Origin of the sequence: Pseudomonas fluorescens NCIMB 11764, assembly GCF_000293885.2 — a bacterium.
GTDB classification, from domain to species: domain Bacteria; phylum Pseudomonadota; class Gammaproteobacteria; order Pseudomonadales; family Pseudomonadaceae; genus Aquipseudomonas; species Aquipseudomonas fluorescens_B.
Genome location: NZ_CP010945.1, coordinates 2,120,498 through 2,351,183 on the forward strand (window position 1 = coordinate 2,120,498; position 230,686 = coordinate 2,351,183).

Here is a 230,686-nt window from a genome sequence, read left to right on the forward strand (position 1 = left end):
CTCACCGAGCTGCGCCTGCCCCGTGTCGCCCGAGGAGACGAACATGAGTGACGAGATCCAAGTCGAAGGCGAAGAGCTGCCGCATTTGCTGCTGGTAGATGACGACGCCACGTTCACCCGCGTGATGGCGCGAGCCATGGCCCGCCGCGGTTTTCGCGTCAGCACTGCCGGTTCCGCCGAAGAAGGCCTGACCATCGCCCAGGCCGACATCCCGGACTACGCCGCGCTGGACCTGAAAATGGACGGCGATTCGGGCCTGGTGTTGTTGCCCAAACTGCTCGAACTCGACCCGGACATGCGCGTGGTGATCCTCACCGGTTACTCGAGCATTGCCACCGCCGTCGAGGCGATCAAGCGCGGTGCATGCAACTACCTGTGCAAACCGGCAGATGCCGATGACGTCCTCGCCGCGTTGCTCTCCGAGCACGCCGACCTCGACACCCTGGTGCCGGAAAACCCGATGTCGGTGGATCGCCTGCAGTGGGAACACATCCAGCGCGTGTTGACCGAACACGAAGGCAATATCTCCGCCACTGCCCGCGCCCTGGGCATGCACCGCCGCACGCTGCAGCGCAAACTGCAGAAACGTCCCGTTCGTCGCTGAACCTGCGCTGAACGAATGCCGGCCACGCCTCGCGACAGACCGAACCGATCCTCTATGATCGGTTCGTGCGTGTTCTTTTCTTTATCGAGCCTTTTCCATGAATCAGAACGCTGAATATTCCGCGGTCAACGATGCTGTGCGCGGGCAGTTTTTTCGCAAAGTCTGGGCGATGATCACGCCTTACTGGCGCAGTGAAGAGAAGGGCAAGGCCTGGACGCTGCTGATCGCGGTGATTGCGTTATCTCTGGTCAGCGTGGGCATCTCGGTGTGGTTCAACACCTGGTACAAGGATTTTTACAACGCGCTGCAGCAAAAGGACGAGGCCGCGTTCTGGCGGCTGATTCTATATTTCTGCGGGATTGCCGCGGTGGCGATTATCGGCGCTGTGTACCGGCTCTACCTGACCCAGATGCTGACCATTCGCTGGCGTGCCTGGCTCACTGAAAAGCATTTTGCCCGCTGGCTCGGCAACAAGAACTACTACCAGCTGGAGCAGGGCGGTTACACCGATAACCCGGACCAGCGGATTTCCGAAGACCTCAACAACTTCACCTCGAACACCCTGGAACTGGGCATCGGTTTGCTGCGCAACATTGTGAGCCTGGTGTCGTTCTCGATCATCCTTTGGGGCGTTTCGGGCAGCATTGAGGTGTTCGGTTTCACCATTCCCGGCTATATGTTCTGGTGCGTGCTGGTGTATGCCGTGATCGGCAGCTGGCTGACCCATTTGATCGGCCGTCGCTTGATCGGCCTCAACAACCGACAACAACGCTTCGAAGCCGACCTGCGTTTCTCCATGGTCCGCGTCCGTGAAAATGCCGAAAGCATCGCCTTGTACAACGGCGAGCCCAATGAAAACCGTCGCCTGAGCAACCGGTTCGGGCTGGTCTGGCACAACTTCTGGGACATCATGAAGGTGTCCAAGCGTCTGACGTTCTTCACCGCAGGTTACCAACAGGCCGCCATCATCTTTCCGTTCATGGTCGCCGCGCCACGTTACTTCGCCGGCAAGATCGAGCTCGGAGAGCTGATGCAGATCAGTTCGGCGTTCGGCAATGTGCAGGAGAGTTTCAGCTGGTTTATCAGTGCGTATCAGAACCTCGCGTCGTGGCGCGCCACCTGCGATCGTTTGCTGAGTTTCCGCCAGGCCATGACCGACAATGAAGAGCGTGCGCCAGCCATCGACGTGCAGAATCAGGGTGATGCGTTGAAGGTGCATGACCTGGGCCTCGACCTTGCTGATGGTCGTCATCTGCTGACCAACGCCGACATGACCGTGGAGGAGGGCGAGCGCGTGATGCTCAGCGGCCGCTCTGGCAGTGGCAAGTCCACACTGTTGCGGGCGATGGGTCATCTGTGGCCTGCGGGCCATGGCAGCATTCGTCTGCCGGCGGCGCGCTATCTGTTCCTGCCGCAAAAGCCTTACCTGCCGATTGGCACGCTGCGCGAGGCGTTGAGTTATCCACAGCCTGGCGAGACCTATCCGCACGAGCGTTACGTTCATGTGTTGGAAACCTGCCGTTTGCCGCACCTGGTTTCGCGCCTGGATGAAGCGAATCACTGGCAACGCATGCTTTCCCCGGGTGAACAGCAACGCCTGGCCTTTGCCCGCGCGCTGCTTTATGCACCGCAATGGCTGTACATGGACGAAGCGACCTCGGCGATGGACGAAGAGGATGAGGCGTCGCTGTATCAGGCACTGATCGATGAGATTCCGGGGCTGAGCATTGTCAGCGTCGGGCATCGCAGTAGCTTGAAGCGCTTCCATCCGCGGCATGTGCGCATTGAAAATGGCCATCTGGTGGACCAGACCGTGACCGCATGAACACCACAAGACTCTGTGTGGGCTTTTGTGGTGAGGGGATGAATCCCCTCGCCACAATTCGCGCCCACAGGGAGTGGTGGTGATCGTACAACCGCCTTGAGCTATGATGCGGTTTCAGCCGAATTTTTCGAGACAGACGTTCACCATGGAAAACCCGATCGATGCACCACGCCTTCCACGCAAGCGCCGCAGCCTCGCACAGGAACTGGTGACGGTGCTGTCCGAGCAGATTCGAGACGGTCACCTCAAGCGCGGCGACAAGTTGCCCACCGAGTCGGCGATCATGGATGCCCATGGCGTCAGCCGCACGGTGGTGCGCGAGGCGATTTCCCGTCTGCAGGCGGCCGGGCAAGTGGAAACCCGCCATGGCATCGGCACCTTTGTACTCGACACGCCGAGCCCGAGCGGTTTCCGTATCGATCCGGCGACCGTGGTGACGCTGCGTGATGTGCTGGCGATTCTGGAACTGCGCATCAGCCTCGAGGTGGAGTCCGCCGGTCTCGCCGCACAACGCCGCAGCCCTGAACAGTTGGCGTTGATGCGCGCCGCGCTGGACGCCTTGAACGAAAGCGCGGCACACGCCAGCGATGCCGTGGCCTCGGACTTTCAGTTCCACCTGCAAATCGCGCTGTCGACCGGCAACCGCTATTTCACCGACATCATGACCCACCTGGGCACCAGCATCATTCCGCGCACTCGACTCAACTCGGCACGCCTGGCCCATGATGACCAGCAACACTACATGAGCCGTCTGAGCCGTGAGCACGAAGAGATTTACGATGCGATTGCGCGCCAGGATTCCGATGCGGCGCGGGCAGCGATGCGCTTGCATTTGACCAACAGCCGCGAGCGGTTGCGTCATGCGCATGAAGAGGCTGAGGCGCAGCGGGGGTAGTTTCCAGGCTGGGCAGTTCTATTGTTCTCTGGATTGCCATCGCCGGCTTGCCGGCGATGGGGCCATTGGCCTCAGACGGTTTTCAGAATCGAGCGATCCACTCTCACGGTCAACCTGGCAGCCGCAGACTTAACATCGAACGTCACACTTTCGTTTTTATCCACGACTCCTTTCGCAATCGGCTTGCCATCAGCCAACAACTCCAGCGGCGCACCCTTGAGCGATTGGCCCGAGACCAGCTCCAGTTTCAATTTGATCGTCATGATTGATCTCCTTATCAGGCCACGTTGCCAGTCGGCTTGTAGTCCTTGAGCAGCAGGTAAGTGCTCCAGCCCCACCAGTCATCCACCGTGGCGGTATCGTTCAGGTTGTTGACGTCCTTGCGTCGCAGCACCTTGTTACCCTCGACCTTGAATAACGGCGAGAAATTACCCACAGGGTTCAGTACCGCTTGCAGGTCAGGCAGTTTTTTCAATGCCGCGAAACTGCTGGGTGACGGTGCGATACCGCTGAGGTACGCCGCGAATATCTCATCCGCAGACACTTGAACCGCTTGATTGACCTGGAGGCGGTTGGCGCTGTCGATGGCATCGAAGTAGCGTTTGTCGCCATACGCATGCCATTGAGCGCCATCGCCATTACGCACGTTGAGGCCGAACTTGCTGTCTTCGTCGTGCATGAAGCGGGTGATCAACGAGCCCAGATCACTCGGCGTGACCACTGCCGCCAACTGTTTGCGTGGCACGCGCAGATGGCCGGCGGAAAACAGGTCGGTCAGGTAGTGATCGGCGAAAGCGTTCAGCGCATAGGCCAGTTCCAGGGACTGGTCGTCAGCTGTGTTGTGGGCGATCACCGCTTGTTGCAACGCGGCCGTGTGCCCGGCGATGTAGGCCAGCAGTGCCCATTCGGCGAAGTGATCGGCATTGTTGGCGGCCAGTTTCAGGTAGCGCCCCAGTGGGTACAGGGCGGAAACGAAGCTGCCGCCGCCGGTGATTTTGTTCCACTCTTCCGACAACGTATCACCCAAGGCGTCATACGCCTCGTGGGGCTGCTTGCCATCCTTGATCGCCTGTTTGACTGCGGCGATTTCCTTCTGCATGACGCCGAGAATCAGCTTCGCCTCGGCATTGGACGCGGGCAGGACCGCCAGGGAATTGAAAGCCTCGGTAAAACGCTGGACCCGGTCGGCAGCGGTTGCGCCTTCGCTGACCGGTTTATCCGCAATTCCATAGAAATCACCCCCCAGGGCAACGATCTGCCCATAGGTCAGTGCCAAGCCGTTCGGCAAGTGCAACTCGACCTGCGACGCCACTACAGCAGGGGCATCCTTGACGAAACGCAGCAGCGTGTTATCACCGATGGCCGTGTGTTCACCCCCCTCGAACCTCAGCTGTGGCTTGCCTTTCAAGGCGTTGACGGATGCAGAGGTGGACGGTTGATGGGTGTCGGAGCCAGGGGCGTCGAGGTGCAGGAGCAGGTGGTCATTACCCGTAATGGCGATGCCGTTCTCGTTGAACAGATCATCCAGACTTGCGATGACCGGCTTCGGTTGTTCCTGGGTTTGTGTGTGTAGACCTGACATTTCTATCTCCTTGATATGTCGTCGGTATGCTTCCAGTTAACTGTATGTATATACAGTTATTCAGAGCATAGAGGAGAACTTTCCTACGTCAAGAAAATACTTTTCCGACGCATAAATTTTGGATGCGGCGATGAAATGCAGTTGACGGTTGTTTTTTAAGTTGTACGATGACCTACAACTTCGGCGCAGGCTGAACGATTTCCTCACACACAAACGTGCTACCCAGGGTGTTCGAATAATGAATCCACAAGAACTGAAGTCCATCCTCTCTTCCGGTCTGCTGTCTTTCCCGGTTACCGATTTCAATGCTCAGGGCGATTTCCATCGCGCTGGCTACATCAAGCGTCTCGAATGGCTGGCCCCATACGGCGCCTCGGCTCTGTTCGCCGCAGGCGGCACCGGTGAGTTCTTCTCTCTGGCGGCCAGCGAATATTCGGAAATCATCAAGACCGCCGTCGACACCTGCGAAACCAGCGTTCCGATTCTGGCCGGTGTGGGTGGTTCGACCCGCCAGGCGATCGAGTACGCACAGGAAGCCGAGCGTCTGGGCGCCAAAGGCCTGTTGCTGCTGCCGCACTACCTGACCGAAGCCAGCCAGGACGGTGTTGCCGCTCACGTTGAAGCCGTGTGCAAATCGGTGAAGATCGGCGTAGTGGTTTACAACCGCAACGTCTGCCGCCTGACCGCGCCGTTGCTGGAACGTCTGGCCGAGCGTTGCCCGAACCTGATCGGCTACAAAGATGGCCTGGGCGATATCGAGTTGATGGTGTCGATCCGTCGTCGCCTCGGCGATCGCTTCAGCTACCTGGGTGGTTTGCCGACCGCCGAAGTCTACGCAGCGGCCTATAAGGCACTGGGCGTGCCGGTTTACTCCTCGGCGGTGTTCAACTTCATCCCGAAAACCGCGATGGATTTCTACCACGCTATCGCTCGCGAAGATCACGCCACCGTCGGCAAGATCATCGACGACTTCTTCCTGCCGTACCTGGACATCCGTAACCGCAAAGCCGGTTACGCGGTGAGTATCGTCAAGGCCGGGGCAAAAATTGCCGGCTATGACGCAGGTCCTGTGCGTGCGCCGCTGACCGACCTGACCGGCGAAGAGTACGAAATGCTCGCCGCGTTGATCGACAAGCAAGGTGCGCAGTAACACACCCGATTAAACAAGGCCGCTGAGTGATCAGCGGCCTTTTGCGTGAGGAGATTCCCCAGTGGCAGATGCAAAGCGTTTCGATAACTACATCAACGGTGAATGGGTTGCCGGCAGTGATTACTGCGCCAACATCAACCCGTCCGAACTGACCGATACCATCGGCAACTACGCCAAGGCCGATCTGGCCCAGGTCCACGCCGCCATCGACGCCGCCCGCGCTGCGTTTCCGGCCTGGTCGACGTCGGGCATTCAGGCTCGCCACGACTCACTGGACAAGATCGGTACTGAAATCCTCGCTCGCCGCGAAGAGCTCGGCACTTTGCTCGCCCGTGAAGAAGGTAAAACCCTGCCTGAAGCCATCGGCGAAGTGACCCGCGCCGGTAACATCTTCAAGTTTTTCGCCGGGGAAACCCTCCGACTGTCCGGCGACTACTTGCCGTCGGTACGTCCGGGCGTCAACGTCGAAGTCACTCGTGAAGCATTGGGCGTAGTTGGCCTGATTACCCCGTGGAACTTCCCGATCGCGATCCCTGCATGGAAAATCGCCCCGGCCCTGGCCTACGGCAACTGCGTCGTGCTGAAACCGGCTGATCTGGTTCCGGGTTGCGCCTGGGCGCTGGCTGAAATCATCTCTCGCGCAGGCTTCCCGGCCGGCGTGTTCAACCTGGTGATGGGCAGCGGTCGTGTGGTGGGCGATGCGTTGGTGCAGAGCCCGAAAGTCGACGGCATCAGTTTCACCGGTTCCGTCGGTGTCGGTCGTCAGATCGCGGTCAGCTGCGTGTCGCGCCAGGCCAAGGTTCAGTTGGAAATGGGCGGCAAGAACCCGCAGATCATTCTCGATGACGCCGACCTCAAGCAAGCGGTCGAGCTGTCGGTTCAGAGCGCGTTCTACTCCACCGGCCAGCGGTGCACCGCGTCGAGCCGTTTCATCGTTACCGCCGGGATTCACGACAAATTCGTCGAAGCCATGGCCGAGCGCATGAAGTCGATCAAGGTCGGTCACGCGCTGAAAACCGGCACCGACATCGGTCCGGTGGTTTCCCAGGCTCAGCTTGAACAGGACATGAAGTACATCGACATCGGCCAGTCCGAAGGTGCGCGTCTGGTCAGTGGCGGTGGTCTGGTGACTTGCGATACAGAAGGCTACTACCTCGCGCCAACCCTGTTTGCCGACAGTGAAGCCGCGATGCGCATTAGCCGTGAAGAGATCTTTGGCCCGGTGGCCAACGTGGTTCGCGTTGCGGATTACGAAGCGGCACTGGCCATGGCCAACGACACCGAATTCGGTCTGTCGGCGGGCATCGCCACCACGTCGCTGAAGTACGCCAACCACTTCAAGCGCCACTCCCAGGCCGGGATGGTGATGGTCAACCTGCCGACCGCCGGTGTGGATTACCACGTTCCGTTCGGTGGGCGTAAAGGTTCATCCTATGGCTCCCGCGAGCAGGGTCGCTATGCGCAAGAGTTCTACACCGTCGTGAAAACCTCCTACATCGGTTCCTGATTCACGCAATACCTGTGGGAGCTGGCAGGCCAGCTCCCACAAAAAACAATCGTTATGACCCGCATAAAAATAATCAGTGGGAGTACATCTACATGCAATCGACTCAGAAGCCGACTCACGTCCGCTATTTGATCCTGCTCATGCTGTTTCTGGTGACCACGATCAACTACGCCGACCGGGCGACCATCGCTATCGCCGGCTCCAGCCTGCAAAAAGACCTCGGCATCGACGCGGTCACTCTCGGTTATATCTTCTCTGCATTCGGTTGGGCCTACGTGGCCGGGCAAATTCCCGGTGGCTGGCTGCTGGACCGTTTTGGTTCGAAAAAAATCTATGCGCTGAGCATCTTCACCTGGTCGCTGTTCACCGTGCTGCAGGGCTATGTCGGCGAGTTCGGCATGTCCACGGCGGTGGTTGCGCTGTTCATGCTGCGCTTCCTGGTGGGCCTGGCCGAAGCGCCATCCTTCCCCGGCAACGCCCGCATCGTCGCGGCCTGGTTTCCGACGGCTGAACGCGGCACCGCTTCGGCGATCTTCAACTCGGCGCAATACTTCGCCACCGTGTTGTTCGCGCCGCTGATGGGCTGGATCGTCTACAGCTTCGGCTGGCAGCACGTGTTCATCGTGATGGGCGTGATTGGCATCATCTTCTCGGGCATCTGGCTCAAGGTTATCCACAGCCCACGCCAGCACCCGATGATCAACGACGCGGAGTTCCAGCACATCGCCGATAACGGCGGCATGGTCGATATGGACCAGGACAAAGGCAAAGGCAAAAAAGGCGACGGTCCGAAGTGGGACTACATCCGCCAGTTGCTGACCAACCGCATGATGCTTGGCGTGTACCTCGGCCAATACTGCATCAACGGCATCACCTACTTCTTCCTGACCTGGTTCCCGGTATACCTGGTGCAAGAACGCGGCATGACCATCCTCAAGGCCGGTTTCATTGCCTCGTTGCCGGCGATCTGTGGCTTCATCGGTGGTGTGCTCGGCGGGGTGATTTCCGATTACCTGCTGCGCAAGGGCCATTCCCTGACCTTCGCCCGCAAGGCGCCGATCATTGCCGGTTTGCTGGTTTCCAGCAGCATCGTGGCCTGCAACTATGTCGATGTTGAATGGATGGTCGTCGGCTTCATGGCCCTGGCATTCTTCGGCAAAGGCGTGGGTGCGCTGGGCTGGGCGGTGGTGTCCGATACTTCGCCGAAACAAATCGCCGGTCTCAGCGGTGGTTTGTTCAACACCTTCGGTAACATCGCTTCGATCACCACTCCCATCGTGATTGGCTACATCATCAGCTCCACCGGTTCGTTCAAATGGGCGCTGGTGTTTGTCGGTTGCAACGCACTGGTTGCAGTGTTCAGCTACCTGGTGATCGTTGGTCCGATCAAGCGTGTGGTGCTCAAAGAGCCACCGGTCAGCGGTCCTGAAACCAACAACAAATTGTCTCAAGCGCATTCCTGAGGAGCGGCGTCATGCAGTTGATTGAACACTCCGACTCGCCGCGCTACATCCGCCTGCACGAGCGGGACAACGTAGTGATTGTGGTCAATGACCAGGGCGTGCCCGCCGGCACCGAATTTCCCGATGGCCTGGTGACGGTGGACTTCGTGCCGCAGAGTCATAAAGTCACCCTCGAGGATATTCCCGAGGGCGGTCAGGTGATTCGCTACGGCCAGACCATTGGCTACGCGTTGCAGCCGATTCCTCGTGGCAGTTGGGTCAAGGAAGATCAACTGCGCATGCCCACCGCGCCGCCGCTGGACAGTTTGCCGCTGTCCACCGAAGTGCCGGCCGCGCAGGCACCGCTGGAAGGTTTTACGTTCGAGGGTTATCGCAATGCCGACGGCACCGTCGGCACGCGCAACATTCTGGGGATTACCACCACGGTTCAGTGCGTCACCGGCGTGCTCGATCACGCGGTCAAGCGCATCAAGGATGAATTGCTGCCCAAGTACCCGAACGTCGATGACGTGGTGGCGCTGACCCACAGCTACGGCTGTGGCGTGGCGATCACCGCCACCGACGCGTACATCCCGATTCGCACCGTGCGCAATCTGGCGCGCAACCCGAACCTGGGCGGCGAAGCCTTGGTCATCAGCCTGGGCTGCGAGAAATTGCAGGCCGGGCAGGTGATGCACGAGAACGACAGTTCGGTCGATCTCAGCGAGCCGTGGTTGTACCGCTTGCAGGATTCGAGTCACGGTTTCACCGAGATGATCGAGCAGATCATGGCGCTGGCCGAGACCCGTCTGAAGAAGCTCGATCAGCGTCGCCGGGAAACCGTGCCGGCGTCCGAGCTGATCCTTGGCATGCAGTGCGGCGGCAGCGATGCGTTCTCCGGCATCACCGCCAACCCGGCGCTGGGGTTTGCCTCGGACCTGTTGCTGCGTGCGGGCGCGACGGTGATGTTTTCCGAAGTCACCGAAGTGCGCGATGCGATTTACCTGCTGACTTCCCGCGCCGAAACCGAGGAAGTGGCTCAGGAGCTGGTGCGGGAAATGGACTGGTACGACCGTTACCTGGCCAAGGGTGAAGCCGATCGCAGCGCGAACACTACGCCGGGGAACAAGAAGGGTGGGTTGTCGAACATTGTCGAGAAGTCGTTGGGCTCGATCGTCAAATCCGGCAGCAGCGCGATCAACGGCGTGTTGGGCCCTGGAGAACGTTTCAAGCGCAAAGGGCTGATTTTCTGCGCGACCCCGGCCAGTGATTTTGTCTGCGGGACGCTGCAGTTGGCGGCAGGAATGAACCTGCACGTGTTCACCACCGGGCGCGGTACGCCGTATGGTCTGGCGATGGCGCCGGTGGTGAAGGTGTCGACCCGGACTGAACTGGCGCAGCGCTGGCCGGACCTGATCGACATCGATGCCGGGCGGATTGCGACCGGGCGGGCATCGATCGAGGACCTCGGGTGGGAGTTGTTTCACTACTACCTGGACGTGGCCAGCGGGAAGAAGCAGACGTGGGCGGAGCAGCATAAGCTGCATAACGACATCACGTTGTTCAACCCGGCGCCGATCACCTGATACCGCGTTATCGTTCATCGCCAGCAGGCTGGCTCCCACAGTGATCTTCGGTGTTCACACAGTTTGTGCAACAAAGAAGATCTCCTGTGGGAGCGAGACCGGCTTGCCGGCGATGGCGATCTACCAGACGCCAACGTCCTCGGTGGCTTATCATTAGCCAACTAACGACACCCTCAAGGTTCTCCCCGGCATGCTGGCAATTTTCCTCGAAACCCTGAACATCACCGCGCCGGTGTTTGCCATGCTGTTTCTGGGGGTGCTGCTCAAGCGCATCGACTGGATCAACGACAATTTCATCCACACCGCGTCGGCCCTGGTGTTCAACGTCACCATGCCGGCGTTGCTGTTCCTGGGCATCCTGCATGCCGACCTGCACGCCGCCCTGCAACCGGCGCTGCTGATCTATTTCTCGATTGCGACGCTGGTGTGTTTCGCCATCGCCTGGGGCTGGGCGATCTGGAAGTGTCCGCGTGAGGACCGGGGGATTTACACCCAGGGTGCGTTTCGCGGCAACAACGGCGTCATTGGCCTCGCGCTGGCGGCGAGCATGTACGGCGATTACGGGATTTCCCTCGGGGCGATTCTCGCGGCGTTGGTGATCCTGTTTTACAACACGCTCTCGACCATTGTGCTGGCGGTCTACAGCCCGGTGATCAAGTCCGATCCGTGGAGCATCTGCAAAAGCGTGATGATCAACCCGTTGATCATCAGCGTGTTTGCGGCAGCGCCGTTTGCGTATTTCAAGATCGGTTTGCCGGGTTGGCTGGAGACGTCCGGTCAGTACCTGGCGCAAACCACGTTGCCGTTGGCCTTGATCTGCATCGGCGGCACGCTGTCGCTGGCGGCCATGCGCAAGAGCGGCAGCTTGGCGCTGAGTTCAAGCCTGGTGAAGATGATCGGCCTGCCGGTGCTGGCGACGCTGGGGGCGTGGTTGTGGGGCTTTCGCGGGGCGGAGTTGGGGATTCTGTTCCTGTACTTCGGCAGCCCGACCGCTGCGGCCAGTTTTGTCATGGCGCGTCAGGCCAACGGTAATCATGAACTCGCGGCAGCGATCATTGTGATCACCACGCTGATGGCGGCGGTGACCACCAACGTCGGGATCTTCCTGCTGCAGTGGGGCGGGTGGATTTAGTCCTGAGATTTTGGGTTGTTCTTTCGGGCCTCATCGCCGGCAAGCCGGTCTCGCTCCCACAGTGATCTTGGGTGTTCACACAATTTGTGCAACAAAGGAGATCCCCTGTGGGAGCGAGCCTGCTCGCGATGACGGTAGATCTTTCACCGCAACCTTCGAATATTCATTCCGGCTTCTGGTAGCTATCAATCACTTCCTGCGCCGCCCGAAACGCATCGATCGCCGCCGGCACGCCCGCATACACCGCGCAGTGCAGCAACGCCTCACGGATCTCTTCCACGGTGCAGCCGTTGTTCAGCGCGCCACGCACGTGACCTTTCAGCTCTTGCGGGCATTTCAGCGCGGTCAACGCGGCAAGGGTGATCAGGCTGCGGGTTTTCAACGGCAAGCCTTCGCGATTCCACACACTGCCCCAGGCGTGTTCATTGACGAAATCCTGCAACGGCTGGGTGAACTCGGTGGCATTGCCCAGCGCGCGGTCGACGAAAGCGTCGCCCATCACTTGGCGGCGGACTTCAACGCCGGGCTTTTTATGGTCGGTCATGGCAATTCCTTCTTGTGGTGTTGGCGACGCCAGGCGCGCAGCGACGTGAACAGCAAGAACGCCACCAGCGCCGGCAGGACGAAAAACAGCATCAGGTGTTCAAGCCTGCCGGCCAGCGGCATGCCGGTGGTGAACGACACCACGTGCAGACCGTAGGCCAGGTACAAGCCCAGAAACAGCAGACCTTCGGCGCGGGTTACCCGGTAGCCGGAATAGAACACCGGCAAGCACAGCACCGCGACGCCGAGCATCACCGGCAAGTCGAAATCCAGCGCGTTGGGCGAGACCGACAGCGGCGACGGCGCAATCAGTGCGGTAACGCCGAGTACGCCCAACAGGTTGAACAGGTTGCTGCCGACCACGTTGCCGACGGCGATGTCGCGCTGACCACGCAACGCCGCGATCAATGAGGTCGCCAGTTCCGGCAACGAAGTGCTGACGGCGACGATGGTCAGGCCGATGATCCTTTCCGACAGCCCCAGATCCGTAGCGACCGACACCGCGGCGCCTAACAGCAAGTGCCCGGCGTACACCAGCATCGCAAGACCGGCGATGATCATCAGCAGGCTGCTCAACCAAGGCACCTGCGGGGCGTCATGCGTTGTCGATTGCGGACGGACCGAGTGCCGCGACTGTCGCAGCAGCAAGCCCAGATACAGTGCCAGCGCCGTCAGCAGCAGCACGCCATCGACGCGGGTCAGTTCTTCATTCCACGCCAGAACGAACACCAGCAGGCTGGCCCCGATCATCAACGGAATATCCAGGCGCACCAGTTGCCGCGAGACCCGCAGCGGGATGATCAGCGCCGAGAGCCCGAGGGTGACGAGTATGTTGAAGATACCGCTGCCGATAACACTGCCGACGGCAATGTCGGCGTTCTGCGCGAGGGTGGCTTGCAGGCTGACCGCCATCTGCGGCGCGCTGCTGCCCAGGGCGACGATGGTCAGGCCAATGATCAGCGGTCGCACATGCAGTCGCGCGGCCAGGCGCACCGCGGCGCGCACCATCAGCTCGGCGCCGGCGATCAGCAGTACCAGTCCGCTGAGCAGTTCAATCATGCTGAGCAGGGGGATGTCGGCAAGTCCGAAAATGGTCGGGGCTCCGTCAGTCAGTCGAGGGCTTGCACGCGAACCCGCGCGGTGCCGCTTTTGAGCATGCCCAGTTGCTCGGCGGCTTCATGAGACAAGTCGATCAGGCGCCCGCGAGTGTGTGGCCCGCGGTCATTGATACGCACCACGCAGGACTTGTCGTTTTTCAGATTGGTGACCTTCACCCGTGTACCAAAGGGTAGTTGGCGATGGGCAGCGGTCAGGGAATTCTTGTCGAAACGTTCACCACTGGCGGTGCGTTTGCCCTGGTGTCTGGCGCCGTAGTAGGACGCCACGCCTGTCTGGTCGTAACCGTGTGGGTCGACGACGTCGGTGCTGGCGCAACCGGCGAGCAGAGAGAGCAGGGCGCAAAGGCTGAACAGACGCTTCATTCAAGGTTTCCCGAAAACAAATGTGGGAGCCAGCCTGCTGGCGATCGCGGAGTATCAGACACGGGTATGTTCAATGTCAGACCGCTATCGCCAGCAGGCTGGCTCCCACAAGGTGGGGAGCCAGATTTGACGGCTGGCTCCATTCTCATCAGCCTTCGAGCTTGCTTTTCAGCAGTTCGTTGACCTGTTGCGGGTTGGCCTTGCCTTTGGAGGCTTTCATGGCCTGGCCGACGAAGAAGCCGAACATCTTGCCGCGTTTGGCTTCGTCTGCCGCGCGGTATTGCTCGACCTGCTCGGCGTTGGCCGCGAGCATTTCGTCCAGCACCGCCGAGATCGCGCCAGTGTCGGTCACCTGCTTGAGGCCGCGCTTGTCGATGATCTCGTCGGCGCTGCCTTCGCCGTTGGCCATCGCTTCAAACACCACTTTGGCGATCTTGCCGGAGATGGTGTTGTCCTTGATGCGCAGCAGCATGCCGCCCAGTTGCTCGGCCGAAACCGGCGACTGATCGATGTCCAGGCCCTGTTTGTTCAACAGGCTGCCCAGTTCAACCATGACCCAGTTGGCCGCCAGTTTGGCGTCGCCGCCGATGCTCGCGACTTTCTCGAAGTAGTCGGCTTGCTCGCGGCTGGTGGCCAGGACGCTGGCGTCGTAGACCGACAGACCGAACTGCTCCTGGAAGCGCTCGCGTTTCTGCGGTGGCAGTTCCGGCAATGTCGCACGCACTTCATTGAGGAACGAGTCCTCGATGACCACCGGCAACAGGTCCGGATCGGGGAAGTAACGGTAGTCGTTGGCTTCCTCTTTGCTGCGCATCGGACGGGTTTCGTCCTTGTTCGGATCGTACAGGCGAGTCTGCTGGATCACCTTGCCGCCGTCTTCGATCAGTTCGATCTGACGCTGTACTTCGGTGTTGATCGCCTTCTCGATGAAGCGGAACGAGTTGACGTTCTTGATCTCGCAGCGGGTGCCGAACTCAACCTGGCCTTTCGGACGGATCGACACGTTGCAGTCGCAACGCAGCGAGCCTTCGGCCATGTTGCCGTCGCAGATGCCCAGGTAACGCACCAGCGCGTGGATTGCCTTGACGTAGGCCACGGCTTCCTTGGCGCTGCGCATGTCCGGTTCGGAGACGATCTCCAGCAGCGGCGTGCCGGCGCGGTTCAGGTCGATGCCGGTGGCGCCGCTGAATTCTTCGTGCAGGCTTTTACCGGCGTCTTCTTCCAGGTGCGCGCGGGTGATGCCGACGCGTTTGACGGTGCCGTCTTCCAGGGCGATGTCCAGGTGGCCCTTGCCGACAATCGGCAACTCCATCTGGCTGATCTGGTAGCCCTTCGGCAGGTCCGGGTAGAAATAGTTTTTACGGGCGAACACGTTGTGCTGGCCGATCTCGGCATCAATCGCCAAACCGAACATCACCGCCATGCGCACCGCTTCCTGGTTCAGCACCGGCAGTACGCCGGGCATGCCGAGGTCAACCAGGCTGGCCTGGGTGTTTGGCTCGGAACCGAAGGTGGTGGAACTACCGGAAAAGATTTTCGACCGGGTGGTGAGCTGGGTATGAATCTCCAGCCCGATCACGACTTCCCATTGCATGTGTTTCTCCTCAGAAGCCGGTTGGGGTGCGGGTGTGCCAGTCAGTGTTCAACTGATACTGGTGGGCAACGTTCAACAGACGGCCTTCCTGGAAATACGGGGCGAGCAGTTGCACGCCGACCGGCAGACCGTCGACAAAACCTGCAGGCATGGACAGGCCCGGCAGACCGGCGAGGTTGGCGGTGATGGTGTAGACGTCTTCCAGGTACGCAGCGACCGGGTCGCTGTTCTTGGCGCCGAGCTTCCAGGCCGGGTTCGGCGTGGTCGGGCCGAGGATGATGTCGACCTCATTGAAGGCGGCCATGAAGTCGTTCTTGATCAAGCGACGAATCTTCTGTGCCTTCAGGTAGTAGGCGTCGTAGTAACCGGCGGACAGCGCGTAGGCACCGACCATGATCCGGCGCTGTACTTCAGCGCCGAAGCCTTCGCCACGGGAACGCTTGTACAGGTCTTCCAGGTTTTTCGGGTCTTCGCAGCGATGGCCGAAACGCACGCCGTCGAAACGCGACAGGTTGGAAGACGCTTCAGCCGGGGCGATCACGTAGTACGCAGGAATCGCGTGCTGCATGTTCGGCAGGCTGATTTCCTTGATCACGGCGCCGAGCTTCTTCAGCTCTTCGACACTGGCCATGACCAGGTCGGCAATACGCGGGTCCAGGCCGGCGCTGAAGTATTCCTTCGGCACGCCGATGCGCAGGCCTTGCAGCGAACCGTTGAGGCTGGCGCTGTAGTCAGGCACGGGTTCGTCGATGCTGGTGGAATCCTGCGGATCGAAACCGGCCATGCCTTGCAGCAGGATTGCGCAGTCTTCGGCCGTGCGGGCCAGCGGGCCGCCCTGATCGAGGCTGGAGGCGTAGGCGATCATGCCCCAGCGCGAAACGCGACCGTACGTCGGTTTCAGGCCGGTGAGGTTGGTCAGGGCAGCAGGCTGACGGATCGAGCCGCCGGTATCGGTGCCGGTAGCCGCCGGCAACAGGCGCGCCGCGACCGCCGCAGCGGAACCGCCGGACGAACCGCCCGGAACGTATTCCAGGTTCCACGGGTTTTTCACCGGGCCGTAATAGCTCGACTCGTTGGCCGACCCCATGGCGAATTCGTCCATGTTGGTCTTGCCCAGGGTCACTGCGCCGGCAGCGGCCAGCTTGGCAACGACCGTGGCGTCGTACGGGGCCTTGAAATTGTCGAGCATCTTCGAACCGCAGCTGGTGCGGATGCCCTGGGTGCAGAACAGGTCTTTATGGGCAATCGGCGCGCCGAGCAGGGCGCCGCTCTCACCATTGGCCCGGCGTGCGTCAGCGGCTTTCGCCTGCTGGAGCGCCAGGTCTTCGGTGAGGCTGATGAAACTGTTGAGCTGAGGGTCGAGCTGGGCGATACGCGCCAGCAGGGTTTTGGTCAGCTCTTCGGAAGAAAACTTTTTATCGGCGAGTCCGCGGGCGATCTCGGCCAGAGTCAATTGATGCATTGCAGGCTCTTTCCCTTTAGTCGATGACTTTCGGAACCAGGTACAGGCCGTTTTCGACCGCTGGTGCGATGGACTGATAGGCCTCGCGATGATTGGTCTCGGTCACGACGTCTGCACGCAGGCGCTGGCTGGCTTCCAGTGGGTGGGCCAGTGGCTCGATACCGTCGGTATTGACCGCCTGCATTTCGTCGACCAGCCCCAGAATGCTGTTCAGGGCCGAAGTAATATGTGGAAGATCGGCATCATCGAGGCCAAGGCAGGCCAGATGAGCGATTTTTTCCACGTCGGAGCGTTCAAGCGCCATTGCGATTCTCCAGTGGAAAACAGAACGGACGGCGTCCGTGTGTTAGATTGTCGGAACACTACCGCATTTCTACGGTCATAAGGCCGCGATTGTGGGGGTTGGTGCACAGAAAAGCGGCCAATTTAACATATTGGCGCCTTGCCCAAAATCCCTGTCGTTGTTAGAGTTTGCCGCACTTTTTTACCCACGCGTTGCCTAGGGTCCCTTTCCCATGTTCAAGAAACTGCGTGGCATGTTTTCCAGCGATCTTTCCATTGACCTGGGCACTGCCAACACCCTTATTTACGTGCGCGAGCGCGGCATCGTCCTGAATGAGCCATCGGTTGTGGCTATTCGGACACACGGTAACCAGAAAAGTGTCGTTGCTGTCGGCACCGAGGCCAAGCGCATGCTCGGCCGTACGCCGGGCAACATCGCGGCCATTCGTCCGATGAAGGACGGCGTCATTGCCGATTTCAGCGTCTGCGAAAAGATGCTGCAGTACTTTATCAACAAGGTTCACGAAAACAGCTTCCTGCAGCCTAGCCCTCGTGTGCTGATCTGCGTTCCATGCAAATCCACTCAGGTTGAGCGTCGAGCCATCCGTGAATCGGCCCTTGGTGCCGGCGCGCGTGAAGTGTTCCTGATCGAAGAGCCGATGGCGGCTGCGATCGGTGCCGGCCTGCCGGTTGAAGAAGCCCGCGGCTCGATGGTCGTCGATATCGGTGGGGGTACCACCGAAATCGCACTGATCTCCCTGAACGGTGTGGTTTATGCCGAATCCGTACGGGTTGGCGGCGACCGCTTCGACGAAGCGATCATCACCTACGTGCGTCGCAACTACGGCAGCCTGATCGGCGAATCCACCGCCGAGCGCATCAAACAGGAAATCGGTACGGCCTACCCGGGCGGCGAAGTTCGTGAAGTCGACGTTCGTGGCCGTAACCTGGCCGAAGGCGTTCCACGTGCATTCACCCTGAACTCCAATGAAGTGCTGGAAGCTCTGCAAGAGTCGCTGGCCACCATCGTTCAGGCCGTGAAAAGTGCGCTGGAGCAATCGCCTCCGGAGCTGGCTTCCGACATCGCCGAGCGTGGCCTGGTACTGACCGGTGGTGGCGCCTTGCTGCGCGACCTCGACAAGTTGCTGGCCCAGGAAACCGGTCTGCCGGTGATCGTTGCCGAAGACCCGCTGACCTGCGTTGCTCGCGGCGGTGGCCGTGCATTGGAAATGATGGATAAACACACCATGGACCTGCTGTCGAGCGAGTGATCTCGCCCGATGCATCTATGCTGTTGAGCGCGCAGGCGGCACTTTGCAGTGCTGCCTGTTTGCGTTTACCTTCTGTCAGTCTGTATCCAGGCCGGTCTGCCGTATGAATAAACAAAACATTTGCCTGGGAGGAGCGGCTTATTAAACCGCTTTTCACCAAAGGGCCTTCACTGGGCGTGCGCTTGTTGGTGCTGGTCGTGCTATCGGTCGCGCTGATGGTGGTCGATGCCCGCTTCACACTGCTCAAGCCAGTGCGTAGCCAGATGTCGCTGGTGCTGATGCAGTCTTACTGGATCACCGACCTGCCGCAGCGGCTATGGCAAGGTGTGGCCAGCCAGTTTGGCAGCCGTACCGAACTGGTCGCCGAAAACGAAAAACTCAAAACCGAAAACCTGCTGCTGCAGGGTCGCATGCAAAAGCTTGCCGCCCTCACCGAGCAGAACGTTCGGCTGCGCGAGCTGCTCAATTCCTCCGCGCTGGTCAACGAGAAGGTCGAAGTTGCCGAGTTGATCGGCATGGACCCCAATCCGTTCACCCATCGCATCATCATCAATAAAGGTGAGCGCGACGGTGTGGTCCTCGGTCAGCCGGTGCTCGATGCCCGCGGCCTGATGGGCCAGGTGGTCGAGTTGATGCCATACACCTCCCGTGTGCTGCTGCTGACCGACACCACCCACAGCATTCCGGTGCAGGTGAACCGGAACGGTCTACGGGCGATTGCCAGCGGCACCGGCAACCCTGAGCGCCTGGAGTTGCGTCACGTTGCCGACACGGCGGATATCAAGGAAGGCGATCTGCTGGTCAGCTCCGGCCTTGGCCAGCGGTTCCCGGCGGGTTACCCGGTGGCGACGGTCAGGGAAGTGATTCACGATTCCGGCCAGCCGTTCGCCATTGTCCGCGCCGTGCCGACGGCTGCGCTGAACCGCAGCCGTTACTTGCTGCTGGTGTTCAGCGACACCCGGACGCCGGAAGAGCGCGCAAACGATGCTGCTCAGGCCCAGGAAAGCCTGGATGCGCAGGGCGGCGGGCCAATCATTCCCGCGACCGTGCCCAAGCCTGTCGGCGTGATTGCCCCGGCTGCCACTGCAGTCCCGGCCGTTCCCGCCGCTGCACCTGCGACGGCTACCCCGGCCAAACCTGCTGCCGCTACCCCGGCCAAACCCGCTGCCGCACATCCCGCCGCCGCCAAGCCGCCCGTGACGACGCCGGCTGCCAAGCCACCGGCGACGCAACCCGCTGTCGTGAAGCCTGCTGCCAAACCGCCTGTCTCCGCGCCGGCCACCCCTGGGGGAAGAGAATAATGGTCGGTGCTACCGCCTCCCGAAACGGCTGGATGGTCTGGCTGACATTCGCCATTGGCATGCTGCTCAGCGTTTCGCCGCTGCCGCAATTCATGGAAATCCTCCGTCCGCTCTGGCTCGCCTTGCTGCTGGCGTTCTGGGCGTTGGCCCTGCCGCAGAAAGTCGGCATGGTCACCGCATGGTGCCTGGGCCTGGCCGAAGATGTGCTCTACGGCACGTTGCTGGGCCAGAACGCGTTGATCCTGACCCTTATCACTTTCCTGGTGCTGTCGCTGCAACAGCGGCTGCGGATGTTTCCGATGTGGCAACAGAGCCTGGTGATCCTGGTGATCTTCGGGCTCGCGCAGCTCGTTCAGCTATGGCTCAGCGCCCTGACCGGCAACCGTCAGCCAACGCTGGCACTGGTCTTGCCGGCATTGGTCAGCGCATTGCTCTGGCCGTGGATCAGCTTCGGTTTGCGCGGTCTGCGTCGACGTTACAAAATCAACTAATTCGGTTCAGGCATTTGCCCACACCTCGACAAGGGAGATGTCTTGATGAAACGGTTGTACCTCGCCTCAGGCTCGCCGCGTCGGCGTGAACTGCTCACGCAGATCGGCGTGCCGTTCTCCGCCATCAGCGCGGACATCGACGAAACCCCTTTGAATCATGAATCGCCGTCGGCCTATGTCGAGCGCCTCGCGCGCGGCAAGGCTGAAGCCGGGCGCGGCGCAATCGTGTCCGACGCCGCATTCTGCGTACTGGGCGCCGACACCGCCGTGGTGCTGAACGGGAAAATTCTCGGCAAACCGGTGGACGAAGCCGATGCGTGCGCCATGCTTATGATGTTGGCAGGGCAAGAGCACGAAGTGCTGACCGCCATTGCCGTGCTTGACGGTGAGCGTTGCGAGTCGCGGGTTGTGCGCAGCCTGGTACGTTTTCGCCCCATCGGCCGCGATGAAGCGGCGGCCTACTGGGCCAGCGGCGAACCTCGGGACAAGGCCGGTGGCTATGGCATTCAAGGACTGGGCGCGGTGTTTGTCGCCGGGCTCAATGGCAGCTACTCGGCGGTGGTCGGACTGCCGCTGTGCGAAACCGCTGAGCTGCTCGGCCATTTCGGCATACCCTGTTGGCAAACCCTTAACGCGCGCTGAGCGTCGTACTGACAAGATGCGGCCATTATCGTGAACATGCCTGAACGAGACCCTGCCATGAGTGAAGAGATCCTGATCAACATCACGCCGATGGAATCGCGCGTGGCGGTGGTTGAAAACGGTGTCCTGCAAGAGGTCCACGTCGAGCGCACGCAAAAACGCGGGATCGTCGGCAACATTTATAAAGGCAAAGTCGTGCGGGTATTGCCGGGGATGCAGGCGGCTTTCGTCGACATCGGCCTGGATCGCGCCGCGTTCATTCATGCTTCGGAAATTTCCCTGCGTGAAGGCCCTGCGGTCGAGAGCATCAGCGCGCTGGTTCACGAAGGCCAGAGCCTGGTGGTGCAAGTCACCAAGGACCCGATCGGTTCCAAAGGCGCACGCCTGACCACGCAACTGTCGATTCCTTCGCGTTATCTGGTGTACATGCCGCGCACCGCGCATGTCGGTATTTCCCTGAAGATCGAAGACGAGGCCGAGCGCGAACGCCTCAAGCAAGTGGTCACCGATTGCGTGGCCAAAGAAGGCATCAAGGAGGCCGGCGGCTTCATCCTGCGGACTGCCGCCGAAGGCGCGGGCGCCGATGAAATTCTCATGGACATCCGCTACCTGCGCAGGCTCTGGGATCAGATCAACGAGCAGATCAAAACCATCAGCGCGCCGAGTGTGATCTACGAAGACCTCGGCCTGGCGCTGCGGACCTTGCGCGATCTGGTGAGCCCGAAGATCGAGAAGATCCGCATCGACTCCCGGGAAACGTTCCAGAAAACCACGCAGTTCGTCGCCGAACTGATGCCGGAAATTGCCGATCGTCTGGAGCATTACCCGGGCGAGCGGCCGATTTTCGACCTGTACGGCGTCGAAGACGAAATCCAGAAAGCCCTCGAACGCAAAGTCCCGCTGAAGTCTGGCGGTTACCTGGTGGTGGACCCGGCGGAAGCCATGAGCACCATCGACGTCAATACCGGGGCGTTCGTCGGTCATCGCAATCTCGAAGAAACCATCTTCAAGACCAACCTCGAAGCCGCGACCGCCATCGCTCGCCAGCTGCGCCTGCGCAACCTGGGCGGGATCATCATCATCGACTTCATCGACATGGAAGACGAAGAGCACCAGCGTCAGGTGCTGCGCACGCTTGAGAAACAACTGGAACGCGATCACGCCAAGACCAACATCATCGGCATCACCGAGTTGGGCCTGGTGCAGATGACCCGCAAGCGCACCCGCGAAAGTCTCGAGCAGGTGTTGTGCGAACCCTGCAGCAGCTGCCAGGGGCGCGGCAAGCTCAAGACGCCGGAAACCGTTTGCTACGAAATCTTCCGCGAAATTCTCCGCGAGGCGCGCGCCTATCAGGCGGAGGGCTATCGTGTATTGGCGAACCAGAAAGTCGTCGATCGCCTGCTGGATGAAGAGTCGGGCAACGTCGCCGAGCTCGAAGGTTTTATCGGGCGCACCATTCGGTTCCAGGTGGAAACCATGTATTCCCAGGAACAATACGACGTGGTGCTGCTCTGAATCGCTGTGTTTCATCCCCACTAGAACGGCTGGCCTCAGCTTTTTGCACTGTTTTTGCCATGGGAGCCAACTGACATGGAGCGTCTGACACGCATTTTGGCCGCACTGACCCGCTGGGGTCTGGGCCTGTGCGCGTTGGCTTTGGTGCTGATGGCGCTTTACGTCAGTCTCGGCCGCGAACTGACGCCGCTGGTGGCCGAGTATCGGGCCGAAGTCGAAGCCAAAGCCGGCGCTGCCCTGGGCATGCCGCTGCACATCGGTGAACTGGAAGGCAACTGGCACGGCTTCGCGCCGATTCTGCTGGCCCACGATGTGATGGTCGGCGAGGGCGCCAACACCCTGCGCCTGGATCAGGTACGTGCGGTGCCGGATCTTTGGGCCAGCCTGCTGGCTCGTGAAGTGCGCATCGCCCACCTTGAACTCAACGGTTTGAAGATCAGCCTCAAGGAAGGCGAGGACGGTCATTGGGCGCTGGAAGGCCTGCCGGTGCAACAGGATCAGCCGCTGGACCCGGAACAGTTGCTCAATCGCATGCAGATGGTCCAGCAGTTGTCGGTGCTCGACAGTCAGGTCACCTTGCAGCCGCTGGATCACCCGCCACTGACCTTGACCTACGTTGGCCTGAACCTGAAAACCGGCGTCTACCGTCAGCGACTCGACGCGCGGCTGACCCTGCCCGACGGTCAGCCAGTGGCCATGAGCCTGCGTACTCGCATTCGCGCCAGCCAGTGGCAGGACGGCGAAGCGGATGCTTACGTTAGCCTGCCGCAAAGTGACTGGTCGAAATGGCTACCCGAGCGCCTGACCCGACAATGGAATTTTTCCGAGATCAAGGCCGGTGGCGAGCTTTGGGTCAACTGGAGCAAAGGCGCGCTGCAAAGCGCTGCGATCCGCTTGAACGCGCCGCAGATCAAGGGTGCCTACGCCGAGCGCAAGCCGGTCCAGATCAACAACCTGGCGCTCAACAGCTATTTCCAGCGCAGTGCCGAAGGCATTCTGGTGACGGTGGACTCGCTGTCCATGAACATCGGCGAGACCCGCTGGGAATCGCGCCTGCAACTCAAACAAAGCCAAGCCACCGACAAGACCGAAGAACTCTGGCATCTGCAAGCCGACCGCCTCGACCTCACGCCACTCACACCGCTGCTGAATGCCTTGGGGCCATTGCCTGAAGGCGTCGCCACCGCCGTGGAGCGGCTCAAGGTGACCGGTGGTTTGCGCAACGTGTTGGTCGACTTCCGGCCCAACGCCACCGACGACAGCAAGGTCAGTTTCGCCGCCAACCTCGATCGGGTGGGGTTTGACGCCTATCACGGCGCGCCAGCGGCGCGAAATGTCAGCGGCAGCATCAGTGGTGACCTCGGTCACGGCGAACTGCGCATGGACAGCAAGGATTTTGTCCTGCACCTGGACCCGATTTTCGCCAAGCCATGGCAATACATTCAGGCCAACGCCCGGCTGACCTGGAAGCTCGACAAAGAAGGCTTCACCCTCATCGCGCCGTACCTGAAAGTGCTGGGCGAGGAGGGCAAGATTGCCGGCGACTTCCTGATCCGCCTGCATTTCGACCATACCCAGGAAGACTACATGGACCTCCGGGTCGGCCTGGTGGACGGCGACGGCAAGTACACCGCCAAGTACCTGCCGGAAGTGCTCAGCCCGGCGCTGGACGAATGGCTGCGCACGGCGATTCTCAAGGGTGCGGTCGACCAGGGCTTCTTCCAGTATCAGGGCTCGCTGAATCATGGCGCCGCCGACACGGCTCGCAGCATCAGCCTGTTCTTCAAGGTTCACGATGCCGAGCTGGCGTTCCAGCCGGGTTGGCCGCATGTCAGCAAGGTCAGTGGCGATGTGTTCATCGAAGACAGCGGCGTACGCATTCTGGCCAGCCAGGGCCAGTTGCTGGACACACAAGTCAGTGACATCTACGTCAATATTCCCCACGCATCCGCCGGGCAAAACCCACACCTGCTGCTTGATGGCGCTTTCGCCGGCGGGTTGGGCGATGGCCTGAAAATTCTCCAGGAAGCGCCGATCGGCACCGCTGCCACCTTCGCCGGATGGGAAGGCGAGGGCGATCTGAAGGGCAAGGTGAAGCTGGATATTCCGCTGGCCAAAGGCGAGCAGCCCACTATCCTCGTCGACTTCAAGACCGCCAAGGCGCGCTTGAAACTCGCCGAACCGGCCCTTGAGCTGACTCAATTGAAGGGCGATTTCCGCTTCGACAGCACCAAGGGGTTGAGCGGGCAGAACATCACCGCTCGCGCCTTTGACAAACCGGTCACTGCGCAGATTTTCGCCGACGGCAGCCCGGGCAACATCAAGACCCGTGTCAACGCCTCGGGCCAGGTCGAGGTGAAGAAGCTCACCGATTGGTTGAGCGTTACCCAGCCGTTGCCGGTGTCCGGCCTGATCCCTTATCAGTTGCAACTGAACCTGGATGGCCCCGACAGCCAGTTGCTGGTCAATTCGAACCTCAAAGGCGTGGCGGTGGATTTGCCGGCGCCGTTCGGCATGGCGGCCGACGTCGGACGCGACACGATGTTCCGCATGACCCTGCAAGGCCAGGAGCGACGTTACTGGGTCAAGTACGGCGAGCTGGCGAGTTTCACGTTCGCGGCCCCCCCCGGCAACTTTGCCGACGGTCGCGGCGAATTGTTCCTCGGTGGCGGCGAAGCCGTGTTGCCCGGAGCCAAAGGCCTGCGGGTGCGCGGCGTGTTGTCGGAACTGGATGTCGGCCCTTGGAAAGACCTGGTGGACAAGTATGCCGGTCAGGACCCGGGCGGCAGCGCCAAGCAACTGCTCAGCAGCGCGGACTTCAAGGTCGGCAAACTCAGCGGTATCGGTACCACCCTCGACCAGGCTTCGGTGCAGTTGAACCGTAAACCGGCGGCGTGGGCCTTGCAGCTCGACAGTAAACAGGTCAAGGGCACCGCTGCTATCCCTGACGCGAAAGGCGCGCCGATTGCAATCAATCTGCAATACGTGCGTTTGCCGGCACCGGACCCGACGGTCCTGGCCGATGAAAACTCGCCGGATCCACTGGCCAGCGTTGATCCGACAAAAATCCCGGCGCTGGATATCACCATCAATCAGCTGTTCCAGGGGCAGGATCTGGTGGGGGGCTGGTCGCTGAAAGTGCGTCCGACCGCCAAGGGCATCGCACTTAATGCGCTGGACCTGGGCCTCAAGGGCATTCTGTTGCAGGGCAGCGGTGGCTGGGAAGGTGCGCCCGGTGCATCCAGCAGCTGGTACAAGGGCCGGGTCAGTGGCAAGAACCTTGCGGATGTGCTGAAAGGCTGGGGCTTTGCGCCCAGTGTCACAAGTGAAGAATTTCATATGGATGTCGACGGTCGCTGGCCCGGTTCGCCGGCCTGGCTGGCTACCAAGCGTTTTTCCGGGACGCTTGATGCGTCGCTGAACAAAGGCCAGTTCGTTGAAGTCGAGGGCGGCGCTCAGGCGTTGCGGGTGTTTGGCCTGCTCAACTTCAACTCCATCGGCCGGCGCTTGCGGCTGGACTTCTCCGATCTGTTTGGCAAAGGCTTGAGTTACGACCGGGTCAAAGGCCTGCTGGTCGGGACCAACGGCGTTTACGTGACGCGTGAGCCGATTCTGTTGACCGGCCCGTCGAGCAATATCGAGCTCAATGGCACGCTGGATCTGGTGGGTGATCAGGTCGATGCGAAACTGCTGGTGACCTTGCCGGTGACCAACAACCTGCCGATTGCCGCGCTGATCGTCGGCGCACCGGCCATCGGCGGCGCGTTGTTCCTGATCGACAAGCTGATCGGTGACCGCGTGGCGCGCTTCGCCAGTGTGAAATACACCGTCAAAGGCCCGTGGAAAGAGCCGAAAATCACCTTCGACAAACCTTTTTGAAAAGCCATCCTTCGGACCGATGGAGTAGCATGGCCGTTAGCCCCCTGTAGGCGCAGCCTTCGGCAGCGCCTGCGGGTATGTGTTGATTCCGGATAAGGGTAAGGCCATGTCGTTAGCGGTGATTCAAATGGTCAGCCAGAGCGATGTGCTGACCAATCTGGCCCAGGCTCGTCGGCTGCTCGAACAAGCGGCAGCCGGTGGCGCGAAGCTGGCTGTGCTGCCGGAAAATTTCGCCGCCATGGGCCGCCGTGACATCGCTGACATCGGTCGCGCCGAGGCGTCGGGCGAAGGTCCGATCCTGCCCTGGTTGAAACAGACCGCTCGCGACCTCAAGTTATGGATAGTGGCCGGCACCTTGCCGTTGCCGCCGGTGGATCAACCGACGGCGAAAGTGCATGCCTGCTCGCTACTGGTCAATGATCAGGGCGAGACGGTGGCGCGCTACGACAAATTGCACCTGTTTGACGTGGACGTGGCGGACAACCGCGGGCGTTATCGGGAATCCGATGACTATGCTTATGGCAGTGGCGTGGTGGTCGCCGACACGCCCGTCGGTCGGGTCGGCCTGACGGTGTGTTACGACCTGCGCTTCCCGGAGCTGTACAGCGAATTGCGCGCTGCCGGGGCGGAATTGATTACCGCGCCGTCAGCCTTTACCGCCGTGACCGGCGCGGCGCATTGGGATGTGCTGATTCGAGCGCGGGCCATCGAGACCCAGTGTTATGTGCTCGCGGCGGCCCAGGGTGGAACGCATCCGGGACCGCGAGAGACCTTCGGGCATGCTGCGATCATCGACCCGTGGGGGCGAGTGCTCGCGCAACAGGACCAAGGCGAGGCCGTGCTGCTGGCCGAACGCGATAGCAGCGAACAGGCGTCCATCCGGGCGCGGATGCCGGTGTCCAGTCACCGGCGCTTTTTCTCGCAGGGCGCGCAGCGACCTGCCTCAGAACGATGAATTTAAGGCGTAAAGCATATGAGCGAGTTGTTGTCCTCAGTCAGTGAACACCTCCTGGCGCCCGGCGGCGTAACGATCGAGAGCCTGCAAGGTGTGCTCGGCGATCTGGCCGGCCCGGGTATCGATGCCGCCGACCTGTATTTCCAGGGGCAGATTTCCGAGTCGTGGGCGCTGGAAGACGGGATCGTCAAGGAAGGCAGCTTCAACCTTGATCAAGGTGTCGGCGTGCGCGCGCAATCGGGTGAGAAAACCGGTTTTGCCTACAGCAATGCAATCACCCTCGAAGCCCTGGGCGCGGCGGCGCGTGCCGCTCGTTCGATCTCCCGCGCCGGGCAGAATGGCACGGTGCAGGCGTTCACCACTCAGGATGTCGCCCAGCTGTACGGACCGGATAACCCGTTGGAAGTACTGACCCGCGCCGAGAAAGTCGAGCTGCTCAAGCGTATCGACGTCGCCACGCGCGCCCTCGATCCGCGTATCCAGCAAGTGACCGTGAGCATGGCCGGTGTCTGGGAGCGCATTCTTGTCGCTTCGACCGACGGTAGCCTGGCGGCGGATGTGCGGCCGTTGGTGCGTTTCAACGTCAGCGTGATCGTTGAGCAGAACGGTCGCCGCGAGCGTGGCGGTCATGGTGGCGGCGGTCGTACCGATTACCGGTACTTCCTCGCCGAAGACCGTGCCATGAGCTACGCCCGTGAGGCGCTGCGTCAGGCGCTGGTCAACCTTGAAGCCATTCCGGCGCCGGCCGGTACGTTGCCGGTGGTGTTGGGGTCGGGCTGGTCCGGGGTGCTGCTGCACGAAGCGGTCGGCCACGGTCTGGAAGGTGATTTCAACCGCAAGGGCAGTTCCGCCTACAGCGGGCGTATGGGTGAGATGGTTGCGTCAAAACTCTGCACCATCGTCGATGACGGCACGCTGGCCGGTCGCCGTGGCTCGCTGAGTGTCGACGACGAAGGCACGCCGACCGAGTGCACCACGCTGATCGAAAACGGCGTGCTCAAAGGCTACATGCAGGACAAGCTCAATGCGCGCCTGATGGGCGTGGCCCGCACAGGCAACGGCCGTCGCGAATCCTACGCGCACCTGCCGATGCCGCGCATGACCAACACTTACATGCTGGCGGGCGAAAGCGATCCGGCGGAAATCATTGCCTCGGTGAAACGCGGCATCTACTGCGCCAACCTCGGCGGCGGTCAGGTGGACATCACCAGCGGCAAATTCGTGTTCTCCACCAGCGAGGCGTACCTGATCGAAGACGGCAAGATTACCGCCCCGGTCAAAGGCGCGACGTTGATCGGCAACGGCCCGGAGGCGATGAGCAAGGTGTCGATGGTCGGTAATGATCTGTCGCTGGACAGCGGTGTGGGCACGTGCGGCAAGGACGGGCAGTCGGTGCCGGTGGGTGTCGGCCAGCCAACGCTGAAAATCGATGCGATCACTGTGGGTGGCACAGGATCGTAAGGGATGGAGCGTCGGGTGAGTCGCGTAACGACTCACCCGAGACGGGACTTAACGCAGGCCGCGTTGAGTCTCGTCGAGCTCACGGATGTACTTGAAGATTTTACGGCTCGACGCTGGTGGCTTGTTGGTCGCCAGTTCGTGCTGGGCCTGACGGATCAGGGAGCGCAACTGCTGACGATCAGCCTCAGGGTAGTCGAGCACGAACTTCTCCAGGACTGCATCGTCGCCCGCGATCAAGCGATCGCGCCAGCGTTCCAGCCCGTGGAAACGTTCGTTGTACTGCCGGGTGGAGGCATCGAGTTGATCGAGCAAAGTCAGAATGGCGTCAGTGTCCTGATCGCGCATCAGTTTGCCGATGAACATAAGGTGCCGTTTACGCGCGATATTCGCGGTGTGCTTGGGCGCATCGGCCAGGGCCCGGCGCATAGCGTCGGTCAAGGGCAGTTTTGCCAGCAAGTCAGGCTTGAGCGTTGTAAGGCGCTCGCCGAGGTCAACCAGAGCATGCAGCTCGCGTTTAACCTGGGATTTGCTTTTTTCTCCCGTATCGAGGGAGTCGTCGTAAGAATCAACCATGGTGGCCGTCCGCAAAGAAACGCCGCCATGATAACCAGTCGGGGGCCGCTTGTCCGGCCCGGTCGCTCGAAGGCCTTTACCGAAAGCAGAATTTGAGTGGAGAACAGCATGAGTGCAGTTGAAAGCGTCGGCCCACAAGCGTTGCCGGCACTGCAGGAACAAGTCGAGCAGATCATTGCTGAAGCCAAGCGCCAGGGCGCCAGTGCCTGTGAAGTGGCGGTGTCCCTGGAGCAGGGCCTGTCGACCTCTGTACGCCAGCGCGAAGTCGAAACCGTCGAATTCAACCGGGATCAGGGCTTTGGCATCACCTTGTATGTTGGCCAGCGCAAGGGCTCGGCCAGCACCTCGGCCAGTGGCCCTGACGCGATTCGCGAAACCGTCGCTGCGGCGCTGGCCATCGCCAAACACACCTCCGAAGACGAAGCCGCCGGCCTGGCGGACGCTGCACTGATGGCCAAGGATCTGCAGGATTTCGATCTGTTCCACCAATGGGACATCACACCGGAGCAAGCCATCGAGATGGCCTTGAGCTGTGAGGCGGCAGCATTCGCCACCGACAGCCGGATCAAGAACGCCGACGGCACCACCCTCAGCACTCACCAGGGCTGCCGTGTTTACGGCAATAGCCACGGTTTTATTGGCGGTTACGCCTCGACTCGCCATAGCTTGAGCTGCGTGATGATCGCCGAGGCCGATGGCCAGATGCAGCGCGATTACTGGTATGACGTGAACCGCCAGGGCAACTTGCTGATGGATCCTGCGAGCATCGGCCAGCGTGCCGCGCAACGTGCAGCGAGCCGTCTGGGCGCGCGTCCGGTGCCTACCTGTGAAGTGCCGGTGCTGTTCTCCGCTGAGCTGGCGGGTGGTTTGTTCGGCAGTTTCCTCTCGGCGATTTCCGGCGGCAGCCTGTATCGTAAATCGTCGTTCCTTGAAGGGACGCTGGGTCAGAAGCTGTTCCCGGAATGGCTGACCATCGATGAACGTCCACATTTGATGCGCGCCATGGGCAGTTCGGCGTTTGACGGCGATGGCTTGGCAACCTACGCCAAACCGTTCGTCGAAAAAGGCGAGTTGGTGTCCTACATTCTCGGCACCTATTCCGGTCGCAAACTCGGCATGCCGAGCACCGCCAACGCCGGCGGCGTGCACAACCTGTTCGTCACTCACGGCGATGAAGATCAAGCGGCCTTGCTGCGCCGGATGGGCCGTGGCTTGCTGGTCACCGAGCTCATGGGCCAGGGCCTGAACATGGTCACGGGCGATTATTCCCGTGGCGCGGCGGGTTACTGGGTCGAAAACGGCGAAATCCAGTTTGCGGTCCAGGAAGTCACCATCGCCGGCAACATGCGCGAAATGTTCAAGCAAATAGTCGCCGTCGGTAATGACCTGGAATTGCGCAGCAACATTCGCACGGGGTCGGTATTGATCGAGCGGATGACCGTCGCCGGTAGCTAACGCTTACCGCCAGGCAAAAAGGCGCGCCACCCATTGGGTGGCGCGCCTTTTTTTATTGGGTTCACGCAGACGGTCTCATCGCGGGCAAGCCCACCATGAACTCGGTGTGCGGCCGGCCTTGTTTTGGTTCTCATTATCATATAATAATAAATCTCATTACCGAATGAGCCCGGATCATGAGTGCTGCCTTGCACGAACAGCCCTACCTCGAAAACTGGCGCTGGATGAGTCGCCAGATCCGTTGCGCGATGGATCCCGACGAGCCTCGCCTGATCGAACATTACCTGGCCGAAGGCCGGTATCTGGCGTGCTGCACGGCGACCTCTCCCTGGACCATCGCCGAAACGTCTTTCCGTGTGCTGCTCGATACCGCCGCCGATGTTGCGCTGCCCTGGCACTGGCGGACCTATTGCCTGGATCAGGCATGGCGCCCGCTGCGCGAACTCGAACGCCTCTCCCTCTGCAAGTGCCGCCTCAAGCGCTGGCAAAGCTACACCTGGCAACTGGCGACCTGCCAGTTGCAGCCCTCGATTCCTCTCATAGAACTGGTACAAGGATTTTCTGATGAACAAGACTCGTATTGAGCGCGACAGCATGGGCGAGCTTCAGGTCCCGGTGGATGCGCTTTACGGCGCACAGACCCAGCGTGCGGTGGAGAACTTCCCGATCAGCGGTAAACCGATGCCGGTGCAGTTCATCCGCGCACTGATCCTGGCCAAGGCCGCCGCTGCCCAAGCCAACGTCGAACTCAAGCAGATCAGCGAATCCCAGGGCAAAGCCATCGTCGACGCGGCACTGGGTTTGTTGCAGGGCGACTTCATGCAGCACTTCCCGGTGGATATTTTCCAGACCGGTTCCGGCACCAGTTCCAACATGAACGCCAACGAAGTGATCGCGACCTTGGCCAGCCGTCTGCTCGGCGAGCCGGTGAACCCCAACGATCACGTCAATTGCGGCCAGAGCAGCAACGACATCATCCCGACCACCATCCACGTCAGCGCTACGCTGGCGTTGCATGAACAACTGCTGCCAGCGCTGGTGCGCCTGGTGCAGGTCATCGAGCACAAGGCTGAAGAGGTTCACCACCACGTCAAAACCGGTCGCACTCACTTGATGGATGCAATGCCGGTGCGCATGAGCCAGGTGCTCAACGGTTGGGCGCAACAGCTGAAGGCCAACATCGGTCATCTGCAGGATCTGCTGCCGAGTCTGCAATCCCTGGCTCAGGGCGGCACGGCGGTGGGCACCGGCATTAATGCGCATCCCGAGTTCGCCGGTCTTTTCAGCCAGCAGTTGACCCAACTGACTCAGGTGCGATTCACGCCGGGCCCCGATTTGTTCGCACTGATCGGCTCCCAGGACACTGCCGTTGCGCTCTCCGGGCAACTGAAAACCACCGCTGTTTCGCTGATGAAAATCGCCAACGACCTGCGCTGGATGAACTCCGGCCCGCTGGCCGGTCTTGGTGAAATCGAGCTCGAAGCCTTGCAGCCGGGCTCGTCGATCATGCCCGGAAAGGTCAATCCGGTGATCCCGGAAGCCACCGCCATGGTCGCTGCCCAAGTGATCGGCAATGACACGGTCATCACCATCGCTGGCCAGTCGGGCAACTTCGAGCTGAACGTGATGCTGCCGATCATTGCCCAGAACCTGCTGAGCAGCATCGAGTTGCTGGCCAACGCCAGCCACCTGCTGGGTGAGAAGGCTATCGCCAGCTTCAAGGTCAACGAAGCCCGGCTCAAGGAAGCGCTGTCGCGCAACCCCATTCTGGTCACTGCACTGAACCCGATCATTGGTTACCAGAACGCCGCTGAAATTGCCAAGAAGGCTTATCAGCAAGGCCGGCCGGTGATCGATGTCGCCCTGGAACACACCGACCTGACACGTAGCCAACTGGAAGAGTTGCTCAATCCGGAAAAGCTCACCGCAGGCGGCGTGTAATCACCGCAACCGCTTTGGAGGCTCACCATGGAGCACTGGAAACGCACGATCGAAAGGGCAAACCGCTGTTTCATGCTGGGCGAACTGGTGGATGCCCGCGAAGCTTACCTGCAGGCATTGGCCCTGGCTCAGGTGTTGTTCGAGCGCTGGGCGGACGCCGACGAAGCGGTGGCGGCCTGCGTGATTTCCCACCACAACCTGGCGGACCTGCATTTGCGTCTGAACCAGCCGGAGGAGAGCGCCGAATACCTGTGCGCCATCCACCAGCGGCTATTGAAGACCATGCAGGACCCGCGGCTGGCGCCCGCATTGCGCGAAGCAGCGCTGCGTCAGAGCAGTAAAACCTACGTCGAACTGCTGAATTTCATCAGCGAGCACGGCGAATACCCGCGTACTCATCGTTTGCTGCACACCGATGCTGCGTCGCCCGCTGCGCCTCTACCTCATGGAGTCCATTGAAATGGCTTTTAGCTTGCCTGCCTTGCCGTACGCCTACGATGCCCTGGAACCGCACATCGATGCGCAAACCATGGAAATCCACTACACCAAGCATCACCAGACCTACATCAAGAACCTGAACGCCGCCGTAGAAGGCACCGAGTTTGCCGAGTGGCCGGTGGAAAAACTGGTGGCTGCCGTTCAACAGCTGCCGGAAAAACTCCGCGCAGCGGTGATCAATCAGGGTGGTGGTCACGCCAACCATTCGCTGTTCTGGGAAGTCATGGTGCCCAACGGCGGCGGTCAGCCGGACGGTGAACTGGCCAAGGCGATCGACGACCAACTGGGCGGCCTCGACCGTTTCAAGGAAGCGTTCACCAAAGCCGCGCTGACCCGTTTCGGCAGCGGCTGGGCCTGGCTGAGTGTGACCCCGCAAAAGACCCTGGTCGTGGAAAGCAGCGGTAACCAGGACAGTCCGTTGATGAACGGCAATACACCCATCCTCGGCCTGGATGTCTGGGAGCACGCCTATTACCTGCAATATCAAAACCGTCGCCCGGAATACATCAACGCGTTTTATAACGTGATCAATTGGCCTGAAGTCGCTGCGCGCTATCAGGCTGCACTGGTTTAAGTCTTCTATAAAAACAATCCTGGGCTGACTATGGGCACTGAAACACTGGCGATCGGAAGTGGGCGGATGTTTCGTTACGCATTGGGGTCGCTGTTACTGCTGGCGGGTATGAGCTTGTTGGTCGCCCAGGGCCTGGCGTGGCTGAATCTTGAACCGAAACTGCTACGGGCCTTACAGGGCGGTGCGATCTGCGCATTGGGTACGGCCCTGGGCGCGGTACCGGTGCTGGTGATTCGGCGCATGCCCCAGGCGGTCAGCGATACACTGCTCGGCTTCGGTGCCGGGGTGATGCTCGCGGCGACAGCTTTTTCGCTGATCGTTCCGGGCATTGCTGCGGCTGAAAGCCTGGGGCTGACGCCTTGGGCGGCGAGCGGCCTGATCAGCTTCGGCATCATGCTGGGTGCGTTCGGGTTGTTTCTGGTGGATCGAAAGGTGTCTGGCGCATCGCCGGAAATACTCGTTGGCACGCTGGAACGGCCGGTCATTCCGCCACGGATCTGGTTGTTCGTGTTTGCCATCATTGCCCACAACATTCCTGAAGGCATGGCGGTCGGTGTCTCGGCGGGTGGCGGCATGCCCGACGCCGACAGCCTGGCCATGGGCATCGCGTTGCAGGATGTACCGGAAGGGTTGGTGATTGCGTTGGTGTTGGCCGGGGCAGGGATGTCGCGGGTCAAAGCGTTCCTGATCGGTGCGGCGTCAGGATTGGTCGAACCGGTCTTTGCGCTGTTGTGCGCCTGGCTGGTGACCCTGGCCGAGTTGCTCTTGCCGTTGGGCCTGGCACTGGCGGCCGGGGCGATGTTGTTGGTGGTGACGCATGAAGTCATTCCCGAGTCGCGCCGCCATGGTCATGACAAGCTGGCCAGCCTTGGGTTGCTGATCGGGTTTTGTTTGATGATGGTGATGGATACCGCGCTCGCCTGAAAAAAGATCGCAGCCTTCGGCAGCTCCTGCATGAGATTGCATTCACATGTAGGAGCTGCCGAAGGCTGCGATCTTTTTATTCGCCTTCGTCGAAGAAGTTGTTGATCAACGCGACCAGTGCATCCAGTGCTTCCTGTTCTTGCTCGCCTTCCGTGCTCAGATGGATCTTGGTGCCCTTGCCAGCGGCGAGCATCATCATGGCCATGATGCTTTTGCCATCGACCGTGGATTCCGGCGTGCGTCCGACCCGGATCGTGCAATCCTTGAACTGACCGGCCACGCCGACGAATTTGGCAGAAGCACGGGCATGCAGGCCCAGCTTGTTGATGATTTCGATTTCCAGAGCAGGCATCGCGATGTGAATCCTTTAGCTGAGGTCGCGGTGGCGGACCTGGACATTCTTCAGGGATTTTTGCAGGACCTGGCCCAGACGTTCGGTCAGGTACACGGAGCGGTGATGCCCGCCGGTACAGCCAATGGCAATGGTGACATAAGCACGGTTGCTGGCGGCAAAGCGGGGCAGCCATTTGAGCAGGTAAGTGGAAATGTCCTGGAACATCTCCTCGACGTCCGGCTGGGCCGCCAGGTACTCGGCAACCGGCTGGTCAAGCCCGGACTGATCGCGTAGCTCCGGCTTCCAATAAGGGTTCGGCAGGCAGCGCACGTCGAACACCAGATCAGCGTCCACCGGCATGCCGCGCTTGAATCCGAACGATTCCACCAGGAACGCAGTGCCGGGTTCCGGTTGGTTCAGCAGGCGCAATTTGATGGTATCGCGCAGCTGATAAAGGTTCAGGTTGGTGGTATTGACCTTGAGATCGGCGAGGTCGGCAATCGGCCCGAGCAGGTTGGTTTCATCGTTGATCGCCTCGGCCAGCGAGCGATTGGCGCTGCTCAGCGGGTGACGGCGGCGGGTTTCCGAAAAACGCTTGAGCAAGGTTTCTTCGTCGGCATCCAGGTACAGGACGTCGCATTGGATATGCCGGCTGCGGACTTCTGCGAGCAATTCCGGAAAACGGGTCAGGTGGCTCGGCAAGTTGCGCGCATCGATGGAGACGGCTACCAGCGGCTGCGCCAGCTCTGTGTGAATCAACGCACGCTCGGCCAGTTCCGGCAGCAACCCGGCGGGCAGGTTGTCGATGCAGTAATAGCCGTTGTCCTCGAGAACATCGAGCGCGGTGCTTTTACCTGAGCCGGAACGGCCACTGACGATGATCAAGCGCATGATTAGTGCCTGTTTTGCTCGTCCAGGACAACCTGATACAAGGCTTCATTGCTCGGTGCGCTGCGCAGGCGATCACGGACTTCCTTGCGATCAAGCATGCTGGCGATCTGCCGGAGCAATTCAAGGTGCGCATCGGTAGCCGCTTCCGGGACCAGCAGAACGAACAGCAGGTCAACCGGGGCGCCGTCGATGGCGTCGAAATCGATGGGGGCATCCAGGTGCATCAAGGCACTGATGGGCGAGGTGCAGCCTTTCAGGCGGCAGTGGGGGATAGCGATGCCGTTACCAAAACCGGTCGAGCCAAGTTTTTCACGGGCAATCAAAGCCTCGAAGACATCTTGCATCTCCAGATCCAGCACTTCTTTATGGATAAGGTTGGCAATTTGCTCGAGGGCTTTCTTTTTGCTGCCGCCCGGCACGTTCACGAGGGAACGGCCGGGGGTCAGGATGCTTTCAAGTAGGATCATGGGTTGGGAGTGTTAACGACCGGTCGCGCCCTGGAGGAGGCTTTGGGTCTTTTCCTTATGCTTTTTGAGTTGTTTATCCAGCTTGTCGGTCAGCGCGTCGATCGCCGCGTACATGTCGGTATGTTCCGCGTTTGCGACCACTTCATTGCCGGGAATATGCAGCGTGGCTTCGATTTTCTGCTTCAGCTTCTCGACCGTCATCGTGACTTGCACGTTGGTGATCTTGTCGAAATGCCGCTCTAATCGTTCGAGTTTTTCGCCGATGTAGGTGCGAAGAGGTTCGGTCACTTCCAGTTGGTGTCCACTGATGTTGACTTGCATACAGCTTCTCCTTCGTTGCCAGTGCATAAAGCGGTAGATCAGATGATCTACCACTGGAACGCTGTGGCGTGGCTCTACATCAACCGCTTGCGTTCGCTCGAAGGCGCGATCCCGAGGGATTCGCGGTACTTGGCGACGGTGCGGCGAGCCACCTGAATGCCTTGTGCCTCCAGTAAACCAGCGATCTTGCTGTCACTCAACGGCTTTTTCTGATTTTCCGCAGCAACCAGTTTTTTGATGATCGCGCGGATCGCCGTGGACGAGCATTCGCCGCCTTCGGAGGTGCTGACGTGGCTGGAGAAAAAGTATTTCAGCTCATATATGCCCCGAGGGGTATGCATGAATTTTTGCGTGGTCACCCGGGAAATCGTCGATTCGTGCATGCCCACCGCTTCGGCGATGTCATGCAGGACCAGCGGTTTCATCGCTTCGTCGCCGTATTCCAGAAAGCCGCGTTGATGCTCGACGATCTGGGTGGCAACTTTCATCAGGGTTTCGTTACGGCTTTGCAGGCTCTTGATGAACCAGCGGGCCTCTTGCAACTGATTGCGCATGAAGGTGTTGTCGGCGCTGGTGTCGGCGCGACGCACGAAACCGGCGTATTGAGCGTTGACCCGCAGTCGCGGTACCGATTCCTGATTCAGTTCTACCAGCCAGCGCTCGTTGTCCTTGCGCACGATCACGTCGGGGACCACGTATTCGGCTTCACTGGACTCGATCTGCGAGCCAGGGCGTGGGTTGAGGCTCTGTACCAGTTCGATGACCTGGCGCAGTTCGTCTTCCTTCAGCTTCATGCGGCGCATCAGCTGGCTGTAGTCGCGGCTGCCGAGCAAGTCGATATAGTCGGTGACCAGGCGCTTGGCCTCGGCCAGCCAAGGCGTCTTGGCGGGCAGCTGGCGCAATTGCAGCAGCAGGCATTCACCAAGGTTGCGGGCGCCGATGCCGGCCGGCTCGAATTGCTGGATGCGATGCAGGACGGCTTCGATTTCGTCCAGTTCGATGTCGAGTTCCGGATCGAAAGCTTCGAGGATTTCCTCGAGGGTTTCGTCCAGGTAGCCCTGGTTGTTGATGCAATCGATCAGGGTCACGGCGATCAGACGATCGGTGTCGGACATCGGCGCCAGGTTCAATTGCCACAAGAGATGGCTTTGCAGGCTTTCACCGGCCGATGTGCGGGTGGTGAAATCCCACTCGTCGTCATCGTTGCTCGGCAGGCTGCTGGCGCTGGTCTGGTAGACATCTTCCCATGCGGTGTCGACGGGCAGTTCGTTGGGAATGCGCTCGTTCCAGTCGCCCTCATCGAGGTTGTCCACCGTCGGGGCGGTTTCCTGGTAGGAGGGCTCTGAAACATCGGCGTTGGGTTGCTGTTCGGCTTTGTCGGCCAAGGGGTCGGCGTTATCGAAGTCGTCGCCTTCTTCCTGGCGTTCGAGCATCGGATTGGACTCCAGGGCTTCCTGGATTTCCTGTTGCAGGTCCAGGGTCGACAATTGGAGCAGGCGGATGGCCTGTTGCAGCTGCGGTGTCATCGTCAGCTGCTGGCCCATTCTCAAGACTAGCGATGGTTTCATGGCAGGGGCTTAACACCTTATTCGCCGGCGCACATGCGCCATCCACTACAGGGCGCCGGAGCGCCAAACATAAGCAAATTATATGCCTGAAACTGCAACGTTTGCCTAGAGCGCTGTAACAATAAAAAATTGTTGATTTTTTATCGAGACAAGCGCTCGGCGACTAGCCAGAGACGCCCTGATGCTTACAGGCGGAACTCATGGCCCAGATAGACTTCTTTCACGAGGTCGTTGGCCAGGATGGTGGCAGAATCACCTTCGGCGATCAGCTGGCCATCGTTGACGATGTAGGCGGTTTCGCAGATATCCAGGGTCTCACGGACGTTGTGGTCGGTGATCAGCACGCCAATGCCCTTGGCCTTGAGGTGGTAGATGATCTGCTTGATGTCGCCCACCGAAATCGGGTCCACACCGGCGAAGGGTTCGTCGAGGAGGATGAATTTCGGGTTGGTTGCCAGTGCACGGGCGATTTCCACGCGGCGGCGTTCACCACCGGACAGGCTCATGCCGAGGTTGTCCCGGATGTGGCTGATGTGGAATTCCTGCAGCAGGCTTTCCAGCTCTTTGCGGCGATCGGCCTTGTCGAGTTCCTTGCGGGTCTCGAGGATTGCCATGATGTTGTCGGCAACCGAGAGTTTGCGGAAGATCGACGCTTCTTGTGGAAGATAGCCGATACCGGCCTTCGCACGACCGTGCATCGGCTGGTGGCTGACGTCCAGATCGTCGATCAGGACGCGGCCCTGATCGGCCTGGACCAGGCCGACGATCATGTAGAAGCAGGTGGTCTTGCCGGCGCCGTTAGGACCAAGCAGGCCGACGATCTGACCGCTGTCGATGGACAGGCTGACGTCGCGCACGACCTGGCGGCTCTTGTAGCTCTTGGCCAGATGCTGAGCTTTCAGAGTTGCCATTACGGGGCCTTTTGCTCTTCGGTTTTCTTTTTCGGCTGGATCACCATGTCGATCCGCGGGCGCGACTCGGTCACGTTGGTGCCTGTGGCACGGCCGGCGCTGGCGAGCTTTTTATTGGTGTCGTAGACGATTTTCTCGCCTTGGGTAACGTTGCCGTCCTTGTCGATGACTTTCGCCTTATCGATCAGCACGACGCGGTCTTGGGAGGCGTGGTACTGGATAGTCACGCCGTAACCCTGAACTGGTTTGGTGTCGCCAGCGGTCTGCAACTGCTCGAAGTAGGCCAGGTTGCCCACCGAAGTCACGACGTCAATGTCGCCGGCTGCGGTGCGGGTGATGGTGACCTTGTTGCCGGTAACCTTCATCGAGCCCTGGGTAATGATCACATCGCCGGTGTAGGTGGCAACGCCATTCTTGTCGTCCAGTTGGGCGTCGTCGGCCTGAATGCGGATAGGCTGCTGTTGATCGTTCGGCAGAGCCCAGGCGCTCACGCTTCCCAGTGCTGCGCCCAGACCGAGCAAAATAGGGAGAGTTTTAACGAGCCTCATACTGTCCTCTTACGTTCGATAGCAGGTGTATCCTGCTTTCTTTCAAATACGCTTTCATTCCCTTGCCAGTCGAGACACCACCAGCGCCGTCGATTCTAACGGGTTGATCGGTCTGCGCATATTGCTGCTGCGGGAACACTGTCATGCGGGTGGTGGTAATCAGGGTCTTGCGGTTTTTCTCGTCGAAACGGGTGATGCGCACCGAGTCGATCAGCTCGACCTGGGTGCCATCCGGATTGACTTCACCGTGTTCGCTCTGGACGTGCCAGGGGAATTGGGTGCCGCGGAACAGGTTCAGGTCCGGATTGGTCAACAGCGTCACTTCGGTCGCCTTCAGGTGTTCAACCTTGTCCGACGTCATTTCGTACTGCAGTTTGCCGTCCGGCAGGTACTGCACGCTGTGGGCGTTGAGTGCGTAATAGTCGATCGCGCTTTCATCGACCTTTGCCACCGGCTGGTCGAGGAAGCGTTCCGGGCTGATGTTCCAGTAGCCGACCGCCGCAAAAATTGCTGCGATGCAACCGAACACCAGGATGTTGCGAAATTTCTTGCTCAGCATAGTTGGCTCACAGGTACGCGGCGTTGGCCGCATCGAGGCGGCCCTGGGCGCGCAGGATCAATTCGCAGAATTCGCGGGCGGCACCCTCGCCACCACGGGCCTGGGTGATGCCATGGGCGTGTTCACGCACGAAGCCGGCGGCATTGGCCACCGCCATGCCCAGGCCTACGCGGCGAATCACCGGCAGGTCTGGCAGGTCGTCACCGAGGTAGGCGACTTGCTCATAGCTTAGGTTGAGTTGGGCGAGAAGTTCGTCCAGCACCACCAGTTTATCTTCGCGCCCCTGATACAGGTGGGGAATGCCGAGGTTCTTTGCCCGTCGCTCGACCACCGGTGTCTTGCGGCCGCTGATGATAGCGGTCTGTACGCCGGCTGCCATCAACATCTTGATACCCTGGCCGTCGAGCGTGTTGAAGGTCTTGAATTCGCTGCCGTCTTCAAGGAAGTACAAACGCCCGTCGGTCAGGACGCCATCGACGTCGAAGACGGCCAGTTTGATCTGTTTGCCGCGTTGCAGCAGGTCCGTGCTCATTACATTACTCCCGCACGCAGCAAGTCGTGCATGTTCAAGGCGCCGACCGGACGGTCTTCGCTGTCGACCACGACCAGTGCGTTGATTTTATGGTCTTCCATGATTTTCAGGGCCTCGGCGGCGAGCATCTCGGCGCGGGCAGTCTTGCCGTGGGCGGTCATGACCTGGTCGATCGTCGCGCTGTGAATATCGATGCTGCGATCCAGGGTGCGACGCAAATCGCCGTCGGTGAAGATCCCGGCGAGTGTGCCGTCGGCTTCCAGGATGACGGTCATGCCCAGGCCCTTGCGGGTCATTTCCATCAGCGCGTCCTTGAGCAGTGTGCCGCGCTGGACTTGCGGCAGTTCCTGCCCGGCATGCATGACGTTTTCCACTTTCAACAGCAGGCGTCGGCCCAGGGCGCCACCAGGGTGGGAAAAGGCAAAGTCTTCAGCGGTAAAGCCGCGGGCTTCGAGCAGCGCAACGGCCAGGGCGTCGCCCATGACCAGGGCGGCAGTGGTCGACGATGTCGGCGCCAGGTTCAGCGGACAGGCTTCGTGTTCGACATGCACGTTGAGATTGACTTCGGCGGCCTTGGCCAGCGGAGAGTCGGGGTTGCCGGTCACGCTGATCAACTTGATGCCCAGGCGTTTGATCAACGGCAGCAGGGTGACGATTTCATTGGTGGAACCGGAGTTCGACAGGGCCAGGATGATGTCGTCACGGGTGATCATGCCCATGTCGCCGTGGCTGGCTTCGGCCGGGTGCACGAAGAAAGCCGTGGTGCCGGTGCTGGCCAGGGTAGCGGCAATCTTGTTGCCGATATGTCCGGATTTGCCCATGCCGACCACGACTACGCGGCCTTTGCTGGCCAGAATCATCTCGCAAGCGCGTACGAAATCTGCGTCGATATGGGGCAGCAAGCCTTGTACGGCTTCCAGTTCGAGGCGGATGGTGCGTTGTGCTGATTGAATCAGGTCGCTGGATTGGCTCATGTCAGAAATCGTATAGCCTGATGAAAAGGCGGCGATTATAGCGGTAATGATCGAAACCCTCACGCAAGTTCGTCGCGCTTTGACATTCCCTGTTACCGAATCCCTCTAAATAAAGCTTTTTACCGCTCAGGTTGCTGAACAAGGCCAGGCTTGGCCCTTGGGCGCTTGGCCTTTGCAGTGATATAGTTCGCCGCCAGTTCGGCCTGCCCGGGAGGTATGTGCTTTCGCAAGGAAGTCAGGCGTCCGAGTGAGAGGCTGCATCGCAAGGAGTTTAGATGAGTGCCGATAACGCCTACGCGGTCGAGCTGAAGGGACTGACCTTCAAGCGCGGTGCGCGCAGCATTTTCAATAACGTCGATATCCGTATTCCGCGCGGCAAGGTCACCGGCATCATGGGGCCTTCCGGGTGTGGCAAGACCACACTGTTGCGTTTGATGGGCGCCCAATTGCGTCCGACCAAGGGCGAAGTCTGGGTCAACGGTCAGAACCTGCCGAAACTGTCGCGCAGTGATTTGTTCGATGCGCGTAAACACATGGGCGTGCTGTTTCAGAGTGGCGCACTGTTTACCGATCTCGACGTGTTCGAGAACGTTGCCTTTCCCCTGCGCGTTCATACCGAGCTTCCGGAAGAAATGATCCGGGACATCGTCCTGCTCAAATTACAGGCCGTGGGCCTGCGTGGCGCCATCGACCTGATGCCTGACGAGCTGTCCGGCGGCATGAAGCGCCGTGTCGCGCTGGCGCGGGCGATTGCCCTTGATCCGCAGATTCTCATGTATGACGAACCCTTCGTCGGCCAGGACCCTATCGCGATGGGCGTGTTGGTGCGCCTGATCCGTTTGCTCAACGATGCGCTGGGTATCACCAGTATCGTGGTTTCCCACGATCTGGCCGAGACGGCCAGCATTGCCGATTACATTTATGTGGTGGGCGATGGGCAAGTGTTGGGGCAGGGCACTCCCGAGGAGCTGATGAATTCGCAGGAGCCGCGTATTCGTCAATTCATGACCGGCGATCCCGACGGTCCGGTCGCATACCACTTTCCAGCGACGGATTACCGCGCAGATCTTCTGGGGAAGCGTTGATGCGCAAGATTTCACTATTAGAACGCGTACGTCGTTTCGGTCACGGCGGCATCGATGTGATGGCGGTGTTCGGCCGTTCGGCGATCTTTCTGTTCCATGCCTTGCTCGGCCGTGGCGGCATCGGCGGCGGTTTCGGCCTGCTGATCAAGCAGCTGCATTCGGTGGGCGTGATGTCCCTGGTGATCATTGTGGTCTCCGGGGTGTTCATCGGCATGGTGCTGGCGCTGCAAGGGTTCAATATTCTGTCCAGCTACGGTTCGGAGCAGGCGGTCGGGCAGATGGTTGCCCTGACCTTGCTGCGCGAACTGGGCCCTGTGGTCACTGCATTGCTGTTCGCCGGACGCGCCGGTTCGGCCCTGACGGCTGAAATCGGCAACATGAAATCCACCGAGCAGCTCTCCAGTCTGGAAATGATTGGTGTCGACCCGCTCAAGTACATCATTGCCCCGCGCCTGTGGGCCGGCTTCATTTCCCTGCCGGTGCTGGCGATGATTTTCAGCGTGGTGGGTATCTGGGGCGGTTCTTGGGTGGCCGTCGACTGGCTGGGTGTCTATGAAGGTTCCTACTGGTCCAACATGCAGAACAGCGTGACGTTCACTGACGATGTGCTCAACGGCATCATCAAAAGTATCGTCTTCGCCTTTGTCGTGACCTGGATCGCCGTATTCCAAGGCTATGACTGCGAGCCCACCTCCGAGGGGATCAGTCGTGCCACTACCAAGACCGTTGTGTATGCCTCGTTGGCTGTACTCGGCCTGGACTTTATTCTGACCGCCTTGATGTTTGGAGATTTCTGATGCAAAACCGCACCCTGGAAATCGGTGTCGGCCTTTTCTTGCTGGCTGGCATCCTGGCTTTGCTGTTGCTGGCGTTGCGGGTGAGTGGCCTGTCCCCGAGCTCAACCACCGATACGTATAAACTTTATGCCTATTTCGACAATATCGCCGGTTTGACGGTCAGAGCTAAAGTGACCATGGCCGGTGTGACCATCGGCAAGGTCACGGCGATCGATCTGGACCGCGACAGTTTCACCGGTCGGGTGACGATGCAATTGGAAAAGCGCGTGGATAACCTGCCGACTGACTCCACTGCATCTATTCTGACTGCTGGCCTGTTGGGCGAGAAATACATCGGTATCAGCGTGGGCGGCGAAGAAGGCCTGCTCAAGGATGGTGGAACCATCCATGACACCCAGTCGTCGCTGGTGCTCGAGGACCTGATCGGTAAATTCCTGCTCAATACCGTTAGCAAAGACGCCAAATGAGGAGCTTTTGAATGATCTCTACCTTGCGACGTGGCCTGTTGGTATTACTCGCGGCCCTGCCGTTGATGGCTAACGCCGTGGCGGCGCCTTCCGCGCACGATCTGGTACAGGACACCACGACCCGGTTGTTGGCGGATCTTTCAGCCAACAAAGAGAAGTACAAGCAGGATCCGCAGGACTTTTACACGGCGCTGAATACCATCGTCGGCCCTGTGGTAGATGCCGAGGGCATTTCCAAGAGCATCATGACGGTCAAGTATTCGCGCAAGGCCACGCCTGCGCAGATGAAGGCCTTTGAAGAAAACTTCAAGAAGGGCCTGTTCCAGTTCTATGGCAACGCCTTGCTCGAGTACAACAATCAGGGCATCGTCGTCGACCCTGCCAAGGATGAGTCGGGAGACCGCACCAGCGTTGGCATGACGGTCAAGGGCAGCAACGGCGCGATCTATCCTGTGTCCTACACGCTCGAAAAGATCAGTGGCGAGTGGAAGTTGCGCAACGTGATCATCAATGGCATCAACATCGGCAAGCTGTTCCGCGATCAGTTCGCCGATGCGATGCAGCGCAATGGCAACGACCTGGACAAGACCATCAATGGTTGGGCCGGTGAAGTCGCCAAAGCCAAGGAAGCCAGCGAGAAGCAAACGCCTGAGAAGCAAGCCCAATGAGTGTATCGGCCATTCGCATGAGCGAATCCGGCGAGCTGATGCTCAGCGGCATGCTCGACTACCGCACCGGCCCGGGCCTGCGCAAGCAGGGCCAGGCGCTGATCAAGGCCAGCAAGGCCGCCGCCTTGGTGGTGGATTGTTCGGCGGTGTTGAAGTCCAGCAGTGTCGGCTTGTCGCTGCTGCTGTGTTTCATGCGTGATGCGCAGGAGGCCGGCAAGCCGCTGAGCATCCGTGCAATGCCCGAAGACATGCGCGAAATTGCTCAGGTCAGTGAATTGACCGAGCTGTTGGCGCATCCCTAACCGCATCGATAGGAAAGCCCCCCGTCAGAGTCCTGCTTCGCGGGGTTCGCAGGCGCGGGGCTTTTTTGTATGATGTCCGACCCGCGCGCACAGGGCGCCGATTGAGGTTGAGCATGCAGGCCGTAGAAGTGAAGAGCTTCCTTGAAGGAAAGCTGCCAAACACCAAGGTGGAAGTTGAAGGCGAAGGCTGCAATTTCCAGCTGAACGTGATTAGCGATGAACTGGCGGCGTTGAGCCCGGTGAAGCGTCAGCAGCAGGTCTATGCCCATTTGAACCCATGGATCACCGATGGCAGCATCCATGCGGTCACTATGAAATTTTTCAGCAGCGCGGCCTGGGCCGAGCGCACCTGAGCCCAAGGGCGTCGAGATTCTTATGGATAAATTGATTATTACCGGTGGCGCTCGTCTTGATGGCGAGATCCGCATTTCCGGGGCGAAGAACTCTGCCCTGCCGATCCTGGCTGCCACCTTGCTGTGCGATGGCCCGGTTACCGTTGCCAACCTGCCGCACCTGCATGACATCACCACCATGATCGAGCTGTTCGGTCGCATGGGCATCGAGCCGGTGATCGACGAGAAACTGAGCGTCGAAATCGACCCGCGCACCATCAAGACCCTGATCGCCCCGTACGAACTGGTGAAAACCATGCGTGCGTCGATCCTGGTACTGGGCCCGATGGTTGCCCGTTTCGGTGAAGCCGAAGTCGCGCTGCCTGGCGGTTGCGCCATCGGTTCGCGTCCGGTGGACCTGCACATCCGGGGTCTTGAAGCCATGGGCGCGGTCATCGACGTCGAAGGCGGCTACATCAAGGCCAAGGCCCCTGAAGGCGGCCTGCGCGGTGCGCACTTCTTCTTCGACACCGTCAGCGTGACCGGTACCGAAAACATCATGATGGCCGCCGCTCTGGCCAAGGGCCGCAGCGTTCTGGCCAACGCCGCACGCGAGCCTGAAGTCGTCGACCTGGCGAACTTCCTGATCGCCATGGGTGCCAAGATCACTGGCGCCGGCACCGACACCATCACCATCGATGGCGTCGAGCGTCTGCACACCACCACTTACAAAGTGATGCCCGACCGTATCGAAACCGGCACCTACCTGGTGGCTGCCGCCGTGACCGGCGGTCGCGTGAAGGTCAAGGACACGGATCCGACCATCCTCGAAGCCGTCCTGGAAAAACTCCGCGAGTCGGGTGCCGAAATCACCTGCGGCGAAGACTGGATCGAGCTGAACATGCACGGCAAGCGGCCAAAAGCCGTCAACGTGCGTACCGCTCCGTACCCGGCGTTCCCGACTGACATGCAAGCGCAGTTCATCTCGCTCAACGCCATTGCCGAAGGCACTGGTGCCGTGATCGAGACGATCTTCGAAAACCGTTTCATGCACGTGTACGAACTGCACCGCATGGGCGCCAAGATCCAGGTCGAAGGCAACACCGCCATCGTCACCGGCACCGAGAAGCTGAAAGGCGCGCCAGTCATGGCCACCGACCTGCGTGCATCGGCCAGCCTGGTGATCTCGGCGCTGATCGCTGAAGGCGACACCCTGATCGACCGCATCTACCACATCGACCGTGGTTATGAGTGCATCGAAGAGAAACTGCAGATGCTCGGCGCCAAGATCCGTCGCGTACCGGGCTAGTTTTTTGCTGCATGGGCATAAGGATGTGCCCACATGTGGTGTAACAGCAGAGCGCAGTAGCTGTTGCGCCACATGGATGAATTCGTTTCAAGTCGGGGGTCTCCGCCCTCGATGTGTGTCCGGCGCCATTTGTGACCGGGCACGTACCTTGATAAGGACTGACGTTTCCCATGTTGACCATCGCACTGTCCAAGGGCCGCATCCTTGACGACACCCTGCCGCTTCTGGCTGAAGCGGGCATCGTGCCGACCGAGAATCCGGACAAGAGCCGCAAGCTGATCATCCCCACGACCCAGGCTGATGTGCGCCTGCTGATCGTGCGTGCCACCGACGTGCCGACTTACGTCGAGCATGGTGCCGCCGACCTGGGCGTCGCCGGTAAAGATGTGCTGATGGAATACGGTGGCCAGGGCCTGTACGAGCCTTTGGACCTGCGCATTGCTCTTTGCAAGCTGATGACCGCTGGCCGTGTCGGCGATGTCGAGCCCAAGGGCCGTCTGCGCGTGGCAACCAAATTCGTCAACGTTGCCAAGCGCTATTACGCCGAACAGGGTCGTCAGGTCGACATCATCAAGCTTTACGGCTCGATGGAACTGGCGCCGCTGATCGGTCTGGCGGACAAGATCATCGACGTGGTCGACACTGGCAATACGCTGCGCGCCAATGGTCTGGAACCCCAGGACTTCATTGCCGACATCAGCTCCCGGCTGATCGTCAACAAAGCTTCGATGAAAATGCAGCACGCCCGTATCCAGGCGTTGATCGACACCCTGCGCAAGGCAGTGGAGTCTCGACACCGCGGCTGATTCACCTGCGCGACTTTGAGTCGCGCCCGTCTATCCGCCTCATAGCCAGAATCTCAGGTGCCCAAGCGGAAACGACTGCTAAGTTAGGGCGCCTGAGTTTTTGCCATTCCTATGAGGCTCTCGCTATGACCGCACTGACTGCAATTCGCCGACTCAACGCTGCTGATCCGGATTTCGCGCATCATCTGGATCATCTGCTGAGCTGGGAAAGTGTGTCTGACGACTCGGTCAATCAGCGGGTGCTGGACATCATCAAAGCCGTGCGTGAGCGTGGCGATGCGGCGCTGGTGGAGTTCACCCGGCAGTTCGACGGTCTGGACGTCGCCTCGATGGCCGACCTGATCCTGCCGCGCGAACGCCTGGAACTGGCCCTGACCCGAATCACCGTACCTCAGCGCGAAGCCCTGGAAAAAGCCGCGACCCGCGTGCGCAGCTACCACGAGAAGCAAAAACAGGACTCCTGGAGCTACACCGAAGCCGACGGTACCGTGCTGGGCCAAAAGGTCACGCCGCTGGATCGCGCCGGTCTGTACGTGCCTGGCGGCAAGGCGTCTTACCCGTCGTCCGTGCTGATGAACGCGATTCCGGCCAAGGTTGCCGGTGTGACCGAAGTGGTCATGGTCGTACCGACCCCGCGCGGTGAAATCAATGAGCTGGTGCTGGCCGCCGCCTGCATCGCCGGCGTTGACCGCGTCTTCACTATCGGTGGCGCACAAGCCGTCGCCGCTCTGGCTTACGGCACTGAAAGCGTGCCGAAGGTCGACAAGGTGGTCGGCCCGGGCAACATCTATGTCGCCACCGCCAAGCGCCATGTATTTGGCCAGGTCGGCATCGACATGATCGCCGGGCCATCGGAAATCCTTGTGGTGTGTGACGGCAAGACGGATCCGGACTGGATCGCCATGGACCTGTTTTCCCAGGCCGAACACGACGAAGACGCCCAGGCGATTCTGGTCAGCCCGGACGCCGAGTTCCTCGACCAGGTCGCTGCCAGCATCGCCAAACTGCTGCCGACCATGGAGCGTGCCGAGATCATCGAAACTTCGATCAATGGCCGTGGTGCACTGATCAAGGTGCGCGACATGGAACAGGCGATCGAAGTGGCCAACCGCATTGCACCGGAGCACCTGGAGTTGTCGGTGGCAGACCCGCAAGCCTGGTTGCCGCAGATCCGTCACGCGGGCGCGATCTTCATGGGGCGCCACACCTCCGAGGCCCTGGGCGACTACTGCGCCGGCCCGAACCACGTGCTGCCGACCTCTGGCACCGCACGCTTCTCGTCGCCGCTGGGCGTGTACGACTTCCAGAAGCGCTCGTCGATCATCTTCTGCTCCGAGCAGGGTGCGTCCGAACTGGGCAAGACTGCTTCCGTGCTGGCCCGTGGCGAGTCGCTGACCGCCCACGCCCGCAGCGCCGAATACCGCATCGTTGACGAAGACTTTCCACAAGGGCAGGGGAACTGAGCATGAGTAAATTCTGGAGCCCGTTCGTCAAGAATCTGGTGCCTTACGTGCCGGGCGAGCAGCCGAAGCTGACGAAACTGGTGAAGCTCAACACCAACGAAAACCCGTACGGCCCGTCGCCCAAAGCCTTGGCGGCGATGCAGGCCGAACTGAATGACAACCTGCGTCTGTACCCGGACCCGAATAGTGATGTGCTCAAGCAAGCAGTCGCCCGGTATTACGGCGTGCAGGGCAATCAGGTGTTCCTCGGCAACGGTTCCGATGAAGTCCTGGCGCACATCTTTCACGGTTTGCTGCAACACGATAAACCGTTGCTGTTCCCGGACATCAGCTACAGCTTCTACCCGGTTTACTGCGGCTTGTATGGCATCACGTTCGACGCGGTGCCGCTGGACGCGCAGTTCCGGATCAACCCGGCGGACTATGCCAAGCCAAACGGCGGGATCATTTTCCCCAACCCGAACGCCCCGACCGGTTGCCTGCTGGCGCTGGACGCGGTTGAGCAGATCCTCAAGGCGAGCCCGGATTCGGTGGTCGTGGTGGACGAGGCTTACATCGACTTCGGTGGCGAAACGGCGATCAGTCTGGTCGACCGCTATCCGAATCTGCTGGTGACTCAGACCTTGTCCAAGTCCCGTTCACTGGCCGGTCTTCGGGTAGGTCTGGCGGTCGGACATCCGGATTTGATCGAGGCGCTGGAGCGAATCAAGAACAGCTTCAACTCATACCCGCTGGATCGCATGGCGAATGTCGGTGCTGCGGCAGCGTTCGATGATCGAGAGTACTTCGACAAGACGTGTCGCCTGGTGATCGAACACCGTGAATGGGTGATCTCGCAGTTGCAGGGGAAAGGCTTTGAGGTGCTGCCGTCGGCGGCGAACTTCATTTTCGCCCGTCATCCGCAGCACGATGCGGCGGGGCTGGCGGCGAAGCTGCGCGAGCAGGGCGTTATCGTTCGGCACTTCAAGCAGGAGCGGATTGCCCAGTTCCTGCGGATTTCCATCGGCACGCCGGAACAGAATCAGGCACTGATCGACGGGCTCGGCGACCTGTAAACCAGCTTTCGCTGGCAAGCCGGCTCCTACAGAGAATCGTATCGACTACAACGCCCGTGATCGATACAAATCCTGCTGGAGCTGGCTTGTCGGCGAAAGATTCACCGCAGAGTCGGCGCCTTACTCGTGATGTGGCTCGCCCAGGAACGTCAGCGAACTGAACAATCCCCGACTATTCACGTCAGGGCTGTCCTTCACCGGGACTTCCACCTGCGCGGCAATCACATTCAACCCTTCATTACGCACCAACACTTGCGCCCGCCCCTGGGCGTCGGTTTCCGTGCTCAACGTATTCGGCGCGCTGCGGTAATCGCCCGTCAACTTCACCCCCGCCACAGGTTTGCCATCCAGTAGCACGCGGACCGGCAACGATTTGCCCGGGCCGACCGTCAGCGGATCAACCTCCGGCAAAATCAGCAGCTTCATCTGATCAAGTGACGGCAATTTCGCCCCCGGTTGGTAGATAGCCAGACTGTATTTGAACGTCTGGGTCGACTCGATTGCGCCCGGTACTTTGCTGCGTCCTTCGTTGATCCATTTTTTATCCGCCGTTTGCGACCACATGCCGTTGTCCAGCGCCACCGCCATCACGGCAGGCGGCTTCAGCGGTTGCAGGCGTGCGTGGTCAGCGAGTCGTTGCACGGTCACCGGGATCATTTTGCCGCTGGCGTCATACGCCCAGGCGCCGCTGATTTTTTGCGGTTTGAAGGCGTTGTCCTCGGCGCCGTGGCCGTAAACCACTTCGATGTTGCCGCGGCGTTCTTCGGTCCACAGGCCATGGGCCGAGACCTCGGTGGCGAAGAGCAAGCCGAGCAGTGCCATGGGTTTGATAGGGTGCATGGTGACGTCCTTTTAAAGTTCGAGTGTCAGGCTGACGGTGAAGTTGCGGGGTTCGCCGGGATTGACCCAGTAGTTGCTGTAAGAGCGCTCGAAGTATTTCTCGTCGAAAAGGTTGTTCAGGTTCAGGCCCACGGTGACGGTTTCGGTGGCCTTGTAATGGGCCAGCAGGTCAACGGTGTGGTAAGCCGGCAGTTCAAAATCAGTGCCGGCTTCACCCGAGCGATCGCCGACATAAGTGAATGCCGCGCCGAGGTCTGAACCGCGCAAACGGCCATCCTGAAATTCATAAACGCCCAGCAGGCTGCCGCTGCGCTTGGCGACGCCAAGGATTCGGCTGCCGGTGGGAATTACCTTGTCGCCCTCGGTGACCTCGGCGTCGATGTAGGCGAAGGCACCGATCACCCGCACGGCGTCGGTCACTTGCCCGGTGACTTGCAGGTCGAATCCCTGGCTACGGGCCTTGCCCATGGCGCGGCTGGTGTCCGTGCCCGGGTCAAGTGCAAGGACGTTTTCCTTTTCAATATGGAAGGCGGCGAGGGTGGTGCTCAAGCGGTCGTCGAACAGCTCGCTCTTGATCCCGACTTCGTAACCGACGCCTTCTTCCGGGTCGAAGGATTGGCCGCCAGCGTCCAGGCCGTTGTTCGGCTTGAACGAGGTGGAGGCGTTGGCGAACAGCCCGACTTCGGGTGTCAGCTGATAAAGCAGGCCGGCCCGTTGGGTCAGTGCGTCGTGGCTCTGGCGGCTGGTGGCTCCGCGGCTGTGATCGTCGATGCTTTGCTCGAAATGTTCGAAGCGTGCACCGAGCATGCCGCGCAGTTTGTCGGTAAAGACAATCTGGTCCTGCAGGTTCAGCGCCCGGCTTTCGACGTGTTCAAAGAGGTCGGTGCCGGAGCGCTTGCCGTTAGGTTTCGGCTGACCGTAGACGGGCTGATAAATGTCGATAGCGTAGGGGCCGCCGGCAATGGTCGTGACCCGTTCGTCCTTGCGGAAGTTTTCATACTCGCTGCCAATCAGCAGTTCGTGCTGCCAACTGCCCAGGTCGAACAGACCGCGCAATTCGAGTTGGGTGATGCTGTCGTGCCAGTTTGTGTCGCGCTCGCGATAACGCCGATTCACAGTGTGGCCGTCGGCATTCAGCGGGCGACTTTCGGAAGCGTAGCCCCAGAGTTTGCCTTCCTTGTAATGGCTGGCCAGACGCAGCTTCCAGTTGTCATTGAGGTGGTGTTCGAGGGCTGCTTGCAGCAGATTGTTGTGGTTGTCGATGTTGCCGTCATTGGGTTCGCCAAGGAACGTCGAACGGGACACGCCACTCCATTTGTTATTCGGCGCGACGATGCCGCGATCGAACGTGGAGCTGTGACGGACGAATTCGCTTTCCACCAAGAGGCTGGTGTCCGGGTTCAGTTGCCAACTGAAGGAGGGCGCGACAAACACTCGCTGGCTGTCGACGTGATCGCGGAAGCTGTGGTTGTCCTCAACGGCCAGGTTGATTCGCGACAGCACGTTGGCGTCGTCATCCAGCGGCGTGTTGACGTCGAGGGCGGTGCGATAGCGATCCCAACTGCCAGCGCTGGTTTGCAGGGTGGTGAATGCTTCGGGTTGGGGTTTCTTGGTGACGATGTTGACCGTACCACCCGGATCACCACGGCCATAAAGGCTGGCGGCCGGACCTTTGAGCACTTCGATGCGCTCGATGTTGGCCACGTCCGGTGTGCTCGGGTAACCACGGTTGGCACTGAAGCCGTCCTTGTAGAACTCGGAGGTGGTGAAGCCTCGCACGCTGTATTCGTAAAGCGTCAGGCCGCCGAAATTGTTCTGCTTCGACACGCCGCCGGCAAAGTCCAATGCGCGCTCGACGCTGCTGCTGCCGAGGTCCTTGAGCACGCTGGCGGGTATCACGCTGATGGATTGCGGGATGTCGCGAAGGGCCGTGTCGGTTTTAGTCGCGCTGGATGAACGGGTGGCGCGGTAGCCTTTGACCGGGCCTGTGGGGGATTCATAGTCGGAGGTGACGCTGATGGCGTCCAGTTCGAGCGGGCTGGAGTCTTCGGCGAAGACCGGATCTGCGAGCAGGCCAAAGGCAAGACCTGCCACAGAAACCATTGTTCGAGACGACATGTTATGTTGTTCCAATAGTGATATTGAAACAATATAACATGTCTAATGAGAATGTATGCTGTTAGCCCGAATCACTCGGGCTAGCGCTTATTCCTCTTCTTTTTCCTTCGCGGGTGCGGGTGGCGGACGCAGGCCGATTTCCGCCGTCAGCTTCAGCTCTTTGCCGTTGCGCATCACCTGAATCGTGACTTTGTCGGTCGGCTTGATGCGTGCGACCTGATTCATCGAGCGACGACCATCGCCCGCCGGTTCGCCATCGATGGCCAGAATCACGTCACCCAATTGCAAACCGGCCTTCTGCGCCGGACCGTCACGGAAAATACCCGCGACCACAATGCCCGGACGCCCCGACAGACCAAACGACTCCGCCAGTTCCTGCGACAACGGCTGCACTTCAATACCCAGCCAGCCGCGAATCACCTGGCCGTGTTCGATGATCGACTTCATCACTTCCATCGCCAGCTTCACCGGGATCGCGAAACCGATGCCTTGGGAGCCGCCGGACTTGGAGAAGATCGCGGTATTGATGCCGGTCAGGTTGCCGTTGGCGTCCACCAGTGCGCCGCCGGAGTTGCCGGGGTTGATCGCGGCGTCGGTCTGGATGAAGTCTTCGTAGTTGTTCAGGCCCAGCTGGTTACGGCCGGTGGCGCTGATGATGCCCATGGTTACGGTCTGGCCGACGCCGAACGGGTTGCCGATGGCCAGGGCCACGTCGCCGATGCGGATGTTGTCGGAGCGACCGACGGTGATCGACGGCAGGTTTTTCAGATCGATCTTCAGGACCGCGAGGTCGGTTTCCGGGTCGCTGCCGATGACGCGGGCCAGGGTTTCACGGCCGTCCTTCAATGCGACCACGATCTGGTCAGCACCGCTGGTCACATGGTTGTTGGTCAGCAGATAACCTTCCGGGCTCATGATCACGCCGGAGCCGAGGCTCGATTCCATGCGCTTCTGCTTGGGCGCATTGTCGCCGAAGAAGCGGCGGAACTGCGGGTCTTCGAACAGCGGATGGTTCGGCTTGTTGATGACCTTGGTGGTGTACAGGTTCACCACCGACGGCGCGGCGATGGTGACCGCATCGGCATACGACACCGGACCTTGCTGCATCGTGGTGGTTTGCGGGGCTTGCTGCAGGTTGACGTCGAGGCTCGGAAGCCCGACCCACTGCGGGTAACGCTGGATGATCAACAGAGCGATAAGCACGCCGGCCAACAGCGGCCAGCCGGAAAAACGCAGCGCTTTGAGCATTAAGCACGTCCTGGAAGGTTGCAGGTGGTATGAGACCGCCCATAATGTCGCGCATTATACGAGGCCGCGCGCGCCTCTGAACGGGATATTTAGGAGTCTTTTATGGCCGTCGCCCTGAGCACCCTGGTCGAAGAAGCCGACCGTTATCTGAACAGTGCAAGGATTGCCGATTATTGCCCCAATGGGTTACAGGTTGAGGGGCGGCCGCAGGTGATGCGCATCGTCAGTGGCGTCACCGCCAGTCAGGCGTTGCTGGACGCGGCGGTCGAAGCCCAGGCCGATCTGGTGCTGGTGCACCACGGTTATTTCTGGAAGGGCGAGAATCCGTGCATCACCGGCATGAAGCAGCGTAGGTTGAAAACCCTGCTCAAGCACGATATCAGCCTGTTGTCCTACCATCTGCCACTGGACCTGCATCCGGACGTCGGCAACAACGTGCAGCTCGCGCGTCAGCTGGACATCACCGTCGAAGGTCCGCTCGATCCGGACAACCTTAAAATTGTCGGGCTGGTGGGCTCTCTGAACGAGCCGGTGACACCGCGTGATTTTGCCCGCCGCGTGCAGGAAGTCATGGGCCGCGAGCCGCTGCTGATCGAAGGCAGCGAGATGATTCGCCGGGTTGGCTGGTGCACCGGTGGTGGTCAGGGTTACATCGATCAGGCCGTTTTGGCCGGGGTCGATCTGTACCTCAGCGGTGAAGCGTCCGAACAGACTTTCCACAGCGCCCGGGAAAACGACATCAGCTTCATCGCCGCCGGGCACCATGCCACTGAGCGCTATGGTGTGCAGGCGCTGGGCGATTACCTGGCGCGACGTTTTGCGCTGGAGCACATTTTCATCGATTGCCCCAACCCGATTTGATTAACACCACAAATCAAATGTGGGAGCGAGCCTGTTCGCGATGACTGCATGACAAGCGACATTGATGTGACAGATACAACACCGCAATCGCGAGCAGGCTCGCTCCCACAGGGGCCTGACCGCCCAAACGAGGGGGTATATTCATATACCCTTTCGATCTAGTTCGCGTCCTGATTAGAAGAGGACGCTGTGCTAGGATTCCTCGCTCGAACACGGCCCGCTGGCCGTCCATAAGATCGTTTTCGTGAGTAGCCATGGTCGACAAACTGACGCATCTGAAACAGCTGGAGGCCGAAAGCATCCACATCATCCGCGAGGTCGCCGCCGAGTTCGATAACCCGGTGATGCTGTACTCCGTCGGTAAAGACTCCGCCGTGATGCTGCACCTTGCGCGCAAGGCATTCTTCCCGGGCAAGCTGCCGTTCCCGGTGATGCATGTCGACACCCGGTGGAAGTTCAAGGAAATGTACGCGTTCCGCGACCGCATGGTCGAAGAGCTTGGCCTTGACCTGCTGGTGCACGTGAACCCCGATGGCGTCGCGCAGGGCATCAACCCGCTGACCCACGGCAGTGCCAAGCACACCGACATCATGAAAACCGAAGGCCTGAAACAGGCTCTCGACAAGTACGGCTTCGACGCCGCGTTCGGTGGCGCTCGCCGCGACGAAGAGAAATCCCGTGCCAAAGAGCGCGTGTATTCCTTCCGCGACACCAAGCATCGCTGGGACCCGAAAAACCAGCGTCCAGAGCTGTGGAACGTCTACAACGGCAACGTCAACAAGGGTGAATCGATCCGCGTTTTCCCATTGTCGAACTGGACCGAACTGGACATCTGGCAGTACATCTACCTCGAAGGCATCCCGATCGTGCCGCTGTATTTCGCCGCCGAGCGCGACGTCATCGAGATGAATGGCACCTGGATCATGATCGACGACGAACGCCTGCTCAATCACCTGAGCGACGAAGACAAGGCGCGCATCGTCAAGAAGAAAGTCCGTTTCCGCACACTGGGTGACTACCCGTTGACCGGTGCGGTCGAGTCCGAGGCCACCAGCCTGACCGACATCATTCAGGAAATGCTCCTGACGCGAACTTCCGAACGCCAGGGCCGGGTCATCGACCACGATGGCGCAGGCTCGATGGAAGAAAAGAAACGTCAGGGTTATTTCTAAGGGGTTGTCATGTCGCACGTATCTGATTTGATCAGCGAGGACATCCTCGCCTACCTGGGCCAGCACGAACGCAAGGAAATGCTGCGCTTTCTGACTTGTGGCAACGTCGACGACGGCAAGAGCACCCTGATCGGGCGCCTGCTGCACGACTCCAAGATGATCTACGAAGATCACCTGGAAGCCATTACCCGCGACTCGAAAAAAGTCGGCACCACCGGCGAAGACATCGATCTGGCGTTGCTGGTCGACGGCCTGCAGGCTGAGCGTGAACAGGGCATCACCATCGATGTCGCCTACCGCTACTTCTCCACCGCCAAGCGCAAATTCATCATCGCCGATACCCCTGGCCATGAGCAGTACACCCGCAACATGGCCACCGGTGCGTCCACCTGTGACCTGGCGATCATCCTGGTCGACGCCCGCTACGGCGTGCAGACTCAGACCCGTCGCCACAGCTTCATAGCCTCGTTGCTCGGCATCAAACACATCGTGGTCGCCATCAACAAGATGGACCTCAACGGCTTCGACGAAACCGTGTTCGAGTCGATCAAGGCCGATTACCTGAAGTTCGCCGAAGGCATCGCGTTCAAGCCGACCACCATGGCCTTCGTGCCGATGTCGGCGCTGAAGGGCGACAACGTGGTGAACAAGTCCGAGCGCTCGCCGTGGTACACCGGCCAGTCGCTGATGGAAATTCTGGAAACCGTCGAGATCGCCAGCGACCGCAACTACACCGACCTGCGTTTCCCGGTGCAGTACGTCAACCGTCCGAACCTGAACTTCCGTGGGTTCGCCGGCACCCTGGCCAGCGGCATCGTGCACAAGGGCGACGAAGTCGTTGTGCTGCCGTCGGGCAAGAGCAGCCGCGTGAAATCCATCGTCACCTTCGAAGGTGAGCTGGAACACGCCGGTCCAGGCCAGGCTGTCACGCTGACCATGGAAGACGAGATCGACATCTCCCGCGGCGACTTGCTGGTGCACGCCGACAACCTGCCGCAAGTGACCGACGCCTTCGACGCCATGCTGGTGTGGATGGCCGAAGAGCCGATGCTGCCGGGCAAGAAATACGACATCAAGCGCGCCACGAGTTACGTGCCGGGTTCGATCACCAGCATCGTCAACCGTGTGGACGTGAACACCCTGGAAGAAGGTCCGGCCAGTGCGCTGCAACTGAACGAGATCGGTCGGGTCAAGATCAGCCTCGACGCAGCCATCGCGCTGGACGGTTACGCCAGCAATCGCACCACCGGTTCATTCATCGTCATCGATCGTCTGACCAACGGCACCGTCGCGGCCGGCATGATCATCGCTCAGCCGTTGGCGCATGGCAGCAGCACGCACCACGGCAAACTGGCACACGTCGCCACCGAAGAGCGCGCTCAGCGTTTCGGGCAGCAGCCGGCTACCGTGTTGTTCAGCGGTTTGTCGGGCGCAGGCAAAAGCACCTTGGCCTACGCGGTTGAACGCAAGCTGTTCGACATGGGCCGTGCGGTATTCGTGCTCGATGGCCAGAACCTGCGTCATGACCTGAACAAAGGTCTGCCACAGGATCGCGCCGGGCGTACCGAGAACTGGCGCCGTGCCGCGCACGTTGCGCGTCAGTTCAACGAAGCCGGTTTGCTGACGCTGGCCGCTTTCGTTGCACCGAGCGCCGAAGGTCGCGAGCAGGCCAAGGACCTGATCGGCAAGGAGCGTCTGCTGACGGTCTACGTCCAGGCCTCGCCGACAGTCTGTGCCGAGCGTGATCCACAGGGCCTGTACGCGGCGGCCGGGGATAACATCCCGGGCGATTCCTTCCCGTACGACGTGCCGCTGGACGCCGACCTCGTGGTCGACACCCAGTCGTTGTCGCTGGAAGAAAGCGTCAAGCAAGTGCTGGATCTGCTGCGTCAGCGTGGCGCGATCTAAGCGTCAGCCGCGCAATAAAAAACCCGCCGATGAGTGATCATCGGCGGTTTTTTTTATTCGGGCCAACTCGGTCAACTGTGGGCGCTAGCTGTGATCTCTCTGTAGGTTGTTCACTCGGGGCTTTTCCGGGAAATTGGAGGTGCGAACCAAACCAAGCACCCGGAGGCCCCGAGTGAACGTTCATAAAAATGCCCGATTAACCGTTTCCGGTCGAGCCCTTCTTGTTCAACGAATCCTTAAGGAAGGCCTGAGACCTGTTGAGGTAGCTCAGTCTCAAGGAGTCAGTGTTCGCACTGCCTACAAGTGGCTTAATCGCTATCGAGCTGAAGGCGAGGAAGGACTGCAGGATCGTTCGTCCCGCCCCAAGTTCTGTCCGCACGCGCTTCCTGAGATGCGCCAGGAACAAGTGCTTGAGCTACGTCGCCAGCGAAAAACCTATCGCCAAATCAGCCAGGACTTGAAGGTGGGACACAGCACTGTGGGCAGGTTATTGAGCCGTAACGGCCTCAACCGTTTGGCATACCTGGAACCGCCACCGCCAGTGATTCGCTACGAATATTCTAAGCCCGGAGGTCTGCTTCACCTGGACATCAAGAAGCTGGGGCGTTTTAACAAACCAGGTCATCGAGTGACACGAGACCGCCTAAAAGGCCGCTCTTACCATGTCGGTTGGGAATACGCCCATGTTGCCATCGACGATAACAGTCGAGTGGCACACAGCGGTTTGTACGCAGACCAAAGTGGGCGTAGCGCCTGCCTCGCGCCGATCCGGGCCCTGCGCTACTACGCAAGCCTTGGCGTTTGCTTCGAGCGGGTAATGACCGATAACGGCCCTTGCTACAAGTCCGGACGTTTCAAGCGTCTATGTCGACGGCTGGGGCTTAAACACATCTATACCAAACCTTACACACCACGAACGAATGGCAAGGCAGAGCGATTTATCCAAACCGCTCTGCGCGAATGGGCCTACGCCAGAAGTTACGAAAGCTCAGACCAACGTGCGACCTACCTGACGTCGTGGTTGCACGAGTACAACTGGCATCGCCCGCATGCCAGCCTGAGTTATTTGCCACCAATTAGCCGAATAGCATCCGTGAACAACGTGGTGGGTTTACACAGCTAGCCTGCTAGCGATTGCGGTGATTCAGGCAATAAATCTGCTGAATGTGAACCCGCTATCGCCAGCAGGCTGGCTCCCACAGTAGGTCAGTGTTTATCGGGGTATTTGCGATGCATCTGCTCCAGCAACGCATCCTTGTCTAACCAAAGCTGATTGATCCACCCCTGAAACTGCAAGCGATACTCCCCATCCTGGTCATAGTTCTTGCCGATAAACTGCGGCGGAATCTTCAGCTCCTGAAAATGCACCACTACATCTTTCACGTTGCCACAGAGCAAATCCCAATACCCAGGCCGCCCGCCCGGATAGTGAATGGTCACGTTGACGATCGACTCCAGCTGCTCACCCATCGCATCCAGCACAAACGCAATGCCACCGGCCTTGGGCTTGAGCAGATACTTGAACGGTGATTTCTGCTGGGCATGCTTGCCTTCGGTGAAGCGCGTGCCTTCAACGAAATTGAAAATCCCCACCGGGTTGTTGCGAAACTTCGCGCAGGTCTTGCGGGTGGTTTCCAGGTCTTTGCCTTTCTTTTCAGGGTGCTTTTCCAGGTAAGCCTTGGAGTAGCGTTTCATGAACGGAAAGCCCAGCGTCCACCACGCCAGACCAATCACCGGCACCCAGATCAGCTCTTGCTTGAGAAAAAACTTCAGCGGCTGGATGCGACGGTTGAGCACGTACTGCAGCACCATGATGTCGACCCAGCTCTGATGGTTGCTGGTGATCAGGTATGAGTGCTGATAGTCCAGACCTTCGAGGCCACTAAGGTGCCAGCGCGTACGGCAGACCAGGTTCATCCAGGCTTTGTTGTTACTGATCCAGGCTTCATGGGTATGGCTCATCAACCAGAGCGTGAAACGCTGGGTGAGGGCAAAGGGCAAGATTTTGAAGATCGCCACGCAGAACAGAAACGAGCAGAGCAAAATCGTATTCAACGCCAGCAACAACGATGCAATCACGCCGCGCACGGCGGCAGGCAGGAAATCCAGCATTTAAAGATCCAGAGGTCGGTTGGCAGCTTGAATCGCGGTCAACGCGATGGTGTACACGATGTCATCGACTTGCGCGCCGCGCGGCAGGTCGTTCACCGGTTTGCGCAGGCCTTGCAGCATCGGTCCGAGGCTGACGCAATCGGCGCTGCGCTGCACGGCTTTGTGCGTTGTGTTGCCGGTGTTCAGATCGGGGAACACGAACACCGTGGCACGCCCGGCCACCTGACTGTTCGGCGCCAGTTGCCGGGCGACGGTTTCGTTGGCCGCGGCGTCGTATTGCAACGGGCCGTCGATCAGCAGCGAGTGCTGTTGTTCATGGGCGAGCAATGTCGCTTCACGCACTTTCTCGACTTCCTCACCGCTGGCGGATTCACCGCTGGAGTAACTGATCATTGCCACGCGCGGGGTGATGCCAAACGCGGCAGCCGAGTCGGCGCTTTGCAGGGCAATCTCGGCCAGCTCGCTGGCGCTCGGATGCGGGTTCATCACGCAGTCGCCATAGACCAGCACCTCTTCGGGAAACAGCATGAAGAACACCGACGACACCAGGGTGCAGCCCGGCGCGGTCTTGATCAGCTGCAGGGCAGGGCGAATGGTGTTGGCGGTGGAGTGGATGACGCCGGACACGAGGCCGTCGACTTCATCCAGCGCCAGCATCATCGTGCCGATCACCACGGTGTCTTCCAGTTGTTGCTCGGCCATCGGCGCATTGAGGCTTTTGCTTTTGCGCAGGGCAACCATTGGTTCGACGTAGCGTTCGCGAATCAGGTCCGGGTCGAGAATTTCCAGCCCTGGCGGCAGCTCGATATCGTGCGCTCGAGCGACGGCTTCGACATCTTCCGGTTTCGCCAGCAGCACGCAACGGGCAATGCCGCGCGCCTGACAGATCGCGGCCGCTTGCACGGTCAGCGGTTCGCTGCCTTCGGGCAACACGATGCGTTTGTTGGCGGCCTGGGCGCGCTGGATCAACTGGTAGCGGAACACTGCAGGCGACAGGCGCATCTCCCTTGGCGTGCCGCAACGCTGGTGCAGCCAGTTGGCATCCAGGTGGCTGGCGACGAAGTCGGTGATGATCTCCGCACGCTCGCGGTCGTCGATCGGGATCTCCTTGTTCAGACCGTTCAACAGGTTGGCGGTCTCGTAGGAACCGGTGCTCACCGACAACACCGGCAAACCGGCCTGCAACGCGCCACGGCACAGGTCCATGATGCGCGGGTCGGGCAGGGTGTCGCTGGTCAGCAGCAGGCCGGCCAGCGGCACGCCGTTCATGGCCGCGAGGCTGACGGCGAGGATGATGTCGTCGCGATCGCCTGGCGTTACCACGAGTACGCCGGGCTTGAGCAGCTCCACGGTGTTGCGCATGGTGCGGGCGCAGATGATGATCTTGGTCATGCGCCGGGTTTCATAATCGCCGGCATTGAGAATTTGCGCGCCCATCAGGTCGGCGACGTCGCGGGTACGCGGGGCGTTCAGTTCCGGCTGGAACGGGATGCAGCCAAGCAGACGGAAATCACCGCTGCGCAGCAAGGGCGAATGCTCCTTCAGGCGCGAGGCGAAGGCGTCCATGCTTTCGTCGGTCTTGACCTTGTTGAGGATCACACCGAGGACTTTCGGGTCTTTCGGACCGCCGAACAATTGCGCCTGCAATTCCACGCGGCCGGAGAGTTCGGTCAGCACTTCGTTTTCCGGCGCCGAGACCAGGATCACGTCGGCATCCAGGCTCTTGGCCAAATGCAGATTGACCCGCGCGGCGTAACTGGCGCTGCGGGTCGGGACCATGCCTTCGACGATCAACACGTCTTTGCCGATGGCGGCTTGCTGATAGAGCGTGATGATTTCTTCGAGCAGTTCATCGAGCTGACCGTCGCCGAGCATGCGCTCGACGTGGGCCAGGCCCAATGGCTGAGGCGGTTTCAAACCGTGGGTACGCGCCACCAGTTCGGTGGAGCGTTCAGGCCCGGTGTCACCCGGATGGGGCTGGGCGATCGGTTTGAAAAAGCCGACTTTGAGGCCGGCGCGCTCAAGCGTACGTACCAGCCCGAGGCTGATGGAGGTCAGACCCACACCAAAATCGGTGGGCGCGATAAAAAAAGTTTGCATGCGGATTCTCTGGAGGAGCATGACAAAGGTGATCATCTATAGCTGACGATCTACCGAATTTCAGTCGCCAAGGTTATCGCTAACCGAGCCCTGTGCGCACCAACCACATTCAAAGGGCTGGCCTATTTTTTCAATACGTTGCGCAGGGTCCAGGACCCATGCGCGCGATTGCCAGGGTGGCTGGTGGCGCAGGTGCTGGGTATGGCCACAAGACAGTTCGACCACCCAATGCCCGTCCTCGTCCTGATGAAAACCGGTGACCGTCGAGCTTTTCGCTACGATCCGTCTGTCCGGGTTGTGTTCGCTTTCGGACGATTGCTTCGCTAAACTTGGCCTTTCTAAATTCTTATGCAAAAGGTCTCGCCCCATGCTGATCGCCGCCAATAAGGCTGTCTCCATCGACTATACCCTGACCAACGACGCTGGTGAGGTCATCGACAGCTCCGCCGGCGGCGCGCCGCTGGTCTACCTGCAAGGTGCAGGCAACATCATCCCGGGCCTGGAAAAGGCTCTGGAAGGCAAAGCAGTCGGCGACGAGCTGACCGTAGCAGTTGAACCTGAAGATGCTTACGGCGAATACGCTGCCGAACTGGTCAGCACCCTGAGCCGCAGCATGTTCGAAGGCGTCGACGAACTGGAAGTGGGCATGCAGTTCCATGCTTCCGCTCCGGACGGCCAGATGCAGATCGTCACCATTCGTGATCTGGACGGCGACGATGTCACCGTCGACGGCAACCACCCGTTGGCCGGTCAGCGCCTGAATTTCCAGGTCAAGATCATCGACATCCGTGACGCCAGCCAGGAAGAAATCGCTCATGGTCACGTCCATGGCGAAGGTGGCCATCACCACTGATTTTCTGCGCTAAGCTCAGAGAACTGGAGAGGCGCCCGAGGGCGCCTTTTTAGTCCGCGGCTGTCCCTGGTGATATCGCCAAGTGGCTGTTTCGAGTAGAACACGGGAATCTGGAGTTCGTCATGAGTGCTTTTCACGACCTTAAATTGACAGCCCTGGATGGACAGGAGCTACCGCTGGCGCCCTTCAAGGGGAACGTCGTGCTGGTAGTCAACGTCGCCTCCAAATGTGGCTTGACACCACAGTACGCGGCACTGGAAAACCTTTACCAGCAATACAAAGGTAAAGGCTTCAGCGTGCTGGGCCTGCCGTGCAACCAGTTTGCCGGGCAGGAACCGGGCACTGAGCAAGAAATCCAGGAATTCTGCAGCCTCAACTATGGCGTGACCTTTCCGTTGTCCAGCAAGCTGGAAGTCAACGGCCATGATCGTCATCAGCTGTACCGCCTGCTGGCGGGTGAAGGCGCCGAGTTTCCAGGCGACATTACCTGGAACTTCGAAAAATTCCTGCTGGGCAAGGATGGTCGTGTCCTGGCGCGGTTCTCGCCACGTACGGCGCCGGATGATCCTTCTGTCATCCAGGCCATCGAAAAAGCCCTGAGCTGATTTTCGCGAATCAAGATCAAAAGATCGCAACCTTTGGCAGCTCCTACAGGTGTTCGCATTCCTCTGTAGGAACTGCCGTAGGCTGCGATCTTTTTGCTTCTGCCTTTTGACCCTTAATCACCCAGATCAATAGTGCTGTGCATCGCTCGCCACTGCACATATTATCGCCGTCATAAAATTCCATCCCGTCGATATCGTTTTTGTGGAGCGCCCCATGCCCGTCAAAGCCCTGTTCAAACCGTTCCACCTCGGCACCCTTGAACTGCCGACCCGCGTTGTCATGGCCCCGATGACCCGCTCGTTCTCGCCGGGCGGCGTGCCCAATTCCAAAGTGATCGAGTACTACCGTCGCCGCGCCGCTGCCGGCGTTGGCTTGATCATCACCGAAGGCACCACGGTTGGCCACAAGGCCTCCAATGGCTACCCGAACGTGCCGCACTTCTACGGTGAGGCCGCGCTGGCCGGCTGGAAGAAAGTCGTCGACGCGGTGCACGCCGAAGGCGGCAAGATCGTTCCGCAGCTGTGGCATGTCGGTAGCGTGCGTCGCATCGGCACCGAGCCGGACGCGAGTGTGCCGGGTTACGGTCCGTCGGAAAAACTGAAGGACGGCCAGGTTGTGGTTCACGGCATGACCAGACAGGACATCCAGGACGTGATCGCCGCGTTCGCCCAAGCCGCCAAAGACGCGCAAAGCATCGGCATGGACGGTGTGGAAATCCACGGTGCACACGGCTACCTGGTGGACCAGTTCTTCTGGGAAGGCAGCAACCAGCGTACTGACGAATACGGCGGCAGCCTGGCCAACCGTTCGCGCTTCGCCATCGAGCTGATTCAGGCCGTGCGTGCTGCGGTCGGCGAAGGTTTCCCGATCATTTTCCGTTTCTCCCAGTGGAAGCAGCAGGATTACACCGCGCGTCTGGTGCAAACCCCGGAAGCGTTGGGTGAGTTTCTCAAGCCGTTGTCCGACGCGGGTGTGGACATTTTCCACTGCTCGACGCGCCGTTTCTGGGAGCCGGAGTTCGACGGTTCTGAACTGAACCTGGCGGGCTGGACGCGCAAACTGACCGGCAAGCCGACCATCACCGTGGGCAGCGTCGGCCTGGATGGCGAGTTCCTGCAGTTCATGGTCAACACCGACAAGATCGCGCAGCCGGCCAGCCTGGAGAAGCTGCTGGAGCGTTTGAACAACGATGAGTTTGATCTGGTGGCGGTAGGGCGTGCGCTGCTGGTGGACCCGGACTGGGCGCAGAAAGTGCGTGACGGGCGTGAGGAAGACATTCTGCCGTTCAGCCGTGAGGCGTTGATGACCTTGGTTTAAGCGGCGACTGGCAAGGCCCCATCGCCAGCAGGCTGGCTCCCACATGTTCTGTGTACACCGCAGACCCCCTGTGGGAGCCAGCCTGCTGGCGATGACTCCCTAGGCTCAGGGCAAGGTCGGTGCATTCGGCACCACGTGCTCCCCCACACAAGCCCCCCGCAACTGCCCTTCAAACTGCTCGATAATCGCCGCCCAACCCTGGCGACTCGCATGCTGGCGCGCATTGAGCCTTATGCAACGCAAGGTTTCGCGCTCCTCCAGCAACCACGCCGCCGCATCGCTGAACGCCTCTTCATCCCCCGGCATCGCCAGCACGCCGTTGTAGCCGTGGCGGATATGCTGCGCCGCCGCCGCTTGATCGTAAGCCACCACGCCCAGCCCCGAGGCCAACGCCTCAAGCACCACATTGCCGAAGGTTTCGGTCATGCTCGGAAACAGAAAAACATCCCCGGACGCATAGTGGCTGGCCAGGGCTTCGCCGCGTTGTGAGCCGCAGAAAATCGCTTCGGGCAGTTCCTGCTCCAGCGACGCTCGTTGCGGGCCGTCGCCGACGATGATCAGTTTCATGTTTCGCTGTGGATAAGTCGCTGCCAGCGTGTCGAAGCAGCGTTTAAGCAAGCCAAGGTTTTTTTCCGGCGCCAGACGCCCTACGTGAATCAGCGCAATATCCTTCTCGCCCAGACCCCACTGTTCGCGCAGCGATGGCAGGCGTTTGGTCGGGTGAAACAACTGGCTGTCGACTCCGCGAGACAGCAACGCCAGGCGCTCGAAATGCCGGCGCTCCAGTTCCATCCGCTGGCTGATACTTGGCACCAGGGTCAGGGTCGAACGATTGTGAAACCAGCGCAGGTAGTGGGTCAGCAGGCGGGTGAGCAAGCCGAGCCCGTACTGGTTGGAGTATTGCTGGAAATTAGTGTGGAAGCCGCTGACTACCGAAATCCCCAGGCGCCGTGCCGCGCGCAGCGCCGACAGGCCCAGCGGTCCTTCCGTGGCGATGTACAGCACGTCCGGGCGCTGGCGCTTCCAGCGTCGCAGCAGTTTGTGCATCGATGACTGACCCCATTGCAAACCCGGATACCCCGGCAGCGGCCAGCCCCGGCACAGCAGCAACTCATCGTCGCTGCCCAACTGCTGATCGCAACCCTGCCGTGGTCGCACCAGTTCAACCTGATGCCCCCGCGCGCGCAAACCGTCGCACAAGCGGCCAAGGGTATTGGCCACGCCGTTGATTTCGGGAGGGAAGGTTTCGGTGATCAGAGTGATATGCAGAGCTGTCGTCATGACCTCAGTGTCGGCTGAGGCCATGTCGTCGTTGTGGCGTTTTGATGATGGATTTGTGACAGGCTCAGCGTTGCGTCACCAGATTCTCCGCGCCGCGTTCACGCACCCAGAACAACGTCGCCCCCGCCACCGCCGCCGGCATCATCAGAATGTTGACCACCGGAATCAGCAGCACCAGGTAAACACTGCCGCCAAAACTCATGCTCTGCCAGCGCTTCTCGCGCAGCCAGGCGAGCATTTCGTTCCAGCCCAGCTTGTGGTTGTCCGCCGGGTAGTCGATGTACTGGATCGCCATCATCCACACCCCGAACAGCAGCCACAACGGCGCGGCGATGATGTTCACCACGGGGATGAACGAGAGGATGAACAGCCCGAGCGCCCGCGGCAGGAAGTAGCCGAGTTTGCGCATTTCCCGAGCCAGGGTGCGTGGGATCATGGCGATCAGTTCGCCCCAGCTGAAAGAGGGGAAGTCGTCGGTGCCGCGTACCACCACTTCGACTTTTTCCGCCAGGAAGCCATTGAACGGCGCGGCGATAACGTTGGCCAGCATGGTGAAGGTGAAGAACACCATCAACACCACCAGCACGACAAAGATCGGCCAGAGCACGTAACTGAGAAAACTCAGCCAGTCGGGCAGGGACGGCATCAGCGTATCGACCCACAGGCTGAATTGATGGCCGGCCAGATAGATCAATCCGACGAACAGCACCAGATTGATTGCCAGCGGCAACAACACGAATAAACGCAGGCTGGGACTCAGGACCAGCTTGAGGCCTTCGCGCAGGTATTGCGGGCCGGACAGAACAGGGGCGGGCATATCGTGCTCCGAGCAGAGGGGAAACGCGCCGACCTTACCGGCTTTGCCTGACGGGCGAAAGCGCGGTCGCAGCATCGACATCAACTGTAACAAAGGCGCCTATATATAGACGGCAACCGGATAGAGACCGCCTATGAGCTGGATTGTTAAACCGTATTTCCTTAATCTTCGCCCCCTCGATACGCTGCACCCAATCTTTTTACAGGACTGTCGAGTTCAAGCCTTCCCCAAGTGCTTTCAACAGTCCTTTTTTATTCCCGCCGGCAACCCGGCGTTCCGCGCCAGGTGTTCCGGGCCGGTCAACAGGAGCAGGTCATGTCTGAAGTCCGTCATTCGCGAGTGATTATTCTCGGTTCCGGCCCTGCCGGTTACAGCGCCGCGGTCTATGCCGCCCGTGCCAACCTCAAGCCTCTGCTGATTACCGGCATGCAAGCCGGCGGTCAACTGACCACCACCACCGAAGTCGACAACTGGCCGGGCGACGTCCACGGCCTGACCGGCCCGGCGCTGATGGAACGCATGAAAGAGCACGCCGAGCGCTTTGAAACCGAGATCGTTTTCGATCACATCAATGCCGTGGACTTCGCTGCCAAGCCTTACACCCTGACCGGCGACAGCGCGACGTACACCTGCGATGCCCTGATCATCGCCACCGGCGCCAGCGCTCGCTACCTGGGCCTGCCATCGGAAGAAGCGTTCATGGGCAAAGGCGTTTCGGCCTGCGCGACCTGCGACGGTTTCTTCTATCGCAACAAGCCAGTGGCTGTGGTCGGTGGCGGTAACACCGCTGTCGAAGAAGCGCTGTACCTGGCCAACATCGCCAGCACCGTGACCCTGATCCACCGTCGCGAAACCTTCCGCGCCGAGAAGATCCTGATCGACAAGCTCAATGCCCGCGTTGCCGAAGGCAAGATCATCCTGAAGCTGAACTCGAACCTGGACGAAGTCCTGGGCGACAACATGGGCGTGACCGGTGCTCGCCTGAAAAACAACGACGGCAGCTTCGACGAGCTGAAAGTCGACGGCGTGTTCATCGCCATCGGCCACACCCCGAACACCTCGCTGTTCGAAGGTCAGCTGACGTTGAAAGATGGCTACCTGGTGGTGCACGGCGGTCGTGAAGGCAATGCGACGGCGACCAACGTCGAAGGGATCTTCGCGGCCGGTGACGTGGCTGACCACGTTTACCGTCAGGCGATCACCTCGGCGGGTGCTGGCTGCATGGCGGCACTGGATGCCGAGCGTTATCTGGATGACCTGCAGAACGCCAAGTTCTGAGAGCGTTGAAATGAAAAAAAACCGGCTTTGGCCGGTTTTTTTTGCTCACGAAAAATGCGGTCAACACAAACCCTTGTGGGAGCTAGCAGGCTAGCTCCCACAAGGGTTAACAGGGTTTGCGGAAATGGCGATCAACCGCGAAAGCGCTCCTGAACATAATCCATGACCTTCAGCGATTGATAGATCGCATTGGCAGCCACCCGTCCGAACGGCCCACCGTTCCAGTCCAGCAGATACGGTTTGAACGACTGATACCGCACACTTTCCCCGCACACCGCTTCGGCGATCACCCGGCCTCCAATTGACCCGGTGTTCAGCCCGTGACCGCCAAACGATGTGCAAGCCCAGACGCCCGGTTCCAGTAGCCCGAGGTCGGGCATTTTGTTGGTCGAGTAACCCATCAGGCCAGACCAGGCCAATTCGATGTTCACTGGCGCCAGCTGCGGATAGACCGACACCATGTCGGCCTTGAGCATGGCCGCCAGGGCCTTTTCATTCTGTTCGTTGCGGGTGGTGATGCGTCCGCCCCAGAGCAGGCGGTCGCCTTCGACGACGCGGTAGTAATCCGAAGCGCGGCGGTCGTCCGAGAATGCGGCGCCTGAATCGAGGACGTTTTTGATCGAGTCGCCCAGGTGTTCGGTCAGCACCACATAGGTGGCGATCGGCAGGTAGGCGCGACTGAGTTTTTGCAGTTCCGGGCCGCCGTAGCCGCCGGCGCAAAATATCAGGTCCTGACAGCGGACACTGCCATGAGCGGTCCTGACGATTTTGTCGGCGCCTTCGCGCTGCCAGGCGAGCATTTTTGACTGCTCGAAAATCCTGCCTCCCGCAGTTTCAATGGCCAGGGCCAGGCCCAGGCAATAGTTAAGCGGGTGGAAGTGCATGGCGTTGGGATCTTCGACACCCTGAAAATAGCGAAGGGTGTGCGCCTGCGCGCGGACCTTGGCGGTGTCGAGGAAGTTGAGTTCATAACCGAAGTCGCGTCGCATGGTTTCGATGTGGTTTTTCACACCGGCGCCATCGTCGTAACGCTTGACCCGAATCGTACCGGCGGACGGCGCACAACCTGCCAGCGCCAGTTCGGCGATGTTGCGGCGGACAATCTCCACACCTTCGACCGACATCTGAAACAGCGTCCGAGCCTGTTCCAGTCCCACTTTTTTGCGGATCGCGCCAGACCCTTCGGCCCAGCCCGGCGACACCACGCCGCCATTGCGGCCCGACGCGCCCCACGCCACCTGATGGGCTTCGAGAAGGATCACGCGTTTGCCGCGTCGGGTCAGTTCCAGAGCGGCGGTGAGCCCGGCGATGCCGGCACCGATGATGCAGACGTCGCAGCTTTCGTCGCTGTTCAATTCGGACCTGGCCGCGCGGGGCAGCGAGGTTTGGGAATACCAGGTGTTGGGAAAGGACATGGTCAATCCTTGGGTAATTGCCTTACCTATGTGGGAGCGAGCCTGTGTGGCGAGGGGATTTATCCCCGTTCGGCTGCGCAGCAGTCGTAGATGCGCTTTAACGTTGAAATGCCGGGGCCGCTCCGCAGCCCAACGGGGATAAATCCCCTCGCCACATGGCTCGCTCCTACAGGGGAGGGGCGGGTGATTACTTGATGGTCGAGTAATCGACGCCGTACCACTTGTCCGACAGCTTGGTCAGCGTGCCGTCCTTGTGCATCGCGGCGATGATTTCACCGAGCCTGGCCTTGAGTTCCGGGTCACCCTTGTCGGTGGCGACGGCCAGCGGTTCATAGAACGCGATGTTGTCGTCGACGGCCCGCAACGGATAGCCCTTCTTGACGGCGGCATCCAGTGTGCTGCGTTGCGTGAGGATGGCGTCCAGACGGGCACCGTCGCCCAGGCGCAGGTCGTCCAGCGGCCCGACGGAACCGGCGTAGGTCTTCATTTTTTCGGTTTTTACGTCATAGACGACGGGCGGCACGTCCGTGGTTTCAATGGCCAGCGCCTGGCTGAAATAGTCCTCGGACGTAGTGCCCCCTTCAACGCCGATGGTTTTGCCATTCAGCGCCTTGTGGTCGGTGACTTTGGATTTGTCATGCACCGCGAACACGTAGGGAACGTAGTAATAGGTCCCGGGGAAATCGAGAATCCGCGCGCGGCTCTTGGTCGCGGTCATCGAACCCACGGACACGTCCCAGCGGCCGTTCCACTTGCCTGCGGTGATCACATCCCAGTCGGGCGTGATGAACTTGGCCTCGACGCCGAGTCGCTTGGCGATCTCTTTGGATACGTCGATATCGAAGCCGTCGATTTCATTCTTGTCGTTGATGAACCCCTGGGGTGGCCAGGTCGCCGAGGTGGCGACGGTCAACGTCTTGCTGCTCTGGATCTTGTCCAGCACGGCACCGGCATTGGCGGCACCGACGAACAACAGCGACAGTGCGGCGGCGAGGGTGGTTACGCTTTTACTTCTGACCATGTCCATCTCCATGTTTCGTTATTGTTTTATGGGGGCAAAGCGGTCTTCAGTGACCGATGATCTGCGACAGGAATTTCTGCGCGCGCTCGGTCTGTGGGTTATTGAAAAATTCGGCGGGGGTGGCTTGTTCGATAACCTGGCCCTGGTCCATGAACAGCACGCGGTCAGCCACCTTGCTGGCAAACCCCATCTCATGGGTCACGCAGATCATGGTCATGCCGTCGGTGGCCAGTTCGCCCATGACATCCAGCACTTCGTGGACCATTTCCGGGTCCAGCGCCGAGGTCGGTTCGTCGAACAGCATCACTTTGGGATTCATGCACAGCGCCCGGGCGATCGCCACGCGCTGCTGTTGTCCGCCGGACAATTGCGACGGATATTTGTGCGCGTGTTCGGCAATGCGCACCCGCTCCAGGTAAACCTGTGCACGTTTTTTCGCCTCGGTGGCCGACACGCCTTGCACCAGTTGCGGGGCCAGGGTCAGGTTGTCCATGACGCTCAAGTGCGGGAACAGGTTGAAGCTCTGGAACACCATGCCGATTTCACTGCGCACGGCGCTGACGCTTTCCGCTTCGCTGGTGAGGGTGATGCCGTTGACCTGAATTTGGCCTTTCTGAAAATTTTCCAGGTGGTTGATGCAACGAATCATCGTCGATTTGCCCGAGCCCGACGGCCCGCACACCACCAGGATTTCGCCGGTGGCGACGTTCAGGTCGACATCGCGCAAGGCGTGAAAGTTGCCGTACCACTTGTTCAGGCCGGTGATCGAAATCATCGAAGGGCTGGCCGGCGCAGCAGAGCCCAGGTCCAGTCGCTCAGCAGTATTGGTTTGAGTCATCACGCATCAACCCCTTGCCACGGATCGGTTGACCCGTTTTTCGATTCGCGCCTGTACCCGTTCCAGAATGAACGACAGGGCCCAGTAAATCATCGCGGCGGTGATCAGCATTTCCAGGTGGCGGAAGTCCGCGCGACCCTGGGTCTTGGCCAGGTACATCAGTTCCCAGACGCCGATCACCGACACCAGCGAACTGTCTTTGAGCATGGCAATGAACTGGTTGCCGGTGGGCGGAATGATCACCCGCAAGGCCTGGGGCATGATCACCCGGCTCAGGGTCTTGAACGGGCTGATGTTCAGCGCGCGTGACGCTTCCCACTGGCCGACCGGAATGCTCTGGATACCCGCCCGGAAGATCTCGGTCATGTAGGCGCCGTAGCACAGCGACAGCGCGAGGATGCCGGCGGGCACCGCATCGACCACATAGCCCAGTTGCGGCAGACCCAGGTAAATCAGGTAGATCTGGATCAGCAGCGGCACGCCGCGAAAGAACGAGGTGTAGAACGAGGCCAGGGCATTGGCCAGCCCGTTGTTCGACAGCTTGGCCACCGCACCGATCAGCGCCAGCACGAAGGCAATCACGATGGCCACGGCGGAGATGTACAAGGTGGTTGCAGCGCCCTGGATGATCAGGAAGCCGACCTTGTCGAGGATGAAACTGTAGGAGAGGTCGAAGGTGTCAAAGAACGCGAGGAACAGAATCAGCAGCTCGATCCATACCACCGTGGTTTGCACCTTGAACTTCAAGCGCCCGAGGACGTGGAAATTCAGCGTGCCCAGTACCGCAATTCCCAGGCCGATGGCGATGTTGCGCGCGGTCAGGCTGTCCGGGGCGTCGCCCAGCAAGGGTTGCAGGAAATGGCTGAGGGCGCTGTTGCCCAGGTTCATGAGGTAGGCGCCGAGGAACAGCACCACGGCTACGCCGAGCAGGAATTGAGGATCGTTGGACTTTTTCTTATAAATTATATTGTCGTGATACATGCATGCCTCGGCTTGTAGGTGGTGATGATCTCGCTAGATGAAAGGGGTCTTTGGCCAGTATTGCGACGCAAAATCGGGGACGACAAGCGAACATAATTCGCTATGTCAGTCCCGGATCGCAGTTTGCTGTCAGGTCAGTTTCGCCAGGCTCGCTTCGAGGATGTCCAGACCTTCCTCCAGCACGGCAGCCTCGGTGGTCAGTGGCGCCAGCAACCGGATGATGTGGCGCGACTTGCCGCTGGGCATCAGCAGCAACCCGGCCTCTCGCGCCAGGGCCAGCAGTTGCGTCAGCTGCGCCGGGGCCGGTGTGCCGTCGGCATGGGCCAATTCGATGCCACGCATGGCGCCGACGCCGGTCAGTCGCCCGAGAAAGGGCGAAGTCTTGTTGGCGCGCCAGGAGTGGTAACGGCTGACGATCGCTTCTTCCTGCTGCGAGCCCCAGGCATGCAGGTTGGCATCGGTCATTTCGTCGAGTGTCGCCAATGCGGCAGCGCAGGCAATCGGATTGCCTGAGTAAGTGCCGCCCAGTCCGCCCTTGGGCAAGGTGTCGAGCAACGACTTGCGCCCGACCACCGCACCGAGCGGCACACCGCCAGCAATGCTTTTGCCGAGCAGGATCAGGTCCGGCTCGATTCCCAAACGCGAAAACGCAAAACGCTGACCGGTGCGGCCGAACCCGGACTGGATTTCATCGGCGATCAACAGGATGTTTTTTTCATCGCACAAGCGTCGCAGCGCCTGAGCGAACTCGACGTCCATGGCCAGGAAGCCCGCTTCGCCCTGCACCGGTTCAACGATAAAGCACGCCACGTCGTCGACATCGATTTCGACACTGAACAGTCGATCCATCGCCTTCAGCGCTTCGGCGCAGGTCACGCCGTTGTCTTCGCTGGGGAAGGGCAGGTGGTACACCGGACCGGGCAGCACGCCGACTTTCTGTTTGTAGGGCGCGACTTTGCCATTCAGGTTGAGCGTGGCGAGCGTGCGTCCGTGAAAGGCGCCGTCGAAGGCAATGATCGCCGTGCGACCGGTCGCGCCACGGACGATCTTCAACGCGTTTTCCGCCGCTTCCGCGCCGCTGTTGGTGAGCATGCCACTGACCGGGTAATCCACCGGAATAAACGCGGCCAGGCGATCCATGAAGTCGAGATAGGGTACGTGCGGCGCCGCGTTGAACGCGTAGTGGGTCAGCCGGGTGGCTTGTTCGCGAATGGCCTCGACGATGCGCGGGTGGCAATGGCCGAGGTTCAACACGCCGATGCCGCCGACAAAATCGATATAGCGTTTGCCATCGGTGTCCCAGACCTCGGCGTTTTTGCCGTGGCTGAGCGTGACAGGGTGAACGATGTTGATCGACCGGCTGATGGATTCGCTGCTCATGGATGACCGACTCTGAAGAAGGGAGGCTTCTTTTTATCTAAGCCGCGAGCAGCGGTGCCCGGCAAACGAAATAAAGTGGGCGGGTCAATCTTAAAAGTCGGGATGTGTGCTGGGCAGGTAAAACGCAACCTGTGGCGAGGGAGCTTGCTCCCGCTGGGTCGCGCAGCGGCCCCAAAAAATAGGGACAGCTACGCAGTCCAGCGGGAGCAAGCTCCCTCGCCACAGGTTTTTTGCGGGATTTGATCAGCGGCGTGTCAGGGGGGGCTGGGTGAACTTCACACCGGCCAGACCGTGGGCAATCAACGCACGAATATTTCCGTGATCGCTGCCTTCAGGCGTCGCCACGACAGAACGGTAATGCTCGCCAAACGCCAACAGCGCTTCTTCATCGCTCAGGCCTTCCAGCAACGCCAGACCCAGAGTCTTGCACGAACCTTCGTTCTGCCCGGCCGCATTGTCCACACCGCCGTTGTTGAAGGCCTGAGGCTGGTAATCGTAGCCCGCGGCGATGAACGCGAGGGTGTCGGCAAAAACGTGTTCGCCGCTCTTGAGGCTGGCGCGCAGGGTGTTCAAATCACTCATTGGGTTTTCCTTTGGCGAACGCCGCTTGTTGTTCGGCGCTGGCTTCTTGCTGGTACTGGGCTTTCCACTCGGCGTACGGCATGCCGTAGACCACTTCGCGGGCATCATCGAGGCTGACCTCGATCTGGCGCTCATCTGCCGCGGCCTTGTACCACTTGGACAGGCAGTTGCGGCAGAAACCCGAGAGGTTCATCAGGTCGATGTTCTGCACATCCTTGCGGCTGTCCAGGTGCGCGACCAGCCGGCGGAAAGCGGCGGCTTCAAGTTCGAGGCGTTGTTGATCGTTCATGGCGGGCTCTGTGCAATCGAATCGTGGCGCGGATGATAAAAGCCTGGCGCACGATGCGCCAGACGCGGTCAGCGGCTTGCGGCGAGGGTGATCGACACCGACTCGGCGAAACGCAGGGCGTGGGGCTTGTCGACTTCGACTTCGGCGTACAGCACCGATTCATTCGCCATGACCAGGTCGAGAATTTCCTGGGTCAGTCGCTCAAGCAGGGCGAAGCGATTGCCTTCGACGTGGGCGATGATCGCTTTGGTGATGGTCCGGTAATTGAGCGCGTGATCGATGTCGTTGTCACGCACGGCTTCCTGAGCGGCATACAGGATGGTCAGGTTGATCAGCACATCCTGCTTGTTGAGGATTTCATCCTCGTTGATCCCGATGAATGTCCGCAGGCACAGGTCCTTGACCCGGATGCGTGCCATTCCTGGTTGAAGTTGTGGCATTGCTACTTGCTCCGTCCAATCAATTGCAGGAACTCCTGACGGGTGTTGCTCGACTCGCGGAAGGCGCCGAGCATCACCGAGGTGTTCATGGTCGAATTCTGTTTCTCGACGCCGCGCATCATCATGCACATGTGCTGTGCTTCGATGACCACCGCGACACCCGCGGCACCGGTCACCTGTTGCACCGCGTCGGCGATTTGCCGGGTGAGGTTTTCCTGGATTTGCAGACGACGGGCGAACATGTCCACCAACCGTGCAATCTTCGACAGACCCAGCACTTTACCCGTTGGAATATAAGCCACATGCGCCTTGCCGATGAAGGGCAACAGGTGATGTTCACACAGCGAATACAGCTCGATGTTGTCGACAATGATCATTTCATCGTTGTCGGAGGCGAACAACGCGCCGTTGACGATTTCTTCGACACACTGTTCATAACCGTGACACAGGTACTGCATGGCTTTGGCCGCGCGCAGCGGTGTATCGAGCAAGCCTTCGCGGTCGGGATTTTCGCCGAGGCCGATGAGGATCTCGCGATAGTTCTGGGACAGGGATAACGTCATGGAACATCCTCGCGGGGCGATCTATTTGAGGTGCCGTCCGCCGTTGACGGTCAGGGTCGTGCCGGTGACATAAGGGTTGTCGAGCAAATAACGCAGGCTCTGGTAGATCACTTCGCTGCCGGGTTCGATGCCCAGCGCGGACTTGGCCAGGACCTTGGTGCGATAGGCTTCATCGTCGTCGGGGTTAAACAGTAGCAGGGCTGGGGCGATGCCGTTGACCTTGATGTCCGGTGCGTACTTCGCGGCGAAGGACAACGTGAGACTGTCGAGCCCGGCTTTACTCGCGCAGTAGCCGATGTGTTTACTGCTGCCCTTGCGGGTGACGTCATCGCTGATGTGCACGATGTCGGCGGGGCTCGAGCGTAGCAGCAAGTCGGCGCAGTGCAGGTTGATCAGGTAGGGCGCCAGCATGTGCACGCTGAACAGGCGGGTGAAGGCAGCGGCGTCGGTTTCCGGCGTTTCGGCCAACCATTCGGAGGCGTTATGGATGATCGCGCGCAGGTGGTCAGTGTGGTTTTTCAGTTCGCTGATGAACGCGAAGATCCCGGCTTCGGTGGAAAAGTCCCCGAATACCGCCGTCGCCCCCAAGTCGCGCAACGCCTGTACGCCGGGGCGTTCAGTGCGATAGCTGAAGATCACGGCATGGCCGTCTTCGAGCAAACGCTGCGCACAGTGCAGGCCGACACGCTGGCCGGCACCGGTAATGAGGATCGGGGCGGATGAAGAAGTCATGAACGGCTCGCGTCGCGGTAAGAGCAAAACTATACCAGCGACGGGAGCGGTGTACCTATCGTGGAGCCTGCTTTGTGCGAGCGAGCTTTTGTGGCGAGGGAGCTTGCTCGCGCTGGGCTGCGTAGCGGCCCCCTGTCGTGAGCGCTGCGCACTCAAGCGGGAGCAAGCTCCCTCGCCACAAAAAGCTCGCGCCCACAGGAGGATTGTTAGTGGTTTAGAGTCGAGGCATCGGCGGGCATCGGACGCGCGGGAGTGCTGTTCAGCCAGCCTGCAAGGATCCGGGTCGACAGCGGAATGAAGAAGTAGACCATCAACGGCGTCAGGCACAGCGTGCTGATCAACACCCGAGGCAGCAGGCTCATTTCGCCGAGCAGCGGCCCCAGTACAACGTTGAACATCAGCGACACCGGGAAGAACGCCAGCCAGATCGCCACGGCCTGTTTCCAGCGAGGGGGACGTTGGCCGGCAGCGCCGAACCAGCCTTCGATGCCGCTCACCCGGTGTTCTGTCTTGAGCGCAAACAGGTCGCTGCCGCGTGCAAGCCAAGCGGTACGCGAGGCGGAATGCTCCCAGGCGTGCATCGTCTGCTCGTTGGCGAAGCGGAAAATAATCTGGAATTCATCATCCTCGGGCGGCGGGGCGAGCACGCCTGAGCCGAGATAACCCTGGAAGTCGGTGGCCAGTTGTTCGCCTTCGCGCAACCAGGCCATCAGGTCCTGATAACGCCCATCGGCGACGCGGCGCGCAACCATCAGCGTGACGGGTGGGGTAGACATTGTGTATCTCCGTATGGACTAACGCGTCACTCCGGGTAGGAGTTTCGCCAGGCGCAGCGCCGGGGTGGTGGGCTGCGTCTCGGAACAAGCAAGGATTATTCCGATTCTACAGGTTGTGCCCCTGATAATCGTTGTTCATCTATGTGTTGAATGATCATGGGGCAACCGAGTTAGAATGGGATCCAATCCTTGCAAGGACGTTGACCTGCCTTATGCCTGTTCTGACTGACGATGTCGCTGGTACTCAGACCTCTGTTCCGCTTGAGCAGGAAGAGCTGTTTCCGATTCGCGAGGTGTCTCGGCTGACAGGCGTCAACCCGGTCACGTTGCGGGCATGGGAGCGCCGTTATGGTCTGATCCAGCCCAAGCGCACCGAAAGTGGGCATCGCTTGTACGCGGTGGCCGATATCGAGCGGGTCCACAGTATCCTTGGCTGGATCGACCGCGGCGTTGCCGTCAGCAAGGTCGCCAAGATCCTGGCCAGGACCGCGCCGCTTCAGGCGCTGGCGCACCTCATCCCCAATGAACTGGTGCAAGCGGATTACGCGCAGTGGCAGGAACAGGTCAAAGTCGCCGTCAGTGCGTTTGATGAGGTGCAACTGGAGCAGGTTTATGGGCAGATTTTTTCCAGTTATCCCCTGACGGTGGCGTTCCAGGACATTCTGATTCCGCTCTGGCAGCAATTGCTGCAACGCCATGAAGGGTTCGGTCAGACAAGCGAGTGGCTATTCCTGGATGGCTTTCTGCGTTCTCGCGTGTTGCAGCGTCTGCTGTTGGTACGTGTCATGCAGCCGCGCCGCGTGATTGTCGCTGCCCTTAACGATCAATGTCGCGAGCTGGAAGTGCTGCTCACGGCGCTGTTTCTGAGCAGTGTCGATTCGGCGATTCAAGTGCTGGCGCTCGGACAGCCCTTCGACGAATTGACCCTGATCTGCGAAAGAGTCAAGCCACAGGCGTTGGTGCTGGTGTCCAGTCATGCTCCTGCCCCTGAGCTGCCGCGGCGTTTGAACCGGCTGGCCATGAGCCTGGATTGCCAGTTGATGCTCGCCGGCGATGCGTCGGATCTGGCGCAAGAGAGCCTGAACGGCTCGTCCATTGGTTGTCTGGGGAGCGAGGGAATGGTGATGCGCCAGCGTCTGAAACAGTTCCTGGCAGGCAACCTGGATACCTGAATCAGAGGTGCAGGGCGGGATGCGTCAGCCGATGCTGCTGAAGGATGTACTGGCGCAGGCGCTCGGTTTCGTCGGTGTCGCTCTGGCTCAACTGATACGCGTAGAAACCGTTATCGGTTTCCTTCTCGAAGGTGCCGCGCATCGCGATCCGCTCATAGCCTGAAGGGCTGAACCACAACGCGAAATGTTTGGGTGGTTTGGTCTTGTTGCGGACTTCCAGAAGGACGCCCTTGAACGACACCTCGTGCACCCACATCGTACCCGGCTGGCCACTGGCATTTTCCAGCGCGACCGGCTCGTCGAGTACCAGGCGCCATGGCCGGACCATCGGCCCGTCTTCATAGATGCTGGGGACGCCGAGGCGCAAATGCAGCGCATGAAACTCGTCTTCCACCAGATGCAGCGGGAAGGTCATTTGCTGATTTTCGAAATTGGCCTGGATGGTGACTTGCTCATGTGCGGCAAGGCGCGTGAGCAAGTCACGGATTTGCGAACCACCGTTGACGAGCAGGCTCGACGTCGCATCCCGCACATTGAGTTGCGGGTTGTGTTGCATGGTCTGGATGAAATCCAGCTCATCCTGGGTCAGGAGTGCGTCGCGTTGCATGATCTGCTCGAATGAAATAGTTACAAAGTCACCGGTGATTGTAGTTAATGACAATCAATTCTTGGATTTGTTTTCGCCGTTCGTCGCTTTTAGCGCGGCTAGCTCTTTTTCAAGCTCGGCGACTTGCGCCTCCAACTGTGTAACCCGCTGCTGCGCCTTGACCTGAACAGTCACGTCTTTTTGCACGCCGACAAAATAAGTCTGGCCGTCGCTCGGGTTTTTCACCGTCGAAAGCGACAGCTCATTCCAGAAGGGGGTGCCGTCCTTGCGGTAATTTCGCAGGATTTCCCGGCAGGAGCCGCCCCTGTCCAGCGCCTCGCGAATCAACTGCAGTGCGTCCTGATCGCGGTCGCCTGACTGCAGGAAGCGGCAATCCTGGTAGAGGATTTCTTCGCTGGTGTAACCGGTCAGGCGTTCGAATGCCGGGTTGACGTAAATCAGAATGTTGTCTTGCTCGCCTTCTTTTTCGGCGATCACGATGCCGTCATTGGAGGCGTTGATGACCATTTGAAGCAATTGCGCGTTGATCATTGAAGAATCCCTTCCTGATTGATTGACGTTCTGCATTCTAAAAGAACAATGAGGTCTGTGCTGTTAATATCCCGGTCTTTTAAGCTTCAGGATCAGATTGATGAAAGTCGCCATCCTTTCCGGCTCGGTGTACGGCACGGCTGAAGAAGTCGCCCGCCACGCCGCGAACATTTTGAAAACTGCGGGATTCGAAACCTTTCACAACCCGCGTGCGAGCCTCGCCGATGTTCAGGCATTCGGCCCCGATGTCTTTCTGGCGGTGACGTCGACCACCGGCATGGGTGAACTGCCGGACAACCTGCAACCCCTGTATTTCGCCATTCGCGATCAGTTGCCAGCGGCCTGGCGTGGTTTGCCCGGTGCTGTCATCGGTCTGGGTGATGCGAGCTATGGCGACACGTTCTGCGGCGGCGGCGAACTGATGCGTGAACTGTTCGGCGAACTGGGCATCCGCGAAGTGCTGCCGATGCTGCGCCTGGATGCCAGCGAAAGCGTTACACCGGAAACCGATGCCGAGCCTTGGCTGGCGGAACTGGCCACGGCCCTGCGCGGCTGACTGGCCGTTCGCCCAGACCCACAAGGCACGGATTTTTGACAGTGAGGAGGGGGCTGTTGAAGAGGCTCGCTGCGCCTTTGCTGGCGTCGGTACCTTGACATGGATCCATGCTTGTTCGCGCACTGACTCGTTAGGCCATCAAGCTGGCTGCCAATGCAACTACGCGAACCTCGAGGGCTGACTAGACTCGGTAGTCATTGGAAACACTCCATAATAAAAAAACGAGGTTCCCTGCCGTGAGCGTAGCCCCCCTCCAATCGTCCCCCAGCGTCAAAGACCAGGTCAGCGCCGCCGAGTGGCAGACCCGCGTCGATCTGGCGGCCTGTTATCGCCTGGTCGCCCTGCACGGTTGGGATGATCTGATTTTCACCCACATTTCCGCGAAGGTGCCCGGCACCGAAGACTTCCTGATCAACCCGTTCGGGCTGATGTTTCACGAGATCACGGCGTCGAGCCTGGTGAAGGTCGATCAGGCCGGCAACAAGCTGATGGACAGCCCTTACGAGATCAACCCGGCGGGGTACACCATCCACAGCGCCGTGCATGAAGTACGTCACGACGTGGTGTGCGTGCTGCATACCCATACAGCCTCAGGCGTTGCGGTTTCGGCGCAGAAGCAAGGCGTTCTGCCAATCAGTCAGCAGTCGTTGTTTGTCCTGTCCAGCCTGGCCTACCACGCTTACGAAGGCGTAGCGCTGAACCATGAAGAGAAGGCGCGGTTGCAAGCCGACCTCGGTGAAAACAATTTCCTGATGCTGCACAACCACGGCCTGCTGACCTGTGGCGGCACCATTGCCGATACGTTCCTGATGATGTTCACCTTTCAGCGCGCCTGCGATATCCAGGTGATGGCGCAGAACGGTGGCGCGGAACTGATCGCCATCGAACCGCAGATTCTGGCGGGCGCCAAGGCGATGATCGCGGGTGTCACCAAAAGTGCACAAGGCATGGGCGGCGCACTGGCCTGGCCAGCGTTGCTGCGCAAACTCGATCAACAAGACCCGGGTTATAAACTCTGATGCCACTTGCCGAGATCCCTCTGTGTGTCTGGCGCAAACGCGGCCAGACGTTCGTGTTCCGTGGCCAGAACCTCCGTTACTGGACGGCGGGGCAAGGTGAGCCGCTGTTGCTCATCCATGGCTTTCCGACTGCCAGTTGGGACTGGCATTACCTGTGGCAGCCGCTGGCCCAGCGCTATCGGCTGATCGCCTGCGACATGCTTGGCTTCGGCGATTCCGCCAAACCGGTGAACCACGAATACAGCCTGCTGGATCAAGCCGATCTGCAACAGGCATTGCTGGCGCATTTGAATGTCGAACAGCCGGTGCACGTGCTGGCCCACGATTATGGCGACAGCGTGGCTCAGGAACTGCTGGCCCGGCATTATGAATCGCGCATTCATCTTGCCAGCTGCGTGTTCCTCAATGGCGGTCTGTTTCCGGAAGCCCACCGCCCGGTACTCATGCAAAAACTGTTGCTCAGCCCGCTGGGCTGGATGATCGGCCGAGCCTTTTCCCGGGATGCGCTGGTGAAGAGTTTCCGGCAGATCTTCGGGCCGCAGAGCCGTCCTAGCGAGAGTGAGATGGATGACTTCTGGAGCCTGGTGGACAGCAATCACGGGCCCCGGATCATGCACAAGCTGATTGCCTACATTCCCGAACGTCGGGTCCAGCGCGAGCGTTGGGTCAGCGCGATGCAGCGCGGTGAGGTGCCGTTGCGGGTGATCGATGGCGAGGCCGATCCGATTTCGGGCCGGCACATGGTCGAGCGCTATCGGGAGTTGATCCCTGAGCCGGATACCGTGCTGTTGCCCGGCATCGGCCACTATCCGCAGACGGAAGCGCCCGCGCAGGTGCTGAAACACTATCTGGCGTTTCGCGACCGGTTGATTTCGCTGCCGTTGAAGGCGGCCTGCTCGTGAGTCAGGTCTGAAAAGATCGCAGCCTCGTTTCACTCGACAGCTCCTACACAGCGATCCAAATGTGGGAGCTGTCGAGTGAAACGAGGCTGCGATCTTTCCCCTATCACCCCAATCCCCAGCGTCATCATCCCCCAGCCTTATCGCGCACCATTCAGCCTCCCCCGTGTTTATTGTGACCCGCGGCGCCTTGCCTGACACTCGGACTCATTGTCCCTTGGCCTGCTGGAGTTCCCCCAATGAATGAGCCTGTGCGCTTCGAAGATAAAGTCGTGATCATCACGGGAGCCGGTGGCGGCCTCGGGCGTGCCCATGCGCTGCTGTTCGCGAAACAGGGCGCGAAGGTGCTGGTCAACGACCTTGGCGGCTCGGCTCAAGGCGAAGGCGCCAACACATCTGCGGCAGACCGTGTCGTGGCTGAGATCCGCGAGGCCGGTGGCACCGCCGAGGCCAACCATGACTCCGTCACCGAGGGTGACAAACTGGTGCAACACGCCCTCGACGCCTTTGGCCGTGTCGACGTAGTGGTCAACAACGCCGGAATCCTGCGGGACAAGACCTTCCACAAAATGGACGACGCCGATTGGGACGTGGTTTACCGCGTCCACGTCGAAGGCGCCTACAAAGTGACCCGCGCCGCGTGGCCGCACCTGCGCGAGCAAAACTATGGCCGTGTGATCTTCACGGCGTCGACCTCGGGCATCTACGGCAACTTCGGCCAGTCCAACTACGGCATGGCCAAGCTCGGCCTCTACGGCCTGACCCGCACGCTGGCTATCGAAGGCCGCAAAAACAACATCCTGGTCAACGCCATCGCCCCCACCGGCGGCACCCGCATGACCGAAGGCCTGATTCCGCCGCAAGTGTTCGAGCAACTCAAGCCGGAGCTGGTCAGCCCGCTGGTGGTGTACCTCGCAAGCGAAAACTGCCAGGAAACGTCCGGGTTGTTTGAGGTCGGCGGCGGCTGGATGGGCAAGGTGCGCTGGGAGCGTAGCCTGGGTGCAGGGTTCGATCCACGGGTCGGTTTTTCTCCGGAAGACGTCGCGGCGCACTGGCAGCAGATCTGTGATTTCGAAGGCGCGGCGCATCCGAAGGACAACATTGAAGCGCTGAAGGAAATGATGGGGAATTTGCAGAAGTACGCGCTCTGATTCCTTCGCTTTCGCCAGGGCTCGCCTGAGACCTGCCATCCCTCAAAAAACCATCGCCCATAAAAAAGGCCGCTGCAAACGCAGCGGCCAAGGTAAGACGTTGGATCAAGGAGCTACAAATCAACGTCAGTGAACACGGGGCGATGAGTCGAAACCTTCGATTCATCTGAAATCTGTCGCCAATGGGCGCGAGCTGATCACACGCTATCGCTGTGTGTCGTCAGGCCGTTTGCTGTGAAAGCCCGCGAAGAATAAGCGCTTGAACCGAAAGGAAAAATAGCGATTCCGAACATGCAGTGTTGCAGTCCGGGTAACAGTCTGGCGTTCATGCATCCGGCTGATGAGCCTCCATCCACTTTATCCATACCTCGCGCATCACTCCACGCGGCAAGGCCATTCATCCTTTAGAGGTACACAACGAATACCTCCTTCGTGCGCTTATCGCTCCCGAGCTGCGGCAGTAGGGTGGGGCCTTCTGTCACTCACCGGGGAAGACGCATGACAAAAACAACAATGCGCGCCATCTTCACACCGCAGGCGCTGGCCGCTGCGGTTGCCTTGGGTTGCTGTGCCCAGGCGCAGGCGGTTTCATTCAACATTGGCGAAATCGAGGGGACATTCGACTCCTCGCTGTCCGTCGGCGCGAGTTGGGGCATGCGTGATGCCGACAGGTCGCTGGTGGGCACCGTCAACGGCGGTACCGGCCAGGCGTCCACCGGTGACGACGGGCGGCTGAACTTCAAGAAGGGCGAAACCTTCTCGAAGATCTTCAAGGGTATTCACGACCTGGAGCTGAAGTACGGTGACACCGGGGTGTTCGTCCGTGGCAAGTATTGGTACGACTTCGAATTGAAGGACGAAGACCGCGAGTTCAAACCGATCAGCGACCACAATCGCAAGGAGGGCTCCAAGTCTTCCGGTGCGCAGATCCTCGATGCGTTCGTCTATCACAACTACTCCATCGCCGATTTGCCGGGCACTGTGCGCGCCGGCAAACAGGTGGTCAGTTGGGGCGAAAGTACCTTCATCGGCAACTCGATCAACAGCATCAACCCGGTCGACGTTTCAGCGTTCCGCCGTCCTGGTGCGGAGATCAAGGAAGGCCTGATTCCGGTGAACATGCTGTTCGCTTCTCAGGGGCTGACCGACAAAATGACGGTGGAAGGTTTCTATCAACTGGAGTGGGACCAGACCGTTCTCGACAACTGCGGCACCTTCTTCGGCGGGGACGTGGCGGCAGACGGCTGCACCACAGGCTATACAGTCGCCAGCCCGGCGATTGCGCCGTTGCAACCGATCGCTGCCGCTTTTGGCCAAGGGTTCCAGGTCGGCAGGGAAGGCGTGATCGTACCTCGTGGCGGCGACCGCGATGCCCGCGACTCCGGGCAATGGGGCACCGCGTTGCGCTGGCTGGGCGACGACACCGAGTACGGCCTGTACTTCATGAACTACCACAGCCGCACGCCGAACGTCGGCACCACCACCGCCGGGCTGGGAACGCTTGCACGGATTCCGGCCATCGTCGGTACCGCCAACGCCATTGCCCCCGGCACCGGTTCGGCGCTGGCCCAGAGTGTGATGCTCGGTCGTGGCCAGTATTACCTCGAATATCCGGAAGACATCCGTCTCTACGGCGCGAGCTTCTCTACCACCTTGCCCACCGGCACCGCATGGACCGGCGAGATCAGCTATCGCCCCAACTTGCCGGTGCAGGTCAACAGCACCGATCTGACACTGGCCATGCTCAACCCGATTGCCGGCGGCGCGGCCTCGCCGATCGCCACGACGCCCGGCGCGGACAACAAAGGCTATCGCCGCAAGGAAGTGACGCAGATCCAGAGCACCCTGACGCACTTCATCGATCAGGTCGCGGGGGCGGACCGTCTGACGTTGGTGGGTGAAGCGGCCGTTGTTCACGTCGGCGGGCTGGAGGACAAAAGCAAGCTGCGTTATGGCCGCGATTCGGTCTACGGACAGTACGGTTTCCGTGGCGATACCGACGGTTTCGTCACCTCGACGTCCTGGGGCTACCGCGCCCGCGCAATCCTTGATTACAACAACGTCATCGCCGGGATCAATTTCAAACCCAACCTGTCGTGGTCCCACGATGTCGCCGGTTACGGCCCCAACGGTCTATTCAATGAAGGCGCCAAGGCGATCAGCGTCGGCGTCGATGCGGACTATCGCAACACCTATACCGCGAGCTTGAGTTACACCGACTTCTTCGGCGGTGACTACAACACTCTGGAAGATCGCGACTTCCTGGCGCTGAGCTTTGGCGTGAACTTCTGATCTGGCTGAGAAGGATGATTTCAATGCGCAAAATGATTCTGCAATGCAGCGTTCTGGCTCTGAGCCTGTTGGCCGTCGATGTAATGGCCGCAGTGTCGCCGGAAGAAGCCAACAAACTCGGCACCAGCCTGACGCCACTGGGCGGTGAAAAGGCTGGCAATGCCGACGGTTCGATTCCGGCCTGGACCGGCGGCCTGCCGAAAAACGCCGGTGCGGTGGACAGCAAAGGTTTCCTCGCCGACCCGTTCGCCAATGAAAAGCCGCTGTTCACCATCACCGCAGCAACCGTCGACAAGTACAAAGACAAACTCTCCGACGGTCAGATTGCGATGTTCAAGCGCTACCCGGAGACCTACAAGATCCCGGTCTACCCGACCCATCGTACGGTGGCCTTGCCAGCGGACATCTACGAGTCGGCCAAGCGCAGCGCGCTGAACGTGACGCCGATCAACGACGGCAATGGCCTGGCCAATTTCACCGGCAATCGCTACTACGCGTTTCCGATTCCGAAGAACGGCGTCGAGGTCATCTGGAACCATGTCACCCGTTATCACGGTGGCAATTTGCGTCGCACCATCACCCAGGCCACGCCGCAATCCAATGGCGACTTCACGGTGATCCGTTTCAAGGATGAGGTCGCGGTGCCTTCGCTGCTGGGGGATTTGAAACCGGGCAGCGACGAGAACGTCCTCAGCTATTTCAAACAGGAAGTGACCGCACCGGCGCGGCTGGCGGGGAACGTGCTGCTGGTTCACGAGACGCTCGATCAGGTCAAGGAACCGCGCAAGGCCTGGATCTACAACGCCGGCCAGCGTCGCGTGCGGCGTGCACCGCAAGTAGCCTATGACGGCGTCGGTACATCGTCCGACGGGTTGCGCACCACTGACAACTTCGACATGTTTTCCGGCGCACCGGATCGCTACGATTGGAAGCTGATCGGCAAGAAGGAAATGTACATCCCTTACAACAGCTACAAGCTCGACTCGCCCAACCTCAAGTACACCGATGTGATCAAGGCCGGGCACATCAATCAGGACCTGACACGTTACGAGTTGCACCGGGTCTGGGAGGTCGTCGCCACGGTCAAGCCCAACGAACGGCACGTGTATGCCAAGCGGCACATGTACATCGACGAAGACAGTTGGCAGGTGGCGCTGGCGGATCACTACGACGGTCGTGGCCAGCTCTGGCGTGTCGCCGAAGGGCATGCCCAGTTCTACTACGATCACCAGGTGCCGGCCTATACCGTTGAAGCGCTGTATGACCTGATTGCCGGTCGCTACATCGCACTGGGGATGAAGAACGAAGAGAAGCGCAGCTTCGAATTCGGTATTGATGCCAAGGCAGGTGACTACACGCCGGCAGCGCTGCGGAGTACAGGGGTAAGGTAATCATTCCTACAGCCCCTACGGAAAAAGGTGACTTTGCGGTCACCTTTTTTATAGGTGTCGATCAGCGTGTTGAATACTTCTTCAACAAGTCGTGTGGGGAGGACTAGGGTGGCGCCACAATTATAAAAAGGCGCACCACTATGACTGCCATGGCCCCGTGTCTGGACCGTACTGGACTCTTGCCCCGCTTGTCTTCCCATCACCTGACTCGCGAGCGGTTGATCGAGCCGTTACTGGCCTCGACAGCGCGGGTGAAACTGCTCTGTGCGCCGGCCGGCAGTGGCAAGAGTGCGCTACTCATCGAATGCCTGCTGCGGGCGCCCGAACCGTGTCACGTCTGTTGGCTGCCATTGGCGGGTGCGTCATTGAGTGTCGGCGAGTTTCTTCAGCGGTTGGCTCGGGCGTTGGGATCGAGCTCCGCGGACGAACAAGGATTGCTGGCGTATCTGGCGCAATTGCAAACGCCGACCTGGGTCTGCCTGGATGACTATTGCCGCACGCCCGACCCGGAGCTGGATCTTTTGCTCGACCGGCTATTGGCGATCAGTAACCCGGTGATTACCTGGTGGCTGAGTGGTCGCCGCCGCCCTCCCTGCAATTGGCCACGCCTGTTGCTCGCCGACGAACTGTACGACTGCGAGCGCGCCACGCTGGCTTTCACTCAAACTGAAATCGCCCGACTGTTGCATCACCTGGAGCCAGAGCAGGCCGCCAAGCGTGCCAGCAGGATCGTCGAACTGAGCGGCGGCTGGTGCGCGGGTGTGCGGATTGCGTTGCTGCAAAAATGCGACGGGTCGCGCAACGAGCCGCCGCATGCTCGGCCGGACACGCTGCACGATTACCTTGAGCACGAACTGTTCAGCATTCTGACCCCGGAGCTCACGGAAGCCTGGCGGGTGCTCGCCCATCTGCCGCGTTTCAATGCCCGGCTGTGCGACCACCTGTTCGGTGCGGGGGAGGGCGCGCAGTACCTGAATACGTTGCAGGCGTTGGGTTGCTTTATCGAGCCCTGGCAGGACTCGACAGACTGGCTGCAGATTTTCGCGCCACTCACGCATTTGATGCGCGAAGAACAATGGCCGGAGGGACGCTCCTGGCATCGCCGCGCCTGTCAGTGGTTCGCCGCTGAACTGGACTGGAAAGCGGCATTTGAACAGGCCTTGCTGGCGCAAGAGTTCGAAGTTGCGGTCAGCCTGTTGCAGCATTTCAGTTTCGAGCACCTGTTCGAGGAGCAGACAGTGGTGCTGTTGTTGCGTCTGCATGAACGGCAAGGCGAGGAGCTTACGCTGAGCTCGCCGCAACTGGTGGGGCTGATCACCGCAGCGTTGCTGTTCGCCGGGCGGTTCGAGCAGGCGGGCGAATGCATCGAGCACTTGTCGCGCTTCATGCCTCAGCCGTCGGCGCTCCAGCAACAGCAGCTGATCGCGCGCTGGCAAGCCTTGCAGGGTTGGCTCTTGCATTTGCAGGGGCGCATGGAGCCATCGCGGACGCATTTGCTGGAGGCGCTCAGCGAGCTCGGCCCCCCGCTGTGGGGCGCCCGGCTGATGTGCCTGTCCGGCCTGACCCAGCAAGCGTTGCTGCGGGGCGAGCTTGAGGTGGCGCAGGCCCTCAACCGTGAGGCGTTGTGCCTGGCGCGCGCGCACGATTCGCTGGTGTTCGAAGGGTTGCTGGAGCTCGATCACGCGCAAGTGCTCGAACAAAGGGGAGCGCCCGGCAGGGCCGAGCACTTGCTGGCGAACATGAACGATTTGCTTGCCAAGCGGCAACCGCTGGCCGAACCGTTGCTCGGGCGGATTGCCTTGCGTCGCGGGCGTTTGAGCTTGTCTCAGGGACAGGATGCACAAGCGGCCGAGTACTTCGAAAGCGGGCTACAGATGTGCCTGCGCAGTCAGGACAAGCGCGTGCTTTATGGCTTTCTCGGCCTCGCGCAATTGGCCGCCAATCGCCAGGACTACGCCCAGGCCTTTGTCCTGCTGCGTGACGCCGAGCGGTTGATGCAACAGCGGCGGATTCCAGACTCGGTCTACCGCAGTGTCCTGCTGCAAATCAGCTGCCATTTCTGGCTACAGCAGGGCCGCCCGGAATTGGCCCATGAAGCCCTGCCCCGGGTGCTGCGCCACTATCATGGTGCCCATGCACGACAGGCTCCGCCGGCGACGCTGGAGCTGATTCCCGGCCTTGAATACCTGCTGGTGCTGACCGAAGTGTATCGCGGGCAGGCGCAAGCCCCTCTGGTGCAGCTCGAGGCCCAGTTGAACTGGGCGCGACAACGGGGAATGTCGGGGCTGCAAGCGCAATTGCACCTGGCACTGGCAGAAGTGGCCTGGCTGACGGGCGATACGCCTGCTGCCCGCCAGTCGTTGCAGGAAGGCCTGGCAATGGTCGAGCGTTGTAACCTTCAACAGGCTCTTCGCGACTTTCGATTACGCCAGCCACGCTTGCCGGAGGCGATTGGTCGTACTGATTCAGCGCTTACCCCTGAATCGGCGGCTTTGGGCCAGAACCGGTTAAGTCAGCGTGAAATAGAAGTCCTTGAGTTGGTTGCCCTGGGGAACTCCAATCAACAAATAGCCGATCTATTGTTCATATCGTTACATACAGTTAAAACCCATGCGCGCCGGATTAACGGGAAGTTGGGGGTTGCGCGTAGGACTCAAGCAGTGGCCAAGGCAAAAACGTTGGGTATCGTTGTTTGATGGGGGGTTATATGTTTACGAATGCATACAAGTTTTAGAGTTACTTGTGTTGTTGGAGTGTTTTATAAAGTGGGCGTCGGCCCGTCAATTTGTATTTGTCTTTTTGAATGTATCTTGGCCGATCCCTTATTTATGGAAAGGATGCTGTTTGTGAAAAATTATTTGTTGGAAGAAGTCAGTAAAAAGTTGGCTGAGGTTTTCGGTGATATGAGTATTGCGATCAATGCCGATGAAACCTACCTGAATTCGGTAGTGGTCAACGACGAAGGAAAGCAGGTGGTTGATTATTCTGAGAGCTTGAGCTGGGCGATCATGGAGAAAGTGCAAGAGAATGAACTGCCGGCGTTCAATGATGAGTACGCAGGTATTTTCTTCAAGCGATGGACATTTGATAAAAATGATCGAGTGACCGAGTTGGATATCGCCGACCTTAATAAAGCAGGTCGGGTTGTAGTCGAATCCTACCGAAACAAGTAATCGCTCCAGTAGGCGATCAACTTGATTAACCTGTGACGGCGGATGGCTCATATCCCATTCGCCAACTTACGGCCCGCGTCGTCGTCAGCAATCGCTGCGCCGCCGGGCCGTTTTCGTCGGCGTGAAACAATGATGCCGGACCAACGATGGTCATGACCGCCGCCATGTTGCCGACGGCGTTGAAAACAGGTGCCGACAAGGCATCGACGCCCGGCATCAACAAACCATGGACATGATGCAAACCGCGCTCACGGATCTGTTCGCACAGCGCGGCATACGCCTGATCGTCCGCCAGCGCATGGGGAGTAGCGTTGCGCAGTTCCTGCTCGCGCAGGTCCACGGTTTCTCGTTTCGGCAAATAGGCGCCGAACACCAATCCGGTCGACGAGCTGAGCAACGGCAACACCGAGCCCAATTGCGTCACCACCGTCACCGCGCGCACCGCCGGTTCGATATGCACCACGGTCGCGCCTTGATTGCCCCACACCGCCAAAAAACACGTCTCGTTCAATTCATCGCGCAACTCGGCCAGGGGCAGGGCGGCAACTTTGAGCACGTCCATACTGTTGAGTGCGGCCAACCCCACACGCAAGGCCTCGCGACCCAGGCCGTAATGATTGGTGGCGGTGTTCTGCTCGGCAAAACCGCTGGCGATCAAGGCCTGCAAATAGCGGTGGACCTTGCTCGCCGGCATCTGCACGTGCTCGGCCAGGCGCGACAGGGACGTCGACGGTGACAGCTCGGCCAGTGCCTTGAGAATGTCGGTGCCGACCTCGGCCGAGCGGACTTTCTGTTTGTCGTTGTTGCGCGGCGTTTCCATGGAGGCGGTCTGATTCCGGGACGAATGGGCGTCTTTATAGCTTGACGGTCAATACCAATCAAATTACGTTGTGCGTAATCGAATTACGACAAAAATAACCCAGGCGTGCCGGAACCTCTGAAACAGAGTGACAGGCCATTGCCTACTCCCTGTTCAGGAGGCTCCATGAACCTCGATTCAACGGCGCCAGCGCTGGCCTACCAGTCCGGCTTCGGCAACGAATTCAGCAGCGAGGCGTTGCCTGGCGCATTGCCCGTCGGCCAGAATTCCCCGCAAAAGGCGCCATACGGTCTCTACACCGAACTGTTCTCCGGCACTGCATTCACCATGGCCCGCAGCGAAGCGCGGCGCACCTGGATGTACCGCATTCAGCCATCGGCCAATCACCCGGCGTTCGTCAAACTGGATCGGCAACTGGCCGGTGGCCCGTTGGGTGACGTGACGCCCAATCGCCTGCGCTGGAACCCGTTGGATATTCCGACCGAGCCCACCGACTTCATCGACGGGCTGGTGAGCATGGCGGCCAATTCGGCGGCGGAAAAACCGGCCGGAATCAGCATCTACAGCTACCGCGCCAACCGCTCCATGGAGCGTGTGTTCTTCAACGCCGATGGCGAACTGTTGCTGGTGCCAGAACAGGGACGGCTGCGCATCGCCACCGAACTGGGCGTGCTGGAACTTGAACCGCTGGAAATCGCCGTGTTGCCGCGCGGTCTGAAATTCCGCGTCGAGCTGCTCGACCCGCAGGCGCGCGGCTACATTGCGGAGAACCACGGCGCGCCATTGCGCCTGCCGGACCTCGGACCCATCGGCAGCAACGGCCTGGCCAATCCGCGGGACTTCCTGACCCCGGTCGCCCATTACGAAAACCTCCAACAGCCGACCACCCTGGTGCAAAAATTCCTCGGCCAGTTGTGGGGCTGCGAACTCAATCATTCGCCGCTCAACGTGGTCGCCTGGCACGGCAACAATGTGCCGTACAAGTATGACCTGCGCCGTTTCAACACCATCGGCACGGTCAGCTTCGACCATCCGGACCCGTCGATTTTCACCGTCCTGACCTCGCCGACCAGTGTCCACGGTCTGGCCAATCTGGACTTCGTGATCTTCCCGCCACGCTGGATGGTGGCCGAGAAAACGTTCCGGCCACCGTGGTTCCACCGCAATCTGATGAACGAGTTCATGGGCCTGATCAAGGGCGAGTACGACGCCAAGGCCGAAGGCTTCGTACCCGGTGGCGCGTCGCTGCACAGCTGCATGAGCGCCCACGGCCCGGACGGCGAAACCTGCACCAAAGCGGTCAACACCGAGCTCGCACCCGCGAAAATCGACAACACCATGGCCTTCATGTTCGAGACCAGCCAGGTGCTGCGCCCAAGCCGATTCGCTCTCGATTGCCCGCAACTGCAAACCAACTACGACGCCTGCTGGGCCACGCTGCCCGCCACTTTCGACCCGACCCGGAGATAACCCATGACTCAGACTTCCATCACTCGTAGCTGGGTTGCCTCTGCCAACGGTCATGCGGATTTCCCGCTGCAAAACCTGCCGCTGGGCGTGTTCAGCGTGAAGGGCTCTGCTCCGCGCAGCGGTGTGGCGATCGGTGACCACATCTTTGATCTGGAGGCGGCACTCGATGCCGGGCTGTTCGACGGCGCGGCAAAAACGGCTGTCGAAGCCACCCGTGGCGGTCAGCTCAATGGGTTTTTCGAGCTGGGCCGTGAGGCTCGCGTCGCCCTGCGTGAACGCTTGATCGAACTGTTCAAGGAAGGCAGCACCCTGCACGGCAAGATCGAAGCCCAAGGCGCGAAACTGCTGCCGCTGGCGGCAAACTGCGAAATGCACCTGCCAGCGAAGATCAACGATTACACCGACTTCTACGTCGGCATCGAGCACGCGCAAAACGTTGGCAAACTGTTCCGTCCCGATAACCCGTTGCTGCCGAACTACAAGTATGTGCCGATTGGTTATCACGGCCGTGCATCGACCATTCGCCCGTCCGGCACCGATGTTCGCCGGCCGAAAGGCCAGACCTTGCCGGCCGGTCAGTCCGAGCCGACCTTTGGCCCGTGCGCACGCCTGGATTACGAACTGGAACTGGGTATCTGGATCGGCCAGGGCAACGAGATGGGTGACGCGATCGCCATCGGCGATGCCGCCGATCACATCGCCGGTTTCTGCTTGCTCAACGACTGGTCGGCCCGGGATATCCAGGCGTGGGAATACCAGCCACTGGGGCCGTTCCTGTCGAAGAGTTTCATCACCAGCATCTCGCCGTGGGTGGTGACGGCCGAAGCGCTTGAGCCGTTCCGTCGTGCGCAACCGGCGCGTCCTGAAGGCGATCCGCAGCCGCTGCCGTACCTGTTCGACAAACGCGATCAAGCCGCTGGCGCCTTCGACATCGAACTGGAAGTGCTGCTGCTCACCGAAGCCATGCGCGAGCAGAACCTACCGGCCCATCGCCTGACCCTGAGCAACACCCGACACATGTACTGGACCGTGGCGCAACTGGTGGCGCATCACAGCGTCAACGGCTGCCAGTTGCAGGCCGGCGACCTGTTCGGTTCGGGCACATTGTCGGGGCCGGAGAACGGTCAGTTCGGCAGTCTGCTGGAAATCACCGAAGGCGGTAAAAAACCGATCGAACTGGCCTCTGGCGAAGTGCGTAAATTCCTCGAGGACGGCGACGAAATCATTCTGCGTGCCCGTTGCAGCCGCGACGGTTTTGCCTCCATCGGTTTCGGCGAGTGCCGCGGCAAAGTGCTGCCGGCGCGTTAAGAGGATCGGGTCATGGAGCTCTATACCTACTACCGCTCGACCTCGTCTTACCGGGTGCGCATCGCGTTGGCGTTGAAGGGGCTGGATTACCAGGCACTGCCGGTCAACCTGATCGCACCGCCGGGTGGCGAACATCGCCAGCCAGCGTATCTGGGCATCAACCCGCAAGGCCGGGTGCCGGCCTTGCGTACCGATGAAGGCGAGTTGCTTATTCAGTCTCCGGCGATCATCGAGTACCTGGAGGAACGTTATCCACAGGTGCCGCTGCTGTCCAAGGACCTCGCCGCCCGCGCGCATGAACGGGGTGTGGCAGCGGTGATTGGTTGCGATGTGCATCCGCTGCACAACGTCAGCGTGCTCAACCGGCTGCGGCAGTCGGGGCACGATGAAACGCAGGTGGTCGAGTGGATTGGACACTGGATCGGCCAAGGCCTGGCGACGGTCGAGCAGTTGATTGGCGATGAGGGTTATTGCTTTGGTCCGACACCTGGCCTGGCGGATGTTTACCTGATCCCGCAGTTGTACGCGGCTGAGCGCTTTAGCATTTCCCTTGAGGCGTATCCGCGGATTCGTCGGGTGGCGGCACTTGCAGCGTCTCACCCGGCCTTCATCAAGGCTCACCCGGCGAACCAGCCAGACACCCCTTGAGTCATAAACAAGCGCAAAAGATCGCAGCCTTCGGCAGCTCCTGCCGGGTGTACACCCTCTCAATGTAGGCGCTGCCGAAGTCTGCGATCTTTTGCATTTAATGGACGACCGAGTTGGGCGGCAGGTGGCCTAATCGCTCGGTCAGGCGAATCCGCTGAATCGGGTCGTCGCTGAGCAGCAGCGCATGCTCCAGATCGAAACGCTCGGCGTTCGGGCAGTCCAGCCGTTGATACAGGCTGGCCCGGGCCAGGTAATCGGAGGCGCTCGCGTTACCCAGCTCCAGCACACGCTCGGCGTCGATCAACGCACCAATGTAATCATCGTGAGAAAGGTGCAACTGACGCAGGTTGCGCGACAGTCGCTGCAGCATCTGCACGGGCTCGGCGGTGAGTAAATGCTCGGCGTTGAGTTTCATGTTCGGGCCGTACTGGCGTTGCAACAGTTCACGGCAATCGTTGGGGTACAACCGGCGTCCACCGCAAGGGTCGAGCAAATGATCGGCTCCCGGAACCCGCAGCAGAAAATGCCCGGGAAAGTTGACCCCGACCATGGGGATTTCCAGGCCTCTGGCCAGTTCCAGCGCAATCAGCCCTAGTGCCAGCGGTTGCCCCCGCCGGCGTTCCAGCACTTTGTCGAGTAAGGCTGCTTGTGGGCGCAAGGGGGTAAAGTCGTCCTGGGCGAAGCCCAGGTCATTGAGGCGTCGCAGCAGCGGTTGGGCCAGTTCGCTCACGGGCAGCATCGGCAGACCGTAACTGACGCGTTGTTGCAGGTCCTTGAAATGGGCCAGGACCGCCGCTGGATTCACTTCCTTGTCATGCTCGACAGACATCCACAGCGCTGCCTCGAACAGCGCGGGCGGTGATCGTTGCAGACAATCGAAGAAGTGTTGGCGAGGCGTCATCAAAATCTCCGGGGAATGCCTCGTTTTAGCCTCGTCTGCGGCGTTCGTCCAGTGGCACGCCGGGTTATGTCCGAAAGCGCTGAATCGCGGCAATCCTTATTCCGGTGCGCTTCTGCAATTTTTGGGCGCGAGCCTATACTGGCGACTACAAGAAGTGATTCGGGAGCCCCTACGATGTTCGCTCTCATGCAAAGCACTCGCCTTGAATCGCTGCATCTGAGCGTCGACCCGGTCACCGGGTTGAAGGCGGTCATTGCCATTCATAACAGCCGTCTGGGGCCTGCCCTGGGAGGCTGTCGTTACCTTGCCTATCCCGATGACGAGTCCGCGGTCGAGGATGCCATTCGCCTCGCCCAAGGCATGAGTTACAAAGCGGCGCTCGCCGGTCTGGCGCAGGGCGGTGGCGTGGCGGTGATTGTGCGACCGGTCCATGTGGAAAACCGCGCGGCCCTGTTCGAAGCGTTCGGCCGCTGCATCAATCAACTCGACGGCCGCTACATCACGGCCATCGACAGCGGCACTTCGGTGGCGGACATGGATTGCATCGCCCAACAGACCCAACATGTCACCAGCACCACCTCGGCGGGCGACCCGGCGCCTCACGCGGCGATGGGCGTGTTCACCGGCATTCGTGCCACCGCCATGGCTCGCCTGGGCAGCGATAACCTAGAAGGCCTGCGCGTGGCCATTCAAGGCCTGGGCAATGTCGGTTTCGCCCTGGCCGAACAACTGCATGCCGCCGGAGCCGAACTGCTGGTCAGCGACATCGATCACGGCAAGGTGCAACTGGCCATGGAGCAACTTGGCGCTCATCCGATCGCCAACGACGCGCTGCTCAGCACGCCTTGCGATATTCTCGCGCCGTGCGGCCTCGGCGGCGTACTCAACAGCAATACCGTCACGCAATTGCGATGCTCGGCCGTGGCCGGTTCGGCGAATAACCAGCTGACTCATCTGGACGTTGCGGATCAACTGGAACGGCGGGGCATTCTTTACGCGCCGGATTATGTGATCAATGCCGGCGGGCTGATCTACGTCTCGCTCAAACACCGCGGCGAAGAGCTGACGACCATTACCGCCCACTTGTCGAAAATCAGCTCGAGGCTGACCGAAGTCTTTGCCCATGCCCAGGCGGAGAAACGTTCCCCGGCGCGGGTGGCGGACGAGTTGGCGGAGAAAGTGTTGTACCAATGAAGGCTCACAGCGTCCTTCATGCCGCTGGCAAATTCTAGAGTCCTGACTACGCTGCAAGCGGGATGGCGCAACGCCACCCGCCCGGTTGATGAAGGCCTGCCTGCGTCTGGGGCAATCATGACTGGCGCAATGCTTTTTCGTGATTTCAAGGAGCGAATCATGTCTTCCAGTTCATCTCTCACCTGCAATTTCACGATCAACTCCAGTCTCGATATTGGCGTGTCGTTTGTCAGTGACGATAACGGCGCCAATTACGGCGGGCAGATCACTATTTTCACCCCTGGCACCGCAGGTCCGGTGAGCACCGGTTTATGGGACAGCGACGGCAACGTCTTCTTCACCCTCTACCAGTCTGAAAACCCGGCCATCAACTGCGTGATCAACTCGGGTTCGACGCCCGGTTCCTGGGACCCCTATATCGAGGTTGCCCAGCAAAACGGCCTGACCTGCACCATCACCGGCCCAGTGCCACAACCCGGTGAAAACACATTTGGCTATACCCTCGACGTAGTGCCGAGCGCCGGCGTTGGTCAGGGCCCCGTGACGGCTCAGACAGCCGGATCGCCGACGCCTCAACACGTAACGCGAATGTTGCTTCCTGCGGGCGGCAAAGAGGCATGGACGCTGATCATGCAGGGCAATGCTGCGGTGCCCGATGAAATCAGCGTTGGCTCACCGGTGGTCATGGCGTGGGCGCGGTTTGACGACGGGACACAGGTGGCCGGCGGGGTCTACAAGTCCGACACCCCGACGGATTACAACGTCAAGTTCATGTGGGTGCTGGACGCCAACGGTAATCAGTATCCCGGTTGGCCCATCGATGTCAGCGATCACGAGGACTTCCTCAACAATGGCTATCTGTTTTCACTGACGCCCGACAGTGATGAGGTCTACCTGCTGAACGTCGTTGAACGGCCTTGGGTGAAATCATGACGACTACTTACACGTTCTCCGTCAGTCTGTTCGACGCGAGCGCCAACCCGAACGGGTTGCAGGTTTGGCAGAGCGGCACGTTGACGTTCGACACCGATTCGATGACGGGCGCATTGGCGCTACCGGGTTTTTACAAAGATCCGATCCCATACGAGGGAAGCGCCGTATCACCGTCAACGTCGGCAGGCACGACCATCAAGGCCTCGGGTAAAAGTACCGAGGCACAGATCACCTTCACCGTGACCTATAACTTTGATGGTTTTCTTTTCAACGGCAGCTATGTCGGCGGTTTGATCAGCATGCTCGACTACGGCGCACAAGAGACCTACCTCTACGTCATCCAGGGGCTTTCTTCGCAGGGGCCATCGGGGGCTTCATTCCGCGGAGGTTCGACAGCGGTGGACAAGAGAACCCCGCGAACGGCCTGATCCCCGGTTTTTCGCAGGCATGAAAAAGGCCCTGAGTCATTCGACTCAGGGCCTATTCAATTCGGGTGTCGCTTACTTGGGTGTCTTGGCTGCTTTAGCTGGCTTGGCAGGCTCAGCGGCTTCGACTGCTTCAACAACGGGTTCCGCTATTTCAGCCGGCGCACTCAGCAGTTCGGACAACGCATCCGGCTGGCTCTTGAATGCCTTGGCGAACACATCGCGGTTCTTCGCCATGTAGATCCCGGCTTCTTCCACTTGCTGCTCGGTCAGGGACGGAACGGCTTTTTGCAACACTTCAGCCAGCAATTCGGCCAGTTCGAGCATTTTGTCATGACGGTCAGCTTCGGCTTTATCCATGAACAAGCGCTCCAGATCTCGGCTGCTGCGGTATACCACTTCGACGGCCATTCACCACCTCACATGCCTTCACGATAGTTGTCTGTTTCGACCACTGTATTTATATACAGCGAAAAGGATAAGCGAATCCCTGCGCTTTGGGTAGTGGCTTTTTAATGTAGACCGAATTCAGGGTTTGTCAGGTGGGCCGTGGCGCTCCAATGGCGAGGGCTAGCCCCCACAGGGTGCGACCAAACGCCACGGAGCGCGTTTTAGAGCACCTCGCCATCATGTCGCAGGCGCCTCTGGCCTTTTTTCTGCATGCAGAACAACCGTCACGTCCAACCCGCATCATCCGCTCGAACCGAGCTAAGGAAGAATCATCGTGAAAATCAACTGGGCCGAGAACCTGCGGCAAAACGTGCACCAACTGGCCGAGTCCCTGGGCAATCTGTTCGTCGAGACTTTCCACTACCTGGCGCTGTTCGCCATAGGTGCAGTGACCGCGTGGGCAGCGGTGATGGAATTTCTGGGGATGATCGAAGAGGGGCACATCAAGATCGACGATATCTTGCTGCTGTTCATCTACCTCGAACTGGGCGCGATGGTCGGGATTTACTTCAAGACCAACCACATGCCGGTGCGCTTCCTGATTTACGTGGCGATCACTGCGCTGACGCGGCTGCTGATCTCCAACGTCTCGCACCACAACCCGCCTGACCTGGGCATCATTTACCTGTGCGGCGGGATTCTGCTACTGGCGTTTGCGATTCTGGTGGTGCGTTACGCCTCGTCGCAATTCCCTTCGGTGAAGATCGAACACCCGCAACGCAAGATCGGTGCGGGTTCCGGTGAGCATCCCGAAGTGGAAAAGGGCGAGATTTAAAGGCGCATGGCGGGCCGCGGCTGGCCTTTGGCTGGCGGCGGCAGCTTGTGGTTGTCGCCGTCGGTCATGGCTTCGAGGATGGTCATGGCGCACTGGCCCTGTTCGATGGCAATGCCGAACTGGATGCTTTGCACCAAACGTTTGAGGCGCTTGGGGTCATTGCGTTGTTCGGCGCTGATCATCCGTTTGGCCACGATACGGCCACTGTTGGAGAGGGTCAGCATGATGCTGCCGTCCAGACCCTGAATGCTCAGGTTGATCTGGTAATCCGGTGCAAAGGCATCGGTAATGAGCTGAAAGGGGTTGTCCATGATGCGTCACCGCCTGATTGAACGTGCAGTTGTTGACCGGCCATGGTCGGGTTGGTTCGCAATACCGGACCATCGGCAGGCGCTCGCTGAGGTTCTCAAAAAATCCTTTTTGCCTCGTCAGGGGTGTAGCAAGGGGCATGCCGGAAAGGTTGTCGGACAATGATCGCGGGATAAAAGAGGCGGGCTCTATGGCCCGCCTTCTTTTTGCCTGCCCGTTTCAGGGCATGAATGAGTCGATGATCGCTGACAGTGCAATCAGACCGATCAGCACTCCACCCAGCTGACAGCCAGGCCGCCTCGTGAGGTCTCTTTGTATTTGTCGTGCATGTCGGCGCCGGTGTCGCGCATGGTGCGGATCACCCGGTCCAGGGAAATGAAGTGTTTGCCGTCGCCGCGCAGGGCCATTTGCGTGGCGTTGATCGCCTTCACGGCAGCGATGGCATTGCGCTCGATGCACGGCACCTGCACCAGGCCGCCGACCGGATCGCACGTCAGGCCGAGGTTATGTTCCAGGCCGATTTCGGCGGCGTTTTCCAGTTGCTCCGGGGTAGCACCGAGTACGTCCGCCAAACCGGCGGCGGCCATGGCGCAGGCCGAGCCGACTTCGCCTTGGCAGCCAACTTCGGCACCGGAGATGGAAGCGTTTTTCTTGCAGAGAATTCCTACGGCTGCAGCGCCCAAAAAGAACGCCACGACATCATCGTCCGACGCGTCCGGGTTGAACTTCATGTAGTAGTGCAGGACGGCGGGAATGATCCCGGCCGCGCCATTGGTTGGCGCGGTGACCATCCGTCCGCCGGCGGCGTTTTCTTCGTTCACGGCAAGGGCGAACAGGTTCACCCATTCCATCGCCGACAGCGTCGAAGTGATGACATTCGGCTTTCCGATTTCCAACAGGCTGCGGTGCAATTTCGCCGCCCGACGCGGAACATTCAGACCGCCGGGCAGGATCCCTTCGTGGCGCAAGCCCTGCTCGACGCACTCGCGCATCACCGACCAGATATGCAGCAAGCCCTGACGGATGTCGGCTTCGCTGCGCCAGGCCAGTTCATTGGCCATCATCAACTCGGAAACCCTGAGTCCATGCTGATTGCACAGCTTGAGCAATTCGGCAGCGCTGGAGAAATCGTACGGCAGCACTACGTCGCTGGTCGGAGCGATGCCGGATTCGGCTTCGGCCGCTTCGATGATGAAACCACCGCCGATCGAGTAGTACGTTTGCTCCGACAGCTCACCGGTTTCGCCGAAGGCTGTCAGAGACATGGCGTTGGGGTGGTAGGGCAGGCTCTCATCAAGCAGCAGCAAATCGCGGTGCCAGTCGAAGGCAATGGTGGTTTGGCCGGCCAGATTCAGTTCGCCGGTCTCCAGCAATGTGTTGATGCGGCTGTCGATGCAGGTCGGATCGATGCTGTCCGGCCATTCGCCCATCAGGCCCATGACGCAGGCCCGGTCGGTAGCGTGACCGACTCCGGTTGCGGACAGGGAGCCGTACAGGCGGATTTCCACCCGACGGACGGCATTGAGCAGATTCTGCTCGATCAGTGCCTGGGCGAAGGTCGCGGCGGCGCGCATCGGGCCGACGGTGTGGGAACTGGACGGACCGATGCCGACTTTGAAAAGATCAAAAACACTGATAGCCATGCTAAAGCCTATACAAGCAATGGAAGAGAAATCGCCGCCATTTTTGTAGGACAAGCGCAATGTCAGCGATACTGCGCGTCTCGGTCCTACGTGACTAACGAAACTTCCTAAGACAGCCTTTAGCAGGACTAAACAATGAGTCGCCAATTGCACGCCCAGACTTACGTCTGGCTGCACGTGTTTTCCTGTGCCGCGCGGCACTTGTCGTTCACCCGTTGTGCCGAAGAACTGCACATCACACCGGGTGCGGTCAGTCAGCAAATCCGCCAACTGGAAGAACGGCTAGGGTTCCGACTGTTTCACCGGCGTGCGCGGGGGGTGGAGTTGAGCGCGCATGGCCAGCGACTGGCCATTACGGTCAACGAGGCTTACGGCAGCATTGACGCCGAATTGCGACGACTGGACGCCGGAATGATCAGCGGGATTTTGCGGGTGCGCTCGATTCCCTCGTTCCTGAGCAAATGGCTGACCCCGCGTCTACCGCGCTTGCAGCAGCGGTTTCCAGACATTCAATTGCGCCTGGTGGCGGAGGACAGCAGCGTGCCGTTGCACGAGGGCGACTTTGACCTGGCGATCGATCTGAACGACGGCAGCTACCCCGGCCTGTTATCCACAACCTTGCTCGATGAGCAGATCTTCCCGGTCTGCGCGCCGAGTCTGTTGCGCGGGCGGCCGCCGTTGCATGGCCCGGCAGACCTGTCGCACTTTCCGCTGTTGCACGACATCACGGCCTGGCGCGGCAGTTATGAGTACGCGGAATGGGAGTTCTATCTCAACGCCATCGGTTACGAAGGCGCGGATGTGCGGCGCGGGCACACCTTCAATCGCAACCACCTGACCATCGAGGCGGCGATTGCCGGTATGGGCGTGGCGATTGCGCGGCGCACCTTGCTGAATGATGAGCTGGAACGCGGAGCGTTGATTGTACCGTTTGGTCTGGCGGTGCCGAATCACAAGCGTTACATGCTGCTGTATGCGCCGGGGGCGCTGAGCCATCCGGGCGTGCGTGCAGTGCATGACTGGCTGGTGGAGGAGGCGGGCGTTTTTCGAAGCCTGCACCCGCTGGCAGAGCGGCAGATGTGAGTATTTGTGACAAAGAAGTGAAGCGACCCAACTCCCGACCTTAACAGCGCTTTTGCTCCTTGTCCGGCTTTTTTTGCGAATGAAAATTTATCTTTTTTCAGGGGTTGAAATGTTCGGCGCACAGACCGATTGTGTAGGTAAGAGGTCACGGTGATGACGCCCAAGGGCCAGCCGAAGGGCCTCTCGCGAGCTAGCTGAAATAAGGGATGAACTATGCAAATCCAAGTCAACAGCGATAACCATATTCAAAGCAGCATCCGACTGGAGGAGTGGGTACGTACTACCATTGAGAGCACGCTCGAACGTTATGAAGAGGACCTGACACGCGTCGAGGTCCACCTGCGGGACGAGAACGGCGACAAGCCCGGTCCCCACGACATGCGCTGCCAGCTGGAAGCGCGGCCAAAAGGCCACCAACCGATTTCTGTTACCCACAAAGCCGCAAACCTGGAACTGGCGATCGACGGTGCGGCTGAAAAACTCGAACACGCGCTGGAACACCTGTTCGGCAAACTGCGGGGCAAACCACGTGCCGCTATAGTGCCGTTCGAAAGGCCCACTGCCGATGCGCTGCTGGAAGACGAGTTTCTCGAGAACGAACAGGCTGCACAAAACGGCTGACGCCTGAATCACTATTTGTCTTTCCACCTCTGAAAACGGGCCTGCTGATGCAGGCCCGTTCTTGTTTCAGGGGTTGGCTAATTCTCAGGTTGATCAATACCTGTGGCGAGGGGATTTATCCCCGTTCGGCTGCGAAGCAGTCGTAAATGGATATCAGGCACCCCGTGATTGCAGATTTTGGAGCCGCTTCGCAGCCCAACGGGGATAAATCCCCTCGCCACAGTGATGTTTGCCTCCAGGCATCGTTGGATCAAACGCAGGAAAAACCGGATCTTTTTTGCGTATGAGAATATTTATCATTAATATTGCGACCTTGTTGGCCCCCTGACTTTCTCGCGGCCTCACCCGTTTCAAGGTCGAAACATGAAAGCACTCCCCGTTTCCTATCGATTGGCCGTCACGTCGCGACTGCTCGCTGCCGTGGTGGGCGGCTATATCGTTGCGGCGCTCGCCAGTGTCAGCCTGAGTCTGTGGGTGCCCATGGCCCGCGCCGACGCCGTGGTGACCGGGATGATGACCTCGTTTCTGGCCTACCTGTGCGCGGTGATCTGGTGCTTTGCCTGTCAGAGCGCGTGGCGAGCCTGGTTCGGGGTGATCGTGGCGAGCCTGATGCTGGCCGCGGTGTCAGGGCTGGCTTACTGGGTGGGCCATTCATGAAAGAGGGCTTTCGTCAGGCGATGGCCTGGCTGCATACCTGGGCCGGGTTGATCTTCGGCTGGTTGCTGTTCGCGATTTTCCTGACCGGCACACTGGCCTACTTCAAGGACGAGATCAGCCACTGGATGCAACCGGAAATTCCTGCCCGTTCGGTGACCTCCGAAGCCAGTCTGACCCTGGCGCAGAACTACCTTCAGCAACACGCCGCCGGTGCCTCGCGCTGGCTCATCGACCTGCCCGATGCCCGCGAGCCCGGCCTGTCAGTACGCTGGCAGCAGACCCCGGCCAAGCGTGGCGAACGTGGTCAGTTCACGGAAAAACTCCTCGATCCACAAACCGGCGCCGAAGTGCAGGGTCGCGCAACCATGGGCGGCGAGTTCTTCTACCGTTTCCACTTTCAACTGCAAATGCCCTATCCGTGGGGCCGCTGGTTGTCGACCATCGCGGCCATGGCGATGTTCGTCGCGCTGATCAGCGGGATCATCACCCACAAGAAAATCTTCAAGGACTTCTTCACCTTCCGTCCGCGCAAGGGCCAGCGCTCCTGGCTCGACGGGCACAACGCGTTGGGTGTGCTGGTGCTGCCGTTTCACCTGATGATCACCTACAGCAGCCTGGTGATTTTTATGTCGATGGTGATGCCGGCCAGCATTCTGGCTTCGTACAACGGTGATGTGCGGGCGTTTTTCGATGAGGTGTTCCCGGCATCTGCTACCCCGGAGCTGGCGGGCAAACCGGCTGAACTGGCGCCGCTGGCACCGCTGCTGGAAAAGGCTCGGGAGCAGTGGTCGGTCGGGCGGGTCGGGCGGCTCACCGTGAACAATCCAGGCGATACGAACGCTTCGGTGGTGCTCGTGCGTGACGGTGCCGATCGCGTGGTCCATGACTTTGGCCGCGCGGCGACCTTCAACGGCGTGACCGGACAATTGCTCGGCACCACGCCGGAGCAATCGCTGCCGAGGGCGATTGCCGGCAGTTTCTACGGTTTGCACATGGGCCGTTTTGCCGACCCGGTGCTGCGCTGGCTGTACTTTGTCTGCGGGTTGGCCGGCACGGCGATGATCGGCACCGGGCTGGTGGTCTGGCTCGGCAAGCGTCAGCTCAAACATGCGAAAAGCGGCGTGATGCCCTTCGAGTTGCGGCTGGTGGAGGTGCTGAACATCGCCAGCATGTCCGGGCTGATGGTCGCCGTGGCCGCGTTCTTCTGGGCCAATCGCGGATTGCCGGTGGACATGGCTGGGCGCGCGGATTGGGAAGTGAACAGCTTCTTTACCGTCTGGGGCCTGAGCGTGTTGCATGCCATGGTCCGTCGTGGCCGTGCGGCGTGGGTCGAGCAGTTGGCGCTGGCGGCGCTGCTGTTTGGCGCGGTGCCGCTGCTGAACGCCCTGACCACGCCCTATCACTTGGGCGTCACGCTGGTGCAGGGCGATTGGGCGATGGCCGGTTTCGACCTGACGTGCCTGGGCAGCGGTGTGTTTTTCGCCTGGGCTGCGTGGAAAATGCAGCGCTCGGCACAGGCTGCAGTCGTCACCCGACAGCGTGCGCAACCGATCACCCTTGAGCGTGAGGCGAACTGAATGTTGCTGGCCCTGTTGCTCTGTTACGGTGGTATCACCGCGCTGTGTTTATCGATGGACCGGCATCATGCCGAGCTGTTGGGCCGCAAGCCGTCGGCCCGTCGCCGCCAACTGATGAAGTTCGGTGGCTGGCTGTTACTGGCCTTGTCGCTGTGGGCGGCGGTGGCTTCGACCGGTTGGGGGCTTGGGTTGGTGGAGTGGTTTGCGGTGCTGATGCTCAGTGCATTGCTGCTGGTGCTGTTGATGCCCTATCGACCGCGTCTGGTGTTGTCACTGGCCGGTCTGAGTCTGCTCGTCAGCCCTGTTGCCGCGTTTGCGCAGTATTGACCTGATGATCACCCGTCCTCCTGATTCCCACGACGAAGAGCCTCGCGGCGCGCGTGCGCATTTCCTGCAGGTGTTCTTGTCCCAGCGTTCGCAAATGGAAGCGCTGGTGAACCGTCGTGTCGGGTGCCGGGCAACGGCAGCGGACCTGGTGCAGGACTTGTTTTTGCGCTTCTGGCGCCGGCCGCTGGTGCAGGTCGAAGAGCTCAGCACGTACCTGTTGCGCTGCGCCGGCAACATCGCCATCGACCACTTGCGCAGCGAAGGCGCGCGGGTTCGGGTCAATGAAGGCTGGCAACCGGATCAACCCGACAGCCATGGCAGTGAACCCCAGGCCGCACTGGAGGCCGGCAATGATTTGCGCCACGTCGAAGCCGCGTTGCGGGCGTTGCCCGAGCGCACGCGGCAGATTTTTCTGCTCAATCGCATCCACGGCCGTAAATACGCGGAGATCGCCAAGGCCATGGGGTTGTCCCAAAGTGCCGTGGAAAAACATATGATGCGCGCCCTCGAAGCCTGCAAGGCCAGCCTGCGGGATCCCGAACCGCGCACGCCAGGGAAAGCACCGTGAACCAGCTTGACCGCGTCACCCCGACGCTCGCTCAGGAGCAGGCCGCTTTCGCCTGGCTGAGTCTGTTACATGACCAGCCGAGCAGTGGCGACCAGGCCACGTTCAGCCATTGGTTGCAGGCCGATCCCGCGCATGCCGAGGCCTACGCCCGGGCGCAAGTGGTGTGGGAGTTGAGCGAAGGCCCGGCGCGCACGCTGGCCAACGAAGACGCATTCGCCTTGCAGCGCTACCTCAACAGCATGAGTCAATCGCGTCGCAGCGGTGTTCGGCGTTGGTCCGGTGCGCTGGCGATGGCGGCGTGCCTGTTGTTGATGCTCAGCCTCGGTTCAGGCTGGCAGCCGCTGCGCTGGGTCGATGATCTTGGCGCTGATTATGTGTCGGCACCGGGGGAAATTCGCACCGTCACGTTGGCGGATCAATCGCAAGTCACCCTGGATGCCGACAGTGCCATCGCCGTGGATTTCACTCGGGGCGAGCGCCGCGTCCAGTTGCGGCGCGGCGCTGGTTTCTTCAGCGTCACGCATACGGGCGAACCGTTTGTGGTTGCTGCGGAAAAGGGGCAGGCGCGGGTGCTGGGGACGCAGTTTGAAGTGCGTTTGCAACCTCACGGTGCACAAGTGACGGTGTTGTCCGGCCGGGTCGGTGTGACAGCGGACAATCACACCGAACAGCAGATTCTGACCGCCGGCCAGCAAGTGGCGTATGGCGAAGGCTCGGCGGACAAACTGCGAGCCGTGGACAGCGAAGCGCAGTTGGCGTGGCGCCAGGGCTGGCTCAATTACTACAAGGTGCCACTGGCTGATGTGGTGGAGGATCTGCGACGTTACTACCCGGGGCGGATTGTGCTGCTCAATGATGAACTGGCGGCGCGGCGCATCAGTGGCAGTTTTCCGGGCAAGGACCCGCAGGCGGTGTTGAGTTCGTTGCAGGGGGTGATGGGATTTGAGCAGCACTCTGTGGGGCCGTTGATTATTTTGCGGTGAAGCAAAGTCAAAAGATCTTTTCAAATATTTTCAAAATCAGGGTGAGGTAAACCCGGGCGCCATCCGTGTAGTGACTGAAACTGCGAGTCATTCGCATCCGTACGGTTCTACACAGGTCATGAGCAATGAAGTCCAGGGCAAAATCGGGTTCGGTCAAACAGTGGTTGGGTGCCTCAGCACTGAGCATTTCGGCATTGGCGTTGTTGCCATTGAGCGTGGCATTGGCCGCTGAGGCCGGCACGGCGCAGCAGCGTTCGCAGTTCAATTTTGCGATGGATGCCAAACCGCTACCCCAGGCCTTGAGCGACTTCAGCCGGATTACCGGCATCAGCGTGGTCTACACCGACGAAGCACCGTACGGCATTACCGCGCCAGCGGTCAGCGGGCAGATGAGCGCCGAACAAGCGATCCAGCGTTTGCTCAGCGGTTCGGGATTGACCTTCCGTCGCACCGATGCTCACACCCTGGCGCTGGAACCGCAGCCCACCGAAGGCGCGTTGACCCTGGGCGCGACCACCATCACCTCGGTGATGGATCAAACCATGAGTTACCAGCCGCCGCCCACCAGTTCGGTGATGCGCTCGTCGGCCTTGCTCCAGGAAATCCCCCAGACCGTCAACGTGATCCCGGCACAGGTCATTCGTGATCAGGCGCCACGCAACCTCGACGACGCGCTGGCCAACGTCAGCGGCATCACCCAGGGCAACACGCTGGGCAGCACCCAGGATTCGGTGATGACCCGTGGCTTCGGCGATAACCGCAACGGCTCGATCATGCGCGACGGCATGCCGGTGGTGCAGGGCCGTGGCCTCAACGCCACAGTCGATCGGGTCGAAGTGCTGAAGGGCCCGGCCTCGTTGCTCTACGGCATTCAGGACCCGGGCGGTGTGGTCAACATGGTCAGCAAGAAACCTGAACTCGAGCAGTACAACGCGTTGACCCTGCGCGGCTCGACTTACGGCGACGGCAAAAACGGCAGCGGTGGTGGCCTCGACAGCACCGGCGCACTCGGTGAGTCCGGGCTGGCGTACCGCATGGTGCTGGACCACGAAGACGAAGATTACTGGCGCAACTTCGGCACCCACCGCGAAACCCTGGTGGCGCCATCGCTGGCCTGGTTCGGCGAAAGCACCAAGCTGTTGTTCGCCTACGAACACCGTGAATTCCTGACCCCGTTCGACCGCGGAACGCTGATCGACCCGCGCGACAATCATCCGCTGGACATCTCCCGCAATCGACGCCTCGACGAGCCGTTCAACAATATGGAAGGGCGCTCGGACCTGTATCACTTCGAGGCTGACCACGAGCTCAACGACAACTGGAAAGCGCACTTCGGCTACAGCTGGAACCGTGAAACCTACGACGCCAGCCAGGTGCGCGTCACGGCCATCAACACCGCCAAAGGCACGCTGACCCGCAGCATGGACGGCACGCAAAACGCGATCAGCACCGACCGCTTCACCACCGCCAGCCTCGAAGGCAAGGTCAATGTGCTGGGCATGCAGCACGACCTGGTGTTCGGCGTCGATGACGAGTACCGCAAGATCTACCGCGAAGACCTGATCCGCCAGAAAAGCCTGACCACCTTCAGCTACCTCAACCCGGTCTATGGCCGTGAAGTCGCCGGCACCACCGTCAGCCCGGCCGACAGCGCGCAGACCGATAGACTGCGCAGCGATTCGCTGTTCCTGCAGGACTCGATCCACCTCAACGACCAGTGGATTCTGGTGGCTGGCGGCCGTTTCCAGGAGTACGACCAGTACGCCGGCAAAGGCGTGCCGTTCAAGGCCAACACCGACAGCAATGGTCAGAAATGGGTGCCACGTGCGGGACTGGTGTATCGCTACACCGACGCGTTGTCGTTCTACGGCAGCTACACCGAATCGTTCAAACCCAACTCGACCATCGCCCCGTTGAGCGGCAGCGGCACCGTACTCGACGGCAGCGTTGCGCCGGAAGAAGCCAAGTCCTGGGAAGTGGGGGCGAAGCTGGACATTCCGGGGCGTGTGACGGGTAACGTCGCGTTGTTCGACATCAAGAAGCGCAACGTGCTGGTGGCCAATTCCGAAGGACCGGTGACGATCTACAGCGCCGCCGGCGAAGTGCGTTCCCGTGGGCTGGAAGTGGATTTGACCGGCCAGCTCAGTGACCGCTGGAGCATGATCGGCAGCTATGCCTACACCGATGCCGAAGTCACTGAAGACCCGGATTACAAAGGTAAGAAACTGCAAAACGTCGCCAGGAACACCGGCTCGCTGTCGGCGGTTTACGACTTCGGCACCATTGTCGGTGGCGATCAGTTGCGGGTCGGCGCGGGCGCGCGGTATGTCGGTGAGCGGGCGGGCAACGCAGTGAATGATTTCGACCTGCCGAGCTATACCGTGGCCGATGCATTCGCCACCTACGACACCAAGGTCGAGGGGCAGAAGGTGAAGTTTCAGCTCAACGTGAAAAACCTGTTTGATCGCACTTACTACACGTCGGCGGCGAGCCGGTTCTTTGTGTCGATGGGGGATGCGCGGCAGATTTCGCTATCCAGCACTTTGGAATTCTGACCGTATACCGCGTCATCGTTGTTCGCGGGCCTGCCCGCGATGGCGGACTCTCAATCAGCGCAAAAACGCCTGCCGATACTCGCCAGGCGTCCCGCCGAGAACCTGCCGAAACCGGTTGGTAAAGTGACTCGCACTGGCAAACCCGCAGGCCAGCGCAATCTCCCCCAACGGCTGCGATGTCGCGCGCAGTAAATCCTGCGCCCGGCTCAAGCGCCGCGCCAACACATACTGATGCGGCGGCAATCCAAAGCTCTCCCGAAACATCCGCGCAAAGTGATATTCCGACAGCGCACACAAGCCCGCCAACTGCCCCAGGCTGATGGCTTCGGCCAACTGATGGTCGATGAACTCGACCAACTGCCGTCGCTGATGTGCAGCCAAACCACCCTTGAGCCGCAAACCCTCGCGCATCCCGACCTGGCAGAGCAACACGTGGCTGAGCATCTCATGGGCCAGGCTGCTGGTGAGCAGGCGTTCGCCGGGTTCATCCCAGTTGAGCGTGAGCATCTGGTGAAAGCGTCGGGCTTGTTTCGGGTCGTCGAGAAACGTCCCTTCGCGCAATTGCAGCTCGCGAGGCTCGCGGTCCAGCAGGGTGACGCAGCCGAGGGCGAACTGTTCGGGGCTGAAATACAGGTGCGCCAGGCGAATGTCGCCGTTGATCACCCAGCCTGACTGATGGTCGGCGGGCAGGATACACAGTTTGTCCGGGCCGCCCTTGGTGCCGGGCTGGTCACGGCGAAAGGTACCGGTGCCGCCCGCGATGTAACAGGACAAGGTGTGATGGCTCGGCGCCTCGTAATCCTGGGCATCGTGATGGTTGCTCCACAAGGCTGCAGCCATGCCGTCACCGAGCTCGGCGCTGTGCTCGAGGCGAGCATTGGGCGAGCGGTTGAGGGCTTGAAAGACTTGCAGGGTTTCCAGTGCGGGCATGATCGTTTCTCCAACGCTTCGCATCCTACTCCGTAGACATTGTCCTGCCAGCCTCCGGGCCGACAAAAGCGCAAGTTTATGCAAGTGCGTGCGCGTTCGGCGCAGCACACTGGATCCTTAATCAGACAATGCCCTGTGGCGAGGGAGCTTGCTCCCGCTTGAGTGCGCAGCACTCACAAAAAAGGGTCGCTTTGCAGCCCCGCGTCGGATCGCCGCCCGGAGCCAAGCTCGCTCGCCACAAAAGCAGACCGCATTGCACCATCCGGAGCCTTCGCCATGAACCTTTCGCTGTACCTGCTGACCGTACTGATCTGGGGCACCACCTGGATTGCCCTGAAATGGCAATTGGGGGTGGTGGCGATTCCGGTGTCGATCGTCTATCGCTTCGGCCTCGCCGCACTGGTGCTGTTCGTGTTGCTGTTGCTCAGCCGCAAGCTGCAAGTGATGAACCGTCGCGGGCACTTGATCTGCCTGGCGCAAGGGCTGTGCCTGTTTTGCATCAATTTCATGTGCTTCCTGACCGCCAGCCAGTGGATACCCAGCGGCCTGGTGGCCGTGGTGTTTTCCACTGCCACGCTGTGGAATGCCCTGAATGCGCGGGTGTTCTTCGGCCAGAAGATCGCCCGCAACGTTCTGTTGGGTGGTGCACTCGGTTTGCTGGGGCTGGGTTTGCTGTTCTGGCCAGAACTGGTTGGCCACACCGCCAGCCCCGAAACCTTGCTTGGCCTGGGGCTGGCGTTGCTTGGAACGCTGTGTTTCTCGGCGGGCAACATGTTGTCGAGCCTGCAGCAAAAGGCCGGTCTCAAGCCGCTGACCACCAACGCCTGGGGCATGGCCTACGGCGCGGCGATGCTGTCGGTGTGGTGCCTGGTCAAAGGCATTCCCTTCGACATGGAATGGAATGCACGTTATATCGGCTCGCTGCTTTACCTGGTCATTCCGGGTTCGGTGATTGGTTTCACGGCCTACCTGACGTTGGTCGGGCGCATGGGCCCTGAGCGTGCAGCCTATTGCACGGTGTTGTTCCCGGTGGTGGCGCTCAATGTGTCGGCGTTTGTCGAAGGCTACCAATGGACCGCACCGGCGCTGGCAGGGCTGGTGTTGGTGATGCTGGGTAACGTGCTGGTGTTTCGTAAACCCAAGGCGCCGATGGTGCAGGGGAACGGCAAGCTGGCGTAATTGGCCGGGCAGACGTCAACCACGTCTGCCCGTGTCAGTCAGCCTTTCCAGACTTGCGGATTGACCAGATCCTGCGGCCGCTCGCCCAGCAGTGCGCTGCGCAGATTGGCCAGCGCACGGTTGGCCATGGCCTCGCGGGTTTCGTGGGTCGCCGAGCCGATGTGCGGCAAGGTCACTGCGTTTTTCAGTTGATACAGCGGCGATTCGGCCAACGGTTCCTTCTCGTAGACATCCAGCCCGGCGCCACGGATCTGATTGTTTTGCAGCGCTTCGATCAGCGCCGGTTCGTCCACCACCGGGCCACGGGCGATGTTGATCAGAATCGCACTGGGCTTCATCAACGCCAGTTCTCGGCGGCTGATCAGGTGTTTGGTTTTCTCGCTGAGCGGCACCACCAGGCAGACAAAATCGGCCTCGGCCAACAGCTCATCCAGGCTGCGGAACTGCGCGCCGAGTTCTTGTTCCAGCGCGGTTTTGCGGCTGTTGCCGCTGTAGATGACGGGCATGTTGAAGCCGAACCGACCGCGACGGGCGATGGCCGCACCGATATTGCCCATGCCGACGATGCCCAGGGTTTTGCCATAGACGTCGGTGCCGAACAGCGGGGCGCCGACGGTCGCTTGCCATTGGCCGGCCTTGGTCCAGGCGTCCAGCTCGGCAACACGGCGGGCGCTGCTCATCAGCAGGGCGAAGGCCAGGTCCGCGGTGCTTTCGGTGAGGACATCAGGCGTGTTGGTCAGCATGATCCCGCGTTCGTTGAAATAGGCGACGTCGTAGTTGTCGTAGCCGACCGACACGCTGGACACCACTTCCAGTTTGCTCGCGTTCTCCAGTTGCGCCCGGCCAAGCTTGCGACCCACGCCGATCAGGCCATGGGCGTGGGGCAGGGCTTCGTTGAATTGAGCGTTGATGTCGCCGTTTTTCGGGTTGGGCACGATGACGTCGAAGTCCTGCTTGAGGCGTTCGATCATGTCTGGCGTGATGCGGCTGAAGGCGAGGACGGTTTTTTTCATGGGAGGAGGGCTCGTCGGGCGGGGAGAATGCCAAGCACGCTAACATTCTTCCCGGATAGTGTGCGAGTCCCCCGAAGCTACCGGGCGTCCGCAGCCCTTCGTAGGAGCCAGCCAGCCGGCGCCTACAGGTGGGGGGGTTAGTTCGCCAGTCGAGCCCCTGCCAGACTCCCGCTCAACTCATACGCCGCCAGTTCCGCCTGATGCGCCGCCAGGATATCCGGCAAGGAACCGCGCAAATACTCGACCCAGGTCTTGATCTTCGCATCCAGGTACTGCCGCGAGGGGTAGATCGCGTACAGGTTCAGTTCCTGCGACCGGTAATTCGGCATCACCCGCACCAGCGAACCGTTACGCAACCCTTCAATCGCCGCATACACCGGCAACACGCCGACGCCCATGCCGCTGGTGATCGCGGTCTTCATCGCGTCCGCCGAGTTCACCAGAAACGGCGAGCTGTGGATGGTGACCATTTCCTGACCTTCAGGCCCATCGAAGGTCCACTTCTCCAATGGGATCACCGGGCTGACCAGGCGCAGGCACGCATGGTTCAGCAAGTCGCTGGGTTTATGCGCGCAACCGTTGGCTTTCACATACGCCGGCGAGGCGCAGACGATGCTGTAGGTGATGCCCAGGCGTTGGGAGACGAAACCCGAATCCGGCAGTTCGCTGGCAAGGACGATCGACACGTCGTAACCCTCGTCGAGCAAGTCCGGCACACGGTTGGCCATGGTCAGGTCGAAGGTCACGTCAGGGTGAGTCTTGCGATAGCGGGCAATGGCGTCGATCACGAAGTGCTGACCGATGCCGGTCATGGTGTGCACCTTGAGTTGCCCGGCCGGGCGCGCGTGGGCGTCACTGGCCTCGGCCTCGGCTTCTTCGACGTAGGCCAGGATCTGCTCGCAGCGCAACAGGTAGCGCTTGCCGGCCTCGGTCAGGGCGATGCGGCGGGTGGTGCGGTTGAGCAGGCGGGTTTGCAGGTGGGCTTCCAGGTTGGAGACCGCGCGCGAGACGTTGGCCGTGGTGGTGTCGAGTTGCACGGCGGCGGCGGTGAAGCTGCCGGCCTCGGCCACGTAACTGAAGGCGCGCATGTTTTGCAAAGTGTCCATGGGGTGCTCTCGGGTGCGATGGCAAATTGTGACACAACGTTTCAGGATCTGAGACCCCGACCAAGGGATTATCGCGTGAACGGTAACAAAGATTCACAGGAATCCCGGCTTATCGCGACCAGGACCCACCCCTAGAATTGCGGGCACTCCTGTAGACGCAGCCTTCGGCAGCTCCTACAGGGGAGACTTCTCCCCCTCTCAGGAAATCGCAGCAGTGCCGCGTCGCATCAGCAGAGCGCTTCAGACGCTCAGTGTTTTGGCTTTAACCCTGGCAATCAGCGGCTGCATCGGAACCGGAGGTATTGCCCCGCAGGGCAAGGCACTGGAGGCCAATTCACTGGCCACCGACGAAGCCATCCAGAGCGCCGCGCAGGACGCTCACTGGCCCACCGCACAATGGTGGCAAGCCTACGGCGACCCGCAACTGAATCGCTGGATCGACCTCGCCCTGCAAGGCAGCCCGACCATGGCCATGGCGGCCGCGCGAGTGCGTCAGGCCAGATCCATGGCCGGCATCGCCGAATCCGCCGAGTCGCTGCAGATCAATGGCCAATCCACCCTCAAGCGCCACAACTGGCCCTCCGATCAGTTCTACGGGCCGGGCGAGCTGGCCAATACGACGACCTGGGACAACAACGCTGCACTGGGCTTCAGTTACGCCCTCGACCTTTGGGGCCGCGAAAGCAATGCCACCGAGCGTGCCGTGGACATGGCGCACATGAGCGTCGCCGAAGCGCGCCTGGCCCAGCTCGAATTGCAGAACAATATCGTGCGCGCCTATATCGAACTGTCGCTGCATTACGCGCAACGGGACATCGTCGCTGCGACCCTGAAACAGCAACAGCAAATTCTCGACCTCGCACAGAAGCGTCTGAGCGGCGGTATCGGCACGCACTTCGAAGTCAGCCAGGCCGAAACGCCGCTGCCGGAAACCCACCGCCAGCTCGATGCCCTTGATGAAGAGATAGCCCTCAGCCGCAACCAGCTCGCAGCCCTTGCAGGCAAAGGGCCGGGCGACGGCGCGCAATTGCAGCGGCCGACGCTGGCGTTAGGCACGGCGCTGAAATTGCCGTCGTCGCTGCCCGCGCAATTGCTCGGCCAACGCCCGGACGTGGTCGCCAGTCGCTGGCAAGTCGCGGCGCAAGCGCGGGGCATCGATGTGGCTCACGCCGGTTTCTACCCCAACGTCGATCTGGTCGGCAGCCTCGGCTACATGGCCACTGGCGGCGGAGCGCTGGAGTTTTTGACCGGCAGGAAACTCAATTACAGCGTCGGCCCGGCGATCTCGCTGCCGATTTTCGACGGTGGCCGTTTGCGGGCCGAACTGGGTGAAGCCTCCGCCGGTTATGACATCGCTGTGGCGAAGTACAACCAGACGCTGGTCAACGCGCTGAAGAACATCTCCGACCAGTTGATCCGCCGCGAGTCCATGGACAAGCAGCAAACCTTCGCCGCCGAGTCCGTGGCCACCGCGCAGAAAACCTACGACATCGCGATGATCGCCTGGCAACGCGGGCTCACCGATTACCTCAACGTGCTCAACGCCCAGACGTTGTTGTTCAAACAGCAGCAGGTGCAGCAACAGGTTCAGGCTGCGCGGCTCAGTGCGCATGCCGAACTGGTGACGGCGCTCGGCGGTGGACTCGGTACGGGCAACGATGTGCCGACTGCCGAACAGACCCAGGTCCCGAAAACCCCGAGCCTTTTACGTTGAACACACTACCTGTGGGAGCCAGCCTGCTGGCGATGAGGGGGCCACCACCAACATTGATGTCGACTGATACTCCGCTATCGCCAGCAGGCTGGCTCCCACAGGTTTTACTGAGCAGGATTCCATGACCCCCTTGCCCGCACCTCTGCGCTGGCTGTATTCCCTCGAATGGCGCCGGGGTTTCTTTGACTGGGCACGCAGTGACGGCGTGACCTGGGTCTACATTTTCAAGGTGTTGATCGCCGCGTTCATGACCCTGTGGCTGGCGATGCGTCTGGAATTGCCGCAGCCGCGGACGGCGATGATCACGGTGTTCATCGTCATGCAGCCGCAAAGCGGTCAGGTGTTCGCCAAGAGTTTCTACCGTTTTCTCGGCACCTTGACCGGGTCGGCCGTGATGGTCGCGCTGATTGCCTTGTTCGCGCAAAACACCGAACTGTTCCTCGGTTCGCTGGCGATCTGGGTCGGCATCTGCTCGGCGGGTGCCGCACGTTATCGCAACTTCCGTGCGTATGGTTTTGTCCTGGCCGGCTATACGGCGGCGATGGTCGGGTTGCCCGCGCTTGCACATCCGGACGGCGCATTCATGGCGGCGGTCTGGCGCGTGCTGGAAATCTCGCTGGGGATTCTCTGCGCCACCGTGGTCAGCGCCGCAATCCTGCCGCAAACCGCCAGTGCGGCAATGCGCAACGCCTTGTATCAGCGCTTCGGTGTGTTCGCCTTGTTCGTCACCGATGGTTTGCGCGGTCGTAGCAAGCGGGACGCTTTTGAAGCGAGCAATGTGCGCTTCATCGCTGAGGCGGTCGGCCTGGAAGGGCTGCGCAGCGTCACCGTGTTCGAAGACCCGCACATGCGTCGGCGCAACGGTCGACTCAGTCGTCTGAACAGCGAGTTCATGGGCATCACGACGCGCTTCAACGCCTTGCACCAACTGCTTGAACGCTTGCGCAGCAGCGATGCCGATCACGTGGTCGCGGCCATCAAACCGGGCTTGCAAGACCTGGCGGAAGTGCTCGACGGTTTCAGCGGTCGTGCCTTGACCAGCCCCGATGCGGCACGGTTGGTCATCGCGCTGAGCGTTTACAAGGAAGGGCTGCCGGCCAGGGTTCGCAGCCTGCGGGCGAGCTTTCAGGAGCGCAACCCGAGCGACGCCGAACTGCTCGATTTCCACACCGCGTACGAGCTGCTCTACCGTTTTGTCGACGACCTGCACAGTTATGCGCAGACCCACGCGTCCCTGGCCGATCACCGCCATGAACGCGAGCGATGGGACGAGCCGTTCACCCCGCAAACCAACTGGCTGGCATCCGCCGCTTCGGGGATTCGCGCGGCATTCATTCTGGTTGTACTCGGCAGCTATTGGGTCGCAACGGCGTGGCCGAGCGGGGCGACCATGACCCTGATTGCAGCGGCGACTGTCGGGTTGTCCGCCGCAACGCCCAATCCAAAACGCATGGCGTTCCAGATGGCCTGCGGCACGTTCCTCGGCGCGCTGATCGGCTTCGTCGAGATGTTTTTCATCTTCCCCTGGATCGACGGTTTTCCCTTGCTGTGCGTGATGCTTGCGCCGGTGATCGTGCTCGGTTCGTTCCTGACCTCGCGCCCGCAATACGCCGGCGTCGGTCTCGGCTTGCTGATCTTCTTCAGCACCGGTTCGGTGCCGGATAACCTCACCGTCTACAACCCTTACGCCTTCATCAACGACTACATCGCCATGGTGCTCGGCATGCTGGTGTGCGCGGCGGCGGGGGCGATCATCCTGCCGCCCAACAGTCGCTGGTTGTGGCGTCGGCTGGAGCAGGATCTGCGTGGACAGGTGGTGTACGCGATCAGCGGCAAGCTCAAAGGCCTGGCCTCAAGTTTCGAAAGCCGCACGCGTGACTTGCTGCATCAGGCCTATGGTCTCGCGGCCGGCCAGCCGCAGGTGCAACGGGACTTGCTGCGCTGGATGTTCGTGGTGCTGGAAGTCGGTCACGCGATCATCGAACTGCGCAAGGAACAGGCGATTCTGCCGGTGCACCCGGCGTATGCCGAATCGCAGCCGTGGCGCCAGGCCATCCGCGTAATGGGCCGCTCGCTGGTGCGGCTGTTCCTGCAACCAAGCCAGAGCAATCTGGAGCGCGGACTGATCGCGGTGGACCACGCGATCAGCCGCGTACAAGCCACCGACGAACCCTTCGCCCCGCACTTCGATACCTCGGCATTACGTCGGGTGAAGAGCTACCTGCACTTCATCCGCACTTCGTTGCTCGACCCGCAATCACCGCTCGCTGCTTACGTGAACACCCCGCCTCAAGGACTTGAACATGCCTCGTGAAATCGCCTTCCACGGCGTGTACATGCCGACCATGACGCTGATGTTTTTCATTGCCGCGGCGCTGGCCTGGGCGCTTGACCGGTTCCTGTCCGGGTTCGACCTGTACCGTTTTTTCTGGCACCCGGCGCTGCTGCGCCTGAGCCTCTTTACCTGTCTGTTCGGCGCGCTGGCGCTGACTGTCTACCGTTGACTCTCTATCACTGAAGAAGGCCCTGATGAAAAAGCTTTTCAGCCTGCTTGCGACCCTGCTGGTGCTGGCCCTCGCGCTATGGATCGGCCGGACCCTGTGGGTGCATTACATGAACACGCCGTGGACCCGCGACGGCCGGGTGCGCGCCGACATCATCAACGTCGCCGCCGACGTCACCGGTGAAGTGGTGGACGTGCCGGTGCGCGACAACCAGCAGGTGAAAAAGGGCGACCTGCTGATGCGCATCGACCCCGAGCACTACCGTATCGCGGTCAAACAGGCGCAGGCGATGGTGGCTTCACGCAAGGCGACGTGGGAGATGCGCAAGGTCAACGCCCATCGCCGCGCCGACATGGATGCCCTGGTGATCTCCAAGGAAAACCGCGACGACGCCAGCAACATCGCCGACTCGGCCCTCGCCGATTACCAGCATGCGCAAGCGCAACTGGAAGCGGCCGAACTGAACCTCAAACGCACCGAAGTGCGGGCGGCGGTGGACGGTTATGTGACCAACCTCAACGTCCATCGCGGCGACTACGCGCGCATCGGCGAAGCGAAAATGGCCGTGGTCGACATGAATTCGTTCTGGGTCTACGGCTTCTTCGAAGAAACCAAGCTGCCCCACGTGCGCGTCGGTGATAAGGCCGACATGCAGTTGATGAGCGGGGAAGTGCTCAAGGGGCATGTGGAAAGCATCTCGCGTGGTATCTACGACCGCGACAATCCGGAAAGTCGTGAGCTGATTGCGGATGTAAACCCGACCTTCAACTGGGTGCGCTTGGCACAGCGCGTGCCGGTGCGGATTCACATTGACGAAGTGCCGGACGGGGTGCTGTTGGCGGCGGGGATTACGTGCACGGTGGTGGTTAACTGATCTTCGCACCGCCGCTCCCACACTTGACCGAGTTTTTCCTGGATAAATACGATCGAATGTGGGGGCGGGCTTGCTCGCGAAGGGCGCGATTCGGTCTCACGCCTTGCAGAAAGTTTCATGCAAATGCCGCCAAAGAATTCTGCCTTCCACCTTCTCGAACACCACGGTCGAGCGACGATCGGAGTGCAGGCCGGTGGCATCGGTCTGTTGCTCGCGGTAACTCACGGTTGCACCACCGTCATGTAACGCGAGGCCACGCAATTCGCTCAGCTCGATCCGGAACCCGAGTTTCTTGCCGCCCGCCAGCGTGAACAACTCGTTCAACGCCGCAAAATCCAGCACCCGGCCCAACGGCGAGACCATGGAAAACTGCGGGGAAAAACGTGTCAGCAGGTGTTCAAGTTCAGTGGCATCCCGTTCTTCGGCCAGCCATTGTTCGATGGCCACATGGGCCTGGATCACTTCGTCAAAGTATTCGGTGTAGTCGGTCATGTTGTTTCCTGAAAAATGTGCAGAACCTGTTCTGACGCCATCGCCAGCCTGCTGGCGATGGCGTCAACTCGGTTTCAGAGCTGCCCACGCAACCCAAACCGCTTCATCAACCCCGACTCCAGCAACCCCTTGGGCAACAACCCCGCCAACAACGGCAACGCCCGGCTGCCATTGCCCAAACGAATCAGCCGCGGCGGCTTGCTCTGCTGCACGGCCTTGAGCAAACCGGCGGCAAATTCACTCGCCGGAGTGGGGTTGTCCTGAGACGCCTTGGCTCGCGCCCGGATGCCTTCTCGCAGTGGAAACCACGGCGACTGCTCGCTGATCAATTGCTCGGCCTCAGCCCCTGCATTCTTGGCAAAACTGGAGGCGATAGCACCCGGTTGTACCTCCATCACCCGCACGCCAAACGGCGCCAGTTCCATGCGCAACGCATCGCTCAAGGCGTGTACCGCCGCTTTCGACGCGCAATACGCGCCCGCGAACGGCGTGACCAACACGCCGGACACACTGCCGATATTCACCACGATCCCTTTGGCCCGGCGCAACACCGGAAACAGCGCGCGCGTCACGCCGACGATGGCAAACACATTGGTTTCGAACTGCCGTTGCATGGCCGGTACGCCGCCGTCCAGTAGCGGGCCCATCGCCCCATAACCGGCGTTGTTGATCAGTACATCGAGGCCGCCATGCCGTTGATTGATCTGTTCGCTCAACTGTTCGAGTGCCGCGCCATCGTTGACGTCCAGCTGCACGGCAGTGAACCCGGCGGCGGTCAAAACCGCCACGTCCTCAGCCTTGCGCGCACTGGCCCAGACTTCATAGCCGGCACCTTTGAAGGCATCGGCCAGGGCGCGGCCAATGCCGCTGGAACAACCGGTAATCAACGCAACGGGCATGGCGCGGTCCTTGTGCAGAAGAGAGAAAAGGGATCAGTCGGAGAAACTACCCTGCAAACGCTCGGCGCGAAACTCCAGGGTTTGCGGGCGATAGCCGGGGCGCAGCGGCGGCATGGGCAAACAGTCTTCCCAGTTCGCGCCGGCCTGCAATTCACCGGGACCGCGATAACGCGGCGCGGTGTATTGGTTGTCGGCCAGATTGACTGTGTCGCCCGGTGCGTACGCGGCGATGCGCCAACGCAGCTCGGTCAGCGGCACGTCGTTGCCGTTGTTCATTTTCAACAGCAGCGGGCGATCCGCCGGGCAGTGCTCCGGCGCATAAGTGATGCGCAACTCAAGCCGCGCCAGTTGCTTGACCTCGCGGTTGTCCATCCAGATCACCCAGGTGGCTACCACACCCAGTCCAATGGCGGCCGCCACCGAGACAGGCAAGGCCTTGGCCGGGTAACGCAGCAACAGGATCAGCCAGGTGATGACCAACAGGACGCCGATAAACATGTCGCACAACCTCGCAGTAGAGAGGCTCATCCTACCTAAGGGAGGGTGGACTTGGCGATGGGCGTGGTGAGGGCGACCGTTTGTCGAGCCTGTAATTTGTGACAGTAGCCATGCGTGGGTTTTCAGCATTAGCTGGTGCAAATCGACATGAAGACGCCTGATGCGGCCTCACCTGGCTTTCATACATCGCGACACCCCAGAGATGACGGTCGTTGAACCGCGGGGGCTGGCTGTGCGTTTGGTGGATTATTACCGTGCAGAGGAGGGGGCGGATGCCGAAGCGCGGGTCAATCGCACGGTCCATGACCCGGTAGGCAGGGTGATTGCGCAGAGTGATCCGCGGTTGTTCCTGAATGCCACGGCACCGGCCAATCTGGTTACGATTCATGGCCTCTCGGGCACAGCTTTGTGCACCCTCAGTGTCGATGCCGGTCTGCATGTGAGTCTGTTCGGCGAGGCGGGTCAGCCGGTTCACAGCTGGGATGGTCGGGGTTCGCAGCACTGGATGCACTACGATAATCAGCTGCGATTGACGGCGCTGTTCGAGCAAGCTGCGGAGGGCGAGGCGTTTTGCGCGGAACGTTTGACTTACGCGGCCAACGATCAGGCATTCGCCGATCACAACCAATGCGGCCGATTGATCTGCCACGAGGACCCGGCTGGGGCTGTGCTGTTCAATGACTACGGATTGAGCGGCGCGATACTCGAGCAAGAGCGGTGTTTTGCCAAGGAGTCGTCTCCCGGTTTCGCCACGCACTCACGATTCAATCCGTTGAACGATCTGCTGTCCCGAACCGATGCACAAGGTAACGAACAACGCTTCAGCCAGACCGTGGGCGGCCATTTATGCGCCGTGGACTTGCGCTTGAACAACACGCTGGAATGGCTGCCCATGGTCAGCGCCATCACCTGCAACGCCCACGGCCAGGTCGAGAGGGAAGTCGCCGGCAATGGCGTGATCACCACCCTCGAATACGCCACCGAAGACGGACGCCTGCAACGCCTGCTGTCCCGACTCGGTCAGGATGATCCGTTGCAGGACCTGCGTTATACCTACGACCCGGTCGGCAATGTGCGAAGCATCGAAGACGCCGCGCTGCCGATCCGCTACTTCGCCAATCAGCGCATCGAGCCGGTCAGTCATTACTTTTATGACACGCTTTACCGGCTGATCGAGGCCACAGGCTGGGAGGCCGGTTGGGTCAAACACGGCCCGTCATCGGCGATGACGGCGGACCCCGCCATGCCTGGCAACTACCGCCAGACCTACCGCTATGACGACGGCAACAACCTGCTCGAACTGACCCACGTCGGCCCACAAAACCACGGCCATCGGCTGGTTGCGGATGCCCACAGCAACCGCTGCCTGCCGGTGCGCGATGGTATCGAGCCGGGTGAGGAGGATTTCCGCAGCGGCTTCGATGCCAACGGCAACCTGCTGAGCCTGCAACCGGGACAAGCGCTGACCTGGGATCTGCGCAATCAACTGCGCGAAGTCCGGCCGGTCAAACGCGACGCTGGTCCTGACGATTTCGAATGCTACGACTACGGCGCTGACGGCATGCGTGTGCGCAAAGTCCGCTCGCTGCAAACCAATGCGCAAACGGTGGTCATTGAAATCCGTTACTTGCCCGGTCTGGAAATCCGTACCCACAGCGGCACCGGCGAAGTGCTGCACGTCATCGACATAGCGACCGGCCGCGGCAGCGTGCGGGTATTGCATTGGGAGGCTGGAAAACCGAATGAGATCATCAACAACCAGCAGCGTTACAACCTGACGGATCATCTGGGCTCAAGCGCGCTGGAGCTGGATCAGGACGCGAAGATCATCACTCAGGAACGGTATTACCCGTTTGGCGGAACGGCCTGGTCGAACGGAGAGGCGGTGCAGGTCAGTTACAAAATGGTGCGGTATTCAGGGAAGGAGCAGGATGCGACGGGGCTTTATTACTACGGGTTCAGGTATTACATACCGTGGTTACAGCGTTGGTTGAATCCTGATCCGAAAGGATATGCTGATGGTTTAAATCTGTTTGCTTTTGTCAGTGATAATCCATTGAGATATAAGGATCTTCAAGGGACAGAACGCATTGACCTGAATGAGCTGACTACAGAACAGAAACGCGCTATCGGTCTTGATGGTGGGCAAGTTTCAGTTGCGGATCAATTGTATTCCTTCAATATTGTGAACGAGCCAATTTTTGGTGTTCAAGAAGTTAGGGGTAGGATTTTTAAGGACCTAAAGCGCGTGAGTTTTTCAAATTTGGTTACCAAAATGTTCTTGGTTGAGGGCGCTCCTAACCAAATCGTTGATCAGTTGCGATCCCGCTTGGAACCTGGCGAAATGATAAAGGCGCTAGATAAAATTCGCAAGTCGGACGTAGAATCAAGTTTGAAGTTGTCTATAGAAACAGGGATTGGTCATTGCGGCGAACATGCGGATATAAATTTTCATCTGTTGGCCAGTTCCAAAACAGAGCAGCCGGTTTTTCGGGTTAAGGCTGCAAATAACGTTGATCACGGTTTTGTTGTGATAGGAGATCCTCGTGTTCTCTCAATAGATAAGATTGTGGTAGCCGATGCCTGGGCAACCTTTCCTAGGGCTCATACTTTGGATGTTGGTATTTTTGGGGTTGGTAACATCACTGCGAGTGCTGGCGCAGACGCCGATCCTAAATATCAGATGGATGATGCGCAATTAATACAACACAGCCAGATCGAATTCCCGATCATGGGAACCTCTCAGCGTTTTGAGTCAGTGGCTGGCGGGTCAGCGTATATGCAGCTGTTTTCAGTTCAAGAGAGTTTTCAAGGGGTTGACTATAAAAGAGCAGGTTACCGTCGGGGGCATTTTAATGAACTTCCCGTGCGCTATGTATTTGAGCGAATCTCGCAACTTCGAAACTATAATGATTTTCTCGCGCAGCGCGGTGGCGGACATGCATGAATTTAATTAGTCGATCTCAAGTGGAGTCTTGTCCGGGGGAAGTGGAGGCTCCAAAGTGATTGGACTGTAGTGTGAACATTCACGTTGGTTGCGGCTGCAATTCCTGACTCTAGCCAAACATCAACATTTATCATCAGCTGATACTCATCGTTTTTTTTCAGATTGTTCCTTAATTCGCGATAAATTTTTCCAACTTAAAAAGCCCCCACCCAACCCACTGCGGATAGGGAACGCAGTGGTCTGGATGGGGGCTTTTTTTTACCGATGACTTACTGCGCGATGGTTTTCACCGAAACCCCACGCTCGATCGGCGTAGACCGACCATAGATATCTTCAAACCGCTCGATATCGTCTTCACCCAGATAGCTGCCCGATTGCACTTCGATGATCTCGAGTGGAATCTTGCCCGGGTTGCGCAAACGGTGGACCGAAGCAATCGGAATGTAGGTCGACTGGTTTTCAGTCAGCAGAAACACATTCTCATCGCAGGTCACTTCGGCGGTGCCGCTGACCACGATCCAGTGTTCGGCGCGGTGGTGGTGCATTTGCAGCGACAGGCACGCGCCCGGTTTGACCGAGATGTGCTTGACCTGGAAGCGCCCGCCCATGTCGACCGAGTCGTAGGAGCCCCACGGACGATAGACTTCGCAGTGGTTCTGGGTTTCGCTGCGACCCTGTTCGTTGAGGGTGTTGACCATCTGTTTCACGCCTTGGACCGAGTCCTTGTGCGCGATCATCATGGCGTCCTTGGTTTCGACGACCACGATGTTTTCCAGGCCGATCACCGACACCAGTTTGCCATTGCCATGGATCATGCAGTTCTTGCTGTCCTGAATGACCACGTCGCCTTTGGTGACGTTACCGTTGACGTCTTTGTCATTCACTTCCCACAGCGACGCCCAGCAACCGACATCGCTCCAGCCTGCAGTGAGCGGTACGACGCAGGCGCGCTGGGTTTTTTCCATGACCGAGTAATCGATGGAATTGTCCGGGCAGCAGGCGAAGGTGGCTTCGTCGATGGTGACCGTGTCGGCATCCTGTTCGCTGCGCTCAAGGGTCAGCAGGCAGGTGTCGTAGATGTCCGGATCGTGTTTTTTCAGCTCTTCCAGGAAGCGGCTGGCACGGAACAGGAACATGCCGCTGTTCCAGAAGTAACCGCCGGACTGGACGAACTCGGTGGCGCGTTTGACGTCAGGTTTTTCAACGAAGTGCGAGACGCGGCTGACGCCTTCAGGCAGCAGCGAGTCGTTGGTCGACTTGATGTAGCCGTAGCCGGTTTCCGGTTTGGTGGCCGGGACGCCGAACAGCACCATTTCGCCGTTTTCGGCGGCGACAGTGGCCAGGGCCAGGGCGCGTTGCAGGGCTTTCTGGTCTTCCAGCACGTGGTCGGCTGGCAGCACCAGCATCAGCTCGTCACGACCTTCATTGACCAGCATCATCGCGGTCAGGGCAACGGCCGGCGCGGTGTTGCGACCGAACGGTTCCATCAGGATGCGCTGGGTGTCCAGTTTACGGTTGGCCAGTTGCTCGTTGACGATGAAACGGTGGTCCTTGTTGCAGACCACGATCGGGGTGTCCATGCCTTCGAACACCAGGCGTTCCAGGGTTTGCTGGAACAGCGTGTGTTCGCCGGTCAGGGCGAGGAATTGCTTAGGGAACTGCTTACGGGAAAGCGGCCAAAGACGTGAGCCACTACCACCTGACAAGATCACCGGAATCATGTTGTTACTCCTTGAAAATCGTATGGGTCAGAGCTACTGCGTTCTGTCGTTTCACTCTTGTTCTTATTCCGTAGCCCGACTGACGACCCGGTCCCACAGGGGGACGGGGTCAATCAGGCAAATTTTTAGCGCGTCGAAACCGGGCGTTTTACCCAGACTGGCGACAGGCTGCTGCCGTTGCCGGTGACGTACAGCACCGCCGCTTCACCGCGTTCCAGGGCAACCGGCTTCACGTCGCCCACTTTCGTGGCGCCATCGTATAGCGCCAGGCTGACTTTGACCGGGTTGATTTCACGCTCGCCACGGCCCTTGGCGGCCACGGATGGCACCACTTCGGTCTTGCCGTCAGCGGTTTTCAGGGTCAAGGCCTTGTCACTCAGGTTCTGTACCCGAACCAGGGATTTCTGCTTGTTCTTGAACGGCGGCTCTTCGATCAGTTGTGGCGCGCCGCTGGCGTTGTTGACCAGGGTGTAATAGTGATCACCGGCCAGTTTCACCGGCAGGGTCTGGCTGCCGACCTTGGCGCTGTAGTCGCCGCCCGGCATGAAGCTGAAGTCGGTGCTGGACAGCGGCGCGACGTCGGCCAGGTTGGTGCTGCCGACGGTGGCGCTGACTTCAGCGTTGCCGGCGTTGTAGACACGCACGAAGCTCGAGCCTTTCGGTGCGGTCGGGCCGTAGAGCGCGGAATCACCACCGGCGAAGGCGTTCATGGAAAGGACGCTGAAGGTCGCGGCCAGAGCGAAGGTCTTGGCGAGACGGCGAGGAGTAGTAGTGAAAGTCATGGTGTACCTCTCTTTCAGTTTTGCGCCCGGTCGGGCGTCTCGGATTTAGTGTTTGCGGCTACGTTTTGTTGGCGAGCGCCGGCTTCTTTGAGCTCTGCGACCCACTGCGGGTCGGCGTCGCCGATTTCGTTGTTCACAGGCAGATAACGTTCAGGAAACTCCCAGATCAGCACTTGTGGCGGGCTGTTCTTGAAAGCATCGCTTTTCAGGTAGCTGAGCATCGGCAGAATCGGTCCGTGGCCGTCTTCGGCGTAATTGACCACGTCGCTCTTCAGCGCTTGTTTCAACGCACCGACGAAGTTCCAGTTCGGGTTGGCGCTGTAGCTGGTGCCGATCAGGGCCACCGGCACTTCGGTGTTGGCGAACAGCGCGTCATCACCGCCAGCCTGATCGTCGGCCACCACGGTGTTGCGTTTCTGCAACGGCTCGGTCGCCGGCATCAGGTTTTCGAACAGCGGATCGAGTGGCAGGAACAAGCGCAGGTCACCCTTGTGGGTCACGGTTTCTGCCGGCTCGGTGACGAAGCGCTGAGGCTCGCCGCTGAGCGGGGTTTTTTCGGCAATGGTCTTGGCCAGGGTCTCGGCGGCGATTTGTGCGCCTTCCGGGGTCCAGTGGGTGTCGGTGCGCAGGAACACTTGCTGACCGTCGAGCTTGGCCTTCAGCAACGGGCCGTACAGGTCGGGGGCGAGGATCTTGTTGGCCGCCACACGGGCGTGGAAGTCCTCATAGAGGTTGGCGTGAATGCTCGAAGGCTTCTCTTCGCCCAGGTGTTCCGGGTACAGGCGAGTCTTGGCCGGCACAATCGCCATCACCAGTTTCACGCCTTTGGCTTTCAGTGCCTGGCGTACGCCTTCGACCAGCGCGTAGTTGCCTTGCAGGTTCAGCTCTTCGTTGACGATCGGGTTGAATTCCTCATCGCTGTACAACCACTGGTCACGGCCGAGCACGACGCCCGGACGACCTTCGTTGAACAGTTTGAAATCCAGCGCGGCCCAGAGGTTGGTGCCCAGGCGCTTGATCGGGAACTCGTCGTCGTAATGCGTTTCCACGGCTTTCGCCCAGCGGCCGTTGAGCACCGTCGCGTCGGCGTTGGTGCTGAAGCCGAGGAAGCTGCGCGTCGACCACAGGCCCAGCACCAGCAGGGTCACCATGAACAAGGTGATGTAGAAGATACGTAATGAGCGGGTCATGGTCAGATCCCTCAGAACTGGAAGTAAAGGAACGGCGAGAAGCTTTGCGCCGAGAGTTTGAAAATCGAGGCGATGAACAGCACCAGTACCAGCGTGCGCATCACGTAACGCGACCAGTCCGCCGTCCAGTAGGCCGGTTGCACGGTGGCTTCAACGCCGACGGTGTAACCCGGTTCGTGGATGCTGGCCGGGTTGTCGCCCGGTACGGCTTTGATCATTCCAGGCGTTGCGGCAGCGGGGCCATCGGCCTCGACGTTCACAACAGGCTTGGTCTTCTCAGGCGGCAGGTTGCTGTAGAAGTCACGGATACCGAAGAACGCCAGGGTCATGTAAGCCACCACCAGGGTCGCCACTTGCAGACCGGTGAGGCTGGCCTGATTGAGTTCCGACAGCGACCATTCGCCAAAGCTGAACATTGCGCCGTACATACGACCGGCGACGTGCAGGTTTTCCGAGCGGAAGATCACCCAGCCCATGACCACGAGCAGGAACGTCAGTGCCCAGCGGATCGGGTTGATGCTGCGTGGCGAGGTGTTCAGGCCCAGGGCTTTTTCAATTGCCAGCCACATGCCGTGCCATGCACCCCACACGATGTAAGTGATGTTCGCGCCGTGCCACAGACCACCGAGCAGCATGGTCAGGAACAGGTTGCGATAGGTCATCAGCGTGCCTTTGCGGTTACCGCCGAGGGTGATGTACAGGTAGTCACGCAACCAGGTGGACAGGCTGATGTGCCAGCGACGCCAGAACTCGGTGATCGACTGGCTGATGTACGGCTGCTTGAAGTTTTCCATGAAGCGGAAACCCATCATCAAGCCCAGGCCGATGGCCATGTCGCTGTAGCCCGAGAAGTCGAAATACAGTTGCGCGGTGTAGGCCAGGGCGCCGAGCCAGGCATCGCCCGTGGTCGGGTTCTGCAAGGCGAAGCAGTGGTCGGCCACCACCGCGAGGGTGTCGGCGATGAAGACCTTCTTGATGAAACCCTGCATGAACCGCGTGGCACCTTCGGAGAACTTGTCGAGGGTGTGGGTGCGGTTGTTGAACTGGTCGGCGAGGTCGCGGAAACGCAGCACCGGACCGGCAATCAGGTGCGGGAAGATCGCCACGAACGCCGCGAAGTCGATCAGGTTGCGCGTTGCCGGGGTGTCACCACGGTAGACGTCGATGATGTAGCTGATGGACTCGAAGATGTAGAACGAGATCCCGATCGGCAACAGCACATGGGTCAGGATGAACGGCGACAGACCGACCGAAGTCATCATCGCGTTGATGCTGTCGACGCCGAAGTTGGCGTACTTGAAGTAGCCGAGAATGCACAGGTCGACAGCCACGCCGAGCAGCAGCCAGCGCTGGGCCGGTTTGGTCCGAACGCCTGCGGCGCCGACTTTGAGGCCGATCCAGTAGTTCCACAGCGTGACGGCGGCGAACAGCGCGAGGAAGTCCACGCGCCACCAGGCATAGAACACATAGCTGGCGATCAGCAGCAGCAGGTTGCGATAGCGTATTCCGCTCAAGTAATACATGCCGAGAAAGATCGGCAGGAACAAGAACAGGAACACGTTGGATGAAAATACCATCCCGGTCTCTCCATGTTTAACCAACAGTCAAGGGCCGCAGCCCCCCCAAACCCCCCCATAGAATTCGGGACGGTTGTATTGCATGTTGCGCACTAGCCTGTGGCGAGGGAGCTTGCTCCCGCTGGGGTGCGAAGCGCCCCTGAACCTGATGAACGCGGTGTGTCAGTCAGTCCGCGTTTACTGGGTTACGACTGCTTCGCAGCCGAGCGGGAGCAAGCTCCCTCGCCACAGGGGAATACAGTGAACGTTAAGAGCCTTTACCTTTTTCGTTGGCCGGATCGTAGACCTTGGTCAGGTCACCCCCGAGACGGAAGGTCTTGAATGGCTGCATCTCGTGCTTCTTCTCAAGCACATCCGGCGAGCAGGTGTAGAGCGTGCAGAACGGTTCGAGCCAGGCGAATTTCGAGTCGACCTTGAGGTCGGTCATGTCCTGTTCCTTACCGTTCTTCTTCTCGAATTCTTCCGGGTCTTTGACACCCGCGAGCACTCGGTCACCCAGGCGTTTCAATGCGCCGTTGTTTTCCTGACGCAAGTCCACACCGTTGACCTGAGCGAAACTGGCGATCATCGCCAATGGCGGCAGGGCATAGTTGTGATAGGCGAGGGCGCGTTGCTGGCGCTTGAGTTCGTTCGGCAGGAAACCCTGGGCGTCGATCTGATTGGCGCCGACCTTGAATTCCTTCACCGACCAGTCGAACAGGTCGCGGCGGTTGGTGGCGATGGACGTTGCCATCACCGACCAGGCGGACCAGTACGAGTGGTTGTTGGTTTTTTCCAACGGCAGGTTGTCCCAGTCACTGACCACCTGATCTGCCATTTTGCTGAACCAGGCTTCAATCAACTGCGACTCTTGCTGATGGTTGGCCAACGGATGCGAGTCGGAGAATTTCAGGCGCAGGTACGAAGACGCCATGCTGCCCAGCGCCCATTTGCGCATGGACTTGCCGGTGTGGTTGAAGTCCTTGGACATCAACGCATCGGCCTTGGCCCACGCGGTCAACCAGTTCAGCGTGCATTCGAGCTGTTCCGGGCGACCGTCACGCATGTACTGCATCACGCGCTTGCTGGTGCCGCGCTCGATCTTGGTGATGTCGGCGGTGGTGTCGCGGAAGGCTTTTTCCGAGGCTTTGTTCAGGGTCGAACGTGCCTTGTCGGAGCCTTCGTATTTGCTGCGAAATTGCAGCGAACCGGTGTAGGGCGTCGGCATGGCGTCACAGCCTTCGCTCTTGTCGCCGGTTTTGATTTTTTCGATCGGCGCGAAGTAACCCTGGGGTGGACGCAGGGGCGCGGCGGCCTGGGTCGCACCGGCAAACATGGCCAGGCTCAACAGGGACGGTGCGATCAATCTTTTCAAAGTTCGGGTTTGCATGATTGCCTCATTGCCCGGCTTGAGCGGTACGTTGCTCAGCGCCTGGGAACACGTTGCGTTTGCAGATTTTCGCTTCGACTTTCTGTGGCGCGGCACCTGCTTCAGGGCCCTGGACTTCGACGGCCAGCAGATTCTGCGAGGCCCAGTCTTCGTCCGTGCGCAACTCGAAAGCGAAACGCCCGTCGGTTTCGGAGGTTTCCGGTTTTTCGATCTTGATGTCCTCGTGGCGACCGTTCATGTACCAGAGGGTGGCTTGCAGGGTTTTCACCGACGTATCGGCGAAACGGATGTCAACCTGGTGACCGCTGTTTTGCAGGTTCAGGTTCTTGCTGTTGACCATCAATTCGTTCTTGCCCGGTTTCAACGTGGCACTGCCGCTCATCTGTGCATCCTTTCCTTCGCAGCCGTTGTCCAGCAGCGCCATCATCTGGCGGTAGATGGTTTCCTGGTCGAGGCGATAGAGCGGCGAGAATTCCCAGATCAGAATCTTCGGCGGCTTGGTCTGGAACTCTTCGCTGCCCAGGTACTGCAGCATCGAACCTTCCAGGCCACCGCCAGGGAACGCCACGTTGAGGATGTCGGCGCCGATGGCCTCTTCGAGGAAACCGGCGAAGTTGTAGTTCTTGCCACTGTGGCTGGTGCCGACCAGGGTGATCTCGGGATTGCCGGAGTCACTGAACAGGTCGCCGTCCGCCGCTTCGCCTTTCGGCTCGGTGGTGAATTGATCCATGTACTGGATCGCGTAGCTGGTGCCACAGAGTTGACCGGCCATGTTGTGTAACGTTCCGGTCTTGCCCATGCGACCCGACTTATGGCTCTCGAATTCGCGTTTCGGAATGCCGGCAAACTCAGGCAGTTGCTTGATTTTCTCACCGACGATTTTCGCCGTGCGCTGGGCGCCATACGGCGTCCAGTGCTGATCGCCGCGGAAGTAGAAGTCGTGGGCGGGCAGGGTGTCGGGCAGCGATTCGTTGGTCAGCGGCGACAGGTCTGGCACTACGTAACCCATCTGCTCGAAACGGCCGAGCATGGTCTTGTAGTTCTTCAAAGCCTTGTCGAAATCGAATTTGGCCTTGTCTTCCGGATTGAGCTTGTTGCGGTTCACCAGGCCACGCGTGGGTTGATAAACAACGACGAGCTCCACGCCTTTGCTCTTGAACGCATCGTGCAGTTCTTTCATGCGTTTGTAGCCGGCGGGGGTGGTGTTGAATTCGGTGCGCAAGTCTTCCTGCGTACGGAACAGCCAGTCGCCCTGGGCCTGCACCAGCGTGGTGAAGTTCTGCTGATAACGCGTGGTGTAGTTCTTCGCGTCGTGGGCTTCGGGGCACAGGTTGCAGCACGGTTCGGCGCTGAAGCTCGGTGCCTTGACTTCATCGGCACGGACGCCAGCGCTGGCTGCGAGAATGCCGGCGGTCAGGGCCGACAAGCTGAGTAATTTGATCAAGTGTGGGTGCATAAGATTATCCTCAGTCCCGCATTTCGGTCTGGCGTTCGACAGGGTCGATCAGCACGGCTTTCTGCTGGCGTACCAGCAGGTCGAGAATTTCATCCTGACGCTCGCCGAGAATCCCGTTGAAGCTGATGCCGCTGGATTTGGTCGGGGCGAGCATGGACACGCGATACAGCTCGACGCTCAGCGGCGAGTCGATGGACAGCGGCCCGCTGCCGTTACCGGCCAGTTCGCCGCCGACGATGATCAGCGACACCTGGGCGTCGAACGGGTCGAGCTTGATGTCGCGGTCGGTGTCGGTCAGGTCCTTGATGTGGCCGTAGACGCCGGTCAGCCCGTTGGCCATGGCCAGGTTTTCGTAGAGGCGGATGTTCACGCTGTTACGAATACGGATGCCGTGGCGACGGTTGCTGATCACCTTGTTGGCCCACAGCAGGTTGTCGGCACTCTCGTAGAGGGTGATGCCGTCGGTGTGGTTCTTGTAGATCTCGTTGTAGGCGATGACGTTGTTGACGCTGTTACGGTCGATCACCAGGCCCGACAACTTGTTGTCGTAGCTGCGGTTGTTGAAGATGAAGCTGTCGTTGACCTCACGGGAAATGATGATCCCGTGCTTCTTCTTGGTCCCGTAGACGGTGTTGTCGGCGATGATCAGACCGTGGGAACGGTCATGCGGGTCAATGCCGTAGACGATGTTGTCTTTGTAGGTGTTGCCCTTGACCACGAAGTCGCGGGTTTCGTAGCAGTAGAAGCCGTACCACATGTCCGAGAACTCGGAGCCGACGATCCAGCCGCTCGGTTCAGGGCGCTTGAGCACCTTGGCCATGTTCGGCGTGTACTGGGAAATACTCACGCCGTAGGACTTACTGTTGGCGTAACCGAAACTGGCGATCTTGCTGTTGGCGATGTAGGTCTGGGTGCCGCCCCAGGACAGCAGGAACGGACGGAATTCTTTCGGCGACTTGAAGGCCGCCGGGCCGTTTGCCTTCTCGCTCCAGCCCGTGATTTTGGTATCACGCACAAACAGCTGACCGTCGTTGACCAGGAATGAACCGGCCTCTTGGGACAGGCGCAATTCCTGGGTCTGCTTGTCGATTTCCAGGATGCCTTTCTCACCGACCACGATCGGCAACTTCGCCAGGAACACGCCCGGCGAGGTTTCGCTGAAGTACTGCTTGGGCAGCTTCTTGGTCAGGTCCTTGAGGTTCATGTAGCCGTCGTCGATGAAAATCGCCTGCGGGATGCCGTGCTGACGCACCACCCATTCGGCCATTTTGTTATCGCCGCCGATGAAGTCCTTCAGAGCGTTTTCCTGCATCATCCGGCGTACGCTGATCTTGCCGGCCTTGGTGCGCACGACTTTCGCAGCGATGGCTTCGGCGGTGTAGCCGGAGGTGTCTGGCAGTTTCGGTTTTTCCAGCTCCAGCGGCGCGGTTGGCGCGCTGCTGACGGTGTAGGTCTTGGCCTGCTGCAATTCCTTGGCCGTGGTGACCGGCTTGACCGGTTCCACATTGGCGAAGCACGCCGAGCTTGCCAGCAGCATCGCGCCGGCCAGCAAGGTCAGTGAGCCTCTCTTCGGACTGTTCATGTCAGGAACTCCCTTAGCGGTTCGCATCAGAAGCGCCAGATCACGTCGACAAACGCGCGGTGCATGTACGAGTCGACTTCTTTGCCGTAGGCATCGCCTGGCTTGAACACACCGCCACGCAAGCGCACGAGGGCCGAAGGCTCATCGATCGACTGGCTCAACGCGGCAGGCAACAGGCCTTGCTTGAAGTACTTGGTGACCACGAGGTCCATTTCCTGGCCGAGGTCTTTGTTGCCATCTTCCAGCGGCAGGGACGTGCTGGAGAGAATCGCGCCGGTCGGGTCGGTGTCGTTCTCGACGGCGTTGATGCCGTTGCTGCCGACCGGCTTGTTGCCGTCGACGCGCCAGAACTTGTGGTAGATCACGCTGGCGTCGTATTCGTCGTTGAGCATCCACGAACCGAACAACGTTGCGGTTTGCATGTTGTTCATTTCGCCACGGAACGCTTCGCCGAAACGGTGAACCCGCGAACGCGTACCGGTGTAGTTCGAACGGTTGCTTTCCAGGCCGTTCTGCTCGTAATCGGCACTGGCGCGGGCATAGGCTGCACCCACTTGCCATTGCGGATCGAGGCGCAGGCGCACGCCGATATCGGTGGCCCAGCCGTTGAGGTCTTCACCGCGCTTGGCTTCTGTCGGACGGGTACCGTCGGCGTTGAGCTGATTCACCGTGTCGGTGTCGCCGCTCATGCCGGTGACGCTGCCCCAGTAATTGACGGTGTTGGTGTTGCGGTAGTTGTAGGCGTCGCTGTCGGCGGTGAGGCCGAGCCAGCTGATGTCGCCGTTCTGTTTCTTGTCCAGCGAGTCGCCGGCCACACCCGGTTCCGGGTAGTCGAGCTTGCCGTCATCGTGGGTGTGATGACCGCGAATCCCGACCCAGTTGCCCGGCGTCCATTGGTACGCGGTATCGGCGTAGACGTGCAGGCGATCCTTGTCTTTCGGTGCCAGCTCTTTCAGGTCGGTGCGGTATTCGCTGAAGCGTTCGGCAATACCGACGTTGGCGCGCAACAGGGTGGTGTCGAAGGTCCAGTTCAGGGCTTCGATGTTGGTGTCGCGCCATTGGCCGTCGTCGTTGCGCAGGCGTTGGCGACCGAGCTTCAACTGCTCGCCCGGGTACGGCGTGAGGCCGCTGTAGCCGACCCAGAATTCGCGCATGGCCAGGTAATTTTTCTTGGTCTTGCGATCACCGTTGTCGGTGGTCTGGGTGCCGTCGTTGTCGGACTGCTGCAAGGTGTCGGTTTCGATGATGTCGGTGGACGTCACGGCCTGACCCATCGCGTAGGCGCTCCACGCGCCGCTCTCGCCATAGACCCAAGGGCGCAGGTCGAGGCCGACGCCGCTGACGTCGCCGCCACTGGCGGTGCCGAGGTCACGGTCGTCTTCGGACTGGCCGGTGACTTTCACGTCGAGACCGTAGTTCTTGGTGTCGGTCAAGGCCGCCAGGGTTGGGCACGACCACAAGAGGGCGAATGACAGGCCGATACCGGCCTTCACGAATGGATTCAACTTCATAGGGATTCCTCGCCGTCTTCTTCTTCCAGGGCATGCAGTTCCAGCGTGTTCTGACTCAAGGCACCACGAACGGCCTGTTCTTGTTTCAACAGGCGTTGGGCCTCGGCGAGCTGGGCAGGCGGCAGTTGGGTTTCGAGTGTTTGTGCAAGCTCGGTGGCTTGCGGCGTGTTCTGTGCCTTGGCCAATTGGCTGAAGACGTAAGCGTTAAGCGGGTTGGGCCGGGTGCCCTTGCCTTGGGAAAACAGCTGGGCGATGGCGAAGTCGGCACTGTTCTGGCCGTTGCGCGCAGCGGTCAGCAGGTGATCCAGGGCTTTCTGCGAATAGACCTTGCCCAGGTAACCGCGGCGGTAAATCTGGCCGAGGTAGTAATCGGCGGCGACTTCTTTGCCGACGGCTTTCTGGAAGTGCTCTTCGGCGACTTTCGCGTCGGCCGGCACCCATTTGCCTTCGTAGTAAAGCTTGCCGAGCAACAGTTCGGCGCGCGGCTGGTCAGCGGCGCGGCCGTTGTCCAGGTACTTCATCATCGTGTCGACATCACCGAGTTCCGGGAAGTCGTAGAGCAATTGCGCCAGGCTGACCCAGGAAGCGGGGTAGGCGGGGGCGATGTCTTCGAGCAGCGACTGAGCGGTTTTTTCGTCGGTCTTGCCCAGGCTTGCATCACCGAGCACACGCGCGACGCTGTCGACGCGTTGAGCGGAAACGGTGCCGCGGGTATGCGCCGCTTGCATCTGCTTGATCAGCTCGGCCTGCTGTTCCGGCTTGCCTTGCTTCTGGTAAACCGTGGCCAGCTCGACATAGCAGATGTCGGTGGTGTTCAACGCGGCTTTGCAGATGGTGACGACTTCGTCCAGATGCTGGTCGTAGGTGCCCTGGGTGCGATAGAGCAGCACTTGGGCCAGGCCCGCTTCCGGTTTGCCTTCGGCGCGCCATTGGCTGATCTGCTGTTGCGCGTTGACGTTGGGGAAACTGTGCGGGTATTGCAGGTACAGCATCGCCAGCGGAATCAGCGTGTTGCCTTCGCCATTGGCCGAGGCTTTTTTCAACAGGCCTTCGGCTTCGTGCTGTTCGGCTTCGGTGGAACCGGGCTTGGCCACCAGCAGGCGACCCAGGCGAGCCTGGGCGCGCGGCGAAACGTCGGCCGCGGCGCGATAAGTCGCCTCGGCCTGTTTGATCTGCGCCGGGTCGCGGCTGTCGACCTGGATATCGGCGAGGCCTACTTGCGCCTCGCTGTAGCCCAGGTCGGCCAGTTGCTTGTAGTTCTGCTGCGCCAGCGTGGTGTCGCCGCGCTTCAGGGCTTCATTGGCCAGGCGCTGGTCGGGCAGGCCGGCGCAACCGGCCAGGCTCACGGCCAGGGCCAAAGCACACACCGCACCCCTGTGGGAGCCAGCCTGCTGGCGATTCAAGCGGCTCGGTACATCAGACAAACCGCGGCGATCCCATCGCGAGCAGGCTCGCTCCCACAGGGACTGCGGCGTATTCGAGATTTTTGTGATGGTCACGGGCATGTCCTCTGCTTAGATACCGGAAGCCATGGCTTTATCGATCAGCCAGTTCAGGTTCGGGCCACGGTCGCTGTTCACTTCAACCGGGCGGCCAGCGAATTTGCTGTCCAGCGGCTCGTCAGGCTGGATCAGCACGCGGATGTCGGACGACAGGTCGGCGCTTTTCAGGCTGGTGCTGCTGACGATCTTGCCGGTGCGGGTTTTGTCTTCGCCGGCAATCTGGAAGCTGACGTTGGTGCCTGGACGCACGTCGCCGAACTGGCGATAGGAGAAGCGCGCTTCGACGTTGGCTTCGCTGTTGCGCGGCACCAGTTGGAAGATCACGTCGCCCTTGCTGGCGTACTGACCGTTGGCGACCAGCTGCTGGGCCACGGTGCAATCGCACGGCGACGTCAGGGTGCCGGTCATTTGCTTGCCGAACAGTTCTTCAACCTTGGCCGGTTGCAGTTGATTGTCGTCAAGATGGCCCTTGAGCACGTCGAGCATGCTGGTGCTGAACGTTGCGAGCGGAGCGCCTTTGGCGGCAATGCCGTCAGCCTTGATCAGGCTCTGCACGGTGCCGTCACGCGGCATGGTGATGTTCATGCCCGGCACGCTGACCAGACCGGCCTGCGCATGGCTGACGAAGTACATGCCGTACACCGATTTGAAGATGAAACCGAACGCCGCCAGGCCGACGATGAAAATCGCCAGGCTGAAGGTCACTGCACGCAGACGACCGAACGCGGTCATGCCGTGGCCGCCATCCTTGACCTTGCGCGCCTTGGTGAAGTTGTCGCGCTGCAGGGTCGCCAGCACTTCACCCATGCTGACGATGTCGCCGGCCAGGTGAGAGGTGATCAGGTGACGCAGGGTCGAGATGTCTTGCGGTTCCAGGTTCTGGAACTGGCAGCCGGCACGACCGGTCTGGCGGTCGACGGAGCGCACTTGCAGCTCCACGTCCATGGCCAGGCCAAGGTTATCGATGACGAACTGCAGGCGAGCCTTGTACACGTCGCCGATTTTCAGTGGCAGTTGACCGGCGTTGAAGGCCAGGCCGCCGGCAGAGAGGTCGATCACTCGAGCTTCCATCGGGGTCCGGTCCGGACCGAAGAAGCGCAGCTTGGCCGGAATTTTCACTCGGGCGTGTTGGCGCTGGGCTTCTGACTCATGCACTACGTTGGCGTTGACGGCGGTATTCATAGGGGCGATTTCCTGGTTAATTCAATAAGGGGGCGGTCAGACCATCATCAGCAGCACGGCAACAAAAATGCTGCCGGCGGAGAAGGTCATGGTCCGAGACGACCAAGTGTTGAACCAACGTTGAAAGCTGGCGAGATCACGGGTCAGTTTGGTGTCCTGGCGAGTCCAGGATTGTTGGTCGAGGCGGAAGAACACGTAGATCTTCACCAGCGCGCCGACGATCTGGTTGTAATAGAGAATCGCCGGGTAGGCCGGGCCGATCCGGTGACCGGAGCAGGACAGCAGCAGGGTCAGGATCAGGCGGGTAATGCCGATCCACAGCAGGTACACCAGGATGAACGCGGTGCCGTACTTGAAGGACGCGATGATCGCGACCGTCAGGCCCAGCAGCGAGGTCCACATCGACACGCGCTGATCGAACAGCACCACCGAGGTGAACAGACCGAGGCGTTTGACACCCAGGCCCAGGGCGCGGGCGTTCTGGCGCAGGTTGTTGCCGTACCAGCGGAACATCAGTTTGCGGCTGGCCTTGATGAAGCTTTTTTCCGGCGGGTGTTCCACGGTGTGGATGGCCGCGTCCGGCACGTAGAACGTGTCGTAGCCCAGGCGCATCAGGCTGAACCAGCTCGACTTGTCGTCACCGGTCAGGAACTTGAAGCGACCCAGGCGCCAGTGTTGCAGCGAGTCGCTTTCCACGTCCGCGATGAAGTCCGGGTCGGTGACCACGGTTGCGCGGAATACCGACATCCGGCCGGTCATGGTCAGCACGCGCTTGGACAGCGCCATCGAGCACATGTTGATGTGACGCTGGGCGAAGCGCAGTTTGTGCCACTCGCTCATGATGTAGCCGCCGCGCACTTCGCAGAACTCGTTGGTGGTCAGGCCGCCGACATTGCTGAACAGCTTGAACCACGGCACGGTCTTGAGCACGACGCCTTCGGCAAGCACGGTGTCGCCATCGATCACGGCAACCACGGCACGGTCGTCCGGCAGGTGGCGGGAGATGGCGCGGAAACCGTAGGCCAGGCCGTCACGCTTGCCGGTGCCGGGAATGCGCACGAAGTCGAGCTTGACCCGCTCCGGTGGATTCATCTTGGTCCAGAGGCTCTTCACCAGCTTCTCATCGGACATTTCCACGATGGAGCAGACCATGGTGGTCGGCAGGCCGCAGTCGATCGCTTCGCGAATCACCGAGGCATAGACCTGGGCGGTGGTCAGCGCGTCGATACGAAAACTGGTGACCATCAAAAACACATGGGACGGGTCTGCCGCTTTACCCAGCTTGCGCACTTTGCGCCGCAGGTGCGGGTAGACCACGTACAGAAACAGCATGCCGCGCAGGAAGTGCGTGGCACCCATCGAATAGCGCCAGATCCCGATGAAGCCGATGAGGAAGATAAAGTCCTTCGAATCGGAATCGAATGTGGACGCAGGCAACGCCATGGCGATGCCCATCAATAAACTTAGGTAAAACAGCCAACCGGCGGCCTGAAGTAGGCCGTGCTTTAGCCTGTGCATAATCTGCATCCGTCTCGATCTCGGGCGAGCCTGTGGGGTGGCCCGATGGGGTTAAGGCAGGCGAAAAAGCCGGGAGGGTTTGCAGGCTGGGGAACGCCGCAAACCCTCCCGATGCCGCTTGTTACCAGCAGATGCCTTCAGTCCGGCCACTCACGCTGGTGGCTTGAGACATGAAGCCGACCAGATCGATCACTTGCTTGCCGTGCGGAGCGTTCTGCGCCAGGGCGCGGAATTTCTCGTCACGGTTGCCGAGGATGATCACGTCGGAGTTGTTGATCACTTCGTCGAAGTCGGAATTGAGCAAGGACGAGACGTGAGGGATCTTCGACTCGATGTAGTCCTTGTTCGCGCCGTGAACGCGGGCGTATTCGACGTTGGCGTCGTAGATGCTCAGGTCGTAGCCTTTGCCGATCAGCATTTCTGCCAGATCAACCAGCGGGCTTTCGCGCAGGTCATCGGTGCCGGCCTTGAAGCTCAGGCCCAGCAGGGCAACTTTGCGTTTGTCGTGGCTGGAAACGATGTCGAAGGCGTTTTGCACCTGGGATTCGTTACTGCGCATCAGCGAGTTCAGCAACGGCGATTCCACGTCGAGGGCGCCGGCGCGGTAGGTCAGGGCCCGCACGTCTTTCGGCAGGCACGAGCCGCCGAACGCAAAACCGGGGCGCATGTAGTACTGGGACAGGTTCAATGTCTTGTCCTGGCAGACCACTTCCATCACTTCCCGACCATCGACGCCGCACGCCTTGGCGATGTTGCCGATCTCGTTGGCGAAGGTCACCTTGGTGGCGTGCCACACGTTGCAGGTGTACTTGATCATCTCGGCAACGGCGATGTCCTTGCGGATGATCGGCGCGTCGAGTTCTTCGTACAGCGATTGCAGAACGTCGCCCGATGCCTTGTCGAACTCGCCGATGACGGTCATCGGTGGCAAGTCGTAGTCGGCAATCGCGGTGCTTTCACGCAGGAACTCAGGGTTCACCGCCACACCGAAATCGACGCCGGCTTTCTTGCCGGAGCAATCTTCGAGAATCGGGATGACAACGTTTGCGACCGTGCCTGGCAGTACGGTGCTGCGAACCACGATGGTGTGGCGGGTGGTTTTGTCACGCAGGACAAAACCGATCTCGCGGCATACCGCTTCGATGTAGTTCAGTTCCAGATCGCCGTTCTTCTTGCTCGGCGTGCCGACGCAGATCATCGACAGGTCGGTGTCGCGAATCGCTTCTGCGAAGTCGGTCGTACCGCGCAGGCGGCCGGTTTCGATACCCTTGGCCAGCAGTTCGCCCAGACCCGGTTCAACGATCGGCGATTTGCCGGCGTTGATCATATCGATCTTGTCTTTGGCGACATCGACGCCAACGACGTCATGGCCCCGTGCAGACAGGCAACCGGCACATACTGCACCGACGTAACCCAAACCAAATATGCTGATGCGCATCGCATTTACCTCTGTATTTATCAAGCCATTACATGGCCGGAGTTAATGGTGTTCAGCGGTCATAGTGCACTCGGAAGTTTGGGCGACAGGCGCCGCAATGCCGTGTGCAGGCATACTAAGTTCCGAGTGTCTAAATAAGTGCACTCAAGGTGTGCGCAACTAGGCCTTATTATTATGGTCTGCCCTGTTATGCAGCCGAGTCCTCTGGTCAGAGGTCATCCGTGCAAAGGTCTTGCGCGCTCAATGCCAGGCCATAAGCCCGTAAATCAAGCGGTTCGGGTGCTCGGGAGAGCACGTTTATAGGGGCGCAGCCTTGGCCGTGTAGGGGATAGTAGTGATGCGTTATCTCCTGTCCTTCATGTGTTGCCCAAATCAGGGATTATTTAGCCGAAGTTATTGTGACAACTTCGCTACGTGGTCTCTTCTCTGCGTAAGTTATCTCGTACATGTTCAGAGATAATCGTTACCGGTGGTATGAGCTACGCATTTGGACATAGTTCCTGTCCGCCCATCGCGAATTCTGAAATTTCTTGAAATATTGAGAAAGATGGCACTACTTTCAAATTGATGGCACGTGCTGTCTCACCCTTGTTACACGGGGCGATAAGCAAGAAAGATAGTTTTGTGCCACTACCGATAAAAAATTTCAGTGCCACTACTGAAAAAATTCATCGGCGTCGAGTGAAACTAAAGTTAGGAAAGTGACCGATGGTTTTCTGGCGCCAAGAGGTTGGCGATTCGGGCGGGAAATTGTTGGACGATCAGACGCAGGCGCACGACGGAAAATTTGCGGTCGTGCGCCGATCAGGTGCGTTACTCGGGGGCGTGATCGCGAAGAAACACCAAGTTGTCCGGTTTGGATTGTTCGGCGCTGTATCGATAGCCCTGAATATCGAATTGCTTGAGGGCTGCCGGGTCGTTGATGCGTTCTTCGATGACAAAGCGGCTCATCATGCCCCGGGCTTTTTTCGCGTAGAAGCTGATGATTTTGTACTGGCCGTTTTTCAGGTCCTTGAACTCGGTATTGATGATGCGAGCCTTCAAGGCCGTGCGTTTGACCGCCGAGAAGTACTCGTTGGACGCCAGGTTCAGCAGTACGTCATCACCCTGGTCGGCCAGGGCTTCGTTCAACCATTCGCTGATGCGCGTGCCCCAGAAGGCATAGAGGTCCTTGCCGCGGGCGTTGGGCAATTTAGTGCCCATTTCCAGGCGATACGGCTGCATCAGGTCCAGTGGGCGCAACAGGCCATACAGGCCGGACAACATGCGCAGATGCTGTTGGGCATAATCGAAATCGGCTTCGCTGAAGGTTTGCGCGTTCAACCCGGTATAAACGTCACCCTTGAACGCCAGCAATGCCTGCTTGGCGTTTTCCGGTGTGAAGGCCGGGGTCCAGCTGCCGAAACGTGCGGCGTTAAGCCCACCGATCTTGTCGGAGACGTGCATCAGTTCACTGATCTGCGCTGGCGTCAGGTCGCGCAACTGCAGGATCAGCTCCTGGGAATGGTCGAGGTATTGCGGCTGGGTGAAGCGCTGGGTCGCCGGCGGTGTTTCGTAGTCGAGGGTCTTGGCGGGGGAAATCACCATCAGCATGAAGTCGTCTCCTTTAATCGTGGGGGCGATTCTAGGGGGTTGTGCCTAATGACTCCAGCTATCAAGGCCATAGGTGATCGGCGGTGAGCCCGTTTTTCTTGGCCGGTGGGACGCACTGTATCGGCTATAGTGCCGCGCGGGTTTTGTTATGGAGACATCCCATTGCGTATCGTTTTTCTTTTATCAGCCTGGCTGTTGAGTTTCGGTGCCGTTGCGGCGCCGGGCGATGTCGCGACGCTCGATCGCAGCACCTGGCCTGAACAGCTCAGCAATCCGACGCTGTTCGATGTCGCCTCGCGCGCAGAGATTCTGATGTTCGCTCGCGTGCTGCTGGCCAGTGAATCGCTGGACGAGGCGAGTATGGCCCAGCGCCTGGGCCTGCGCACGATCAACCTGGATTCGGTCAATAACCTGCGTCAGCGCCTGTGGCAACGCTTGCTGACCAACTACAACTTTGCCCAGCAAAGCTGCGATCAGGATGCTTCCTTCTGTTTTCTGGTCGAAGACATGGCCACCTTGCGCGAGCAAGCCGCCAAGTTTCAGGTCAGCGAGGACAGCTACTACATAAAGTGGGCGGAACCGAGCCGGCTGTTCCATGCGCAGTACCTCGACGAGCAGTTGCGCAAGGCTGCGCTGTTTCCGCAAACCAGTAGCGAAGTCGATCGTTTTGGCGACTACGAGCGCAACGGCGAACAGATGCATGACCGGCTGTTCCTGTTGACCTTCGACAGCGCCGCGAATGCCGCGCCGGACAACACGGAGTGGGTCACCGAGTACCTGCGCAAGGCGAAGATGACGGGTACGTTCTTCGTCCTCGGCAAGGATATTCAGGCGCGCTTGAGCGAGCGCTCAGTGGCGAGCCTGCAGGCCACTTATTCGACGCAGTGCATCGGCGTGCAAGGCTGGGAGTTTCGCTCCCACAGCCACTGGCAGGACTGGCAGGACTCGGTGCGGCGCAGTGCCGAACTGGTCAAAAGCAAATTGCCGGAGAACTATGTACCGCTGTTCCGTCCGCCCGATGGCCAGCGCCGTTCTGACGCGGAAGGCTTCTTCCGGTCCCAGGGCTTGCAGGTGGCGCTATGGGACATCGATGCCCAGGACGGCGCCGGCAAGCTCAAGGCCAACCAGAGCGCCCAGCGTGTGTTGACCCTGATGCTGTTGTGGCGGCACGGGGTGATCAACTTCAACATTAAGCAGGACGGGGTGAAAACGGCGATGCCCTGGCTCATTACGCAAACGGCGCCAAGCGGGATCGGTTGGGAAGACTGTCAGGACGCGTTTCGCTGAAACGGGAAAAGCCCGTAAACATTGGGCGAGGGGTGATTTCAGGCAAGAATTCGGTGCAGGCGGACTTCCGACTTTAACGGCACATTGCCTTCACGCCAAGGGCTATTCGTCACTCTGAAAAATAAACTTCAAAAAAGCGTCAAAGTGCTTTTTTCTGTCACAGGTTTTGGAGTATTACGAAGACAGACCGCCGAAACCTGCAACACAGGTGGCGTCTCCCAAGACCCCAGTTTGTGTGCAGTTCACTTGAATCATCACAGGTGGATTCGGCAGTCACTTCGAGGCGCAGCACCGCCAAGGTATTGCGTCGAATGGCTCCCACAAAGGTGACCGAGTATGGATGATCACGGACGTAGTTCTTCCTCCAACCAGCCAATCCTTTATGTACTCGATACCAACGTATTGATTCACGATCCAAACGCCCTGCTTAACTTCGAAGAACACCACGTCGCGATCCCGATGACCGTGCTTGAAGAGCTGGACAAGCTCAAGAGCGGGCATCACAGCGTGGCTGCGGAATGCCGCCAGGCGATTCGCCTGATCGACAAGACCCTGGGCGATGCCAGCCCTGAAGACGTTGAACTGGGCGTACCGATCCAGCGTGGCAAAAGTGGGCCGAAGGGTTTGCTGTCAATTCTGATGAGCAAACGTACTGAACCGAACATCATTCTTCCCGAGCACCTGAACGACAACATCATCATCAACCAGTTGATCGACCTGCACGCGCGCGAACCCAAGTTGCCCGTGGTGCTGGTCACCAAAGACATCAACATGCGCCTCAAGGCCCGTGCCTGCGGGATCGCGGCCGAGGACTACAGCACCGACCAACTGGTTGACGACGTATCGCTGCTGCCCAACGGCTATCACAACATGGTCGGGTCTTTCTGGGACCTCGTAAGGAATGTCGAAACCCGTCAGGATCACGGCCGCACCTGGCACCAGGTGAAGATGATCGACAATCTGCCGGCAGTGCATATCAACGAGTTCATCATTGACGAACAGGGTTTTGTCGGCTGGATCAAGGAGATCGACGAAGACAAACTGCTGATTCTCGACCTGCATCAGGAACCCCTGTTGCACCAGGAAGCCTGGGGCCTGAAACCGCGTGACATCTATCAGAGCCTGGCGCTGTACGCCTTGCTCGATCCGGATATCCACCTGGTCAACCTGTCGGGTGCGGCCGGTTCCGGTAAAACCATCCTGGCATTGGCGGCGGCCATCGAGCAGACCATGGTCAGCAAACGCTATCGCCGGATCATCGCGACGCGCAGCGTGCAGGGCCTGGACCAGGAGATCGGCTTCCTGCCCGGCACCGAAGCGGAAAAAATGGAGCCTTGGCTGGGCGCCATCACCGACAACCTTGAAGCCTTGCACATGGATGACGAAAACACCCATGGCAGCGTCGACTACATCCTCAGCAAAGTGCCGTTGCAGTTCAAATCCCTCAACTACATCCGGGGTCGCAGCTTCCAGCAGAGCCTGATCCTGATCGATGAATGCCAGAACCTCACGCCGCACCAGATGAAAACCATCATCACCCGCGCCGGCGCCGGTTCCAAAGTGGTGTGCCTGGGCAACCTGGCGCAGATCGACACCCCTTACCTGTCCGCGACCAGCTCCGGGCTGACGTACCTGACTGAACGCTTCAAGGACTTCCCGAACGGCGTTCACATCACCCTGCAAGGGGTGCCACGTTCGATTCTGGCCGAATACGCCGAATCGCATTTGTAACCCTTTACCCAAACCGGGCGGCCCTCGTGGGTCGCCCGGTTTTATCTATCGCATTTATCCATGCGCTGAACGTCCTTCAGGCATTCCTTGTCTATATTTTTTCGAGATGAAAAATACACATCTCCATATTTCCTAAATCAAGACAGTAGAGTTTAGAGCGAATTATTTTGGGAGCTATTTTATTCGTTGGAGATGCGAATTGACTCTGAAGAAAAAACATCGCGGTACTTTATATGTAATAGCGTACCGAAAAATACTGCGCTAGCCCCAGAGACAACAAGTACGCCTCCGATTGAAACGAATGTTGATAGCCATGCTCCAAAAATTGGCCCGCTAATCATAAATATCAACATTAAACTGCGGGTGGTTGCTGATACTGTTCCTAAATTAGATACAGGGCAGTATTTCTGAAGGGTTATGCCAAATCCTAGAGATGTCAGACATATGCGTAACCTGCAATGGAAAACAGTAGTATGAGTATTGCTAATGTTGTCAGATTACCTGGTTCAGTTAATAATCCTGCCGTTGCTACCATTATGCCAAATACAAGTAGGGAGAGCGTCGAACAGAAGAAGATTCTTTGGGGGTAAACCAATTTGAAGCTCAGGCCCGCAATAATTCCACCTAGTGCGGTAGAGCTAACGATGACTCCAAATGCGTATGCATCAAGCCCTATGTTTTTTATATGTAGACTGAGTAGCGAATCATAGCATCCCAGTACGGCAGTTTGGGTCAACGCACAGATAAAAAATAGTTGTGTGGATGGGCCGGTACTTAATAATATTTTTAGGGCTTTTAAACTCCCAAAGGACCGTATCTCAGATTCGTGTATCTTCTTTTGCCGGTTACTCATAGAAAGCAAAATCACACAGAATATCCCTAACAGTGAAAAAATCGCAGAAATCAAAAAGCCGTACGCCTTGTCTGACATGCTTGCAATAACACCCGCTGTTAAAGGTGAGCAGACCTTGATGAACTGATCCATTACCGTGATCAGTGAAATATTACTGACCAAGTCTTTATTTGTAAGCAGCTTTCTCGTCAAGATTGTTTCTGCCGCACTAGAGCCAAGGTTCGACATTCCCTTGAGGCAGACTAATGTTAAAAAAATAGACTCAGAGTTTGCTCCAAATAAAAGGCAGGCAATGATAAGTCTAAAGGTGAAACTTATTAATAAAAATTTTACTGGGCTAGTATGGTCTGCTAAAACACCGATTAATGGTCCCAAGAAAAGTGTTGGTAATCCATACAGTGCTGCTGCATATCCCAAAGTTTTTGGCGAAGCGTCATATGCAAATGTAAGTACAGTGAAGATTAAAATGAAGTCTACCCAAAGTGTTACAGAGCTACTAAGTCGTACTCCACATAAATAGCCGTACCCGTTCACCTTGGGGAAACTCACTGCTCTCTCCTCTTGGTGTGATACATCATGTTATCTACAACAAACGTGGATATATTATTGGTTGAGCAAAATAACTCAAGATCTGAAAATGTGTTTATAAACCCTTTGCCCTTGAAATTTAACGAGGTGTTACAAAGAACGCTGACCCCTGACTGCTTTTTGAACTCCAGTAATAGCTCATACATTTTAATATTGTCTTGAAGGCTGACAGTTTGAACTCTTGCTGTGCCATCAATGTGGGTAATTGCTTTGAGTCGTTTGTCAATTACATGATGAAACGACAGCATGAATTTACTTTGAATACAGTTCTCAAAGTAAAGCTTAGCATCCTCCTCTATGCAAATAGGAGCTACTGGACGATAGTGCTCTCTTTTTTTTATGGAGTTTAGTTTTTCAGTGGTGTTCACAGAAAATGGTGCCGCTATTATTGATCGATTACCCAGGGCCCTAGGTCCTATTTCACAATTTCCCTGAACCCAACAAATAATCTCTCCAGCAAGAAGCGCTTTGCACACGCGTTCAAGCACCAATGGACTTGACGAAAATGAGGACTTCTTTGCGTGGTTGAAAATAAAAGATTGTCCTGAATAAACGGACCATTCAAGTTTTGATTTGCCAGTTAATAAATGTTGCGCAATGGCAGACGCCCCGATACCGACACCGGTATCATTTGTGCAGGGTGGAACAAAAACTCCTTCGAACAATTCAGAGGTTTCCCATTTCTTGTTCCATTCACAGTTCAAGCCACAACCGCCAGCTACTAAGAGTGGAAGCTTTTCGGTAATGTTTGCACTGATGAAGTCATAGAACTCGTTAAAGAGTTTATCTGATAGCTTTCTAGCTAAATTACAGAATTTCGTTGTGTTTACACCTATGTTGTAATAGCCGCTATCCTTTAGGTCGAGTTTGTTGAGTGTGTCGATTGCTGAGTTGCAGTTTGTTATGTAGTCAATAACTTTTGACTCGAATGCGTCTGGCTCACCGTTTTTTCCAAATGCAGCCAGCGCCATCATTTTACCCGCGTCACCAAGCCTGCAATAACCTTTTTTTAGATTGAACGTTGGATCTGCCAAACCATAGGCAAATGCATAGCGAAGACCTGGTCCTTGCATAATATTGCCTATAGTTTGTATCGTCATGTCTGGGTTGATTTTATAAAAGTTGCCTATAAAACCTTCCCAAAGTAATACATAACAAGATGTTGTGTCTGCATAGGGAGACAGCGCGTAAGAGGCGAGTATGTGGGATATTTCATGGCTACAGTTAATCCACGCTATATTTTTCGCCCCAAAATTGCAGGTGGTTTGTTCGATATTAAGGCCAAGATAACCGCCTTCAGTTGGATGATTTCTGGGGTCTATTCCTTCAGCCCATCCGCTTACAGCGATTGCGTCCAGATCTTCTATGTTTTGAACGGCGTGAATTATTGCTGAGCTCAGGGAGAGAGGGGCGTATCTATTGCCGCCATTCTTTTCCGATTCATAACTGAAAACTAATTTTCCATTTTCAATTAGACATACGTGGCCGTCATGACCAGTATTTATGCCTAGTATTTTCATCGCTATTTCCTTATGGGTTTTAACCAAAATAGGTACATTTCGCTGAAAAAATTTGGATTGAGGTTTTCGAATAACTCCCAAGTGTAAAAAAGAGAATCCATATTCGAAGTATCATTGAACTTTCTAAGCTCGGGAGATTTTCTTTGTCCTCCATTTTCAAAACCTGCGAACTCACAATTTAGAGTTCTTGCAAGTGAGTGGATCTCTCGGGTTGTGAACGATTTTTCTAGTGGGTTGAAAAGTAAATCCATACACCCACTTCTACTGAAGAAGTCTTGTGAGTTAACTATTTCATTTATTCTTTTATAATTGTAGTTTTGAACTGCCAGGTTTCGTATTCTTTCTAAATTGCATGGCGTATAGGGGATTTCGTTTTCAGACGCAAGGTTAGCCAAGTCTGCTATAGGGGTTCGAGCGTATGCGCTATATAGTCCTATTTTTGCAATGCCACCATCTTCTAGGGCGGAAAGAATCGCTTGGCATCCTTTCAAAGGATCTTGTAAGTGATGCAAAACTCCAATGCACTCAATAAGGCTAAACCCTATATTTAAAGATAGAATGCTGTTTAGGTCGCCGCGGATGAATTCTAGATTTCGAATTTTGTATTCGTTTCTCTTGTTTGTAGCATATTGCAAGCTTGACTGGCTAACATCCAGTCCTATGATTTTTGCGTGTGGATAAGTTAAGGCAAGTTGAATGGCGTGTCGTCCTGTTCCGCATCCTGCAACTAATATGTTGTTGTTTGGAGGTGCTTGCTTTGAGTTTAGCGTCCTGAAAAGTTGATCAAGTGTCGTTTTGGAATGTTTTGGTTTGGATGTCCATGTTGGGTACGGGTTTGCTTCATAAAAATCCTGGATAAGCGTTTTGCTTTTCAAGAGGGTGGGCGGTGTGATTTCTTTTTTTTGTTTCGTGGGAATCTGGCTGTCTAATTGGTATGGGCTTTTTAATGAGTTTATGATTGCCCCTTCTGAGTAAGACTCCAATATTAATCGAGCGTCAGTTTTTATTGTTGACGACTCTTTTAGGTTTTTTGATTTTAGTTTTTCAATGTTCGACAGTTCTTTTTTATCAGCAAAGTAAATGAAGTCATTTAACTTGCATTGCTTTTTTAATGCGGCAAGGAACGCTTGGTGTGTTTGGTTGTAGTTGTTGCTGAGTATGGATGCTATAAGTGTCTGTCTTATTGTTATAAGGGCACCCTCTATGATGTGGTTGGAAATTAGGCTGTTGCTCAGGAGGCTTAGTGCAATCTGATCTGATTCGATAATGTCCAGCAAAAGTGCGGGGTAGTTATCCGGTGTATGTGTAGTCTTTGCAGGTTTTAGTGCTAGCTGCGAAAAATACACTCTGGCTAGTGCATCTTTATCTATTCCTTCGGTATTAAAAAGTACCGCTAGGCTGGCGAATGTTGCAGCATCAAATGAGGTGAGATGGATCGACTGAAGTAGGTCAAGATAGTTGTACGCAATGGTGTTTTTTGTGAAGCCTTCTATTTTTGTTGCTGATTGGTATGTCCAGATTGCTGCATTGATTTTTCCATTTTTTTCCTGAACTGATGCCAGGTTTTGATGGAATTTAAGTTTGTCCGTTGCTGATGGTTCCGGTAGGTCGCAAGCCAGCTTGTAAAGGTACTCTGCTTTCTTCTTGTCGCCCAGTTTCTCGCATAAAGCCGCCAAATTATTCAGTGCTTTTACGTTGTTTGAATTGTTTTTTATACTTAGTTCGTATAGCCGTGCCGCTTCTTGAAGGTCGTTGTTCTTGAAACTGGAATCCGCCATTATTCTGGTTTGTTCGGAGTATTCTTCTTTTTTTAATGTGTCATCGTGCATGTGAGCACCTAATGATGATTTTGTTTATGTTATTGCTTCAACAGCTTTACAACTCCAGGGCTAAGAGGGTCTTGCAAGCCATGTCCTCCTGCTAGAACAAACAATGAGTGCTCTTTGAATCCATCGATTTTTATAAGTTTATTCAGTAAGTCATCTATAAAGTATCCGGTTAACCAAGTGTTAAGATTATGAGCGGTGGCTACGAGGTTGAATGTCTGAGATAAATGTCCAACATCCATTAAGGCCGATCGGTAGGCGCGCGAGTGCGGGTATTTCCACCAAAGCTTATCAAAGCGCGAACTCATTACTATCAGGAAACTTGCATCCACTGCGAAACTTTGATGGCATAAAATTTGTGATAGATCGGCGTTTATTTCACTATCCAATTTTGTTAGCACATGTTGGTGGGACCTATAGTGATAGATGCCGCGCTCTAGGTTACTAACATTTAAAGCGATCAAGTATGCCTCGGTTGCTTGTAAACACCCTGCACTTGGTGAAGATCTACGATAACCAACGGTTAAAACGCCGCGTTCTGCGAGATTTTTTTTATGCGAGTCACCGTGGATTTTTCCGAATGTACTGAAAAGTATGTTAGATACAATTTCCAGTGGAACAGGCTCGCCATTGAAATTTCGACTTGTAATTCTCTCCCATAAGGCTTTTTTCAAGCTATAAGAATCGATTGCGTTGCTGTCCCAACGGGGGAGTTCTACTAATTCGCCTTCTCGCTCAATATCAAGATTTGGGGCGCTTTCGGCGATGCTTTCGCAAAAGCTTACATAGCCTGTTTCTTTATTTTCTTCTGTGATTGCTAAGTCATTCGGAAAATTATGCTTGCTTCCAAGATGAAATATTTTTGAAACAAGGTCCCAGCCCCAAGGACCATTTAAATTTTGTATTTTTTGATGCTGCTCAGCCTTTTTGCCAATTAGTAATATTCCTGCTTCAATCAGTATTTCATCCTCGGGTTTTGATGTGTACGGCATACCAATTGATTCGTTTAGCTCGAAAATTCTGTCAAGATAACTTCGATCGAATATTTCATACTGTTCACCTGTTTCCAGGTTCCATAATCCGAAGATTCCTTCGTTTAAGGTGATTATTAGGTTCTCATTGACTTTAAACTCGCTCATCTTCACTTTCTCCACGAAAATTGTGCCGAGAGAGTGTGGTGGCTCCCTCGGCATTGGCCGAAATTAATTGACCAGTTTTGATTCCGGTTTCGCAGGCGTAATCAGGATGTTGTAAGCGTTATTGGAAAGTGCAGTTAGTCGAGTTTGCAGATTTGCTTTGCGCATAATAAGAACCTCTCGTTTGTTTGGGTTGAAGTCATTTGACTTCATTTGCGAAGCTATTCGCCTTGTAATTGGTAGTCAATAACTCAACTTGTAGGAGTGTTCGTGTTTAATGGGTTTATATGTCCTACCCAAAACTCCTACTTAAAGCTATTTTTTTTAAGGTAATCAAATTGTTGCGGATATACACTTCAGCCACACTTACGCAGATGTATTCTGAAACGGTCTTAATCGGTAGTATTTGGTTACGTAATGGCTGGCCTCGTGGGGACTTCAACCAATACCAGAAAAATATTGACCAAGAAGAGGAGAAGAATCCTGATTGACGAATGCCAGAACCTCACGCCGCACCAGATGAAAACCATCATCACCCGTGCCGGCGCCGGTTCCAAAGTGGTGTGCCTGGGCAACCTGGCGCAGATCGACACCCCTTACCTGTCCGCGACCAGCTCCGGGCTGACGTACCTGACTGAACGCTTCAAGGACTTCCCGAACGGCGTTCACATCACCCTGCAAGGGGTGCCACGTTCGATTCTGGCCGAATACGCCGAATCGCATCTGTAACCACGTCACCGAAACCGGGCGGCCCCAAAGCCGCCCGGTTTTTTTATGCCTGACACAGCTCCTACAGGGGGATGTCAGCCAGCGGATAATCTTGCGTGCGGAAATTTGACCCACAGGTTTACAATCGAGGCTCTTGATCAGGAGTAACCCTGTGCTGACTCATCTCGATTCCCAAGGTCGCGCCCACATGGTCGACGTCACCGAAAAAGACGTGACGTTCCGTGAAGCGACGGCCCAGGCGCTGGTGCGCATGCTGCCCGAAACCCTGCAAATGATCGTCAACGGCGGCCATCCCAAGGGTGATGTGTTCGCCGTGGCGCGCATCGCCGGCATCCAGGCCGCGAAGAAAACCAGCGACCTCATTCCTCTGTGCCACCCGTTGATGCTCACTGGCGTCAAAGTCGAACTCAGCGCTGAAGGTGACGACACCGTGCGCATCGTCGCGCGCTGCAAGTTGTCCGGGCAGACCGGCGTCGAGATGGAAGCGCTGACCGCCGCGAGCGTTGCGGCGCTGACCATCTACGACATGTGCAAGGCCGTCGATCGCGGCATGACCATTGAAAGCGTGCGCCTGCTGGAGAAACTCGGTGGCAAGAGCGGCCATTTCCTGGCGGATCAACCATGAACGTTACCGTGAAGTTTTTCGCTCGTTATAGAGAGGCACTGGGCGTCGACTCGGTGAAGGTCGAAGGCGATTTCGCCACCGTCGATGACGTTCGCGCGCTGTTGGCCAAGCGTGATGGCGCCGAGGTATTGAGCGAACAGAACCTGATGTGCGCCCGCAACGAAGACCTCTGCCAACTCGACGAACCGGTGAGCGATGGCGACGAAGTGGCGTTCTTCCCGACCGTGACCGGGGGCTGAGCCGTGGCCATTCGTGTGCAATCCACGGCGTTCGATCCGGGCGCCGAAGTCAACGCCATGCACGCCGCCAATGTCGGTGTCGGCGCGGTGGTGAGTTTTGTCGGCTACGTGCGCGACTTCAATGACGGGCTAGACGTTGCCGGGATGTTTCTTGAACACTATCCGGGCATGACCGAAAAGGCCCTTGGCAAGATTGTCACCGAGGCCGAGCAGCGCTGGCCGTTGCTCAAGCTGGAAGTGCTGCATCGCATCGGCGCGCTGGAGCCTGGCGAGCCGATCGTCTTTGTCGGCGCCGCCAGCGCCCACCGCCAGGCGGCGTTCGACGCCTGCGCCTTTGTCATGGACTACCTGAAAACCCGTGCGCCGTTCTGGAAGAAGGAAAACACCAGCGATGGTGCGCGTTGGGTTGAAGGGCGTGACAGTGATCATGCGGCGGCGGATCGCTGGAAGCAGTGATCAAACGTTTTTGTCGGCTGCTCTGGCCCCATCGCGAGCAGGCTCGCTCCCACAGTTGATCTGCATGAACTCAAAATTTGTGTACGACGACGTTCCCCTGTGGGAGCGAGCCTGCTCGCGATGGGGTCATTAGCTTCACCCAATACCTTCATTGCTCACCACCCGACTATCGGCCGGCACATTTTCCTTCCTCTAATTGACGCTTCATACATAAAAGTCCAGTATGGAATTATAAGTACAAAAAGCGCATTCCCCCGTTTCTGCTCTTTCTTCTGTCTTGCCAAACCAACAACAACCCGCGAGAGAACGAACATGAAGAAATTCCCCCTCATCACCGGTCTGGCCCTGAGCCTGTTGGCGTGCAGCACTTTGTTCGCCGCCGAGAAAACCCTGCGTATCGGCATCGAAGCGGCTTACCCGCCGTTTGCGTCCAAAACCGACAAAGGCGAAATTGTCGGTTTCGACTACGACATCGGCAATGCCTTGTGCGCGCAGATGCAGGTCAAGTGCGTCTGGGTCGAAGGTGAGTTCGATGGCCTGATTCCTTCCCTGAAAGTGAAGAAAATCGACATGGCGCTGTCGTCCATGACCATCAACGAAGACCGCAAGAAGTCGGTGGATTTCACCCACAAGTACTACTTCACCTCATCGCGTCTGGTGATGAAAGAAGGCGCAACCGTGGATGATCAGTACGCCAGCCTCAAGGGCAAGACCGTCGGCGTGCAGCGTGCGACCACCACCGATCGTTACGCCACCGAGGTGTTTGAACCCAAGGGCATCAACGTCAAGCGTTACGGCAACAACGAAGAGATCTACATGGACCTGGCGGCTGGTCGCCTCGATGCCATTTTTGCCGACACCATCCCGCTGAACGACTTCCTGTCGATGCCCCGTGGCAAGGGTTACGCCTTTGTTGGCCCGGAGCTCAAGGACCCGAAATACGTGGGTGAGGGGGCCGGGATTGCGGTGCGCAAGGGCAACACCGAGTTGGTCAGCCAGTTGAACACGGCCATCGACGGCATTCGCGCCAGTGGCGAGTACCAGAAGATTTCGGACAAGTATTTCAAGTCTGATATCTACGGCGACTGAGCAATCGCATCGCCAGCAGGCTGGCTCCCACAGTTGAATGCATTTCCAAGGTGGGCCAGCCTGTGAGTACATTCCAGGGTGAGAGCCCGCCACTGTGGGAGCCAGCCTGCTGGCGATGCGGTCGTGGGATCATGCAAATCTCTGGAAACAGCCCGAATTTAATCCCTTCTTAACCGCCTTATCGTTTATTTCCCGACATCTATTCCATGCGCCCCGGGCTCTCCAAGGTCCGGGCCAGCGTGTAGACTTCCGGTCAATCGAAATCTAGAAGGGAAACGCAATGAGCGAGGAAACGATGCGGTTGGGCCGTGAGCGGCGCTACCTGGTGTTGCTGGGCATCATCTGCCTGGCGCTGATCGGTGGCGCGCTGTACATGCAAATCGTACTGGGCGAGGCACCGTGCCCGCTGTGCATCCTGCAACGCTATGCCTTGCTGCTGATCGCCATCTTCGCGTTCATCGGTGCGGCGATGCGCACCCGCCGCAGCATCACGGTGTTTGAAACCCTGGTGGTGATCTGCGCCCTGGCAGGCGTCGGCGTAGCCGGGCATCACGTCTATACCCAGTTCTATCCGGCGGTGAGCTGCGGCATCGATGTGTTGCAGCCGATTGTCGATGGCCTGCCGCTGGCGAAGATCTTCCCGCTGGGGTTCCAGGTCGATGGTTTCTGCTCCACGCCGTACCCGCCGATCCTCGGTCTGTCGCTGGCACAGTGGGCGTTGATCGCTTTTGTACTGGTGGTGGTGCTGGTGCCGTTGCTCACTTCGCGTAACCGCAAGACGCTGCACTGAGATCATTCGCCGCATCGCTGAATAACACCTGAAAACGCCCCGGCCCTCGTTGAGAGGGCCGGGGCGTTTTGCCTTTCAGGGGTGCGGAAAAAAAGACCTTGATGCGCGACAAGAACGGGTGCGGCACATGTGCGACATGTTGTCACAGTGCGAGTGTCGCAAGACGTTTCAACGAGTCGGATTGGTACGTGTAGACGCAATGAAATTGGCCTGATTATTTCGCTGCTGGCTTCAACGCTCTCAACCTGGAACAGGCCGTTTTAACAGGCTCTGGCAAATTGCCAGAACCCTTGTCACATGGGGGCTTGGGCTGGGTCGAAGGGGAGGGCAGAGCCTTCGATACTGTCTGAACTGCGTGCGGTAGACCTACTATTTTTGGTGTTTTTGTTGAGAATCAATTTCGATAACATGGCGCACTTTTGCAAAAAACGTCAAGGATTGTTGCTGGAATGGATAAAAATTATTTCGGGATGAGACATGGTTTATGAATCGTTACATATCTACAATCGCCCGCACTGAATTCCCGGCACTGCTCACCCTGACTCAGGTGCATGAGCAGCAATAGGACGTCGAGAAGCCGGATGGCTTCATGCGATGCCTCTGGTGTCGGTGCCTTCCAACTATCCGCACCAAATGGAATTGGTCTGTAACAAGGCCTTTGACCACGAATTCGAATAAGAACTCACCGCTGGCCCAGGATTTGTCGAGCAGCGTCTGACGCGCGACGGGCAGCCACTTATTCAATCCAAGAAAATGCCAACCCTTGGCAGGGTGAAGTGTTGGCGATCAAAACCCAACTGCATTGCGCAAGCTGCTTTAGAGGTCGTGAGATGAGTAAAAACAGGTACCCCAGACTACTAGGCTTATTGCCGCTGATCGGCACATTGCTGCTGTCAGGCTGCAACATGACCTTGCTCGATCCCAAGGGCCAGGTTGGCCTGGACGAGCGAAACCTGATCATCACCGCAACGCTGCTGATGCTGTTGGTCGTGGTTCCGGTCATCATCATGACGTTCCTGTTCGCCTGGAAATACCGCGCGTCCAACACTGACGCCGTCTACACGCCAAAGTGGTCGCACTCCACCAAGATCGAAATCGCGGTGTGGGCTGTTCCGGTGCTGATCATCATTGCCCTGGGTTACGTCACCTACAAGTCGACCCACGCGCTGGACCCGTACAAGCCGCTGGAATCCGACGTCAAGCCAATCACCATTGAAGTGGTCGCGCTGGACTGGAAGTGGATGTTCATCTATCCGGAGCAAGGCATCGCCACCGTCAACAAGATCGTGTTCCCGGCGCACACGCCGATCAACTTCAAGGTGACTTCGGACTCCGTGATGAACTCGTTCTTCATCCCGGCGCTGGGCGGCCAGATCTACGCGATGGCCGGCATGCAGACCAAACTGCACCTGATCGCCAACCAGAACGCTGAAATGGACGGTATCTCCGCCAACTACAGCGGTGCTGGTTTCACCGGTATGAAGTTCAAAGCTATCGCCACTTCCCAGGAAGATTTCGACGCCTGGGTCAGCGAAGTCAAAAAGGCACCTAAACAGCTTGAAAAAGCTGAATACGAAGCCCTTTCCAAGCCAAGCCAGAACAACCCAGTCGAGCTCTACTCCTCGGTCACGCCGAACCTGTTCCAGATCATCGTCGACAAGTACGAAGGCATGAAACCGGGCAAGCCGCTGCACCACGAGAAGAAAGAGCACGAAGTGGCCGCCACGGAAGGGATGGACATGAGTTCGCATTCAGCTGCCGGGGCAGAGGAGTAAACGATGTTTGGTAAATTAAGTTGGGAAGCGGTCCCGTTCCACGAACCGATCGTGATGGTGACCATCGCCATGATCGCGCTCGGTGGTCTGGCGCTGTTCGCTGCAATCACCTATTTCAAGAAGTGGACCTACCTGTGGTCCGAGTGGCTGACCTCGGTCGACCACAAGAAAATCGGCGTGATGTACATCATCGTTGCCATGGTCATGCTGCTGCGCGGTTTTGCCGACGCCATCATGATGCGTACCCAGTTGGCCATGGCCACCGAGGGTTCGCCTGGCTACCTGCCACCTGAACACTATGACCAGATCTTCACCGCTCACGGTGTGATCATGATCATCTTCATGGCGATGCCATTCTTCACCGGCCTGATGAACCTTGCAGTGCCGCTGCAGATCGGCGCGCGTGACGTTGCCTACCCGTTCCTGAACTCCCTGAGCTTCTGGCTGCTGGTCTCCGGCGTCGTGCTGATCAACCTGTCCCTGGGCGTCGGCGAATTCGCCAAGACCGGCTGGGTTGCCTATCCACCGCTGTCGGGCCTGCAATACAGCCCGGGCGTGGGGATGGATTACTACATCTGGGCGCTACAGCTCTCCGGGTTGGGGACGACGCTGACGGGGGTCAACTTCCTGGCCACCGTGCTGAAGATGCGTACCCCTGGCATGAAGCTGATGGACATGCCGATCTTCACCTGGACCTGCACCTGGGCCAACGTCCTGATCGTGGCTTCGTTCCCGATCCTGACCGCTACCCTGGCACTGCTGACACTTGACCGTTACATGGATTTCCACATTTTCACCAATGAACTTGGTGGCAATCCGATGATGTACGTCAACCTGTTCTGGGCCTGGGGTCACCCCGAGGTTTACATCCTGATTCTGCCGGCGTTCGGGATCTTCTCCGAAGTCATCTCGACCTTCACCGGCAAGCGTCTGTTCGGCCACCACTCGATGGTCTATGCATCGGGCGCGATCTCGATCCTGGGCTTCATGGTCTGGCTGCACCACTTCTTCACCATGGGTTCGGGTGCCAGCGTCAACGCCTTCTTCGGTCTGGCGACGATGCTGATTTCGATCCCGACGGGGGTGAAGCTGTTCAACTGGCTGTTCACCATTTACCAAGGGCGTCTGCGTTTCACCAGCCAGGTTCTGTGGACCCTGGGCTTCATGGTGACCTTCGCCATCGGCGGCATGACCGGCGTACTGCTGGCCATTCCGGGTGCGGACTTCGTCCTGCACAACAGCCTGTTCGTGATCGCTCACTTCCACAACGTGATCATCGGCGGTGCGGTATTCGGTTACATCGCCGGCTTCGGCTTCTACTTCCCTAAAGCGTTCGGCTTCAAGCTGCACGAAGGTTGGGGCAAGGCAGCGTTCTGGTTCTGGATCTCGGGCTTCTTCGTCGCGTTCATGCCGCTCTATGCACTGGGCTTCATGGGCATGACCCGTCGTCTGAACGCCACCACCAACCCTGAGTGGGTGCCGTACCTGTACGTCGCCATGTTCGGTGCGGTGATGATCGCTGTGGGCATCGCCTGCCAGCTGATTCAGCTGTACGTCAGCGTGCGTGACCGCAACAAGCCGGAAAACATGTGCGAACACGGCGACCCGTGGAATGCCCACACGCTGGAATGGTCGACCTCGTCGCCACCACCGTTCTACAACTTCGCCGTGCTGCCAAAAGCGGAAACCATCGATCCGTTCACCGAAGCCAAGGAAAACGGTACCGCGTACCAGGCTCCTGCTCGTTACGAACCGATCCACATGCCAAACAACACCGCGACCGGCCTGGTCATGGGTGCTCTGTTGACCGTGTTCGGTTTCGCGATGATCTGGCACATCTGGTGGCTGGCCATCGTTGGCCTGGTCGGCACCGTGGGCTACTTCGTGATCCACGCTGCCCGCGATGATCAAGGCTATATGGTGCCGGTCGACGTGATCGAGCGCATTGAAGCCGAGCAGCACAAGCGTCTGGTCGCGGCCGGGAAAATCCCAGCCTCCGCCACCCGTGTTGAAACCTCGTTGGAACAGGCTTAAACCATGTCGAACTTAGTGACCAATGCTGGACACACCCATGTCGATGAACATGGGCACGATGACCATCACCACGACTCGGGCGAGATGACCGTATTCGGTTTCTGGCTCTACCTGATGACCGACTGCATTCTGTTTGCGTCGATCTTCGCGGCGTACGCGGTACTGGTTAACAACGTAGCGGGTGGCCCGTCGGGCCACGACATCTTCGAGCTGCCATACGTACTGGGCGAAACCGCTCTGCTGCTGTTCAGCTCGATCACCTACGGCTTCGCCATGCTGGCGTTGTTCAAGGGCAAGAAGAACCAGGTCCTGGGCTGGCTGGCCATGACCTTCCTGTTCGGTGCCGGCTTCATCGGCATGGAGATCAACGAGTTCCACATGCTGATCTCCGAGGGCTTCGGTCCTAGCCGCAGCGGCTTCCTGTCCGGGTTCTTCACCCTGGTCGGCACCCACGGTCTGCACGTGACCAGCGGTCTGATCTGGATGGCGATCATGATGTACCAGGTGCAGAAAAACGGCCTGACGGCGACCAACAAGACCCGTCTGAGCTGCCTGAGCCTGTTCTGGCACTTCCTGGACGTGGTGTGGATCTGCGTATTCACCGTTGTTTATCTGATGGGGACTATGTAAATGGCTAACGCTCATTCCCACGATAGCCACGACGCTAGCCACGGCAGCGTCAAGTCTTACGCTATCGGCTTCATCCTGTCGGTGATCCTGACCGTCATTCCTTTCGGCCTGGTGATGTACCCGTCGCTGCCGAAATCGCTCACCCTGTGGATCGTCTTGGCGTTTGCAGTGATCCAGGTGCTGGTGCACCTGGTGTACTTCCTCCACCTGGACCGTTCCGCCGCGCAGCGTAACAACGTGATTGCATTTGTGTTCGCCGCGATCGTGATTGTCCTGCTGGTTGGCCTGTCGCTGTGGATCATGTTCAGCATCCACACCAACATGATGGCGAAGTGAGGTAAATCCGGATGTCCTTGAAGCACTTTATCCAAATCACCAAACCGGGGATCATTTTCGGTAACGTGCTTTCAGTGGCAGGCGGATTTTTCCTGGCCTCGAAAGGGCATGTCGATCTGGCCATCTTCCTGGCCGCCATGATCGGCACGTCCCTGGTGGTCGCTTCCGGTTGCGTGTTCAACAACTGCATCGACCGCGACATCGACCTGAAGATGGAACGTACCAAGAACCGGGTGCTGGTCCAGGGCCTGATCTCCCTGAAACTGGCGCTGGTCTTCGCGACCGTCCTGGGTGTTGCCGGCGTTGCGCTGTTGTACAAGGTGGCCAACCCGTTGGCTGCGCTGTTCGCGGTGATCGGTTTCGTCATCTACGTCGGCTTCTACAGCCTGTACCTCAAGCGCAAGTCGGTTCACGGCACGCTGGTGGGCAGTCTGTCGGGGGCGATGCCGCCGGTGATCGGTTACGTCGCTGTGACCAACAGCTTCGACATGGCCGCACTGACGCTGCTGGTGATGTTCAGCCTGTGGCAGATGCCGCACTCCTACGCCATCGCGATCTTCCGCTTCAACGATTACCTGGCCGCCTCGATTCCGGTGTTGCCGGTGAAGCGCGGGATTCAAGTGGCGAAGAAGCACATCCTGATCTACATCCTGGCCTTCCTCGTGGCGACCTTGATGCTGACCTTCAGCGGCTACGCCGGCATGAGCTACCTCGCCGTCGCCGCGGCCATGGGCATGTACTGGCTGTACATGGCCTGGACCGGCTACAAGGCAGTGGATGACACGGTCTGGGCACGCAAGCTGTTCGTGTTCTCGATCTTCACCATTACCGCGTTGAGCGTGATGATGTCCCTGGACTTCAAAGTGCCGAGCGAGTTGTTGCTGACGTACGCGCCTTAAGCGTCGGATGCTGTAACGAAAAACCCCGCCCTTTGAGAAAAGGCGCGGGGTTTTTTATTGAGGGTTTTCCAGTGGATTGAAAGCCAGGACAGCTCGTCAGGTAGATCATTCATCGGTTGCCTGACTATAAGCAAATTGCCTATAGTTTGTCAGTGCGAACCGTATTCTTCGAAACCTCTTCCTTCACTGCCACCGTTGGCAATTATCTGACGGACGATGCGTATCGTGCGTTGCAAACCCATATGCAGCTGAATCCGCAGGCCGGCGACGTCATGCCTCGAACAGGCGGCTTCCGAAAGTTGCGCTGGGCAGATGGCCGTCGAGGTAAAGGCAGGCGAGGTGGCTTGCGGGTTATCTATTATTGGCTTATGAATGATGGCCAGTTCTGGATGTTTGCAATTTATGACAAAGATGAGCTTGAGAATTTGAGCGCCGACCAAGAGAAAGCGCTCAAGAAAGCCATAGAGACAGAGTTGAAAGTACGGGGTACCCCATGAAAAAGCGCGACCTGTTTGCAGAATTGATGCAGGGCGTTGATGAGATGGCGGCTCAACGCGAAGGCAAGATCACGTTGCGCAATACGTCAATTGAGGACATCCCTGCGCCTGAGGTAGGGGCGCAAGAGATCGTTGCACTGCGAGAAAAGTTACATATGTCTCAAGCCGTTTTTGCCAAGCGTATTCGAACCAGTCCGAGCACCCTGAGGAATTGGGAGCAGGAAAAATCGAGACCTAATGCCCAAGCTGCCTTGCTGATCAGGCTGGTGGAGAAATTCCCTGACATGGTTGATCGACTGGCAGCTGTTTGAGCAAATGATGGAATTGCTAAAAAAGCCCCGCCCTTTGAGAAAAGGGCGGGGCTTTTTCATTTACGTCCCGTTGTTACACGGTGCATCGAGCACCTTCGCCACATCATCGATGATGGCCTTGCTCATATCCTGCAGAAAATGCGATGCCCAGGCATACCGGTCGCTATCGCGGGACGCCACGGTTGATGCGGAACAGCGGTTGGTTGGCGTGGAAGGAGAAGGGGTGATGCCGATGGTTTCCAGGTCTTGAGGGTTGGTCATTGGGCACCTCCTGTGGTTGGGAGGTGACGGGGGACAGCTGGCACAGATGCATAAATTTTGAACGGATTGTGGGCGTGCATAAAGGAGAACTCCGATGGGTGCCTACATCGTGTTCGAGTTATCAGGCCCGGTCGCTGAATTGGCAGCGATGCATCGAAGTTAGCGTGCGGGAGGCGGGGATCACAATCGTAGCGATCTGGTGGCAGTGGATGTCATGCCGCCAGCAATTGCTATGTCCGACGCGGTCCCCTGTGGCGAGGGAGCTTGCTCCCGCTCGGCTGCGCAGCAGTCGCTTAGGCCTATAAATTCGGTATCTCAGAAGAAAATGCAGGGGATCGCTTCGCACTCCCGCGGGAGCAAGCTCTCTCGCCACAGGGGAGTGATGCGGTTACTTTTTGCAATCGTCTAGCAACCGGAGAAACCGCTCCCGCACCTGAAGGTTATCGCTGTGCGCCACGTTGAAACGCAGAAAGTGACTGGCATCCGGCGCTTTGCTGAGCAGGGTGCCAGGCGCCAGCACCAGGTCGATGTCCAGACCCTTCCTCGCCAACGTTTCGGCATGATGCCCTTCGGGCAGACGCGTCCAGATGAACAACCCTTCATGCGGCAGCGAAGAAACGGAACAACCCGCCTCCACCAGCCAGCTCGACACCCGACTGCTCGATTCGTAAAGCCGATCCACCGTGCGCCGCGTGTGTTTGGCGTAGCTGCCATCACTGAGCATGGTGCAGATAATCTGTTCCGCCAGTTCCGACGTCATGCCACCGCAGGCCATTTTCAGGGTGACCATCCGGGCTGCCAGTTGCGGCGAAAGCACCGCATAGCTGACCCGACTGTTCGCCGTCAGGGTCTTGGAGAAACCGGAGACATAACTGACATTGTCCAGCCCACCTGCTGCCAGGCGCGGCGTGGTTCGTTGTTGCATATCGCAATACAGATCATCTTCGACGATGTGAAAACCATAACGGTGGCTCAACTCCAGCAAGCGATAGACCTGCGCCGGGGAGAACGAGTGCCCGGTCGGGTTGTGCAGGGTGTTATTGGTCATGTAGAGCACGGGCCGATGGGTAATCAGCAATTGTTCCAAGGCGTCCAGGTCCATGCCCTCGGCGGCACGGGGAATGGTGATGACCCGAGCGCCATGCAAGGCCAGGTTGGTGTGCATGGTGAAGTAGCACGGATCGTCGAGCAGCACCGTGTCGCCGGGTTTGACCAGCAGACGCATCAGCATGTCGATGGCCTGCACGGTGTTGGCGGTGGTGATGATCTGGTCCACCGGCACTTCGATGCCCAAGGTCGCCAGTTTGACCCGCAACGCTTCGCGCAGCGGCAGGTAACCGGCAGCGACGCCGTATTCGCCCATGCGCAGGGAGGTTGCGCGCAGGGTGCCGCGCACGGCTTTCAGCAATTCTTCTGCCGGTAGCCACGAGGACGGCAGGAAACCGGCACCCGGGCGCAGCGCACCATTGTCCTGCAGTACCGCGCGGCGGACCACGCTCAGTGTGTCTTGAGGTTGCAGGTCCGGGCCGGCATCGGTCTTGAGCGTGAGGCTGGAACGGTGCACGTAATGCCCCGAACCCTGGCGTGAAACCACCAGACCCTTGGCCCGCAGGCGATCCAGCGCATCCACCACCGTGGACTTGCCCACGTTCATCAGCTCGGAGAGTTCGCGAATCGGCGGCAGCCGCGAGCCGTGAGGCAGCCCGCCCTGGCTGATCGCCACCGACAATTGATCGACGATCTGCTGGACCAGCGGCACTCCCGGCTGGAACTCGATGGCGGCGATCACTGCTCGCTGAACCTGCATTTTACTGGTCTCTCCGGCAGTAAAGTTCGTTTGATTCTATACGAACTTGCTCTGATGAAAACAAGCGACTCTCTCTACCATCACCTTACAGACTTTCCTGATTGTTCGCGCTGGACGCCTGAACAGTCGCTGGTTCCAGAGGTGTTGCATGAGTGTTCAAACAACGGTCGCCGTCGCCAAACCGGTGATCAACATTCGCCTGTTCACGATCCGGATCATCACCGCCGTGTCGCTGTTTGCCGTGCTGGGCAAGGCCAACGTCTGGCTCGACACCGCCACCAACAGCATCCTCGCCCTCGGGTATCGGGCCTTGCTGTTGCTGCTGCCGCTGACATTGCTGGTGCTCGGCCGTCGGTCACTGAGCGTTACGCTCATGTGCGCCGCCCTCGGATTGGTGTTGCTGGCAGTCACCAGCAACCAGGGCATTGTGATGTTTGCCGCAGCGTTGTTCGCCTACGGCATTGCCATTGCCGGTTACCTGATCAAGAGCGAAGCCGCCCAGACCAAAGAGGGCGCGGCCTACAACCGTGTCGCCATGAACATGGGCAGTCTGGTGGCGGGGTTGATCCTGCTTTCCCCGCTGCTGACCCCAACCCTGTTTTTCCTCGGTGCCGCGGGTTTCGTCCTGCTGTGCCTGCCCATCGCCATGGGCGCGACCTTCACCACGCAGTCGGTAGTCGCCCAACCAAACACCCACGACGGCAGCGGCTGGCGCAACAAGCTGCCGTGGGTGATCGCTGGCGTCATCATGGGTATCAAGCTGTTCGGCGTGTTCTCGATCCTGCCCCAGGCGATCCTGCTCAAGACCGGTGAATTGCCGGCCTGGTACGGCTTGATGCTGATCCTCAACAGCGCCGTGGTGGTGTTCGCCCAGGTGCCGGTGATGAAACTGATCGAGCGTACCGGGCGCTTCAAAGTGGTTGCTGTCATCGGGATCATCATCGGCGGCTTCGCCGTGCTCTCGTCGCCGGATGCGTTCCACGTCGAAACCCTCGCCGGCGCGTTGATCTGGGTGGCGCTGCTGTCCATCGCCGAGTGCGCGTTCAGCTATCTCGATTACTTCTCCGTCAAGCAAAACAACATGTTCGTCAAGGAAGTCTCCCTGGGCGTTGGCGCCGGGCTGACGGTATTGATCATGCGAGTCATGCCACCGCCCTATAGCGCACTGGTACTGGCCGCTATCGGCGCGGGCGGCATCCTCGCCTGGTACTGGCTCAACCGTAGGGCCAACGCGTCACTGCACGACTGAGTCACCGCGTTTGCGTTTTTTACTCCACAGGTCGGAGGTTTCATGAACACCACGTCATGCGTAGTAGTGGTCGGGTACAACGGCAACCGGGTTCACGATATCCAGAAGCTGCGCGACCTCTGCAAGACACTCTATAACGCCAGGTTGATCCTGGTGGTCGAGCAGATTCAGCCCGATGACGATCAGGTCGCGGATCACGTCTGCACGGCCTCGATGGCGCCGCAGGACATCGCCGATTCCGTCGATCTGCTGGTCGGTTGCCTGGGTGCCGATCGCTGGAAGCTGATCGGCGTCCTGCCATTTTCCGACCGTGGTGTGTTGCTGGGTGCCGCGTTGGCCACCCGTTTCGACCTTCCCGGCATTACCCCCGGCGAGGCGCGGGCGGGGCTGGACAAACAGATCTTTCGCAAGCTGGAAGCGGCCGCCGACACAGCGCCGGAGGACTACCGCCCGGTGTTTTCCGCACGTATCGAAAGCCTGGGGGAACTGCGTCAGCGGGTGGTCGAACTGGGCGGCAAGGCCTTCATCAAACCGGCCTGCGAAGGCGCCAGCCGAGGTTGCCGCGTTATCCATCATCCGTCCGAATGTGACGAGGCCTGGCAGGCGCTCAAGCCCTATCGCGAAGGCGGCATCGTCCTCGAAGAGTTGATTCAGAACGCCCGTGAATACAGCTGGGATTACGTCGCGGGCAGCACCTGGGTCACCGAGAAAACCACCACCGAAGGCGCCTATCGCGCGGAGATCCAGCAAGTGGTGCCGGCGCCGCTGGCGGCTGACGTACAGGCGCGCCTGGCGGCTGCCGGCCGACATATGTCTGGACTGGTGTCGCTGGAAAACGGCGCCTATCACAACGAGGTCTTCCTGCGCCGCGACGGCCTGACCTCGGCGGTGGAAACCAACATGCGCCCCGGCGGCATGCACATCTGGGACCTGGCGCGTCTGGCGTTCATCGATTTCGATCCATGGGAACGCTGGGTCCGCTGGGCGGTGGAAGGCAAGGTCGACCATCACGACCCCGTTGCCCGTGGCTATTGCGGCATTCGTCTGCTCCGGGCGCCGGCCGGTGGTCTTTTGCGCTACGTGCCGGACATCGAAACCCTGGCCCGGGAGCTGGACATCGAGCTGGTCGAGGCGGTGTACGCCAAGCGCCTCAGTGATTCAGTCACCGCACTGGTGAAGGACAACACGTCGTTTATCGGCCACATCGTTTTGTTCGACGAAAACTACGGGCAGCTCAGCGACAACCTGCTGCGCCTGGCAGAGGCGATCGAGTCGCGCGTCGAAGTCACCTGCCTGGCGGCGCCGGCGAGAGCCGTGGGTTGAGCCTTCGGGATCAAAGTTCCAAGCATTATTGGTTTAAGAGGGTTGAGTGAATGATTGAGCAAAAAATGTCGTGTGACGAGCGGTTCATCGCCCTGGCGAAAGAACTCAACTACGACATCTACGGCGAGAACACCGTGGGCGGACGTTACGCACCGCTGGTGCGCCATCACGATGAAATCTACGTCAGCGGCCTGGTCCCGCGCATGAGCGGCAAAATGCAGTACCCGGGCAGGGTCGGGCTTGAGCTCAGCCTGGCGGATGCCCAAGCGGCCGCCAGCATCAGCGCCATGCGCGGGCTGGCACTGATCGTCGATGCCATCGGTTCGCTGGACAAGATCAAGTCGTTGATACGGGTCACGGTGTACGTGAAGTGTACGGCGGACTTTGTTGATCTCAGTGAAGTGGCCAACGGTGCATCGGATGTCTTCAGTCATGTGCTGGGCGATGCGGGGAAACATACGCGAACCACTGTCGGCGTTTATCAGTTACCGAAAAATGCCGCCGTGGAAGTTGACATGATTGTGGCGCTGCGGCCTTCGGTGTTGTGAGTGTTAGTTGCTCGGCTTTACAGTGATTGATTGTTCGCCTAGTGTCTGGTCACTCAAAGTCGATAATAAGTCGGTGTGTGCGGATGAATAACATTCAAGGTGGGTTTTTTTCATATAAGGACTTTCGCCAGAGTTTGAACCAACCGCCGGTCAATGCCCGGGTGTGGAAGGGGGATGAACTCACAGGCATGCGTCAGAACCTCAAGGACAGCGAGGTCGATATTGTCGCGCTGGCCCACGACGACAGCACCGAAGGCTGCAAGTTGACGCCAGGGATGGCGGTGTCCATGCAATGGTTGAAACCCGGCACGACGCTGAACGGCCATGCGCATTCGTGGTGGCACCTGTTCATCATTCAATCCGGCAGCGGCGCGTTGACCCTGGGCGATGCCGATGCAGTAAACGTCAGCCCCGGCGACGTGTTGCTGGTGCCAGCCTGGACCCGCCACGGTTTCGTCAACACCAGCGCCACTGAGCCGCTGGCGATGCTCAACATGAGCAACATGCCCCAGATGGCGCAGCTCTCCAGTGCGGCAGACGCCACGGTCTGACACGCTCGATCTTCCCCTCTGTTACCCACCAGGGAGTCCGCATTCGCAGACTCCCTTTTTTGTTTCTGTCCGCTGGATTTTTGAAGTTCTGTATCCGTAGAAACAGATAATTTCTGTATCTGTTCAGCGCTTAACCAACTAACTACGATCGTTTCCAATGCAACGGATTATTGTGGTTAAGCAAGGGAGCGTTCTATGGAAAGTACGAAGCTGAAACTTTATGTTGGCGCAGATTTTGTCAGTGCTTTTGCAATGTCGGCCTATGTGGCGTTGAAAGAAAAGCAACTTTCGTTTGAACTTGTCACGCTGGACTTGAAAGCGCGTGAGAACTATCAGGCGAGTTATCAAGATGTCTCGTTGACCTGCAAGATCCCCACCTTGGTTCACGAAGGTTTCGCATTGTCGGAATCGTCGGCCATTGCCGAATACCTGGATGAAATAGCGCCGGGGCATCCCAAACTGTTCCCGCTGGACATCAAGCAACGCGCCCGCGCCCGTCAGCTCCAGGCCTGGTTGCGCAGTGATCTGCTGGTCATTCGCAAAGAGCGTCCGGCCGACCTCATTTACTTCGGCAAGAAAGAAACCCCGTTGTCGGATGAAGCCCAGGCAGCTGTCGCAAGGCTGTTCTTTGTCGCCGACCGGTTGCTGGAGGAGGGCGCGGACCATCTGTTCGGAGACTGGAGCATCGCCGACACGGACCTGGCAATCATGCTCAACCGACTGGTTGCCAATGGCGATCGCGTTCCTGCGCGGCTCGCGGCCTATGTGCGCCGGCAATGGGATCGCGACAGCGTCCGGGCCTGGATGGACATAGAGCGCGTAGCGCCGGCCATTCAGTAAAAACCGCCAGGCAATCACCAGGAGCGCTGCCATGCAGGGACTGTCGGAGCAGGAAAGATACAAACCCTATAACTCACGCACCATTCGCGACACGCCGTACTGGCAAAAACTGACGCCAGCGCTGCAGGAGGCCATGACCGTAGTGGCCCGGGTCATGCCATTTCGCACCAATGACTACGTCCTCGGCACGCTGATCGACTGGAGCAACATTCCGGATGACCCGATTTTCCGCATGACCTTCCCCCACAAGGACATGTTGCTGCCGGACGAGTACGCGTCGCTCAAGCAACTGATCGAACGGGATGACGCCGTCGCCATCAAGCGTCGGATCGAGGCGATCTGGCTGCGCATGAACCCGCATCCGGCCGGGCAGCTGACACACAACGGCGCGACCCTCGACGGAAAAGTCCTGCCAGGCATACAGCACAAGTACCGCGAGACCGTGCTGTTTTTCCCCGGTGCCGGTCAGACGTGTCACGCGTACTGCACGTTCTGTTTCCGCTGGGCGCAGTTCATCGGCGAGGAAGAACTCAAGTTCAACGCGCGTGAGTCCCAGGAGCTGGTGAACTACCTGCGGGTGCACACCGAGGTGACCGACGTGCTCATCACCGGGGGCGATCCGATGATCATGAACACCCGATCGCTGGCGGGGTACATCGAGCCGCTGCTGGAGCTGCCCCACCTCAAAAGCATCCGCATCGGCACCAAATCCGTGGCGTACTGGCCGCAACGGTTTGTCAGCGACAAGGACGCGCCGGAACTGTTGGAGCTGTTTAAACGGATCGTCGCGGCGGGCAAACACCTGTCGGTCATGGGGCACTACAACCACCCGGTGGAGATCCGCCAGGGCATCGCCCGCGAGGCCGTCGAGCGCATTCGCTCCACCGGGGCGACCTTGCGCATGCAGGCGCCGGTGATCCGCCACATCAACGAAAACCCCGCCGATTGGGCGGCGCTCTGGACTGAGGGCGTGCGGCTGGGAGCGGTGCCTTATTACATGTTTGTCGAGCGCGATACCGGGCCGAGCCACTACTTCGCGATGCCGCTGGCACGGGCTTTCGAGATTTTCCAGGCGGCTTACCGAACGGTGTCCGGGCTGGCGCGTACGGTGCGCGGGCCATCCATGAGCACGTTTTACGGGAAGGTGTTGATCAACGGCATCGAGACCGTGGCCGGGGAAAAAGTCTTCGTGTTGCAGTTTCTTCAGGCACGCGATCCGCAGTGGGTATTGCGCACCTTCTATGCGCGGTTCGATCCGCACGCGACCTGGTTCGATGAGCTGCGGCCGGCGTTTGGCGAGCGCTCGTTTTTCTTTCAGCCGGAGCCAGTAGCGGTGCCCGAATTGATACCGGTCCTGCTCGAAACGGCGTAGGACGATTAATCAGGAGATAGGGACATGAGCAGTATTCCGTTTGATCAGCGAGAAGGTTTTATCTGGCTCGACGGCGAGTTCGTCGAGTGGTCCGAGGCGCGCTTGCATGTGCTGACCCATGGTTTGCATTACGCGAGCACCGTGTACGAAGGGGAGCGTGTCTACAACGGCAAGATCTTCAAACTGCGTGAACACAGCGAGCGCCTGTATCGCTCGGCGCAGTTGATGGATTTCGCGATTCCCTACGAGCTGGCCGAACTGGAAGCGGCCAGCCATGTACTGCTGCAACGCAACAACGTGGTCGACGGTTATCTACGGCCGGTGGCGTGGCGCGGCAGTGAAATGATCTCCACGTCGGCGCGCTTCAACCGTGTGCACGTGGCGATCGCCTGCTGGCAATGGCCGAGTTACTTCGACCCGGCGGGGCACATGGGCGGCATTCGCTTGAAGACCGCCGAGTGGCGTCGTCCGCCACCCAGCAGCAGCCCGTTCGAAGCCAAGGCGTCCGGGCATTACCAGATCGCCACACTCAGCAAGCACGACGCGGAAAACAACGGCTATCACGATGCGCTGATGCTTGACTGGCGCGGCCACGTCGCCGAAGCCACCAGCGCCAACGTGTTCTTCGTCAAGGACCGGACGTTGCACACGCCGCTGCCCGATTGTTTTCTCAATGGCATCACCCGTCAGACCATCATCGAATTGGCCGGCGCGCTGGATTACCAGGTGGTGGAACGCACGATTCTTCCTACGGAGCTTGGCGACTTCGATGAGTGTTTTCTGACGGGCACCGCAGCCGAAATCACGCCCGTGCAAAGCATCGACGAACAACGCTACCGACCGGGCAACGCCTGTCGCGAATTCATTGCCGCTTACACCTCAACCGTTAACGCCTGATAAACCGCCAGGAACACCACCATGTCAGATCAAGGGATTGTTGCGTCTACACCTTACGTTTCACTGGGCCATCGCCATGATGAATTGTCGTCCCGTGGCTGGACGGTGCTGACCCCAGCCGAATTTGCCTACGATGTCGTCGGCACGCTGCTGGAGTTCGGGCGGATCATTCCGCAATTCAACGGGCAGACGGCGTTCGCCATTACCCGCAAGCCGGGGTATGAAGCGTTGCCGTACTCCCAGAGCATGAACGGCATCGGCCCGCACACCGAAGCGCCGGTCTATGGACCGCCGCCGCGTTATCTGGCGTTGCATTGTCACCAACAAGCGACATGCGGTGGCGGGCATACGGGGCTGGTGGACGGGTATGAGCTCCTGCGGTTCCTTGAACGCACCGAACCCGAGCTGCGTGAATGGATCGACGACACACCCGTGGAGTTCGTCGCCACCGCCAAACCGGGTGAGGCGGCGCAAACCAGGGTCAAGGAGTACATCCTGACGCCTACAGAGGAGGGGGACATTTTCCGTTTCAGCTACAACCAGTTTCACTACGGCGATGTGAATCCTTCCGAGGACGATTTGCAGCAATCGAAGGTGACGAGCAGTTCATCGCCCTTGGCCAGGTTCGCGCTGCTCGGCGAGGAATATTTCATCCAGCACAACACGCCGGTGCTGATTCCCGACGGCTGCATGCTGATTTGGGACAACTGGCGAATGATCCACGCCCGCAGTCGATACACTGACCCGGCGCGAAACCTGACCCGCTACTGGCTGGCCTGATTCATCCGTCGCCCACTATTCCATCGGCGTACCCCTCAGCGGGTACGCGTCCTACAGGTATCGCGTCATGCAAACAGCAATCGAGATCGCCAAGGTCGATCATCAACTGGTCGTGCGGCTTAATCAGGCCTGGACCAAAAGGGCCACGGTGTGCGCGCCGGACAAGGCCTCGGCCAGCGAAGCGTTCGATCCGGCACGCCCGGATTATCCAGAGTGCATGGTGCCGTTCTTCCATCACCCGAAATTCCAGGCCCTGAGCGACGAGCTCAAAAGCACCGTGGTGACCTGGGGCTGGATCGGCTACAACCTGCGCACGGTCACGGCCGAAGAGCACGTCGTGAATCCGGCGCTGAGCGTCATTGCCAATCAGTACCTGGGCAAAAACGACTGGCATTTTCGCGAGGCGATGCAGCAGACGTTGATCGACGAGCACTACCACACGCTCATGCATCTTCGCGCCATCGAGCGAACCAAAGAGGACCGCGCACTCGATCAGGATCTGGAATTGCCGCCGTCGGTGACCTATCTGCGGCTTGTCGCATTGCGTGAAGAGTTACCCGAGCAATGGCAGCGTGACCTGGCGGCGATCACCTTTGCGGTGGTGGCCGAGATCAGCGTCAACGCTTACCTGGATCTGCTGGCCGACGATCAAACCATTCAACCGCAAAACCGCCGCGTGGCAGAGTTGCACAACCGCGACGAATACGCTCACAGCAAGATTCTCGCTGAAGTGGCGAAGGTCATGTACACGAACATGCAGCCGACTCAGCGGGCATTTTTCGCACAGACGTTGTCGGTGGCGCTGAGTGCCTTTGTCGCCCAGGACTACTCGATGTGGGAGGCGATTCTGACGCAACTCGGTGTCGAGGATGCGGCGCTGATCATTGCCGACACCCGGGAGAGCAACAAGAACGCCACGATCATGCGTGACTACAGCGGCCTGCATCGTCTGGCGCAGGATCTGGGAATCAGCGACGAGATCGATTTCGACTTCCGTCCGACCCTCAAAACAGCGGCTGTGGCCTGATTCAGGAGGTGAAAATGTCCGTTCCTGTGTACGAAGTGTTCGCCATCCGTGTCGGCGCCAATGCCCAGCGCACCGCGCGGGAAAACTTTCTTTACGACGCTTGCTGCGGTGATCCCAATGCATCGATGCCACTGGATTACTACTTCTGGGTCATTCGCAACGAGCAGCAGGTCATCGTGGTCGATACCTGTTTTCAACCGGCTACGGCGGATCGGCGCAACCGTCAGATGTATCGCCTGCCGGAAGAATCCCTGCGCCAACTGGACATCGATCCGGCGCAGGTCGAGAACCTGATTCTTACCCATTTGCACTGGGATCACGCGGGCAACCTGGGGCTGTTTCCAAAAGCCACGGTGCATTTGCAGGAAGCGGAACTGCGCTTCTGCACCGGCCCGAAAATGGCCCATCGGACGGTAAACAAAACCTATGAAGTCGAAGACGTCATGTCGGCGCTGCCACCGCTGTTCGAAGGCCGGTTGCGCTTGCATACCGGCACGGTCGAGGTCGTTCCCGGGGTGACGCTGCACCCGGTGGGCGGCCATACGCCGGGTAGCCAGGTGGTGCGGGTGAATACAGGGCGAGGGTGGATTGTTCTGGCGTCGGATGCGGCGCATTTGTGGGCGAACATTCGCCAGCGCAGTCCGTTTCCGATCATTAATGATCTGGCGCAGTCGCTTGAGGCGTTTATTGAAATCGACCGTTTGGCTGACAGCGAGGACCACGTTATTCCCGGGCATGACCCACTGATCGCCGAGCGATTCCCGCACTGGAATAACGATCCGCATATCATTTGTCTGCACCAGCCAGCGATTTGAAAATCCCCCCGTGGGTGTCAGCCTTGCTTTGCCAGTAAGCGGCCAAGGGTCTGCAACGCCTCATCGATCTTCGGCGAATACGGCGCCCCACACCCAATCCGCACAAAGTGGCCAAAGCGCTGGGTATTGGAAAAGATATCCCCAGGTGAAATCTGAATGCCCTCATTCAGTGCCTCACGAAAAAGCGCCATGGCCGAACAGTGTCCAGGCAGTTCCACCCACAGCAATGTACCGCCCCGAGGGGCGGTCACGCAGGTGCCGGGTGGGAAATAGCGGGTGATCGCGGCACTCATCTGTTGGCGTTGTTGCGTCAGGGTTTTCCTCAGACGACGCAGGTAACGCTCATAGGACGGTGTTTTCATGAACGCACCTGCTGCCAGTTGCGACAACGTCTCACAGCCGCGGGTCTGGGTGTGTTTGAGCATTTCCACGCGCTCGTGCCATTTTCCCGCGCTGATCCAGCCCAGGCGCAGACCCGGTGCCAGGGTTTTGTTCAGCGAGGCGCAATAGATCACGTTGTCGCTGCAGTCCCAGTGTTTGAGCGTGGACAACGGCTGCTCGGTATCCACCAGGTCACCATAGGTGTCATCTTCGATCAGCACGGTGCCGTGCTCGGCACACAGTTGCACCAGCCGCGCCTTGTTGGCGTCGGGCATGATGCTGCCCAGGGGGTTTTGCAGGTTGGGAATGACGATCAGCGCCCGAATCCGTTCGGGGCTTTGCAGCAGTTGTTCCAGTGCGAACAGATTGATGCCCGCGTGGGCCGTTGCCGGGACTTCCAGTACCCGCAGGTTCAGGCTTTCGAGAATTTGCAGCAGGCCGTAGAAGGTCGGCGACTCCACGGCCACGGTGTCACCGGGTTGGGTCACGGCACGCAAGGCCAGGTTGATGGCTTCGGTTGCGCCGTTGGTGATCACAATCTTCTCGGCAGTCAAATTGGCTTTGGCGGTCAGCGCCCGTCGCGCCAGGATGCTGCGCAATGCGAGGTTGCCGCAGGTCGAGCCTTGAACACCCAGCAAATGATGATCCTGACGCAGCGCCTTGATCATATGCTCCTGCAAAATCTTCAACGGATAGAGCGCCGGCGCACAGTACGCGCTGGCGAAATTGACTTTGATCGTCGCACGCTGGCTGGCCTTGAGTACCGATGACACCTGCTCGTGAATGCCGAGATAGACGTCGGTGTCGAGAGGCGGGGGCGTGGTCGCGACAGGTTTGGGCAAGGTGTCCGGCTGGCGAATGTAGTTGCCGGAACGCGGGCGGGCTTCCAGCACGCCGTAGTCCTCCAGCTCCCGGCAAACCTGCACGGCGGTCGACAGGCTGACGGCGTGTTTTTCCATCATCAGTCGAATGGAGGGAAACCGTTCACCGGTTTTCAAGGTGCCGCTGCGGATCGCATCGAGGTAGTGGTTGGCTAACTGACGGTACAAAGGGGTCGTGTGCATGATGACCTCAGCAATCGCACCACTGAAGTCTTGAGCTGGAAAGTGAGTTGACGCTCCCCGCAGGCGGACCCGTGGTGCTCAAGGGTGAAGGGAAGTGTTTATTCGGGTGTCGATACTGTGAGAGTAATCGTGCTTTTAGCGGAATCGCGGGCAATAAAAAGCCCCGCTCTAGGGCGGGGCTCTCAAGTGTGCAAGTGAGCTACCTGTGGCGAGGGAGCTTGCTCCCGCTTGAGTGCGCAGCACTCACAAAAATCGACAATTGCAGTCAGATTCTTGGGGCCGCTACGCAGCCCAACGTCGGAACGCCGTCTGGAGCAAGCTCACTCGCTACAATGAATCGTGTTACTGCGCGGCGATGCTGTAGCCATCGAATGCGGTTTGCTGCTGGAGCGCAGTAATGATGTTTTTGCGATTGACCGCTTGTTCTGTCCCGGCGCTGTCCAGGAACGTCTCGTTTTCCAGTTCGGCTTCATCGCCCTCGCCGACGAAAGTGAAGCCCAGGAATTCCAGTGCTTCACGGTCAACGTTCAGTCGCGAGCGTGGAGTACGCAGCGGCAGGGTGACGCTCACGCCATCCTTGCTGATGGTAAACACTTCGACTTCTTTCTTGGCTCGAGCCGTTTTGCTCTTGCCACTGGCCGGGTTGCTGATGGCTAGATGCGTCTGGTTCAGCACCTTCAATGCCAGGCCGTAGACGATTTCCTGAAACGCCGGATCGTCCTTGAAGCTGGAAAGAATGCGGCTGATCGAGAATTTGCTGCTCAGGTCTTCGAGGGCCGCGATGTCGGCGGCTTCGGCGTCCTTGAGTTGCTTGAGCTCGCCCATCAGTTCATAGGCTTTGTCGTCGTCGAAGCGGTCGTGGGCCTGGCGAATCGCGGCGCGCAGCTCGCGGATCTGATCGCTTTCACGAGTTGACTGGAAAGCATCCAGAACCATCTCGCTGATGGTCTTGGCCTGGGGCACGTGCTGTGAAAGATTGATGGAGTTTTCGTATTCCGCTTTGGACGACAAGGTGACTACGGATTCAGCGGTATTGGAATCGGACATTGAAATTTCACTACTTCTTTAAACTTGGGTTGAGGCGAGAAAGCGCTGGGCCTTTTCAGGCCGCCTAATCTATTGGACCGAGGCGGCGTTGTCACGGATTCCCGGCGGGCGCGGTCTTCAGGGACCGGAACACCTGATGAAACCGGATCGAACGTCCGCAGAACAAACCGCTCGCAAAGCCTGATGCACAGGCCTTGAGCAACACCATCGGCAGCGTGGCCGAGTGCTCCGGATCAACCTCGGCCTGATAGCCAAAGAAATAGTTAACAGCGAAAAACAAAAGGTAGAGCAACAGGGTTTTTGCGGTGCCCGGCACGATCAGCGCGGTTTGCGATTGATCCAGCTCGATACCCTTGTGAGAAAAAACCAGCAGTGCGACGCCGATACCTGCGATGACCGCAGCCAACCAGCAACTGATTGAAAGTGACGGGTTGAGCGTCATATTCAGCGAATACAGCGACCAGCCCAACAAAATCGGCGGTGTGATCAGCAATGAAGTTTTGCTTTCGTGAGTCGGGGAGAGGGCTTTGATGCCGTAGTAACAGAGCAGTAAAAACAGTGCGTAAACCCACAGCGGGGTGTTTTGCAGGGTATTGAGCATCGAACAGCGTCCTTGCCGAAAAGTGATGTCGGGATCGGTTGCGGCAACTATTTCCCTGGCGAATTCAGATTCATGGAGCGCACCGCCCATTGCTCTGCGGTCTGTTGATCGACCGGTAACGTGAAGCGAAAGGTCGCGCCACGTCCGGGCACATCGATCAGCTGGATATCGCGACCGTGCAGTTGCAGGATCCGATGCACGATTCTCAGCCCGAGTCCGCCATCGCGTCGTGCACCGCCAATGTTGAACGGGCGCAGGAACAACCCTTCGCGCAGTTCCGGTGCGATGCCGGGGCCGGTGTCGCTGACGGTGACTTCGATGAACGGTCCTTGTGGGCGCAGGCTCAATTCGATGTCCCCACCTTGAGGGGTATGACGCAGGGCATTGTCGAACAGGTTGGTGAGAACCCGCTCGATCAGCCCCAGGTCTGCGCAAGCAGCCGCCACGTTGGGCGCGAAGCTGGCCTTCAGTTCAACCTGGCGCGCTTCGGCGGTGAGTTCGAATTTCTGGAAGATGTCCTGCACCAGGTCGGTCAGGGAGAAGCGCTCCAGCACGGGCTGCACGAAACCGTGTTCCAGGCGCACCAGCTCCAGCAACGATTGCGCCAGGCCACCGACCTTGCGGCTTTGATCCAGCGCGATGCCCAGGTAGCGGCGACGGTCGGCGGGGGACAGCGTGGCGTCCTTGAGCGACAGGGTTTCCAGATAACCGTGCAACGACGCCAAAGGCGTACGCAGGTCGTGGGAAATGTTCGCCACCAGTTCGCGGCGTTCCTGATCCTGGCGGGTCAGCGAGCGCCATTGTTCGCTGAGGCGCGCCTGCATCTGCCGGAAGGTGGCGTCGAGGATGGCGATTTCGTCGTGGCTGGCGGTTTTTTCCGCCGGCGCTGGCACGGGTGGCGTCGCCGGGACGCCATCAATGTCGAACTGGCTGACGGTTTCGGTCAAACGGCGCAATGGCCGGGTGATCAGGGCAAATGCGGTGAGGCCGGCAATCAGGCAAAGCAATGCGACCAGTCCGATAGACAGCAGGGCCGTGTTGAGGGCTGCGCTGGTGGCGCCCCGTTCCGCCAGGCGATCGTGGTCTTCGCCGAGCAACACCACGTAAAGATAACCGACAGGTTTGCCGTCGACCTTCAGCGGTGCCGCGCTGAACACCTTGCGCGCATCGACGCTGCGCGGGTCGTCGCCGAGAATCGGCAGAGGATCACCCTTGAGCAGGCGCTGGATGGGCGCCAGATCGACCCGTTCCCGGTGAATCCGGCCTTCGGGCGCCGCGCTGCCGACAATCCTGCCCCCGATGTCGAGCAGATAGACCTCGACACTGGGATTGACCAGCATCAGCTTGCTGAACAGGTCTCGCACGGCGTCGGGCATCAGGCCCCGGGTGTCCATCAGCACCGTGTCGCTGGCGATATGTTGGGCCAGGTCCCGGGACAGCCCTTGCACCACTTCCTGTTCATGCATCTGGTTGGAACGCACCTGCATCCAGGCCGAGGTGCCGCAGCACACCAACAGCAACACGGCAAAAACCAGAGACAGCCGTTGCGTCAGGGTCAGCTTCATGGCTGTTCTTCCCGGGCGGCGAATTTGTAGCCACGGCCCCACACCGTGAGGATGCGCACCGGTTGTGCGGGATCGACCTCGATCTTTGCCCGCAGGCGGTTGATGTGGGTATTGACCGTGTGCTCGTAGCCTTCATGGCTGTAACCCCACACGGCATTGAGCAGGTCCATGCGCGAAAACACTTTGCCAGGCTGGCGGGCGAAGAAATACAGCAGGTCGAACTCCCGTGGCGTGAGGTCGAGACGCCGACCGTCAAGGGACACCTCGCGGGTGATCGGATCGATGGAGAGGCCGTCGATGATCAGGCTGCCGGCGTCCATTTTCAGGTTGCGCGCCATGGCGTCGACCCGACGCAGCAGCGCCTTGACCCGGGCGACCAGCTCGAGCATGGAAAAGGGTTTGGCCAGGTAATCATCGGCACCGAGTTCCAGGCCCAGTATCCGATGCACTTCGCTGGAGCGCGCACTGGTGATGATGATCGGCGTGTAGCGGGCCATGGCGCGGGCGCGGCGACAGATTTCCAGGCCGTCGACACCCGGCAGCATCAGGTCGAGGATCAGTGCGTCCCAGTTTCCCTGCTGCAGCAGTCGCATGCCTTCATTGCCATCGGCGCAGTGCACCACCTCGAACTGCTCATCGCGTAGATGCAGGCAGATAAGGTCGGCGATATGCAGGTCGTCCTCAACCACGAGGACGCGTTTGGTCGGTTCCATCAAGCTCAATCCTTCGGCGCAATGAGCGCATTGTGCGGGTTTTCCGGGGCCAGAGTTATCACGAATTGTTTAAGTTCCCGTGAGGATTTGGCGATCAACCCAAGCCTAGGCTGTGTTCCATGAAAGGCACTTTGGATTATTGGAGACGGCCATGTTTTCACGGCGACAATTTCTACTGGCGAGCGGCGGGCTGGGGGCTGCAGCCCTGGTGATCGGTGTATTGCCAAAATTTGCCGCCCGTTCCGCACTGGTCAGCGATGCCAGTGCCGAGGAGATTTTCGAGGTGACCCACAGCGACAGCGAGTGGCGCGCCCTGCTCAGCGCCGAGCAGTACGAAATACTGCGCGAGGAGGGCACCGAACGGGCCTACAGCAGTGCGCTGAACAATGAGCACCGTGAGGGCCTCTTTGCCTGTGCCGGTTGCGACCTGCCGTTGTTTTCATCCACCACGAAGTTTGACAGCCGCACCGGTTGGCCGAGTTTCTGGGCGCCGCTGGACAAGGCCGTGGCGACCCGTCAGGACCGATCCTTCGGCGTGCTGCGCGAAGAGGTTCACTGTCGGCGTTGCGGTGGTCATCTGGGGCATGTCTTCGATGACGGGCCCAAGCCCACCGGCCTGCGTTATTGCATGAACGGTCTGGCGATGACCTTCAAGCCACAGGCGGCTTAACCCTCTCTTTCATTTCATGCAGGTCGACGCAATGTGGCTTCTGGTTCTCGCTTATCTCGGTGGTGTGTTGACGATCGTCAGCCCGTGCATCTTGCCGGTACTGCCGTTTGTCTTCGCTCGCACCGGGCAGCCGTTCATGAAGAGCAGCTTGCCGCTGCTGGCGGGGATGGCACTGACCTTCGCGCTGGTCGCCTCGTTGGCAGCGGTGGGGGGCGGCTGGGTGGTGCAACTCAACCAGTACGGGCGCTGGCTCGCATTGGTATTTGTTGCATTGTTCGGCTTGACGTTGTTGCTGCCGCAACTGGCTGAGCGCCTGACGCGTCCGCTGGTGGCGGCTGGCAGTCGTTTGTCGGAAGCCGCCGGTGCCGATTCGCGGCCGCGTCCCGGCGCTTCGTTCCTGATCGGCGTTGCAACCGGCCTGCTCTGGGCGCCATGTGCCGGGCCGATTCTGGGGCTGGTACTGACCGGCGCCGCGTTGCAAGGGGCAAGCATCGCAACCACCCTGTTGCTGTTGGCCTATGCCGCCGGTGCCGCCACTTCCCTTGCGGTGGCATTGCTGTTGGGCGGCAAAGTCTTCGCCGCGATGAAGCGTTCCATCGGTGCTGGCGAGTGGGTCCGTCGAGGTTTGGGCGCGGCGATGCTGGCAGGTGTGGCGGCGATTGCCCTGGGGCTTGATACGGGGATTCTGGCGCGGGTTTCGACGGCGTCCACGGGCGGTATCGAGCAGGCGCTGGTTGGGCGGTTGGCCAGGTCACCCAATGAAAGCGGGACAATGATGGCACGTGATCCCGGTGGTGCAATGAAAGCGGCAGACCAAAAGCCGGGCGCGCTGCCGATCGAAGGCAACCTCCCACCGCTGGACGGCGCCGTGCAATGGCTCAACTCACCCCCTCTCACTGCTCAGGCGTTGAAGGGCAAAGTGGTGTTGGTGGATTTCTGGACCTACTCCTGCATCAACTGCCTGCGCACACTGCCCTATGTGAAGGCGTGGGCCGAAAAGTATCGTGATCAGGGCCTGGTGGTGATCGGCGTCCATGCGCCCGAATTCGCTTTCGAACGCAATGTTGGCAACGTCACCAAAGCCATGAAGGACCTGGGCATCACCTACCCGGTGGCCATCGATAACGACTACAAGATCTGGCGTGCCTTCAACAACGAATACTGGCCCGCCCACTATTTTGCCGACGCTCAGGGGCGCATTCGCTACCACCACTTTGGCGAAGGCGATTACGCCGAGTCGGAGCGGGTGATCCAGCAATTGCTGCGTGAGGCGGGCGCCGCCAAGGTGGCCGACGGGTTGATCAATGCCAATGCCGAGGGTGTTCAACGCGCGCCGGACATGAACGAAGTGCTGTCACCGGAAACCTATGTCGGCTACCAGCGCTCGGAGCATTTCGTCCCCGAAACCAGTCTGGTTCCCGACAAGTCGACGACCTATAACCCGCCGTCGCAACTGGCCCTGAATGACTGGAGCCTGGGCGGTCAGTGGACTGTCGGCTCGGAGCGAGCCACCTCAAGCGCGCCAGCCAGTCGCATCGTCTACCGCTTCCACGCTCGCGATCTGCACCTGGTGTTGGGGCCTGCCGCCGATGGTAAACCGGTGCGCTTCAAAGTCCTGATTGACGGAAAAGCCCCCGGTGATGCCCACGGTACGGACGTCGCCCCCGATGGCAGTGGCAGCGTGACCGAGCAACGTTTGTATCAATTGGTGCGCCAACCCGACGGTGTCACGGATCGAACCTTCAGCATCGAGTTTCTCGACCCCGGCGTCTCGGCGTATGCCTTTACCTTCGGCTGATAGCCGCTTCATTTACTCAGGAAACAGCCTCATGAAAACCCTGTTCACCTGGCGCCGCACCCTGTTGGGGCTGGCTGCCGCAGGCATCATCGGTCAATGTTCGGCATTCTCTTTCGGTGCAGCCGAAGAAGCGGTCATCATTCCCCCTCCGGCCCTCGACGAAACCAATCAGGCCCACAGCGAAACGGCGGTCTTCGCCGGCGGTTGCTTCTGGGGTGTGCAAGGGGTGTTTCAGCATGTCAAAGGCGTGAAGAAGGCGGTCTCAGGCTATGCCGGCGGTGCCGCCAACACCGCTCGATACGAACGCGTCAGCGACGGTGATACCGGGCACGCAGAATCTGTCGAGGTCACCTTCGACCCCACTCAAGTCAGCTACGGCTCCCTGTTGCAGATCTACTTTTCCGTCGCGCACAACCCGACCGAACTCAATCGTCAGGGGCCTGACCGCGGTACTCAGTACCGATCGGCGATTTTTCCGGAAAACAGCGAACAGCAGCGTGTCGCCCAGGCTTACATTGCCCAGCTCGATGCCGCCAAATCCTTCAACAAACCCATAGTGACCAAACTGGAAACCTATAACGGTTTCTATCCGGCGGAGGAGGAACATCAGGACTTTCTGACCGAGCATCCAACCTACCCGTACATCGTGATCAACGACCTGCCGAAAGTGGCGCAGTTGAAACAGTTGTACCCGGAGCGGTATCAGGAAAAACCGGTGCTGGTGAAGTCGGGGATGTGAGAGGAGGGGCGAGCACAACGCTCACCCCGTAATCACATTCTTGCCCGCCACCTTTGACCGATACAACGACTGATCTGCCCTGGCCAGCAGTCCGGTCTGCTGTTCTTCATCGAAGCGCTGAACCACACCAAAACTGAGGGTCAGTTGAAAGTCTCCCACGGGCGGCAAGTCGGCGAGGCTTTGGCGGATGGTTTCGGCAAGGGTTCTGGCCTCGGCCAGCGGCGTGTTGGGCAGGACCATGATGAATTCATCGCCACCCCAGCGCGCCAGCAAATCGCCGTCGCGGACGCAGCGCTTCACACTCTCGACCACCTGCACCAATGCGGCATCACCCAACGCATGACCGTAGTGATCGTTGATGTTCTTGAAGTCGTCGATGTCCATCGCAATCAGCGACAGCGGCTGTCGAAAGCGTTGGGCGCGGTTACATGCCTGGGGAAGGGTTTTACTCAGGCGATATCGATTGGCGGTTAAGGTCAGCGCGTCGGTTTCCGCCAGTTTGCGGTTTTCTTCGAGTTGGATCTGTAGCTGCTGGTTGACCCGGGATAACTCTCGAGTGCGTTCTTCGACGATGGCTTCGAGGGATTGATTCCTTCGTTCAAGCGCTTCGAGCAGGAGTTTCTTGTCCTCAATGCTGCGGTGCGCACCGACCATGCGCGCGACCGAACCGTCGGCATTACGTGCAAGTACGTGGCCACGATCTTCGATCCAGATATAGCGCCCGTCCTGTGTGCGGCAGCGATACTCGGCTTGATAACCGGGAGCCCGTTGGCTCAGGTAGTCGTCAAACAGGGCCATGACCCGCGGGTAATCGTCGGGGTGCATCACGTTTTCCCAGGTCAACACCGTGTTGTCGAGGGAGTGAGGTGCGTAGCCAAGCATTTCGTACCAGCCGGGGTTGCGGTAAACGAAACCGGTATTGGCGTTCCAGTCCCAGATGCCGTCACTGACCAGTTCCATAATGGTATGAAGCATGTTTTCGTTCAAATCAGACAGATTGAACTTCAACGCTTCGATATCCGAGTCCCCACCCATCATTGCTCTCCCTGACCAAAGTGACCCGTCAGTCGAGGAGATTAGTCGATGGCGCCTTCAGCCCGCTAGTGCTTGCCCCACATCCGCATGGCAAAGTCGACGAAACTGCGCAATTTCGGCAAACGGTAGCGATCCTGAGCATACATCAGGCTCATCGGCCGGTTCGGCGGCAGGTAATCCGGCATCACGGCCACCAGTTTCCCGTCCTTGAGGTCTTGCTCCACCAAGGCGTCGGGCAACAACACGATGCCCATGCCGGTGCGTGCCGCCTGATGCAAGCCTGCGGAGCTGTTGATCAGCATGGGGCCACTGACCGCCACAGTTACCTCGCCTTCGGCCCCGGTCAGGCGCCATTCCTTTTCCACCGAGTGCCAGTCATCGCCGGCCGGGTAGGCAAAGGACAGGCAATCGTGGTGTCGCAGGTCATCCGGTTTTTCCGGGTTGCCCCGGCGCGCCAGGTAGCTCGGTGAGGCGCACATGGTCAGCGTGTAATCCTCGAGTGGGCGGGCGATCAGGTTGGTCGTTTCCATGTTGCCCAGCCGAAACGCCACGTCGAAACCGTTTTCCAGCAAGTCCGGACGCCGATTGGTGAGGACCACGTCCAGTTTGACGCGCGGACAAAGCAGGGCGAACTCGCTTAACGCGGGCGCGAGTTTTTCGGTGCCGAACGTCAGCGGTGCGGTGAGGCGCAGGGTGCCGCTCGGCTCGTCCAGGGCTTGCTCGGCCAGGCGTTCGGAATCGGCCACCAGCCCCAGTACTTCGAGGCAGCGCTGATAGTACGCGGTGCCGAATTCCGTCAGCCGTTGGCGCCGCGTCGTACGGTTGAGCAAGCGCACGCCCAGGCGTTGCTCCAGTGCCCGCAGATGATTGCCGACCATGGTGGTCGACATTTCGCAGTGAAAAGCGGCGGCGGTCATGCTGCCGGATTCCACCACTCGGACGTAAACGGTCATTGCCTGGAACAGGTCCATTATCAAGCCCGACTTTAAAATGATTGAAGTGTTGCAGCGTTTATCCAGCTCAGGTGGCTAACCATACTGCAAAAACACCGACTATTGATGGAGCTTGATGTCATGACCGCCGCTTGCCTGATGAGCACTTACCAACCACTGGCCTTGAGTTTCACCAAAGGCCTGGGCACACGCCTGTGGGATCAGGCCGGTCGTGAATACCTGGACGCGGTGGCGGGCGTGGCGGTGACCAATGTCGGCCACTCCCACCCCAGAATTGTTTCCGCCATCAGCGAACAGGCGGGGCTGTTGTTGCACACCTCCAACCTCTACAGCATCGACTGGCAGCAGCGTCTGGCGCAGAAACTGACCCGGCTGGCGGACATGGAGCGGGCGTTCTTCAACAACTCCGGGGCCGAAGCCAATGAGACCGCGCTGAAACTGGCGCGGCTGCATGGCTGGCACAAAGGCATCGAGCAGCCCTTGGTGGTGGTCATGGAAAATGCCTTTCATGGCCGCACGCTCGGTACGTTGTCCGCCAGCGATGGCCCTGCTGTACGCCTGGGTTTCAATGAACTGCCGGGAGATTTCGTCAAAGTTCCGTTTGGCGATCTCAAGGCACTGGACAAGGTGCAACAGGCCCACGGCCCGCGTATCGTGGCGATCCTGATGGAACCGATTCAGGGTGAGAGCGGTGTGCAACTGGCCCCGCCGGGTTACCTCAAGGCCGTTCGTGACCTGTGCAACCGGCGCGGATGGCTGCTGATGCTCGACGAAATCCAGACCGGCATCGGTCGCACCGGCCAGTGGTTCGCGTTCCAGCACGAAGGCATCGTTCCGGATGTCATGACGTTGGCCAAGGGCTTGGGTAATGGCGTCCCCATCGGCGCCTGCCTGGCCCGGGGCAAAGCCGCAAACCTCTTCACCCCTGGCAGCCACGGCAGCACCTTCGGCGGCAATCCGCTGGCCTGTCGCGTGGGTTGCACCGTGCTGGACATCATCGAAGAACAGGGCTTGCTGGAAAACGCCAAAGTACAGGGCAAACGCTTGCTCGACAGATTGCACACAGAGCTGGCCGATGACCCGAACGTGCTGGCCATCCGTGGCCGGGGCCTGATGATCGGCATCGAACTCAAGCAACCGATTCGCGACCTGACCCTGATCGCCGCGCGGGATCACGGTTTGTTGATCAACGTGACGCGGGGCAAGACCATCCGCTTGCTGCCGCCGCTGACGATTGATGAGCGAGAGGTGGAGATGATTGTCAGAGGGGTTTGTCGGGCGGTGAGTGCAGCCTCAGTTTTTACTCAATAATGATATCTGCACGTCCGATTCAAACGCCATCCTTTGGCCGCTTCAGGCTTTTCACGAATGCCGCGACCTCATTCCCATTCATCAGTTTGATTTTTGAACCCGCGAAAGCTTCGTACAGCCGCTGATGCGCCAGAAAACCACTGGAGTCTTCGTGGGAACGATAACTGCCGGCCCACGCCAGCAGCGCCATCAACAACTCATCCTCCTCCGGTCTGTGTTCTCGCTGGCGAATATTGGCAACGCACTGTTCATCATCAACACACAACCAGATCAACGCTGTAGCGCGGTGGATAATTTCGCTGACGATCCAGCCGTAAACACCTTCGATCACCCAGCGTTTTTCGTCTGCCGCGATCCGCGCCATGCCCAATGCTTCGGCGCGTGGGCGGGCGATGCTGTGTTCGTCGGACAACCAGTGGATCGAATCGAGATCGATCCACGGTGATCGCAGATGTCCAGCCAACCGCTCGGCCAGCCAGCTTTTGCCCGAGCCGGAGTTGCCGATGATCAGTGTCCGAGCGAGATTCATATCCGGTGGCCTGCGTTAACGTGGGGCGGGAGCGATGACCGTCAATCCTCAACCTCAGGCGCCACCATCCGCGTCTTCGGCGACCCATCCGAGTTGTGCTGGAAAATCTCCTGTGGCTGTCCTTTTTCATTAAAGAACACCTGCCCGATCCCCGCCGAATTCCACAACCGTTCACCCGCCTCGGCGTGCTCCGGAACGTGCGGCACGATGCGCATCCGCCGGCGCTTGGTCAGCCAGTTCAGCGGCGAGCGCGGCGAATACAGCCAGCGATTGAGCCGATCGAACCATTCAAGCAGCGCCGGTGGGAATTCGTTCTTGATGCCGCTGCTGGTGATCTGCCAGATCCTCGGCCCAGCCTTGCGGTGTCGGATCAGTACTTCATAGACGAAGGAATAATGCACATCACCCGACAGCACCACATAGTTACCCGGTGTGCGCGAGTGTCGGAAAATGTTCAGGATCACCTGCGCCGCGCCGCGATGGGCCATCCAGTTTTCGGCGTCCACCAGCAACGGATAACCGAACCAGCTGAACACCCGTTGCACGGTTTCGATCAGCTTCACGCCGAACACCGGTGCGGGTGAAACGATGATCGCCGAAGGGTGATCGAGCAATTCCTGTTGCAGCTCGCTAAGGGCTTCCCAGTCCAGCAGGCCCGAGGGCTGCTTGAGCGTCATCTCACTGCGCCAGCGTCGGGTGCGGGTGTCGAGCACCACCATCGCAGGCGTGGTCGGCAACACGTAGTGCCAGTGCTGAAACTTCAGCAACTCATCGATCAAGGCGTCCTGCACGGGACTGTCGAGATAGCCATCCTCCCCGGTCGCGCTGAAACCGTCCGTCTTCTCCAGCAATGCACCGAACGCATCCGGATTGTTGCCCCAGCCCTGGCACAACATGTAAGCGATCAGCGCGTTGCCGATGATGCGCTTGGAGAACGGATGGCCGTAGGCCGTTTCTTCCCACTGCGCGGAAAGGTTCCAGTCATCGGTAATATCGTGGTCATCGAAAATCATCAGGCACGGCAGATGCGCGAAGGCCCGTGCAACACCGCCCAGGCCAGCCTTGAAACCATCGATGCGCGTCTGCTCCAGCGCATAACGCTCGCGTCGTTCGGGAATCAGTTTCGGCGGTTTCGGTGCGATCAGCGTCCAGGGTGTCGGCGACCACACCAGCAGGTACATCGCCATGACTTCAGCGAACGTCACCAGATGATTGTCGGCACTGCTGCTGGTGAAAATCGGCTTGCGCGCACCGCCGAAAAATCGCTCACGCAGGGTTTCGTTGCTCTGCAGCGCCGGTAACAAATCCGCACGGTGGTAATAACTGGCCGCATGCTCATAGAGCCTGGCGCTGTCGCTGACCACCGCGCCTTCCAGGTATTCGCCGAACAGTCCCAAGCGCGCGATCAAGGCATGAATGGCCCGCAACATCGGCCCCGCGACATCGTCGGCGTATACCTGATCGCCGCTCATCATCAGCAGTGCCGGGCGTTCTGTGGCTTCGTGCTCCGACTCCAGCAAGCGATCAACGCAAAGCAAACCGTCGGCGGCGGGATGGTGAGGTTTGCGACAGGAGCCATGCAGCAACTGATCGATCCGGGAACGCAAAACAAAATTCGGGCAACGTGCTTCGCCATACAACAGATGCGGCGCCCACTCGGCGATGCCCGTTGCAGCGTCATCTATCAGCAGGTCGTACTCGATCAGCGTGTCGCAGGGCAGGGGGGCGTCCAGTGGCACATCGATCAAATGAATGAAGGCGCGAGTACCGACCGGGATGATCGTGCATTGCCCGGCGTCGAGGCGAATGTCGCCCACACCTTGCAGACGTAACGTCAGCGACAGCGCTCGGGTTCCTACCAGCCAAAGCACCAGGCGCGACGGCTCCAGGCGCCGCAGCATTGGGCCGACGAGGACGGGTGGCAATGGGGTTTGATGGTCAGGCAATGGCTGCGGTTCGGACATCCGGGGTCAAGGCTCTTGGCGCGTAGGGGGGTGATGATAACGCTATACATCTTTGTTTGTGGGGGGCAGGGTCTGATCCCGACAGAATTGCAGGGTGAAGCAATATTTTAAAAAAGAGCGAAAACTGACAGATAACTGCTATCTGGCGTTATAGGGTTTAAGTTAGTCACTTGTTTGGTGATGGTTTGTCTTTCTCGGTTGGTGAGTAAGGCTTTGTGCATTCAGTTGTTTTCAGGAAGGCTGGTAGTGAAGGTTTCGAATAATGCGGCTTCTTCATGTTCAATAAGCACCGATCGCAAAGATGCTCGCGCGGGCGATATAAACAAGTTGGCTGATAGGCTGATTGAGGTAAGTCAAGGCGTTTCAAAAATGGTCGTGAGTTTTAACGATCCGAGACTGTCAAATATGCAGAAAACCATGCTCGCTGAGCAGTCAAAGCCGTTGCTTACTAAGATGGCAGATGAATTGACAGTGATTGATCGTCATAAAGCTGAATCACCCAATGGGTCTAATCTCTACAACGACTTTAAGGAGCGGCAATTGGACTCATACGCGAAGAAGGTGCAGGCGGATTTTTGTGAACTAAAAAATCTAAGTAATAATTATGAAAAAAATGGTGTGCAATTTACTCCTGATACCAAAGGCGAAGACGGAGGACGGGCGTGGAATGATAAAGCTAGAGAATGGGAATAGTTGAATTAGCCACTTGGTTATTGCCTTTGCGGTGACCCGGCTTTAGTCAGTGATAGAGCGGCAAGATGAATGTCTTGCCGTACTTGAAATTCGATAAGCATCTGCTGCATGGCCAGGAAACCATCCTGTCGAGTAACATCCTCGGATGAACGTCAGTGTTTTACGAAACATCAACACACTGAAATCGCTCAATCCACCGACGATACTGACTGGCGATCACATCCAGCTCCGGCCCTGACAATTTATTCGCCCGATAAACCAGAAACGGTTCGCTCCAGGCCCACTGGCAGCGGTGCGCCGTCGCGCGCAAAGGCTGCAACAACTGCTCAAGGGCAAAGCCATTCGCCCCATTTTCGCTGTAAGCCTCAGGCGTATTACCAGCAGTGGCCGCGATCATGATCGGCATCCCCTCCAGCCGGCGACCCTCGGTTTCATAAGCGATGTAATACATCCGCGTCAGCACACTGTCCTGCCAGGTTTTAAGCAGCGCCGGTGTCGAGTACCACTGCACGGGAAATTGCAGTACCAGCCGTTTCGCCGATAGCAAACGTTGCGTTTCCAGCGTCGTATCCACTTGGTCGCTGGGGTAGACCCCATACAGATCGACGACGCTGATCCCCGGCAGATCCTTCACCGCCTCCAGCATCGAGCGGTTGGCTCGGGATTCGCTCAAGTCAGGGTGAAAACTCAAAATCAAAGTGGTGTCGTTCATGGCTTCTCCGATTCAAGTGAAGGGAGCCACAGCGTGCCAGCCTGCTGTACATTGCTCCAATGGATGGTTTGTCTAATTAGGTATTGATTCAATGAATCTACGTTCAGTGGACCTCAACCTGTTGACCGTGCTCGATGCGTTGCTCGACGAAGCGCACGTCTCCCGCGCCGCCGAGCGTGTGGGCTTGTCGCAACCGGCGGCGTCCAATGCATTGGAGCGTTGCCGGCACCTGTTCCAGGATCGCTTGCTTGAGCGCGTACCGGGCGGCATGCAACTGACGCCAAAAGCGCAGGCCTTGCGCGGCCCGTTGAAACAGATCCTGGGCTCGGTCAGCACCTTGGTCGGCGCCGCCAGTGCCGACCTGAGCACCCTGCGCCAGACCGTGCGCATCGTCATGGCCGACTTCCCGGCGATCGTCATCGCCCAGCGATTGCACCAACGACTGGCGGAACTGGCACCGGGCATCGACCTGGTAATCCAGCCCTGGCAGGGCGGTGAGGCGGCTCAGGAAAGTTTGAGTCGCGGCCAAAGCGATCTGGCCATGTCGGTGTTCCCGCCCCTCGGGCCGGACTTCACCCGACGCTTGCTGTTGCACGAACATTTCGTGGTGGCGATGCGCACCGGGCATCCGGCAATCGCGGACTTCGATCTTGACCGCTGGCTGAGTTATCCACACGTGCTGGTGTCCGGGCGGGGCGCCACTTGGGGCCCGCTCGATGAACAGTTGAAGGGCCGAGGACGGTCGCGGCGAATCGGTATTGTCGTGCCGAGCTTTGTCATGGTTCCGGATCTGCTGCTGGGCTCGGACCTGATTGCGATGCTGCCCAGTCAGTGCCTGTCGATGCCGATGGCCAAGGCGCTGCACACCGCGGAGCCGCCGATTGAGGTGGAGGGGTTTGCGTTGCATCTGGCCTGGCATAAACGACGCGATGAAGACGCGGCGGTGCAGTGTGTGGCGCGGGTGCTGGAGGCAGTGATAGCTGCTGACTGACATCCGCCTCGCCGTTGGCGACCAACCAGCGAAACACCTCGCTCACGGACACCGTATGGCTACGCTCGATCCAGCGCACCACGGCCGGGCCGTAGTGTTCGGTGTAACGAGTGAGCACCAGTTGGCGGCAATCTGCCGACAGGCGCAGGGGGATCTCCCGACAGCGCAGATTCGCCTCGGCGTCACAGTTGACCGGTGTTGAAGAGTCTGGATCGTGGGCCGGGCATTCCGGAGGCCAGCCTTGAGCAAGTATTTGCGCCGTTCTTCCGCATGGAAGGCTCGCGCAACAAAAGCACCGGCGGCGTGGGATTGGGATTATCGGCGTCGCGGGCGATTGTGTTGGAGCATGGCGGAGAATTGAAACTGCGCAATCGGTCAAAGGGCGGGCTGGAAGTACGGGGGATTTTGCCGGTATAACCGAGTACCGGGTTCGGACTACAGTGAATTATCCAGGGGCGCGCAAAGGCGCTGATCGAAGGAGAGAACTGATGAACAAAATCACCCTGCCAACACTGGCCCTGTTGATGCTGGTGCAATTCCCCGCCCACGCGATCAATGACAAATACCGCAAACAACTCGAGCAATCCGGTTGCACCCAAGTGAGCGAACTTCAGGGCTGCGATATCCACAAGAGCAAAGCGGAAAATGCCAAGGCCGGGTTCACCAACCCCGCGACGGACAGCGCCAATACACAAACGCCTTACGCCGGGCAATGGGTCGCGAAGAGCGATGCCGGCGCGACCGTTGCCACGATTCGCATCGATGCCACGGAGCAAGTCTGGGTTAATGGCAAACGGGTAAATGCCCAGCGCACCGATGGCACGCTGCAGTTTCGCCAGGGCAAAGTCACCTTCACGATTCAGGGTGATCGGCGGTTGCAGAATGAAGACTATTGGACCGACAGCGATGCCGGGACCAAAGGGCCGATTCAGATCGAGTAACCATTACATCCTGGGACGCGGCATCGTTGAGGGCATGCGTTGTTGGGAGGGGATAATCCTGCCACTGTCACCGTTGGCGGGCGGTCTCACCTGGCCGTCCTGGCTCGTGTCATGGCAGGACGATCCGCTGAGGGCCACGAACACGGCGAACAGGAGTGGCAGGATCAGGTGCTTGAGCATGGATGTTCTCCAGTGCCAGGTCATTCCAGCTTAATCCCTGTTCCGCGCGTGCCACTTTCCGTTGGTCCGACCATCGATTCCCAATACTTGTGCCAAGCTGAAGAGTGTCAATCCGCCTGCCGCCCTCAGGAAACACACGACATGAAGCCTGCCAATACGTCGAACATCCGTCGAGAGTTCTACAAAGCTGTCGGCTACTACCTTCGAGTTGTCTGGCCCATCCTTTCCACCATGCTGATCGTCATCGTCATGTGCGGCCTGATCATCAGCTATCTGGAAGGTTGGGATCCTTTTGACGGCATCTATTTCGGCTTCGTGACCGGCTTGACCATCGGCTATGGCGAGCTCGTGCCGAAGTTGCCGCTTTCGCGGATATTGGCAATATTGCTCGGGTTCAACGGCGTGCTGCTCACGGCGATCTTTGCGGCGATCAGCGTGCGTTCGATTGAGATCGCGGTGCGGGTGACCGATGGAGATAAATAAGGCGGAACACTACACAATCCCCTGTAGGAGCGAGCGGGCTCGCTCCTACAGGTTTTCAGCCAGCAGATGAAGAAACCTAAGCCTCCCAACCCGCCCCGCTGACCGCCTCTTGCGCCAACGGATGCAAGTCTGCCCCTTGATGCTCGGTCTGCCAGGCCAGCAACTCCTTGCGCATCCCCGGCGTCCAGTACATCTGCAGATGATTACGCACACCGAGCACCGCCGCTTTCTGGTCCGGTTCGCTGGCGAAATACTGGGCGATCTGGTTGACCATCTTGATCAGGTTTTCAGTACTCATCGGCGCACCTCCGCTTTAGCGCCACGGGCCTGACGGCGTTCCCTGAGCAAACGGTCCTGTTCGTCGCTGAAGGCCTGATAGCGTTTTTGCCACTCGGAAGGGTGGTAGACGCGGCTGACTTCCACGGCGGTGACCTTGTACTCCGGACAGTTGGTGGCCCAGTCGGAGTTATCGGTGGTGATGACGTTGGCCCCCGATTCAGGGAAGTGGAACGTGGTATACACCACGCCCGGCGCCACCCGTTCGGTGACCCGCGCACGCAGTACGGTCTGGCCGGCGCGGCTGCCGATGCCGACCCAGTCACCTTCGTTGATGCCACGGCTCTCGGCGTCGGTCGGGTGGATTTCCAGACGGTCTTCATCGTGCCAGGCCACGTTTTCGGTACGCCGGGTCTGCGCGCCGACGTTGTACTGGCTGAGAATGCGGCCGGTGGTCAGCAGCAGCGGATAGCGATTGTTGACCTTCTCCTCGGTCGGCACATAGCCGGTGAGCATGAAGCGCCCCTTGCCGCGCACGAACTCATCGATGTGCATGGTCGGCGTGCCGTCCGGTGCCGCGGCGTTGCACGGCCATTGCAGGCTGCCGTGGCGATCCAGTTCGGCGTAGCTGACGTTGGTGAAAGTCGGCGTCAGGCTGGCGATCTCATCCATGATTTCTGACGGGTGCTTGTAGTTCATCGGGTAGCCCAAGGCGTGGGCCAGCGCGACGGTGCCTTCCCAGTCGGCCTTGCCGCCCAGCGGTTCCATGACCTTGCGCACCCGGGAGATACGCCGCTCGGCGTTGGTAAACGTGCCGTCTTTTTCCAGGAACGAAGCGCCCGGCAGGAACACATGGGCGAACCTGGCGGTTTCGTTGAGGAAAATGTCCTGCACCACCACGCACTCCATGGCCGACAGCGCCGCGGTGACGTGCTGGGTATTCGGATCGCTCTGGGCGATGTCTTCACCCTGGCAATACAGACCCTTGAAGCTGCCGGCCAGCGCCGACTCGAACATGTTGGGAATGCGCAGGCCCGGATCAGGTTGCAGCGTGACGTTCCACGCCTGTTCGAACTGCGCCCGAACCACCTCGTTGGAGATATGCCGGTAACCGGGCAACTCGTGGGGGAACGAGCCCATGTCGCAGGAGCCCTGAACGTTGTTCTGCCCCCGCAGCGGGTTCACGCCCACGCCTTCGCGGCCGATGTTGCCGGTGGCCATGGCGAGGTTGGCGATGCCCATGACCGCGGTGCTGCCCTGACTGTGCTCCGTGACGCCGAGGCCGTAATAGATCGCCGCATTGCCGCCGGTGGCATACAGGCGGGCGGCGGCACGGATGTCGGCAGGTTCCACGCCGCAGATGGCGCCAAGCACTTCCGGCGAGTTTTCCGGCCGGCTGACCAGCTCGCTCCAGCGGGCGAAATCACTGCCCTCGCAACGAGCGTCGATAAAGGCCTGATTGAGCAAACCTTCGGTGACGATCACATGGGCCAGTGCGTTGAGCATGGCAACGTTGGTGCCCGGACGCAGGGCTAGGTGCAGTTCGGCGCGGGCATGCACCGAGTCCACCAGATCAATGCGGCGTGGGTCGATGACGATCAACCGCGCACCTTCACGCAACCGGCGTTTGAGCTGCGAGGCGAACACCGGGTGGGCGTCACTCGGGTTGGCGCCCATCACCAGGATCACGTCGGCCTGCATCACCGAGTCGAAACTCTGGGTACCGGCAGACTCGCCCAAGGTTTGTTTCAAGCCATAACCGGTCGGCGAGTGGCAAACCCGCGCACAGGTATCGACGTTGTTGTTGCCGAACGCGGCGCGCACCAGTTTTTGCACCAGATAGGTTTCTTCGTTGGTGCAACGGCTGGAGGTAATACCACCAATGGAATCGCGGCCATATTTTTGCTGCAACCGGCGGAATTCGCTGGCGGCGTAGGTCACTGCTTCGTCCCAGCTGACTTCCTGCCACGGGTCGTTGATGTGCTGGCGGATCATCGGTTTGGTGATGCGATCCGGGTGAGTGGCGTAGCCCCAGGCAAAGCGCCCTTTGACGCACGAGTGGCCATGGTTGGCCTGGCCGTTCTTGTCCGGAACCATGCGCACCAGCTGGTCGCCTTTCATCTCGGCGCGGAACGAGCAGCCCACGCCGCAATAGGCGCAGGTGGTGATCACACTGCGTTCCGGCTGACCCAGTTCGACCACGCTTTTTTCCATCAGCGTCGCAGTCGGGCAGGCCTGCACACAAGCGCCACAGGACACGCATTCCGAGTCGAGGAAGTTGTCACCCCCCGCGGCGGCCACGCGGGACTCAAAGCCGCGCCCGGTAATGGTCAGCGCAAAGGTGCCCTGGGTTTCTTCGCAGGCACGCACGCAGCGGTTGCAGACGATGCACTTGCTCGGGTCGTAGTCGAAGTAGGGGTTGGACGTGTCTTTCTTGTCGTCCAGATGATTGTCACCTTCATAGCCGTAACGCACTTCCCGCAGGCCAACCTGGCCGGCCACGGTTTGCAGCTCGCAGTTGCCGTTGGCCGAGCAGGTCAGGCAATCCAGCGGGTGATCGGAGATGTACAGCTCCATGACGTTGCGCCGCAGGGTCGCGAGCTTCGGCGTCTGCGTGTGCACGGTCATGCCTTCAGTGACCGGCGTGGTGCAGGACGCCGGATAGCCGCGCATCCCGTCGATCTCCACCAGGCACATGCGGCAGGAGCCGAAGGCTTCCAGGCTGTCGGTGGCGCACAGTTTCGGAATGGTGGTGCCCAGCAGCGCCGCGGCGCGCATCACCGAGGTGCCTTCCGGCACGCTGATGCTGCGGCCGTCGATGTTCAGGGTGACCTGCACGTCGCTTTCGCGGGCCGGGGTGCCCAGATCGATATCGGTTTTCGGGTCGAAGAGAGTAATCATTGCTCGGCCTCCGAGGCTTGCAGACCGAAGTCGGCGGGGAAGTACTTGAGGGCGCTGGCGACCGGAAAGGACACCATGCCGCCCAATGCGCAGAGCGAACCGTATTGCAGGGTGTCGCACAGGTCCTTGAGGATGATCACCTGCTGATCACGACCAGCCTGATCTGGCGCGGCCAGCAGGCGGTCGATCACCTCAACGCCCCGGGTCGAGCCGATGCGGCACGGCGTGCATTTGCCACAGGATTCCTCGGCGCAGAACTCCATGGCGAAGCGCGCCATGTGGGCCATGTCCAGCGTGTCGTCCGCCACCACCACACCACCGTGACCGAGCATCGCGCCCATGGCGGCGAAGGCTTCGTAATCCAGCGGTGTGTCGAATTGCGACGGCGGCACCCAGGCACCGAGCGGGCCGCCGACCTGCGCAGCCTTCAACGGCCGGCCACTCGCCGTGCCACCGCCGTAGTCTTCCACCAGCTCCCGCAAGGTCAGGCCAAAGGCCCGTTCCACCAGACCGCCGTGACGAACATTGCCCGCCAGTTGGAAAGGCATGGTCCCCAGCGAACGGCCCATGCCGTAATCACGATAGAACTGCGCACCCTTGGCCAGAATCAACGGCACCGAGGCCAGGGTCAGCACGTTGTGCACCAGCGTCGGCAGACCAAACAGCCCTTTCAACGCAGGGATCGGCGGCTTGGCGCGGACGATCCCGCGCTTGCCTTCAAGCGAGTCCAGCAGCGCGGTTTCCTCACCGCAGATGTAAGCGCCGGCGCCGACCCGCACTTCCATATCGAACGCCTGCCCGCTGCCGCCGACATTGGCGCCCAGGTAACCGGCGGACCGGGCAAGGCTCAGCGCCTGACGCAACGTGGCGACGGCATCCGGATATTCCGAGCGCACATAAATGTAGCCGTAAGTGGCGCCGACCGTGATGCCGGCGATGGCCATGCCCTCGATCAGCAGGAAGGGGTCGCCTTCCATCAGCATGCGGTCGGCAAAAGTGCCGGAATCGCCTTCGTCGGCGTTGCACACGATGTACTTCTGCGCCGCCTCGGTGGCGCGCACCGTGCGCCATTTGATCCCGGCCGGGAACGCCGCGCCGCCACGGCCACGCAGGCCCGAATCGAACACCGCCGTGGCAGTCTGCTCGCCACCAATGGCGACGGCCCTGGTTAAACCCTCGAAACCGCCATGGGCCCGATAATCGTCCAGCGACAGCGGCCGGGTAATACCGGCGCGGGCGAACAGCAGGCGTTGTTGAGACTTGAGATAAGGCAATTCTTCCACCAGCCCCAATGCCAGTGGATGCGATGACGGTTCACCTTGCAGCGCCTCGAGCACCGACGGCACATCGGCCGCCGTCAGCGGACCAAAGCCGATCCGGCCTTGCGGGCTGTCCACTTCCAGCAGCGGCTCCAGCCAATACAAGCCGCGCGAACTGGTGCGCTGCAACTCCAGCGGCACATTGCGTTCCCGGGCCTGAGTGATCAGGGCCACCGCCACCTCATCGGCACCCACGGCACGGGCAAGGGAATCAGTGGGCAGATAAAGAGTCGGCATCATGCGTCCTCCCGGCAAGCGTCGAGCAAGGCATCGAGACGCTCAGCGCTGAGCCGCGCATGCACCCGGCCATCGAGTTCCAGAGCGGGCGAGCAGGCACAGGCGCCGAGGCAATACACCGGCCGCAAACTGATGCTGCCGTCGGCGCTGCTGCCGTGGTCATCCAGTTGCAGCCGTTCGCGCAACTGCGCGGCAAGCGCTTCGGCACCACGGCTTTTGCAGGACTCAGCCCGGCACAGCCGCAGGATATGCTTGGCCGGCGGCGCGGTACGGAAGTCATGGTAAAAGCTGATCACCCCGCGAACCTCGGCCTGACTCTGATTGAGGGCGTGAGCAATCTCGGGAACGGCCGCATCGGGGATGAAACCGATGCGTTCCTGAATATCATGAAGGATGGGCAACAGTGCACCCGCAGAGCCCTTATGGCGCTCCAGCAGACTGTTGACCAAAGGCAGGTGCAAACTCTCATCAGGCATTCAGCAATCCTCACGGTCACGGACAAACCAGATGGTTGTCGGTCGTCCGAAAGTGTCGGCTGCGGCACTCACACCACGTCACGGAATCGTGGCAATTTCAGGCCGTTGGCCAGGGCACCCTTGGCGGGCATCTTGTTGTGCCCGGCACGGTCTTCGCCGCACCTCTACTGGGCATAAAGGGCAGCTTGCCACGGCGCTTTTGATTGAACTGCACCAAAGCGACGTGTTCGGTTCTGCCTACGACTATCCCTTAAGTCTAGATGAGTGCGGCGCGGGGCGTTCACTCACCGGCCTAATGCCCGGAGGGCCTGTCGATGGATGATGTATAGCAAGCATTACAGATAAGAAACAGCATCAGATCCGTGGGCAATTCAGGGCGCAGATGCGTTGATCTGACTCGCCGTAAACCGAAAGCCATTCACCCGAGCCCAATACCTCAAGGCCAATCCCAAACCCCAACCACCACACAAAATCCCCTGTGGGAGCCAGCCTGCTGGCGATAGCGCCAGATCAGTTCACGCAAAACACGGATCAGAATCACAACCCCTGTAGGAGCGAGCTCGCGAAAAGCCCAGGAAACAAGCTCTGTCCCCTTCGCTGCCAGTGGACGGCAAGACGGCAAAACAGTAGCGTTGCGCCACTTATTTCATCTTTGTAACGGACTACACATGCCCACTGTCGCTCGAACCTCGCGCCTGTTCTGCGCAATCGCCGTCGCCGTCGTGACGACCCCGGCGCTCGCCGCCGAATGGGATGAATCCCCGGAGTACGCCAGGAAGGCCTACCTCGCCGATTGCCAGCAATTACAGCGGGCAGTGACCGAGGTGCAGAGCGGGCGCCAGACGCCCAAGGACGCTTTGCCCACTATCGAGAGTTACCTGCGGACCTTTACTGTACATCGCGAGAACCTCCCCCAGGCAAACCTCGGCTCCCCCGATTACGCCCACTGTGAGAGCGTCTTTCCCCAAGCGACAGAGCTCGCGATCAAGGGCCGTATTGAAACCGGCGAGGAGATAGATCAGCAGCTCCAGCAAGCCCAGACCCAACACCTGAAATCCTCGGATTACGAGCGCGCTCGCTCTCTGGGCTTCAGCGACGTCGGCGAAATCGGGGAACTCGACCAGCACGCCGAGCTGGATGGTGAAGCCAATCTGAAGACCTTGATGATCCGCGTCGACTCTGGTTGCGGCCGCCATTTCCGCGCCGCGAAATACGTCGAACCTTATGTGATCTACACCGTCGGTCCTTCGGATGGCAGATGCGCCATTAACAGGAACGTCGCTGTGCTGGGCGGCAAAGCCGCGGAGTGGGGCGAGTACATTGATGAGGAAGAGGTTTTTCAGTACGTGGGATGGAAAAAACTGCCCGGACAGGATGGATTTCCCATCAACATTCGAGTCGTAAAGGTGCTGAAGTAACCCGCAGGGATTTTTCTTCGAACGGGGGATGGACAGATGATCGACTTCAACAACAAAGGCTTCTTCAAACTCAAGCAAAACGAAGAATACGCAGAACGCGTCAGCGCACTGTTGCTGGACGGCGAGCACGTCATCGACTCGTACAAATCCATGCGCGACGGCGTCGTCTTCACCAACAAACGCATCATCGCCGTCAACGTCCAGGGCCTCACCGGCAGCAAAAAAGACTTCACCTCACTGCCCTACAAAAACATCGTCGCCTACTCGGTAGAAACCTCCGGCACCTTCGACCTGGATTCAGAACTGGAAATCTACTTTTCGTCACTGGGCAAAGTGAAATTCGAATTCACCGGCCGGACGTCGATGGTGGAAATCTCAAAACTGATCTCCCAGCACCTGCTCTGACCCGCGCACCCAAAGGCCCCGAAACCCCGGGGCCAACAACGGGCCTCTGCTACACGAAATCCCTGTGGGAGTGGGCTTGCCCGCGAAGGCGCCAGCTCACTCACCACAAAATCCGGCATGGCCGAGTGGGACATTGCGGGTACAGGTCCTGATCGCCGCAGTAGATAGCGGGTGTCAGGCCGACGGATTTGAGCTCAGCGTGCCAAGAACGAGTTTGGCATCAAGTGTTTCGAGCAGATCGAATGCGCTCATGTAGGGCACATTGAACTGCTGGCAAATATTTGGGATTTTGATTTTCTGACTCGTTGGAGGTACCAACACTTCGTGGGTTACAACGGTCTGTCCAGTTGCGCCGGCTTTAGCAATCAACCATAGATCGGCGCCTTCAAGAAAGCGTTTTTTTTCTGTTTTTTTAGGCAGCGGCAGGTCCATGACAAACGTAGCGATCTGCGCGAATGTTATCTGTGTACTGGCGTCATTTACCGACAAGAAATGGTTTGTTCTTTCTTTCGCCCATTCCGATAATTCGTCCCCATAGTCAACCAGTTCCTTGTACACCGACGTTACGCTGGATATTTTCCCCGCATCAGAGGCGCTGTCCAGCCAGTCCCAGAAGCCAGGGCAGAAAACCATGCGGTAGTGAGTGTTTTTCGCCTGTATGTAGGAGTTCGCATCCAGCAGATAACTCAAAATCCAAGTTCCTTCTTAGAATAATCAGAGAGTTTGTGCGGCTTCACACCAATCAGACGTGCTGCGTCTCGATAAAGCATTCTTCCGCTTAACGCTTCACTTGCCACCGCTATGGCGAGCGTTTTGCTAACTCTGGCGGTCTGCAGCCTGTTGTAGGGAGGGGCTCCCTCTTTGTCGCGAGCTTTGTACTCGGTGATTTTTCTGGCAACAAATGCTTCATATTCGAATGCCGTTATGAGGTTAAAAGTCAGGGCTCTCCTGGCGATTACCCAGCCGCTCACATGGAAAATATTTGTTAAACGAGGAATGTTTTCTTGCCACTCGATCTCAGCATCCCAAAAGGAAAGGAATTCACGGCCAGGCGTTAACAGCTCTGCTGCGACTGCGTTGCACAGGATTTCCTCCAATCTATGGTTCGCAGGGTCACCATCAGACACACCAGAATGACCTAACCAGATATGAGACAGCTCATGAGCTAAAGTGAACAGCCTTGCCTCGGGGCAATCGGCGGTGTTGATAAAAATGACGGGTGCCAATTTGTCGCTGATTGCGAAGCCTCGAAATTCTTCAACAAGCAATGGCCTGCTCGTATTGTTGTTGACAACGCTATTGCGCATCACAAGTATCCCGGTGCTTTCAATGTTGCCGACTAAACTTTTAAAGTAGTCTTCAAAATCGCCGCGCTTGGGTATGTTGGATAAGCCTAAGACTGCACGAATGTCCGCAACGATTTCTTCGAAGCTGTCACTCACCGAAAACTTCCCGACAACGCTATTTTCCGTGATGCCTTGGCTGATCAGGTAGTCGCGATACCATTCCTGTCGTTCCGCCGCCCACCTGATGGTGTCCATGAGGGCGAGACTGTATCCGCGGCTACGTCTGCCATTGATCGTTCTGAGATCCGGCAGAGAAGGGTTTTCCTCCGGCGGCTGAGGCAGGTAAAGGTACCCAAACGGGATGTACGTCTGCCGGGCGTAATTCATGGCCTGGTTGAAGGAGGGTCTTTTCGTGCCTTGCTCCCACGCCAACACGTTGTCTTCCTGCGTACCCAGACTTTTGGCCAGGGCGCTCGTGCTCAGGGAGGCACGCTCCCTCGCCCATCGCAGCAGGTCCGGATTAATCAGCGCTTCCATGTGTGATTCCATTTGGGTGTCATAACCGTTTCCGCAAAATGCCCCTACACAGCCAATTCAAACGATAGCCGTATCTGACTACAAGGGCGGGGGGCTGTCTCGGGTATTTGGTCGCCAAACGTTACGTATCTGAGAGCCCCACTAGCTCGGGGTCCGTGTCCTAGGCGCAAGCCACATCATTGACCCCTGCAGTAGACCGAGGATGAAAGCCCTCACGCCGGTTCCCCAATGCACCACCACTGAACGGCGACCTCATCGTCTGCTTGAGTGACGTCATGCCCATGCTCGATGAAATTCGCTGGCGTGTGCAACGCAAGATCGTGGCTGATCCGATCTGGCTTGAGGGCGTTGGTTTTACCGAGAAAACCCATGTAATAGTCCCGGTCATAGAAGAGGGTTACCTCGCTCTGATGGACCCATGGCCACGTCAGCAGGCAAGCGACCCGATAGTAACCCTGTGAGTGGTCAGCCGCGTTGGACAGGTGGCTAGCGGCTTCGAGCAGTTGCTGGATACAGAAGGCTTGAACTTCGATCCTGGCTTGAGGGCCTTCAACAAGAGCCTCGTGCACCGGAATCTTCCAATGTGTGTAGCGCTCCATGCGCCCGGATCGCGGATAAAACTCGTCGCGAAAACTGGCAGCCCAACGTTCCAAAGCGCGAAGACGGCGGGGAATGCCTCTGAGTTTTTTGTTGCTGAGAGCGATTTGCCGCATTGATACATCCTTGCGATACCGAAAAAACATTCGTTGTTGTCTGCTGGCGCTGAATGTCCCTTCAGTGCACCAGAGCCGGTGATAATTGGTGATTCTCATACAGCCTGCCCATTTTTTCCCCCAGTGCCTCTCGTTCTTGGCGCTAGCTGGATCGGCTTCTAAATCCCTGCCACCGAAAGTTACGAAGGTTTATCGTGCACGGCGCATTTTGAGGACGGATCAACCCTTCCAGGCGTATTTAACAGGGACAACGCTGTTAAATTTAATAGCCCCTCAGGGAAAGTTTGTTTGATGCTCAAGTTCGAGGAGGGATCGACTACCGCCACCTCGACTCTTACAGAAAGCCTTTTGAATAAAATATTGGGATAAGGAGCATCCTATGACCGAGTCGTACCTTGTCACCGGTAGCTATGTCATTCAACGTGATCACGCGTTGATGGACTCTCCGCTCGACAGAGCACTGGAATTGATGGAGGGGACAGCACTCAGATTTTCGCTGGATGCTATCTCAGACGAAAAGGTCCGGGCCAGCTACATGAAAAATATCAAGCGCATGTCTCAGCAGACATTGGCAGACGTCAAGGCAGGAATAATTACTGCACATGAAGGCGTACAGTTCAGTCATGAATTGAGAAACAAGATCATGATGGAACATCGCAAATTCACATCCGCTCAAGGCCTGGCTATCGTCCAAAAAAAGAAGCCCGACGGCAGGACGCTTGACTCACTGTTCGATCGCTACTCCGAGCGCCTCTTTAAAAAGAAATACAACAGCCTTTCGCCAACAGAACAAACCAAAATCCACTACACAATCCTGGAAGCGGCCGGTCGGGACGATGCCTCGTTCACGAAAGGCACCCAAAAAATGCGCATGATGGGGAAGCTCGGAATTCTAGTCACCGCCGCCCTTGCGACCTATCAAATCCTGAATGCTGATAACAAGCCGAAGGAAACCGCGCGGCAGGGCATCATAGTGGGCAGTGGTGCAGTGGGAGGTTTGCTCGCGGGGCTTGGCGTGAGCGCTCTCTGTGGTCCGGGTGCTCCCATTTGTGCAATTGCTGTTGTTTTGGTGGGAAGCATTGCAGGGGGTGTGGCTGGTGAAGCAGTCGCCCATTCTCTCGATGAGGAGCTAGAGGAGTTTTCGCATTGGGATATCTTTTGAGTCGATCCGAACTGACCAAAATCAGAGCCGCACTCTCGGATCCGTTCAATGACTCGCCGGTCGATTACGACTACATAGCAGAGCAGGTGAAGGGTGTTGATCGTCAGACGCTACACGAAATTCTTTACTCAGAAGTCGCGCCTGTTTGCTTTACCAATATTGAATCGGCCGTCCCATCGGTCTGGACAGGTTTCGATCCTGACGCGCTCAACGCCATGATTGAAGAAAGACTTGCAGCCAGGGAAAACAATTGGTTTCGCAGGCAATTCGATAAGCTGCTTGTTCGCTGGCTGAGTTATCACTACGGGTATGTCTGGAAGGAAATCGTCAGTCGTCTCTAGCATCTAGCTTCGTAAGCCTGAGCCTAGTCATCGAGCTGCGTGCCTACCTCAGTAACAAAAGTCCCCGAAATATTCCGGGCTGACAACAGCTACCTATTCACCGCAGCCTCTGTAGGAGCGAGTTCGCTCGCGAAAAACGACAGCCAACCACCATTCCCGCAGAATGGCCGTAGTCTTCGCGAGCGAGTGCCTGCATAGTTACAAAACGCCAGGCAGAGTCCCGCCCTTTTGCTTGCTACCCCTCAGCCATCCCCTCAGCCCGCTTATTTGCCAACTCGTTATCTCGATCCCGAGTCAGCACCTTCGCTACATCATCCACCACCGCCTTACTCATCGCCGTCAAATAATGCGCGGCCCAGGCGTGGTAATCCGTGTCCTTGGCATAATCCGCATCCTTGGTCAGCGCCTTGGCGAGGAAAAGGAAATCAGAAGCCATGGCCAACGCATCGCCGACGGGCACGTTGCGGGTGACATGGAACAGTGCTTGATCGCCGCAGTAGATGGCGGGGGTGAGGCCGATGGTTGTGAGTTCGGGTTGATTGGTCATTGGCCACCTCCGATGAGGGAGAGGTGGTGGGGGAGGGCGTTACGCGATTGGGAATTGCGTAGAGGGGAAAGCCAAATTTTGTACGGATTGATACCGCGCATTATCAGACTCCTTGATATAGGGAGCTGCCAGATTCGTTTCCACACGAATGGGTGACAGCTGTGCGCAGGGTGGAAAACCGGGAATCAAGGAAACCGGCACGCCCGAAGACGTCCCACGCACAGCCGCCATAACTCACGCCGCAGGCATAAAAAAAGCGCCGGCAGACGTGATGGGGGCGCTGTTGCGCCTTGAATTACACGGGTTTCCACACCCGGTCGCTGAATTAGCAGCGACGGTGGGAGATTATCGTGCAGATTCCGTTCCTGCAACCTTCGAAGGCTTCGACCCCAAGACGAAAAAAATGTGCTGCACCCTTTTTGGCATGGGCAGCCGCTACACTCAAAGGCCGTTATGGGCCGATTCTGTTGAAAAAGTCGGCTTCGAATTCCGCGCGAGAAAAGTACGCGCCTGAGATTGAAATCTGAATTTTTGGCAGACAGTTCAGAACTCGGATTTCGCATAGCCGCGTGGAACTGAGGTGTTTTCGTCCATCAATATTCGAGTGTTTCGGAAAAGCCGACTTTTTCAACACAATCGGCCAGAAGCAGCCCTTCGAGGCTAACCGCATTTGGCTCTTCATCCACCACTGATATGGAGGAGCTATCCTTGGAAAACCGTTCAGGGTGACTCTCCGTATGCTCCAGATTTATTAGCCTGCTGTTCTTCCTGTTTTCACCGTCGCGTGAAAAACTGCGCGCTCTTTGCCGCTCACTTTTTGTCTGTTTTGATGGAACTGCCGATGGACATCATGGATACCAAGCAAGAAAACACCCTCGAAAAATCACTCAGGCTGGCGGCGGATGAACCGGCCCATCGACCTGACTTTTTCAAGACTCTGTTGAATTCCACTATCTACGTCCTTGGCACTGCCGGCACTGGCGAAGGTCAAGTCAACCTCGAGGCTGGTAGCAACATCAGCATCGCGCATTGGCAAAAGCCTGACGGCTCCGCTGTCATCCCGTTTTTTTCTTCGTTGCAAACACTACAAAGATCCATCGATAGCGAAGAGTCCTACGTAGAGATCCCGGCCAGATCGCTGTTTGAAATCACACTGGGCACCCCTCTTTTCCTCAATCCAAAGTCTCCTTACGGGAAAGAGTTTTTCCCGGAGGAAGTGCGCCATCTGCTCTCCGACGAGATCGGCCAAAAGCCGGTGCAGCGCACGGTCGAAAAAGACACCAAAGTGCTACTCGGACAGCCGTCGCAATATCCGTCGAAGATGGTCAACTCGCTCACACAATTACTCGCCAAACATCGCAACGTAAAGCGTGCATTTCTGGCGTTGATGCATGACGCATCGTCTGATCAAAAGCCTCATCTGATCATTGGTATTGAAGCGGACGGAGATATTGAACTGGTCATGCGCGAAGCCGGTAACGTTGCCGGGGATACCGCTCCGGATGGCGAACCCGTTGACCTCTATCGCGTTCACGAAGGGGAATCAGGCCTTAGCGATTACTTCCTCAAGCAAACCGCACCCTTCTATGAACGGAAGTCGGCAGGCTGGCTGCGTTCATTGTTCGGCTTTGGCAAAGCGTGACAAAGATCAACGTCGTGCTAACCGCCGAGCAGGCCTGCGAAATCGTGCTTTGTCTGTTTGACGGCGTCATGAGAGATGGCAAACCTGAGCGTTTTGTCATTCAGTCATGTGAGCTTTCCGCCAACGGCCGATTCTGTTGAAAAAGTCGGCTTCGAATTCCGCGCGAGAAAAGTACGCGCCTGAGATTGAAATCTGAATTTTTGGCAGACAGTTCAGGACTCGGATTTCGCATAGCCGCGTGCAACTGAGGTGTTTTCGTCCATCAATATTCGAGTGTTTCGGAAAAGCCGACTTTTTCAACACAATCGGCCGATAGCTGTCCGTCGCGAGTGGAAGCTAGTGGCTGGAAGCGGACGTTGTTAACTTTGGTCGAAAGTTAAAAACTGGGGAGAGGGGGCTTGGAAAAGGGATAAGGTGGCCAGCGGCGATCTGCCTATTGGGTGTCCCCACTTTTGAGGCTGCATGCCTTCCTTCATTGAATGTCTTTCAGATAATCCTTGAGCGCGATTAGCGGCTCTTCAAGCTGCTCCATCGCCCGCGCATTGCTGAAATCATCTGCCAACCTGTGCAACTCACGCCCCAGTGGCGTATCAACACCGCCTAAAGCTTCCATCGCCAAACCCACGCAGTGCGCCACTCTGAACTGGATCGCGTCGACATCGCCCCTGCGCACTAGCAAGCCGAATACCTCCCGCTCATAGTCGCTCATGATCGGATCGTCCCGCAAAATCGGACTTCCATCTTCCGTCTCATAAGCCAGCTTGAGGGCGAAAAGGGCAACGGTTTCCAGTGGCAATTCCATCGTGTGAATCCTTGATTCGTTAGCCGAGCGGTTTCGTGTTGTGGCGTTGAAAAGCAGGATCAAAAGATCGCAGCCTTCGGCAGCTCCTACAGGCTGGCGGGGTGCCAACCACTTTATCGCAGACGAAAAAAAAGGCCTTGCTAAAGCAAGACCTTTCTTAATTTTGGTGCCCCGAGGGAGACTCGAATAATAGCATAACTGTATAATTAACATAGTTTTTTGCATGTGTACACTTCCACGTTGTACCGTGAAGTGTACACCCTACCTGCCTCCAATAAGGACTGGTGTGGATGGAAGCTTGATCGGATTTCTCCATCAAGTTTCCGATGAGCTGTGAGTAATATCTACAAGAAACTGGTTACGGATAGACTCCCTGGTCTGCCAAAAAATGCCGAACCTGTTGGTGCTGATGCGATTTTGACCCAGGTTACTGATTTTAGCTGACCCATGTGCAGCCTCTGAAATCCCACGCAAGGTCATCGATTGCTGAATATTCGAATGGGTCAATGATTTCCGGCGGCTTGGGTCAAAATCGCATCAGCGCCAACAGTGCAGACGCAAGAAAGAGGCAGAAAACCGCACTCAATGATGTGGCGAAGTTCAAGGATGGAAATCATGACCTATGTCCTCAACCTCAAAGGTGGTTTGAGTTTCTGTTCAGTAATCATAGACAACCTGCTCGGTGTTGACTGAGATCACGACAAGCTGCATCATCTCTAGCGGTCATCCCTCGCCCTCGTAATGACATGCGCTATGGGTCGAAAAGTACCTGGCGACATGCAGCAATCGGCCGATTCTGTTGAAAAAGTCGGATTTCTGATCGCCTGAACTCAGGCACGGCTATCCCCTTTTGTTTTGTGGCTAACTTTTTGTTTGTTAAACACTTAAAAGCCAAGACTCACACTGCTTCAGTTTTGCATTGTCGTTCATTGCGTGAGATATTTTTTTGTCTATCTCTTTGAATTTATTCGGTTCGTTTTCTTTGTAAAATATTAACCAGTTGTCTCTGCCTTCATGTTCGATCATGTATTTTTGTTCATTTTTTTTGATACTCAAAGACCAAGATGAGAAAAAATCGGGGTGATCCGAAAATACTGTTACCGTAAAGCCACAACGACTTGCCATGTCATATAGATCGGATTGTTTCATTTGTGGCCTCCTAAATGTTATTACAGTTTACGGGATTTTTTCGAAGTTTCCTTTAGCGCTGCTAAAAACTTGAGTACCACCCCCTGACGACGGTTGTGTCACACCTTTCACAGACCAAGTATCATCTATCTGTTTGGCTGTCGATTTCAATACGGGCGTTTTTTCGGTTGTTCGATAAATACCTTGCAGTTTTAGTTCGACTGTCCCTGCTGCACGATTATCTCCGAGTGGACCAATTCCTAGCTCTGATGGGGTTGTAGCAGGGTTCAGAGAGTAGTAGTTGCCTTGTGGAGCACCCGGTGATTGGAATTGATAAACGGTTTTTCCTCGGTTTAACGTTTCTACATTTACCGGTTGATTAAAATCTATGCCGTTTAAATGCCCTGGAATGCTTGTCTCTTCAAAGCCTTGTGTTCGGTAAAACTCCGTAGCGGTCTCTTTTCTTCCGCGGGCATTGATATCGTTATTGATATCCCCTGTCCGGCCGTATTTTTGATTCAGCTCAGCTCGTCTGTCATCTGGGCAGTTACTCGGAACGCAGCTCAACCCCAACGGATCCACCCACCCCGTAGGGTTAGGTACGTACTGGTAGTTGTTCAACCCACCCGCAAGCTTGATCGGATCCGGCGTCAAAAACCGTCCAGTCCCCGGATTGTAGTAGCGATGTCGGTTGTAATGTAAGCCCGTTTCGGCATCGAAGTACTGGCCCTGGAAGCGCAGCGGGTTGTCGATTTCTGCAACGTCGAGGGTGGCGAGGTTGCCGTAGGCGCGGTATTTCGCCGACCACATGATCTCGCCGCTGTAGTCGGTGAGTTCCTGCGGGGTGCCGAGGTGGTCGAGTTGGTAGTAGAACGGCGTGGCTTTCAGTGAGCCTTCGCCATCGAGCATCGCCAGCGGGCGGAAGCTACCCGGTTCGTAGATGTAGCTGCGATAGCGGTTGTCGGCGCTTTCGGCGATGAGGCGTTCGCCTTGCCACAGGAATTCGGTGGTGTGACCATCGACGGTTTTGGCGATGCGTCGGCCGAAGGCGTCGTACTGGTAGCTCGCGATGCTGCCGCCGGGGAGGCTGACACCGATCAGGCGATGTTGGCAGTCGTAACGGTACTCGGTGACGAGTTTTTGCCCGGTGCCGCGACGTTCGCGGATCAGGTTGCCATGGGCATCATAGTCATAGTGCCGGTCGCCCTGCATTAGCAGGCGGTTGCCTTTGACGTTGACCAGGTTCGCGGACGGCTGGTCGCCTTGGCCGAGGAGGTTGCCCGCCGGGTCGTGGGCGAAGCTTTCCGGGGTGGTGCCACGGACGTTGATCAGGCGATCGAGCGGATCGTAATGGTAGCTGCGCTTGCCTTTGCGGCTGTCGTCGATACCCGCAAGATTGCCGTTGGCATCGTAGGCGTAGCGACGGCGAAACAGGTTGCGGTCCTGCTGGCTGACGGTGTGGGCTTGCAAGCGGCCTTGTTCGTCGTACTGGTATTGGCTGAGCAGCAGGCCTTGTTGGCGCTGTTGTTCGCGACCGGCGCTGAACTGGTGCGTGGTCAGGCGCGAGCCGTTGAGGTCGATGCTGCTCAGGCGGCCGCCAGGTTGGTGGCGGTAGTCGAGTTTGCTGCCGTCGGGGAGGCGGCAATGACTCAACTGGCCCAGGTTGTCGTACTCGTAACGCAGAGTGCCCCAGCCTTGGTGTTCGGTGATCAGGCGGTCTTGCAGGTCATATTCGTAGGCGAGGGGCCAGTGGCCGTCGTCGACGTTGACGAGGCGGCCGAGGGCGTCGTAGCTGTAGTGAATTTCGTCGCCATCCGCCAGGGTTTTCACCAGCAAGCGGCCGGCGGCGTCGCGTTGGTATTCGGTGAACAACTCACTGCCGTCGTCGCCGAATTCGATTTTCTTCAGCAGTTGGCCGTTGAGGTCGTACTCGTAGGCCGTCCGGCGACCGTCGAAGCCGGTTTCCTGCTGGATCAGGCCGTTCGGGTAGTAATCGAGGTGATAGTGCTCGCCACGTTCGTTTTCGATCTCGCTGAGCAGCAGGCGCGAGTTGTCGTAGCGATAACGCAGTTGGCTGCCGTCCGGATTGATGCGACGACTGACCAAGTGCAGGTTATCGGCGTATTCGTAGCGGGTTACGCGGCCCAGTTCATCGCGTTCGGCAGTGACTTTGCCGTAGGCGTTGTAGGTGAAGGCGCGCGTAGCGCCGCCCGGCAAAGTGATTTGCGCGAGGCGGTTGGCAGCGTTCCATTGGTAGTGGGTGATCGCGCCGCTTTCGTCCTGACGGGTGATCTGCCGGCCCAAGGCGTCGTAGCGATATTTGCGCTGGCCGCCGTCCGGTAGCTGTTCTTCGAGCAGTTGGCCGAGGTTGTTCCAGCCCAGTTGATGACGACTGCCATCCGGGTGACGGATTTCCAGCAGACGGCCTTGGCGGTTGTAGCTGTAGTGGGTCGAGTTGCCGTCCGGGTCGACTTGTTCGGTGATGTCGCCCTGATCGTTGCGCCAGTATGTCCACTTTGCCGGGCCACGGTTCACCACACGGACGTAGCCGTGGTAGTACTCGTAAGTGGTGGGGGCGTCTTCCGGCGGAATCACCGCAACCAGTCGACCGGCTTCGTTGTACTGGTATTCGGTGACGGCGCCGAGTGGGTCTTTTTCGGCGATCAGGCGGCCCTTGTCATCGTAGGCCTTCAGGTGTTCGGCACCATCCGGGTCGACTTTGGCGACCAGTCGAGCCTGGTCGTCATGTGTGTAGACCTCTTCGCTGCCGTCAGCGTTGGTAACCGTGACGCTGCCCTTGTCATCCCAAGCGTAGTGCGCGTCCATCTGCGAGAAGCTTGCCCAGTGATGGATGCAGCGGGCTGACTTGCCTTCTTTTTCCCATTCCCAGTAGAAGCTGGCACCACCAGCCAGTTGCCGTTCGAGAATGACGTTCTGGTCGTTATAGGCATAACGCTCGGCTTCACCGGCGGCGTTTTTGGCTTCGATCAGGCGGTGCTGGGCGTCGTAGCCGTAGGTGACCAGGGTCTGGACGGTGCTCCAGGCATCTTCCAGGTTGTCCGCCGGGCTGAACTGCTGGTAATCGATGGCGACGATGTGTTTGCGGTCGTAACGCACGAGGAGGGCGCGACCGGCACCGTTATCGACACGTTTGATTCGTCCGTGAATGTCGCGGGTGATGTGCAGGCGGTTGTCGTAGCTGTCGCTGATGGCGATCAGCGTCGCGCCTTTGCTGTTGTAGCGGAAGTGGTAGAACTGGGTGCGTTCGCCGGCTTGGGTGAGGGTCAGTTCGGACGGATCGTCACCAAGGAAAATCGCCGCTTCCGACAGGCTGTTGGTGATCGCCGGGCGCTGCACACTGGGCAACGGGAAGGTGGTGACGCGGTTTTCGTGGTCGGTCCAGATTACTTCGTCGCCGTTGATGTCGACGCGTTGCGCCAGGGCGTGGCTCCAACCGTAACCGAGGCCGCAGTCGATTTCTGCGGCGCTGGTGCGATAGAGGCGCGTCCAGCTGAAGGGCAGCAGACCACCGAGTTCACCGTCGGTCAGGGTCAGCAGCTCTTCGCCGGTAACCATCGATACCGGGCAACCATTGGTGCAGGTTTTCTTGGCACAGGCGGCGCTTTTGTCGTCAGGCGTTTTTGACTGAGTAGGAGCGTCGTCGACCTTTTCCTTTGGTGCGAGGGTGGTCTGTTTGTCTTTCTTGCCACGCGGAAATGAAGAAGCGTCTTTCACTTCCTGCTTCGGCGTATCCGTGGTTTTCGGCACCTGACTTTTAGAACCGTTGGCGGCGGCCTCGTCGATTTTGAGCGCCGCCGTTTTGGTCGGCTTCATCGGCACGCTTTTGGCACTGGCAATCAGTGGCTTGGAAACCTCCGCGTGCGCTGGCAGGCTGTGCTTGCCGCTCAGGCTCATCAGTTTTGCGGCCAGCTCTTCAAGGTATTTGAGCGCCGTACCGGACTTGACCGTGGACAGAGTTTTGGTCCCCACCCGCACTGCGATCCCGGCACCGCCAGTGAGGCAAATACCCAATACCACGTTGATCAGGAATTCCGACGCAATGGCCGTCACCACGTCAACGATGACTTGCGGCGGCAGCATGCCGACCCACGCCACAATCGCCGAGACGTAAATGAACATCAGTGGTTCGTCACTGAGGATCAACAGACCCGAAGCAATGGACTCCTTGGACGCGGCATAGAGCTTGTCGATCTCGACATCCGACAGGTACTTGCGCAGCTTTTCGAGGTTTTCCTTTGGGTGTGCGAGTAGTTCGAACAGGCTTTTGATGTCATCCCACAGCCTGAGCAGCGCCTTTTCCAGACCATCCATCGCTCGTTTTAACAGAATGACAGAGCGGCCCGCGCGGTCAGCCGCCGAGTAACTGGCCCACTGAGGCTGGAACTTGCTCGACCATTCACTTTGCAACCAGCCGTTTAGATTGCCGATTACACCCTGGTAGGAGTCGTAGAGTGCTTTGACATTGCTTTGGGATACGTTCGGGAAAAAGGTAATGCGGTACATCTGGCCTTTCTTGCAGCCATCGATCACCTTGATGCCGCTCGGGCCGATCGTTGTTTCAATGACGGGGCCAGTGACGTCGTCGTAAAAAGTACCTTTGGTGACGGGTTCCAGTTTCACTGGCGTGTTGCCGATCGGTACGAATCGTGCTGATTCGAACATGTGGATCAGCGTGAAGTCGCCCGCCAGAGGGCAGGTCGCGTAGGTCTCGACCTTGCCGGTTTTGGTCTTGCGTTTGGTCACGCTGACTTCATTACCGACCTTGAAGGTTTGGTCGACATCCAATGCCCAACCGGTCAGGAAGCCGTCCGCCCATTCCTTGTAATCGCTCAGGCAGTTCTTGAAGTCTTTGAGAATCAGGTTCACGTCAGGGGTTTTGGCGTCCAGCACGTGTAGGACCAAGGTACCGATCGGGGTATTCATGACGTGACTTCCTTTGTCAGCTGAGCAGCGAGACGCTCTGCCAAATCTTCTGTATTGGGTTGTTGGCGCACGAAGCGCTCGACCTTGTGGCGCAAGTTATTTTCGGGAAAGGCGAAGAACAGTTCCGGGCAGTCCTCTCCCAGCCACTGCATCAGGTTGTCGACGACGGTGGTGTGGTCTTTTTCCGCCAAACTATCGAGCAAATTTTGCGGCACCTCCCACCACGGCCATTCCTTCGCTGGCGGCACGGCCCTCGGCCCAGCGTCCAGGCTCTGGCCATTGATCAGATAGCGGTCAAACACCGGCAATACTTCACCTGCGCCAGCACCCAGCCCTTCAAGAATCGGGTAAATATGCCGCCCGTCCCAGAACCGGAAAAACACTTCGGTCCCATCGGGCATGCGTACCTGGGTCAAACTGCGCAGGTGCTCGAACACCACGTCCGGCGTGCTGGTGGACACTGCCAGCCAACCCCAGTCCTGAGCATCGGTTTCGGCGATCCATTGCAGAAAACCGGCATTGGGTTTCAGCTCGGCGAGGTAGGGCATGACGGGCTGCCAATCGGCGTAAGGCGTGCCGCTCCAGATCGGGATCAATTCCGGCGCCATGTCTTGCTGGTAGAAGGCCTTGAGTGGCTCGGCATCGCTGGCCGCGCTAACGATCAAGTACAACAGCTCACCCGTCTGCAACGGCCGTTCAGCCAGCCAAGCCTGTGGAGTCAACAGATCAGATCGCACAAGCACCTGCCTTGCATTTTTCGCACTCTTCACAGAACGGTGCGTTGCGTTTGAGGGTGTTGACTTGGGCCGGGGTCAGCACCGCACCTGCTTTATCTGCATCAGCCTGTTTCAACGCCCCAGGCATCAACGGTGCCGCGCCGGTTCCGCTGCCCGGACTCCCCCCGGAATTCATGTTGATCACCGGCCCGCTCAGGGTCACGCCGCTGGCGTCGATCTTGATAAAGCTGCCGCCGCCCTTGAGGGTGAGTTCGCTGCCGGCTTCGAGCACGACTTTCATGCCGCTGCTCAGGTGGATCTCCTGGCCGGCTTCGATGAATTGGCCGGTGCCGACCTTGATGTGCTGGTTCACACCGACGGTGAGGTGGTCGTTGGCGCGGGTTTCGACTTTACGATCGGCGTAGACGGTGTGGTGTTCTTCGGCCTTGAATTCGCTGTAGCTGTTTTGTTCGACGGTGTCGTGGCGTTCGTTGCCGACGCGGATCTTCTGGTCGTGCTCGACGTTTTCGTCCCAGTCGCGCTGGGCGTGCAGGAAGATTTGTTCCTGGCCCTTTTTGTCTTCGATGCGCAGTTCGTTGTAACCGCCGCCACCTGGGGAACTCAGGGTCTTGAAGGTGCTGCGGGTCTTGTTCGCCGGCAGGTCGTAGGGGACGACGTTTTCCTTGTGGTACAGGCAGCCGCTGATCAGCGGTTGATCCGGGTCGCCTTCAAGGAAGGTCACCAGCACTTCCATGCCGATGCGCGGGATGGCGATTCCGCCGTAGTGGGCGCCGGCCCAGGCGGAGGAGACGCGCAGCCAGCAGCTGGTTTTGTCGTCGGCCTGACCTTCGCGGTCCCAGTGGAATTGCACTTTGACGCGGCCGTACTGGTCGCAGTGGATCTCTTCACCTTTGGGCCCGGTGACCACGGCGCTTTGGCTGCCGAGGATGCGTGGCTTGGGGTGGTTCAGCGGCGGGCGATTCGGGACGTCCCAGGGGGTGGCCTGGAAGCGGTTGCGGTAGCCCTGATGGAAATCGTCCTTGAGGTTGGTGGTGCTGCTGGTTACCGACTCTTCCAGCACTTGCGGCTGTTTGCCTTCGTGGAGGATTTCAGTCAGCAGCCACAGGTCGTTCCACTTGGCTTTGGGGTGTTGGGTCAGGGCCAGGAAGTGGCCGCTGACCAGCAACGGCTGATCGCTTCGGCCTTCGGCCAACTGGAAGTCGCTGCGGTGACGTTCGAGGGCGCGTTTGGCCAGGTGCTTGCCGCGCTCGCGGTCGATGAAACGGCCGGGATAGTCGTAGTCTTCGAGGTCGGGCAGGGCGTCGCCGCGGTTTTCCGCTTCGAGGGTCAGGCGCGGTTTTTCGAAGTCGTAGTCGCGGCGGGTGGTGCGGCTGGTGCGGGTTTCCAAACGCAGGTCGAAGCGCTTGATCACCGGGTTGTTGGCGACCATGCCGGAGTCTTGCTGGTAGGCCACGGGTGCGAGTTTCGGGAACACCGTCTGGTCATCGCCGAACACCAGCTTGTGGGCCGTGGTGCTGTGCTGGAAGTGGTAGTGGATACCTTCTTCCTCGCACAGGCGCTGGACAAATTGCAGGTCCGATTCATCGTATTGAACGCAGTAAATGCGCTCGGGATAGATCGCCCCGACTTTGAATTCGTAGGTGTTGCTTTGGATGCCGTGTTCTTCAAGGACCATGCCGATGATTTTCGGCACGCTGAGGTTCTGGAAGATGCGTTGGTTGATGCGGTGCGCGAGGTAGGACAGTTGCGGGCGCAGGGTCACCGCGTAGCGGGTCAGGCGTTTGCCGGAATCACCCTGGGCGGCGCGATAGATCTGGCCATGGATGCCGCTGCCGTCAGGCGAGAGCTGCAAGAAGGCCGGTTTGTGCAGCAGGGTTTCGAGGTCCAGGGACGGCTGTTCACTGACCAAGTCCACCTCAAACACAAAAGGCTGGCTGATGGCTTCCCGACCTTGCAGGGCAAGGACCTGGAGATCGTTATCCAGACCTTCGATAGTCAGGGCAAAGTGAGTCTGATTGGCCGGCGCGAACATCCCTTGTTCCTCGTGCAGTGCTGCGGCGTAAACCAATACCCGATCAAGGATTAGCAGACGCAAAATTCTGGAAAGGCGTAAACAACATCGACCAGCAGAGCTGGCCGATGCGTGAAGCGGTCAGCCGCGATTAAGCGACTGGTTGACGCCAGTCATCGGAACCCGAAGTACCGGATACTTCGTGGGTCCAGGTGATTTTGCGGTAGGTGAACTGCACTTCTTCCAGGTGCGTGAAGTGGGAGTTCGACGGATCCTGGCAGTTGTGCATTTTGTTGTTGATGGCGACGATGATCGCATCTTCCAGTTTGGTGGTGTAGTAGTGCTCTTGGGTACCCTGAGCAGAAGTACGGAACCACTGGATAACGATTTCGCTCATGCGCTCGCCGGAGGTCAGCGCAGCTTGCAGCAGTGGCGAAGACTTGTCGTAGACCTTGGTGATCACGACGGGCTTGTGTACGCGCTGACCGGTCGGTTGGCCGGACTGCGGGTCACGCGGGATGATTACGTCGTGGTTGAAAGCCTGAACCATGACCTGGTCTTCGTGACCTTCCTGGTAGGTGTTGCCAACCGAGTCGGCGGTGAACGCGCCGGCAGTGATCAGACCTTGTTTTTCGCCAGTGACGGACATGTACGCTGGTGTAGCCATGGATGTGCTCCTTGCTAAAAGTTAGGGTGCCCGGGAGGCGGTATCGCCCGGTGGGTGCCTGACTGTTATCAAGGAGCGTGCCAGCTTTTGTGAAGTGCCAGACGCCGGTGGCCTGCCGGCCCTGGCTCGCCGTTCAGCGAGTTTTTTACAACCATAATCGGAAGAAAGTGCGCAAGAAATTGCGCACCACTGCGCAACTTCTTGCGCACTTGGCTGCAGTCTTTGCAAGACGTGGCTTGCAGGGCAGTTGGGTCGCGAATATTACGATCTACTGCGCAACTTCTTGCGCACAACGGCCCAATGATGGCGCTCACTGTGCGAAGAAAGAGAATTTCATAACCTCCCAATTCGCATCAAGGTAGTTGAAGGTAATGCTGGACCGGAGAAGTACCAATGCTAACCGATCTACAAGCTCGTCTATCACTCGCAGAGCTAGCCGAAAAATACTTAGAGGGAAGAGATCCTGCTTATGGTCGGCTGATCGAAGTCATTCATGATCCAGCGCGGCAAGTGCCTATCAAAGGGGTACTTGAGGCCATTCGCCGATACCAAAAAGCGCCGTACACACAACAAGAGCTTGAGCTGATCGATGACCTTTTATACATGTACGGATAATTGGCAAAACGCGATTCGGGATAGTCCAACAAGATCTGCCGATCAATCTGCCGCGCATCGTTGAACCCTGGCCCATCCTCCGACCGACACCACCGCACAAACGCCTGCCAGCGATCACTGTGCGCTTTGACCGTGCCGTAATGCTCACCGCCAAACAGGTCGCGGAGGGCCTGCGGCCCGGCATAACTCAGTTGTCGGCCATAGCCAAAATTGCGCCCGTCCCGTCTACCGACCAATGCCATGATCAAACTCCTCTCGAAGCCAAAACTTTTAAAACTTTCCCCACGTCATCCCGCCAAGAATGTTGAGTGTTATCAGGGATCAAGGCCCCTGCGACCTGTGAGGGTTGTCCACTAACGCGGGACTGACGGCTCTTTACGACCGGGAGCTTGGGCATCTCATGATCTGGCCTCCTGAACACCGTTACCGGTGGGCGGGCGGAGGTTGCATTGGCTGACGAGACCAGCGCCGTGGGATCCTGAGTCAGGTGAAGGCAGTGAGGCGATGACCGGGGCATCCCTGACTGTCAGTCAGGTGCAGTCCATTCCTTGGGCTGCGGCACCATCATCTGCATCGCTGTTGCTGGTGACTTCGGTGTTTGTCACGCCGATTGTCACGAGGGGAAATGCCGCAAAGCCTTGTACGAGTTGGGCTGCAGCAGCGGTAGGAGCGCCCGTCTCTTTCCGGGAGAAAGAGACGGGCGCAGGTTGGCGCAAGGAAATGGCCAAGCGGATAGGTTGCTGCAGGGCAGCTATGAAAGGGAATGAGTTGCCGCAGTGGGCACGCTGGTAAAAGTAGGCATCCATCACATCGCTGTGACCGTGCGAGCCGCCGGACGCTCATCGCACTTTGGGAGAACCACCACGGTGTGGCGTAGCCTTAAAGGTTCTGGCTACCTGGGTTGCTGTCAACGACAGCGCTTTGCCCGATCTTTTCTACGCCTGTGGATAATTGAGGTCAAGACTCCAATTTTCGGGAGTTCTGCGGCGGTGGATGAAATTATCCACCGGTGGAAATCAGTGGTTTTCCACAGACAGTTTGCGCGGGCTTTAGATTTCTTAAGTGAGGTCCATCCAAACAGGGCGGCTTTGCAGCCCTGTTTGGATGGACCCGCGTGGAAGGGCGGACTGCGGTGATCTCATTGGCTTACCAGTGTTGGAATGCGCCACGGTAGTTTTGCAAGGTTGTCGTCGAGCGGGTCGAATTCGTGAGGCATCAAGTGATCACTGAGTCGCCGTTGATTCTGTCTCGATAGGCAACTTTTGGGGAGGATCATCTTTGTGTGCATGGGATGCTGTTAGAGGCGGTGCAGAAGGGCGAGCGAGGAACTGATTAACGCGAGTATCAAATTGATCGCGAAGGTTGGCTGTAATGCCTTCTTTGAGGGCATCGAGATAGTCTGCATACCACTGCATGGACTTGCCCCTACAAAACCGGACACCAACTCCCTGTTAACTTGATGCTGCGGCCAAGCGCCTGAACTCCCTCGGCGAGCGATAGCTCAAGGCACTATGCGGATGCTGCTCGTTGTAATGCTCGAAGGCAATGGCCAGGTTGCGCAGCGCCGTTTCTCGATCCGGCTTGGGCATGTGCGCCACGTAGTCACGCTTGATCGTCTTCACGAAGCTCTCGGCCATGCCGTTGCTCTGCGGGCTGCGCACCGGTGTGGTCACCGGCTGCAAGCCGATCTGTCGAGCAAACAGGCGCGTCTGTTCGGCGGTGTAGGCCGAACCGTTATCGCTGAGCCACTGCACCGGCGTTGCAGGCAGTTGATCACCGAAGCGCTTCTCCACGCTTTCCAGCATCAAGTCGCGGATATCATCGCCGCTGTACCCGGTTGGGCTGGCGACCCAGCCGATGGCTTCGCGATCACAGCAGTCCAGGGCGAAGGTCACGCTCAGTTTGGCGCCGTCCTCGCAACGGAATTCAAAGCCATCCGAGCACCAACGCGTATCGCTGGTTTGCACCGCAATACGGCCTTCGTGCCGACGCGGCACGCCGGGTTGTTTGATCCGGCGTTCAAGCAGCAGGTTGTGATCACGCATCACCCGGTAAACCCGCTTCACGTTGATCGCGGGTAGCAACTGGGTTTCACGGGCGCGACGCAGCAATCCCCAGACTCGACGGTAGCCATAGCTGGGCAGTTCGCTGACCTGTTGCTGGATTTCGGCCACCAACTCAGCGTCGTTCACAGGCCTGTTTCGCCGTACTTTGGGCGATACCAATTGCTTGATTCGAACCGTTAATTGCGAGCGCGCCACACCGAGACATTCGCTGACCAGCTTCACTGGTCGTCCCCCGGCAACAAGGGTGAGTGCGCAATCCATTTTCGCGACCGGGCGATCTCGACGGCCTCTTTGAGGATTTCTGCTTCCATCGTTTTTTTGCCCAGCATCCGTTGCAGTTCACGGATCTGCTTGAGCGCATCGCTCAGCTCGGAGGCAGGCACCACGGCCTCACCAGCACTGACCGCCGACAGGCTGCCGTCCTGATACAGCTTGCGCCACAGGAACAGCTGGTTGGCATTGATGCCGTTGCGCCGAGCCACCACCGAAACGCTTTGTCCTGGCTCAAGGCTCTCGCGAACCATGGCCAGTTTTTGCTCCGGGCTCCAGCGGCGCCGCCGCTCCTGGCCCAAAAGCTCCCCACTCTTATCGTTGCTGTTAGTCATAAACATAACCGTTTGCCTATCCCTTATCGTAAGGGGGAAACGGTGTCCTGTCTTTCATGGGGCTCGTTCACTGCATCATGATCCGACGTTGCGGTAGGTATAGGGCTTGATTGTACTCACCAGAGATGCCGCCCTCGACGTGAGCCAGCTGGCTTTCGACATGGTCCTTCAGCCAACCATGTTCGCGCAGCAGCGTGCTTGCTGTATGGCGAGTGCCATGGCTGACGAGTCGTCCTTTATAGCCGATCTTGGCGAACACCAGATTGATCGTGTTTTCACTGATGACCGGCTGTTTTTCGCCATTGCCCGGGAATAGATATTGGCTGCGTCCAGTGCTTTGGTTCAGCTTGATGAGCATAGCGATCAGTTGATGAGGTAGAGGGCTGACGTAGTCTCTGCGCATCTTCATGCGGGCGGCTGGGATGGTCCATATCCCTTCCTCGAAATCAATTTCCTCCCATTTTGCGTAGCGAACCATCCCGGGGCGGCTAGCGGTCAAAATCGTCATCCATGACGCAATCCTCGCTGGTAACCGGCTGGTGGTCTTGCTCAAGGCCTGGAGAAATTCAGGCAGTTCGTTTTCGTGCAGATGTGGGTAGTGCTGAGTTGGCGGTGGAGCTATCGCAATGGCATGGAGTTCGGAGGCTGGATTGTGTTCGCACAGGCCGCGTGCGATCGCTTGACTAAAAATCTGTTTGAGCCAGGTTCGGGTTTTGTCTGCGACGTTGAAGGCGCCCCGTTTTTCGATGCTGGCCTGTAGGTTGGCGCAGTCACCTCGGGTAATTACGCTCAACTGCTTCTCACCCAGGGAGGGCAGCAAATCTTTATCGAGGTAGTCGCGGATTTTCTTCAGCGTCGCGGGGCTGCGTCCGGAGTCGGACTTGAACTGATACCAGTATTCCGCCGCGCGACTGAAGGTGTTGAGTCCCGCTTCTTGCTGCTGCAGCTTGTCATCGCGGCGTTTTGTTCCGGGGTTGGTCCCTTGTTTGAGCAGGCTGCGACACTCTGTCGCCAGTTCACGAGCCTCCTGTAAGGAAACATGCGGGTAGACACCCAGAGACATGCGGGCAGCGCGGCCCTGGAAGCGATAACGGAAATGCCAATACTTGCTGCCGTTCGGTTTCACCAGCAGGGCAAGACCCGAACTATCACTCAGGGTAAATGCCTTTTCGGCAGGCTTGGAAGCTTTGATCTGCAAGACGGTCAGTGGCATCTGTGTACATCTCCCGTTCTCGAACTGGATTTGTACTCAAAAATGTACCAAAAAGACGCTGGCTTGCAAGAGATGGGGGTAGAACCCCAGAGACCAAAAAGCCCGCAGTTAGCGGGCTCTAGGGGTGTTGCGTAGACGCTGGTAGTCGTCTATGTACTGCAAATGGTGCCCCGAGGGAGACTCGAACTCCCACTCCTTTCGAAAACGGATTTTGAATCCGCCGCGTCTACCAATTCCGCCATCAGGGCTCAATGGCGGCGAAGTATAGAGATGAGATAACCGTCGGTCAATCAGGTACATGGAGAATTTTCACTATTTCCGCTAGACTTCCGGGCCCTGCTAGACGAACCCCATCATGCGCGTTGCTGACTTTACTTTCGAACTCCCTGATTCGCTGATTGCTCGCCACCCTTTGGCCGAGCGTCGCAACAGTCGCCTGTTGACCCTTGATGGGGTCAGCGGCGCCCTGGCACACCGTCAATTCACTGATTTGCTTGAGCATTTGCGCCCGGGCGATTTGATGGTGTTCAACAATACCCGGGTGATTCCGGCGCGGCTGTTTGGCCAGAAGGCTTCCGGCGGCAAGCTGGAAATCCTGGTGGAGCGGGTGCTGGACAGCCATCGCGTGCTGGCCCATGTGCGCTCCAGCAAGTCGCCGAAGCCGGGTTCGAAGATCCTCATCGACGGCGGTGGCGAAGCCGAGATGCTGGCGCGTCACGATGCGTTGTTCGAGCTGGGTTTCGCCGAAGAGGTGTTGCCGCTGCTCGACCGCGTCGGGCACATGCCGTTGCCTCCTTATATAGACCGCCCGGATGAAGGCTCGGACCGCGAGCGTTATCAGACGGTGTACGCCGAGCGCCTGGGCGCGGTGGCGGCGCCGACGGCGGGGCTGCATTTCGATCAGCCGCTGATGGAGGCGATTGCCGCCAAGGGCGTCGAGACGGCGTTCGTGACCTTGCACGTGGGCGCGGGCACGTTCCAGCCGGTGCGGGTCGAGAAGATCGAAGATCACCACATGCACACCGAGTGGCTGGAAGTCGGCCAGGACGTGGTCGATGCCGTCGCCGCTTGCCGTGCTCGCGGTGGTCGCGTGGTAGCCGTGGGGACCACCAGCGTGCGTTCCCTGGAAAGTGCCGCGCGCGATGGCGTGCTCAAGCCGTTCAGTGGCGACACGGACATCTTTATCTACCCGGGCCGGCCGTTTCATGTGGTCGATGCCCTGGTCACCAACTTTCATTTGCCCGAATCCACGCTGTTGATGCTGGTTTCGGCGTTCGCCGGTTATCCCGAAGCCATGGCCGCCTATAAAGCCGCCGTGGAGCATGAATACCGCTTTTTCAGCTACGGTGATGCGATGTTTATCACCCGTAACCCCGCACCACGTGGCCCTGAGGACAAAGAATGAGTCGCCAAAGTCGTATGTCGTTTGAGTTGCTTGCTACCGACGGCAAGGCTCGTCGCGGTCGATTGACCTTCCCGCGCGGTACCGTCGAAACCCCGGCCTTCATGCCGGTGGGCACGTACGGCACCGTCAAGGGCATGCTGCCGCGGGATATCGTCGCGACCGGCGCGGAAATCATTCTGGGCAACACCTTCCACTTGTGGCTGCGTCCGGGCACCGAAGTGATCAAGAAGCACGGCGACCTGCACGATTTCATGCAGTGGAAAGGCCCGATTCTGACCGACTCCGGCGGTTTCCAGGTGTTCAGCCTGGGCGCGATGCGCAAGATCAAGGAGGAGGGCGTGACCTTCGCCTCTCCGGTGGATGGCGCCAAAGTGTTCATGGGGCCGGAAGAGTCGATGCAGGTCCAGCGTGACCTGGGCTCGGACATCGTGATGATTTTCGACGAATGCACGCCGTACCCGGCCGATGAAGACGTCGCTCGTGTGTCGATGGAGCTGTCGTTGCGCTGGGCCAAGCGTTCGAAAGAAGCCCACGGCGACAACACGGCGGCGCTGTTCGGCATCGTTCAGGGTGGCATGCACCAGGATTTGCGCATGCGTTCGCTGGAAGGCCTCGACCAGATCGGTTTCGATGGCCTGGCCATCGGCGGCTTGTCTGTAGGCGAGCCGAAGCACGAGATGATCAAGGTGCTGGATTACCTGCCGGGCCAGATGCCGGCTGACAAACCTCGTTACCTTATGGGCGTTGGCAAACCGGAAGATCTGGTTGAGGGTGTGCGCCGCGGTGTGGACATGTTCGATTGCGTGATGCCAACCCGTAATGCCCGCAATGGGCATCTGTTCATTGATACTGGTGTGCTGAAGATCCGTAACGCGTTCCATCGCCATGATGATTCGCCGCTCGATCCGACCTGCGATTGCTATACCTGCCAGAACTTCTCCCGCGCTTATCTGCATCACCTGGACAAGTGCGGCGAAATGCTGGGAAGCATGCTCAATACCATCCATAACTTGCGTCATTATCAAGTGCTTATGGCTGGTTTGCGCGAGGCTATTCAACAGGGTACATTGGCCGCCTTTGTCGATGCCTTCTACGCCAAACGCGGGTTACCTGTTCCGCCTTTGGACTGAGTTTTCTGACCCCAAGATTCAACATTTGCAACTGGAGTGCTAAATGAGCTTTTTTATCTCGAATGCCATGGCTGACGCTGCTGCACCGGCCGCTGCCGGCCCTATGGGTGGCGGTTTTGAGTGGATTTTCCTGGTCGGTTTCCTGGTCATCTTCTACCTGATGATCTGGCGTCCACAGGCCAAGCGCGCCAAAGAGCAGAAGAACCTGCTGAGCAGCCTGCAGAAAGGCGACGAAGTTGTGACCACCGGCGGCATCGCCGGCAAGATCACTAAAGTGGCTGATGATTTCGTGGTTCTGGAAGTTTCCGACACCGTCGAAATGAAGTTCCAGAAAGGCGCTATTGCCGCCACGCTGCCAAAAGGCACGCTGAAAGCGATCTAAGTTTCAACTTCTACTCAATCGACGGGGCGCGCAAGGCGCCCCGCGTCATAAGCGGGCGGCGTGATGCTGAACAAATACCCTCTGTGGAAATACATTCTGATCCTGGCGGTGCTGGCGGTCGGTCTGATTTATTCCGCTCCCAATTTATATCCTGATGACCCGGCCATTCAGGTCAGCGGCGCAAGCACTGCGCTGCAAGTCAATCAGGCTGATCTGGATCGTGTGAGCGCTGCGCTCAAGGAATCCGGGATCAACGTCAAGGCAGCCACGCTGGCGGCCAACGGCAAGGGCGGTCTGATTCGTCTGACCAAGGCTGAAGACCAGCTGCCGGCCAAAGACGTCGTGCGCAAGGCATTGGGTGATGACTACGTCGTTGCACTGAACCTGGCACAAACCACTCCGCAGTGGCTGCGCAGCCTCGGCGCGCACCCGATGAAGCTGGGTCTGGACTTGTCCGGTGGTGTGCACTTCCTGCTGGAAGTGGACATGGACAAAGCCCTCGACGCACGCTTGAAAGTGTACGAAGGCGATGTAAAGAGCCTGTTGCGTAAAGAGAAACTGCGCTATCGCAGCCTGCCGCAACTCAACGGTGCCATCCAGCTGGGCTTCGCTGATGAAGCTTCCCGCGAACAGGCCCGCACACTGATCCGCAAGAACTTCAACGATTTCGACATTGTGCCGGCCGACCTGAATGGTCAGGCGGTGCTGCGTCTGGCGATGACCCCGGCCAAGCTGGCGGAAATCCGCGAATACTCCATCAAGCAGAACTTGACCACGGTCCGTAACCGCGTCAACGAGCTGGGTGTTGCCGAACCGATCGTTCAGCGTCAGGGCGCCAACCGCATCGTGGTTGAGCTGCCGGGCGTGCAGGACACCGCAGAAGCCAAGCGTATCCTCGGCAAGACGGCCAACCTTGAGTTCCGTCTGGCTGCAGAGCCTGGCGCTTCGAAAGCCACTTCCGAAACCTTCGAGTTCCGCGAAGGCAACCGTCCTCCGGCACAGATCGAGCGTGGCCTGATCATCACTGGTGACCAGGTGACTGACGCCAAGGCTGGCTTCGGCGAGCACGGCACGCCAGAGGTGAACATCCGTCTGGATGGTCACGGTGGCGAGCTGATGAGCCGCGCAACGCGCAGCAACGTCGGTCGCAGCATGGCGGTGATCTTCATCGAGCAGCGTCCGGTCACCACTTACGTCAAGCAAGTGGTTAACGGCGTCGAGAAAGACGTACCGGTTCAAACCTTCAAGGAAGAGAAGAAGATCATCAGCCTCGCGACCATCCAGTCGCCGCTGGGTGCTCAATTCCGCATCACTGGCCTGAACGGTCAGGGCGAGTCGTCCGAACTGGCGCTGCTGTTGCGTGCCGGTGGTCTGGCTGCACCGATGTACTTCGCTGAAGAGCGCACAATTGGCCCAAGCCTGGGTGCCGACAACATCGTCAAGGGTATCGATGCATCGCTGTGGGGCATGCTGTTTGTCTCGCTGTTCATCATCGCCATCTACCGCTTCTTCGGCATCATCGCCACCGTCGCGCTGGCGGTGAACATGGTGCTGCTGCTGGCCCTGATGTCGCTGCTGGGTGCAACGCTGACCCTGCCGGGTATCGCCGGTATCGTGTTGACCATGGGTATGGCGGTCGACGCCAACGTCCTGATCTTCTCGCGGATTCGTGAAGAGATCGCGGCGGGCATGACCGTGCAGCGGGCAATCAACGAAGGCTTCGGCCGGGCATTCACCGCGATTCTCGACGCCAACCTGACAACGTTGTTGGTCGGCGGGATTCTCTTTGCGATGGGCACAGGCCCGGTCAAAGGCTTCGCAGTGACCATGTCCCTCGGGATCTTTACCTCGATGTTCACGGCCATCATGGTGACCCGCGCGATGGTCAACCTGATCTTCGGCGGTCGTGACTTCAAGAAGTTGTGGATTTAAGGGGCTGCCATGTTACGTACAATCAACTTCATGGGCGTTCGCAACGTTGCGTTCGGCGTCACATTGTTCCTCACGGCATTGGCATTGTTCAGCGTCGCCACCAAGGGCATGAACTGGGGCCTGGACTTCACCGGCGGTACGCTCATCGAGCTGACCTACGAGCGTCCGGCCGATGTCACCAAGGTGCGTGAGCAACTGGTTACTTCGGGTTATCACGAGGCGATCGTGCAGAGCTTCGGTGCAACCACCGATTTGCTGGTGCGCATGCCGGGTGAAGATCCGCAGCTGGGCCATCAAGTGGCTGAAGCGCTGCTGAAGGTCGGCGGCGACAACCCGGCGACGGTCAAGCGCGTCGAGTTCGTCGGCCCGCAGGTCGGTGAAGAGCTGCGCGACCAGGGCGGCCTCGGCATGCTGATGGCGCTGGGCGGCATCCTGATCTACCTGGCTTTCCGCTTTCAGTGGAAGTTTGCGGTCGGTGCCATCGTTTCTCTGATCCACGACGTGATCGTGACCATCGGTATCCTGTCGTTCTTCCAGATCACCTTCGACCTGACGGTATTGGCGGCGGTGCTGGCGATCATCGGTTACTCGCTCAACGACACCATCGTGGTATTCGACCGGGTTCGTGAGAACTTCCGGGTGCTGCGCAAGGCCAGCCTGATCGAGAACATCAACATCTCGACCACGCAAACCCTGCTGCGGACCATGGCGACGTCGATCTCCACCTTGCTGGCGATCGCGGCCCTGCTGTTCTTCGGCGGCGACAACCTGTTCGGCTTCTCCATCGCCCTGTTTATCGGTGTTCTGGCGGGTACTTACTCGTCGATCTACATCGCCAACGTGGTGTTGATCTGGCTGAACCTGAGCACCGAAGACCTGATTGCTCCAGTGGCCACTGACAAGGAAATCGACGACCGTCCATAACGGCCATCGTTTTCCGGCTGTCAGCCCGAAAAAGGCGCGAGTTGAACTCGCGCCTTTTTTTGTGCTCCAAGGCTGGGAGAAGCGCGGACATGTTCCGCGGGTGATGGTCAGGAGGTTCATGTGAACAAGTCGTTGCTGGTTGGTGCGGTATTGGGTGCTGTCGGTGTGACTGCCGGGGGTGCTGTTGCCACCTACAGCCTGGTTAAAAGCGGCCCTGAGTATGCGCAAGTTCTAGCCGTTGAACCGGTCAAGACACAAATCAAGACGCCACGTGAAGTGTGCAAGGACGTCACGGTAACCCGGCAAGCGCCGGTGAAAGATCAACACCAGATCGCGGGTACGGTGGTAGGTGCACTGGCTGGTGGTCTGCTGGGTAACCAGATCGGCGGCGGCACCGGCAAGAAAATTGCCACGGTTGCGGGCGCGGTCGGTGGTGGTTACGCCGGCAACAAGGTTCAGGAAGGCATGCAGGAGCGTGACACCTACACCACGACTCAAACTCGCTGTAACACCGTGAATGACATCAGCGACAAGGTTGTGGGTTATGACGTTCGTTATTCGCTGGATGGCAAGGAAGGCAAGGTGCGGATGGATCGTGATCCGGGCAACCAGATTCCGGTCGATAAGGAAGGCAAGTTGATCCTGTCGCAGAATCAGCAGGGTCAATAAATCGCTCGGATTCAAAAAGAAGCACCCTTCGGGGTGCTTTTTTTGTGCCCGGAATTCATGCATCACCACAAATCTCCTGTGGGAGCGAGCCTGCTCGCGATAGTGGTGTGTCAGCCTCCATCAATGTTGAATGTGGCTCTGTCATCGCGAGCAGGCTCGCTCCCACATTTGGTTTGTGGTGTTCTTGAGGTTGGATTCCAGGCATAAAAAAAGCACCCCGAAGGGTGCTTTTTTGTGGCCGGTCGCTTAGCGCTTCAGCGAGGCTGGCAGGTGCGGCTGGATCGCCGTCAGCACTGCCTTGAAGCATTTGGTGTTACCGGCAACGATGTGGCCTTTCTCAAGGAAATCGTGACCGCCGGTGAAGTCGCTCACCAAACCGCCGGCTTCCTGGATCAACAGGGCGCCTGCCGCCATGTCCCACTCGGACAGGCCCGACTCCCAGAATGCATCGAAACGGCCCGCTGCCACGTAAGCCAGGTCCAGGCTCGCCGCGCCGGCGCGGCGGATGCCTGCGGTCTGGCCAACCAGGGCGCGGAACATGCCCAGGTAGTTGTCGAGGTTGTCCATCTGGTCGTCACGGAACGAGAAGCCGGTACCCAGCAGGGCGCCGTCGAGGCTGGTGCGACCGCTGACGCGCAGGCGACGACCGTTCAGTTGAGCGCCGCGACCACGGCTGGCGGTGAATTCTTCCTGGCGAACCGGGTCCAGGACAACAGCGTGTTCCAGGCGACCGCGGTATTTGCAGGCGATGCTGACAGCGAAGTGAGGAATGCCGCGCAGGAAGTTGGTGGTGCCGTCCAGCGGATCGATGATCCACAGGTATTCTTCGCCTTCGATCCCGGTGCCGGCGTGCATGCCGGTTTCTTCACCCATGATCGAGTGGTTCGGGTAAGCCTTGCGCAGCGCGTCGATGATTTTCTGTTCAGCGGCGCGGTCCACCTCGGATACATAATCCTTGGCGTCTTTTTCGTCGACCTTGATGGTATCCAGGCGCTCGATGGAGCGGAAGATCAATTCACTGGCGCTGCGGGCGGCGCGCAGCGCGATATTCAGCATGGGCTGCATGGATGTGTCACCTAAGGTTGTTAAAGAAAGCCGGGCATTCTATCAGAACTTTTCTACAGGTGAAGGTCGGTGTTCGCTTTCGTAGCTTAACGGTAGTCGGCGCTGTAAGATTCGGCTCCCCTTTATTGTGTTCGAGAACGCCTCCCGTGCTGCAAAACATTCGTGTCGTCCTGGTCAATACCAGCCACCCCGGCAATATCGGAGGGGCTGCGCGCGCCATGAAGAACATGGGCCTGTCGCGGCTGGTGCTGGTCGAACCACGGCTGTTCCCGCACCACGAGGCGGATGCCCGTGCCTCCGGCGCCGGGGACATCCTTGAAAACGCGCAAGTCGTCGCCACCTTGGAAGATGCGTTGGTTGGCTGCAATCTGGTGCTCGGTACCAGCGCTCGTGACCGACGCATTCCCTGGCCGCTGCTCGATCCACGCGAATGCGGGACGAAAGTGGTCGAGGAGGCGGGGCAGGGCGCCGAAATCGCTTTGGTCTTTGGTCGTGAAGATTCCGGCCTGACCAATGAAGAGCTGCAGCGATGTCATTATCACGTGCACATCCCATCAGACCCTGAGTTCAGCTCGCTGAACCTTGGGGCAGCGGTGCAGGTGTTGAGTTATGAAGTGCGCATGTCCTGGCTCGCGGCCCAAGGCCAGCCGAGCAAGGTCGAGAAGGAAGAAGTGGCCTCCGTCAAAAGCGCTGAGCTGGCGACCATGGATGAGCTGGAGCGATTCTATGAGCACCTGGAGCAAACCCTGGTGGCCATCGAATTCCTCGATCCGGAAAAGCCACGGCACTTGATGGCGCGCCTGCGTCGGTTGTACGGACGAAGCTCGGTCAGCCGGGCGGAAATGAATATATTGCGTGGCATCCTCACGGAAACCCAGAAAGCGGCCCGTGGCGAGCTTCTAAAGCGGAAGGATTAATGATGTTCGAGCGTTTGCGTGAAGATATCCAGAGTGTTTTCCATCGTGACCCGGCGGCGCGTAACGCTTTTGAAGTCCTGACTTGCTACCCGGGCATGCACGCCATCTGGATCCATCGTTTGTCCTCGATGTTGTGGCGGGCGGACTTGAAATGGCTGGCGCGGCTGGTGTCGAACTTCGGTCGCTGGTTGACTGGGATCGAGATTCATCCGGGGGCCAAGGTGGGTCGTCGTTTCTTTATTGACCATGGCATGGGCATTGTCATTGGTGAGACCGCCGAGATCGGCAATGACGTCACCCTTTATCAGGGTGTGACGCTCGGTGGTACCAGCTGGAATAAAGGCAAGCGTCACCCGACGCTGGAAGATGGCGTTGTGGTGGGGGCGGGTGCCAAGGTGCTCGGCCCGTTCACCGTCGGAGCCGGGGCCAAGGTCGGTTCCAACGCCGTGGTGACCAAGGCTGTGCCGGCGGGTGCGACAGTGGTCGGCATTCCGGGGCGGATCATCGTCAAGTCCGATGAAGAGCAGGACGCCAAGCGCAAGGCCATGGCTGAGAAGATCGGTTTTGACGCTTACGGTGTCGGCGAAGACATGCCGGACCCGGTGGCTCGCGCCATCAATCAGTTGCTCGATCATTTGCAGGCGGTTGATGGGCGTCTGGAGGGGATGTGCGGGGCGCTGAAGGACCTGGGCAGTAATTATTGTGCGAAAGATCTGCCTGAGCTGCGCGAAGAAGACTTTGCGTGTGTGAAGGACAAGGATCAGAGCCAGGCCAGCTGATTCTCCGTAGGAGCTGCGAAGGTTGCGATCTGTTGATCTTGAAAAACAAAAGATCGCAGCCCCCGGCAGCTCCTACAGGGGGTCGTATTCAGAAAGGTGCAGTACGCCGGCCGGTGTGCCATTAAGCCGCGGACCCTGCTATGATGCTGCCGCTCTTTTGCGGGTAAACCTGACTAAAGTACTAGGTCTTATAGTTGACTTAAATACTCGGGAATTGCATACTCGCCCCATTCCGAACTCCGTGGTAATTGTCCATGCGACTGACTACAAAAGGCCGATACGCCGTGACCGCCATGCTCGATCTGGCGTTGCACGCGCAGCACGGGCCGGTGTCCCTGGCCGATATCTCCGAGCGCCAAGGCATCTCCCTGTCCTACCTCGAACAGCTGTTCGCCAAATTGCGCCGCAGCAATCTGGTGTCCAGCGTCCGCGGTCCCGGCGGCGGCTATCAGCTGTCCCGCGACATGCAGGGCATCCAGGTCGCCCAGGTGATCGATGCGGTAAACGAATCGGTCGATGCGACCAAGTGCCAGGGCCAGGGCGATTGCCATCAAGGCGACACCTGCCTGACTCACCACTTGTGGTGCGACCTGAGCCTGCAGATTCACGAGTTTCTGAGCGGTATCAGCTTGGCTGATCTTGTCACTCGCCGTGAGGTACAAGAAGTAGCCCAGCGTCAGGACCAGCGCCGTTGCAACAGCAAGGCGCCACGCCTGGACAAGATTGAAGCGTCCGCCGTCGAATGACAGCCAAAGAGCTAGCGGCACGCCAGCCAGCCTGATTTAGGAGATAGTCCATGAAATTGCCGATTTACCTTGATTACTCTGCGACCACCCCGGTTGATCCGCGTGTTGCGCAAAAAATGAGTGAATGCCTGCTGGTCGACGGAAACTTCGGTAACCCGGCGTCCCGTTCCCACGTGTTCGGCTGGAAAGCTGAAGAGTCCGTCGAAAACGCTCGTCGTCAGGTCGCAGACCTGGTCAACGCCGACCCGCGTGAAATCGTCTGGACCTCCGGCGCCACCGAGTCCGACAACCTGGCAATCAAGGGTGCGGCGCATTTCTATGCGACCAAAGGCAAACACCTGATCACCACCAAGATTGAGCACAAGGCTGTCCTCGACACCATGCGCCAACTGGAGCGTGAAGGCTTCGAAGTGACCTACCTCGAGCCGCAGACCGATGGCCTGATTACGCCAGCGATGATCGAAGCAGCGCTGCGTGACGACACCATCCTGGTTTCGGTCATGCACGTGAACAACGAAATCGGCACCATCAACGACATCGCAGCCATCGGCGAACTGACCCGCTCCAAGGGCATCCTGTTCCACGTCGATGCCGCTCAGTCCACTGGCAAGGTCGAGATCGACCTGCAGAAACTGAAAGTCGACATGATGTCGTTCTCCGCCCACAAGACCTACGGCCCTAAAGGCATCGGCGCGCTGTACGTCAGCCGCAAGCCGCGTGTGCGCATCGAAGCGACCATGCACGGCGGCGGTCACGAGCGCGGCATGCGTTCCGGCACCCTGGCGACCCACCAGATCGTCGGCATGGGCGAAGCCTTCCGCGTAGCCAAGGAAGACATGGCTGCCGAGAACGTACGCATCAAAGCCCTGAGCGACCGTTTCTTCAAGCAGGTCGAAGACCTGGAAGAGCTGTACGTCAACGGCAGCATGACCGCCCGCGTTCCGCACAACCTGAACCTGAGCTTCAACTACGTTGAAGGCGAGTCGCTGATCATGGCGCTCAAGGATCTGGCGGTTTCGTCCGGTTCGGCCTGCACCTCGGCTTCGCTGGAGCCTTCGTACGTACTGCGCGCCCTGGGCCGCAACGACGAACTGGCACACAGCTCGATCCGCTTCACCTTCGGTCGTTTCACTACCGAAGAAGAAATCGACTACGCCGCGCAGAAAGTCTGCGAGGCCGTTACCAAGCTGCGCGCTCTGTCGCCGCTGTGGGACATGTACAAAGACGGTGTCGACATTTCGAAAATCGAGTGGGCGGCACACTGATTTCAAGTCGCCGCAAACCGGCCCTGTCGAACCCCGGTTCCCAGGGCTTCAAGAGCGACTCTCTGATGAGTGAGGATTAAGAATCATGGCTTACAGCGAAAAGGTCATCGACCACTACGAAAACCCGCGTAACGTC

General features: G+C 58.8%; 217 protein-coding genes, 1 tRNA gene and 6 pseudogenes (2 of these 224 cut by a window edge). 123 read left to right on the forward strand and 101 right to left on the reverse strand.

From position 1 onward, the window contains the following. The 4 genes from B723_RS09555 to B723_RS09570 form a co-directional block, all read left to right on the forward strand. Positions 1-51, forward strand: the final stretch of a protein-coding gene (locus B723_RS09555; RefSeq protein WP_017336510.1) for an ATP-binding protein. The gene continues 1,212 nt to the left of window position 1, outside the view; 51 of the gene's 1,263 nt are visible here — the last part of the coding sequence; its start codon lies off the left edge, out of view; it ends in the stop codon at positions 49-51. Continuing rightward, positions 44-604 carry a response regulator transcription factor gene (locus B723_RS09560; RefSeq protein ID WP_017336511.1) on the forward strand — a complete coding sequence of 187 codons (561 nt, stop codon included), beginning with the start codon at positions 44-46 and terminating at the stop codon, positions 602-604. The genes B723_RS09555 and B723_RS09560 overlap by 8 nt, the downstream gene beginning before the upstream one ends. A gap of 97 nt (positions 605-701) precedes the next feature. Then, positions 702-2,429 carry an ABC transporter ATP-binding protein/permease gene (locus B723_RS09565; protein WP_017336512.1) on the forward strand — a complete coding sequence of 576 codons (1,728 nt, stop codon included), beginning with the start codon at positions 702-704 and terminating at the stop codon, positions 2,427-2,429. A gap of 145 nt (positions 2,430-2,574) precedes the next feature. Further along, entirely contained in the window at positions 2,575-3,324 is a 750-nt protein-coding gene (locus B723_RS09570) for a FadR/GntR family transcriptional regulator (protein WP_031318393.1), read from the forward strand. A gap of 71 nt (positions 3,325-3,395) precedes the next feature. On the opposite strand, the gene B723_RS09575 is transcribed toward B723_RS09570, so the two are convergent. After that, entirely contained in the window at positions 3,396-3,587 is a 192-nt protein-coding gene (locus B723_RS09575; protein WP_017336513.1) for a hypothetical protein, read from the reverse strand. Positions 3,588-3,601: 14 nt separating this feature from the next. Next, entirely contained in the window at positions 3,602-4,906 is a 1,305-nt protein-coding gene (locus tag B723_RS09580; RefSeq protein WP_017336514.1) for a hypothetical protein, read from the reverse strand. Between the two features lie 238 nt (positions 4,907-5,144). Here B723_RS09580 and kdgD point away from each other — a divergent pair, with 238 nt between their 5' ends. The 5 genes from kdgD to B723_RS09605 all read left to right on the forward strand — a co-directional run bounded on the left by kdgD (position 5,145) and on the right by B723_RS09605 (position 11,723). Next, complete coding sequence (kdgD, locus tag B723_RS09585; protein WP_017336515.1) at positions 5,145-6,056, forward strand: 5-dehydro-4-deoxyglucarate dehydratase; 912 nt, start codon at positions 5,145-5,147, stop codon at positions 6,054-6,056. Between the two features lie 61 nt (positions 6,057-6,117). Further along, positions 6,118-7,563: an aldehyde dehydrogenase family protein gene (locus B723_RS09590; protein ID WP_017336516.1), complete on the forward strand. Its 1,446-nt coding sequence runs from the start codon at positions 6,118-6,120 to the stop codon at positions 7,561-7,563. Between the two features lie 92 nt (positions 7,564-7,655). Beyond that, the gene (locus tag B723_RS09595; protein WP_017336517.1) at positions 7,656-9,026 is read left to right on the forward strand and encodes an MFS transporter; all 1,371 of its coding nucleotides are present in this window, start codon (positions 7,656-7,658) and stop codon (positions 9,024-9,026) included. An 11-nt stretch (positions 9,027-9,037) separates the two neighbouring features. Next, positions 9,038-10,591 (forward strand): galactarate dehydratase, encoded by a 1,554-nt coding sequence (gene garD, locus B723_RS09600; protein WP_017336518.1) that lies wholly within the window; start codon positions 9,038-9,040, stop codon positions 10,589-10,591. Positions 10,592-10,781: 190 nt separating this feature from the next. After that, complete coding sequence (locus B723_RS09605; protein ID WP_017336519.1) at positions 10,782-11,723, forward strand: AEC family transporter; 942 nt, start codon at positions 10,782-10,784, stop codon at positions 11,721-11,723. A gap of 163 nt (positions 11,724-11,886) precedes the next feature. Here B723_RS09605 and B723_RS09610 read toward each other — a convergent pair whose 3' ends face one another. The 6 genes from B723_RS09610 to gatC form a co-directional block, all read right to left on the reverse strand. Then, on the reverse strand, positions 11,887-12,267 hold the full coding sequence (locus tag B723_RS09610; RefSeq protein ID WP_017336520.1) for a carboxymuconolactone decarboxylase family protein: 381 nt from the start codon (positions 12,265-12,267) through the stop codon (positions 11,887-11,889). Further along, positions 12,264-13,325, reverse strand: a complete 1,062-nt coding sequence (locus tag B723_RS09615; RefSeq protein WP_017336521.1) for a calcium/sodium antiporter — start codon at positions 13,323-13,325, stop codon at positions 12,264-12,266. The genes B723_RS09610 and B723_RS09615 overlap by 4 nt, the downstream gene beginning before the upstream one ends. A 50-nt stretch (positions 13,326-13,375) precedes the next feature. Further along, the gene (locus tag B723_RS09620; protein ID WP_017336522.1) at positions 13,376-13,747 is read right to left on the reverse strand and encodes a septal ring lytic transglycosylase RlpA family protein; all 372 of its coding nucleotides are present in this window, start codon (positions 13,745-13,747) and stop codon (positions 13,376-13,378) included. Positions 13,748-13,895: 148 nt separating this feature from the next. Beyond that, positions 13,896-15,341, reverse strand: a complete 1,446-nt coding sequence (gatB, locus tag B723_RS09625) for an Asp-tRNA(Asn)/Glu-tRNA(Gln) amidotransferase subunit GatB (protein ID WP_017336523.1) — start codon at positions 15,339-15,341, stop codon at positions 13,896-13,898. A gap of 10 nt (positions 15,342-15,351) precedes the next feature. After that, positions 15,352-16,803, reverse strand: a complete 1,452-nt coding sequence (gene gatA, locus B723_RS09630; protein WP_017336524.1) for an Asp-tRNA(Asn)/Glu-tRNA(Gln) amidotransferase subunit GatA — start codon at positions 16,801-16,803, stop codon at positions 15,352-15,354. Between the two features lie 16 nt (positions 16,804-16,819). Then, positions 16,820-17,107 (reverse strand): Asp-tRNA(Asn)/Glu-tRNA(Gln) amidotransferase subunit GatC, encoded by a 288-nt coding sequence (gene gatC, locus B723_RS09635; protein WP_007941222.1) that lies wholly within the window; start codon positions 17,105-17,107, stop codon positions 16,820-16,822. A gap of 211 nt (positions 17,108-17,318) precedes the next feature. On the opposite strand from gatC, the gene mreB reads away from it, so the two are divergent. From mreB to tldD, 8 genes are all read left to right on the forward strand, one after another. Then, positions 17,319-18,356: a rod shape-determining protein MreB gene (gene mreB, locus B723_RS09640; protein ID WP_002555108.1), complete on the forward strand. Its 1,038-nt coding sequence runs from the start codon at positions 17,319-17,321 to the stop codon at positions 18,354-18,356. A 140-nt stretch (positions 18,357-18,496) separates the two neighbouring features. Continuing rightward, positions 18,497-19,657 carry a rod shape-determining protein MreC gene (gene mreC / locus B723_RS09645; protein ID WP_080995109.1) on the forward strand — a complete coding sequence of 387 codons (1,161 nt, stop codon included), beginning with the start codon at positions 18,497-18,499 and terminating at the stop codon, positions 19,655-19,657. Continuing rightward, the gene (mreD, locus tag B723_RS09650) at positions 19,657-20,148 is read left to right on the forward strand and encodes a rod shape-determining protein MreD (protein ID WP_017336526.1); all 492 of its coding nucleotides are present in this window, start codon (positions 19,657-19,659) and stop codon (positions 20,146-20,148) included. The genes mreC and mreD overlap by 1 nt, the downstream gene beginning before the upstream one ends. A gap of 45 nt (positions 20,149-20,193) precedes the next feature. Then, complete coding sequence (locus B723_RS09655; protein ID WP_017336527.1) at positions 20,194-20,790, forward strand: Maf family protein; 597 nt, start codon at positions 20,194-20,196, stop codon at positions 20,788-20,790. A 57-nt stretch (positions 20,791-20,847) separates the two neighbouring features. Next, a complete protein-coding gene (gene rng / locus B723_RS09660; protein ID WP_008008603.1) occupies positions 20,848-22,305 on the forward strand; it encodes a ribonuclease G in 1,458 nt (485 codons plus the stop codon). 75 nt (positions 22,306-22,380) lie between these two features. Beyond that, entirely contained in the window at positions 22,381-26,184 is a 3,804-nt protein-coding gene (locus tag B723_RS09665) for a YhdP family protein (RefSeq protein ID WP_017336528.1), read from the forward strand. 106 nt (positions 26,185-26,290) lie between these two features. Further along, complete coding sequence (locus tag B723_RS09670; RefSeq protein WP_017336529.1) at positions 26,291-27,139, forward strand: carbon-nitrogen hydrolase family protein; 849 nt, start codon at positions 26,291-26,293, stop codon at positions 27,137-27,139. 18 nt (positions 27,140-27,157) lie between these two features. After that, on the forward strand, positions 27,158-28,600 hold the full coding sequence (tldD, locus tag B723_RS09675) for a metalloprotease TldD (RefSeq protein WP_017336530.1): 1,443 nt from the start codon (positions 27,158-27,160) through the stop codon (positions 28,598-28,600). Positions 28,601-28,648: 48 nt separating this feature from the next. Here the strand turns inward: tldD and yjgA are convergent, their stop codons facing one another. Further along, on the reverse strand, positions 28,649-29,173 hold the full coding sequence (yjgA, locus tag B723_RS09680; RefSeq protein ID WP_007901505.1) for a ribosome biogenesis factor YjgA: 525 nt from the start codon (positions 29,171-29,173) through the stop codon (positions 28,649-28,651). A gap of 108 nt (positions 29,174-29,281) precedes the next feature. Between yjgA and pmbA the strand changes: the two genes are divergently transcribed. From pmbA to B723_RS09710, 6 genes are all read left to right on the forward strand, one after another. Then, entirely contained in the window at positions 29,282-30,628 is a 1,347-nt protein-coding gene (gene pmbA, locus B723_RS09685; protein WP_017336531.1) for a metalloprotease PmbA, read from the forward strand. A 176-nt stretch (positions 30,629-30,804) separates the two neighbouring features. Beyond that, complete coding sequence (locus B723_RS09690; RefSeq protein ID WP_017336532.1) at positions 30,805-31,212, forward strand: hypothetical protein; 408 nt, start codon at positions 30,805-30,807, stop codon at positions 31,210-31,212. Further along, positions 31,193-32,569, forward strand: coding sequence for a class II fumarate hydratase (locus B723_RS09695; RefSeq protein WP_017336533.1), 1,377 nt, complete (start codon positions 31,193-31,195; stop codon positions 32,567-32,569). The genes B723_RS09690 and B723_RS09695 overlap by 20 nt, the downstream gene beginning before the upstream one ends. Positions 32,570-32,596: 27 nt before the next feature. Then, positions 32,597-33,028 (forward strand): hypothetical protein, encoded by a 432-nt coding sequence (locus B723_RS09700; protein ID WP_017336534.1) that lies wholly within the window; start codon positions 32,597-32,599, stop codon positions 33,026-33,028. 1 nt (position 33,029) lies between these two features. Next, the gene (locus B723_RS09705) at positions 33,030-33,641 is read left to right on the forward strand and encodes a superoxide dismutase (protein WP_017336535.1); all 612 of its coding nucleotides are present in this window, start codon (positions 33,030-33,032) and stop codon (positions 33,639-33,641) included. 30 nt (positions 33,642-33,671) lie between these two features. Then, positions 33,672-34,565: a ZIP family metal transporter gene (locus B723_RS09710; RefSeq protein WP_017336536.1), complete on the forward strand. Its 894-nt coding sequence runs from the start codon at positions 33,672-33,674 to the stop codon at positions 34,563-34,565. Between the two features lie 76 nt (positions 34,566-34,641). Here the strand turns inward: B723_RS09710 and B723_RS09715 are convergent, their stop codons facing one another. The 10 genes from B723_RS09715 to B723_RS09760 form a co-directional block, all read right to left on the reverse strand. Continuing rightward, positions 34,642-34,917 (reverse strand): HPr family phosphocarrier protein, encoded by a 276-nt coding sequence (locus tag B723_RS09715; RefSeq protein WP_017336537.1) that lies wholly within the window; start codon positions 34,915-34,917, stop codon positions 34,642-34,644. Positions 34,918-34,932: 15 nt separating this feature from the next. Next, complete coding sequence (gene rapZ, locus B723_RS09720) at positions 34,933-35,790, reverse strand: RNase adapter RapZ (RefSeq protein ID WP_017336538.1); 858 nt, start codon at positions 35,788-35,790, stop codon at positions 34,933-34,935. Between the two features lie 2 nt (positions 35,791-35,792). Next, entirely contained in the window at positions 35,793-36,257 is a 465-nt protein-coding gene (gene ptsN, locus B723_RS09725; RefSeq protein WP_017336539.1) for a PTS IIA-like nitrogen regulatory protein PtsN, read from the reverse strand. Between the two features lie 12 nt (positions 36,258-36,269). Further along, positions 36,270-36,578, reverse strand: a complete 309-nt coding sequence (hpf, locus tag B723_RS09730) for a ribosome hibernation-promoting factor, HPF/YfiA family (RefSeq protein WP_007941242.1) — start codon at positions 36,576-36,578, stop codon at positions 36,270-36,272. A 74-nt stretch (positions 36,579-36,652) separates the two neighbouring features. Beyond that, entirely contained in the window at positions 36,653-38,146 is a 1,494-nt protein-coding gene (locus B723_RS09735) for an RNA polymerase factor sigma-54 (RefSeq protein ID WP_017336540.1), read from the reverse strand. Positions 38,147-38,331: 185 nt separating this feature from the next. Next, on the reverse strand, positions 38,332-39,057 hold the full coding sequence (lptB, locus tag B723_RS09740; RefSeq protein ID WP_017336541.1) for an LPS export ABC transporter ATP-binding protein: 726 nt from the start codon (positions 39,055-39,057) through the stop codon (positions 38,332-38,334). Beyond that, on the reverse strand, positions 39,057-39,605 hold the full coding sequence (gene lptA / locus B723_RS09745) for a lipopolysaccharide transport periplasmic protein LptA (protein WP_017336542.1): 549 nt from the start codon (positions 39,603-39,605) through the stop codon (positions 39,057-39,059). The genes lptB and lptA overlap by 1 nt, the downstream gene beginning before the upstream one ends. Further along, positions 39,592-40,164 carry an LPS export ABC transporter periplasmic protein LptC gene (gene lptC / locus B723_RS09750; RefSeq protein ID WP_017336543.1) on the reverse strand — a complete coding sequence of 191 codons (573 nt, stop codon included), beginning with the start codon at positions 40,162-40,164 and terminating at the stop codon, positions 39,592-39,594. Before lptC ends, lptA begins: the two co-directional genes overlap by 14 nt. A gap of 7 nt (positions 40,165-40,171) precedes the next feature. Next, a complete protein-coding gene (locus B723_RS09755) occupies positions 40,172-40,696 on the reverse strand; it encodes a KdsC family phosphatase (RefSeq protein WP_017336544.1) in 525 nt (174 codons plus the stop codon). After that, entirely contained in the window at positions 40,696-41,670 is a 975-nt protein-coding gene (locus B723_RS09760; protein ID WP_017336545.1) for a KpsF/GutQ family sugar-phosphate isomerase, read from the reverse strand. The genes B723_RS09755 and B723_RS09760 overlap by 1 nt, the downstream gene beginning before the upstream one ends. A gap of 275 nt (positions 41,671-41,945) precedes the next feature. On the opposite strand from B723_RS09760, the gene B723_RS09765 reads away from it, so the two are divergent. The 10 genes from B723_RS09765 (at position 41,946) to hisC (ending at position 49,954) form a co-directional block, all read left to right on the forward strand. Further along, positions 41,946-42,755, forward strand: coding sequence for an ATP-binding cassette domain-containing protein (locus B723_RS09765; protein WP_017336546.1), 810 nt, complete (start codon positions 41,946-41,948; stop codon positions 42,753-42,755). Further along, positions 42,755-43,552, forward strand: a complete 798-nt coding sequence (gene mlaE, locus B723_RS09770; RefSeq protein WP_017336547.1) for a lipid asymmetry maintenance ABC transporter permease subunit MlaE — start codon at positions 42,755-42,757, stop codon at positions 43,550-43,552. The genes B723_RS09765 and mlaE overlap by 1 nt, the downstream gene beginning before the upstream one ends. After that, positions 43,552-44,019 carry an outer membrane lipid asymmetry maintenance protein MlaD gene (mlaD, locus tag B723_RS09775; protein ID WP_017336548.1) on the forward strand — a complete coding sequence of 156 codons (468 nt, stop codon included), beginning with the start codon at positions 43,552-43,554 and terminating at the stop codon, positions 44,017-44,019. Before mlaE ends, mlaD begins: the two co-directional genes overlap by 1 nt. Before the next feature lie 11 nt (positions 44,020-44,030). Beyond that, complete coding sequence (locus B723_RS09780; protein ID WP_017336549.1) at positions 44,031-44,687, forward strand: MlaC/ttg2D family ABC transporter substrate-binding protein; 657 nt, start codon at positions 44,031-44,033, stop codon at positions 44,685-44,687. Beyond that, positions 44,684-44,989, forward strand: a complete 306-nt coding sequence (locus tag B723_RS09785; RefSeq protein ID WP_017336550.1) for an STAS domain-containing protein — start codon at positions 44,684-44,686, stop codon at positions 44,987-44,989. The genes B723_RS09780 and B723_RS09785 overlap by 4 nt, the downstream gene beginning before the upstream one ends. Positions 44,990-45,102: 113 nt before the next feature. After that, complete coding sequence (locus tag B723_RS09790; protein ID WP_007901566.1) at positions 45,103-45,342, forward strand: BolA family protein; 240 nt, start codon at positions 45,103-45,105, stop codon at positions 45,340-45,342. A 22-nt stretch (positions 45,343-45,364) separates the two neighbouring features. Then, on the forward strand, positions 45,365-46,630 hold the full coding sequence (murA, locus tag B723_RS09795; RefSeq protein ID WP_017336551.1) for a UDP-N-acetylglucosamine 1-carboxyvinyltransferase: 1,266 nt from the start codon (positions 45,365-45,367) through the stop codon (positions 46,628-46,630). 170 nt (positions 46,631-46,800) lie between these two features. Beyond that, entirely contained in the window at positions 46,801-47,436 is a 636-nt protein-coding gene (gene hisG, locus B723_RS09800; protein ID WP_007901570.1) for an ATP phosphoribosyltransferase, read from the forward strand. Between the two features lie 125 nt (positions 47,437-47,561). After that, complete coding sequence (gene hisD, locus B723_RS09805) at positions 47,562-48,899, forward strand: histidinol dehydrogenase (RefSeq protein WP_017336552.1); 1,338 nt, start codon at positions 47,562-47,564, stop codon at positions 48,897-48,899. A 2-nt stretch (positions 48,900-48,901) separates the two neighbouring features. Beyond that, positions 48,902-49,954 (forward strand): histidinol-phosphate transaminase, encoded by a 1,053-nt coding sequence (gene hisC, locus B723_RS09810; protein ID WP_017336553.1) that lies wholly within the window; start codon positions 48,902-48,904, stop codon positions 49,952-49,954. A gap of 120 nt (positions 49,955-50,074) precedes the next feature. On the opposite strand, the gene B723_RS09815 is transcribed toward hisC, so the two are convergent. The 3 genes from B723_RS09815 to algW form a co-directional block, all read right to left on the reverse strand. Beyond that, positions 50,075-50,794 (reverse strand): DUF4198 domain-containing protein, encoded by a 720-nt coding sequence (locus B723_RS09815; RefSeq protein WP_017336554.1) that lies wholly within the window; start codon positions 50,792-50,794, stop codon positions 50,075-50,077. 12 nt (positions 50,795-50,806) lie between these two features. After that, complete coding sequence (locus tag B723_RS09820; RefSeq protein WP_017336555.1) at positions 50,807-52,912, reverse strand: TonB-dependent siderophore receptor; 2,106 nt, start codon at positions 52,910-52,912, stop codon at positions 50,807-50,809. Positions 52,913-52,999: 87 nt separating this feature from the next. Continuing rightward, positions 53,000-54,160: a Do family serine endopeptidase AlgW gene (gene algW / locus B723_RS09825; RefSeq protein ID WP_017336556.1), complete on the reverse strand. Its 1,161-nt coding sequence runs from the start codon at positions 54,158-54,160 to the stop codon at positions 53,000-53,002. A 102-nt stretch (positions 54,161-54,262) separates the two neighbouring features. Here algW and B723_RS09830 point away from each other — a divergent pair, with 102 nt between their 5' ends. The 4 genes from B723_RS09830 to B723_RS32070 all read left to right on the forward strand — a co-directional run bounded on the left by B723_RS09830 (position 54,263) and on the right by B723_RS32070 (position 59,224). Continuing rightward, on the forward strand, positions 54,263-55,021 hold the full coding sequence (locus tag B723_RS09830) for a Nif3-like dinuclear metal center hexameric protein (protein ID WP_017336557.1): 759 nt from the start codon (positions 54,263-54,265) through the stop codon (positions 55,019-55,021). Between the two features lie 254 nt (positions 55,022-55,275). Continuing rightward, positions 55,276-56,193, forward strand: coding sequence for a sulfate adenylyltransferase subunit CysD (gene cysD / locus B723_RS09835; RefSeq protein ID WP_010463281.1), 918 nt, complete (start codon positions 55,276-55,278; stop codon positions 56,191-56,193). A 9-nt stretch (positions 56,194-56,202) separates the two neighbouring features. After that, positions 56,203-58,101, forward strand: coding sequence for a sulfate adenylyltransferase subunit CysN (gene cysN, locus B723_RS09840; protein ID WP_017336558.1), 1,899 nt, complete (start codon positions 56,203-56,205; stop codon positions 58,099-58,101). A gap of 172 nt (positions 58,102-58,273) precedes the next feature. Beyond that, a complete protein-coding gene (locus B723_RS32070) occupies positions 58,274-59,224 on the forward strand; it encodes an IS481 family transposase (RefSeq protein WP_080995111.1) in 951 nt (316 codons plus the stop codon). 83 nt (positions 59,225-59,307) lie between these two features. On the opposite strand, the gene B723_RS09850 is transcribed toward B723_RS32070, so the two are convergent. The 3 genes from B723_RS09850 to B723_RS32075 are packed head-to-tail and all read right to left on the reverse strand — an operon-like array spanning position 59,308 to position 62,712. Continuing rightward, the gene (locus B723_RS09850; protein ID WP_017336559.1) at positions 59,308-60,213 is read right to left on the reverse strand and encodes an acyltransferase; all 906 of its coding nucleotides are present in this window, start codon (positions 60,211-60,213) and stop codon (positions 59,308-59,310) included. Beyond that, entirely contained in the window at positions 60,214-62,313 is a 2,100-nt protein-coding gene (gene pta, locus B723_RS09855) for a phosphate acetyltransferase (RefSeq protein WP_017336560.1), read from the reverse strand. A 60-nt stretch (positions 62,314-62,373) separates the two neighbouring features. Beyond that, positions 62,374-62,712 carry a DUF3565 domain-containing protein gene (locus B723_RS32075; RefSeq protein ID WP_017336561.1) on the reverse strand — a complete coding sequence of 113 codons (339 nt, stop codon included), beginning with the start codon at positions 62,710-62,712 and terminating at the stop codon, positions 62,374-62,376. On the opposite strand from B723_RS32075, the gene B723_RS09860 reads away from it, so the two are divergent. The 3 genes from B723_RS09860 to B723_RS09870 all read left to right on the forward strand — a co-directional run bounded on the left by B723_RS09860 (position 62,681) and on the right by B723_RS09870 (position 65,089). Further along, positions 62,681-63,166: an FKBP-type peptidyl-prolyl cis-trans isomerase gene (locus tag B723_RS09860; RefSeq protein WP_007901600.1), complete on the forward strand. Its 486-nt coding sequence runs from the start codon at positions 62,681-62,683 to the stop codon at positions 63,164-63,166. The two genes, B723_RS32075 and B723_RS09860, sit on opposite strands and share 32 nt — an antisense overlap. A gap of 122 nt (positions 63,167-63,288) precedes the next feature. Next, the gene (locus B723_RS09865; RefSeq protein WP_017336562.1) at positions 63,289-63,771 is read left to right on the forward strand and encodes a glutathione peroxidase; all 483 of its coding nucleotides are present in this window, start codon (positions 63,289-63,291) and stop codon (positions 63,769-63,771) included. A 214-nt stretch (positions 63,772-63,985) separates the two neighbouring features. Continuing rightward, complete coding sequence (locus B723_RS09870) at positions 63,986-65,089, forward strand: NADH:flavin oxidoreductase (RefSeq protein ID WP_017336563.1); 1,104 nt, start codon at positions 63,986-63,988, stop codon at positions 65,087-65,089. A 105-nt stretch (positions 65,090-65,194) separates the two neighbouring features. Here B723_RS09870 and B723_RS09875 read toward each other — a convergent pair whose 3' ends face one another. Together B723_RS09875 and cysZ are read right to left on the reverse strand one after the other, a co-directional pair. Further along, entirely contained in the window at positions 65,195-66,394 is a 1,200-nt protein-coding gene (locus B723_RS09875) for a glycosyltransferase family 4 protein (RefSeq protein WP_031318401.1), read from the reverse strand. 40 nt (positions 66,395-66,434) lie between these two features. Next, positions 66,435-67,187: a sulfate transporter CysZ gene (gene cysZ, locus B723_RS09880; protein WP_017336565.1), complete on the reverse strand. Its 753-nt coding sequence runs from the start codon at positions 67,185-67,187 to the stop codon at positions 66,435-66,437. Positions 67,188-67,502: 315 nt separating this feature from the next. On the opposite strand from cysZ, the gene trxB reads away from it, so the two are divergent. Then, positions 67,503-68,465 (forward strand): thioredoxin-disulfide reductase, encoded by a 963-nt coding sequence (gene trxB, locus B723_RS09885; protein ID WP_017336566.1) that lies wholly within the window; start codon positions 67,503-67,505, stop codon positions 68,463-68,465. A gap of 131 nt (positions 68,466-68,596) precedes the next feature. Here trxB and B723_RS09890 read toward each other — a convergent pair whose 3' ends face one another. The 11 genes from B723_RS09890 to B723_RS09940 all read right to left on the reverse strand — a co-directional run bounded on the left by B723_RS09890 (position 68,597) and on the right by B723_RS09940 (position 77,482). Further along, the gene (locus B723_RS09890) at positions 68,597-69,880 is read right to left on the reverse strand and encodes an NAD(P)/FAD-dependent oxidoreductase (protein ID WP_017336567.1); all 1,284 of its coding nucleotides are present in this window, start codon (positions 69,878-69,880) and stop codon (positions 68,597-68,599) included. A 187-nt stretch (positions 69,881-70,067) separates the two neighbouring features. Next, positions 70,068-70,901 carry a transporter substrate-binding domain-containing protein gene (locus B723_RS09895; protein ID WP_017336568.1) on the reverse strand — a complete coding sequence of 278 codons (834 nt, stop codon included), beginning with the start codon at positions 70,899-70,901 and terminating at the stop codon, positions 70,068-70,070. 46 nt (positions 70,902-70,947) lie between these two features. Then, on the reverse strand, positions 70,948-71,676 hold the full coding sequence (locus tag B723_RS09900) for an amino acid ABC transporter ATP-binding protein (RefSeq protein ID WP_144425298.1): 729 nt from the start codon (positions 71,674-71,676) through the stop codon (positions 70,948-70,950). A gap of 69 nt (positions 71,677-71,745) precedes the next feature. Beyond that, complete coding sequence (locus B723_RS09905; RefSeq protein ID WP_017336570.1) at positions 71,746-72,720, reverse strand: amino acid ABC transporter permease; 975 nt, start codon at positions 72,718-72,720, stop codon at positions 71,746-71,748. Between the two features lie 129 nt (positions 72,721-72,849). Beyond that, on the reverse strand, positions 72,850-74,100 hold the full coding sequence (locus tag B723_RS09910; protein WP_017336571.1) for a 2-aminoadipate transaminase: 1,251 nt from the start codon (positions 74,098-74,100) through the stop codon (positions 72,850-72,852). A 243-nt stretch (positions 74,101-74,343) separates the two neighbouring features. Continuing rightward, entirely contained in the window at positions 74,344-74,682 is a 339-nt protein-coding gene (locus tag B723_RS09915; RefSeq protein WP_017336572.1) for a HopJ type III effector protein, read from the reverse strand. Further along, a complete protein-coding gene (locus B723_RS09920) occupies positions 74,675-74,971 on the reverse strand; it encodes a DUF1244 domain-containing protein (RefSeq protein ID WP_017336573.1) in 297 nt (98 codons plus the stop codon). Before B723_RS09920 ends, B723_RS09915 begins: the two co-directional genes overlap by 8 nt. Positions 74,972-75,039: 68 nt before the next feature. Further along, positions 75,040-75,411 carry a dihydroneopterin triphosphate 2'-epimerase gene (folX, locus tag B723_RS09925; RefSeq protein ID WP_008026970.1) on the reverse strand — a complete coding sequence of 124 codons (372 nt, stop codon included), beginning with the start codon at positions 75,409-75,411 and terminating at the stop codon, positions 75,040-75,042. 2 nt (positions 75,412-75,413) lie between these two features. After that, complete coding sequence (gene folE / locus B723_RS09930; RefSeq protein ID WP_017336574.1) at positions 75,414-75,974, reverse strand: GTP cyclohydrolase I FolE; 561 nt, start codon at positions 75,972-75,974, stop codon at positions 75,414-75,416. Positions 75,975-75,995: 21 nt separating this feature from the next. Further along, positions 75,996-76,706 (reverse strand): dihydromonapterin reductase, encoded by a 711-nt coding sequence (gene folM, locus B723_RS09935; RefSeq protein WP_017336575.1) that lies wholly within the window; start codon positions 76,704-76,706, stop codon positions 75,996-75,998. 206 nt (positions 76,707-76,912) lie between these two features. Further along, a complete protein-coding gene (locus B723_RS09940; protein ID WP_017336576.1) occupies positions 76,913-77,482 on the reverse strand; it encodes an antibiotic biosynthesis monooxygenase in 570 nt (189 codons plus the stop codon). A gap of 212 nt (positions 77,483-77,694) precedes the next feature. On the opposite strand from B723_RS09940, the gene B723_RS09945 reads away from it, so the two are divergent. After that, the gene (locus tag B723_RS09945; RefSeq protein WP_017336577.1) at positions 77,695-78,654 is read left to right on the forward strand and encodes a MerR family transcriptional regulator; all 960 of its coding nucleotides are present in this window, start codon (positions 77,695-77,697) and stop codon (positions 78,652-78,654) included. Between the two features lies 1 nt (position 78,655). Here the strand turns inward: B723_RS09945 and B723_RS09950 are convergent, their stop codons facing one another. Next, complete coding sequence (locus B723_RS09950; RefSeq protein ID WP_017336578.1) at positions 78,656-79,261, reverse strand: hypothetical protein; 606 nt, start codon at positions 79,259-79,261, stop codon at positions 78,656-78,658. A 54-nt stretch (positions 79,262-79,315) separates the two neighbouring features. Beyond that, positions 79,316-79,792: a PAS domain-containing protein gene (locus tag B723_RS09955; RefSeq protein ID WP_017336579.1), complete on the reverse strand. Its 477-nt coding sequence runs from the start codon at positions 79,790-79,792 to the stop codon at positions 79,316-79,318. Positions 79,793-79,892: 100 nt separating this feature from the next. Here B723_RS09955 and B723_RS09960 point away from each other — a divergent pair, with 100 nt between their 5' ends. The 8 genes from B723_RS09960 to B723_RS09995 all read left to right on the forward strand — a co-directional run bounded on the left by B723_RS09960 (position 79,893) and on the right by B723_RS09995 (position 90,273). After that, a complete protein-coding gene (locus B723_RS09960) occupies positions 79,893-80,348 on the forward strand; it encodes a flavodoxin (RefSeq protein WP_017336580.1) in 456 nt (151 codons plus the stop codon). Positions 80,349-80,584: 236 nt separating this feature from the next. Further along, positions 80,585-81,367: a class II aldolase/adducin family protein gene (locus tag B723_RS09965; protein ID WP_017336581.1), complete on the forward strand. Its 783-nt coding sequence runs from the start codon at positions 80,585-80,587 to the stop codon at positions 81,365-81,367. After that, positions 81,367-82,269, forward strand: a complete 903-nt coding sequence (locus B723_RS09970) for an alpha/beta fold hydrolase (RefSeq protein ID WP_017336582.1) — start codon at positions 81,367-81,369, stop codon at positions 82,267-82,269. The genes B723_RS09965 and B723_RS09970 overlap by 1 nt, the downstream gene beginning before the upstream one ends. Before the next feature lie 236 nt (positions 82,270-82,505). Continuing rightward, complete coding sequence (locus tag B723_RS09975) at positions 82,506-83,417, forward strand: SDR family oxidoreductase (protein WP_017336583.1); 912 nt, start codon at positions 82,506-82,508, stop codon at positions 83,415-83,417. 498 nt (positions 83,418-83,915) lie between these two features. Further along, positions 83,916-85,709, forward strand: a complete 1,794-nt coding sequence (locus tag B723_RS09980; protein WP_031318405.1) for a DUF1302 domain-containing protein — start codon at positions 83,916-83,918, stop codon at positions 85,707-85,709. A 23-nt stretch (positions 85,710-85,732) separates the two neighbouring features. Further along, positions 85,733-87,100, forward strand: coding sequence for a DUF1329 domain-containing protein (locus B723_RS09985; protein WP_017336585.1), 1,368 nt, complete (start codon positions 85,733-85,735; stop codon positions 87,098-87,100). Between the two features lie 140 nt (positions 87,101-87,240). Beyond that, the gene (locus tag B723_RS09990; RefSeq protein WP_017336586.1) at positions 87,241-89,796 is read left to right on the forward strand and encodes a LuxR C-terminal-related transcriptional regulator; all 2,556 of its coding nucleotides are present in this window, start codon (positions 87,241-87,243) and stop codon (positions 89,794-89,796) included. 141 nt (positions 89,797-89,937) lie between these two features. Further along, positions 89,938-90,273, forward strand: coding sequence for a hypothetical protein (locus B723_RS09995; protein ID WP_017336587.1), 336 nt, complete (start codon positions 89,938-89,940; stop codon positions 90,271-90,273). 25 nt (positions 90,274-90,298) lie between these two features. Here B723_RS09995 and B723_RS10000 read toward each other — a convergent pair whose 3' ends face one another. Further along, positions 90,299-91,093, reverse strand: a complete 795-nt coding sequence (locus B723_RS10000; protein WP_017336588.1) for an IclR family transcriptional regulator — start codon at positions 91,091-91,093, stop codon at positions 90,299-90,301. Between the two features lie 165 nt (positions 91,094-91,258). On the opposite strand from B723_RS10000, the gene hmgA reads away from it, so the two are divergent. The 3 genes from hmgA to maiA are packed head-to-tail and all read left to right on the forward strand — an operon-like array spanning position 91,259 to position 94,519. Next, on the forward strand, positions 91,259-92,563 hold the full coding sequence (gene hmgA / locus B723_RS10005) for a homogentisate 1,2-dioxygenase (protein ID WP_017336589.1): 1,305 nt from the start codon (positions 91,259-91,261) through the stop codon (positions 92,561-92,563). A gap of 3 nt (positions 92,564-92,566) precedes the next feature. Beyond that, positions 92,567-93,871 carry a fumarylacetoacetase gene (gene fahA, locus B723_RS10010; protein ID WP_017336590.1) on the forward strand — a complete coding sequence of 435 codons (1,305 nt, stop codon included), beginning with the start codon at positions 92,567-92,569 and terminating at the stop codon, positions 93,869-93,871. A gap of 12 nt (positions 93,872-93,883) precedes the next feature. Then, positions 93,884-94,519: a maleylacetoacetate isomerase gene (maiA, locus tag B723_RS10015; protein ID WP_017336591.1), complete on the forward strand. Its 636-nt coding sequence runs from the start codon at positions 93,884-93,886 to the stop codon at positions 94,517-94,519. A 97-nt stretch (positions 94,520-94,616) separates the two neighbouring features. Here maiA and B723_RS10020 read toward each other — a convergent pair whose 3' ends face one another. Continuing rightward, the gene (locus tag B723_RS10020) at positions 94,617-95,420 is read right to left on the reverse strand and encodes a SirB1 family protein (protein ID WP_017336592.1); all 804 of its coding nucleotides are present in this window, start codon (positions 95,418-95,420) and stop codon (positions 94,617-94,619) included. Positions 95,421-95,594: 174 nt separating this feature from the next. On the opposite strand from B723_RS10020, the gene B723_RS10025 reads away from it, so the two are divergent. From B723_RS10025 to B723_RS10035, 3 genes are all read left to right on the forward strand, one after another. Further along, on the forward strand, positions 95,595-96,614 hold the full coding sequence (locus B723_RS10025; protein ID WP_017336593.1) for a Glu/Leu/Phe/Val dehydrogenase family protein: 1,020 nt from the start codon (positions 95,595-95,597) through the stop codon (positions 96,612-96,614). Between the two features lie 159 nt (positions 96,615-96,773). Then, positions 96,774-97,547 carry a hypothetical protein gene (locus B723_RS10030; RefSeq protein ID WP_017336594.1) on the forward strand — a complete coding sequence of 258 codons (774 nt, stop codon included), beginning with the start codon at positions 96,774-96,776 and terminating at the stop codon, positions 97,545-97,547. Beyond that, entirely contained in the window at positions 97,544-97,975 is a 432-nt protein-coding gene (locus tag B723_RS10035; RefSeq protein WP_017336595.1) for a hypothetical protein, read from the forward strand. Before B723_RS10030 ends, B723_RS10035 begins: the two co-directional genes overlap by 4 nt. Positions 97,976-98,128: 153 nt before the next feature. On the opposite strand, the pseudogene B723_RS10040 reads toward B723_RS10035, so the two are convergent. Further along, positions 98,129-98,383 (reverse strand): annotated as a pseudogene (locus B723_RS10040) (YebG family protein); the annotation flags it as partial. A gap of 313 nt (positions 98,384-98,696) precedes the next feature. Here B723_RS10040 and B723_RS10045 point away from each other — a divergent pair. Further along, positions 98,697-99,197 carry a phosphate-starvation-inducible protein PsiE gene (locus B723_RS10045; RefSeq protein ID WP_017336597.1) on the forward strand — a complete coding sequence of 167 codons (501 nt, stop codon included), beginning with the start codon at positions 98,697-98,699 and terminating at the stop codon, positions 99,195-99,197. Here the strand turns inward: B723_RS10045 and B723_RS10050 are convergent. Then, entirely contained in the window at positions 99,194-99,508 is a 315-nt protein-coding gene (locus tag B723_RS10050; RefSeq protein ID WP_017336598.1) for a DUF3509 domain-containing protein, read from the reverse strand. The two genes, B723_RS10045 and B723_RS10050, sit on opposite strands and share 4 nt — an antisense overlap. A 264-nt stretch (positions 99,509-99,772) precedes the next feature. Continuing rightward, positions 99,773-101,149, reverse strand: coding sequence for an L-serine ammonia-lyase (locus B723_RS10055; RefSeq protein WP_017336599.1), 1,377 nt, complete (start codon positions 101,147-101,149; stop codon positions 99,773-99,775). A 135-nt stretch (positions 101,150-101,284) separates the two neighbouring features. Between B723_RS10055 and B723_RS10060 the strand changes: the two genes are divergently transcribed. The 8 genes from B723_RS10060 (at position 101,285) to B723_RS10095 (ending at position 109,520) form a co-directional block, all read left to right on the forward strand. Beyond that, positions 101,285-102,232 (forward strand): LysR substrate-binding domain-containing protein, encoded by a 948-nt coding sequence (locus B723_RS10060; RefSeq protein WP_017336600.1) that lies wholly within the window; start codon positions 101,285-101,287, stop codon positions 102,230-102,232. Between the two features lie 213 nt (positions 102,233-102,445). After that, entirely contained in the window at positions 102,446-102,853 is a 408-nt protein-coding gene (locus B723_RS10065) for an HPF/RaiA family ribosome-associated protein (RefSeq protein WP_017336601.1), read from the forward strand. Positions 102,854-103,216: 363 nt separating this feature from the next. Continuing rightward, positions 103,217-103,510, forward strand: a complete 294-nt coding sequence (locus tag B723_RS10070; RefSeq protein ID WP_017336605.1) for a DUF3649 domain-containing protein — start codon at positions 103,217-103,219, stop codon at positions 103,508-103,510. Then, positions 103,507-105,087, forward strand: coding sequence for a PepSY-associated TM helix domain-containing protein (locus B723_RS10075; RefSeq protein ID WP_017336606.1), 1,581 nt, complete (start codon positions 103,507-103,509; stop codon positions 105,085-105,087). Before B723_RS10070 ends, B723_RS10075 begins: the two co-directional genes overlap by 4 nt. Continuing rightward, complete coding sequence (locus B723_RS10080; protein WP_017336607.1) at positions 105,088-105,414, forward strand: DUF3325 domain-containing protein; 327 nt, start codon at positions 105,088-105,090, stop codon at positions 105,412-105,414. A gap of 4 nt (positions 105,415-105,418) precedes the next feature. Beyond that, on the forward strand, positions 105,419-105,982 hold the full coding sequence (locus B723_RS10085; protein ID WP_144425215.1) for an RNA polymerase sigma factor: 564 nt from the start codon (positions 105,419-105,421) through the stop codon (positions 105,980-105,982). Continuing rightward, positions 105,979-106,965, forward strand: coding sequence for a FecR family protein (locus B723_RS10090; protein WP_017336609.1), 987 nt, complete (start codon positions 105,979-105,981; stop codon positions 106,963-106,965). Before B723_RS10085 ends, B723_RS10090 begins: the two co-directional genes overlap by 4 nt. A gap of 125 nt (positions 106,966-107,090) precedes the next feature. Next, the gene (locus B723_RS10095) at positions 107,091-109,520 is read left to right on the forward strand and encodes a TonB-dependent siderophore receptor (protein WP_017336610.1); all 2,430 of its coding nucleotides are present in this window, start codon (positions 107,091-107,093) and stop codon (positions 109,518-109,520) included. A gap of 54 nt (positions 109,521-109,574) precedes the next feature. On the opposite strand, the gene B723_RS10100 is transcribed toward B723_RS10095, so the two are convergent. Then, positions 109,575-110,450 (reverse strand): AraC family transcriptional regulator, encoded by an 876-nt coding sequence (locus B723_RS10100; protein WP_017336611.1) that lies wholly within the window; start codon positions 110,448-110,450, stop codon positions 109,575-109,577. A 276-nt stretch (positions 110,451-110,726) separates the two neighbouring features. Here B723_RS10100 and B723_RS10105 point away from each other — a divergent pair, with 276 nt between their 5' ends. Further along, positions 110,727-111,629 (forward strand): DMT family transporter, encoded by a 903-nt coding sequence (locus B723_RS10105; protein WP_017336612.1) that lies wholly within the window; start codon positions 110,727-110,729, stop codon positions 111,627-111,629. Positions 111,630-111,667: 38 nt separating this feature from the next. Here the strand turns inward: B723_RS10105 and B723_RS10110 are convergent, their stop codons facing one another. Together B723_RS10110 and B723_RS10115 are read right to left on the reverse strand one after the other, a co-directional pair. After that, positions 111,668-112,642, reverse strand: coding sequence for a 2-hydroxyacid dehydrogenase (locus B723_RS10110; RefSeq protein WP_017336613.1), 975 nt, complete (start codon positions 112,640-112,642; stop codon positions 111,668-111,670). A 137-nt stretch (positions 112,643-112,779) separates the two neighbouring features. Continuing rightward, the gene (locus B723_RS10115; protein WP_017336614.1) at positions 112,780-113,748 is read right to left on the reverse strand and encodes a LysR family transcriptional regulator; all 969 of its coding nucleotides are present in this window, start codon (positions 113,746-113,748) and stop codon (positions 112,780-112,782) included. 214 nt (positions 113,749-113,962) lie between these two features. Between B723_RS10115 and B723_RS10120 the strand changes: the two genes are divergently transcribed. The 4 genes from B723_RS10120 to B723_RS10135 all read left to right on the forward strand — a co-directional run bounded on the left by B723_RS10120 (position 113,963) and on the right by B723_RS10135 (position 118,840). Beyond that, entirely contained in the window at positions 113,963-115,462 is a 1,500-nt protein-coding gene (locus tag B723_RS10120; protein WP_017336615.1) for an efflux transporter outer membrane subunit, read from the forward strand. Between the two features lie 121 nt (positions 115,463-115,583). Beyond that, positions 115,584-117,776, forward strand: coding sequence for an FUSC family protein (locus tag B723_RS10125; protein WP_017336616.1), 2,193 nt, complete (start codon positions 115,584-115,586; stop codon positions 117,774-117,776). Further along, entirely contained in the window at positions 117,766-117,966 is a 201-nt protein-coding gene (locus tag B723_RS10130; protein ID WP_007896379.1) for a DUF1656 domain-containing protein, read from the forward strand. The genes B723_RS10125 and B723_RS10130 overlap by 11 nt, the downstream gene beginning before the upstream one ends. A 25-nt stretch (positions 117,967-117,991) precedes the next feature. Next, entirely contained in the window at positions 117,992-118,840 is an 849-nt protein-coding gene (locus tag B723_RS10135; protein ID WP_017336617.1) for an efflux RND transporter periplasmic adaptor subunit, read from the forward strand. A gap of 96 nt (positions 118,841-118,936) precedes the next feature. Here B723_RS10135 and B723_RS10140 read toward each other — a convergent pair whose 3' ends face one another. The 3 genes from B723_RS10140 to B723_RS10150 form a co-directional block, all read right to left on the reverse strand. Continuing rightward, positions 118,937-119,332 (reverse strand): hypothetical protein, encoded by a 396-nt coding sequence (locus B723_RS10140; protein ID WP_017336618.1) that lies wholly within the window; start codon positions 119,330-119,332, stop codon positions 118,937-118,939. A 74-nt stretch (positions 119,333-119,406) separates the two neighbouring features. Beyond that, positions 119,407-120,231 (reverse strand): SDR family oxidoreductase, encoded by an 825-nt coding sequence (locus tag B723_RS10145; RefSeq protein WP_017336619.1) that lies wholly within the window; start codon positions 120,229-120,231, stop codon positions 119,407-119,409. 33 nt (positions 120,232-120,264) lie between these two features. Further along, positions 120,265-120,729: a hypothetical protein gene (locus B723_RS10150; RefSeq protein ID WP_017336620.1), complete on the reverse strand. Its 465-nt coding sequence runs from the start codon at positions 120,727-120,729 to the stop codon at positions 120,265-120,267. A 202-nt stretch (positions 120,730-120,931) separates the two neighbouring features. On the opposite strand from B723_RS10150, the gene B723_RS10155 reads away from it, so the two are divergent. Further along, positions 120,932-123,676 carry an RHS repeat domain-containing protein gene (locus B723_RS10155; protein WP_238588316.1) on the forward strand — a complete coding sequence of 915 codons (2,745 nt, stop codon included), beginning with the start codon at positions 120,932-120,934 and terminating at the stop codon, positions 123,674-123,676. Positions 123,677-123,945: 269 nt separating this feature from the next. Here the strand turns inward: B723_RS10155 and B723_RS10160 are convergent, their stop codons facing one another. From B723_RS10160 to yaaA, 13 genes are all read right to left on the reverse strand, one after another. Continuing rightward, a complete protein-coding gene (locus tag B723_RS10160) occupies positions 123,946-125,397 on the reverse strand; it encodes a mannose-1-phosphate guanylyltransferase/mannose-6-phosphate isomerase (protein ID WP_017336622.1) in 1,452 nt (483 codons plus the stop codon). A 125-nt stretch (positions 125,398-125,522) separates the two neighbouring features. Further along, positions 125,523-126,179 (reverse strand): alginate O-acetyltransferase AlgF, encoded by a 657-nt coding sequence (locus B723_RS10165; protein ID WP_017336623.1) that lies wholly within the window; start codon positions 126,177-126,179, stop codon positions 125,523-125,525. Between the two features lie 14 nt (positions 126,180-126,193). Further along, positions 126,194-127,369, reverse strand: a complete 1,176-nt coding sequence (locus tag B723_RS10170) for an alginate O-acetyltransferase (protein WP_017336624.1) — start codon at positions 127,367-127,369, stop codon at positions 126,194-126,196. Positions 127,370-127,380: 11 nt separating this feature from the next. After that, complete coding sequence (locus B723_RS10175) at positions 127,381-128,946, reverse strand: MBOAT family O-acyltransferase (RefSeq protein ID WP_017336625.1); 1,566 nt, start codon at positions 128,944-128,946, stop codon at positions 127,381-127,383. Positions 128,947-129,193: 247 nt separating this feature from the next. Beyond that, positions 129,194-130,315 (reverse strand): mannuronate-specific alginate lyase, encoded by a 1,122-nt coding sequence (locus B723_RS10180; protein ID WP_017336626.1) that lies wholly within the window; start codon positions 130,313-130,315, stop codon positions 129,194-129,196. 7 nt (positions 130,316-130,322) lie between these two features. After that, entirely contained in the window at positions 130,323-131,771 is a 1,449-nt protein-coding gene (locus B723_RS10185) for an alginate O-acetyltransferase (RefSeq protein ID WP_017336627.1), read from the reverse strand. Positions 131,772-131,781: 10 nt separating this feature from the next. Beyond that, positions 131,782-133,353, reverse strand: coding sequence for a mannuronan 5-epimerase AlgG (algG, locus tag B723_RS10190; RefSeq protein WP_017336628.1), 1,572 nt, complete (start codon positions 133,351-133,353; stop codon positions 131,782-131,784). 26 nt (positions 133,354-133,379) lie between these two features. Next, positions 133,380-134,864 (reverse strand): alginate export family protein, encoded by a 1,485-nt coding sequence (locus B723_RS10195; RefSeq protein WP_017336629.1) that lies wholly within the window; start codon positions 134,862-134,864, stop codon positions 133,380-133,382. After that, positions 134,861-136,363 carry an alginate biosynthesis TPR repeat lipoprotein AlgK gene (gene algK, locus B723_RS10200; protein ID WP_080995178.1) on the reverse strand — a complete coding sequence of 501 codons (1,503 nt, stop codon included), beginning with the start codon at positions 136,361-136,363 and terminating at the stop codon, positions 134,861-134,863. Before algK ends, B723_RS10195 begins: the two co-directional genes overlap by 4 nt. A 15-nt stretch (positions 136,364-136,378) precedes the next feature. Beyond that, positions 136,379-137,548 (reverse strand): alginate biosynthesis protein Alg44, encoded by a 1,170-nt coding sequence (locus B723_RS10205; protein ID WP_017336631.1) that lies wholly within the window; start codon positions 137,546-137,548, stop codon positions 136,379-136,381. Positions 137,549-137,584: 36 nt separating this feature from the next. After that, positions 137,585-139,066 carry a mannuronan synthase gene (gene alg8 / locus B723_RS10210; RefSeq protein WP_414879412.1) on the reverse strand — a complete coding sequence of 494 codons (1,482 nt, stop codon included), beginning with the start codon at positions 139,064-139,066 and terminating at the stop codon, positions 137,585-137,587. A 121-nt stretch (positions 139,067-139,187) separates the two neighbouring features. Then, entirely contained in the window at positions 139,188-140,504 is a 1,317-nt protein-coding gene (locus B723_RS10215; protein ID WP_017336633.1) for a nucleotide sugar dehydrogenase, read from the reverse strand. An 813-nt stretch (positions 140,505-141,317) separates the two neighbouring features. Continuing rightward, positions 141,318-142,097: a peroxide stress protein YaaA gene (gene yaaA / locus B723_RS10220; protein ID WP_017336634.1), complete on the reverse strand. Its 780-nt coding sequence runs from the start codon at positions 142,095-142,097 to the stop codon at positions 141,318-141,320. A 162-nt stretch (positions 142,098-142,259) separates the two neighbouring features. Between yaaA and B723_RS10225 the strand changes: the two genes are divergently transcribed. Together B723_RS10225 and B723_RS10230 are read left to right on the forward strand one after the other, a co-directional pair. Next, entirely contained in the window at positions 142,260-143,384 is a 1,125-nt protein-coding gene (locus B723_RS10225; protein WP_017336635.1) for a polysaccharide deacetylase family protein, read from the forward strand. Positions 143,385-143,720: 336 nt separating this feature from the next. Further along, a complete protein-coding gene (locus B723_RS10230; protein ID WP_052909687.1) occupies positions 143,721-145,115 on the forward strand; it encodes a PhoH family protein in 1,395 nt (464 codons plus the stop codon). Between the two features lie 436 nt (positions 145,116-145,551). On the opposite strand, the gene B723_RS10235 is transcribed toward B723_RS10230, so the two are convergent. Genes B723_RS10235 through B723_RS10250 form a run of 4 tightly spaced genes read right to left on the reverse strand, consistent with a single transcriptional unit; the run spans position 145,552 to position 151,041 of the window. Further along, entirely contained in the window at positions 145,552-146,517 is a 966-nt protein-coding gene (locus B723_RS10235) for an MFS transporter (RefSeq protein WP_080995112.1), read from the reverse strand. Continuing rightward, positions 146,514-148,076: a carbamoyltransferase C-terminal domain-containing protein gene (locus tag B723_RS10240; protein WP_017336639.1), complete on the reverse strand. Its 1,563-nt coding sequence runs from the start codon at positions 148,074-148,076 to the stop codon at positions 146,514-146,516. The genes B723_RS10235 and B723_RS10240 overlap by 4 nt, the downstream gene beginning before the upstream one ends. A gap of 2 nt (positions 148,077-148,078) precedes the next feature. After that, the gene (locus B723_RS10245; protein ID WP_017336640.1) at positions 148,079-149,905 is read right to left on the reverse strand and encodes a class I SAM-dependent methyltransferase; all 1,827 of its coding nucleotides are present in this window, start codon (positions 149,903-149,905) and stop codon (positions 148,079-148,081) included. Positions 149,906-149,934: 29 nt separating this feature from the next. Beyond that, complete coding sequence (locus B723_RS10250; RefSeq protein ID WP_033037190.1) at positions 149,935-151,041, reverse strand: SagB/ThcOx family dehydrogenase; 1,107 nt, start codon at positions 151,039-151,041, stop codon at positions 149,935-149,937. A gap of 477 nt (positions 151,042-151,518) precedes the next feature. On the opposite strand from B723_RS10250, the pseudogene B723_RS10260 reads away from it, so the two are divergent. From B723_RS10260 to B723_RS10320, 13 genes and pseudogenes are all read left to right on the forward strand, one after another. Further along, positions 151,519-151,767, forward strand: a pseudogene (locus B723_RS10260) (PhoH family protein); the annotation flags it as partial. Positions 151,768-151,918: 151 nt separating this feature from the next. Next, a complete protein-coding gene (gene moaC, locus B723_RS10265; protein ID WP_017340381.1) occupies positions 151,919-152,392 on the forward strand; it encodes a cyclic pyranopterin monophosphate synthase MoaC in 474 nt (157 codons plus the stop codon). Beyond that, positions 152,389-152,631, forward strand: a complete 243-nt coding sequence (gene moaD, locus B723_RS10270; protein ID WP_017340380.1) for a molybdopterin converting factor subunit 1 — start codon at positions 152,389-152,391, stop codon at positions 152,629-152,631. Before moaC ends, moaD begins: the two co-directional genes overlap by 4 nt. 3 nt (positions 152,632-152,634) lie before the next feature. Beyond that, positions 152,635-153,087 carry a molybdopterin synthase catalytic subunit MoaE gene (moaE, locus tag B723_RS10275; RefSeq protein ID WP_017340379.1) on the forward strand — a complete coding sequence of 151 codons (453 nt, stop codon included), beginning with the start codon at positions 152,635-152,637 and terminating at the stop codon, positions 153,085-153,087. Positions 153,088-153,399: 312 nt separating this feature from the next. After that, entirely contained in the window at positions 153,400-154,176 is a 777-nt protein-coding gene (locus tag B723_RS10280) for an ABC transporter substrate-binding protein (protein ID WP_017340378.1), read from the forward strand. A 280-nt stretch (positions 154,177-154,456) separates the two neighbouring features. Continuing rightward, positions 154,457-154,966, forward strand: coding sequence for a disulfide bond formation protein B (locus B723_RS10285; RefSeq protein ID WP_017340377.1), 510 nt, complete (start codon positions 154,457-154,459; stop codon positions 154,964-154,966). An 830-nt stretch (positions 154,967-155,796) separates the two neighbouring features. After that, positions 155,797-156,741 carry a ubiquinol oxidase subunit II gene (cyoA, locus tag B723_RS10290; RefSeq protein WP_017340376.1) on the forward strand — a complete coding sequence of 315 codons (945 nt, stop codon included), beginning with the start codon at positions 155,797-155,799 and terminating at the stop codon, positions 156,739-156,741. Positions 156,742-156,744: 3 nt separating this feature from the next. Beyond that, positions 156,745-158,775 carry a cytochrome o ubiquinol oxidase subunit I gene (gene cyoB / locus B723_RS10295; protein ID WP_017340375.1) on the forward strand — a complete coding sequence of 677 codons (2,031 nt, stop codon included), beginning with the start codon at positions 156,745-156,747 and terminating at the stop codon, positions 158,773-158,775. Between the two features lie 3 nt (positions 158,776-158,778). Beyond that, a complete protein-coding gene (locus B723_RS10300) occupies positions 158,779-159,405 on the forward strand; it encodes a cytochrome o ubiquinol oxidase subunit III (RefSeq protein WP_017340374.1) in 627 nt (208 codons plus the stop codon). Next, positions 159,406-159,741 (forward strand): cytochrome o ubiquinol oxidase subunit IV, encoded by a 336-nt coding sequence (gene cyoD, locus B723_RS10305; RefSeq protein WP_017340373.1) that lies wholly within the window; start codon positions 159,406-159,408, stop codon positions 159,739-159,741. It abuts the gene before it with no gap. A gap of 11 nt (positions 159,742-159,752) precedes the next feature. Further along, positions 159,753-160,640, forward strand: coding sequence for a heme o synthase (cyoE, locus tag B723_RS10310; RefSeq protein WP_017340372.1), 888 nt, complete (start codon positions 159,753-159,755; stop codon positions 160,638-160,640). 152 nt (positions 160,641-160,792) lie between these two features. Then, positions 160,793-161,137 carry a toxin gene (locus tag B723_RS10315; protein WP_031319086.1) on the forward strand — a complete coding sequence of 115 codons (345 nt, stop codon included), beginning with the start codon at positions 160,793-160,795 and terminating at the stop codon, positions 161,135-161,137. Continuing rightward, on the forward strand, positions 161,134-161,448 hold the full coding sequence (locus B723_RS10320; protein WP_017340370.1) for a helix-turn-helix domain-containing protein: 315 nt from the start codon (positions 161,134-161,136) through the stop codon (positions 161,446-161,448). Before B723_RS10315 ends, B723_RS10320 begins: the two co-directional genes overlap by 4 nt. 60 nt (positions 161,449-161,508) lie before the next feature. On the opposite strand, the pseudogene B723_RS10325 reads toward B723_RS10320, so the two are convergent. Next, positions 161,509-161,709 (reverse strand): annotated as a pseudogene (locus tag B723_RS10325) (DUF3077 domain-containing protein). Between the two features lie 388 nt (positions 161,710-162,097). Next, positions 162,098-163,516: a PLP-dependent aminotransferase family protein gene (locus tag B723_RS10330; protein WP_017340369.1), complete on the reverse strand. Its 1,419-nt coding sequence runs from the start codon at positions 163,514-163,516 to the stop codon at positions 162,098-162,100. 148 nt (positions 163,517-163,664) lie between these two features. Between B723_RS10330 and B723_RS10335 the strand changes: the two genes are divergently transcribed. The 10 genes from B723_RS10335 (at position 163,665) to B723_RS10380 (ending at position 172,918) form a co-directional block, all read left to right on the forward strand. After that, positions 163,665-164,765: a hypothetical protein gene (locus B723_RS10335; protein WP_017340368.1), complete on the forward strand. Its 1,101-nt coding sequence runs from the start codon at positions 163,665-163,667 to the stop codon at positions 164,763-164,765. Between the two features lie 42 nt (positions 164,766-164,807). Next, the gene (locus B723_RS10340; protein ID WP_017340367.1) at positions 164,808-166,088 is read left to right on the forward strand and encodes an ATP-grasp domain-containing protein; all 1,281 of its coding nucleotides are present in this window, start codon (positions 164,808-164,810) and stop codon (positions 166,086-166,088) included. A 50-nt stretch (positions 166,089-166,138) separates the two neighbouring features. Next, the gene (locus tag B723_RS10345; RefSeq protein ID WP_017340366.1) at positions 166,139-166,636 is read left to right on the forward strand and encodes a RidA family protein; all 498 of its coding nucleotides are present in this window, start codon (positions 166,139-166,141) and stop codon (positions 166,634-166,636) included. 83 nt (positions 166,637-166,719) lie between these two features. Continuing rightward, positions 166,720-167,187, forward strand: coding sequence for a cupin domain-containing protein (locus B723_RS10350; RefSeq protein ID WP_017340365.1), 468 nt, complete (start codon positions 166,720-166,722; stop codon positions 167,185-167,187). A gap of 195 nt (positions 167,188-167,382) precedes the next feature. After that, on the forward strand, positions 167,383-168,027 hold the full coding sequence (gene yfcF, locus B723_RS10355; RefSeq protein WP_017340364.1) for a glutathione transferase: 645 nt from the start codon (positions 167,383-167,385) through the stop codon (positions 168,025-168,027). A 31-nt stretch (positions 168,028-168,058) separates the two neighbouring features. Further along, positions 168,059-169,399 (forward strand): KamA family radical SAM protein, encoded by a 1,341-nt coding sequence (locus B723_RS10360; RefSeq protein WP_017340363.1) that lies wholly within the window; start codon positions 168,059-168,061, stop codon positions 169,397-169,399. Positions 169,400-169,423: 24 nt separating this feature from the next. Further along, on the forward strand, positions 169,424-170,296 hold the full coding sequence (locus tag B723_RS10365) for a branched-chain amino acid aminotransferase (RefSeq protein ID WP_017340362.1): 873 nt from the start codon (positions 169,424-169,426) through the stop codon (positions 170,294-170,296). Between the two features lie 21 nt (positions 170,297-170,317). Further along, positions 170,318-171,076 (forward strand): TauD/TfdA family dioxygenase, encoded by a 759-nt coding sequence (locus B723_RS10370; protein ID WP_017340361.1) that lies wholly within the window; start codon positions 170,318-170,320, stop codon positions 171,074-171,076. Between the two features lie 67 nt (positions 171,077-171,143). Beyond that, the gene (locus B723_RS10375; RefSeq protein WP_017340360.1) at positions 171,144-172,103 is read left to right on the forward strand and encodes a diiron oxygenase; all 960 of its coding nucleotides are present in this window, start codon (positions 171,144-171,146) and stop codon (positions 172,101-172,103) included. Positions 172,104-172,117: 14 nt separating this feature from the next. Further along, a complete protein-coding gene (locus B723_RS10380) occupies positions 172,118-172,918 on the forward strand; it encodes an N-acyl homoserine lactonase family protein (protein ID WP_017340359.1) in 801 nt (266 codons plus the stop codon). 17 nt (positions 172,919-172,935) lie between these two features. Here B723_RS10380 and B723_RS10385 read toward each other — a convergent pair whose 3' ends face one another. The 5 genes from B723_RS10385 to B723_RS10405 form a co-directional block, all read right to left on the reverse strand. Next, the gene (locus tag B723_RS10385) at positions 172,936-174,363 is read right to left on the reverse strand and encodes a PLP-dependent aminotransferase family protein (RefSeq protein WP_017340358.1); all 1,428 of its coding nucleotides are present in this window, start codon (positions 174,361-174,363) and stop codon (positions 172,936-172,938) included. A 342-nt stretch (positions 174,364-174,705) separates the two neighbouring features. Then, positions 174,706-175,410 (reverse strand): hypothetical protein, encoded by a 705-nt coding sequence (locus B723_RS10390; protein ID WP_017340357.1) that lies wholly within the window; start codon positions 175,408-175,410, stop codon positions 174,706-174,708. A gap of 91 nt (positions 175,411-175,501) precedes the next feature. Further along, a complete protein-coding gene (locus tag B723_RS10395; protein WP_017340356.1) occupies positions 175,502-176,011 on the reverse strand; it encodes a DUF6622 family protein in 510 nt (169 codons plus the stop codon). 47 nt (positions 176,012-176,058) lie between these two features. Next, entirely contained in the window at positions 176,059-177,576 is a 1,518-nt protein-coding gene (locus tag B723_RS10400) for a sensor histidine kinase (RefSeq protein WP_017340355.1), read from the reverse strand. Then, positions 177,573-178,289 carry a response regulator transcription factor gene (locus B723_RS10405; RefSeq protein WP_017340354.1) on the reverse strand — a complete coding sequence of 239 codons (717 nt, stop codon included), beginning with the start codon at positions 178,287-178,289 and terminating at the stop codon, positions 177,573-177,575. The genes B723_RS10400 and B723_RS10405 overlap by 4 nt, the downstream gene beginning before the upstream one ends. 151 nt (positions 178,290-178,440) lie before the next feature. On the opposite strand from B723_RS10405, the gene msrB reads away from it, so the two are divergent. The 3 genes from msrB to msrA are packed head-to-tail and all read left to right on the forward strand — an operon-like array spanning position 178,441 to position 181,496. Next, a complete protein-coding gene (gene msrB, locus B723_RS10410; protein ID WP_017340353.1) occupies positions 178,441-178,959 on the forward strand; it encodes a peptide-methionine (R)-S-oxide reductase MsrB in 519 nt (172 codons plus the stop codon). 31 nt (positions 178,960-178,990) lie between these two features. Continuing rightward, positions 178,991-180,757 (forward strand): cytochrome c biogenesis protein DipZ, encoded by a 1,767-nt coding sequence (locus B723_RS10415; protein WP_031319085.1) that lies wholly within the window; start codon positions 178,991-178,993, stop codon positions 180,755-180,757. A gap of 31 nt (positions 180,758-180,788) precedes the next feature. After that, a complete protein-coding gene (gene msrA / locus B723_RS10420; RefSeq protein WP_017340351.1) occupies positions 180,789-181,496 on the forward strand; it encodes a peptide-methionine (S)-S-oxide reductase MsrA in 708 nt (235 codons plus the stop codon). 21 nt (positions 181,497-181,517) lie between these two features. On the opposite strand, the gene B723_RS10425 is transcribed toward msrA, so the two are convergent. Next, entirely contained in the window at positions 181,518-182,531 is a 1,014-nt protein-coding gene (locus B723_RS10425) for a sensor domain-containing diguanylate cyclase (RefSeq protein WP_017340350.1), read from the reverse strand. A gap of 65 nt (positions 182,532-182,596) precedes the next feature. Further along, positions 182,597-183,502, reverse strand: coding sequence for a LysR family transcriptional regulator (locus B723_RS10430; protein WP_017340349.1), 906 nt, complete (start codon positions 183,500-183,502; stop codon positions 182,597-182,599). Between the two features lie 102 nt (positions 183,503-183,604). On the opposite strand from B723_RS10430, the gene B723_RS10435 reads away from it, so the two are divergent. Further along, complete coding sequence (locus B723_RS10435) at positions 183,605-184,795, forward strand: aspartate aminotransferase family protein (RefSeq protein ID WP_017340348.1); 1,191 nt, start codon at positions 183,605-183,607, stop codon at positions 184,793-184,795. Between the two features lie 19 nt (positions 184,796-184,814). On the opposite strand, the gene B723_RS10440 is transcribed toward B723_RS10435, so the two are convergent. Together B723_RS10440 and B723_RS10445 are read right to left on the reverse strand one after the other, a co-directional pair. After that, on the reverse strand, positions 184,815-185,324 hold the full coding sequence (locus B723_RS10440; protein ID WP_017340347.1) for an adenylate kinase: 510 nt from the start codon (positions 185,322-185,324) through the stop codon (positions 184,815-184,817). A 41-nt stretch (positions 185,325-185,365) separates the two neighbouring features. Continuing rightward, a complete protein-coding gene (locus B723_RS10445) occupies positions 185,366-187,288 on the reverse strand; it encodes an alkaline phosphatase D family protein (RefSeq protein ID WP_017340346.1) in 1,923 nt (640 codons plus the stop codon). Between the two features lie 246 nt (positions 187,289-187,534). Here B723_RS10445 and B723_RS10450 point away from each other — a divergent pair, with 246 nt between their 5' ends. Beyond that, positions 187,535-187,981, forward strand: coding sequence for a hypothetical protein (locus tag B723_RS10450; protein ID WP_144425216.1), 447 nt, complete (start codon positions 187,535-187,537; stop codon positions 187,979-187,981). 160 nt (positions 187,982-188,141) lie between these two features. Here the strand turns inward: B723_RS10450 and B723_RS10455 are convergent, their stop codons facing one another. Continuing rightward, positions 188,142-188,693, reverse strand: coding sequence for an NAD(P)H-dependent oxidoreductase (locus B723_RS10455; RefSeq protein ID WP_017340344.1), 552 nt, complete (start codon positions 188,691-188,693; stop codon positions 188,142-188,144). 91 nt (positions 188,694-188,784) lie between these two features. Between B723_RS10455 and B723_RS10460 the strand changes: the two genes are divergently transcribed. Continuing rightward, positions 188,785-189,684: a LysR family transcriptional regulator gene (locus B723_RS10460; protein WP_017340343.1), complete on the forward strand. Its 900-nt coding sequence runs from the start codon at positions 188,785-188,787 to the stop codon at positions 189,682-189,684. On the opposite strand, the pseudogene B723_RS34105 reads toward B723_RS10460, so the two are convergent. Continuing rightward, positions 189,668-189,937: pseudogene (locus B723_RS34105) on the reverse strand (hypothetical protein); the annotation flags it as partial. The gene B723_RS10460 and the pseudogene B723_RS34105 sit on opposite strands and share 17 nt — an antisense overlap. On the opposite strand from B723_RS34105, the pseudogene B723_RS10465 reads away from it, so the two are divergent. The 3 genes and pseudogenes from B723_RS10465 to B723_RS10475 form a co-directional block, all read left to right on the forward strand. Then, a pseudogene (locus tag B723_RS10465) lies at positions 189,883-190,101 on the forward strand (ATP-binding protein); the annotation flags it as partial. The pseudogenes B723_RS34105 and B723_RS10465 sit on opposite strands and share 55 nt — an antisense overlap. A gap of 71 nt (positions 190,102-190,172) precedes the next feature. After that, positions 190,173-190,625, forward strand: coding sequence for a hypothetical protein (locus B723_RS10470; RefSeq protein WP_017340341.1), 453 nt, complete (start codon positions 190,173-190,175; stop codon positions 190,623-190,625). Positions 190,626-190,946: 321 nt separating this feature from the next. Next, the gene (locus B723_RS10475; protein WP_017340339.1) at positions 190,947-191,288 is read left to right on the forward strand and encodes a potassium channel family protein; all 342 of its coding nucleotides are present in this window, start codon (positions 190,947-190,949) and stop codon (positions 191,286-191,288) included. A gap of 76 nt (positions 191,289-191,364) precedes the next feature. On the opposite strand, the gene B723_RS10480 is transcribed toward B723_RS10475, so the two are convergent. From B723_RS10480 to B723_RS10495, 4 genes are read right to left on the reverse strand one after another with little or no spacing between them, the layout of a single operon-like run. Then, the gene (locus B723_RS10480; RefSeq protein WP_017340338.1) at positions 191,365-191,586 is read right to left on the reverse strand and encodes a formate dehydrogenase subunit delta; all 222 of its coding nucleotides are present in this window, start codon (positions 191,584-191,586) and stop codon (positions 191,365-191,367) included. Beyond that, positions 191,583-194,465, reverse strand: a complete 2,883-nt coding sequence (gene fdhF, locus B723_RS10485; protein ID WP_017340337.1) for a formate dehydrogenase subunit alpha — start codon at positions 194,463-194,465, stop codon at positions 191,583-191,585. The genes B723_RS10480 and fdhF overlap by 4 nt, the downstream gene beginning before the upstream one ends. Continuing rightward, entirely contained in the window at positions 194,462-196,024 is a 1,563-nt protein-coding gene (locus tag B723_RS10490; RefSeq protein WP_017340336.1) for a formate dehydrogenase beta subunit, read from the reverse strand. The genes fdhF and B723_RS10490 overlap by 4 nt, the downstream gene beginning before the upstream one ends. After that, positions 196,021-196,497 (reverse strand): formate dehydrogenase subunit gamma, encoded by a 477-nt coding sequence (locus B723_RS10495; protein WP_017340335.1) that lies wholly within the window; start codon positions 196,495-196,497, stop codon positions 196,021-196,023. Before B723_RS10495 ends, B723_RS10490 begins: the two co-directional genes overlap by 4 nt. Before the next feature lie 668 nt (positions 196,498-197,165). Between B723_RS10495 and B723_RS10500 the strand changes: the two genes are divergently transcribed. Next, the gene (locus tag B723_RS10500; protein WP_017340334.1) at positions 197,166-197,915 is read left to right on the forward strand and encodes a hypothetical protein; all 750 of its coding nucleotides are present in this window, start codon (positions 197,166-197,168) and stop codon (positions 197,913-197,915) included. A gap of 36 nt (positions 197,916-197,951) precedes the next feature. Then, positions 197,952-198,320: a PH domain-containing protein gene (locus B723_RS10505; protein WP_017340333.1), complete on the forward strand. Its 369-nt coding sequence runs from the start codon at positions 197,952-197,954 to the stop codon at positions 198,318-198,320. Positions 198,321-198,494: 174 nt separating this feature from the next. On the opposite strand, the gene B723_RS10510 is transcribed toward B723_RS10505, so the two are convergent. The 3 genes from B723_RS10510 to B723_RS10520 form a co-directional block, all read right to left on the reverse strand. Then, positions 198,495-199,010, reverse strand: a complete 516-nt coding sequence (locus B723_RS10510) for a DUF4411 family protein (protein ID WP_017340332.1) — start codon at positions 199,008-199,010, stop codon at positions 198,495-198,497. After that, positions 199,007-200,143 carry an ImmA/IrrE family metallo-endopeptidase gene (locus B723_RS10515; RefSeq protein WP_017340331.1) on the reverse strand — a complete coding sequence of 379 codons (1,137 nt, stop codon included), beginning with the start codon at positions 200,141-200,143 and terminating at the stop codon, positions 199,007-199,009. The genes B723_RS10510 and B723_RS10515 overlap by 4 nt, the downstream gene beginning before the upstream one ends. Positions 200,144-200,355: 212 nt before the next feature. Further along, entirely contained in the window at positions 200,356-200,856 is a 501-nt protein-coding gene (locus B723_RS10520) for a DUF3916 domain-containing protein (protein WP_017340330.1), read from the reverse strand. A 379-nt stretch (positions 200,857-201,235) separates the two neighbouring features. Between B723_RS10520 and B723_RS10525 the strand changes: the two genes are divergently transcribed. Together B723_RS10525 and B723_RS10530 are read left to right on the forward strand one after the other, a co-directional pair. Further along, on the forward strand, positions 201,236-202,018 hold the full coding sequence (locus tag B723_RS10525) for a hypothetical protein (protein ID WP_017340329.1): 783 nt from the start codon (positions 201,236-201,238) through the stop codon (positions 202,016-202,018). Continuing rightward, positions 202,003-202,359, forward strand: a complete 357-nt coding sequence (locus B723_RS10530; protein WP_031319083.1) for a DUF7079 family protein — start codon at positions 202,003-202,005, stop codon at positions 202,357-202,359. Before B723_RS10525 ends, B723_RS10530 begins: the two co-directional genes overlap by 16 nt. 235 nt (positions 202,360-202,594) lie before the next feature. Here B723_RS10530 and B723_RS10535 read toward each other — a convergent pair whose 3' ends face one another. Next, on the reverse strand, positions 202,595-202,906 hold the full coding sequence (locus tag B723_RS10535) for a DUF3077 domain-containing protein (RefSeq protein ID WP_017340327.1): 312 nt from the start codon (positions 202,904-202,906) through the stop codon (positions 202,595-202,597). Positions 202,907-203,054: 148 nt separating this feature from the next. Here B723_RS10535 and B723_RS33335 point away from each other — a divergent pair, with 148 nt between their 5' ends. Together B723_RS33335 and sseB are read left to right on the forward strand one after the other, a co-directional pair. Then, the gene (locus B723_RS33335) at positions 203,055-203,420 is read left to right on the forward strand and encodes a hypothetical protein (RefSeq protein WP_017338158.1); all 366 of its coding nucleotides are present in this window, start codon (positions 203,055-203,057) and stop codon (positions 203,418-203,420) included. Between the two features lie 327 nt (positions 203,421-203,747). After that, positions 203,748-204,548, forward strand: coding sequence for an enhanced serine sensitivity protein SseB (gene sseB, locus B723_RS10545; protein WP_017338157.1), 801 nt, complete (start codon positions 203,748-203,750; stop codon positions 204,546-204,548). A gap of 472 nt (positions 204,549-205,020) precedes the next feature. On the opposite strand, the gene B723_RS10550 is transcribed toward sseB, so the two are convergent. From B723_RS10550 to B723_RS10575, 7 genes are all read right to left on the reverse strand, one after another. Then, positions 205,021-205,350: a hypothetical protein gene (locus tag B723_RS10550; protein ID WP_017338149.1), complete on the reverse strand. Its 330-nt coding sequence runs from the start codon at positions 205,348-205,350 to the stop codon at positions 205,021-205,023. 503 nt (positions 205,351-205,853) lie between these two features. Continuing rightward, positions 205,854-205,967 (reverse strand): DUF1652 domain-containing protein, encoded by a 114-nt coding sequence (locus B723_RS33900; RefSeq protein ID WP_080995113.1) that lies wholly within the window; start codon positions 205,965-205,967, stop codon positions 205,854-205,856. Positions 205,968-206,226: 259 nt separating this feature from the next. Beyond that, a complete protein-coding gene (locus tag B723_RS10555) occupies positions 206,227-206,499 on the reverse strand; it encodes a hypothetical protein (protein WP_017338150.1) in 273 nt (90 codons plus the stop codon). A 27-nt stretch (positions 206,500-206,526) separates the two neighbouring features. After that, positions 206,527-211,422 (reverse strand): polymorphic toxin type 46 domain-containing protein, encoded by a 4,896-nt coding sequence (locus B723_RS33610; protein ID WP_017338151.1) that lies wholly within the window; start codon positions 211,420-211,422, stop codon positions 206,527-206,529. Next, positions 211,419-212,159, reverse strand: a complete 741-nt coding sequence (locus B723_RS10565; protein WP_017338152.1) for a DUF4123 domain-containing protein — start codon at positions 212,157-212,159, stop codon at positions 211,419-211,421. Before B723_RS10565 ends, B723_RS33610 begins: the two co-directional genes overlap by 4 nt. Continuing rightward, complete coding sequence (gene tssI / locus B723_RS10570) at positions 212,149-214,191, reverse strand: type VI secretion system tip protein TssI/VgrG (protein WP_017338153.1); 2,043 nt, start codon at positions 214,189-214,191, stop codon at positions 212,149-212,151. The genes B723_RS10565 and tssI overlap by 11 nt, the downstream gene beginning before the upstream one ends. A 130-nt stretch (positions 214,192-214,321) precedes the next feature. Then, entirely contained in the window at positions 214,322-214,837 is a 516-nt protein-coding gene (locus B723_RS10575) for an Hcp family type VI secretion system effector (protein ID WP_017338154.1), read from the reverse strand. A 393-nt stretch (positions 214,838-215,230) separates the two neighbouring features. On the opposite strand from B723_RS10575, the gene B723_RS10580 reads away from it, so the two are divergent. After that, positions 215,231-215,452, forward strand: coding sequence for a hypothetical protein (locus tag B723_RS10580; RefSeq protein WP_017338155.1), 222 nt, complete (start codon positions 215,231-215,233; stop codon positions 215,450-215,452). 19 nt (positions 215,453-215,471) lie between these two features. Here B723_RS10580 and B723_RS32115 read toward each other — a convergent pair. The 4 genes and pseudogenes from B723_RS32115 to B723_RS10605 all read right to left on the reverse strand — a co-directional run. Further along, a pseudogene (locus B723_RS32115) lies at positions 215,472-215,694 on the reverse strand (integrase domain-containing protein); the annotation flags it as partial. 1,209 nt (positions 215,695-216,903) lie between these two features. After that, a protein-coding gene (locus tag B723_RS32120; protein WP_425311781.1) for an IS3 family transposase occupies positions 216,904-218,123 on the reverse strand; the annotation gives its coding sequence in 2 pieces (ribosomal slippage) (positions 216,904-217,784 and positions 217,784-218,123; 1,221 coding nt in all). 67 nt (positions 218,124-218,190) lie between these two features. Next, positions 218,191-219,336 (reverse strand): tyrosine-type recombinase/integrase, encoded by a 1,146-nt coding sequence (locus tag B723_RS10600; RefSeq protein WP_017340326.1) that lies wholly within the window; start codon positions 219,334-219,336, stop codon positions 218,191-218,193. Between the two features lie 163 nt (positions 219,337-219,499). Continuing rightward, positions 219,500-219,584, reverse strand: a tRNA-Leu gene (locus B723_RS10605). A gap of 107 nt (positions 219,585-219,691) precedes the next feature. Between B723_RS10605 and queA the strand changes: the two genes are divergently transcribed. From queA to B723_RS10635, 6 genes are all read left to right on the forward strand, one after another. Then, positions 219,692-220,741 (forward strand): tRNA preQ1(34) S-adenosylmethionine ribosyltransferase-isomerase QueA, encoded by a 1,050-nt coding sequence (gene queA, locus B723_RS10610; RefSeq protein WP_017340325.1) that lies wholly within the window; start codon positions 219,692-219,694, stop codon positions 220,739-220,741. Positions 220,742-220,755: 14 nt separating this feature from the next. Then, positions 220,756-221,871: a tRNA guanosine(34) transglycosylase Tgt gene (tgt, locus tag B723_RS10615; protein WP_162491076.1), complete on the forward strand. Its 1,116-nt coding sequence runs from the start codon at positions 220,756-220,758 to the stop codon at positions 221,869-221,871. A 43-nt stretch (positions 221,872-221,914) separates the two neighbouring features. Next, complete coding sequence (gene yajC, locus B723_RS10620; protein WP_007916913.1) at positions 221,915-222,253, forward strand: preprotein translocase subunit YajC; 339 nt, start codon at positions 221,915-221,917, stop codon at positions 222,251-222,253. A gap of 63 nt (positions 222,254-222,316) precedes the next feature. Beyond that, the gene (gene secD, locus B723_RS10625; protein WP_017340323.1) at positions 222,317-224,185 is read left to right on the forward strand and encodes a protein translocase subunit SecD; all 1,869 of its coding nucleotides are present in this window, start codon (positions 222,317-222,319) and stop codon (positions 224,183-224,185) included. 9 nt (positions 224,186-224,194) lie between these two features. After that, a complete protein-coding gene (secF, locus tag B723_RS10630; RefSeq protein ID WP_017340322.1) occupies positions 224,195-225,109 on the forward strand; it encodes a protein translocase subunit SecF in 915 nt (304 codons plus the stop codon). A 120-nt stretch (positions 225,110-225,229) separates the two neighbouring features. Then, on the forward strand, positions 225,230-225,778 hold the full coding sequence (locus B723_RS10635; RefSeq protein WP_017340321.1) for a glycine zipper 2TM domain-containing protein: 549 nt from the start codon (positions 225,230-225,232) through the stop codon (positions 225,776-225,778). 246 nt (positions 225,779-226,024) lie between these two features. On the opposite strand, the gene suhB is transcribed toward B723_RS10635, so the two are convergent. Beyond that, positions 226,025-226,843 carry an inositol-phosphate phosphatase gene (gene suhB, locus B723_RS10640; protein ID WP_017340320.1) on the reverse strand — a complete coding sequence of 273 codons (819 nt, stop codon included), beginning with the start codon at positions 226,841-226,843 and terminating at the stop codon, positions 226,025-226,027. A 146-nt stretch (positions 226,844-226,989) separates the two neighbouring features. On the opposite strand from suhB, the gene trmJ reads away from it, so the two are divergent. From trmJ to iscU, 5 genes are all read left to right on the forward strand, one after another. Further along, entirely contained in the window at positions 226,990-227,760 is a 771-nt protein-coding gene (gene trmJ / locus B723_RS10645) for a tRNA (cytosine(32)/uridine(32)-2'-O)-methyltransferase TrmJ (RefSeq protein ID WP_008025492.1), read from the forward strand. Positions 227,761-227,762: 2 nt separating this feature from the next. Continuing rightward, the gene (gene cysE / locus B723_RS10650) at positions 227,763-228,539 is read left to right on the forward strand and encodes a serine O-acetyltransferase (RefSeq protein ID WP_031319081.1); all 777 of its coding nucleotides are present in this window, start codon (positions 227,763-227,765) and stop codon (positions 228,537-228,539) included. A 254-nt stretch (positions 228,540-228,793) separates the two neighbouring features. Beyond that, positions 228,794-229,285 carry a Fe-S cluster assembly transcriptional regulator IscR gene (gene iscR, locus B723_RS10655; protein WP_007903581.1) on the forward strand — a complete coding sequence of 164 codons (492 nt, stop codon included), beginning with the start codon at positions 228,794-228,796 and terminating at the stop codon, positions 229,283-229,285. A 50-nt stretch (positions 229,286-229,335) separates the two neighbouring features. Next, a complete protein-coding gene (locus tag B723_RS10660) occupies positions 229,336-230,550 on the forward strand; it encodes an IscS subfamily cysteine desulfurase (RefSeq protein WP_017340318.1) in 1,215 nt (404 codons plus the stop codon). 85 nt (positions 230,551-230,635) lie between these two features. Then, positions 230,636-230,686 carry the beginning of a Fe-S cluster assembly scaffold IscU gene (gene iscU, locus B723_RS10665; protein WP_003443374.1) on the forward strand. The gene runs 336 nt beyond the window's last position, so only the first 51 of its 387 coding nucleotides appear in the window; its start codon is at positions 230,636-230,638; its stop codon lies off the right edge, out of view.

Coding starts and splice junctions, on each gene's coding strand:
- B723_RS09560 (WP_017336511.1), top strand. CDS start 44: ATGAGTGACGAGATCCAAGTCGAAGGCGAAGAGCTGCCGCATTTGCTG.
- B723_RS09565 (WP_017336512.1), top strand. CDS start 702: ATGAATCAGAACGCTGAATATTCCGCGGTCAACGATGCTGTGCGCGGG.
- B723_RS09570 (WP_031318393.1), top strand. CDS start 2,575: ATGGAAAACCCGATCGATGCACCACGCCTTCCACGCAAGCGCCGCAGC.
- B723_RS09575 (WP_017336513.1), bottom strand. CDS start 3,587: ATGACGATCAAATTGAAACTGGAGCTGGTCTCGGGCCAATCGCTCAAG.
- B723_RS09580 (WP_017336514.1), bottom strand. CDS start 4,906: ATGTCAGGTCTACACACACAAACCCAGGAACAACCGAAGCCGGTCATC.
- kdgD (WP_017336515.1), top strand. CDS start 5,145: ATGAATCCACAAGAACTGAAGTCCATCCTCTCTTCCGGTCTGCTGTCT.
- B723_RS09595 (WP_017336517.1), top strand. CDS start 7,656: ATGCAATCGACTCAGAAGCCGACTCACGTCCGCTATTTGATCCTGCTC.
- garD (WP_017336518.1), top strand. CDS start 9,038: ATGCAGTTGATTGAACACTCCGACTCGCCGCGCTACATCCGCCTGCAC.
- B723_RS09605 (WP_017336519.1), top strand. CDS start 10,782: ATGCTGGCAATTTTCCTCGAAACCCTGAACATCACCGCGCCGGTGTTT.
- B723_RS09610 (WP_017336520.1), bottom strand. CDS start 12,267: ATGACCGACCATAAAAAGCCCGGCGTTGAAGTCCGCCGCCAAGTGATG.
- B723_RS09615 (WP_017336521.1), bottom strand. CDS start 13,325: ATGATTGAACTGCTCAGCGGACTGGTACTGCTGATCGCCGGCGCCGAG.
- B723_RS09620 (WP_017336522.1), bottom strand. CDS start 13,747: ATGAAGCGTCTGTTCAGCCTTTGCGCCCTGCTCTCTCTGCTCGCCGGT.
- gatB (WP_017336523.1), bottom strand. CDS start 15,341: ATGCAATGGGAAGTCGTGATCGGGCTGGAGATTCATACCCAGCTCACC.
- gatA (WP_017336524.1), bottom strand. CDS start 16,803: ATGCATCAATTGACTCTGGCCGAGATCGCCCGCGGACTCGCCGATAAA.
- gatC (WP_007941222.1), bottom strand. CDS start 17,107: ATGGCGCTTGAACGCTCCGACGTGGAAAAAATCGCTCATCTGGCCTGC.
- mreB (WP_002555108.1), top strand. CDS start 17,319: ATGTTCAAGAAACTGCGTGGCATGTTTTCCAGCGATCTTTCCATTGAC.
- mreD (WP_017336526.1), top strand. CDS start 19,657: ATGGTCGGTGCTACCGCCTCCCGAAACGGCTGGATGGTCTGGCTGACA.
- B723_RS09655 (WP_017336527.1), top strand. CDS start 20,194: ATGAAACGGTTGTACCTCGCCTCAGGCTCGCCGCGTCGGCGTGAACTG.
- rng (WP_008008603.1), top strand. CDS start 20,848: ATGAGTGAAGAGATCCTGATCAACATCACGCCGATGGAATCGCGCGTG.
- B723_RS09665 (WP_017336528.1), top strand. CDS start 22,381: ATGGAGCGTCTGACACGCATTTTGGCCGCACTGACCCGCTGGGGTCTG.
- B723_RS09670 (WP_017336529.1), top strand. CDS start 26,291: ATGTCGTTAGCGGTGATTCAAATGGTCAGCCAGAGCGATGTGCTGACC.
- tldD (WP_017336530.1), top strand. CDS start 27,158: ATGAGCGAGTTGTTGTCCTCAGTCAGTGAACACCTCCTGGCGCCCGGC.
- yjgA (WP_007901505.1), bottom strand. CDS start 29,173: ATGGTTGATTCTTACGACGACTCCCTCGATACGGGAGAAAAAAGCAAA.
- pmbA (WP_017336531.1), top strand. CDS start 29,282: ATGAGTGCAGTTGAAAGCGTCGGCCCACAAGCGTTGCCGGCACTGCAG.
- B723_RS09690 (WP_017336532.1), top strand. CDS start 30,805: ATGAGTGCTGCCTTGCACGAACAGCCCTACCTCGAAAACTGGCGCTGG.
- B723_RS09695 (WP_017336533.1), top strand. CDS start 31,193: ATGAACAAGACTCGTATTGAGCGCGACAGCATGGGCGAGCTTCAGGTC.
- B723_RS09700 (WP_017336534.1), top strand. CDS start 32,597: ATGGAGCACTGGAAACGCACGATCGAAAGGGCAAACCGCTGTTTCATG.
- B723_RS09705 (WP_017336535.1), top strand. CDS start 33,030: ATGGCTTTTAGCTTGCCTGCCTTGCCGTACGCCTACGATGCCCTGGAA.
- B723_RS09710 (WP_017336536.1), top strand. CDS start 33,672: ATGGGCACTGAAACACTGGCGATCGGAAGTGGGCGGATGTTTCGTTAC.
- B723_RS09715 (WP_017336537.1), bottom strand. CDS start 34,917: ATGCCTGCTCTGGAAATCGAAATCATCAACAAGCTGGGCCTGCATGCC.
- rapZ (WP_017336538.1), bottom strand. CDS start 35,790: ATGCGCTTGATCATCGTCAGTGGCCGTTCCGGCTCAGGTAAAAGCACC.
- ptsN (WP_017336539.1), bottom strand. CDS start 36,257: ATGATCCTACTTGAAAGCATCCTGACCCCCGGCCGTTCCCTCGTGAAC.
- hpf (WP_007941242.1), bottom strand. CDS start 36,578: ATGCAAGTCAACATCAGTGGACACCAACTGGAAGTGACCGAACCTCTT.
- B723_RS09735 (WP_017336540.1), bottom strand. CDS start 38,146: ATGAAACCATCGCTAGTCTTGAGAATGGGCCAGCAGCTGACGATGACA.
- lptB (WP_017336541.1), bottom strand. CDS start 39,057: ATGGCAACTCTGAAAGCTCAGCATCTGGCCAAGAGCTACAAGAGCCGC.
- lptA (WP_017336542.1), bottom strand. CDS start 39,605: ATGAGGCTCGTTAAAACTCTCCCTATTTTGCTCGGTCTGGGCGCAGCA.
- lptC (WP_017336543.1), bottom strand. CDS start 40,164: ATGCTGAGCAAGAAATTTCGCAACATCCTGGTGTTCGGTTGCATCGCA.
- B723_RS09755 (WP_017336544.1), bottom strand. CDS start 40,696: ATGAGCACGGACCTGCTGCAACGCGGCAAACAGATCAAACTGGCCGTC.
- B723_RS09760 (WP_017336545.1), bottom strand. CDS start 41,670: ATGAGCCAATCCAGCGACCTGATTCAATCAGCACAACGCACCATCCGC.
- B723_RS09765 (WP_017336546.1), top strand. CDS start 41,946: ATGAGTGCCGATAACGCCTACGCGGTCGAGCTGAAGGGACTGACCTTC.
- mlaE (WP_017336547.1), top strand. CDS start 42,755: ATGCGCAAGATTTCACTATTAGAACGCGTACGTCGTTTCGGTCACGGC.
- mlaD (WP_017336548.1), top strand. CDS start 43,552: ATGCAAAACCGCACCCTGGAAATCGGTGTCGGCCTTTTCTTGCTGGCT.
- B723_RS09780 (WP_017336549.1), top strand. CDS start 44,031: ATGATCTCTACCTTGCGACGTGGCCTGTTGGTATTACTCGCGGCCCTG.
- B723_RS09785 (WP_017336550.1), top strand. CDS start 44,684: ATGAGTGTATCGGCCATTCGCATGAGCGAATCCGGCGAGCTGATGCTC.
- B723_RS09790 (WP_007901566.1), top strand. CDS start 45,103: ATGCAGGCCGTAGAAGTGAAGAGCTTCCTTGAAGGAAAGCTGCCAAAC.
- murA (WP_017336551.1), top strand. CDS start 45,365: ATGGATAAATTGATTATTACCGGTGGCGCTCGTCTTGATGGCGAGATC.
- hisG (WP_007901570.1), top strand. CDS start 46,801: ATGTTGACCATCGCACTGTCCAAGGGCCGCATCCTTGACGACACCCTG.
- hisD (WP_017336552.1), top strand. CDS start 47,562: ATGACCGCACTGACTGCAATTCGCCGACTCAACGCTGCTGATCCGGAT.
- hisC (WP_017336553.1), top strand. CDS start 48,902: ATGAGTAAATTCTGGAGCCCGTTCGTCAAGAATCTGGTGCCTTACGTG.
- B723_RS09815 (WP_017336554.1), bottom strand. CDS start 50,794: ATGCACCCTATCAAACCCATGGCACTGCTCGGCTTGCTCTTCGCCACC.
- B723_RS09820 (WP_017336555.1), bottom strand. CDS start 52,912: ATGTCGTCTCGAACAATGGTTTCTGTGGCAGGTCTTGCCTTTGGCCTG.
- algW (WP_017336556.1), bottom strand. CDS start 54,160: ATGCTCAAAGCGCTGCGTTTTTCCGGCTGGCCGCTGTTGGCCGGCGTG.
- B723_RS09830 (WP_017336557.1), top strand. CDS start 54,263: ATGGCCGTCGCCCTGAGCACCCTGGTCGAAGAAGCCGACCGTTATCTG.
- cysD (WP_010463281.1), top strand. CDS start 55,276: ATGGTCGACAAACTGACGCATCTGAAACAGCTGGAGGCCGAAAGCATC.
- cysN (WP_017336558.1), top strand. CDS start 56,203: ATGTCGCACGTATCTGATTTGATCAGCGAGGACATCCTCGCCTACCTG.
- B723_RS09850 (WP_017336559.1), bottom strand. CDS start 60,213: ATGCTGGATTTCCTGCCTGCCGCCGTGCGCGGCGTGATTGCATCGTTG.
- pta (WP_017336560.1), bottom strand. CDS start 62,313: ATGCAAACTTTTTTTATCGCGCCCACCGATTTTGGTGTGGGTCTGACC.
- B723_RS09860 (WP_007901600.1), top strand. CDS start 62,681: ATGCTGATCGCCGCCAATAAGGCTGTCTCCATCGACTATACCCTGACC.
- B723_RS32075 (WP_017336561.1), bottom strand. CDS start 62,712: ATGGAGACAGCCTTATTGGCGGCGATCAGCATGGGGCGAGACCTTTTG.
- B723_RS09865 (WP_017336562.1), top strand. CDS start 63,289: ATGAGTGCTTTTCACGACCTTAAATTGACAGCCCTGGATGGACAGGAG.
- B723_RS09870 (WP_017336563.1), top strand. CDS start 63,986: ATGCCCGTCAAAGCCCTGTTCAAACCGTTCCACCTCGGCACCCTTGAA.
- B723_RS09875 (WP_031318401.1), bottom strand. CDS start 66,394: ATGGCCTCAGCCGACACTGAGGTCATGACGACAGCTCTGCATATCACT.
- cysZ (WP_017336565.1), bottom strand. CDS start 67,187: ATGCCCGCCCCTGTTCTGTCCGGCCCGCAATACCTGCGCGAAGGCCTC.
- trxB (WP_017336566.1), top strand. CDS start 67,503: ATGTCTGAAGTCCGTCATTCGCGAGTGATTATTCTCGGTTCCGGCCCT.
- B723_RS09890 (WP_017336567.1), bottom strand. CDS start 69,880: ATGTCCTTTCCCAACACCTGGTATTCCCAAACCTCGCTGCCCCGCGCG.
- B723_RS09895 (WP_017336568.1), bottom strand. CDS start 70,901: ATGGTCAGAAGTAAAAGCGTAACCACCCTCGCCGCCGCACTGTCGCTG.
- B723_RS09900 (WP_144425298.1), bottom strand. CDS start 71,676: ATGATTTCGATCACCGGCCTGAACAAGTGGTACGGCAACTTTCACGCC.
- B723_RS09905 (WP_017336570.1), bottom strand. CDS start 72,720: ATGTATCACGACAATATAATTTATAAGAAAAAGTCCAACGATCCTCAA.
- B723_RS09910 (WP_017336571.1), bottom strand. CDS start 74,100: ATGAGCAGCGAATCCATCAGCCGGTCGATCAACATCGTTCACCCTGTC.
- B723_RS09915 (WP_017336572.1), bottom strand. CDS start 74,682: ATGAGTGATTTGAACACCCTGCGCGCCAGCCTCAAGAGCGGCGAACAC.
- B723_RS09920 (WP_017336573.1), bottom strand. CDS start 74,971: ATGAACGATCAACAACGCCTCGAACTTGAAGCCGCCGCTTTCCGCCGG.
- folX (WP_008026970.1), bottom strand. CDS start 75,411: ATGCCACAACTTCAACCAGGAATGGCACGCATCCGGGTCAAGGACCTG.
- folE (WP_017336574.1), bottom strand. CDS start 75,974: ATGACGTTATCCCTGTCCCAGAACTATCGCGAGATCCTCATCGGCCTC.
- folM (WP_017336575.1), bottom strand. CDS start 76,706: ATGACTTCTTCATCCGCCCCGATCCTCATTACCGGTGCCGGCCAGCGT.
- B723_RS09940 (WP_017336576.1), bottom strand. CDS start 77,482: ATGTCTACCCCACCCGTCACGCTGATGGTTGCGCGCCGCGTCGCCGAT.
- B723_RS09945 (WP_017336577.1), top strand. CDS start 77,695: ATGCCTGTTCTGACTGACGATGTCGCTGGTACTCAGACCTCTGTTCCG.
- B723_RS09950 (WP_017336578.1), bottom strand. CDS start 79,261: ATGCAACGCGACGCACTCCTGACCCAGGATGAGCTGGATTTCATCCAG.
- B723_RS09955 (WP_017336579.1), bottom strand. CDS start 79,792: ATGATCAACGCGCAATTGCTTCAAATGGTCATCAACGCCTCCAATGAC.
- B723_RS09960 (WP_017336580.1), top strand. CDS start 79,893: ATGAAAGTCGCCATCCTTTCCGGCTCGGTGTACGGCACGGCTGAAGAA.
- B723_RS09970 (WP_017336582.1), top strand. CDS start 81,367: ATGCCACTTGCCGAGATCCCTCTGTGTGTCTGGCGCAAACGCGGCCAG.
- B723_RS09975 (WP_017336583.1), top strand. CDS start 82,506: ATGAATGAGCCTGTGCGCTTCGAAGATAAAGTCGTGATCATCACGGGA.
- B723_RS09980 (WP_031318405.1), top strand. CDS start 83,916: ATGACAAAAACAACAATGCGCGCCATCTTCACACCGCAGGCGCTGGCC.
- B723_RS09985 (WP_017336585.1), top strand. CDS start 85,733: ATGCGCAAAATGATTCTGCAATGCAGCGTTCTGGCTCTGAGCCTGTTG.
- B723_RS09990 (WP_017336586.1), top strand. CDS start 87,241: ATGACTGCCATGGCCCCGTGTCTGGACCGTACTGGACTCTTGCCCCGC.
- B723_RS09995 (WP_017336587.1), top strand. CDS start 89,938: ATGCTGTTTGTGAAAAATTATTTGTTGGAAGAAGTCAGTAAAAAGTTG.
- B723_RS10000 (WP_017336588.1), bottom strand. CDS start 91,093: ATGGAAACGCCGCGCAACAACGACAAACAGAAAGTCCGCTCGGCCGAG.
- hmgA (WP_017336589.1), top strand. CDS start 91,259: ATGAACCTCGATTCAACGGCGCCAGCGCTGGCCTACCAGTCCGGCTTC.
- fahA (WP_017336590.1), top strand. CDS start 92,567: ATGACTCAGACTTCCATCACTCGTAGCTGGGTTGCCTCTGCCAACGGT.
- maiA (WP_017336591.1), top strand. CDS start 93,884: ATGGAGCTCTATACCTACTACCGCTCGACCTCGTCTTACCGGGTGCGC.
- B723_RS10020 (WP_017336592.1), bottom strand. CDS start 95,420: ATGACGCCTCGCCAACACTTCTTCGATTGTCTGCAACGATCACCGCCC.
- B723_RS10025 (WP_017336593.1), top strand. CDS start 95,595: ATGTTCGCTCTCATGCAAAGCACTCGCCTTGAATCGCTGCATCTGAGC.
- B723_RS10030 (WP_017336594.1), top strand. CDS start 96,774: ATGTCTTCCAGTTCATCTCTCACCTGCAATTTCACGATCAACTCCAGT.
- B723_RS10035 (WP_017336595.1), top strand. CDS start 97,544: ATGACGACTACTTACACGTTCTCCGTCAGTCTGTTCGACGCGAGCGCC.
- B723_RS10050 (WP_017336598.1), bottom strand. CDS start 99,508: ATGGACAACCCCTTTCAGCTCATTACCGATGCCTTTGCACCGGATTAC.
- B723_RS10055 (WP_017336599.1), bottom strand. CDS start 101,149: ATGGCTATCAGTGTTTTTGATCTTTTCAAAGTCGGCATCGGTCCGTCC.
- B723_RS10060 (WP_017336600.1), top strand. CDS start 101,285: ATGAGTCGCCAATTGCACGCCCAGACTTACGTCTGGCTGCACGTGTTT.
- B723_RS10065 (WP_017336601.1), top strand. CDS start 102,446: ATGCAAATCCAAGTCAACAGCGATAACCATATTCAAAGCAGCATCCGA.
- B723_RS10070 (WP_017336605.1), top strand. CDS start 103,217: ATGAAAGCACTCCCCGTTTCCTATCGATTGGCCGTCACGTCGCGACTG.
- B723_RS10075 (WP_017336606.1), top strand. CDS start 103,507: ATGAAAGAGGGCTTTCGTCAGGCGATGGCCTGGCTGCATACCTGGGCC.
- B723_RS10080 (WP_017336607.1), top strand. CDS start 105,088: ATGTTGCTGGCCCTGTTGCTCTGTTACGGTGGTATCACCGCGCTGTGT.
- B723_RS10085 (WP_144425215.1), top strand. CDS start 105,419: ATGATCACCCGTCCTCCTGATTCCCACGACGAAGAGCCTCGCGGCGCG.
- B723_RS10095 (WP_017336610.1), top strand. CDS start 107,091: ATGAAGTCCAGGGCAAAATCGGGTTCGGTCAAACAGTGGTTGGGTGCC.
- B723_RS10100 (WP_017336611.1), bottom strand. CDS start 110,450: ATGCCCGCACTGGAAACCCTGCAAGTCTTTCAAGCCCTCAACCGCTCG.
- B723_RS10105 (WP_017336612.1), top strand. CDS start 110,727: ATGAACCTTTCGCTGTACCTGCTGACCGTACTGATCTGGGGCACCACC.
- B723_RS10110 (WP_017336613.1), bottom strand. CDS start 112,642: ATGAAAAAAACCGTCCTCGCCTTCAGCCGCATCACGCCAGACATGATC.
- B723_RS10115 (WP_017336614.1), bottom strand. CDS start 113,748: ATGGACACTTTGCAAAACATGCGCGCCTTCAGTTACGTGGCCGAGGCC.
- B723_RS10125 (WP_017336616.1), top strand. CDS start 115,584: ATGACCCCCTTGCCCGCACCTCTGCGCTGGCTGTATTCCCTCGAATGG.
- B723_RS10130 (WP_007896379.1), top strand. CDS start 117,766: ATGCCTCGTGAAATCGCCTTCCACGGCGTGTACATGCCGACCATGACG.
- B723_RS10135 (WP_017336617.1), top strand. CDS start 117,992: ATGAAAAAGCTTTTCAGCCTGCTTGCGACCCTGCTGGTGCTGGCCCTC.
- B723_RS10140 (WP_017336618.1), bottom strand. CDS start 119,332: ATGACCGACTACACCGAATACTTTGACGAAGTGATCCAGGCCCATGTG.
- B723_RS10145 (WP_017336619.1), bottom strand. CDS start 120,231: ATGCCCGTTGCGTTGATTACCGGTTGTTCCAGCGGCATTGGCCGCGCC.
- B723_RS10150 (WP_017336620.1), bottom strand. CDS start 120,729: ATGTTTATCGGCGTCCTGTTGGTCATCACCTGGCTGATCCTGTTGCTG.
- B723_RS10155 (WP_238588316.1), top strand. CDS start 120,932: ATGACGGTCGTTGAACCGCGGGGGCTGGCTGTGCGTTTGGTGGATTAT.
- B723_RS10160 (WP_017336622.1), bottom strand. CDS start 125,397: ATGATTCCGGTGATCTTGTCAGGTGGTAGTGGCTCACGTCTTTGGCCG.
- B723_RS10165 (WP_017336623.1), bottom strand. CDS start 126,179: ATGACTTTCACTACTACTCCTCGCCGTCTCGCCAAGACCTTCGCTCTG.
- B723_RS10170 (WP_017336624.1), bottom strand. CDS start 127,369: ATGACCCGCTCATTACGTATCTTCTACATCACCTTGTTCATGGTGACC.
- B723_RS10175 (WP_017336625.1), bottom strand. CDS start 128,946: ATGGTATTTTCATCCAACGTGTTCCTGTTCTTGTTCCTGCCGATCTTT.
- B723_RS10180 (WP_017336626.1), bottom strand. CDS start 130,315: ATGCAAACCCGAACTTTGAAAAGATTGATCGCACCGTCCCTGTTGAGC.
- B723_RS10185 (WP_017336627.1), bottom strand. CDS start 131,771: ATGCACCCACACTTGATCAAATTACTCAGCTTGTCGGCCCTGACCGCC.
- algG (WP_017336628.1), bottom strand. CDS start 133,353: ATGAACAGTCCGAAGAGAGGCTCACTGACCTTGCTGGCCGGCGCGATG.
- B723_RS10195 (WP_017336629.1), bottom strand. CDS start 134,864: ATGAAGTTGAATCCATTCGTGAAGGCCGGTATCGGCCTGTCATTCGCC.
- B723_RS10205 (WP_017336631.1), bottom strand. CDS start 137,548: ATGAATACCGCCGTCAACGCCAACGTAGTGCATGAGTCAGAAGCCCAG.
- alg8 (WP_414879412.1), bottom strand. CDS start 139,066: ATGCACAGGCTAAAGCACGGCCTACTTCAGGCCGCCGGTTGGCTGTTT.
- B723_RS10215 (WP_017336633.1), bottom strand. CDS start 140,504: ATGCGCATCAGCATATTTGGTTTGGGTTACGTCGGTGCAGTATGTGCC.
- yaaA (WP_017336634.1), bottom strand. CDS start 142,097: ATGCTGATGGTGATTTCCCCCGCCAAGACCCTCGACTACGAAACACCG.
- B723_RS10230 (WP_052909687.1), top strand. CDS start 143,721: ATGGATGATCACGGACGTAGTTCTTCCTCCAACCAGCCAATCCTTTAT.
- B723_RS10240 (WP_017336639.1), bottom strand. CDS start 148,076: ATGAAAATACTAGGCATAAATACTGGTCATGACGGCCACGTATGTCTA.
- B723_RS10245 (WP_017336640.1), bottom strand. CDS start 149,905: ATGCACGATGACACATTAAAAAAAGAAGAATACTCCGAACAAACCAGA.
- B723_RS10250 (WP_033037190.1), bottom strand. CDS start 151,041: ATGAGCGAGTTTAAAGTCAATGAGAACCTAATAATCACCTTAAACGAA.
- moaD (WP_017340380.1), top strand. CDS start 152,389: ATGAACGTTACCGTGAAGTTTTTCGCTCGTTATAGAGAGGCACTGGGC.
- B723_RS10280 (WP_017340378.1), top strand. CDS start 153,400: ATGAAGAAATTCCCCCTCATCACCGGTCTGGCCCTGAGCCTGTTGGCG.
- B723_RS10285 (WP_017340377.1), top strand. CDS start 154,457: ATGAGCGAGGAAACGATGCGGTTGGGCCGTGAGCGGCGCTACCTGGTG.
- cyoA (WP_017340376.1), top strand. CDS start 155,797: ATGAGTAAAAACAGGTACCCCAGACTACTAGGCTTATTGCCGCTGATC.
- cyoB (WP_017340375.1), top strand. CDS start 156,745: ATGTTTGGTAAATTAAGTTGGGAAGCGGTCCCGTTCCACGAACCGATC.
- B723_RS10300 (WP_017340374.1), top strand. CDS start 158,779: ATGTCGAACTTAGTGACCAATGCTGGACACACCCATGTCGATGAACAT.
- cyoD (WP_017340373.1), top strand. CDS start 159,406: ATGGCTAACGCTCATTCCCACGATAGCCACGACGCTAGCCACGGCAGC.
- cyoE (WP_017340372.1), top strand. CDS start 159,753: ATGTCCTTGAAGCACTTTATCCAAATCACCAAACCGGGGATCATTTTC.
- B723_RS10320 (WP_017340370.1), top strand. CDS start 161,134: ATGAAAAAGCGCGACCTGTTTGCAGAATTGATGCAGGGCGTTGATGAG.
- B723_RS10330 (WP_017340369.1), bottom strand. CDS start 163,516: ATGCAGGTTCAGCGAGCAGTGATCGCCGCCATCGAGTTCCAGCCGGGA.
- B723_RS10335 (WP_017340368.1), top strand. CDS start 163,665: ATGAGTGTTCAAACAACGGTCGCCGTCGCCAAACCGGTGATCAACATT.
- B723_RS10340 (WP_017340367.1), top strand. CDS start 164,808: ATGAACACCACGTCATGCGTAGTAGTGGTCGGGTACAACGGCAACCGG.
- B723_RS10345 (WP_017340366.1), top strand. CDS start 166,139: ATGATTGAGCAAAAAATGTCGTGTGACGAGCGGTTCATCGCCCTGGCG.
- B723_RS10350 (WP_017340365.1), top strand. CDS start 166,720: ATGAATAACATTCAAGGTGGGTTTTTTTCATATAAGGACTTTCGCCAG.
- yfcF (WP_017340364.1), top strand. CDS start 167,383: ATGGAAAGTACGAAGCTGAAACTTTATGTTGGCGCAGATTTTGTCAGT.
- B723_RS10360 (WP_017340363.1), top strand. CDS start 168,059: ATGCAGGGACTGTCGGAGCAGGAAAGATACAAACCCTATAACTCACGC.
- B723_RS10365 (WP_017340362.1), top strand. CDS start 169,424: ATGAGCAGTATTCCGTTTGATCAGCGAGAAGGTTTTATCTGGCTCGAC.
- B723_RS10370 (WP_017340361.1), top strand. CDS start 170,318: ATGTCAGATCAAGGGATTGTTGCGTCTACACCTTACGTTTCACTGGGC.
- B723_RS10375 (WP_017340360.1), top strand. CDS start 171,144: ATGCAAACAGCAATCGAGATCGCCAAGGTCGATCATCAACTGGTCGTG.
- B723_RS10380 (WP_017340359.1), top strand. CDS start 172,118: ATGTCCGTTCCTGTGTACGAAGTGTTCGCCATCCGTGTCGGCGCCAAT.
- B723_RS10385 (WP_017340358.1), bottom strand. CDS start 174,363: ATGCACACGACCCCTTTGTACCGTCAGTTAGCCAACCACTACCTCGAT.
- B723_RS10390 (WP_017340357.1), bottom strand. CDS start 175,410: ATGTCCGATTCCAATACCGCTGAATCCGTAGTCACCTTGTCGTCCAAA.
- B723_RS10395 (WP_017340356.1), bottom strand. CDS start 176,011: ATGCTCAATACCCTGCAAAACACCCCGCTGTGGGTTTACGCACTGTTT.
- B723_RS10400 (WP_017340355.1), bottom strand. CDS start 177,576: ATGAAGCTGACCCTGACGCAACGGCTGTCTCTGGTTTTTGCCGTGTTG.
- B723_RS10405 (WP_017340354.1), bottom strand. CDS start 178,289: ATGGAACCGACCAAACGCGTCCTCGTGGTTGAGGACGACCTGCATATC.
- msrB (WP_017340353.1), top strand. CDS start 178,441: ATGTTTTCACGGCGACAATTTCTACTGGCGAGCGGCGGGCTGGGGGCT.
- B723_RS10415 (WP_031319085.1), top strand. CDS start 178,991: ATGTGGCTTCTGGTTCTCGCTTATCTCGGTGGTGTGTTGACGATCGTC.
- msrA (WP_017340351.1), top strand. CDS start 180,789: ATGAAAACCCTGTTCACCTGGCGCCGCACCCTGTTGGGGCTGGCTGCC.
- B723_RS10425 (WP_017340350.1), bottom strand. CDS start 182,531: ATGGGTGGGGACTCGGATATCGAAGCGTTGAAGTTCAATCTGTCTGAT.
- B723_RS10430 (WP_017340349.1), bottom strand. CDS start 183,502: ATGGACCTGTTCCAGGCAATGACCGTTTACGTCCGAGTGGTGGAATCC.
- B723_RS10435 (WP_017340348.1), top strand. CDS start 183,605: ATGACCGCCGCTTGCCTGATGAGCACTTACCAACCACTGGCCTTGAGT.
- B723_RS10440 (WP_017340347.1), bottom strand. CDS start 185,324: ATGAATCTCGCTCGGACACTGATCATCGGCAACTCCGGCTCGGGCAAA.
- B723_RS10445 (WP_017340346.1), bottom strand. CDS start 187,288: ATGTCCGAACCGCAGCCATTGCCTGACCATCAAACCCCATTGCCACCC.
- B723_RS10455 (WP_017340344.1), bottom strand. CDS start 188,693: ATGAACGACACCACTTTGATTTTGAGTTTTCACCCTGACTTGAGCGAA.
- B723_RS10460 (WP_017340343.1), top strand. CDS start 188,785: ATGAATCTACGTTCAGTGGACCTCAACCTGTTGACCGTGCTCGATGCG.
- B723_RS10470 (WP_017340341.1), top strand. CDS start 190,173: ATGAACAAAATCACCCTGCCAACACTGGCCCTGTTGATGCTGGTGCAA.
- B723_RS10475 (WP_017340339.1), top strand. CDS start 190,947: ATGAAGCCTGCCAATACGTCGAACATCCGTCGAGAGTTCTACAAAGCT.
- B723_RS10480 (WP_017340338.1), bottom strand. CDS start 191,586: ATGAGTACTGAAAACCTGATCAAGATGGTCAACCAGATCGCCCAGTAT.
- fdhF (WP_017340337.1), bottom strand. CDS start 194,465: ATGATTACTCTCTTCGACCCGAAAACCGATATCGATCTGGGCACCCCG.
- B723_RS10490 (WP_017340336.1), bottom strand. CDS start 196,024: ATGATGCCGACTCTTTATCTGCCCACTGATTCCCTTGCCCGTGCCGTG.
- B723_RS10495 (WP_017340335.1), bottom strand. CDS start 196,497: ATGCCTGATGAGAGTTTGCACCTGCCTTTGGTCAACAGTCTGCTGGAG.
- B723_RS10500 (WP_017340334.1), top strand. CDS start 197,166: ATGCCCACTGTCGCTCGAACCTCGCGCCTGTTCTGCGCAATCGCCGTC.
- B723_RS10505 (WP_017340333.1), top strand. CDS start 197,952: ATGATCGACTTCAACAACAAAGGCTTCTTCAAACTCAAGCAAAACGAA.
- B723_RS10515 (WP_017340331.1), bottom strand. CDS start 200,143: ATGGAAGCGCTGATTAATCCGGACCTGCTGCGATGGGCGAGGGAGCGT.
- B723_RS10520 (WP_017340330.1), bottom strand. CDS start 200,856: ATGCGGCAAATCGCTCTCAGCAACAAAAAACTCAGAGGCATTCCCCGC.
- B723_RS10525 (WP_017340329.1), top strand. CDS start 201,236: ATGACCGAGTCGTACCTTGTCACCGGTAGCTATGTCATTCAACGTGAT.
- B723_RS10535 (WP_017340327.1), bottom strand. CDS start 202,906: ATGACCAATCAACCCGAACTCACAACCATCGGCCTCACCCCCGCCATC.
- B723_RS33335 (WP_017338158.1), top strand. CDS start 203,055: ATGGGTGACAGCTGTGCGCAGGGTGGAAAACCGGGAATCAAGGAAACC.
- sseB (WP_017338157.1), top strand. CDS start 203,748: ATGGACATCATGGATACCAAGCAAGAAAACACCCTCGAAAAATCACTC.
- B723_RS10550 (WP_017338149.1), bottom strand. CDS start 205,350: ATGGAATTGCCACTGGAAACCGTTGCCCTTTTCGCCCTCAAGCTGGCT.
- B723_RS33900 (WP_080995113.1), bottom strand. CDS start 205,967: ATGATTTCCATCCTTGAACTTCGCCACATCATTGAGTGCGGTTTTCTG.
- B723_RS10555 (WP_017338150.1), bottom strand. CDS start 206,499: ATGAAACAATCCGATCTATATGACATGGCAAGTCGTTGTGGCTTTACG.
- B723_RS33610 (WP_017338151.1), bottom strand. CDS start 211,422: ATGAATACCCCGATCGGTACCTTGGTCCTACACGTGCTGGACGCCAAA.
- tssI (WP_017338153.1), bottom strand. CDS start 214,191: ATGTTCGCGCCGGCCAATCAGACTCACTTTGCCCTGACTATCGAAGGT.
- B723_RS10575 (WP_017338154.1), bottom strand. CDS start 214,837: ATGGCTACACCAGCGTACATGTCCGTCACTGGCGAAAAACAAGGTCTG.
- B723_RS10580 (WP_017338155.1), top strand. CDS start 215,231: ATGCTAACCGATCTACAAGCTCGTCTATCACTCGCAGAGCTAGCCGAA.
- B723_RS10600 (WP_017340326.1), bottom strand. CDS start 219,336: ATGCCACTGACCGTCTTGCAGATCAAAGCTTCCAAGCCTGCCGAAAAG.
- queA (WP_017340325.1), top strand. CDS start 219,692: ATGCGCGTTGCTGACTTTACTTTCGAACTCCCTGATTCGCTGATTGCT.
- tgt (WP_162491076.1), top strand. CDS start 220,756: ATGTCGTTTGAGTTGCTTGCTACCGACGGCAAGGCTCGTCGCGGTCGA.
- yajC (WP_007916913.1), top strand. CDS start 221,915: ATGAGCTTTTTTATCTCGAATGCCATGGCTGACGCTGCTGCACCGGCC.
- secD (WP_017340323.1), top strand. CDS start 222,317: ATGCTGAACAAATACCCTCTGTGGAAATACATTCTGATCCTGGCGGTG.
- secF (WP_017340322.1), top strand. CDS start 224,195: ATGTTACGTACAATCAACTTCATGGGCGTTCGCAACGTTGCGTTCGGC.
- suhB (WP_017340320.1), bottom strand. CDS start 226,843: ATGCAGCCCATGCTGAATATCGCGCTGCGCGCCGCCCGCAGCGCCAGT.
- cysE (WP_031319081.1), top strand. CDS start 227,763: ATGTTCGAGCGTTTGCGTGAAGATATCCAGAGTGTTTTCCATCGTGAC.
- iscR (WP_007903581.1), top strand. CDS start 228,794: ATGCGACTGACTACAAAAGGCCGATACGCCGTGACCGCCATGCTCGAT.
- B723_RS10660 (WP_017340318.1), top strand. CDS start 229,336: ATGAAATTGCCGATTTACCTTGATTACTCTGCGACCACCCCGGTTGAT.